This is a genomic window from Glycomyces sp. NRRL B-16210 (genome assembly GCF_000719515.1).
Taxonomy (GTDB): Bacteria; Actinomycetota; Actinomycetes; order Mycobacteriales; family Micromonosporaceae; genus Glycomyces.
Map to the genome: position 1 here is coordinate 57,672 of NZ_JOGR01000004.1, position 224,278 is coordinate 281,949.

Sequence of the window (224,278 nt, forward strand, 5' to 3'; positions counted from 1 at the left end):
TACATGGGTGCGCTGGGCGGCGGCCGCGCTGGCCGGGGCGCTGGCGCTGCTGGCGCTGCCGCCCTCGAGCGCGGCCGCGGCCGAGCGGGAGGCCGCCGGGATCATCATCGTGGGCGTGCCGGGCCTGGCGTGGTCCGACATCGACCCGGAGTCGACGCCGAACCTGTGGGAACTGGCCGGCTCGGGCGCTTCAGCGGCGATGAGCGTGCGCACCATCGGGTCGTGGACGTGCCCGGAGGCGGCATGGGTGAGCCTGGGCGCGGGCGAGCGCGCCGGCGGCGCGGCCCCCCGCGACGCCCAGTGCATGGCGCAGTCCCAGATCCCCGAGCCCGACGCCGGCGAAGGGCCGGGCTGGACGGTGGCGGCGTGGGACTCGCTCATCGAGGCGAACTCGGCGTACAACTACGGCGCCCGGCTGGGTTCGCTCGCCGACGCGATCGCCGTCTCCGCGGCCGAGCAGGCCGAACTCGCCGAGGCGGCCGAGGCAGCCGGCGAACCGGTCCCCGAGGTCGAACCGGGCTCGTGCGTGGCCGGGATCGGCGCCGGCGCGAGCCTGGCGGCGGCCGACACCGAAGGGCACATCGCGTTCTGGGCCCCGGGCCTGGAATCGCTCGGCGCGGCCATGGCCGCGTGCGACATCGTCGTGGTCGACCCCGGCGTGATCGTCGGCGACAGCGACAACCGCGCCCCCGACACCACCACCGACTACGACCAGCTCGGCTCCGACGACACCGAGGTCGGCGACGAAGGCGAATCGGCCGACGACCACCCCGGCGAGATCACCCCCGACGCCGACCCGGTGCGCCTGGCCGCGGCCAAAGCCGCCGACGCGGCCGTGGGCGACATCGCCGAAGACCTGCCGGCCGACTGGCGGCTCCTGGTCGCCGGCATCGCCGACGCCAGCGCCCCCTCCTCGCTCCACCCGGTGCTCTACTCCGGCGCCGGCGTCGAGGCGGGCGACCTGACCTCGTCGACGACCGGCCGCGACGGGTACGTGCAGTTGGTGGACCTGACCGCGACGGCACTGGCGGTGGTCGGGGCCGACCGGCCCGCCACCGTCGCCGGCGCCCCCGTGTCCGTCCTCCCCGACCCCGAGCACACCAGCGCGAGCGCGGTCGCCTCCGGCGTCGACGAGACGGCCGCGGCCACGGCCGTCGCCACGGTCGACTGGTGGTTCTACGCGATCCTCTCGGCCCTGGGCTGCATCGCGGTGGGGGCGGGCGTGTGGCTGGTGTGCGGGGCCGACCGGCACCGGACCCTCGCGCGGACGGTGTGCATCGCCGTCGCGGCCGTGCCCGTGGCGGGGGTCGCGGCCGGTATCCCGCCGTGGTGGCGGGCCGAGAACGCGCCGCTGGCGTTCTGGGCGGTCATCGCCGCCGGCGTCGCGGTCCTGACCGTCGCCGCGAGCCTGCCGTTCACCCGCACCAGGGTGCGCCCGGCGCTGGTCGTTGCCGGTGCGGCCGCGGCGCTCATCGTCGTCGACCAGGTCTCGGGGGCCACCTGGCCTCTGCACACCCCGATGGGCTACACCGCTCAGGTGGGGGCGCGGTTCACCGGGCTGGGCAACTACGCCTTCAGCGTCTTCGCCGCCGCCGTGATCCTCCTGATCGCCTACCTGCCGTGGCGAGGGAGGGCCCGGTGGTGGGGTCCGGTGCTGCTGGGGGTGTGCGCGGTGGTGATCGTCGGCGCGCCCACGCTCGGGCGGGATATGGGCGGGACGCTCACACTCGTGGCCGCGGTGATCCTCACGTGCCTGAAACTGTGGGGGCGGCGATTGTCGATCGGGGCTCTGGCGCTGGCCGGCGGACTCGCCGTCGCCGCGTTCGCCGTCGGCGGCATCCTCGACTACCTGCGTCCGGTCGAGGACCAGACGCACCTGGGCCGCTTCGTCGGCTCGGTCCTGGACGGCACCGCCACCCAGATCGTCATCCGCAAGGCCGACGCCTCCCTGTCCACCATCGGCAAACCGCTGACGTGGATCTGCCTGGCGGCGCTGATCGGCGCGATCTACATCTGGCGGCGCCGGGCCCCGATCCGCTCCGACCGCACCGCCGCGGCCGTCATCGGCCTGACGGCCGTCGCCGTCGTCGGCGCGCTCGTCAACGACTCAGGCATCGCCATCCCCGGTTTCACCACCGCCGTCGGCTTCGGCCTGCTGGCGGTCACCGTCGGACCCCGGCCCGAGCCGGCGCCCGACCGCGCCCCGGCCTCGGCCGCCGCCGCGACCTGAACGGCACGGGCCCGGTCTCGCGGGCCCGGGCGCGGGTGCGGGTATCGTGAGGCCCATGCGCGTGGCCACGTGGAACATCAACTCGCTCAAAGCCCGCCTCGAGAGGCTCCTGGCCTGGCTCGAGACGGCCGCACCCGACGTGGTCTGCCTCCAAGAGCTCAAATGCGCCACCGCCGACGTCCCCACCGAAGCGCTCGCCGAAGCCGGATACGCGACCGCCGCCTGGGGCACCGGGCGGTGGAACGGCGTCGCGATCCTCTCGCGCGTGGGATTGGAGGACGTGCGCACCGGCATCGCCGGCCAGCCCGCGTTCGCCGAAGCGATCGAACCGAGGGCGATCAGCGCCACCTGCGGGCCCGTGCGCGTCCAGTCGCTGTACCTGCCCAACGGCCGCGATGTGGACGACCCGCATTTTCCTTATAAGCTCGCGTTCCTCGAAGCGCTCGCGGCCGACGTCGCCGCCGACGCCGCCGGCGACCTCCCGTTCGCGGCCCTGGGCGACTACAACATCTGCCCGACCGACGCCGACATCTGGGACGTCGACGAATGGCCCGGCACCACGCACGTGACCGCACCCGAACGGGCCGCCCTGGCCGCGGTCGAAGCGGCCGGCCTGGCCGACGTGTACCCGCGCGCGCTCAAATACGACCGGCCGTTCACGTTCTGGGACTACCGCAACCTCGACTTCCCCAAGAACCGGGGCATGCGCATCGACCTGGCGCTGGCCAATCCCGCCTTCGCGAAGGCGGCCACCGACGCCTATGTCGACCGCAACGAACGCAAAGGCAAAGGCGCCTCCGACCACGCCCCGCTCGTGATCGACCTCGACCTGTAAACCCACCGGCGACGGCGCCCCTCAGCGCCGCCCGCGACGACCGCCTGGAAGGCCGGACCTCCACCCGTGCGCAACAAGATCCTCACCGCCGCCGTACTGGCCCTGCTCATCGCGCTCCTGCCGGCGCCCGCGGCCGCCGAACCCGACGAGGAGACCCTCGAGGCCGACCTCGCCGAGGCCATCACCGCGGTCAACGACGCCCAAGAGCAGGTCGACGCCGCCGACGCCAGAGCGGCCGAACTCGCCGAGCAGATCGAGGCCACCGAAGCCCTGTTCGACGAACTGTCGACCGACCTCAACGAGTACGCCCTCTACCTCTACACCGAAGGCGACCTCCAGACGACGAACGCGATCCTGTCCTCGCGCAACAGCCGCGACCTGGTCGACGCGCTCACCTACACCGGGTTCCTCGCCGAGGAGCGCGCCGCGCTCCTGGCCGACGCCGGGGCCCTGCTGGCCCAGCTCGAAGCCGAGCAGGCCGCCCACGCCGACCAGGTCGAAGACGCCGCCGAAGCGCTCAAAGCCGCCGAGAAAGCCCAAGAGGACCTCGAAGAGGAACTGGAGGAACTGCGCGCCGAACTCGCCGCCGGGCCCGGCTCGGACGGCGGCGCCCCCGCGGCCGGAGGCTACAACGGCTCCGGCGGCGAAGGCTGCACCGAGTCCGACCCCACCACCTCCGGGTGCCTGACCCCGCGGACCCTCCACGTCTACAACGAGACCAAGGCCGCCGGGTTCAGCCACTACGTCTCCTGCTACCGCTCCGGCGGCGGCGGCGAGCACCCGCTGGGCCGCGCCTGCGACTGGGCCGCCAACCCCTCGGGATTCCAAGACGCCGACGCCTCCGGATCGGATAAGGACTACGGCGACCGCCTCGCCGCCTGGTACGTCAACAACGCCAGCGCCCTGGGCGTCGAATACGTCATCTGGTACCGCCAGTTCTGGTCGCCCGGTTCGGGTTGGCGCTCCTACTCGGGGGCCAACGGCACGCCCGCGGCCGACCACACCAACCATGTCCACGTCTCCGTCCGCTAAAGGGAGCCTCGCCGTGACCGACGTCCGCAGCCAGTACCTCGCCGCCGCCCAGACGGGCCTGGACCTCCTCGCCCGCCCGGAGGTGGCCGACCAGTGGGGCGGGCCTTCGGCGCTGGAGGACTTCAGCGTCGGCGGACTGGCCGCGCACCTGGCCAACCAGATCCTCTCGGCGGTCCAGGCCATCGACACCGACTACACCGGGCGGCCCCGCCGCAGCCTGTACGAGCACTTCTTCGGCGCGCCCTGGCTCGCGGCGGGACCTGAGGCGGCGGCGAACGTGGCGATCCGCGGCGGCGGCGAGCGACTGGCCGAGACCGGCCCCGCCGGCGTCCACGCCGCCGCCGCAGCGGCGCTGGCGACCTTGCGTGAGCGGCTGCCGGGCGTGGCCGCCGATGCGCCGGGCGGCAACGCGTCGTGGGCGTATGCGACGACCTTCGACGAGTTCCTCGTCACGCGCATCATGGAGCTGGTCGTCCACGCCGACGACCTGGCCTGCTCGGTCGCGGTGGACACGCCCGAGTTCGACCAGGACGCCTTCGACACCGCCGCGGCCGTGCTGACTCGCTTGGCGGCCCACCGCCACGGCCAGGCGAACGTGGTGCGGGCCCTGGCTAGGGCCGAGCGGGCCCCGGCCTCGATCAGCGGCCTGTAGCCGGTCTCGTCACCGCACCGGCTGGGGTAGGGTCGCCGCCATGGTCTCCCCGCCGACCCCCAGCGTCCGCCGCGCGTGGATCGCCCTCGCCTGGCTCGCCGCGACCCTCGCCGGGCTCCTCGCCGCGGTCTGGGCCGTCGCCTGGGCCCTGGAGGGCGGGCCGGTCCCGAGCACGGCCACGGTCGCCGAGGCGACCCACATGGCCTTCCCCGAGGGCACCGAGGTCGTCGAGGCCGACCTGGCGCAGATGCAGTCGCCGACGCCGGGCTCGCGCGCCGAGGTCACCGTCGACATCCCCTCGGAGGCGTTCGGCGACTTCCTCGACGCCAACGCCATGGAGGCGCCCCTGCTGGCCGGGACGACCCCGGCCGGATGGGCCTCGGGGATCATCCCGGCCGGATGCGGGCACGAGTCGTGCTGGGCGGCGACCATCATCGTCAAGGACGAGGCGGTCACCGTGACCCTCCACGTCACCCTCATCTGAGGCGGCTCAGGCGAACAGGGCCGGCTCGCCGCGCTCGAGCGACAGCAGCCGCTCCTTGCGCCACAGGCCCCCGGCGTAGCCGGTGAGCTTCCCGTTCGCCCCGATCACCCGGTGGCAGGGGACGACGATCGCGATCGGGTTGCGCCCGTTGGCGAGCCCGACCGCGCGCACTGCTTTGCGGTCGCCGATCCGCTCGGCCACGTCCATGTAGGACCAGGTCTGGCCGTAGGGGATCCGGACCAGCTCGGACCACACGCGGCGTTGGAAGGGCGTGCCGGTCGCGGCCAGGGGCAGGTCGAACTCCTTGAGGTCCCCGGCGAAATACGCGGTCAACTGTTCCTCGGCGGCCTCCAGGACCGGGGTCGCCTCGTGGGGTCCCCAGTCGGGGGGGATCTCCTCGACGCCCATGTGCACCAGCGTCACGCCCGCCTCGACCGCTACGACCGCCATCAGTCCCAGCGGCGACTCGAACGTCACATGCCTCGCCTCGGCCGCCTGCGGCCGCACTCGCACCTTCATCGCTTCTCCTAGTTCGTCGGCAGCTTGTTCGTCGGATGCTCACTGGAGGCCCACAGGTACTGCACCGCGTAGGAGCGCCACGGCCGCCACGGGAGCGAGCGGGCCTCCAGCGCCCGCCCCGCGCCCAGTCCCAGGCGCTCGGCGCCCTTGACCACCCCGAGGTCCTTGACCGGGAACGCGTCGGGGTCGCCCAGGGCCCGCATCGCGATCATCTCTACCGTCCACGGGCCGACGCCCGGCACCTGCGCCAGGGCCCGGCGCGACCGGGCCCAGTCCGCGCCTGGACCGACCTCCACCGTGCCGTCGGCGAGGGCCTTGGCCAGGGCGAGCACGGTCCGTTTGCGGGCGTTGGGCATCGGCAGGTGGTCGGGGTCGGCCTCGGCGAGCGCCGCAGGGGCGGGGAACAGGCGCGTCAGGGCCCCTTCGGGGTCCTCGACGGCCTCGCCGTAGCGTTCGGCCAGCCGCGCGGCGACCGTGGCGGCCGAGGCGGTCGCGATCTGCTGGCCGATGACGGCCCGGATCGCGTACTCGGGGCCGTCGGCCTTGCGCGGCACGCGCCGCCCCGGGGTCTTGGCGACCAGCGGCGCCAGCACCGGGTCGGCCGCGAGGGCCTCCATCGGCGCGTGCGGGTCGGCGTCCAGGTCCAAAGCCCGCCGGCAGCGGGCGACCGCGGCGGTCACGTCCCGCAGGTCGGCGACGCGCAGCCGGCATTCGACGAAGCCCGGGCCCGGGCGCAGCGCGGCGATCCCGGGACCGTGCGGCAGGCGCAGCGTGCGCCGGTAGGCGCCCTCGCGCCATTCCTCGACGCCGGGGGCCGCGGCGGCGGCGAGGTGCCCGAACAGGTTCGAGGGCTCGAACGGCTCCCGGTAGGCCAGGCGCAACGCGATCGCCCCGGCCGCGGCCTGTGCGGTGCGGCGGCTTTTTCGGCGCAGTTCGGTGGGGGAGCAGGCGTAGACCTCGGCGACGGTGCGGTTGAACGCCCTGATCGAGGTGAAACCGGCCGCGAAGGCCACCTGGCCCATCGGCAGGTCGGTGCTCTCGATGAGCGTGCGCGCGCATTGGGCGCGCTGGGCGCGGGCCAGCGCGGCCGGTCCGGCGCCGACTTCGCCGATGAGGAGCCGTTCGAGCTGCCGCAGCGAGTAGCCCAGGCGCTTGGCGAGGCCCGCGGCGCCTTCGCGGTCGACCACGCCTTCGCCGATGAGGCGCATCGCCCGGGCGCACGTGTCGGTGCGCCAGTCCCACGCCGGCGAGCCGGGGGAGGCGTCGGGCCGGCAGCGTTTGCACGCCCGGTACCCGGCCTCTTGGGCGGCCGCGGCCGAGGGATAGAACCGCTGGTGCTCGCGTTTGGGTTTGACCGCCGGGCACGAGGGGCGGCAGTAGATGCGCGTGGAGGTCACGGCCAGGAACACCCAACCGTCGAAGCGGGCGTCGCGCCCGGCGACGGCCGCCTGCAACTGGGTCTCGTTGAACGTCAGCGCTCCAAGGGTCATGCCCCAAGGGTGCCCGCCGGGTGCGACAACGGCTAGCCGGAATGCGACATCACGCTTCGGGCAGCTGGAGGCGGTCGACCGCCTCCCGGGAGCGGCGGGCCGGGCGCCGGTCGTAGCGGGCGGTCGTGGCCGGTGAGGCGTGCCCGACCAGGGACTGCGTGATCGCCAGGTCCACGCCGGCGTCGAGCAGCTCGCCGATGAAGGTGCGGCGGAAGTCGTGCGGGGTGTGGCGGCGCTGCCCGGCCTCGACCAGGCGCTTGGTGAGCAGGTCGGCGATCGCCTGCCCGGTCATGGCGGGGAGGCGGTTGCCGGTGCGGCGCAGCCGCCCGGCCTTGTTGATCGGGCAGAACAGGGCCCCGGGGGTGTTGCCGCGCACGGCCATCCACCGCTCCAGGCGCGCCTGGGCCGCTTCGGTGACGTAGACGGCCCGTTCCTTGTTGCCCTTGCCGACGATGCGGATCGAGCGTTCGGCCCCGTCGTAGTCGACCAGGCGCATCGAGGCGATCTCCGATCTCCGGCAGCCGGTGGAGTAGAGCGTGGCGAGCACCGCCGCGTCGCGGGCGCCGGCCGGCCCGGGGTCGGCGTCGCACGCGTACAGGGCCGCGCCGAGCGCCTCGGCGTCGACCTGCTGCCCGACCGGCAGCCGCTGGGCCTTGACCGGCGGCAGGTCGCAGGCCCGCTGGTAGTCCTCGGCGGCCATGAGGTCGAGCCGCCACGCCTCCTTGAGGACCCGCCGCAGGGCCGCGAGGTGCTTGTTGACGTAGGCGCCCGACCAGCCCGAGTCGATCATCACCGCCCGCAGCCTGGAGGTGTGCTCGTAGCGCAGCAGATGCCACGGCTGGCCCGCGCCGGCGGCCTCAGGGTCGCCCGACAGCAGCTGCGCGATGCGGTCGAGGCACCCGCGCATGGTCCGCCGCGACTCGGCCGACCCGAGCGAGTCGAGATAGGCGACGTACGGGTCGGCGCCGGGCCGCGGGACGGGCGTGTACTCGTGCCATGCGCGGCCGGCGATCTCAGCGGACATGCCTGCCACGATAGTCCAAGCCGCGCAACCGGACGGCCGGCGCGGCCACGGACCCGAATACGGCCATGGCATGACAGCACTGGAGACCGATCCATGGCAAGATCAGCGACCATGGCGTTCCACACCACCACCATCGACGTCCACACCGGACGCCGCGAGACCGTCCACAACCTCACCGGCGACTGCGAGGCCTTCCTGGAGGCCGCCGGCGCCAGAGAAGGCCTGCTCAACGTGTTCGTCCCGCACGCGACCGCTGGCATCGCCGTCATCGAGACCGGCGCCGGCTCCGACGAGGACCTCCTCGACGCCCTCGGCGACCTGCTGCCGCGCACCGACCGGTGGCGCCACCAGCACGGCTCGACCGGACACGGCAGGGACCACGTCCTGCCCGCACTGGTCGCCCCCCACGCCACGCTCCCGGTCGTTGCCGGCCGCATCGCCCTGGGCACCTGGCAGTCGATCCTGCTGGTCGACACCAACCGCGACAACCCCGACCGGACCGTCCGCCTCACCTTCCTCGGCTGAACGCCGCCACCGAACCCGCAGGCCGCCAGGCCCGCACACCGCGCCAGCGGGCAGCGTATCCTCGGTGAACGTGGACACGACCGCTCACGGCGCCTACACGATCGGCGAATGCGCCCGCCGATCCGGCTTCAGCATGGACACCCTGCGCTACTACGAACGCATCGGCCTCATCGACGACGTCGCCCGCACCCCCACCGGCCAGCGGCGCTTCACCGACGAGCACCTCGAATGGCTCGGCACCCTCAAATGCCTGCGCGACACCGGCATGCCCGTCGAGCAGATGTGCCGCTTCGCCGACCTCGCCCGATCCGGCGACGGCACCATCGACGAGCGCATCGCACTCCTCGAAGACCACCGCGTCGCCGTCGACGCCCGCATGGCCGACCTGGTCGCCAAAAGGGACTACCTGCTCGGCAAGATCGACTACTACCGGTCGGTGCGCTAAAACCGCTCGACACCGCCGAGCCGCCGCGGCGATACTCGGCCCGTGCACCACAGCGACCAGGCCCGGGCGATCGCCGACCGCCTCGCGGCCGACCTCGCCGCCGGAACCGAGGGGATCGCCCTGGTCGGATCGGTCGCCAACGGCACCGACCACCCCCACTCCGACATCGACCTCATCCTCGCCACCGACCGCGATCCGGGCGTGGAGACCCGGCAGGTCGACGGCCGCCTGGTGACCCTCACCCGCGCCGGCCTCCACCAGCTGCGATCGGCCTTCACCAGCCCCCGAGAAGCCGGCGCCGCCGTCCCCGCCTGGCGCGCCGCGCGCCTCCTGCACGACCCCCACGGCACCCTCGCCGCACTCCAGGCCGAAGCGCGCGCCTGGCGATGGGCGAGCCTCGCCGCCGCAGCCGACCGCTGGGCCGCAAGCGAACTGGTCGGCCTCGCCGAAGAAGCCCACAAAATCAGCGGCATGCTCGCCCTCGACCGGCCCCGCGCGGCCGCGGCCAACCGCCTCATCCTCACCCTCGGCCTCACCGTCCCCCTCGCCGCCGCGCACCGGCTCCTCTACGACTCCGAGAACGACCTGTGGGACGCCCTCGCCGCCGCCGAAGGCCCCACCTGGGCCCAGGCCTGGGACACCGCCGCCGGCGTGCACCACGCCGGCCACGAAGCGGGCTGCCGCGCCGCCCTGCGCCTGTACCGACTCGCCGCCGACCGCCTCGCACCCCACCTCGACGACGCCGACCTCGCCATCGTCACCGCCGCCGGCGACCTCACCGAAAGGACCTGATGCGCCGCCACATCCTCACCGGCGCCCCCGGATCGGGCAAGACCACCGTCGCGAACCTCCTCGCCGCGGCCGGACGCACCGTCGTCGCCGAAGCCGCCACCGACCGCATCGCCGCCGCCCAAGCCGCCGGCACCCCGCAGCCGTGGAACGACCCCGGCTTCTGCGAGACCGTCGCCAAGGCCCAACGCGACCGCCAGGCCGCCGCCGACGCCCTCCCCGGCCCCGACCAGTACTTCGACCGCTCCCCGGTCTGCACCCTCGCGCTGGCCCGCTTCCTCGGACAGGCCCCCGGCCCGATCCTGACCGCCGAACTCGACCGCATCCGCACCGAAGGCCCCTACCAGCGCCGCGTGTACTGCTTCGACCTGCTCGGCTTCATCACCCCGACACCCGCCCGCCGCATCGACCTCGACGCGGCCAAAAGCTTCGAACAGCTCCACCTCGAGGCCTACACCGAACTGGGCTTCACGATCGAACGCCTCCCCGCCGCCGCCCCGGCCGAACGCGCCGCCCTCCTCACCGACCTCACGGAGCCGTAGTGGACGACCTCACCGCCGACCTCGCCCGCCGCCTCGTCGCCGAGCAGTTCCCCGCCTGGGCCCACCTGGAGGTCACCGGCGTCGAACGCCAAGGCTGGGACAACCGGACCTTCCGCCTCGGCACCGACCTGACCGTGCGCCTGCCCAGCGCCGCGGCCTACACCCCCGCGGTCGACAAAGAACACCGCCACCTGCCCGCACTCGCGGCCCACCTGCCGATCCCCGTCCCCGAACCGGTCGCCCTCGGCGCCCCCACCGGCGACTTCCCCCACCCTTGGTCGATCCGGCGCTGGCTCGAAGGCGAGACGATCGACGTCGCCACGGGCCTGGACCGCGACCGGCTCGCCAACGACCTCGGGCGACTCCTGACGATCCTGCGATCGGCCCCCGCCGCGGACGGACCGGCCGCCGGACAGCACTCGTTCTACCGCGGCTGCCACCCCTCGGCCTACGCCGACCAGGTCCAGGCGGCCCTGCGCGAACTGGAGGCGCGGGTCGACACCGCCGCGTGCGAGGCGGTCTGGGCCGCGGCCCTCACCTCGGTCTGGGAACAGTCACCGGTGTGGTTCCACGGCGACATCGCCGCAGGCAACCTCCTGGCCGCGAACGGGCGGCTGTCGGCGCTCATCGACTTCGGCACCTGCGGCGTCGGCGACCCCGCCTGCGACCTGGTCATCGCCTGGACCTACTTCGACGGCGACGAACGCCGGATCTTCCGCGAAGCGGCCGGCCTGGACGAGGGCGCCTGGCGCCGCGCCCGCGGCTGGGCCCTGTGGAAGGCCCTGATCCTCATCGCCCGCGTCCCCGGCGCCGACACCGACGGCGCCCAGACCCGCATCCTCACCGAGATCCTCACCGACCCGCTCACCGACTGACTACGCGACCGGGCCCTGCCCGACCAGACCGCGCGCGTAGTCGACGGTCGAGCGCCGATACCGCGGCAGATGCGGGGCCAACGCCAGCAGCGCCACCGACAGGCCCTCCCGCTCGCGACCGAGCTTCGCGAGCGTGAGCGCCTCGCACATCGCCAGCGCGTCGTCGTAGTCGTCCGAGCCGCGCTCGCGCTCCTCGGCCAAGACCTCAAGCGCCTCCTCGGGCCGGCCGGTCTCGCGCAGCGAGGAGGCCATCTGGATCGACACCCGCCGGCGGCGCACCCCGCCGAGCCCGGCCGCGACCGCCCGCTCGTAGTAGCCGACGGCCGCCTCGGTGTACCCGGTCGAGTCGTGCGCGCCGCCGACCTCGAACAGCGCCACCGGGTCGTCCTCGGCGCATTCGGCCGCCAGTTCCCGCATCGCCGCGACGAACGCGTCGCGGTCCATGTCGTCGAGCCGCTCCCACAGGGCCGCGGCCCGTTGTTCCCACTCTCGCGTTGCCATGCGCGCAACCTACGCGAGCGCTCGCCGCGATCGGGGACCGGTCAGGCGAAACGGTCGGGCAGCGCCCCCAGGCCCGCCAGCAGCGCCCACCGCTGGTCGTCGGTGAGCGCGGTGTAGATCGGCGCATCGAGCCGGTTCGTCTCGGCCTCGATCCGCTCGCGCACCGGACCGTCTTCAAGGGCTTCCACTTGCTCGACGGTGAGGCCTTCGGCGCGCCATGCCGCCCGGTGCGCGTCGCCCCGGTGATGGCGAAGCGCCCCGAGCCGGGTCGTCAACCGCGTCGCCGCGCTCGCGTCCTCGGGTTCGAACACCGGCGTCAGACCCAGGAACGCCGGGCCGCCGCTGGAGCGCCCGGCTTCGAGGAGGATCGCGGTCAGATCGTTCAACCGGTCCAATCCCGCCAGGCCCGGCATCGTCGGGATCGGCCGGTGCGACCACAGTCGCTCGGCGGTCTCCCCGAGTACGCGCTGCACCGCGGCGGCGACCTGGCGGCCCCGTTCGGTCAGATGCCAGTCGCCGGCCTCGTCCCGCCACGCGGTGCCCTGCTCGACCTCGACGGTCATGTCCGAACCCGAATAGGTCGTGGCCGCGGCGAACGCCGCCGCCGACAATGGCCGCGCCAGCAGCCCGAAGTAGAAGCTCGACTCGAACCCGCGCCCGACCCCGAACCGCGCGTAGGCCTCGCGCAGCGCGGGGCGGGCGGCGACGCGCACCGACAGGTACACCCGGTCGACGACCGGCCGGATCAAAGCGGCATAGGACATGAGCGATCCCTTCCAGGACATATGATGCGACCTCATGACCCTATCCGCGCCACTGGAGGCGCTCAACGCCGAAACCGACCGCCTGAGCGCCATACTGGCAGGACTCGCACCGCGCGCATGGTCGCGCCCGACCCGCTGCGCCCCATGGGACGTTTCGGCGCTGTGCGCCCACCTCACCATCGGGCTGTCCCGCCTCGTCCCCATGCTCGACGCCCCCGCACCGCCGGCGGCCACAGTAGACGCCGCCGGGTACTTCCGGCCCGACGCCCGATACTCCGAGGCGGTCAACACCACGCGCCTGGACGACGCCCTCGGCGCCGCCGCCGGGGCCGGGGGACCGGCGCTGGCCGCGACCTTCGACCTCATCCGCCGCAACGTCCTGGCCGGCTGCGGGCACCAGCCGCCGGGCCGGCTCGTGACCACCCGCCACGGCGACCCGATGACCCTCGCGGACTTCCTGACCACCCGCGTCGTGGAGGTCGCCGTCCACGGCATCGACCTCGCCGACGCCCTCGACCGGCCCCGCTGGACCACACCCGAAGCATCAGCGCACGTCAGCGAACTGCTCTTGGGCCCCGGCGTCGAAGCCGCACTGGCGGGCCTCGGCTGGGACCCGGTCGCGTTCATCGCCAAGGCGACCGGCCGCGACCCCTTGCCCGCGGCCGAACGGGCCCGGGCCGAGGCCCTCGGCGTGCGGTGGCTCGCGCTCGGCTAGCAGGTCCCGGCGTATTCGAGCAGCGCGGCCTTCTCGGCCTCGTCGACGCTCAGGTTCCACTCGGTCTTGACCTCGACCCACGCCCAGGTGTACACGCACCACACCGACTCGTCGCTCGGCATCCAGTCGGCGGGGTCCTTGTCGGACTTCGAGCGGTTCGAGGCCGCCGTCACCGCGATGAGGTGCCACTGGTTGTCGATCGAGTTCGCGTACGCCTGGCGGTCCTCCTGGGTCCAGGCGTGCGCGCCCGACCCCCAGGCCTCCTTGAGCGGCACGAAGTGGTCGATGTCGATGTCGCCCGAGGCGGTGACGGTCTCGCCGTCGTACATCGAGATCCACTCGCCGGTCATCGCCCCGTCGCAGTCGGCCTCGGTGAGGTTCCCCGACCGGTCCTGGGCGACCAGCACGTCGTCGCGCGCGTCGCAGCCGTTGCCGTCGCCGTCGCGCCAGTGCGGGAACAGCGACCGGTCGTAGCCCTCGTCGGCCTCCTCGGCCACCTCCAGGGCCTCGATCGCGGCGGTCAGCTCGGCCGGGTCGACGGTGACGGTGAACGGGGCGGTGTCGCTGAACTCCGCCGAGATCTGCGAACCGGACGGGGCCGGGTCGCCGGCCGCGTCATCGATCAGATCGGACAGATCCTGGCAGCCGGCGGCCAGGACCAACGGGAACAGCAGGGCGAGACGGGAGGCGCGCATCGACGACGTCCTAACGGGACAGGGAACGGACGGGGCATAACGGACGCATGAGCGCCCGGGGTGTTCGCAACGTAACACGAACCGCGCCCCCGCGGCACGCCCGCCCCTGCTAGATTCCCTCGAATGATCGTATGGCTCAACGGCACCTTCGGCGCCGGCAAGACCACCACCGCGGCCCTGCTCGAAGACGCCCTCCCGGCCCGCGTCTTCGACGCCGAGCACATCGGATTCCTCCTGCGGCCCATCATCGGCGACGTCCCCTGCACCGACTTCAAGGAATGGGCCCCCTGGCGCGGGTTGACGATCGAGACCGCCCGGCAAGTCCTCGACTTCGTCGGCGGCACCCTCCTCATCCCGCAATCGGTCCTTCAGCGCCCCTACTGGACCGAACTCATGGACGGCTTCGCCGAAGCCGCCGTTCCCGTGCGCGCCTTCACCCTCCACGCCGACCGCGCGGTCTTCGAGGAGCGCGTCAGGGCCGACGCCTTCGAATCCGGCGCCCTCCAATGGCGCCTGGACCACCGCAGCGCCTACGAGACCGCCCTCGATGAGTGGATGCGCGAGGCCACCACCGTCATCGACACCACCGACCGCACCCCCGAGCAGGTCGCCGAGCGCATCAAGGCCCTCGTCACCGGCGAAACGGCACCCTGAAAGCGCCCAAGCGCCTGAAAACGTCACACCCGAGCGCGACGATGGGGGAGCAGAGCCACAACGAACGGCAAAGGAGCCCGTCATGGCCTACCTCGTCCTCATCGGCACCCGCAAAGGCCTGTTCACCGCCACCAGCGACGACCGCGAACACTGGGCCCTCAAAGGCCCCCACAGCCTCGACACCGACGGCTTCACCGCCGTCTCCGAGATCTTCGCGACCGCCGCCGACCCCGCCACCGGCCAGATCCTCGTCGCCGCCGAATCGCCCCACTTCGGCCCCTCCGTCTGGCGCTCCGACGACCTCGCCGCCACCTGGCACGAACCCGACGCCGCACCCATGGCCTTCCCCCAGGACCTGCCCTACCGGCCCCTGGACTACTCCGAGACCGCCGGCGTCGACCAGCCCGAATCCGACCGGGCCAACACCGTCAAACGCGTCTGGCAGCTCGCCTTCGGCCCCCAAGACGGCCGCGTGTGGGCCGGCGTCGAACCCACCAGCCTCTGGCGCTCCGACGACGGCGGCCGCACCTTCGCCTTCAACCGGGCCCTGTGGGACCACCCCCAGCACACCACCTGGGCCTCCGGCGGCGCCGGACCGGCCGTCCACACCATCGTCACCGACCCCGCCGACCCCGACCACCTCATGATCGCCATGTCCTCCGGCGGCATCTACGAGACCCACGACGACGGCGACACCTGGAACGGCGTCACCAAAGGCATCACCGTCGACTACGGCCCCGACCCCGAACCCGAATCCGGCCACTGCATCCACAAAGTCGCCCGCACCGCCGACGGCACCTGGATCGCCCAGAGCCACGGACCGGTCTGGCGCACCACCGAACCCGGCAGCGGCTGGACCAACGTCTCGGCCACCCTCCCTTCCGACTTCGGCTTCGCCGTCGTCGCCCACCCCACCGAACCGGGCACCGCCATGGTCTGGCCCGTCCAAGCCGCCATGGACCGCTTCCCGCCCGACCGCCGCATCGCCGCCTGGCGCACCACCGACCACGGCGACACCTGGCACCCCTGGGGCACCGGCCTGCCCACCGACCCCTACTTCGGCAACGTCATGCGCGACGGCGCCTGCACCGACGCCGCCACCGACCCCGGCTGGTACTTCGGCACCCGCTGCGGCGACGTCTGGGCCGCCACCGACACCGGCGCCCGATGGCACCTCGTCGCCGCCCACCTGCCCGACGTGCTGTGCGTGCGCGCCATGGAGACCCCCGCATGAACGCCATCGACGTCAAACTGCCCGCCGCCCTCGCCTCCGAATGCGAGGGCCGGCGCCACCTGAACCTCGACCTGCCCGCCGAAGCGACCCTCCGCGACGTCCTCGACGCGGTCGAAGGCGCCCACCCCCGCCTGGGCCGCCGACTGCGCGACGAGGCCGGACGGCTGCGCCGCTACGTCAACGTCTACATCGGCGACGAAGAGTCCCGCCGCCTCCAAGGCCTCGACACCCCCGTCGAAGGCCGCCCCGTCCAGATCCTGCCCTCCATCGCCGGAGGCGCCTGAACACACACGAAGGGCGCCGCGCGAGAGCGCGGCGCCCTACTTGCGTTGCGTCCTACGACTCGCCGTTGACCGACACGACGTCGACGACGAACACGAGCGTCTCGTTCGGCCCGATCACCCCGCCGGCGCCCGAAGCGCCGTAACCGAGGTGCGGCGGAATCACGATCAGGCGCCGGTCGCCGACCTGCGCCCCGATCAGACCGTCGTTCCAACCCTGGATCACCGGCGCCGAACCCACCGGCGTCACCTCGAACGGCTGCGCCCCGCGGTTCCACGACGCGTCGAACTCCTTGCCGTTCGACCAGTTGAACCCCGCGTACTGGACCGCGACCGCGTCCCCGGCCCGCACCTCGGTGCCCGAACCCTCGACCACGTCCTGCACGAACAGCCCCGCGGGCGGCTCGGCGTCCGGCACCGTCACGACCGGCTTCGCCTCCGTGTCCGCCGAGACCGACACCTCGACGCCCTCACTGATCTGCACCACGTGCGCATCCCCTTCGTCCGTACCCTGATCGGCGGCACCCTCGGCACCGCACCCGGCCAGCAGCGCCACGCTCGCACACGCGGCGACCACCGACCCACACACTCGACTCGCCAGGCTAAAGGCCACCGAGGGAACCTACCACCCCCCGGACGCCCGAATCACCGCTCCCAGCCCCCGCCCACCACCGCCGCGCACCGCGAACCGCGACGGCGCCGACTACCCTTCACCTCAAAGCCACACCCGCGCAAGGAGCCCCAGTGACCGTCCCCAGCCAACGCACCCCACTCCACCCGCTGCGACGCGCCCTCACCCTCTGGGGCGCCCTCCTGGCCCTCCTGTGGCTCATCCTCATCGCAGATTGGATCCTCCCGGGCCACTTCATCGCCTGGGGCATCACCCCGCGCACCCTCGACGGCCTCCTCCCCGGCATCCTCGCCGCACCCTTCCTCCACGGCGGCGCCGCACACCTGGCCGCCAACTCCCTCCCACTCGCCGTCATGGGCACCGTCGCCGCCCTGCGCGACTGGCGCGGCATGTGGACCGCGCTGGCCCTCTCCCTGGTCGTCTCCGGGCTCGGGGTGTGGCTGACCTCCCCGACCCACTCGATCACCGTCGGCGCCTCGGGAGTCGTCTTCGGCCTCTTCGGCTACCTGCTCGCCCGCGGCGTGTTCATGCGCAAGATCGGCGACATCCTCATCGCCGTGCTCCTGGTCATCGTCTACGGCTCCATGATCTGGGGCATCTTCCCGAGCCAACCGCACATCTCCTGGCAGGCCCACCTGTTCGGCTTCCTCGGCGGCATCGCCGCGGCCTTCTTCACCGCCCGCGCCCGCCGCATCGCCGCCGCCCAGACCGGGGGAGCGGCATGAGCGAGCCGACCGGCTTCTCCTACAAGACCCGCAGCGACGGCACCGTCGTCATCCTCCACCGCGGCCGCGCCGCCGCCACCCTCCGCGGCGCCCGCGCCGCGAAGTTCCTCACCGAGGTCGAAGACGCGGACGACCAGCTCACCATGGCCCGCTGGACCGGCGCCTACAAGATCGGCAATGAACGCATGGGCAAGAACCACCCCCGCAACCAGCGCCGCTGACCCCGGCAGGGGAGCAGCCGAACACCAGCATCGGCACCGAGCACGATTTGACGCCCGCTCGTGTTTAAGCTTAAAATCTGCTCCGCGCACCCGAGAGGAGGACCGACATGACCGACGAGGCGAACACCGGCCGCAAACCCACCATGACCGACGTCGCCGCCCTCGCCGGCGTCTCGGTCATGACCGTCTCCAACGTCATCAACCGCCCCGACGTCGTCGCCGAGGCCACCCGCGAAAAAGTCCACACCGCCATGCGGCGACTGCGCTACCGCAACAACCTCGTCGCCCGCAGCCTCCGCCTCACCCAACCCCGCCAGATCGGCTACGTCCTCCCCGCCCAAGACGCCAACCAGTACATGGACGCCTTCCTCCACGACCTCGCCGCCGCCTGCCAAGCCGCCGACCGCAACCTCACCCTCGTCACCGAACACGACACCGACGCGCTCCTGACCGCCTGCGAGAACCTTTACCTCGGCCGATCCGTCGCCGGCTTTATCCTCTCCAACATCGGCCGCGACGACCCCCGCCCCGCCGAACTCCACCGCCGCGGTATCCCCTTCGCCGCATACGGCCGCAGCGCCACCGCCTACGACAGCGATTGGAGCTGGGCCGAAGGCGACGCCGCCCAAGGCATCCAGATCGCCGTCGACCACCTCGTCGACCTCGGCCACCGCGAACTCGCCCTCACCGGAGCCGACACCGCCAGCATCACCATGACCGAACGCGAAACCGGCTACCGCGACGCCTGCACCCGACACGGCCTCCACCGATCCACCCGAGCAGACCGCATCCTCCACTGCCCCGGCGACCTCGAATCCGGCGTCCGCACCGCCGCCCGACTCCTCGACACCCCCACCCCGCCCACCGCGATCGTCTGCGTTTCCGACCTCCTCGCCGCCGGCACCCTCATCACCCTCCAAGCCCGCGGCCTCACCCCCGGCCGCGACATCGCCGTCACCGGCTACGACGACACCCCCCTGACCTCCTTCGGCACCGTCGGCATCACCTCAGTCCGCCAAGCCTCACACCGCATCGCCACCGAACTCGTCCGCCTCGTCATCGACCCGCCACCACAACCCGAACACCACCTCCTCCCACCCACCCTCATCACCCGCACCAGCACCGACCCACACGCATGAGCCGCAACCGAACACCCCCGTGACCGCGGCATTTTAAGCTCACAACCAACCGAAACCAGGAGCACACCATGACCGACCAGCCCATCCGCGTCGTCATCTGGGGCGAGAACCGCCACGAACAACGCGAACCCGCAGTCGCCGAACGCTACCCCGACGGCATGCACGGCGCCATCGCCCAAGGCACCGCCGCCTGGCTCGGCGACCGCGCCCGCATCACCACCCACACCCTCGACGAACCCGAACACGGCCTCACCTCCGACGTCCTCGACGACACCGACGTCCTCGTCTGGTGGGGCCACGCCGCCCACCACGAAGTCGACGACGCCATCGTCGAACGCGTCCACCGCCACGTCCTCGCCGGCATGGGCCTCATCGTCCTCCACTCCGGACACTGGTCCAAGATCTTCACCAAACTCATGGGCACCACCTGCACCCTCCGCTGGCGCAGCCAACACGACCGCGAACTCGTCTGGACCGTCAACCCCCAACACCCCATCGCCCGCGACATCCCCAACCCCATCGTCATCCCCGAACAGGAGATGTACGGCGAATACTTCGACGTCCCCACCCCCGACGAACTCGTCTTCATCTCCGGCTTCACCGGCGGCGAAGTCTTCCGCAGCGGCATGACCTACCGCCGCGGCTTCGGCCGCATCTTCTACTTCAGCCCCGGCGACCAGGACTTCCCCGTCTACCACCACCCCGACGTCAACCACGTCATCGCCAACGGCATCGAATGGGCCCGCCCCGACCGCGAACGCCAGACCCCCACCCTGCTGCGCTACGACACCGACGACTTCTTCAACGGCCACGGCTACCAAGGAGCCTTCGAACGATGACCTTCCGCACCATCACCGCCGAACGACCCCTCCGCCTCGCCCTCGTCGGCGCCGGCGGCATGGGCCGCGACTGGGCCCACACCATCCACACCGACCCCGCCACCGAACTCGTCGCCATCGCCGACCTCGACCCCACCGCCGCCCACAACGCCGCCACCGAAACCGGCCTACCCGACCTCCCCACCGGCACCGACGCCCTCCACCTCGCCCGACACACCGACGCCGACGCCATCGTCAACGCCACCATCCCCGAAGCCCACCACCCCGTCACCATCGCCGCCCTCACCGCAGGCCTCCCCGTCCTCGGAGAGAAACCCGCAGCCGCCACCGTCACCGAGGCCCTCGCCCTCGCCGCCGCGGCCGAACACACCGGCGAACTGTTCATGGTCAGCCAATCCCGCCGCTACCACCACGCACTCCACCAAACCCGCCAACACCTCACCGACCTCGGACCGGTCGGCATCTGCGCCGTCGACTTCTTCAAAGCCCCCCACTTCGGCGGCTTCCGCGACCAGATGAACAGCCCACTCCTCCTCGACATGGCCATCCACCAATTCGACATGGCCCGATTCCTCCTCGACGCCGACCCCATCGCCGTCACCTGCGAGGAATACAACCCCCCATGGAGCTGGTACACCGGAGACGCCGCCGCCACCGCCACCTTCACCATGGACAGCGGCGCCCGCTTCACCTTCAACGGCAGCTGGTGCAGCCCCGGCGCCGAAACCTCCTGGAACGGCTCCTGGCGACTCTCCGCCCAACACGGCACCGTCCTCTGGGACGGCGAAACCCCACCCACCACCGACCCCGACCGACCCGCACCCACCACACCCGACCCCGGCAACGGCATCGCCGGAGCCCTCCGCGAATTCACCACCGCCCTGCGCACCGGCACCGAACCCTCCGGCAGCGTCCGCACCAACATCATGAGCCTCGCCATGGTCGAAGCCGCCATCCGCAGCGCCGCACTCGGCACCCGCATCGCCATCGACGACGTCCTCGACCAGTCCCACAGAACCGCGCTGGCGGCCGAAGCCGACCCCGGCGTCCTCGCGACCATGAAATCCTGGCCTTCCGCACGCGAAGCCCTCACCCGGAAGGACACCCCTTGAACACCATCAACATCGGCATGGTCGGCCACAACTTCATGGGCAAGGCCCACTCCCACGCCTGGCGCACCGCGCCGAGGTTCTTCGACCTCCCGCTCACCCCGCGCATGACCGCCCTCGCCGGCCGCGACGCCGGCCGCGTCGGCGCCGCGGCCGCCACACTCGGCTGGGAGAGCACCGAGACCGACTGGCGCCGCCTGATCGAACGCGAGGACGTCGACCTGGTCGACATCTGCGTCCCCGGCGACCTCCACGCCGAGATCGCCACCGCCGCACTCGAAGCGGGCAAGCACGTGCTCTGCGAGAAACCCCTCGCGAACACCGTCGCCGAAGCCGAACGCATGGTCGCCGCCGCCGAAGCCGCCCAGGCCCGCGGCGTCTTCGCCATGTGCGGCTTCAGCTACCGCCGCACTCCGGCGCTCACGCTCGCCAAACGCCTGGTCGACTCCGGCGCGCTCGGACCGATCCGCCACGTCCGCGCCCAGTACCTCCAGGACTGGCTCACCGACGAGAACACCCCGCTGACCTGGCGGCTCGACAAGGACAAATCCGGCTCAGGCTCCCTCGGCGACATCGGCGCGCACATCATCGACGCCGCGCAGTGGATCGCCGGCTCCGACCTCACCGGCGTCTCGGCGCTCCTGACCACCTTCGTCGCCGACCGCCCCATCGGCGGCGACTTCGTCGGTCTGGGCGGCACCGGCGGCACGGACGGACCCCGCGGCCCAGTCACCGTCGACGACGCGGCGATGTTCACCGCCCGCTTCGCGGACGGCGCGGTCGGCGTGTTCGAAGCGACCCGCTTCGCCCTCGGCCGCAAGAACGCGATGCGCCTGGAACTCAACGGCTCCAAAGCCTCCCTCGCGTTCGACTTCGAGGACATGAACGCGCTGTGGTTCTACGACGCGGCCGACGAGCCCAACGCGGGCTTCCGCCGCATCCAGGCCACCGAACCCGAACACCCCTACACCGGCAACTGGTGGCCGGTCGGCCACGGCCTCGGCTACGAACACGCCTTCACCCACCAGGCCGTGGACTTCATCGAAGCGATCGCCCAGGGCCAGGCGCCGAGCCCGTCCTTCGCCGAAGCCCTCCAAGTCCAACGCGTCCTCGAAGCCGTCGCCACCAGCGCCGCCGACGAAAGCCGCTGGACCGCGATCTGAACACATCGTGGGTGCCGGGACCCGGCACCCACGACCACCGGGGGAGTACGGCCCGAAAACACCGTCACCTTTTGCGCAGGAACTCCCGCGCTCCGCGAAGCCGAACGGCGAGCACTCCAGCGGCCTTCGCCGAATCCAGCCGCACTATCGCACCCGCGCTCCCGGTCACCGAAGCCTTGGCGGCCTTCGGCAACGTACCGGGATCGAGCCCGTCGCGCTCGGCGACCAGGCGACCCAACTCGTACCGGCTCAACGACTCCGGGCCCGCCACATGCAGCACGCCGGCCGCACCGCTCGCGCACGATGCCACCAGCGCCGCCGCCAGATCACCGACATGGACCGGCGAGCGGACATCGTCGTCGAACAGCGCCCCCGCAGCCCCGCCGGCGAGCGCCCGCACGAACGACTCGAACGGCGAGCGCCCGTCCCCGAGGATCCACGAGGTCCGCACGATCAACGCCGAGGCGTGTGCAGCGGCGACACCGACCTCGGCCGCGGCCTTCGCCGCACCGTAAGGCGTACTCGGCGCCGGCGCACACGTCTCGTCGTAGACCTCGCGATCCCCGCCGATGAACACCGCGTCGGAGGAGACATGGACGAACCTGACCGCACGGGCCGCGCAGACGGTGGCGACATTGACCGGGCCGACCGCCGTGGTCGCCCAGTCCGACTGCACGTACGCCGCGTTGACGACCACCTCGGGCGCGACCGCGCCGACGAACCGGTCGACCGCCGCACGGTCGCGGACATCGAGTCGGGACAGGTCGTCGCGCCGGGAGGACCAAGCGGTCCCGACGACCTCGTGACCGGCCGCGCGGGCCCGGCGTCGCAGTTCGCCGCCGAGATACCCGCTGGCCCCGATGATGAGCACCCGCATGCATCCGAGCATAGGCCCCGGCACCGCCGTGAACATAATGGACAAAACAAACCGGGGGAGCAGCGCAACCTTCACGGCCGCAACGCAACGCGGGGCCGCAGGCATCGCGCCCACGGCCCCGCAACGATGCGCCCTATGACGGCGGGTCGCCGAAGTCGACCATCCAGGGGATGCCGAACCGGTCGGTGAAGGCCCCGTACTCGTCGCCCCACATCTGCTTCGCCAGCGGGACGGTGATCTCGGCGCCCGCGGTGAGGCGCTCCCAGTAGCCGCGCAGTTCCTCGGCGTCGGCGGTGAAGCCGCTGAGGCAGATCGCGATGTTCTGGCCGGGCCGGTGCTCGGTGCCCGGAGGCGTGTCGGCGGCCATGAGGGTGAGGCCGGCGTCGGTCTTGAGGTGGCCGTGCATGAGCTTGTCTTTGTCCGGGCCGTCGTCGCCCATCTCGCCGTACGTCATCGAGGAGACCTCGCCGCCGAGGGCCTCGCGGTAGAACTCGAGGGCTTCGCGCGCGTTCCCGTCGAAACTCAGATACGGATCCAAAGCTGCCGTCATGATTCGCTCCTTCGCGATAGAGCCGTGATACGCGCCATCCTGCCAGCGCCCACCGGCGACGACCGAGGATTCACAGATCCGGCCGTGCCAACCGACCCGCCCACGAACATCTCCGCCAGCATCCGCCAGCCATCCCACAACCCCGAACCCGCCGCACGCGTCCCAAGCGGCGAGAGAGCCCGTGGATAGGTTCTGAGGCCTTGATTCGCCCGAGGTCGTGTCAGGGGCTTTTTAGTTATAACTTGCGGGAACGGCACTTCTCGTGAGTTATGTATCTGGGCGGGACTCGCTTGTTTTTTGGTTATTTAAATATTAAAAACGGAAATTAAAAATGATAGGTTGTACTCATGACGAAAACTGGTACGACCGTGAAGACCGCGACGCTGTGCAAGCGGTGCGGCACGCCGATTCCGCAGCAGCCCGGGCGCGGGCGCCCGCGGCTGTACTGCGCCGAGGGCGATTGTGCTTCGCAGGCCAAACGCCAGCGCGAGCTGCGCCGGGCCACGCCCGGGCTCGAAGGCGCCCTCGCGCGGGCCGAGGAGCTGTACGAGCAGATTGAGCAGTCGATGTCCTCGGCGCTCGCGCCGCTCGCCGAAGCCTTGCGGGCCGAGACCGATCCGGCCGAGGTCGAGGCGCGGCTCGCCGAGGTGCGTTCGGATGCGGCCGCCGCGGTGGCCGCGGCGCGGGCCGAGCGTGACGAGGCGGCGGTGCGCGTCGAGTCGCTGCGGGAGGAGCTCGCTGCGGCGCACGCCGAGGCCGAGCGGGCTGCCGCGGCGCTCACGGCCGCTGAGGGGCGGGCGAAGGACGCGGTGTCGGCGCGGTTGGAGGCCGTCCGTGCCGCTGAGGGTGCGGAGGCGGCGGCGGTCGAGGCGCGTGCGGAGGCGGTAGAGGCGGAGCGTTTGCGCAGTGAGGCTGCGGCCACCGCTGAGGCGGCGCGGGCGGAGGCGGCTTCGGCGGTGTCGCAGCGGGATGCGGCGGTCGCGGCCGGTGCGGAGGCCGAGCGGGTCGCTGTCGCCGCTCGTGGTGAGGCCGAGTCGGCTCGGGTGCGGGCCGATCAGGTCGCGGCCGAAGCGGCTGAGGCGTTGCGGGCCGGCGAGGCGGCGTTGGAGCGGGCCGAGGCGCGGGCGCTGGGGTTCATCGGTGAGCGCGACGCCGAGCGGTCGCGGGTGGAGTCGCTCCTGGCCGATCTCGCGGTGGCGCGTCGTGACGCCGAGCAGGCGGGGGTCCTGGCGGCCGAGCGGGCGGCGGCGTTGGCGTCGAGTCAGGCCGAGGCCGCCGGTGCCCTCGCCGATCAGCGAGTGCTCGCCTCGCGGTTGGCCGCCGCTGAGGCGGCGGCCTCGGAGGGCCGGGCGGAGTCGGTGTCCTGGCGTGAGCGCGCTCTGGCGGCCGAGGCGCGATTGGCCGAGCGCGGCCGCGAAGCGGAGTAGTACTCCCCCGCCACGGTGTGCGTGTTTTGTCCGGTTACATGGGTCGGGCCCCGGCAGTGCAGCGCCGGGGCCCGATCTTTTTCAGGGTGTCAGCCTGCGGTGCAGGTGACGGTGGGGGTGGCGACCGGGCCGGAGGCGACGAAGCCCCAGGCGTCGACCGTCTGGCCGGAGCCGACGGCCGCGTTCCAGCCGACGTCGCTGGCGGTGACCGACGAGCCGGACGAGGTCACTTCGGCGTTCCAGTGGCTGTCGATGCTCTGGCCGCCGGGCCAGGTCCAGGTGAGCGTCCAGCCGTCCACGCCGCCGTTGCCGGCGGTGATCTGGAGGTTGCCCTGCCAGCCGCTGCCCCAGTCGCTGGTCACGGCGATCACGGCGGTGCAGGCGGCGTCACCGGGGTTCCCCGGGTCGCCGGGGTCTCCAGGGTCACCGGGATCCCCGGGATCCCCGGGATCCCCGGGGTCGCCCGGGTCCCCCGGGTCGCCGGGGCCGGTGCTGCCGGTGCGCGGGAGGGTGTTGCGGGTGAACACGCTCTGGATCTGGGCGCGGTCCTGGTCGATGCTGGCCTGGCTGATCAGCGGCGAGCCGGCGAGGGTCGCCGAGAGCTGGTCGAGCAGGGACTGGGCGAGCCCGGAGTCGTAGAGTTCGGCCTTGAGGTCGAAGAACGTCTGGTCGTACAGGGCCCGGAACGCCGGGACCTCGAGTGCGCGCTCGACGCACGGGCAGCCCCAGGTGGTGCGCTGCATGGGTTCGACCTCCTGGAGCGGCCCCGGGAGGTTGTCGAAGGTGGCGAACGGACCGGGCTTCGGGGGTGCCGGGAGGATCCCGAAGGACAGGTTGTGGTCCCAGGGGACGATGGTGAACCGGTCGGTCGCCGGCGTCCAGCGGAAGAAGCCGTTCTGACCGGGCCCGTCGATGTCGTCCCAGTTGAGGATGAGGTCCTGGACCGAGAGGTAGGCCGCGAACGTCTCGACGTCGATCCGGGACTCGAGTTGGGCGGCGAACTCGGCGTCGCTGGAGTTGTTGAGCCAGTCGAGCCAGTCGATCAGCGGCTCCCAGTTGTCCTCGTCGCCGCCGCTGGGCTCCCAGGCGTCGTCGTAGTCGTCGGGGCTGGGGCCGAAGTAGGAGAAGTCGCGCTCGAAGTCCTTCTTGTAGAGCGTCCCGCCGTCCTTCTCGCCGTTGATCCCGAAGTACTCCTGGTCGAAGGTCTTGTCGAGCTCCTGGATGACCAGGCGCAGCTCGGGGTTGCCGCCGTTGACGCTGAAGTGGGCCGGGACGTGCTTGGTGGTGGCGAGTCCGGCCCGGTCGAGCAGTTCGAGGGCGAGCGCCTCGTTGAGGGAGGAGGCGGTGTAGTTGGTGCGGATGATGAACCGCTTGTAGCCCTCGTGGTCCTGCTCGACGTTCCGGTTGAGGCGGATGAGCCAGGGCAGGGTGCTCGGGTCGGACTGGGGCGTGACGCCGAACAGGCTCGAGTTGCCCTTGAGGCGGACGCCGGCATCGGGGTAGGTCTGGCCGTCGATGGTGACGTCGGCGGAGAGCCAGCCCTTGGTGCCGGTGGCCAGGAAGTCCTGGACCATGGCGACGAACTCGCCCTGGTCGAGCGTGAAGGAGAAGTCGTGGATCTGGGTCTTGTCCCAGACCGTACTGGTCTGCTGTGGTTCGGCCACCGGGTCGTCAGTCTGCGCGGTGGCGGCGGGGATTCCTATGAGGCCGATCGCTAGTGCGAGGGTGATTGCGACGGCCCCGAGGATCCGCTTGATCGGTTTCATCGGTGGCACCTCCTTGGGCGCGGAAACGCGTTCCGCTCTACTTGGATGGTCGGACCGTAGCAACGGGTCCTATGGAAAACCTATGGAAGCGCTTGCTGTTTCATAGGCTCCGCATAGGATTCGCATAGCCGACTCATGAGGTACTCATAGGTTCGGGTTCTATAAATTCCGTATGGATGCATTCGGATGGACAGGACTGGGCGCCGACCTGGCGCTCATCAGCCTCTTGGTCTTCGGGGTCTACTACCGCCGCCACCGCAGGCGGGACATGGTCGTCCCCTATATCGGCCTCAACGTCGGCGTGTTCGCGGTGGTCTCGGCACTGCTGGGCACCGACGTCGGCGTAGGGGTGGGCTTCGGCCTGTTCGGGGTCCTCTCGATCATCCGACTGCGATCATCCGAGATCAGCCACGGCGACGTCTGCTACTACTTCTCCTCGCTCTCCATTGGACTGGTCTGCGCCATGCCGCTCGAATCGGCCTGGACCGGCCCGCTCCTGGGCCTGTTCGTCGTCCTCGTCATGGCCGCCATCGACCAGCCCTTCCTGCACCGCCGCCACCGCCAGGAGCGCGTGGTCCTCGAACGGATCTACTACTCCCGCGACGAACTCGAGGCGCGGCTGATGGACCTGCTCGACGCCGAGTCCATCACCCGGGTCGAGACCCTGGAGACCGACCTGGTCCGCGACTCGCAGACCGTGGAGGTCTCCTTCCGCGTCCCCACCGACAGGGACCGCGCCGGCCGCCGGCCGGCCTTCGCGCAATAGACCGGGAGGCCGCCATGTACACCGCACTGTCACCGATCGGCCTCGCCGACCTGCTCGCGATCGCCGAGCTCCAGACCCGCGTGGACCGCAAGTACCTCGTCCTCATGGAGGACCTCGCCCCGCTGCTGCACGACCCCGACGGCGAACTGGCCGTCCTGGAGATCGAACGCCGCCGCCGCTTCGAGTACGAGTCGGTCTACTTCGACACCCCCGACCTGTCGAGCTTCCTCGGCACCGCCCGCTCCAGACGCCGCCGCTTCAAGGTCCGCACCCGCACCTACCTCGACTCGGGCCAGTGCATGCTGGAGATCAAGACCCGCGCCGGCGAGAGCACCGTCAAACGCCGCATCGACTACCCCGCCGCCGACCGCCACCGCATCACCGACGAAGGCGCCCGGTGGATCGAGGAGTCCGGCGACGTCCCCGTCGCCGCCGCCGACCTCGTGCCGGTCCTGGTCACCCGCTACATGCGGGCGACCATCCTGCACCGGCCCACCGGCTCGCGCATGACCTGCGACTCCCAACTGCGCATCGAGGACTTCCAGGGCCGCTCGGGCTCCCTCGGACCGCAGATGGCCGTCGTCGAGGTCAAGAGCCCCGGCCGCACCGTGCCCCTGGACCGGCGCCTGTGGAAGGCCGGGTACCGGCCCGCGCCGATCTCCAAGTTCGGCACCGGCATGGCCTTCCTGCGCCCCGACCTGCCCGCGAACAAGTGGAACCGCACCCTGCGCCACCACTTCGGCTGGCGGCCGGGGCAGCCCGACGCCCCGGCGCTGGCGGCCGCTCAGTTCGGCTTGAGGACGTAACCCACGCCGCGGACGGTGTGGATCATGGGCGCGTCGCCGTTGCCGATCTTGCGGCGCAGATAGGAGATGTACAGCTCGACGATGCTCGAACGGCCCCGGAAGTCGTAGCTCCAGACCTGGTGGAGGATCTGGTTCTTGCTCAGGACCCGCCGGGGGTTGCGCATGAGGTACCGCAGCAGGCGGAACTCCGTGTCGGTCAGGTCGACCGTCACTCCCCTGCGGTTGACCTCGCGGGTCTCCTCGTCCAGCTCCAGGTCGCCGACGACCAGCCGCGGCGGCGGCAGGCCCGGCGCCTCGGCGCTGCGCCGGCGTATGCCCTTGAGCCGGAGCATGACCTCCTCGAGGTTGAAGGGCTTGGCGACGTAGTCGTCGGCCCCGACGGCCAGGCACCCGATCCGCCGCCGCGCGCCGTCCTCGCCGGCGAGCACCAGCACGGGCGTGTCGGGGAACTCCGAGCGCATCCGGCCCAGCAGCACCAGGCCGTCGATGTCGGGCATCGCCAGCTCGGTGACCACGAGCTCGGGCCGCTGCGCGCGCATATGCGCGAGGGCGGTCGCGCCGTCGTCGGCGGGTATCGCGTGCCAGCCTTCGAGTCTGAACGCCAAGTTGAGCAATCCTCGGACGTTCGGGTCCGGGTCGGCTGTGAGGATCCTAGTGAGGGTGGAGTCAGAACCGCTCAGCCGTGGTGTCTTGAAATTGAACTCCACGTGAACATTCTAAACCCGACATTCCATATACATCTATACCTATCGATGCGTATTCCCGGATGGTGGGAGCGCTGACACTGCCTTGCGCGCGCAAGTCCCGCCGTTCGCGAAGCGGCGCAGCGCCCCCGCCGCCTCACATGCCGGCGGCCTCGCGGGCCGCCCGCTCGACCTTCTCGCGGTAGGCCGCCCACCAGGCCGCGTCGCCCTCGGGCATGTTGTCGTTGCCCGAGCGCAGCCCCGCGGCCCCGTCGATCGTCTCGCGCACGATGTCGGCGTGCCCGGCGTGGCGGTTCGTCTCGGCGATCATGTGCACCAGGATCTGGCCCAGCGTCACCGCGGCGCGCTCCTCGGGCCACCACGGCACGCGCCCCCGCGCGTCCAAGTCCAGCGCCGCGATGGTCGCGTCCGCATGTTCGCCCACGCGCCGGTAGAGATCGGTGATGAACGCCGTCGACTCCTCGGGGACCGCCCACATGTCGGCGTTGGCCTCCGCCTCGGGGTCGAACCACGGCTGCGGGTCGGGGAACGGGCGGTCGAAGACGATCCCGAAGTAGTCGGCCTCCACGCACGCGAGGTGCTTGACCAGGCCGAGCAGGTTCGTCCCCGTCGGCGTGAGCGGGCGGCGCAGGTCGTACTCCCCCAGGCCCTCGAGTTTCCACACGACGGCCTCATGGGCCGATCTGAGGTAGCGGTGCAGGTCGGTCTTGATGTCGGTCATGGGCGCGAGTGTGCCACCCGGGTGTGACATCAGAGGCCGAAGGGCACGCCTGAGGCGCCCGCCAATGCGATTGCGGGCGCCCCGCACCGGTGTTAGCGTGACGCGCGATGACAACCCATGACGCGCCGACGCGCTTCGGCTTCCTCGACTGCAACTCCCCCATCGCGCCGTGGCGGCTCGACCGCCAGGTCGCCGAAAGCGCCGCGGCCGAGCCGCGGACCATCGTCGACATCGGCTGCGGCTGGGGCGAACTGCTCCAGCGCATCACCGAACGCGTCCCCGCCGCCCGGGCCCACGGCATCGACTCAGACCTCGAACTGCTCGAACGCGGCCGCGCCGCAGCCCGCCGCCGCGGCATCGACGACCGGCTCACCTTCGTCGAATACCAAGGCGAATCCTGGACCGAACCGGCCGACCTCGTGATCTGCATCGGCGCCGCCCACGTCTTCGGCACCGGCGCCGAAGCGCTGCGCGCCCTCCACCCGCTCGTCAACCCCGGCGGGCGACTCCTGTTCGGCGAATGCTTCTGGCAGCGCGAACCGACCGAAGCCGACCTCGCCGACATGTGGCCCGGGACCGTCGCCGACGAATGGCGCCTCCTGCCCGACCTCGTCGACGACGCCGTCCGGGCCGGACTGCGCCCCCTGCGCGTCGAAGCGGTCGAGCAGCACGAATGGGACGACTTCGAATCGCAGTTCCTGGCCGACAAGGAGGTCTGGCTCCAGGCCAACCCCGACCACCCCGAGGCCCAGGCCGTCCGCGAACAGGCCGACGCCCACCGCGACTGGTGGCTGCGCGGCCACCGCGGCCTCCTCGGCTTCGCCTACCTGACGCTCCTCAGACCCGTCGCCTGAACGGCGTGAAGGCCCCGGACCGGTAATGGTTCGGGGCCTTGTGGCGTTAGCGGCGCTGTTCGCGCCATGCCGCGACCGCCTCGTCGGCGTCGATGAGGCCGAACCGCAGCGGCGGGCCCTCGATCGGGCCGATGAGGGCCTTCCTGATGCGCACGTTGAGCTCCTCGATCGCCGCGCGCACGGCGGCCTCGTCCCCCAGGGCGTCCAGCCGCTCGGGCAGCAGCTCGCGCTCGCGGCCGAGCTTCAGCGCCGGAGGGAGCGCGTCCAGCCCCATGTTCTCGCGCGTCGCCTGCTGGTGGAGCCACCAGTCCTCGGCCAGCGGCCGCCCGATGCCCGGAAGCGGCTTGCCGGCCCCGGGAAGGTTCTTGAACTCGCCGCGGGCCTCGGCCTCCTGGATCTGGCGGTCGACCCCGCGCGCCTGCCTGTCGCTCATGCAGTCCCCCTCTCGCTGGGGACCAATGCTAACGACTGCGCCGCGTGGACCACGATCGCGACCGCCGCGAACTGGACGGCGTAGGCGGCCAGCGTGAACGCGTGGAACACCTCGTGGAAGCCGAACCACCGCGCCGACGGGTTCGGGCGCTTGAGCGCGTAGACCACGCCCCCGGCCGTGTAGAGCACGCCGCCGGTGAAGATCAGCACCGTCGCCGCGACCCCGGCCCCCTCCACCAGCTGCGGCAGCACGAACACCGCGGCCCAGCCCAAGACGATGTACAGCGGCGTGTACAGCCAGCGCGGGGCGCCGATCCACAGGGTCCGGAAGGCGATGCCGGCGGCCGCGCCGGTCCAGATGACGGTCAGCAGTGCGGTGCGGGCGGTGCCTTCGAGGGCGAGGACGGCGATGGGCGTGTAGGTGCCGGCGATGATGAGGTAGATGTTGGCGTGGTCGAGGCGTTTGAGTCGCATGGTGGCGCGGGGGCTGAGGTTGGTGCGGTGGTAGAGGGCGGAGACGCCGAAGAGGGCGGCGGAGGCGGTGACGTAGACGGCGGTGGCGAGGCGTGCGGCGGGGGTGGGTGCGGTGGTGAGGAGGATGAGGCCGGCGAGGACGGCGGTGGGGAAGGCGCCGAGGTGGAGCCAGCCGCGGAGGTGGGGTTTGGTGTCGGGGAGGGTGGTTGCCGTTGCCATGGTTCGAGCCTACGTCCGGCGGTTACTGGTCGGTAGTGTGTTTGGTCCCCCGGTCGGGGGTGGGGTTAGGCCCCGCGGGTGGGGATGTGGTGGTGCCGAGGGGGTTTCGGTGTTGTCGTTGGTCAGGCGATGGGGGCGACTGGGCGGGGGCGTGCGGGGCCGAGGGCGAGTGCCCGCTCGTAGTGGGCGATGAGGGCGTCGCCTTCGGCTTCCCAGGTGCGGCCGGTGACTTTGGCGCGGCCGCGTGCGCCCCATTGGCGCAGCAGGTCGCGGCGTCCGGCGAGGGTTTCGACGGTGGCGGCGAGGGCGGCGGGGTCGCCGGGTGGGAAGTGGGTGCCGTCGACGCCGGGGTCGACGAGTTCGGCGGCGCCGCCGGCGTCGACGGCGACGACGGGGACGCCGGAGGCGTGGGCTTCTTGGATGGTCTGGCCGAAGGTCTCGAACGGTCCGGTGTGGACGAACAGGTCGAGGGAGGCGTACAGGCGGGAGAGGTCGGCGCCGTGGAGGGCGCCGAGGAAGGCCGCTTGGGGCAGGAGGCGTTCGAGGGCGCGGCGGCGGGGTCCGTCGCCGACGACGACCAGGCGGACGCCGGGGACGTCGGCGAGGTCGGCGAGCCAGTGGAGTTGCTTCTCGCGGGCGAGTCGTCCGACGTAGCCGACGAGGAGGTCGCCGTCGGGGGCGAGGGCGTCGTGGAGGGTCTGGTCGCGCAGGCGCGGGTCGAAGCGGTCGGTGTCGACGCCGTGGGGCAGGACCGCGACCGAGCCGATGCCTTGGTCGGTGAGGGATTTGGCGGTGCATTCGGACAGGGCGAGGTTGACCGCCGCTCGGGAGTGGATCGACCGCAGGCGGTGCCATACGAGCTGTTCGAAGGCGGTGAGGTGGTAGGCGCGGGTGTAGGCGGGCAGGTCGGTCTGCCAGACGGCGACCGAGGGGACGCCGCGGCGTTCGGCCCAGACCGCGGCGCGCGCGGTGTAGCCGAAGGGGCTGGCGAGGTGGACGATGTCGGGGGCGTGGGCGTCGAGGGCCTCGTCGAGGGCGCGGGTGGCGAGTCCGGCGCGGAAGTGGCGGTAGGCGGGGAGCCGGACGGAGGGGACGTGGACGACGGGCCAGTCGAAGTCCGGGATCGGGCCGGGTCCGGGCGCGGGGGCGACCACGACCGGTTCGAGCCCGCGGAAGGCCAGGTGCGCGGCGGCGCGGGCGACGGAGCGGGCGACCCCGTTGACCTGAGGCGGGAACGATTCGGTGACGAGTGCGACTCTCATGGTCGGAGCGTAGGAGCCCAGGTGGGCGGTGGAGGGAACCCGACATGGCGGGCGTTTGAACCGCAGCCGATATTCGCGGCGGCCGTGTCCGTTCGGTTCAAGGCCCGCGGCCGGCGGCGGTCATAGTCTCGGGGCATGGCACGTATCAGCAGCGCGATGATCGATCGGTCCGTGGAGTTCCTCCTGCTCACCGGGAGTGTGCTCGATCAGCGTCGGATGGCGCATTTCACCGGTGAGGGGGAGGCGGCGGGGGTGGTGGCCGCTTTGGCGGCCCATCGCACCGCCGACGGCGGGTACGCGTACGCGTTGGAGCCGGATGTGAAGGGTCCGGCGGCGCAGCCGCTGTCGGTGATGGCGGCGTTGGAGATTCTCGACCAGGTCGGCGAGGTCGGTCGCGATGAGCGGCTGCTGGGCTGGTTGGCGGCCCGGAGCGCGCCGGACGGGGGTGTGCCGGATCTGCTGGCGTCGATCGAGGCGTATCCGCGCCCGCCGTGGGTGGCCGCTCCCGCGCAGGACCGGGGCGGGTTGCTGACGACCGCGCGCATCGCCGGTCTTCTGCACCGCCACGGGGTCGCGGACGCGTGGCTCGCGGGGGCGGATCGTTTCTGCCGCGCCGCGATCGATGCGTTGGAGGCCACGCACCCGTATGAGGTGTTCAGCGTCGTGGCCTACCTCGACCATGTGCCCGACCGGGACTGGGCGGCGGCGGCCGCGGCGCGGATCGGTGCGATCGTGCGCGAGACGGGCCTGGTGCTGTTGGACCCGGCCGATCGGGGGCAGGCGAGCCCGCCGGGGTACGCCGAGGACGAGCATCACTTGGCGTGCGACTTCGCGCCGAACCCGCGGAGTCTGGCGGCCGGCTGGTTCACCGACGCCGAGATCGGGGCCGCGCTCGATCACCGCGCGGGCGAGCAGGCCGCCGACGGGGGCTGGCCGATCCATTACCGGCGCTGGTCGCCGGCGATCGAGCAGCAGGCCCGGCCCGGGTTCACCCTCGCGGCGCTGCGCGTGCTGCGCGCCTGGGACTCATAGGGCGCTCGGGGGCCCGCCCGACCAGCGCCGCACTTGACGGCTCAGGTGCGCCTGGTCGGCGTATCCGGCTTCGGCGGCCACCCGCGTCCAGTTCCGGCCGTCGCCCGCGGCGGCGGCCGCGCGGCGAAACCGCAGGATCTGCTCCAGGGTCTTGGGCCCGTACCCGGCCGCGGCCCGCACGCGGCGGCGCAGGTGCCGCTCGGAGTACCCGAGGGCGCGGGCCAGGGCGGTGACGCTGGGCGGCCGGGGCCGGTCGAGCGCGGCGGCGACGGCGACGGCCACCGGGTCGGGGGCGTGGCGTACCAGGCGCTCTTCTAGAGCGGCGGCGAGGATTTCGGTGGCGGCCCAGGCGTCGGGGGCCGCCGCGGCCCGGTCGGCCAGCGCGGCGGCGTTGTCCCACAGCCGGTCCAGGTGCGGTTGGGCGTCGCGCACGGCCGTGGCCGGGACCGGCCCCAGCAGCAGGCGCGCCGCGCCCGGGCGCAGTCGCACGCCCGCGACCGTCGCGCCCGGTGCGAGGTCGACGAGCCGGGGCGCGGCGTCGGGACCGGCCACTTCGAGCCGGTCGCCGAGCCACAGCAGGTCCACGCAGCCGTCGGGGACCACGCGCACTTGGGCGCCTTCGCCGGCGGTGTGGACCCATCGGCACGGCGACCAGGCGCCGAGCGCGCCCTCGACCGCGCGTTCGGTGTACGTGCCGCACTCCCGCATGGCCCGACCGTAGCGCCCCGGTCCGACATCGGCGCCCGGCGAGGTGCGCGACTTCGACTCGGGGTGGTGTCGTACCCGTGCGATAGATATTGGAGGATGCACGCACTGGCCCCGCCAGTCCAGACCCGCCGAGCGCGCTCGCCCGCGACCGCGCCTGCCACACATGTGAAGGAGCCCCCGATGTCACTGTCGAGTGCCGACATCGCTCATCTGGAAGCGGTGCTGGCGCAAGGGAAGAAACCGAAGGTCGTGTTCACCGACGCCGCCGGCCAGATCGCCGGCCGCTCAGGCAAGGTCGTCGCCCTCGACCCCGCCGGCGTCGACGACTTCGTGACCGTCGCCTTCGGATCGGACGAACTGCCCTTCTCCGCCGGCGAACTGCGCCTGCCCGCCCGCGGCGAGGGCACCCGCCGCACCCCGCCCCGCCAGCGCGCCGCCGAGCCCGCCGGGCCTGCCGGACCTTCCGGTCCGGGCCTGCTGCCGGAGGAGCCGGCGCCGAAGTCCAAGCCCGCCACGCCATCTGCGAGTGAGAGGAAGACCGTGAGCACATCCGAGGCGCCCGCACCGGGAGCCGAACCGGCCCCGGCCCCGGTCAAGAAGAAGGCCGCCAGGGCGCGCTCGGCGCAGTCCAAGCAGCCCGAGCTGACCATCACCTTGACCTATGAGGACGGTGAGTGGGCCGTGGCCGCCGCGCGCGGTGCCCGCACCGTCGTCAAGGGCGCCAAGGTCGCCCACCCGGCGGCGCTGGCGATGTGCCAGGCCTCGGGTTCGCCCGAGGTGGGCGAGGTGGTGTCCGAGGTGGTCGAGAAGATCCGCTCCGAGGCCGCCGAGGAGGCCTCGCGGCTGCGCCGCCAGCTCGACGAGGCCGAAGCGCGCCTGGCCGAGTTGAATTAGGTCGTGTTCGGGCCGTCACTACCGTTGTGCGGTGGTGGCGGCCCGTCGTCGTCTCCGCGGGGTGTGTCAGTCGCGGCCGTGTTTGATGTAGATCATGACCGCCTCGCGGGTGGTCTTGACGCCCAGTGCCTGCCGTGCGGCGGCGATGCGGCGGTTGGCGGTGCGCAGTGACACGAATTCGGCTTCGGCGGCGGCGGCGATGGTCGATCCGGCCGCGAGCCGTGCCAGGAGGGCGCGCTGCTCGGTGTCGAGGTCGAGGCCGTCGGCGGCTTCGGCTTTGCCGGGGGTCAGCCCGAGGGGGCCGACGCGGCGCAGGTCCGAGGCGAGGGTCAGCGCGAGCGGCCCGGCCGCGACCGCGACGATCCCGGCCCCGCGGGCGGCGGCGAGCACCGCTTGGGAGGCGGTGTGCTCGTCGGCGACCGTCCCGTGGCAGACGAGCCGGCGTTCGGCCAGGTCCCAGGCCGGCTCCAGGAGCGCGAACCCGCGGTGGGCCGACCAGCCGGCCGAGGCGCACCGGCGCACCAGCGCCTCGGCGTCGCCCGCGGCGGTGACCACGTGCAGCGGCACTTGTTCGCCCATCACGCCTCACCGCCTTCGACCAGGGCCGCTTCCAGCAGCACCGCCGCTTCGGTGCGGGTCTTCGCGCCGAGTTTGCGCATGCCCGAGCGGATGTGGGTCTCCACGGTCTCGGCGGTGATCCCGAGGATCTCGGCGATCCGCCGCGAGGGGTGGCCGGAGGCGACGTGGCGCAGCACCTCCGATTCGCGGTCGGTCAGGCCGCCGCCGCCGCGGGCTGAGCGGCGGTCGCGGCGCACGTCGTGCTTGCGCAGGCCGCGGCGGGCCCTCCCGGCCAGGACGATGAGGCCGTGTTCGTCGGCGATCCTTTCGGCCGCTTCGAGGGCGTTGACGGCCGAGCGCGGGTCGGCCGCATGGGCGGCGAGGGCCAGCAGGCACCGGACCTGTTCGCGTGCGGCCAGGCCGTCCCAGGCGGTCGCGGCCTGGGCGAACGGGCCGGGTGCGGCCTTGTCCCAGGCGTTGAGGGTCGAGGCGACCGGCGCCGGCCACGGCGTCGGGTCGGCCGGGACGGGGTCGGTGCCGGTGTCGTAGGCGATCCAGCGGCCGGTGATGTGCGCGAGGCCGCCGACCAGGCCCGGTCGGGCCTCGGGCGCTTCGGGTCCGGGCTGGCCGTCGAGCCAGGCGGTCTCGTGTTCGAGCCAGGCGACGAGGCCGTCGAGCGCCGCGGGGGCGTCGTGCAGGCGCGCCAGTCGCGCCCGGGCGGCGCCGAGCGCGCCGGTGTCGGCTTCGGCGAGGGCGATGGCCGCGGCGATGAGCGTGTCGGCGACCGCCGGCAGGGCGTGGTCGGCCAGGGACTGGGCCGCGGCGATCACGTTGTCCAGGCCGGTGCCGGACAGGACCAGGCACCAGGCGGCGGCGGCCAGGAACCGGGTCTGCCACGAGTAGGCACCGTCAAGTCCGGCGCGGTCGGCCGCTTCGTGGGCGACCGCTTCGGCCTCGACCAGGCGCGCGGCGTCGGCCAGGGCGATCACCCGCGACCAGGCGCACCAGGCGGCGGTCGTGGCGTCCCCGGCCGCCCGCGCGAGCGTCTCGGCGGCGGCGAGCGCGTCGGGGTCGTCGCCGGCCAGGGCCGCGGCCAGTCCCGGGTGGCCGATCCTGGGGTGGGCGGCGCGGATCGCCGCGGCCAGGACCGGTCGTTCGTGGGCCGGGGCGCACAGCAGCCGCAACTGATCGGTCTCGGGCCCCGGCGGCGCCGCTTGGAGCGCTTCGCGGGCCCGGGGGGTCTCGCCGATGGCCAGCAGCGCCCAGGCGCGCACGACCGCCGCCTCGGATCCGGCCCGGTCGCCCGCCGCGTCGAGGACGGCCAGGGCCGCGCCGGTGCGACCGGCCTCCAGGGCGGCGCGGGCGGCGGCCACGGCGTGGGCCGGGTCGATGTCGGCGGCCAGCAGGAGCGCTTCGGCCCGCGTCTGCGGGCGCGCTCCCGCCGCGGCCTCGAGCGCGGTGGCCAGGGCCGTGCCGGTCGCGCCGGCGGCGTGGGCGTGGCGGGCCGACTCCACGCCCGAGGTCGCCTCGGCGAGGCGCTCGTGCATGGACCGGCGCGCTTCAGGTTCGAGGATGCCCGCGGCGATCTCGGCCAGCCAGGGGCTGGCCGGGCGCAGGTGGACGCCTTCGGGGACGGCCAGGCCCGCCTCGGTCAAGACCGCGGCGCCCTCGCCGAGCAGGCTCGGGTGCGCCGGGCGGCCCAGCAGGCCGAGCGCGGCCAGGGCGGTGCGCCCGGCGCGGGGCAGGTCGCTGATCGCCGCCGCCGCGGCCGAGGCCGGGTCGGTGGGCGCGTCGAAGTCGAACTCGACGCTGTCGTGCTGGGCCGCGCGCCGCGCCAGAGCGGTCAGCGCGAGCGGATTGCCGCCGGCGCGCACGCTCAGCGCCGCCACCCGCGAGGGCGCCAGCGCCGGGGCCGCCTCGGCGACCAGGCGCACCGCTTCGGCGTCGGTCAGCGCCGGCACCGCAATCACGGTGGCGGCCGCCAGCAGCCGCGTCAGGGCCTCGTCGCCGAGGCGGTTGGGCACGCGCAGGGCCGCGGCCACCGGCAGGCGCTCGGCCAGGACCGGCAGGGCCGCGAGCGTCGCCGCGTCGCACCATTGGAGGTCGTCGATGACCAGCAGTCCCCCGCGGGTGCGCGAGTAGACCGCTTCGGCCAGCAGCGGCAGGTCGTCGGCGGGCATCCGCGCCCGCGTGGCCCGCTCCAGCGCCAGCGCCGGGGCGCCCGAGAGCGTGGCCAGGCCGCCGCCGGCGTGCACGGGCCGCTTGGAGGCGCGGGCGAGGCGCTCCAGCAGGCGGGTGCGGCCGCACCCGGGCGGGCCGGTGATCACGACCAGGCCCGGGCCCGCGAGCGCCCCGGCCATGGCGCGCAGCGCGTCGTCGCGGTCCGCGGGCCCCGCGGGGTCCGCCTGGGCGGCGCGGGACCGGGCCAGACCGGGGGTGGGCGGCGGGGCTGCCAAGGGGGCTCCTAACGCTGTGGCACGAATGGGGGAGGCGGCCGGGCGGTCGCGGTTTGTATGGTCGTGATGTCGACGGTGGCCGACGCCTCTCATGATATTGCGGAAAGTTCGATGCCGCAGACCGGCGTCGGCGGCCGCAGCGCCGAGACTGACGGAGAGGGCGGACACGGAGGCATGGTGGCAGGGCAACTCACCACAAGTGTGGCGGGCATGTGCGAAGAACTGGCCGGCAAGGTCAGCAGCGCCTCTCGCCCCGTGGTCGAGGACGTGGCCTCCCGTCTGGGGCAGCCGCTGCGCGTGGCCGTCGCCGGGCGCCTCAAAGCCGGAAAGTCGACACTCGTCAACGCCTTGATCGGCCGCCGGGTGGCCCCCACCGCCGCCGGGGAGTGCACGCGCGTGGTCACCCAGTTCAGGTACGGCCCGGCCGACCGGGTCGACGTCGTCGCCCGCAACGGCGTCAAGCACGCCGTCCCGTTGGACGCCTCGGGGATGATCCCCACGACGCTGCCGATCCCGGCCGACGAGGCCGCGATGATCGACGTCCAGCTCTCCTCGGACCGGCTGCGGGACCTCACCGTGGTCGACACGCCCGGCCTCCAGTCGGTCAACACCGACATCTCCGAGGCCGCCCGCGAGATGCTTTTCGCCGCCCCGATCGCCGAGGACGTCGACGACGACTCGCGCGCGGCCGTCGAGTCGGCCGAGGCGATCATCTACGTGTTCACCCAGCAGGTCCGCGCCGACGACGTCGAGGCGCTCGAGGCGTTCGCCAAGGCCTCCCAGCAGATGTCGTCCTCGCCGATGAACGCCCTGGGCCTGTACAACAAGGCCGACAAGCTCGCCCCCGGGCCCGGCCAGGACCCCTGGCCGGTGGCCGGGCCGATCGCCGCCGACCAGGCCGCGGTCCTGCGCCGCAGCGTCTGCGACGTCGTGCCCGTCGTCGGGCTGTTGGCCGAGACGGCCGAGGCCGGGCTGTTGACGGCCGCCGACTGCGAGGCGCTGCGGACCCTCGCGGGCCTCGACGAGGGCAAGCGGACCCTCATGCTCGCCTCCGCCGGGCTGTTCCTGTCCACCGAGGGCCCGGTCGACAAGCACCAGCGCCAGCGCCTGCTCGAACGGCTCGACCTGTACGGCATCCACTTCGCCATGGCGCACCTGGACGCCAACCCGCACATGGCGACCGGCGAGCTCGTGCGGCTGCTGTTCGCCGCCTCGGGCTTCCCGCGGCTGCGCACGACCCTGCACCAGATCTTCGGCGTCCGCGCCGACGTCATCAAGGCCGGCTGGGCCCTCGCGCGCCTCGACGCCGCCGCCGCGTCCGGGCCAGCTGCCGACCGCGACCTGCTGCGCGGGGCGGTCGAGTCGATCGTCGCCCGCCCCGAATACCACCGGCTGCCGCTGCTGGAGGCGGCCGCGCAGGTGACCACCGGGCAGGTCGCCCTGCCCGAGGCCATGGAGGCCGAGGTCGCCCGACTGGCTCTGACCGACGATGCCGGGGTCGTCCTCGGCCTGCCCGGCGAGGCGCGCCCCCAACTGCGCCGCGCCGCCATCGAAGCGGCCGCGCGCTGGCGCGCGTTCGCCAACGGCGGCGCCACGCCCTCGCAGGCCCGGGTGGCGAACGTGGTGCATCGTGGGTTCCATCTGCTGGCCCAGCGGCTCGGCTGAGACACACTGACATAAGGAGAGCAAAGTGACGAATCGAATCGGCGGACCGCTGGTGGGGGCCCTCGTGGGACTCGCCGCCGCCGCCCTCGGCGCGGTGTTCCTCACCGGCGGGTTCGATCCGGTGACCCTGGCCGTCGGGGCCGGGTCGGTCGTCGTCACCGCCGTCGTCGCCGTCCTCTCCGGGCGGTCGATCGCGCCGCCGACGCCAGAAGCCCCCGCCGCTGAGGCCTACGTCGCGCCGCAGGCCGCCGAGCCGGCCGCCGACGCCCAGGCCGGCGCCGACCGCACCGTCCTGGTCGACGCGTGCATCTGGATGCGCGACCGCGCCACCTCCCCGGCGCTGGCCCAGCACCTCGACGGCGCGTTCGCGCGCGTGGGCGTGTCCCAGGTCGACGCCACCGGCCAGCGGTTCGACCCGGCCGTCCACGAGGTCGGCGCGACGGTCGCGGCCGCCAGCCCCGCCGAGGACGGCATCATCGCCCGCACCGAGACGCCCGGTTACACCGACCGCGGACGGCTGCTGCGCCACCCGATCGTCACCGTCTACCGCGGGCAGGTGCGGGCATGACCGACACCGCCGCCGAGGCCCCCGCCAAGAAGGCCGCCCCGAAGCCGAACCCGGCCGCGCAGATCCACAAGCTGTGCGCCAAGGCCGCCAAGGCCGGCAACGCCTCGCTGCGCACCGTCGACGCCAAGGCCGCCGCCGAGGTCGACGAGGTCTCCCGCTGGCAGCCCGACAAGCCCGTGGCCGTCATCGTCGGCGAGACCAAACGCGGCAAGTCCTCCCTGGTCAACGCTTTGTTGGGGATGCCGGGTCTGTCGCCGGTCGACGCGCAGGTGGCCACCACCGCCTACCTCGAGTTCGCCTGGGCCGACCAGGCCTCGGTGCGCGCCTGGCAGCCGGGCGCCTCCGACCCGATGCTCCTGGGCGTGGGCGACCTGCGCAACTGGGCCACGCGGCTGGGCACCATGCCCCCCGGGATGGTCCCGCCCCGCCGGATGCTCGTGGGCCACCCCTCGGCGCTGCTCAAGCACATGTCGATCGTCGACACCCCCGGCACCGGCGGCCTCGACCCCGACCACGCCCAGATCGCCCTCGAGGCGGTCGCCCGCGCCACGTGCCTGATCATGGTCACCGACGCCTCCAGCCCGATGGCCAAGACCGAACTGGACTTCCTCACCGAGGCGTCCAAACGCGTCAACTTCGTCGTCTTCGCCCTGACCAAGACCGACACCTACCCGGGCTGGCGCACGGTCATGGAGGAGAACCGCTCCCTCATCGAGGCCCACGCCCCGCGTTTTCGCAACGCCCCGCACTTCCCGGTCTCGGCGATGCTCGCCGAGCACGCCCTCGCCTCGCAGGGACCCACGCGCCAGGCGCTGGCCCGCGAATCGGGCATCGGGAAGATGCAGCGGGCCCTGGTGCGCGTCGCCTCGGCCGGGAAGGCCCTGGTGGCCGCGAACGTGGTGCGCGCGGTGCGCACCGAGTTCCAGCGCCTGGCGCTGTCGGCCGCCGAGGACATGAAGGCCTACGACCCCGACCCTGAGGCCGCCAACCGGTTGAAGGAGGAGAAGAAGCAGGCCCTGGCGCTGCGGCGCACCGAGACGAAGAAGGCGAACCTCGCCTTGCGCGTGGAGACCCAGCGGGCCAAGATCGAGGTCCAGGGCCGGTTGCGCACCCACTTGCAGGAACTTGAAGAAGCGCTGCTCGACGAGGTCGAGAAGGCCAACAAGGCCGCGCTTGAATCGCTCCCTCAGCGCGTGGACATCGCGTTGCAGGGCATCGCCGCGCGCTTGTCCGGCGAGCTGCACCAGCGGTTCGTGCTCCTGGCCGAGCGCGTCCTGCGGCAGGTGTTCAACGACGACGAACTGCGCCAGGCGACCAACGCGATCTCCGCGGGCCTGCGCACGGCCGCCTCGGGGCGGACCCGCCGCGACGCGGCCAACGACGGCGCGCTCCTGGTCGCCTCCTCGGCGGGCGTGGCGATGATGGCCGGGCGCGTGGTCTCCATGGGCGCCGGCGCGGTCGGCCTGACCGCCGTCGCCGGCACCGCCGGCGCGATCGCCCTGTCGGCCTCCGGTATCGGCGTCGGCCTGGCCGCCGCCGCGTTCTTGCTGTACCGACGCAAGATCCAGGGCAACCGCCAGGCCGCCAAGGGCTGGGTCCAGCGGATCATCGCCGAGGCGCGGGCGAACCTCAACGAGGAGATCAGCTTCCGGTTCACCGAGGTCGAGTTCGTCTTCAACTCCACCCTCGACGACGCCCTGGAGCGGCGCGCGGCGGAGTTCGACGCGCGCATTTCGGCGGCCGAGAACGCCGCCAAGGCCGACCAGGCCGCCCGCGCCAAGAAGCAGGCCGCGCTCAAGCAGCGCCGCGACTCCATGGCCACCAAGGTCAAACAGCTCGACGAGGTGCTGGCCAAGGCCCGCACCCTCGTCCCGGGAGAGGGGGACTCCGATGGATGATTTCGGTCCGTTCGACTCCGATGAACACGGCGACGACCTCGACGGGGGCGACTTCCACGGCGATTTCGCCTCCGGCGCGGACGCCCCCGACTTGGACGCCTTCGACGAAGCGGAGGTTCCCGGCGGCGACGACCTGGACGCGTTCGACTTCGACGAGGGCGAGGACCTCGACGACCTCGACGAGGGCTTCATGGACGAAGCCGGCGACGCAGGCGAGGTCGAGGCCGAGTACGACGGCGAGGACGCGGCCGGCGACGAGACCGCCTACGCCGCCACGTACGAGGACCTGCTGCTGTCCGAGGCCGACAACCCGCCGGGCTTCCCGCCCGAACTGGACTTGGACGTGCCCGAACCGGTCGACGGCTACCCGTGGGTCGACCTCGACGTGATGGGCACCGCCGAGTCCGAGCCGTGGGTCAACGGCGCCTCGGCCAGCCCCGTGGACGCCTCCGAGTACGCCCTCGCCGACATCGACGACCCCGCCGCCTCCGCGCTCGCCCGGTTCTGGCAGCACTGATCGTCTCCCGCGGGCCCGCCCCGGCACGCCGCCCGCGAACCACGCCTCGGGCCTGTCGCCGCTTGCGCTTAGGCGAGCGATGATGGACGCATGAACGCCGACCGACCCGCCGGGCCCAGGGCCTGGGCCGCCGCCGGCGCCCTCGCCGCCTTCGCCGGACTGGCACTCGCCCACGCCGTGGCCGCCGCCTTCGCGCCCCGGGCCGCACCGCTGTCGGCGACCAGCGACCTCGTCGTCGCCGCCTCCCCCACCTGGTTCACCCGGTGGGCCATCGACACGTTCGGCACCGCCGACAAACCGCTGCTCATCGCCGCCCTCGCCGCTGGACTGGCCGGCGTCGGCGCCCTGGCGGGCCTGGCCTGGCGCACCCGACCGCGCCTCGGCGCGCTCCTCATCGCCGCCTGCGCCGCCCTCGCGGGCGCCGCGGCCGTCTCGCGCCCCGGCCTCTCGCTCGCCGCGGCGATACCGGCGCTGCTGGGCGCGGCCGCGGCAGCCGCGGCACTGACATGGTGGCACCGCACCGGCCGCGAAGGGACCCCGGCCGGACGCCGGGTCTTCCTCGGCGTCCTCGCCGGCGTCGGCGCCGCAGCCCTAGTCGGGGCGCGTTGGGCCGGACGGGTCGGACCCGCCGCCGTCGAAGCCGACCGAGCCGCCCTCGACCTGCCCGAGGCCGACGTCCCCGCGCCCGACCCGGGACCGAACGCCGACCTCGACGTCGAAGGCCTGTCGCCCTACCGGACCCCCAACGGCGACTTCTACCGCATCGACACCGCGATCACCGCCCCCCGCGTCGACGTCGACACCTGGTCGCTGCGCGTCCACGGCATGGTCGACCGCGAACTCCAGTTCACCTTCGCCGACCTGCTCGGGCGCGAACTGGTCGAACGCGACATCACCCTCGCCTGCGTCTCCAACCCCGTCGGCGGCGACCTGGTCGGCAACGCCCGCTGGCTCGGCGTCCCGCTCGCCGACCTCCTCGCCGAGGCCGGACCCGACCCCGCCGCCGACCAGCTCGTCTCCCGCTCCTCCGACGGCTGGACCGCCGGGACCCCCACCGAACTGGTCTTCGACGGCCGCGACGCGCTGATCGCCGTCGGCATGAACGGCCATCCGCTCCCGGTCGACCACGGCTGGCCCGCCCGACTGGTCATCCCCGGCCTCTACGGGTACGTCTCGGCCACCAAGTGGCTCACCGAACTCGAACTGACCACCTTCGACGCCTACGACGCCTACTGGATCACCCGCGGCTGGTCCACCCCGCGCCCCATCAAGACCGCCTCGCGCATCGATACCCCCGCCCGCCGCGCCCGGGCCGGGACCGTCACCGTCGCCGGCGTCGCCTGGGCCCAGCACCGCGGCATCAGCGCCGTCGACCTGAGGATCGACAATGGTGAATGGCGCGAGTGCGCACTGTCCGATGTCGCCACCGGCGACACCTGGCGGCAATGGCGGATCGAATGGGACGCTCCGGAAGGCGAGCACACGCTCACCGTCCGCGCCACCGACGGCGAAGGGAACCCGCAGACCAGCGCGGTCGCCGGCGTCGTCCCCGACGGCGCCACCGGACTCCACAGTGTCACCGTCACCGTCGATTGAGACGCGCGACCGCACGCGTCCGCGAAGCATTCGAGTGAAATTCTCGGACCTGGCGACACCGGAAGCGGCGATGCGGCGGTAGATTGACAGCATTACCGTCGAGACCGACGACCGATTCCCCCTCGCCGGGCCGCTGGCCCGTCCCCGTACGACCGACCGGGAGCCGCGTGGTGAACGAACCAGACCACTACCGCGTACTCGGGGTGAGCCCGGAGGCACCCAGATCCGAGATCCAGGCCGCCTACCGCCGTCGCCTGCGCGACACCCACCCCGACCGCGGCGGTGACGAAGCCGAGTTCCATCTCGTCCAGAGCGCCTGGGAGATCCTCTCCCACCCCGGGCACCGCCGCGAGTACGACCTGCTGCGCTTCGGCCGCCGCGCCGCCCGCCGCTACGGCCGCGCCGCCGCCAAGCCCTCCCACCGCAAGGTCCGCGGCTGGAACGTCGCCCCCGCACCGCAGCCGCAGGAGCAGTCCCTGTCGACCGAAGGCGCGCTCGTGGCCGTCCCCTGGCACGCCAGGATCCGCCGCACCCGGCCCGTCCACCGGCCCTCCGCGTGGATCGCCGGGGCCGTGACCGCCGCCGTCGCGACCCTGTGGACCATCGCCGGATTCGCGTTCTGCGCCGCCGCGCTCGCCACCGGCGCCTCGCTGTTCGTGCGCGCCCTGTCGATCCCGGCCGCCCTCGCCATCGTCTTCATCGTGTTCGTCCAGACCAGCCGGGCCCTGCGCCACCGCCCCACCGCCGCCCCGACCCGCCCCACCGGGCGATTGATCCTCGCGTTCCTGTTCGCGGCCGCCGCCGTGTGGCTGCCGGGACCGGGCAACCTGTGGGGCTGGTACCTCGGCGTGTTCGTCCTCACCGGCGCGAGTCTGGCGTGGACGGTCCGGCGCCTGCGCTGGACCCTCGCCCTGCGCCGCGCCGTCGGCGGCGCCCTGCGCCAGTTCAACGCCTTCGGCCCCATCGGCACCAGCCCCAAAGCCGACCGGCCCACCGGCAAACTCCTGCGGGAAGTCCTCACGAACCTCCCGGCCTCGCGCCTGTTCGTCGCCCTCCCGGCCGAAGCGGACACGCGCGTGCCCCACGCGATCGTCTGCGGCGACCGGGTCGCGCTGCTGTGCGCACCGGTCGGCCGCGACAGCGCCGACGTCGACTCCGTCAACCTCCCCGAAGCCGTCGCCGCCCTCGCCGCGGCCGTACCGCACGCGCACGTCCAAGGCTGGGTCCTGTGGCCGACCCTGCCCGAGACCGCCCGCGAAGGCGAGGCCGCCGCCGTCCACGACGTCGCCGTCGGCCAGGCCGCCGCCGACATCGGCATGTGGCTCGCCGCCGGCGGCGCCGTCTACGACCTGCCGGTCCTCCAGACCCTGCGGATGCTCCTGGCCACCATCCCCGGCCCGCGCACCGACGACCTCACCCCCGTCGTCCGCGCCTGAGACCGCCCCCGCCGCAACGCGGCCGCACCCGACGGTGAGCAAACGCACCCTCCACATGAGGTTGTTCCCCCAGTACAGTGCACTCATATGGACGCCACCGCCCGAGCCGACGCGATCGTCGCCGAACGCCTGCGGGCCGCCGCGGCACGCGAACCGCTCCCCGGACCGGCCGAAGGCCGAGACGCGACCGAGCTGGCCGCCTCCCTCGCCGCCGGTTCGGCGCACGCCGAGCGCTTCACCGCCGAGATCGCCGCCGCCGTCCGCGGCACCGCCCTCGCCCTCGAAGCCGCCCGGCCCCACCCGGCCGACCTGTGGACCACCGCCGCGGCCGCCCACGCCGACCCCTCGGTCTGGTTCGAGCAGGCCGTCCTCCTCGGACACCCCACCCACCCCCTCGCCCGGTCGCGCGGGACGCTCACCGACGCTCAGATCCGCGCCTGGGCCCCCGAACACCGGGCCCGACTCGACCTGGGCCGCTACCCGATGCCGCACCTGGACGCCACCGACTCCTGGACCGCCCTCGCGGCCGGCGACCTCCCGGTGCACCCGTGGCAGGCCGCCCGCCACGGCCTGACCGAACCGTCCGCGACCTGGACCGGCGTCGCCCCCCTGATGAGCCTGCGGACCCTCTCGACCGGCGACCTCCACGTCAAGACCGCCGTAGACCTCCAACTGACCTCCGCGGTCCGCCACGTCTCCCCCGCGGCGGTCCACAACGGACCCTCGATCGCCCGGCGGCTGAAAACTCCTGCGGCGGCGGCCGGGATCACCGTGCTTGCCGAACACGCCGCCATCAGCCGCACCGACTCGGGCGAGCCCCGGCCGCACCTGGCCGCGATCCTCCGCCCCGCCCCGCACACCGCCGGCCACCCCCGCGCCGTCCCGCTCGCGGCCCTGGCCGAACCCTGCCCGGCCACCGGACGGCCCATCGCCGCCGCCCTCGCCGGGTCCGACCTCGACTCCTGGTGGGCCGCCTTCGCACCGGTGGCGCTGGCGCCTTTGCGCCTGTTCGCCGCCACCGGGGTCGCCCTCGAAGCGCACGGGCAGAACACCCTCGCCTCCTTCACCGGCGAGGTGCCCACGAGCCTGGTCTACCGGGACTTCGGCGGCGTCCGCGTCCCGCCCCGAGAATGGCCCGGCCTCATCGGCGACCTGCCCGAACCCGACCCCGAGGCCCGCTTGCGCAAACTCCTCGCCGCCCTGTTCCCCACCACGCTCACCGCGCTCGTCGAAGCGCTCGCGACCTGGACCGGCACCGACCCCGGCGCATGGTGGCGCACCCTCGCCGACGCCGTGCGCGACCTCGACCTCGAACCGCGGGTCCGCCGCGCGGTCCTGCGCGAGCCGTGGCCGGTCAAGGCCACCACCGCGATGCGCCTGGCCGACAACCCCACCGACGACCTCTGGGCCCGCCTCGACAACCCCTTGGCGGGCGCGTGAGCGTCTCGGCGCACGTCACCGCCGCCGCCTGGCGCGAGAACCTCGCCGACCGCCGCGACCGGCCCGCACCCGAAGACGCCCGCGAAGGCGCCTTCAACCAACTCGACCTCACCGGCACCGACCAGACCGCCGACGACCCCGTCGGCACCCTCGAAGCGATCCTCGGCGAGCCCGCCCCCGCCCACCTCGCCGCCGAACTCGACTCCGCCCGCACCGGACTCGCCCTCGCCACCGACCGCGCCGCCGCCCGCGCCCGCCACCTCGCCGGCCTCGCCCACCGATCCGGCGACGCGAGCCTCGCCCGCCTCATCGCCCGCTGCACCCGCGACCCCGACACCACCGCCCGCCGCCTCGAAACCCTCGCCACCGAAGGCCACCAACTCCACCCGTGCGCACGCACCCGCCTCGGCTGGACCCGCACCGACCTCGAACGCTACGACCTCGAAACCCCCCGGCCCGTCCGCGTCCGCCTCATCGCCGACCCCGGAGGCGTCCTCGCCCGCTCCGGCACCGACCTGCGCGACCACCCCATGCTCGTCGGACTCGACCTGCCCCACCCGGTCCTGCCGGCCCACCCCTGGCAGCTCGAGCACCGCATCCTCCCCGCCTACGGCGACCTCTTCGCGACCGGCCGCCTGCGCCTGCTCGAGGCCACCGTCCCCGCCTGGCCCACCGCCGCCATCCGCACCCTCGCCGGACACACCGCCCCCGGCTTCCTCAAACTCGCCCTCGGCATCCAGATCACCTCCACCCGCCGCGACATCTCCCCCGCCACCGCCGCCCTCGGCCCCTACCTCTCGGCCGCGCTCCGCGCCGCCGGCGACGACTCCGGCCACCGCATCGTCGCCGACATCGCCGGCGCCTGGCTCCCCGGCTCGCGCGAACTGACCGCCCTCGCCCGCGAACCACTCGCCGCCCACACCCCCAGCGGCGCCGTCTGCGTTCCCGCCACCGCCCTGGCCGCCACCTCACCGGTCACCGGCGTGAGCCTCGCGGCCGAATACGCCGACTGGCACGGCGACGCGGCCGCATGGCTGCGCGCCTACGCGATCGCGTTCACCGGCCCGGTCCTGGCCAAGGCCCGCGACGGCATCGGCCTCGAAGCGCACCTCCAGAACAGCCTGGTCGCCATGCGCGGCACCGAACCGGTCGCCCCGGTCACCCGCGACCTCGGCGGCGCCCGCATCCACGTCCCCAGCGTGCCCTTCGCGCTCGACCTGCCGCCCGACAGCCCCGTCAACGCCGCCGGCCTCGACCAGGTCCGCTCCAAAGTGGCCTACACGCTGTTCCAGAACCATTTCGCGGCCCTCGCGGCCGTCCTCGAACGCGACCTCGGCCTCGACACCGCCGCGTTCTGGGCCGACCTCGCCGACCACATCGCCGGCCTCGACCTGCCCGCGGCCGACGTCGACGCCTACCTCGCCCCCCGCCAGCCCACCAAGGCGCTGCTGACGATGCGCCTGCACCCCGGCAAGGAGATCGAGACGCTCGTGGACAACCCGCTCGCCCGAGGCCGCCGATGAGCGCCCTGGAGGCCGCCGTCCGCGCCCTGCCCTCGCCGTCCAGCGCCTGGATCTACGACCCCGCCGCCTTCGCCGCCCGCATGGCGCGCCTGCGCCAGGCTCTGCCCGGCCACACGATCCTGTACGCCATGAAGGCCTGCGCGAACCCCGCGATCCTCGACGCCGCCGTCCGCCTGGCCGACGGCGTCGAATGCGCCTCCGGCGGCGAACTCGCCGACGCCGCCGCCGCGGGCGCGGCCCGCCTGGCCTTCTCCGGACCCGCCAAGACCCCCGCCGACCTCGCCGCCGCCGCGGCCTGCGACCGGCCCCTGACCGTCCACGCCGAAAGCCCCCGCGAACTCGACGGCCTCGCCGAGGCCGGCCACCGCGGCCCGGTCGCCCTGCGGGTCAACCGCGGCCCGGCCCTGCCCGGCACCCACCGCATGACCGGCGAGGCCACCCCCTTCGGCATCGACGAGCACGAGGTCGACGCCGCGATCGACCGCGCCCTGGACCTCGGCCTCGACCTGGCCGGATTCCACCTCCACGCCGTCTCCAACTGCCTCGACGCCGCCGCCTACGCCCACCACGTCGAAACCGCCCTCGACTGGGCCCGCCGCGCCGCCCGCCGCTTCGAACTGCGCTCGGTCAACGTCGGCGGCGGCCTCGGCGCCGACCCCCGCGGCCCGGCCATCGACCTCGACGCCCTCGCCGCCGCGCTCGAAGCGACCGACGCCGCCGGCGTCGAACTCGTCTTCGAACCCGGCCGCTACCTCGCCGCCCCCGCCGGCTGGTACGTCGCCGAAGTCCTCGACCTCAAGACCGTCCGCGGCCGGGCCTTCGCGATCGTGCGCGGCGGCACCCACCACTTCCGCCTGCCCGCGGCCTGGGGATACTCCCACCCCTTCACCGTCGTGCCCGGCCCGCGGGAGGGCACAGTATGGTCCGACGTGGAAGTCCGCGTCTGCGGTGAACTGTGCACGCCCAGGGACGTGCTCCACGCCGGCCGGCAGGTCCGATCGATCGCGGTCGGCGACCGGCTCGTCTTCGCGAACGCCGGCGCCTACGGCTGGGAGATCTCACACGACCGCTTCCTCGGCCACCCCCGCCCCGAACAGGTCGTCATCGTCTGATCGGCGGATCCGCCGCCGCCCGCCCACCGTCTAGGATGAAGTGCCTGACGCAGGCACAGGCCCGTCCCGGCCCGTGCCTGACAGCCTCGATCCCCTCATTGAGGAGTCCGTATGCCCAACCGGCGTCACGCCCGGCGGACCCACCGCGACGCTCAGAAACTGGCCGCCGCGGGCAACCATCGCGGCGCCCTCGCCGTCTACGCCAGCGCCGCGGCCGAATACCGCGGCTGCCTGGCCGTCAGCCCCGACGACAGGGCCACCAGGATCGACTTCGCCGACCTCCTCGCCGACCGCGCCGCCGCCCACACCGCCGTCGGGGAGATCATCGAAGCGTATGTGGCCCAACGTGAACGCCTCGAACTCACCACCGGTCTCGACATCGCCCGGACCGACCGGGCCGCCGCCCGGATCGACCTGGCCGAAGCCGCCGCCAGGTCCGGGCGCCTGCTGACGGCCGCCTCCGAGGCCGACGCAGGCCTGAGCCTGCTGGAGGACACCGACCCGACCGACCCCGCGGGCCCGGGCTTCGCCGGCCTCGCCGCCGCTCTGGCGCGCGCCGCCCGCGTCTACTACCGCGCGGCCGACCCGGACCTGGCCGTCGGCGCGGCCGACCAGGCCGCCCGGATGCTCATCGCCGCCGGCACCGACACCGACCTGCTGCGCGACTGCCTGCGCCTGGCCGCGGCCCTGCACACCGCCGCGGGCCGGCCCGGCCACGCCCGCGGCGCCGCCTCTTTGCTGGCCGCGCGCTTCCCCGAGGCCGAACCGCTCGCGCCGCCGACCACGCTGACCCTCCGCGCCGCTTTGGAGGCGGCCGCGGGCATGGGCGCGTTCCTCGACCGGGGCCTCATCGCCCGGCTGTGCCCCGACCCGGCTGGGCGGCGCGCGCCGGTCACGATCTCGGCGCGCTGCGACCCGGCGTTCGCCGCCGTGGCCCTGCACGCGGCCGAACCGGCCGTGGTCACCCTCGCCCGCGTCCACCCCAACCTCGCCTGGCGCATCGCCTCCGAAGTGCACTACCTGCTCATGGCCGCCGACCGCAGCACCGAACGGAACCTGCACCTGAACTTCCGCGACCACGGGCCGGCCTGGCTGGCGATGCTCATGGCGCTGACCGAGACCGGCAAGCAGGGCCCGATCATGACCGACCTGGCCACGGCCCTGGCCGACCTGTGCGAGCGCCTCCACACGCGCCACGCCGCGAGCGAGCACGAGCCGCTGGTGATCGCCGCGAACCGCTTCGTCGAAGCCAACCGCGACAAGCTCCGCCGCTGACGGCGGTCCGCTAGTAGGGCGGTTGCGCCGGGGCGGCGGGGCGGGCGAACCAGCGGCGTGCCGAGCCGGAGAGCAGGCAGAAGAACGCCACCACCGGAAAGGCGAGGACGAACGCGGTCGCGATGAGCAGTCCGAACGCGGCCATGGGCTCCTGCTGCGCCGTCACCAGCGCCGCGAAGAAGGCCAGGGCGGTCAAGGCGAATATCGGTGTGAAGACCAACGTCGCAGTCCGGGCCCAGCGGCGGCCGCCGCCGAGCTTCGGGCCGAGGACGCCGAACACGGCGGCGGTGACGAGGAACAGCCCGAGCGCGGGGACCGCGGCGAGCATGATCTGGGCCCCGACCGGTTCGCCGGAACTCGCCGCGTCGGTCACCAGATCCGCGATGTCGTTGGGAAACACCGCGAGCGCGGCGCAGGAGACGACCAGAGCCGCCACCGACGTGCCGAACTGGAACCAGACCATCGTCTGCGCGGCGACGACGGTCCCCGGCTTGGGGACTGCGGGACCGGGGGGTGCGTCCATGGCGGACTCCTAGCGTTCGCGAAGTGGGGCACGGCACAGCCTAGCGGGCATCCGCCACAGCGGACCGTCGCGAAGTGCTTGGGGCACTAGAGGTTCAAGGCTGCGGCTTCCCGCACGGGCCACTTTCGGCGGCCTGGCCACTCCCGTCCCGCCGGTATCGGTATCCTCCCGGGATGTCCGCGTCACGAGTGATAGCCACCGACCTCGACGGCACCCTCCTCGCCCCCGGCGGCCGGTTCACCGAACGGGCCCAGTCCGCGCTCGCCGCGGCCCGCGAGCAGGGCATCGCCGTGGTCGCCGTGACGGCCCGGCCGCCGCGGGTCTTCGACGAATGGACCCCGCTCGCCGCCTCCCTGGACGCCGCGATCTGCGCCAACGGCGCGATCGTCTACGCCCCCGCCGAACGGGAGGTGCTCGCCACGACGACCCTCCACGCCGAGACCGCCGCCCTGGCGGCGAAGACGCTGCGCGCGGCGATGCCCGAAGTCCGCTTCGCCGTCGAGACCGGCTTCGAGGTCGTCGCCGAGGCCGGCTACAGCCGCGTCGACTCCGTTGGCGACCGCCGGGCCTTCCGCGGCACCCTCGCCGCGGTCTTCGCGAGCGCGGCCGCGATCGTGAAGCTGCTGGCGCAGGTGCCGAACGAGCGGACCGACACCGCACTCCGCGCCGCCAGGGCGCTCGAACTGCCCGGAGTCGCGGTCGCGCACTCGGGCGGGCTGGGGCTGCTGGAGATCGGGCCGGCCGGGGTCAGCAAGGCCACCGCGCTGGCGCGGTGGTGCGAGGCCCGCGGCATCGGCCCCGAAGCGGTGGCGGCGTTCGGGGACGCGCCGAACGACGTGCCGATGCTGGCGTGGGCGGGCCGGTCGTTCGCGGTGGCGAACGCGCATCCCGAAGCGGCCGAGGCGGCTTCGGACCGGTGCGGGTCCAACCGCGAGGACGGCGTGGCCGAAGCGGTGGAGGCGCTGGTGCGCGAGTGCGCGTGAGCGCGGTTCAGGCGCGGCGGCGGGTGTAGTCCCGCAGGGCCCGAAGGAAGTCGATGTGGCGGAACCCTGGCCAGTAGACCTCGCAGAAGTGCAGTTCCGCGCCCGCCGACTGCCACAGCAGGAAGCTCGACAGGCGCCGCTCGCCGCTGGTGCGGATGATGAGGTCGGCCGCGGGCAGGTCGGGGGTGTACCGGTGCCGGCCGATGTCGGCCGCGGTCAGGCGGGCGGCGAGCGAGGGGAGGTCGGCGCCTCGGGCCGCTTCGGTCTCCAGGAGCGAGCGGACCGCGTCGACGATCTCGGCCTGCCCGTCGTAGCCGATGGCGATGGTGAGGTGCCCGCCCGTGCGGTCGGCGGTGGCCTCGACGGCGGTCTTGAGCGCGCGGGCGGTGGTGTCGGGGAGGGCGTCGAGCCGCCCGGCGAGGTGCAGGCGCCAGGGGTTGCCCGGCCGCACGAGGCGTTCGGCGATGATCGCCTCGATCATGTCCATGAGGTGCGCGATCTCGCCGCCGTCGCGTTTGGTCAGGTTGTCGGTGGAGGCGACGTAGACGGTGACGTGGTCGATGCCGATCCCGGCGCACCAGTCCAGGAGGGTCTCCAGGTGCTCGGCGCCGTAGCGGTGCCCGATCCCGGCGTCGTCGAAGCCCTGCCGGCGGGCCCAGCGCCGGTTCCCGTCCATCGCCACGGCCACGTGGCGCGGCAGCCGCGAGCGGTCGAGCCCGCGCCGCAGGCGGTTCGCGTACAGCCGGTAGAGCCATCGGGGTGCGCGCATGGCGCGATCCTATCGAGCCCGGCCCGGCACGGATCCGCAGGAGAGACGCGGGTCACCGCGACCAAGCGCGGCGCGGGTCGTTGTTCACATAGGGCGGCCTCGCCCATCCAGGTGGGCCCGGATCCGCCCATGGGGTCTCCCCGCTCACGCGGGGCAGGAGAAACGAGGGGCCTCCGGCATCGGCCGGAGGCCCCTTCTCGCTATCCCCACGGGACCGAGCCGCACGGCGGCTTCGCGACATATGAGCCCCGCTGACGCGTGGAATGTGAAGAGCGGTGGGCTCTTCGCCAGAGCCCACCGCTCGCAGTCGTTCCTCAGGCGGCGCGGATGGCGGCCTTGCGGAAGTCCTTGTTCAGGCGCCCGATCACGTCGAGCCCGATCTCCTTGGGGCAGGCCGCACTGCACTCGCCGACGTTGGTGCACCCGCCGAAGCCGGCCTCGTCGTGGGCCGCGACCATGCCGAGCACGCGCGTCTGCCGCTCCGGCTGCCCCTGCGGGGTCAGACCGAGGTGGGCGACCTTGGCGGCCATGAACAGCATCCCCGACCCGTTCGGGCAGGCCGCCACGCACGCGCCGCAGCCGATGCACGCCGCCGCGTTGAACGCCGCATCGGCGTCCTGCTTCGGGATCGGCACCGCGTGCGCGTCCGGCGCGGTCCCGGTCGGCGCCGAGATGTACCCGCCGGCCTGGATGATCCGGTCGAACGCGCTCCGGTCGACCACGAGGTCCTTGATCACCGGGAACGCCCCGGCCCGCCACGGCTCGATGTCGATCGAGTCGCCGTCGGAGAACTTGCGCATGTGCAGTTGGCAGGTCGTCGTCGCCGCCTGCGGGCCGTGCGCCTGCCCGTCGATGACGAGCGAGCACGCCCCGCAGATGCCCTCGCGGCAGTCGTGGTCGAACGCGACCGGGTCCTTGCCCTCGGAGATGAGGTGCTCGTTGAGCACGTCGAGCATCTCCAGGAACGACGCGTCCTCGGAGACCCCGTCGATCTCGTAGGGCACCATCTCGCCCTTGGTGTCGGCGTCGGGCTGGCGCCAGATTCGCAGAGACAGCTTCACTTGTAGCTCCGTTGGGTGGGCTTGACGTATTCGAACTCGAGCGCTTCCTTGTGGAGGACCGGCTCGTCCTCCCCGAACTCCCAGGCCGCGACGTAGGAGAAGTGCTCGTCGTCGCGCTTGGCCTCGCCCTCCTCGGTCTGGGACTCGGCCCGGAAGTGCCCGCCGCACGACTCGGTGCGGTGCAGGGCGTCGATGCACATCAGCTCGCCCAGCTCGAAGAAGTCGGCCACCCGGCCGGCCTTCTCCAGCTCCTGGTTGAGCTGCTCGGCCTTCCCGGTGACCTTGACGCGCTTGTAGAACTCGGCCTTGAGGTCGCGGATGAGCCCGATGGCCTTGCGCAGGCCCTCGTCGCTGCGCTCCATCCCGCAGTATTCCCACATGATCTTGCCCAGCTCGCGGTGGAAGGAGTCCACCGTGCGGTCGCCGTCGTTGTGGAGGAAGAACTCGATCCGGTCGTCGACCTCCTTGCGGGCGGCCACCACCGCCTCGTGGTCCTCGCCGAGCGCCTCGAACGGCCCGTCGGCGAGGTAGTCCGAGATCGTGTTCGGCAGCACGAAGTACCCGTCGGACAATCCCTGCATGAGCGCCGAGGCGCCCAGGCGGTTCGCGCCGTGGTCGGAGAAGTTCGCCTCGCCGGTCACGAACAGGCCCGGGATGTTCGACGACAGGTCGTAGTCGACCCACAGGCCGCCCATCGTGTAGTGCACGGCCGGGTAGATCCGCATCGGCCGCTCGTACGGGTTCTCCCCGGTGATCCGCTCGTACATGTCGAACAGGTTGCCGTAGCGGGCCTCGACGGCCTTCTGCCCGAGGCGGTCGATGGCGTCGGCGAAGTCGAGGTACACCCCGAGTCCGCCGGGGCCGACCCCGTGCCCCTCGTCGCACACGATCTTCGCGGCGCGCGAGGCGATGTCGCGCGGCACCAGGTTCCCGAACGCCGGGTAGCGCCGCTCCAGGTAGTAGTCCCGCTCGTCCTCGGGGATCTCCGCCGGGTGGCGGTGGTCCCCGCGCTTCTTAGGCACCCACACCCGCCCGTCGTTGCGCAGCGACTCGGACATGAGCGTCAGCTTCGACTGGTGGTCCCCCGACTGCGGAATGCACGTCGGGTGGATCTGCGTGTAGCACGGGTTCGCGAAGTACGCGCCCTTGCGGTGCGCCCGCCACGAGGCGGTCACGTTGCAGCCCTTGGCGTTCGTCGACAGGAAGAACACGTTCCCGTACCCGCCGGTGGCGAGCACGACCGCGTCGGCCAGCTCCGTGGAGATCTCCCCGGTCACCAGGTCGCGCACGATGATCCCGCGGGCCTTGCCCTCGACGATCACCAGCTCCAGCATCTCGTGGCGGGTGTGCAGGTCCACCGTCCCGGCCGCGACCTGCCGCTGGAGCGCCTGGTAGGCGCCTAGGAGCAGTTGCTGACCGGTCTGGCCCCGCGCGTAGAACGTCCGCGACACCTGAGCGCCGCCGAACGAGCGGTTGTCGAGCAGGCCCCCGTACTCGCGGGCGAACGGCACGCCCTGGGCCACGCACTGGTCGATGATCTCGGTCGAGACCTCCGCCAGGCGGTGCACGTTCGACTCCCGGGAGCGGAAGTCCCCGCCCTTGACGGTGTCGTAGAACAGCCGGTGCACCGAGTCGCCGTCGTTGCGGTAGTTCTTCGCCGCGTTGATCCCGCCCTGCGCGGCGATCGAGTGCGCCCGCCGCGCCGAGTCCTGGAAGCAGTAGTTCGCCACCCGGTAGCCCAGCTCGCCGAGCGTGGCCGCCGCGCTGGCGCCGGCCAGGCCGGTGCCGACGACGATGACGCGGAGCTTGCGACGGTTGGCGGGGTTGACCAGCCGCCCGGAGAAGCGCCGGCGCTCCCAGCGCTCGGCGATGGGCCCCGTGGGGGCCTTGGCGTCGGCGACGGGTTCGCCGTCGCGGTAGAAGTCAGTGCTCATATCAGCTCACCAGTCCGAAAGTGACGGCCAAGGGCACGATCGCGAAACCCGCGACGAGGAGGACGGCCACGGCCAGGCTGACCGCCTGGGTCCGCTTGCGCCACCTGGTGTTCGGCCCGGCGATGGTCTGCACGGCCGACCAGATCCCGTGGCGCAGGTGGAACCCGAGGGCGACCAGTGCCAGGAGGTAGAAGACCGTCACGGGCCAGCGCTCGGGGTCGAAGGTGGCGACCACGGCGCCGTAGGCGTCGTGGAGGTCCTTGACGGGGTTGACCGTCCGCCAGGTCAGGTCCATCAGGTGCCAGGCGACGAACAGGACGATGACGATCGCGCCCCATCGCATCGTGGCGACCGCGTGGCGCGACTCGCCCTTGGCGGGCTTCTTCGAGGCGTAGCGGACCGGGCGGGCCTGCATGGCGCGGCGGGTGAGCACGACCGCCGAGACGATGTGGACGGCGACGGCGGCGATGAGGCCCAGTCGCATCACCCACAGCAGGCTCTCGTGGGGCAGCAGGGGCTCGCCGAACGAGCGCAGCCCCGCCGCGTAGTCGTTCATGGACTCGCGGCCTTCGAAGACGTGGAGGTTCCCGGCCATGTGGGCGACGAGGAACAGCACCAGCAGGATGCCGGAGACGCCCATGGCGACCTTCAGCCCGATGGTGGAACGCCACGGCTTCCAGGGCGCGCGGGCCCGTTTCACCGGGTGCGCCGCAGTGCGCGATTGCAATTCCGTAGACACGGCCACACGGTAGACGCGATACGCCTCACGGGTCCAATTCATGGCCGGGGCGTGTTCGATGCCGATAGGTTATGAAGATGCGTCCGCAGCAACTCCAGGCCTTCCTCGCTGTCGCACAAACCCGGCATTTCACCCAGGCGGCCGATCAACTCGGTGTGACACAACCGTCATTGAGCAAGCAGATCCAGGCGCTCGAGGCCGAGTTGGGCGCGCCGCTGCTCACGCGCTCGCGCGGGCGGATCGAGCTGACCGACGCCGGGCAGACCCTGCTGCCGCACGCGCGGCGCATCACCGCCGCGATCGGCGCGGCCCGCACCGACATCGACGACGTGCTGGCCGTGCGCGCCGGGCACCTGCGGCTGGGGGCGACCCCGAGCCTGTGCTCGTGGCTCATCGCCCCGCTGCTGACCCGCTATCTCGAGGCGCACCCGGGGGTGACGGTGACGCTCACCGAGGACGGGTCGGGGCCGCTCTCGGAGCGGCTCGCGGCCGGGGACCTCGACCTGGCGTTCACCATCGGCGACGCGGCCGGCGACGGCGGCTTGTCGGTGCGCCCGCTTTTGTCCGAGGCGCTCGTGGTCGCCTCGGCCGCGCACCTGCCGCCGTTGACGCGCCAGGCCTTCATCGGACTGCCGCAGCTGCGCGAGCAGGCGTTCGTGCTCCCCGCGCACGGCTACGACCTTCGGGATCTGACGATCACGACGTGCGAGCGGTCCGGTTTCACCCCGCGCACCGGCGTGGACGGGGGCGCGACCGACGCGGTCGCGAGCCTCGTGGAGGCCGGGCTGGGGATCGCGCTGCTGCCGGCGATGATCGCCGCGGGCCGCCCGGGGCTGCGGTCCACGCCGCTGGCGCCGCCGGGGGCCAGCCGCATCATCGCCCTGGCCTCGCGGCGGGAGGCGCCTTTGACGAAGGCCGCGGGGGCGTTCGCGTCCTGTTTGGAGGCCCATTTGACGGATCTGCACGCCTGGGGGCGCCTCCCGGAGGGAATGCGGTCGGTTTAGGAGTGTCGGATATTCAACTGAAGACGTTCCGGTCGAACATCGCGGCGATCTGCCTCGCCGAGGGCGTACCGGCGTCCGGGTCGGCTCCCGCCTCCAGCAGTGCGGTCACGACTTCGCCGTAGTCTTTGAAGACCGCGCCGGCCAGCGGCGACTGGTCGCGGTCGTTGCGCCGGTCGACCGCCGCACCCGCCTCGATCAGGGCCCGCACCGTGGCGGCGTGGCCGTGGTAGGCCGCGAGCATGAGCAGCGTGTCGCCCGATCCGTTGACCAGGTCGACCGGCAGCCCGGTCGCCACGAACCTGAGCAGGCGCTCGGTCTCGCCGGCCCGGGCCAGGTCGAACGCGGCCTCGGCAATACTGCGGAATTCCTCGTCATCGCTCACGCACACCAGCTTGACACACCCTTACGGGGCCCGCGCGGTCCTCCGCAATGGACCGGACCGATCGCGTTTCACCCGGCCAGGTGTCGGATCGGGTATTGACACGGCTGCATAAGGGTGGGAAAGATTGATGCGGGCCTGCGCGGCGGCGTCGCTGACACGAACCACCGCGGGCCTTTATCGGTGGGACAAGGACGGTGAGGACTCGATCATGGGCGAGCCGAAGATCCTGGGGCAGTTCCAATTGGAGCATCGCACCATTCAGGTCAGCGGGGACGACGGCAACGTCGGCACCGTCTGGCTCAGACGCGTCCATCCCGACCCGCCCATGGCGCTCGGGTGCGTGGTCGAGCTCGACTCCCCCACGCCGCGCCTGCGCCTCTACCGCGCCGAGTGGCCGGAGGAGCTCAGGGACCGCGCCAAGGAGCAGACGCTCGCGATCTGGAGGTCCGCCCGGGGCTGAGGGGGGTCTCGGTCATGCGCCGGCGGTGAGCGCGGCGGTCACGGCCGCGGCCTTCGCCTCGGCTTCGGCCACTTCGGCTTCGGGCGCCGATCGCCACGTGATGCCGCCGCCGGCCCACAGGTGGGCCCGGTCGGCGTCGAGGGCGACGGTGCGGATCGTGACGCCCAGGCGCACCGAGGTGCCGCAGACGTACCCGAACGCGCCCATCGCCGGGCCGCGCCCGACCGGTTCGAGGCCGCCGACGAGGTCGAGCACCGCCAGTTTCGGCGTGCCGGTCACCGACCCGGGCGGGCACATCGCCCGCAGCACCTCGGCCAGGTCCGCGCCCTCGGCGAGCTCGCACTCGACGGTGGACTCGGCCTGCCACAGGTCGGCCCACCGGTGCAGGCGCAGCAGCTCGGGCACGCGGACGCTGCCCGGCACGGCGACGCGGGCCAGGTCGTTGCGTTCGAGGTCGACGATCATGACGTGCTCGGCGCGTTCCTTGACCGAGCCGAGCAGCTCGGCCCGGCCCTCCTCGGTCGCCGGGGCCGTGCCCTTGACCGGGCGCGCCGCCGCGGTGCGGCCCTCGACGGTGAAGAAGCACTCGGGGGAGCCGGAGGCCACCAGCCAGTCGCGACCGGACAGGACCCCGCCCCAGGAGGCGCCGCCCACCCCCGCGACCGCCGCGGCGATCCCGGCCGGATCGCCCGACCACGGCGCGCTGCGGTGCCCCACGACGTTGGCGACGTACACCTGCCCGCGCCCGATCGCCTCCTGGACGGACACGACCGCCTTCGCGTGGTCGGCACCGGTCCACGACGGCGCCCACGGCCCCACCGCGAACGACCCCGAGGTTTCGCGGTCGCGGTGCGGGCCGTGCGCGAAGGCCACGAGCACGAGATCGGGAACCGCCGGGACCGGCGAGGGCGCACCGGTCGCGCCGCCGGCCATCACCGCCCCGGCCGCCGCAGAGACCAGGACCGCGACGCCGCAGACCGACCCCTCCGAGACCACATGATCGGCCGCGTACCGGGCGGTGAACGCGGCCGCTATCGCGGCCGGATCGCCGCCCTCGCCCAGACGCCACTCGCACCGGTCGACCTCGACGAGCCGCTCGCGGCACGCCGCAGGGACCCCCGGAGGGGCGGGCGGGACCGCAGCGAACACCGACACCGCTCAAGTGTCGCCCAGGGCGAGCCGGCGACTGAAGCGCGAGTGGCCCACCTCACCGGCGCCTCAGCCGCCGATGGACGCCAGCACCGAGGCCGCGTCCGGCGACTCCAGATACGAACCGCCGCCGGCCTCGGCCAGCACCCGCAGATTGTCCCCGTTCGCCGAACCGAACCCGATCGTGTAGACCGTCACCGACCCGTCCATGTCCGCGATCGCCTGCGCCGTCTGCTCCACCGTCGGCTGGCTCTCCACGTCCACGCCGACGTTCGTCAGCACCACCACCAGGTTCACCGCGTCGGCGACCGAATTGGCGCCCATGTGGCCGTACGCGGCCACCAGCGAGTCGTACAGGGGCGAACCGCCCTGATACGGCTCGTCCTCCCACACCCCGTACAGGTCGTCGACGAGGTTCGCCCGATTGTCGTCCGACAGCTCGGCCACATCGGTCACCGACCGCCAGTTCTGATCGCCCCCGGCCCCGACCCCGAACTCCCACAACCCGACCCGATAGGTCGACTCCATGTCCTCGACCATGCCGATCGCCAACCGGATCGCCGCCGTCGCCGCCGGCATCGACTCCCCGCCGTAGTCGACCGTCTCCTCCTCGGTCGCGATCGACCGGTCGACCAGGAACAGCACGTTCAAGTCCCGACTGCCCGACTGCCACGACCGCACCGCCAGGCCCACCGCCTCCGGTGTGGCCATCGCCAGCGCCGTCGCCGCGTCCTCGACCGGCGTCAGCTCAGGATCGGTGAAGTCCCCCGAGGCGACCGCCCCGGCCAGGAACTCCCCGAACCGCGCCGCGATGCCCGCGTCCGAATCCGAGACCCACCCGGCCCCGCCCAGCACCAGGTACGCCGCGACCGCGCCCAGCGAGGTGCCCGCCGGACTGACCGGCACCAGCGGGTCCTCGACGCCGCTGATCGCGTTGAAGTCCTCCACCTGGTAGCCCAGGGCCGTGAACACCTGCGTCGTGTCGCCGGTCTCGGCGTAGCCGGCGAACTGCTCGGGAGCGTGGTCGAGCACCGACCCCGACTCGATCGCGGCCGCATAGGCGGCCATCGCCTCCTCGGAGAACCCGCCCTCGCCGTCAGAGGACGCGTTGAGCATCGCCACCAGGCCCTCGGTCGAAGTCCGCGGGTTCGCCGCCGCCAACGTGACCTGGCCTTCCGAGGCCGCGTCGAGGATCTCCGGCCACGAGGGCGGCTGGCCCCCCAGCCAGCCCAGCTCCTCGGCCTTCGACTCCGCCAAGGCGATCACCGACGTGGCCTGGCCCAGCACCACCGGCTCCGAGGAGACGTACCCGGCCGTGGCCTCACTGGAGGTCACCCACGAGGCCCACGCCTGCGAGTCGGGCACCCACGCGATCGGCGGCGCGCCCAGCGACTTCTGGTCCCAGATCCCGGTGATCCCCCGCGAGGCCTCGGCCGCCGACACCTCGGTCACCGAGATGCCCACGCACTCGCCGTCGACCTCCGGCTGCGTCGCCTCCCAGTCCTGCGCGGCGTCCTCAACCGCCCCGGCGATGGTCGGCGCCGCCGCCACCGTCACCCGGAACACCGAACCCGAGCAGCCCGACCGCAGCAACGCCATGAAACCCCAGGTCAACCCGGAGGCGATCAGTACGCACACGAGCGTGATCACGATCCACGGCGCCACCGGCAGCCGCGAGCCGCCCTTCTTGCGCCGCCGCCCTGTCCGGTGCGACTTCACCGCACGCGCAGTACCGAAAACCATCAGCTTCACTCCTGGGGGGAACCGTCGGCAGCCAGTCTAGAGCCCACGGCACCGAGCGCCTTTACCGCTCGCACGCTTCACCGAGGCTGTTCATATTTACGGCTCGCAAGCGTCGCCGAGGCTCTACACAATTACGGCTCGCAAGCGTCGCCGAGGCTCTACACAATTACGGCTCGCAAGCGTCGCCGAGGAGGTGCATATTTACGGCCGGGGAGCGTCACCGAGGAGGTGCACAATCACGGCCCCGAAGCTTCGCCGGGATAGGCCCGCCCGCCGTGCGAGCGGGCCCGCTCCGCGAACCTCCGCCTATTCGCCGAACGCCTCGATCGGCGGGCAGGTGCACGCCAGGTTCCGGTCGCCCCACGCGTTGTCGATCCGCCCCACCGGCGGCCAGTACTTCGCCGTCGAATGCCCCGCCGGCCAGGCCGCCTCAGTGCGCGAGTACGCCCGGTCCCACACGTCGCCGGTCGCCGCCGCCGCGGTGTGCGGGGCCGCGCGCAGCGCCGAGTCCCCCACCGCCACCGCGCCTTCGGCGACCGCCTCGATCTCGGCCCGGATCGCGATCATCGCCTCGCAGAACCGGTCCAGCTCGGCCAGGTCCTCCGACTCGGTCGGCTCCACCATCAGCGTCCCCGCCACCGGGAACGACATCGTCGGCGCGTGGAACCCGTAGTCGATCAACCGCTTCGCCACGTCCTCCACCGTCACCCCCGACCGCTTCGTCAACTCCCGCAGATCCAGGATGCACTCGTGCGCCACCAGGCCCTGCTCCCCCGCGTACAGCACCGGGAAGTGCTCCCGAAGACGCGCGGCCACGTAGTTCGCCGCCAGCACCGCCGAAGCCGTCGCCGCCGTGACCCCCTCCGAGCCCATCATCCGCAGGTACATCCACGGGATCTGCAAGATCCCCGCCGAACCCCACCGCGCCTGCGACACCGGCCCCACCGGACCGGCCTCGCCCGACGGGTCCGAAGGCAGGAACGGCACCAGGTGCTCGGCCACCGCCACCGGCCCCACGCCCGGACCGCCCCCGCCGTGCGGGATGCAGAACGTCTTGTGCAGGTTCAGGTGCGACACGTCCGCGCCGAACCGGCCCGGCTTCGCCCACCCCAGCAGCGCGTTCAGGTTCGCCCCGTCCACGTACACCTGCCCGCCCGCGTCGTGGACCCGCGCGCACACCTCCACCACGGTCGCCTCGTACACCCCGTGCGTCGACGGATACGTGATCATCAGCGCCGCGAGCCGGTCGGCGTGGGCCGCGATCTTCGCGTCCAGGTCCTCCAGGTCGACGTTCCCGGCCTCGTCGCACGCGACCACGACCACCCGCATCCCGGCGAGCACCGCCGAGGCGGCGTTGGTGCCGTGGGCGCTGGCGGGGATGAGGCAGACGTCGCGCCCGGCCTGGCCGCGGTCGGCCTGCCAGGCGCGGATGGCCAGGAGTCCGGCGAGTTCGCCTTGGGAGCCGGCGTTGGGCTGGACGGAGACGGCGGCGTAGCCGCACACGTCGGCGAGCCAGCCTTCGAGCTGGTCGATGAGGTCCCGCCAGCCCTCGGTCTGGTCGGCGGGGGCGAGGGGGTGCACGTCGGCGAACGCGGGCCAGGAGATCGGTTCCATCTCGGCGGCGGCGTTGAGCTTCATGGTGCACGAGCCGAGCGGGATCATGCCGCGGTCGAGGCCGTAGTCCTGGTCGGCGAGGCGCTTGAGGTAGCGCATCATGGCCGTCTCGGAGTGGTGGGCGGTGAACACCGGGTGCGTCAGGTACGCCGAGGTGCGCCGCAGATCGGCGGGGATCGCGGCCGCGACCGGTTCGCGCAGGTCGACGCCGAACGCTTCGCAGACGGCGCGCAGGTCGGTCTCGGTGGTCGTCTCGTCGCAGGCGGCGGCGACGGTGTCGGGGTCGACCAGGCGCAGGTTCACGCCCGCTTCGGCCGCGCCGGCGACGACGGCTTCGGCACGGCCGGGCACGTGCGCGGTGACGGTGTCGAAGTACGCGGCTCCGGCGGTGGCGACGCCGCCGGCGGTCAGCGAGGCGGCCAGGCGCGCGGCGGCGCCCGCGGCGTGCTCGGCGATCGCCTTGAGGCCCGCGGGGCCGTGCCAGACGGCGAAGGAGGAGGCGATGACGGCCGGGAGCACCTGGGCGGTGCAGATGTTGCTGGTGGCCTTCTCGCGGCGGATGTGCTGCTCGCGGGCCTGGAGCGCCAGGCGCAGCGCGGGCCGGCCGGCGCCGTCGCGGGAGACGCCGACCAGCCGCCCGGGCAGTTGCCGCTGGAGCGATTCGCGCACGGCCATGTAGCCGGCGTGGGGGCCGCCGAAGCCCATGGGCATCCCGAAGCGCTGGGTGGAGCCGACGGCGATGTCGGCGCCGAACTCGCCGGGGGCGGTCAGGAGGGTGAGGGCGAGGAGGTCGGCGGCGACGGTGACGGTGGCGCCCGCGCGGTGCGCGGCCTCGGTCAGGTCGCTCCAGTCGCGGACGGCGCCGTCGGCGCCCGGGTACTGGACGAGGACGCCGAAGGCCCCCTCGGGGATCGCCGCGGGGTCGGTGAGGTCGGCGACGACGAGGTCGATGCCGACCGGTTCGGCCCGGGTCCGCAGGACCGCGAGGGTCTGGGGCAGCACCTGGCGGTCGACGGCGAAGACGTCCCCCGTGCCGGGCTGCGCTGATTGACGGCTCGCGAGCGTCGCCGAGGGTGCCGCGCGGCGGGCCAGGAGCATCGCCTCGGCCGCGGCGGTGGCCTCGTCGAGCAGGCTCGCCCCGGCCACGGGCAGGCCGGTGAGGTCGGCGCACATGGTCTGGAAGTTCAGGAGCGCTTCGAGGCGGCCTTGGGAGATCTCGGCCTGGTAAGGGGTGTACGCGGTGTACCAGGAGGGGTTCTCCAGGAGGTTGCGGCGCAGGACGGCGGGCGTGTGGGTGCCGTGGTAGCCCAGGCCGATCATGGAGCGCTTGGGCCGGTTGCGGTCGGCCAGGGCCCGCAGTTCGGCCTGGGCCTCGGTCTCGGAGACGGCCGGGGGCAGCCCGAGGCCGTCCGCGGAGCGGATGAGTTCGGGCATGGCGGCGTCCATGAGCGCCTCGATGCTCGAAAGGCCGACCGCTTTGAGCATGGCGTCCTGGTCGGCGGCGCTGGTGCCGATGTGGCGTTCGGGAAAAGACAACTCGGGTTTCCTCCGGTGACAGGCGGTGCGTGAACGCATCTCCCTCATCTGTCACCGGTGCCCGGCTCCAGAGCGGCCAATGACGGGCGGTCCTGTTACCTGAGAGGTTCGGAGGAAAACTTGCCCCTTCGGTGCCGCGCCGGGCCTCGGCTCGCTTCGCGAGGCCGCGCGGGCTCTCCCACCAGTCTTTCCGGCTCTGCGGCCATGGTAGGTCAGGAGGCGGTGCGTCGGCCACCGGGCACGGTGCCGGTGTGGCGGTCGGCCGACCGCCCGGGCGGGTGCAGCTGCGTGGGGGCCTTGACCGGGGCCTCGCCCGGGAGGGTCGACAGGCGGCCCATGACCTCGGTGACGGTGGTGCGCACGGCGATGCCGAAGACGCCCTGGCCGCCGCGCAGCAGGTCGATGACCTCGCCGGCCGAGCGGCACTCGTAGACGGTGGTGCCGTCGGACATGAGGGTGATCTCGGCGAGGTCCTTGACCCCGCGGCTGCGCAGGGCCTCGACGGCCTTGCGGATGTTCTGGAGCGAGACGCCGGCGTCCAGGAGCCGCTTGATGACCTTGAGGACGATGATGTCGCGGAAGGAGTAGAGGCGGTTGGAGCCCGAGCCGGTGGCGGGGCGGATGCTCGGCTCGACCAGGCCGGTGCGGGCCCAGTAGTCGAGCTGGCGGTAGGTGATGCCGACGACGCGGCACGCGGCGGCGCCTCTCCAGCCGCGGATCTGGCTGGGGTGGACGGCGGGCCGTCCGGTCGGTTCACTGTGGGCGTCCATCGCGTCCCTCCGCAAGATCACCAGGCGTCTTCGAAGGTGAGCGTAACCGCCGGACCCTCCACCATGGGCCGAACGAGAGAAATGCTCGGGCAGGTCGGAGGGTCAGTGGCCCTCGTCGAAGTCCTCGGGCGTGACCTCTTCGAGGAACTCGCGGAACTTCTCCACTTCGTCCTCCTGGGTGTCGGGAAGGACCACGCCGGCCTCGTCCAGCACGGCGTCGGCGCACCAGATCGGGGCCTCGGTGCGCAGGGCGAGCGCGATGGCGTCGGAGGAGCGCGAGGAGACGCGGGTGCGCCCGTCGAGGACGAGCTCGGCGAAGTACACCGTGTCGCGCAGCTCGGTGATCTCCACGGAGGTGAGGGTGGTGTCGAGGGCTTCGAGGACGTCCCGCATGAGGTCGTGGGTGAGCGGGCGCGACAACTGCACGTCCTGCTGCTGGTAGGCGATCGCCGCGGCCTCGACCGTGCCGATCCAGATCGGCAGGTAGCGGTTGCCCTCGGTCTCCTTGAGCAGGACCACCGGTTGGTTGCTCGGGAGTTCCACGCGGACCCCGACTACGGTCATCATCCGCACCGGTTCGCCTCCAACGGGTTGCGTCCACTGCCTGCGGACCCGCCGCGGGAGGTCCCGGGCGGGTCCTTGAAACTCTCGGCCTCGAAGCTCAAATCCTACTCGACGGGGCGCGCTGCGGGCGCTGCCCGACGGTCCTGCTCGTCGTGATGCGCGCGGGGCGCACTCGGGCGGGGACCCGGTCCTCAGGCGGCGGCGGGCTTGGGCCCGGAGATGAACACCAGGCGGAACTTGCCGATCTGGACTTCGTCGCCGTTGCCGAGGCCGGCGGTCTCCACGCGCTCGCGGTTGACATAGGTGCCGTTGAGGCTGCCGACGTCGCGGACGGTGAACCCGGCCGCGTCGCGGTGGAACTCGGCGTGGCGCCGGGAGACGGTCACGTCGTCGAGGAAGATGTCGGAGTCGGGGTGGCGCCCGGAGGTCGTCACTTCTTGGTTGAGCAGAAAGCGCGCGCCGGCGTTCGGTCCGCGGCGGACGATCAGCAGCGCGGTGCCCGCCGGAAGGGAGTCCGCCAAGCGGGCGGAATTGAGTTCCGCGTCGACCTCGCCGCTCTCCTGGAGAGCGGACAGGTTCATCGTGGCCGTCACATCCGGCGGAGGGAACTCGTCATTCGAACGCGTCATGGATTGCCACCTTCTACAAGTCTGGACCCTCTGGTCACTCCGTAAGCTTCGCATACGCTCCGGCGTCGAGCAAAGCGCTGAGCGAGCTTGCATCCTCGACTTCGATGTCGAACATCCAGCCCGCCGCATAGGGGTCGCCGTTCACCAATTCCGGGGATTGCGACAATTCTGGATTGCAAGCAACGATCTTACCGGTCAACGGAGCGTACACGTCGGAGACGCTCTTGGTCGACTCGACTTCGCCGACCACGTCGCCGGCCCGAACCTCGGTGCCCGCCTCCGGAAGCTGGACGTACACGACGTCGCCGAGCGCGCTCTGGGCGAAGTCGGTGATGCCGACGCGGACGACGCGGGCCTGCCCGCGCTCCTCGACCCACTCGTGCTCCGCGGTGTAACGCAGTTGCTCCGGAATCACCTGGCGCTCCCCTCTGAGGAAACCCGCGCGGCGGCGGGTCGGACGCCCATGACGGTATCGCCCGGCGCGGGGCCGTCTGCGGCGGGGCGGCGGGGCGTGACCGACTCCCCGCTCAGGCCAGGGCGCCGGCCTGGGGGCTGCGCTCGCGCAGCAGTCCGGCGGCCTGGCGCAGGTAGACGAGGGCGGCGAGCCAGTACAGGCCCAGGCCCCACCACGCCAGGGCCCAGCCCAGCGGGGCGGCCCACGCCGAGGCGTCCTCGACCAGGCCGGCGATGACGAGCACCGGGAAGGACATGAACACCACGGTCGTGGCGGCCTTGCCGAGGAAGTGCACCTGGGGCGGGGCGAAGCCGTGCCAGCGCAGGACGATCACGATGGAGACCAGGACCGCCTCGCGCACGAGGACGGCGACGGTGAACAGCCACGGCAGCAGTCCGATGAAGGTGAGCACGAGCAGCGAGGAGAGGATGTAGAGCCGGTCGACGAAGGGGTCGAGGAGGCGTCCGAGCTTGGAGACCTGGTTCATGTGGCGGGCCATCTGGCCGTCGACCCAGTCGGTGCCGCCGCCCACGGCGAGGACGAGGGCGGCCTGCCAGTAGTACTCGGTGGCCAGGAGGAGGTAGCAGAACAGGGGGATGCCGAGCAGCCGGATGGCGGTGACCAGGTTGGGCCACGTCCATACGCCCCAGCCGGGCGGCGCTGCTGCTGACTTGCTCAAGTCGGTCCTCTCGGCGGGCTTCGGCGTCGTGCGACGGCCGTCGGCCCTGGGTCGGTCTCCTCTCGCCAGCCGGTGCGGCGGGCGGTCCGTGCGGTGCGTCGATCCGCCGGCGCACGGTGCGGTGCGGTGGGCGGATCGGTCGGTTCGGTGGGTGTACCGCGATTCTAGCCGCAGGGTCCGACGCCTGTGTCGCGGAAATGCGCGGTCGCATCGCGGAGCGTGCGGGCGCGGGGGCGGTTTCGCGAGCTGGGGCCGGGGCCGGTCGCTCCTGTGGGGAGTCGGGCGGTGACGGCGGCGGTGGGAAAACGTGACGGGAAACAACCCGAGCCGGCCCGCGCGGGCCGGCTCGGTGCGTCGTGCGGCGCTCAGGCGGCGGGGGCGCCGGGGATGAACGTCTGCGGGGTCTCCTTGCGGAAGAACGCGTTCGAGGCCGGGACGGCCAGCAGGACGATGACCAGGAGCGAGCCGACGGTCGCCAGGGCGAACAGTCCGTAGTCGACGATGCCCGCCCACGCGGGGTAGGCGCCGAAGACGGCGTCGAACAGGGCCGCGGCGTCGAGGTCCTCGGGGCCGCCGGTGGCCTCGATGCCGGCCTGGAGGAGGTCGGCGGCGAGCAGTTGCGAGAAGGCCAGGAAGCCGCCGCACAGCAGCACCAGCGGCTGCACGATCCAGGTGATGACGCGCGCCGGGCGCTTGCCGGCGCCGTTGAGCAGGGCCAGGACGATCAGGAGGAGGGCGGCGACGACCGGGCCGATGAGCGCGATGCCGCCGAATTCGAAGGTGGTGCCCTCGGGCAGGTCGGACAGGGAGTAGCCCTGGGCGTCGAGTTCGGCTTCGGCGGCGGCCTGGGCGTCGGCGCCGTAGAGCAGGCCGGTGACGGCCTGGGCGATCACGAACACGGCGAGCAGGATCTGGAGCCACACCGCGACCGTCACCGCCCCGGGGCGGGTCTTGGCGGCGGCCGGCTCGGTCGGGGTCTCGGGCGGAATGGACATGGGTGCCTCCGTGCGGGTTCACGGTCGCCCGCAGGAGCGGACGGGCCACGGTGCCTGTTCGCAGACTGGGGGTGTGCTCCTCCCCCAACGCTAGCAAGCATCGAAGACCGTCGCTGGAAGGAACACCGGTCCTCCTTGAGCACGACTGGGCGGGCCCGGGGGCTACTCCTCTCGGGCGAGGCTCCTGCGGCGCACGGCCACCGCCGCGCCCACCAGGCACCCGGCCATCGGGACGACCAGCAGCCACAGGGCCCACGTGGACACCGCGGTCACGAGCAGGCCGCCCAGGAGGATGCCGGTGCCGCCCGGGTCCGAGCGGGTCTGGGCCAGAGCGGCGGCGAACAGGTCCTTCCAGCGGGACCCGGGTTCCCAGAGCGAGGCGGCGCGCAGCAGGACGGTCGCGGCGAGGCCGGCGACGAGGAAGGTGGCCAGGGCGAATCCGGGCCGGTAGGGCACGCCTTCTTGGGCGAGGACGACGAGGTTGAGCCCCAACAGGAGCGCGGCGCCGACCATGGCCAGTCCGACGGGCCAGGAGGTGCGCCAGGCGGCGGCGAAGTCAGACCAGAACCGGCCCCAGGAGGCGCTCTCGCCTTCGGTGTGGGCGGCGAGGTGGCGCGATCCGGCCGCCAGCGCCGCCGGGATGGTGACGATCCCTAGTGCGGCGAGGGCGATCCAGACGCCGGTGAGCAGGCATTCGGCGAAGAGCGCGAACCCTTCGCCGAATGCCCGTCCTCGCGGTGCGCGGGCCACGGTCAGCCCTTGACGCCGGAGGTCGCGATGCCTCTGATGAGGAACTTCTGGAAGACCAGGAAGAACAGTACGACCGGCACCAGCGACAGGAGCGTCATGGCCATCATGCCGCCGTAGTTGGAGACGCCTTCGCTGTTGGAGTAGGACTGGAGCAGCCTCGGGATCGGGAATTTCTCCATGTCGTAAAGGTAGATCAGCGGGCCGAGGAAGTCGTTCCACGACCAGATGAACGTGAAGATCGAGGAGGTGACGACCGCCGGGCGCAGCAGCGGCAGCAGGATCGAGAAGAAGACCCGGAAGTGCCCGGCCCCGTCGAGGGTCGCGGCCTGGTCGAGTTCTCTGGGGATGCCGCGGATGAACTGGATGTAGAGGAACACGAAGAACGAGTCCAGGGCGAGGAACTTGCCGATGACCAGGGGCACGTAGGTGTTGGTCAGTTCCAGTTCGGAGAAGATCAGGTACTGCGGGATGAGCATGACCTGGGAGGGCAGCAGCAGTGTGGCGATGACGATGCCGAGCATGGCGGCGCGGCCGGGGAAGCGGAGGCGTCCCAGGGCGTAGGCGGTCATCGAGCAGGAGATGACGACGCCGATGACCGACAGTCCGGCGATGGCGAAGGAGTTCCAGAAGAACTGCCACAGCGGGATGCCCGCGAGGCCGTCGAAGGCGTTCGCGAAGTGCTCCCAGGTGATGGTCGCCGGCCATAGCGCGGTGTCGGTGATGATGTCGCGGTTGCCTTTGAGTGAGGCGGTGACGACCCACAGCAGCGGGTAGAGCACGACGGCCAGGACCGCGAGCATGGTCACGTGCCACAGGGCGTCCTTGGCGCGGTCGGAGGCGGGCCTGCGGTTGCGGACGAGGGTGCGTCCGCTTTCGGTCTGGACGGTCACTTGTCCTCCCCTGCGTAGAACACGAGCCGTTTGGCCGCGCGGAACATGACGGCGGTGACCAGGCCGACGGCCAGGACCAGCAGCCAGGCGTACGCCGAGGCGTAGCCCATGCGGAAGTCGGTGAACGCCAGCGTGTAGATCCGCACGGTGTAGAACAGGGTCGACCAGGCGGGTGATCCGGATTCGCCGCCGATGATGTAGGCCGAGCCGAAGACCTGGAAGGCGCCGACGGTCTCCATGAGGACGTTGAAGAAGATGACCGGCGAGAGCATCGGCAACGTGATGCGGACGAACTTGTGCCATTTGCCGGCGCCGTCGACGTCGGCGGCCTCATAGAGCTCCTGGGGGACCTGCATGAGGCCGGCGAGGAAGATGACCATCGGCGCGCCGAAGCTCCAGACCGCGAGCAGGACGAGCATGAGGATGGAGACCGAGGGGTTGCCGAGGAAGCCGCCGCCGTCCCATCCGAAGACGCCCATGAACCGGTCCTGGACGCCGCCGTTGGCGAACAGGGCCTTCCAGATGAGGGCGACGCCGACGCTCATGGCGATCAGGGAGGGCATGTAGAAGGCGGCGCGGTAGAAGGACATGCCTCGGCGGCGCTGGGACAGCAGCATGGCCACGGCGAGGGAGGCGACGAGTTTGACCGGGACGGCCAGCACTACGTACAGGAGGGTGACGCGGACGGCGCGGTAGAACATCGGGTCGTTGAAGACGGCCGTGTAGTTGTCCAGGCCGATCCACTCGCCGCCGCGGATGAGGTGGTAGTCGGTGAACGACAGGTACAGCGACCAGGCCATCGGTCCGATGGTCAAGATCGCGGTGCCGATGATCCAGGGGATCATGAAGGCGTAGCCGGCGAGGCGCTCACCTCCGCGGATCGCCGAGGAGCGGCGCTTGGCCGCTCCTCGGGTCGCACGGACCGGTGGCGCTCCGGGTGTACCGCCGGAGCCCGCTCGGGGCTCGGCGGCGGTGGAGGGAGACGCTGACACGGCTGGTTTCCTATCCGTTCCTACTGCTCGGCCGCGAGCAGGGTCTCTGCTTCGGTGAAGAAGGTGTCGGCCGCGTCGGCCGGCGTCATCGTCTCGTAGAGGACCTGCTCGTAGATCTCGCCGAACTTCGCCTCGATCGCTCCGGTCGCCGAGGGCGGCGGGGGCGGGGGCGTGGTCAGGTACTGCTCGACGCTCGCCTCGTAGTCGAGGACCTGCTGGGAGATCTCGTCGACCACGACGTTCTCGCGGCCCACGCTGGTGGCGGGGATGCCGCGGTTGGTGCCGAGGATGGCGATGGCCTCGGGGTCGGTGAGCAGGAAGTCGATGAGCTGGGCGGACTGCTCGGCGTGGTCGGTGGTCGCCGAGATGCACAGCTGCATCGAGGGCTTGAGGTACAGGCCGATGCTGGAGGGGTCGTCGGTCGGCGGCGCCGCGAGGGCGAGCGAGCCGCCGTTCTCGGCGACGGTGGGCGCGTACCAGGCCAGGAAGTTGTCCCAGCCGAGGTCGGCGCCGAGCTGGTCGAGCACGAAGCCGTTCTCGGGCGCCCACTGGGTGGTCACGTCGATCGGCGGGACCGCGCCGTCGGTGTGGAGGCCGGCGTTGCGCGACCACCAGGCGGTGAGTTCGCTCTTGTCGAAGTTGAGCGCGGTGCCGTCCTCGGTGTAGAAGCTGCCGCCCTGCTGGCGCAGCCACAGCTCCATGAAGTGGTACTGGCCGGCGTAGTCGCCGCCGCCCCATTGGCTGCCCGAGCCCAGTTCGGCGGTGACCGAGGCGATGGCCTGGTGGTAGTCGTCCCAGGTGTAGCCGGGTTCGAGTTCGACGCCGGCGGCCTCGTACCAGTCGGAGCGGTAGATCAGGCCGAGGGTGTTCCCGGCGATCGGCACGGCGACCAGCTCGTCGTTGACGTAGCCGGTGTCGAGGAAGCCTTCGATGAACTGGGAGGTGTCGACCAGGCCTTCGAGCGGCAGGAGCATGCCGTTGCTGCCGAACTGGAGCAGCCGCGAGTAGTCCATGTTGAGCACGTCGGGCAGGTCCCTGCCGGCCATGCGGGTGGTCATCGACTCCCAGTAGGTGGGGAAGTCGGAGAAGTTGGTGCGGACCTTGATGCCCTCGTTCTTCTCCTGGAACAGGTCGACCGCCTGCTGGGTGATGTCGGCGCGGGCCTCGTCGCCCCACCATTCGAAGCTGATCTGGATCGGGTCGTCGGCCGTCCCGGCCGGCCCGTCGTCGCCGCACGCGGCGGCGGCGCCGAGCGCCGCGGTGGCCGCGGCGCCGGTGAGCAGGGTCCGGCGCTTGGCGCGGTGGGAATTGTTGATCATCGTCGATCTTCTCCTTCTTGCATGAGGGGTCCCGCCGGTGGCGGGCCGTCAGGATCTATTCAGTTGCTCCGCCGCCCGGTCGGGGCGGCTGCGGAGGGTTCGCGGCGCTGCTCGGCGATTCGCGAGGCAGCGCGTTCCCAGGGGCCTTGGGGCCCTTGGGGCGTGTGTCGTCGGGGTCGGGCCGAGGCGCGGGCGGCTTCGCGGCGGGCCTCGGTGCCGGGGGGTATGAGGCCGAGGGCCTGGGCTTGGATGAGGGCGTTGCCCAGGGCGGTGGCCTCGTCGGGTCCGGCCAGGACGGTCAGGCCGGTCGCGTCGGCCGTCCGCTGGCACAGCAGGGCGTTGTTCGAGCCGCCGCCGACGATGTGGACGGCCTCGATCGGTGTGCCGGTGAGGCCTTGGAGGGAGGCGAGGGCGCGGCGGTGGGCGAGGGCGAGCGAGTCGATGACGCACGCGGTGATCTCGGCCGGGCTCTGGGGCACCGGCTGGCCGGTCTCGGCGCAGTAGTCGCGCAGGCGCTGGGGCATGTCGCCGGGTTCGGTGAAGCGCGGATCGTCGGGGTCGACGACCGAGCGCAGCACGTCGACGTCGGCGGCCGCGGCGAGCAGCGCGGGCAGGTCGGTCTCCAGGCCTTGGCGGCGCCAGGTGTGGATCGACTCGCTCAGCAGCCACAGGCCGGCGACGTTGCGCAGGAACCGGATCCGGCCGTCGGCGCCGCGCTCGTTGGTGAACCCGGCTTCGAGGGCCTCGGGCCCGGTAATGGCGTCGGCGCGTTCGACGCCGACGAGCGACCAGGTGCCGCAGGAGATGTAGGCGGCGTCGTCGCTCTCGTAGGGGACGGCGGCGACGGCGGCGGCCGTGTCGTGGCTGGCGGTGGCGACCACCTTGGTTCCGCCGACGAGGCCGGTGGCTTCGGCGACGTCGGGGAGCAGGCCGCCGAGGACCGTCCCGGTGGGGGTGATCGCGCCGAGCAGGGCGGGGTCGAATCCGGCCGCGGCGCACAGTTCGGTGCGCCAGGTACCGGTGGCGAGGTCGACCAGGCCGGTTGTGGAGGCGTTGGTCGCCTCGCATGAGGTCTGGCCGCCGAGCCAGTAGGAGAGCAGGTCGGGGACGAGCAGGAGCCGGTCGGCCGCGGCCAGGGCGGCGGGCGATTCGGCCGCGAGCTGGAAGAGGGTGTTGAACGGCTGCGGCTGGATGCCGGTGCGCGCGAACACTTCCTGCGCGTCGATGCGGGCCAGGAGGGCGTCGCGGGCGGGGGCGTTCCTGGCGTCGCGGTAGCAGACGGGGTTGGCGATCAGGTGGCCTTCGGGGTCGAGGAGGCCGTAGTCGACCGCCCAGGCGTCGACGGCGACCGATTCGGCCTCGCCGCCGAGGGTGCGCAGGCCTTCGAGCAGGCCCGACCACAGGCCGAGGATCTCCCAGTAGAGGCGGCCGCGCACGGCCACGGCCCGGTTGGGGAACCGCGCGGCCTCGGTGAGGTCGATCCGGTTGCCTTCGACGCGGGCGGCCATGACGCGCCCTGAGGACGCGCCGAGGTCGACTGCCGCCAGGACGCTCATCGCAGGAATCCTTGCGGGTTGCCCGAGTCGACGGGCAGGTGGACGCCGGTGGTCAGGCCGAGGTCGGGGCCGACGAGGGCGTAGACGGCGTCGGCGACCGAGGAGGGCAGCACCTCTTTCTTGAGCAGGGTCCGCCCGGCGTAGTACTTGCCGAGTTCGGATTCGTCCACGCCGTAGACGGCGGCTCGCTCGGCACCCCAGCCGCCGGCGAAGATCCCCGAGCCGCGCACGACCCCGTCGGGGTTGACGCCGTTGACGCGGATGCCCCACTCCCCCAGTTCGGCCGCGAGGAGGCGCACCTGGTGGGCCTGGTCGGCCTTGGCCGCGGAGTAGGCGATGTTCTTGGGGCCGGCGAAGACGGCGTTCTTGGAGGCGATGTAGACGATGTCGCCGCCGACGCGCTGGGCGATCATGATCTTGGCGGCCTCGCGGGAGACGAGGAAGGAGCCTTTGGCCATGACGTCGTGCTGGAGGTCCCAGTCGGCGGCGGTGGTCTCGACCAGCGGTTTGGACAGCGACAGGCCGGCGTTGTTGACCACCAGGTCGACCCCGCCGAAGGCGAGGGCGGCGGCCTGGAGGGCGGCGGCGACGGCGTGCTCGTCGGTCACGTCCACGGCGACGCCGACGGCGGTGTCGGTCCCGCCGATGTCGGCGGCCGCCGCTGCCGCTTTGGCCTGGTCGAGGTCGGCGATGACGACGCAGGCGCCTTCGGCGGCCAGGCGCCGGGCGGTGGCCTTGCCGATGCCGCCGGCCGCGCCGGTCACGAACGCGACCCTGCCGGCGAGGGGCTTGGGCGCGGGCTGGCGCTTGAGTTTGGCCTCTTCGAGGTCCCAGTACTCGATGCGGAACTTCTCGGACTCGTCGATGGGCCGGTAGGTCGAGATCGCCTCTGCGCCGCGCATGACGTTGATCGCGTTGACGTAGAACTCCCCGGCCACGCGCGCGGTCTTCTTGTCGGGCCCGAAGGAGAACATGCCTACGCCGGGGACGAGGACGATCGCGGGGTCGGCGCCGCGCATCGCGGGGCTGTCGGCAGACGCATACCGCTCATAGTAGTCCTTATAGGACTCACGGTAGGCCTCGTGGCGTTCCTTGAGGCGGGCGATGACCTCCTCCAGCGGCGCGTCGGCGTCCGTGTCGAGCACGAGCGGGCGGACCTTGGTGCGCAGGAAGTGGTCGGGGCAGGAGGTGCCCAGGGCCGCGAGGTCGGCCAGGCGCTCGGAGGCGAGGAAGTCGAGGACGACCGCCTCGTCGGTGAAGTGCCCGACCTGGCGCCGGTCGGTCGAGGCCAGGCCTCGGATCACCGGGGCGAGCGCGGCGGCCCTGGAGCGGCGCTCGGCCGCCGCGAGCGGCTCACGGGAGGCCACGCGGGCCCCGAAGGGCTCCGGCGCGCCGTGCTCGGCGATGTACGCCTCGCAGCCGCGGATGATCGCAAGCGAGTTCGCCTCGCACTCCTCGGAGGTCTGACCCCACGCGGTGATGCCGTGCCCGCCGAGGATGCACCCGATGGCCTGCGGATTCGCCTCCTTGATGGCGGCGATGTCGAGACCGAGCTGGAAACCGGGACGGCGCCAGTCGACCCAGGCGACCCGGTCGCCGAAGCACGCCTTCGTCAGCGCCGGGCCGTCGGCGGCCGTGGCGAACGCGATCCCCGAATCGGGGTGCAGGTGGTCGACGTGTGCGGCCTCGACCAGGCCGTGCATGGCCGTGTCGATGCTCGGCGCGGCCCCGCCGCGCCCGTGCAGGCAGTAGTCGAACCCGTCGACCATGAAGTCTTCGAGCTCTTCTCCGAGGTAGTTGTCCGCCAGGGACCGAATCCGGTCCATGCGCAAAACCGCGAGCCCGTCGTATGTGAGCGTGCCGAGGTCCCCACCGGAACCCTTCACCCACAAGACCTCGGCGAAGCCACCGGTGACCGGGTCGTGGGCCTGCCCCTTAGCCGAGGTGTTGCCCCCGGCGAAGTTCGTGTTGCGCTTGTCGGAGCCGAGGCGGTTAGACCGCTCGATCAGCAACTGCAACTCCTTGCTACGACCCATTGCTACGCTCCCCATCCGGCCTGGGCGCCGCCCACGCGCTCGCTCGTGATCCGCTCGGCATAACCCGAGGCAGCGTACGCGCGCATCGGATCGGCGGCCAGTCCCTGCTCCTCGCGAAGCTCCGCCAAAAGCGGGCGCACGTCGGTGTTGTAGGCGTCCATGAGCACCGCGTTGGCCTCCAGCACGTCGCCGGCGGCCTGCGCCTTGGCGAGCGCTTCGGCGTCGACCAGCAGCGCCTTCGCCGTGGCCTCCTGGACGTTCATGACCGAGCGGATCTGCCCGGGGATCTTCGCTTCGATGTTGTGGCACTGGTCGAGCATGTACGCGATCCCCGAATCGGGGCCCACGACCTCCTGGGAGACCAGTTCGTGCATGATGCGGAACAGCTGGAACGGGTCGGCCGAGCCGACCATGAGGTCGTCGTCGGCGTAGAACCGGGAGTTGAAGTCGAAGCCGCCGAGCTTGCCCTCGCGCAGCAGGATCGCGACGATGAACTCGATGTTGGTGCCCGGGGCGTGGTGGCCGGTGTCGATGACGACCTGGGCCTTGGGACCGAGTTTGAGGCAGTGCGCGTACGCCGTCCCCCAGTCGGGGACGTCGGTGGTGTAGAACGAGGGCTCGAACAGCTTGTACTCCAGCAGCAGGCGCTGGCCCTCGCCGAGGCGTTCGTAGACTTCGGCGAGGACTTCGACCAGGCGGGCCTGGCGGCCGGCGATGGTGTCCTGGCCGGGGTAGTTGGTGCCGTCGGCGAACCAGAGTTTGAGGTCGGACGATCCGGTGGCGTCCATGATGTCGACGCATTCGAGCAGGTGCGCGGTGGCCTTGCGGCGGACCTTCGGGTCGGGGTGACACACCGAGCCGAGCATGTAGTCGTCGTCTTGGAAGGTGTTGGAGTTGATGGTGCCGATGCGCACGCCCTCGTTCGCGGCGTGGGCGGCGAGGGCGCCGTAGTCCTCGACCTTGTCCCAGGGGATGTGGAGCGCGACCGATCCGGCGGCGCCGGTGTACGCGTTGACCTGGGCGGCGTCGGCGATCTTCTCGAAGGGGTCGCGGGGGACGCCCTCTTGGGTGAAGACCTTGAAGCGGGTGCCGGAGTTGCCGAAGGCCCAGGAGGGCAGTTCGATGTTCTGGGCGGCCAGTACCGTCTTGGCGCGGGTGATGGGGTCACTCATTGCCGGCTCCTTCGCCCGCGGCGGCCGCGAGTTGGGTTTCGAGGTTGAAGACTTCGGAGAGGACGTTGAACGAGTCGTCGGCTTTGGCGTCGCCTTCGAAGAACGGGGCCATGTCCGCCTGCCAGCGGGTGTTGACCTCGGTGGCGGCCATGGCCGCCTGGGCGGCGGCGAAGTCCTCGGTCTCCAGGTAGCCGACGAGGAGGCCGCTGGGGTCGAGGAACAGCGAGTAGTTCGTCCAGCCGGCTTCGGCGAGGGCCCGGAGCATGTCGGGCCACACGGCGGCGTGGCGCTCGCGGTACTCGGCCAGGCGATCGGGCCTGACCCGGAGGGTGAAGCACACACGTTGTGTCACGGGGGTTCCTCTCCTAGAGGACGGGGCCGGCGGGTTACCGCCACATTATTGAATCGTTTCATGAGGGGGTGTCGATAAGTTAGAACGCCGAGGCCAGGCTTGTCAAGGCACGACCGGGAAGTAATTCGAACACGGTTCGGTATATGCTCCTCACGCTCGGCGTACGTTGTTGAACCGTTTCAAAAGATCGGTGCGGTGATGGACGTCGATCCGGCCGCGAGGGACCATGGTTTGCAGTGTCGCGTCCCCGGCCGCGCACCGGACCCCCGATAGACTCCTTGAGGTGACCATGGCCACAACCAGCATGAAGGACGTCGCGCGGGCCGCGGGCGTGTCGGTCGGCACGGTCTCCAATGTGCTCAACCGGCCCGAGGCCGTGGCCGAGGAGACGCGCACGCGGGTCCTGGCCGCGATCGGCGAGCTCGGGTACGTCCGCAACGACTCGGCCCGCCAGTTGCGGGCCGGGCGCAGCCGCACGGTCGCGGTGGTCGTGCTCGACGTGGCCAACCCGTTCTTCACCGACGTGGTGCGCGGGGCCGAGCCGCTCATCGAGTCGGCCGGCGGCGTGGTCACCGTCTGCGACTCCGGCGAGGACGTGCGCCGCGAAAGGCGCCACCTGGAGATCCTCGAGGAGCAGCGGGTCCTGGGTCTGCTCATCACGCCGGTGGACGATTCGTCGGCCTCGTGGATCGAGCGGCTCTCGGGCCACGACATCCCCCTGGTCCTGGTCGACCGGGGGGCCGGGCGCCACCCGCACTGCTCGGTGGCCGTCGACGACGTGCACGGCGGGCGCCTGGCGGCCGGGCACCTGGTCGAAGCCGGGCACGAGCGGATCGCCTTCATCGGCGGACCGACCTCGATCCCGCAGGTCGCCGATCGCCTGGCCGGGTGCCGCCAGGTCTGCGAGGAGTCGGGCACGCACCTGGAGGTCTACACCACCGCGGGGCTCAATTTCGCGGCCGGGAGGGAGGCGGTCGAGCAGATGCTCGGGCGCGAGGACCGGCCCACGGCGCTGTTCTGCGCGAACGACCTGGTCGCGCTGGGGGCGTTGCAGGCGTTGACGATGCACGGGGTGAAGGTCCCCCACGAGTGCGCGATCGTCGGCTACGACGACATCGATTTCGCCGCCGCGGCGGCGGTGCCGCTGTCGTCGGTGCGCCAGCCGCGCTCGCAGCTCGGCCGCACGGCCGCGCAGCTGCTGTTCGACGAGATCGCCGAGGGCGAGGGCCACACGCACCGCAATGTGGTCTTCCAGCCCGAGCTCATCGCCCGCGCCTCGACCAGTGTCGATGCGTCCTAGCCCTGCCGCGTAGTTCCGCCACCGTGTGGCCCACCGTGTGGCCCACAGTGTATGTAACGGTAAAGTCCCCTGGTTGCGGGAGTGGCGGCGTCTGATAGCGTCGCGGGCACCGACCCGCGAGGGTCGCCGGCGAGCGACAGAGACCAACCCTTCCGGGAGGCGATCATGGCCGAACACCACCGCGCGCGCATTGACTTCGATCCGCGCTTCACCGTCGCCGAGGTGCCCGAGCGGCTGTTCGGGTCGTTCGTGGAGCACCTCGGCCGGTGCGTCTACACCGGCATCTACGAGCCGGACCATCCGCGGGCGAACGCCGACGGGCTGCGCCAGGACGTCCTGGACCTCATCGGCGAGCTGGGGCCGACGATGATCCGCTACCCGGGCGGGAACTTCGTCTCCGGCTACCGCTGGGAGGACGGCGTCGGCCCCAAGGCCGACCGGCCCCGGCGCCTGGACCTGGCCTGGGGGGTCACCGAGACCAACCAGTTCGGGCTCGGCGAGTTCATGAAGTTCTGCCGCACCGTCGGCGTCGAGCCGAACATGGCCGTCAACCTCGGCACCCGCGGCCTCCAGGAGGCCCTGGACCTCCTCGAATACGCCAACCACCCCTCCGGCACGTACTGGTCGGACCTGCGCCGCTCCCACGGCGACGAGGAGCCGTACGGCATCAAGCTGTGGTGCCTGGGCAACGAGATGGACGGGCCCTGGCAGATCGGCCAGCGCACCGCCGCCGAGTACGGGCGCGTCGCCGACCAGACCGGCCGGGCGATGCGCATGATCGACCCCGGCCTCGACCTGGTCGCGTGCGGCTCGTCCTCACGGGCGATGCCGACCTTCGGCGCCTGGGAGGCCGAGGTGCTCGCCCAGTCGTACGAGTCGGTCGACTACATCTCGGCGCACGCCTACTACCAGCCCCAGGGCGGGGACGTCGCGAGTTTCATGGCCAGCGCCGAGGACATGGAGCTGTTCATCGACGGCGTCATCGCCACCGCCGACGCGGTCGGCGCGAAGCTCAAGAGCGACAAGAAGATCGACATCGCCTTCGACGAGTGGAACGTGTGGTACCAGGACGCGTGGGCGGCCGGGGAGACCGATGAGCGGCCCGAGCCGTGGGCGGTGGCCCCGCGCCAGCTCGAGGACGCCTACTCGGCGATGGACGCGGTCGTGTTCGGGTCGCTGTTGATCACGCTGCTGCGCCGCTGCGACCGCGTGACCGCCGCGTGCCTGGCGCAGCTGGTGAACGTGATCGCGCCGATCATGACCGAGCCGGGCGGGCCGGCCTGGCGCCAGACGACGTTCTTCCCCTTCGCCGAGGCCTCCAAGTGGGGACGGGGCACGGTCTTGGAGGTGAGCGCCGAGGCGCCGACGTTCACGACCGCGAAGTTCGGCGAGGTCGCCGCGCTCCACTCGGTGGCGGTGGCGAACGAGGACGGCTCGGTGACCGTCTTCGCCGTCAACCGCGACCTCGACCACCCGCTGACGGTCGAGATCGACGCGTCCTCGCTGCCGAGCCTCGGGCAGGTGACCTGCTCGACGCTGACCGACGCCGATCCGGACGCGAAGAACACCCTCCAGGACCAGGAAAGGGTCGCCCCGGCCGCGAACGCGACCGTCGCCGTCGACGGCGGGCGCATCAGCGTCGAACTGCCGGCGATGAGCTGGAACACCCTCCGCATCACGCCTTGAGACACGGTGAAGGGCGGCACCCGAACGGGTGCCGCCCTTTGTTGTTAGGCCCCGTGTCGTCAGGGGCGTTGTCGTTAGGCGCGGCGGGTGCGGACGGCGGCGGCCAGGTCGCCCAGCAGCCGCTCGGTCTCGTCCCAGCCGACGCACGCGTCGGTCACCGACTGCCCGTACACGAGGGTCTCGAGCGGTCCGGGCTCTTGACGGCCCGGCTCGATGAAACTCTCGATCATCAGCCCGGCGATCCCGCTCTCGCCCGCGGCCAGACGCCGGGCGATCTCACCGACGACCTCGGCCTGGCGCACATGGTCCTTGCCGCTGTTGGCGTGGCTCGCGTCCACCACGAGCCGTTCGGCCCGCCCGTGCTTGGCCAGCAGCGCCAGAGCGTCGCGCACGTCGCCGGTGCTGTAGTTGGGGCCCGAGCGGCCCCCGCGCAAGATCACGTGGCAGTCGGGGTTGCCGCTGGTGGACACGATCGAGGCGCGCCCGTCCTCGTCGACGCCGAAGAACACGTGGTCCCCGGCCGCGGCCCGGCACCCGTCGATCGCCGAGGCCACGTCCCCGTCGGTGGTGTTCTTGAACCCCACCGGCATCGACAGCCCCGAAGCGAGCTGGCGATGCACCTGGCTCTCGGTCGTGCGCGCCCCGATCGCACCCCACGAGACCGCGTCGGCGATGTGATGCGGACTCAAAGGTTCCAGGAATTCGCAGCCGACCGGCAGCCCGGCGTCGAGCACGTCGAGCAGGACCCCGCGCGCCAACCGCAGACCCGCCTCGACATCGTGCGTCCCGTTCAGATGCGGGTCGTTGATCAAGCCCTTCCAACCCAAAGTGGTGCGGGGCTTCTCGAAGTACACGCGCATGACGATGCACAAATCGGCGGCGAGCGGGGCCGCGGCAGCGGCCAGGCGCCGCGCGTAGTCCCGCGCCGCGGCCGCGTCATGGACCGAGCAGGGCCCGACGACGACCAGGAGCCGGTCGTCCTCGCCGGCGAGGACCCGCTGGACCTCGCGGCGGCTGCGTTCGACCAGCGCGGCCCGCTCGGCGCCCAGCGGCAGCGCCTCCCGCAGCGCCGCCGGGGCGATGAGCGGCTGGAAGCCCGAGACGCGCAGGTCGGAAGTCTGCGGGGCAATATGGTGGTCGGCAGTCGAGGTCATCGCGATCCCATCTCTAGCGAAGGCGGGTCGGCGTCCACTCGTGCCTCCGGAACCGGCCCGCCGCAACGGCGAAAGCCAGAGACATCCGTCTCTGGCTCGGTGGCTCCGGGTGTACGTCGAGTCAGCGCAGGCGACCGGCGGCCCCACCCGGAGCCGACGTAAAGCGCTGATAGCGACGTGCCGTGAACATGCGCCGAACCGTAGCACAAGACCCGCCCCGACCCGAAACCCACCGGTCACTGGTCCGGGCCCAGCCCCGCCTCGAACGCCACCAGCGCCGCCTGCACCCGGTTCTCCGCGCCCAAAGCGGTGAACAGCGCACTCAGATACTGCTTCACCGTGCCCTCGGCCAAGTGCAGCGACGCCGCGATCTGCGCGTTCGACAGTCCCTGCCCGACACCGGCCAGCAGGTCGCGCTGGCGGTCGGTCAGGCCCTCCACGAGCGCCTGGGCCCGCAACGACCGGTCGAGCCGGGTGCGGGACTGGCGGCGCACGAGCCAGCGGCCCACCCGAGGAGAGAACGCCGCCCCACCGGCGGCCAGCGCCCGCACCCCCGCGATGAGATGGTGCGGGTCGTCGGACTTGAGGAAGAACCCCAGCGCCCCGAGCCGGATCGCCTCGGCGATGTAGCGCTCGTCGGAGAACGTCGTCAGCATCGCCACCGGCACCGACACCCCCTCCCGCTGAAGCCGTTCGAGGACGGCGATGCCGTCCAGGCGCGGCATCTGGATGTCCAGCAGCACCACGTCCAGCAGCCGGGTCCGGGCCGCCTCCAGCGCCTCGTTCCCGTCCCCGGCCTGGGCGGTCACCGCGATGCCCTCGGCGGTCGCGAGGATCCCGGCGATCCCGGCGCGCACAAGCAGGTCGTCGTCGGCCAGCAGCACCCGCACCACGCCATCGCGGCCCGGCGCAGCCGATGCGGGCAGCGGGTCAGTCATCGGGCGCGATCGTATCAGCGGCGACCACCCGCCCATCGGCGAAGCAGATCCGATAGACCTCCACGCGCTCGAAGAAACTGACCGACGCCTCATAGAAATGGCAGGTCGCACCCGCCGGATCGGGCAGAGCCGTACGGGGGGCGTCGAGCATCTGCGTCGGCGGCAGCAGCGGATCGGTCTCGTCGCGACTGTCACCGACCTCGATGGCCGCGAACCGCTCCGCGGACAGCACCGAGGCGACATTCCCGTACACGAAATACCCGGCCACGACCACCACGAGCACCCCGCACACCGCCAGCGGCGCGAGCCAGGCGAACCGCGTGACGCGCCGTCGCCGCCGCTCGGCGCTGGCGGCCTCGGCGGTGAGCACGCGCAGCCGAGACGGCCCCAGGTCGGCGCCGGCCGTGGACGGCACCGCCGCGACCGGGAGCCTGACGGTGAGCGTGAACGCCTCGCCCGCGTCCGTCTCGAGGGTGCCGCCGAGGATCTCGACGCGGTGGCGCAAGGCCACGATGCCGTGCCCGCCGCGCTCGGGCGAGGGCGCCGGCGCCGCCTCGTTGCGCAACTCCAGGACCGCTTCGTCGCCGTCGAGGCCGATCGCGAGGTGCACCGCCGCGCCCGGCGCGTGCTTGGCGGCGTTGGTCAGCCCCTCCTGGAGGGCGCGCATGAGCGCGGCGTGCGTGTAGTCGTTGGTGCGCCCGGCCACCTCCGGCGGGACGGCCCCGTGCACGATGACCCCCGAGGCGCGGGCCCGCTCGATCACCTCACCCAGGTCCAGGCCGCTGAGCGAGGCGGTCGCCCCGCTCTCGCGCTCGGCCAGCAAAGCGACGGTCTCACCGAGCTCCTCGGACGCGGCCGCCGCGTTCGCGCGAATGCGCGCCAACTCGGCCCGGGCCCCCTCGGGCAGCGACCGGTCGAGCGAGAGCCGGGCGGCCTGGACGGCGATGAGCGTCAACCGGTGCCCCAACCCGTCGTGGATCTCCCCCGCCATCGCCTCCCGCTCGCGCGTCACCGCCTGCTCCACGCGCACCTCGTGCTCGCGCGCCTCGGCGAAGGCCAGATCCCAGCCGCGGCGCACATAACTGCGCCGCGCCCGCACCACCGCGACCGCGAGCATGGCCAGCAGCAGACAGGCGGTGTAGGCGACACCGATGAGCAGACCCACCACCGCGTCCGCACGCACCCACTGACCGAGCAGCGCCGCGGTCACGAGCACCGCACCGGTCCCGGCGGCCACCAGCGGCAGCGCGACCCTGCGCCACCCGATCACCAGACCCGTCGCCGTCGCGGCCACCGTGACCGCCAACTGCCCCGCGTCGAACATCATCAGCCCGCGCACTTCCACCGACCCGATCCGCTCGAGCCCGTACATCACCACCGAGAACACCGCACCGGCCACCACGGCCGCCACCGCCGCACCGGCCCGCCTGACCCAGACAGGCGCCTCGTTGTCGATCACCCCTCCAACATAGGGAGGGCCGATCGGCGCCGACACTCGCTTTCGTCAGTCCCGGCCCTCGCTTTGCGCACTGACGGGCACCGCCCCCGCGCCCCTAGCGTTGGCCCCATGCTCGACCAGCTCACCCGCTTCCTCGACGCCGCAGGCGAATACGGCCCCGCCGTACTCGCCTGCGTCTTCGCCGCCGCCGCCCTCGAAGCGGCCTTCGGCATCGGCGCCCTGATACCGGCCGAGACCGCACTCGTCCTCGCCGCGATCGCCCTGGCCGGCAGCCCGCTGCTGATCGGCGCCGTCGCGGCCGCCGCCGCGGGCGCCTTCACCGGCGATCACCTCGGCTTCGCCCTCGGCAGACGCCTCGGACCGCGCCTCGCCCACACCCGCGCCGTCCGCCGCATCGGCACCGACCGGTGGCACGCGGCGACCGGCTTCGTCGAACGCCGCGGCATCGCCGTCATCGTCGCCGCCCGACTCCTGCCCGCCGTCCGCACCCTCATCGCCGCCGCAGCCGGCGCCTCACGAATGCGCTACCGCCGCTTCGCGACCGCCACGGCCTGCGCCTCCCTCGCCTGGGCGCTCCTGTGGATCCTCGGCGGCGCCGCGCTCGGCACCGCCTTCCTCGACCTCGCCGCCCGATCCACCGTCCCAGTCCTCGCCGCGGCCGCACTCCTCATCGCGGCGGCCCTCGCCGTACGCGCCCGGCGCCGCCGCACCGACCGGACGGCCACACGATGAGCCTGCCGGTCGCGGCCCTCATCCTCGCCGCACTCGTCATCGCCGACTTCTACGTGCCGGTGCTCCCCAGCGCCACCACCCTCGCCACCCTCGCCGGACTCCTCGCCGGCGACCTGCTCCTCATCGCCGCACTCATCGCCTGGGCCGCGGCCGCCTCCTGGCTCGGCGACCTCCTCGGCTACCAGGTACTGCGCCGCGCCAGAACACACCGCCCGATCCGCCCTTCATCGAAGGCCGCACGACTCGAACGGCGACTGCGCGCCACGCTCATGAAGCGCCCGTGCGCGACGACCGTCCTGGCCCGGTTCCTGCCCGCCGGCAGGACCGCCCTCGCGTGGGCGGCCGTGGCCGCACCGGACTATCGCCACGCGCGGATGTCGGCGTTGGGGGCCGTGGTGTGGGCGTGCGGCACCGTCGGGGTGGGTCTGCTCATCGGCCGGGTGTTCGGTGCGGGGTTGATGTCGGCGGCCGCGGCGGCGACGTCGGTCGCCGCGGTGAGTGTGGTCCTGGGCTGGTGGTATGCCGGGTCGCGGCCCGAGCGCGTCGACGGGACCGTCGCGTGAGGACGGTCGCGGTGTGGTGGACGGTGCCGAATCTGGTCACGGTGGTCCGGTTGGCGCTGGTCGCGCCGATCGTGGTGCTGCTGGTGCGGGGCGGGCCGCCGCTGGTCGCGGCGGCGCTCGCGGCGGTGTTCGCCGCCACGGACTGGGTGGACGGGTTCCTCGCGCGCCGGCTCGACCAGGTCAGTCGCCTGGGTGAGCGGCTCGATCCGGTGGCCGACCGGGTGGGGATCGGGGCCATTGCGGTGGCGTTGGCGGTGGCCGGGGCGGCGCCGTGGTGGGTGCTGGCGGTGTTCCCCGCAGTCGATGTGGTCGTGGCCGGGGTGTACGCGGTGCGCGGGCGGGGCCGCCGCTTGGCGGTCGCGCGGATCGGGAAGGTCCGCACGGCCGCGGCGATGGTCGGCCTGTTCGCCGTGATGGCCGGTCTCGCACCGGGTCTGGAGCCGCTGCTGCCGGTCGGTCAGGTAACTCTGGCGGCCGGGGCGGCGTTGCATGTGGGTGCCGGGGCGGTCTATGTGCGCCGGATGCTGCGTGGACCCGCGGATCCGCAGCGGGGACCGCCCCGGTCGGGTCACTGCGCGAAGTCGCCGATGAGGGTGTAGAGGTCGGCGGCCTTGGACCGGTCGCCTTTGACGGTGAGCGCTTCGAGCGGCAGGCGCCGCCACAGCCACAGCAGTACCTCGTGGGCGCTGCCGTGCACTTCGGCCTGCACGTCGCCGTCGATCCCGGCGGTGACGGCCGCTTGCGCCTCGCTGATGCGCAGCGTCCATGACCGGTCTGCGGCGCTGATGGCCACGGCGAGCCCGGCGTGGGCGGTGAGGGTCGCGGCGACGTGGCGGCGCATGGCGCGGCTGCCCCAGTCGACCATGACTTCGAGCATCTCCCAGGCCCCGTCGAGGGCGAGCGCCGGATCGACCGGGCCGATGGGGCGGCCGGCGGCGAGTTCGGCGTCGGCGCGGTGGACGACGGTCTCGTGGGCGAGGCGGCGGATCCAGAAGCCGACGGTCTGGTCGAGCCCGTACCAGGTGTAGGCGAGGCTTTCGGGGCCGCGGTCGTCGAACTCGGCGAGCAGTTCGGCCAGCGACGCGTCGAACCGCTCGACCGCGGTCCCGGTCCGCTGGGGCATGTCGGCCGCTTCGGGCGATCGCAGCAGCCGCATCGACTGGATCTTGTGGTCGTAGGTCTCGGTGACGTGGTCGAGAAGGTCGGTGGCGGTCCACTCGGGACACGTGGGCACCGGCGCGTCCGGGTCGGCAGCGGCGTAGGCGGCCTTGAGCGCGGCGGCTTCGGCGATGAGGTGGGCCTGAAGGGCAGGAAATTCCATGCGCCGATCTTGCCAGGACCGACCGACACGCCACGGGCGGTACAGGGTTCGCCTTGGCGCTTCTGTTCGGGCGCAACGTCCTCCGCGTTTTTAGGAGAGGCGAGTGGTCGTTGCGGGACCAGGCACCGGTCGGGCCACGGCGTCGGCGGCGGGCCGGTAGGCCGGGGTGAGGCCGCCACGCGTGCGGGGCCGGGGTGCCCATGCGAAACAGCCGGGCGCGCAGGAGCATCTGCGGCCACTCGGCGCCCACGGCGCGGCGTTCGAGCAGCGAGGGGTCGGCTCCGTGCCGGCACACGGTGTCGACGGCAGCGACAGCACTGGCCCAGGCGGGCACCAAAAGGGCGACCGGTCGATGAGGGCCGGGGCGGTCCCGGGGCGTAGCGGAGGTCGCCGTGGAAGGCGGTCCCGGCGTCGATCGCCTCGCCCCGGCGGCCCGGGAGGACTTCCCAGGCCTCCTAGCGGTCGTGGATCAAGTCGTCTTCGCGGGCGCGGGCGGGCCGGGCGACGGTGATCGGCCCGGTGTCGTCGGGCGCGTCGGCGAGTCTGGGCGGCGTCGGGCGTGGGAGTGAGGGCGATCGGCCCGGCGCGCCAGGTCTGGCCCTGGCCGCCATCGAGCGGCTGCGGCGGGCTGCCCGCGCCGAAGGCGCGGAGCACTACCTGCGGCGCTGGTCGCATCTGCGGATACCCGGCGCGGGACCAGGTGCGGGTCAACGGGTCTCGTCGAGGTGGGCGCGCCAGCCTCCTGTGGTGGTGATGTCGCGGCCTGCGGGTTCGTTGGCGACGAAGCCGGTTGTCCAGGTGCCGTCGTCGAGTTCGACTTTGCCGAGGGTCATCGGTTCGGGCAGGGCGGTCAGGAACCGGCCCAGGGCGGCCTCGCTGAGCAGCCAGCGCTCCCCTGGCAGGCTCGCGCCTGCATTGGAGCGGACTACGAGGGGTTTGGGCGGGTCGGTGTCGAGGGCGTACATCCGGTAGGCCGGTGCGGTCGCCGTCTCGCCGGCGTAGCGGGCGCCGAGGTCGGTGAGCTGGTGGTTGAGGGCCATGCCGGTCAGGTGCGCGCCGAAGACGACCAGTTCGGCTCCGGCGGGGGCGAACAGCGGCGAGGGGACCGCTTGGGCGCGGGCGGCGAGGTCGATGGCCACTTGGTCGTCGAAGGCCGGGACGATGACGCTGACGCCGAACCGTTTCGTGCCGGCCGCTCCGGCCGGGATCGCGACGGCGGCCATGTCGAGGAGGTTCACGAAGTTGGTGTAGGTGCCCATGGCGGCGTTGCGGCCGATCGGGTCGGCGGCCACTTCCTCGATGGTCGGATGCTGCGGCGCGGTCGGCAGTAGGAGGGCGTCGAAGCCGTCAAGGAGCGCTTCGGCGGTGTTGCGGGCCTGGCGCAGCCGCTGCTGGTCGGTGACGAGGTCGGCGGCAGTGAATTTGCCGGCGCCGTTGACGATCTCGGCGACGGTCGGGTCGGCGTCGGCAGGCCAGGCGTCGATGTGGGCGCCGAAGGCGGCGTGGCGTTCGGCGATGAGCGCGCCTTCGTAGAGCAGCAGTGCGGCTTCGAGGAGCGGCTGGACGTCGATGGGGACCAGTTCGGCGCCGGCCGCGGCGAAGCGCGCCAGCGCCGCTTCCCACAGCGGCGCCAGTTCGGGGTCGAGCGGGGCGAGGCCGGGCGCCTCGGGGATCGCGATGCGCGGCGCCGGCGGTGCGGCGCAGCGGTGGTCGGCGGGCCACGCGCGGGAGGCGGGGTCGGCCTCGGCGGGTCCGGCCATGATGCGCATCGCTTCGGCGGCGCCGGCGAGGTCGGGGGCGAAGACGGTGAGGCAGTCGTAGGAGGGGCAGGCGGGGACGACGCCGTCGACGGGGATGAGGCCGAGGGTGGCTTTGAGGCCGACGATGCCGTTGAGAGCGGCCGGGACGCGGCCGGATCCGGCGGTGTCGGTGCCCAGGGCGAAGTCGGCGATGCCGAGGGCGACGACGACGGCCGATCCGGAGGAGGAGCCGCCGGAGATGCGCGCGTCCTCGTGCGCGGAGCGTACGGCCCCGTAGGGGCTGCGGGTGCCGACCAGGCCGGTGGCGAACTGGTCGAGGTTGGTCTTGCCCAGGCAGATCGCTCCGGCCGCGCGCAGGCGGGCGACGGCGGTGGCGTCGCGTTCGGGCGTGTACGCGAAGGACGGGCAAGCCGCGGTGGTGGGCAGGCCGGCGACGTCGATGTTGTCCTTGACCGCGTAGACGAGTCCGGCCAGCGGCAGGTCCGATGCGGCGGCGTCGATCGCGGCGGCTTCGGCGAGGACGTCGGCCCGCTCGCGCAGGGTGATCCAGGCTTCGGGCCGGTCGGCTTCGGCGAGGCGCTCGTAGGCGGCCTGGACGCGTCGGGCCGCGCCGGGCACGGCGTCGGACGGAACGAGAGTGCTCACGAAGTCCCCTATCTGGTTGTCCACGGTGCCTAGGCCTCGGCGATGACCAGCAGCGGCGCGCCCGGTCCGGCTTGGTCGCCCGGTGCGGTGAGCACCCTGGCGACGGTACCGGAGACCGGTGCGGTCACGGGCATCTCCAGTTTCATCGCTTCGAGGACCACGACGGTCTCCCCGGCGGTGACGCGGTCGCCCGGGGCGGTGTCGACGCGCCAGACGCTCGCGGCCATGGGGGCCTCGACCAGGGTCTCGCCGGGGGCGAGGTCGACGTTGGCGGCGGTGTCGGGGACCGGTTCGGTCAGGTCGCGGTCGAATTCGCCGGCGGCGGCCCAGCGGCGGCGTTCGGCTTCGAACGCGGCGGCCTGGCGGGTCTGGAAGGCGGCGATGCCGGTGGCGTTGTCGGCCAGGAGGCGCCGGTAGTCGGCGAAGGCGAAGGTGCCGTCGGTGATGGGGATCTGGGCGCGGCCGGCCGCCAGTTCGCGGCGGGTGTGGGCCAGTTCCTCCTCGCTGACGCGTTCGAACACGACGCGGTCGAAGAACCGCAGGAGCCAGGGCAGGCCGTCGTGGAAGGACGCGAGGTCCCGCAGGCCCGCCCAGATCGGCGCGGTGCGCCCGACCAGCTGGTAGCCGCCGGGCGAGTCCATGCCGTAGATGCACATGTAGGACCCGCCGATGCCGACGGTCCCTTCGGCCGTCCAGGTCCGGGCCGGGTTGTACTTGGTGGTGACCAGGCGGTGCCTCGGGTCGACGGGGACGGCCGCGGGCGCGCCGAGGTAGACGTCGCCCAGGCCCAGGACCAGCCATTGGGCGGCCGTGGCGATGGCGGCCACGTCCTCGACCGAGTCGAGGCCGTTGATGCGGCGGATGAACTCGATGTTGGAGGGGTTGAACAAGGCGTCGTCGCGGACGTTGGTCGCGTAGCGGGCGATCGCCTCGTCCACGACCGCGTCGTTCCACGAGATCGGCAGGCGCACTTCGCGGGAGGGCACGACCATGTCGGCCACGTCGGGCAGGTCGCCTTCGAGTTCGACCAGGAGCCCGGTCAGGTGCCGCACCGGCAGCACGTCGGGGTCGACGTGCAGGTGGAGGGATCGCACGCCGGGCGTGGTGTCGATGATGCCGGCCGGGGCCGCCTCGGCGAGGGCGTCCATGAGCGCGCCGACGCGCATCCGCAGGCCCAAGTCCAGGTGCATCGGCCCGTATTCGAGCAGCAGCGCGTCGTCGCCGGCGCGCCGGTAGGCCACGGCCGGCCGGTCGCCTCCGGCTTCGATCGCCGCGAGCGTGGCGGTGTCGGCGGCGGCGCCGACCAGCGGCACCGGCGCCGCGACCGGGTTGCGCCGCAAGCGGTCGGCCTCGTCCTCGGCGACCGGCAGGAACCGCACGGTGTCCCCGGGGCGCAACTGCCCGAGCTTCCACCGGTCGGCGGAGGTGACGGTGAACGGGCACGCGAACCCGCCCAGGCTCGGCCCGTCCGGGCCCAGCAGCGCGGGCGTGTCCCCGGTGAAGTTGACCGTGCCGACCGAGTACGGGTTGTCGTGCAGGTTCGACGGGTGCAGACCGGCCTCGCCCCCGTCGGTGCGCGCCCATTCGGGTCGCGGCCCGTCCAGGCGCACTCCTGAGCGCCCGGCGTGCACCTGCACCGACCATTCGGCCCCGTAGAGGCGTTCCATGTCCGCGACCGTGAAGTAGTGCGGCGCCGGCTGCGGGCCCGGCGTCACCGACAGCGTCCAGTCGTGGCCGAACCCGGGCCGCTCGGCCACCGGCACCGGACCGGCCACCGGCGCCATCGGAGCGGACGGCAGGAGCCGGTCGCCGGCGCGCAACTGGTCGCCGGTGTAGCCGCCGATGCGCCCGGGCGGGAACGTCGACGCCGACCCCAGGAACGTCGGCACGTCAAGGCCCCCTTGGAAGAGCACGTACGTGCGCGCACCGGCGTCGATGATCTGGCCGACCGCGAGCACCCCGCCGGCCGGCACCTCGAACGGCACCCACTGCTCCACCGCCACCCCGTCCAAAACGACCGACGCCGGAGCGCCCGTGACGCACACCGTGACCGCAGTCCCGAACCGCAGGGTCGGGCCCGCGATCGTGCACTCCAGACCCGGCACGCCCTCATCGTTGCCCAGAGCCCGGTTCCCCAGGCGGAACGACAGGTCGTCCATCGGCCCCGACGGCGGCACCCCGACCTGCCAGTACCCGACCCGACCCGGGAAGTCCTGCACCGTGGTCAACACCCCGGCACCGACCACGTCGATACGCGGCGAAGCGTCCACGATCGAGGCCACCGTGCCCGTATCGTGCTGCACCGCCGCGACCCTCGCATCGACCGCCGCCGCCCGCAACTGCCCCAGATTCGTGTGCACCCCCTCGATCCGCGTCCCCGCCAGCGCCTCCGCGAGCGCGGCCCAAGCCGACGCGCGGTCCGCACCCGCGGTCACGACCTTCGCGAGCATCGGATCATAGGAGGCCGGCACGTCCAGGCCACGCTCGATCCACGTGTCCACCCGCGCTTCTTCGGGAAACTCGACGGCGGTCAGCAGTCCTGCCGAAGGCAGGTGGTCGCGGGCGGGGTCCTCGGCGTACACCCGGGCCTCCACCGCCGCGCCCTGGACGGCCGGACCGGACTCGGGAAGCCCCTCGAGGAACTCGACATCCCCCGCGGCCGCGCGAATCATCCACGCCACCAAGTCGATCCCGAGAATCCGCTCGGTCACCGGATGCTCCACCTGCAAACGCGTATTGAACTCCAGGAACGAAGCCTCCTCGCGCTCGGCGTCGTAGATGAACTCCACCGTCCCCGCCGACAGATACGACGCCGACGCCGCCAGCGCCCGCGCCGCCGCATGCATCCCCTCCCGCACCGCATCGGGAAGATTCGGAGCCGGAGCCTCCTCCAGGACCTTCTGATGGCGCCGCTGCAACGTGCAGTCCCGATCCGACAGACTCACGACCCGACCCGCACCGTCACCGAAGACCTGCACCTCCACATGCCGGGCTCTGCGAACATAGCGTTCGAGATAGACCGCGTCGTCACCGAAATTGTCGGCCGCCAGACGCTTCACCGTCGCGAACACCTCGGCCAACTCGCCCGCGTCACTCGCCACCCGCATCCCGATGCCGCCGCCACCGGCCGAGGCCTTCACGATCACCGGGAACCCCACCGACGCCCCCGCCGCCACCGCCTCCTCCACCGAAGCCAGCGCCGCAGTACCCGCCGCGAGCGGCACTCCCGCCCGCGTGGCAGCGGCGCGAGCGGTCACCTTGTCCCCGAACAACTCCAAATGCTCCGGACGCGGCCCGATGAACACCAGACCCGCCTCGGCCACACGACGCGCGAACTCCGCGTTCTCGGCCAAGAACCCGTACCCCGGATGCACCGCCTGCGCACCGGTGTCCTTCGCCGCCGACAAGATCGCATCGACGTTCAAATACGACTCCGCCGGCGCCGCCGGACCCACGCACACCGCCACATCCGCATCCCGCACATGCAACGACCCCGCATCCGCCTCCGAATACACGGCCACGGTCTCGATGCCCAGACGATGGGCGGTCCGGGTGATCCGCCGGGAGATCTCCCCGCGATTGGCGATCAGAATGCGCTCGAACACGACAGGCCTCGCTCTCAAGGAAAGGGAATCAGGGACGGACGGCATTCGCCAGATGCGCCCAGGTCAACGCCGCCTCAGCACGACCGACCACAATGGAACGAGAAGTCTCGATATGACGGGTGAGGATCGCCGTCGCCTCCGCATAACGACCCTCAAGCGCACCCTCGGCGATCGCGATATGCTCACCGATCGTCGCCGCCATCCGCTCCTCAGTGAAATAATCGAACATCCGCGCCGGCCGAATCCGGTTGTTCACCACCCGCAGCGACTCCGCCAACTGCACATTCCCCGAAGCGGCCAAAAGCGTCAGATGATAACGCTCATCCCACTCCACGAAACCCGCACTCGGATCCGGCGGCGCCGCCCGCAACCGATACCACCGATCCAACTCCGGACCCAGCAGGTCCCGGTCATGCCGGATATCAGGATCGGTCGCCGCACGGGCGAGACCGCGCAACTCAAGGGTCAACCGGACCTCATAGAGATCATTGAGCTGATCGATCCGCGGCCGATATGGATACAGCCCATCCACCTCACGCGACACCAGACCATCAGCCGACAACCGCGACAACGCCTCACGCACCGGCGTCCGCGACACCCCGTAATTCCCGGCCAAACGCTCCTCACCCAAACGCTTCCCCGGCTCATACTTCCCCGCCATGAGGTCAGCACGCAGCGCCACATAGACGCGCTCGGCAAGCGGCTCACCCGACTCCGGCAACGACGAGAAACTCATATCGACATCGCCTCCCGCACCCGCGGCTCCGCCCCGACACCCGTCGCACCCTCCGACGCCACCCGACCCGAACGCAACACGTAATACCGATCCGCCGCCTGCAACGCGAACCCCAAATGCTGCTCCACCAACAACACCGACAACCCGCCCCGCCGCGCCAGATCCACGATCGTCGACTCGATCTCCGCCACCACGTTCGGCTGAATCCCCTCAGTCGGCTCATCCAAGATCAACAGCCGCGGCTCGGTGATCAACGCCCTCGCGATCGCCAACTGCTGGCGCTGGCCGCCGGAGAGGAGTCCGGCCTGGCGGCCCAGGAGCGGGCGCAGGGCGGGGAACAGGTCGAGCTGGGCGTCGATGAGGGCCTTGCCCTTCTTGCGGCCGTCGGCGACCAGGCGCAGGTTCTCCCCGGCGGTCAGGTGCGCGAAGCACTGCTGGCCTTGGGGGACGTAGGCCATGCCGGCCTTGACGCGGCGGTTGGCGGGTCGGCGGGTGACGTCGGCGCCGTCGAGTTCGACGCCGCCGGACATGGCCGGGATGAGGCCGACCACGGCCCGCAGGAGCGTGGTCTTGCCGGCCCCGTTGTGGCCCATGACGGACACGACCTCGTCGGGGCCGATGTGGAGGTTCACGCCGTGCACGACGGCGGAGCGGCCGTAGCCGCAGGAGAGTTCACGCAGTCGCAGCATCGAGGGCCTCCGGTTCGTGGGCGGTGCCGAGGTAGACCTCCTGGACGCGCGGATCGCCCGAGACCTCGTCGACCGAGCCGGAGGCGAGGACGGCCCCGGCGTGGAGGACGGTGACGCGGGAGGCGAAGGCGCGCATGAAGTCCATGTCGTGCTCGACCACGGCGACGGCGCGGTCGGCGGCGATGTCGTGGAGGAGGCGGCCGGTGGTCTCGCGCTCGTCGTGGCCCATGCCGGCGATGGGCTCGTCGAGCAGGAGCACGTCGGCGTCGCCGACCAGGAGCATCCCGATCTCCAGCCACTGCTTCTGGCCGTGGGCGAGGATGCCCGCGGGGGTCTCGGCGGCGTCGCCGAGTCCGATGCGCTCCATGGTGGCGACCACGTTCTCGGGCAGGTGCTTTCGGCGGCGCAGCAGCGACCAGGGCGAGCGCCCGGCTCCGGCGGCGATGTCGAGGTTCTGGGCGACGGTGAGGCTCTCGAAGACCGTGGCGGTCTGGAAGGTCCGGCCGATGCCTCGGCGGGCGATGTGGTGGACCTTCTTGCCGCGCAGCTCCTCGCCGTCCTTGACGACCGACCCGGTGTACTTGGCCAGGCCGGTGATCGCGTCGACGAGGGTGGTCTTCCCGGCGCCGTTGGGGCCGATGAGGAAGTGCACCTCCCCGCGGTCGAGTTCGAGGTCCACGCCGTCGACGGCGGTGAAGCCGTCAAAGTCGACGCGGATGTCCTTGCAGGTCAATGCGGTGCTCATGCGGCGGCCTCCACTGCGGTGGGTTTGGACGGGAGCCGTCGGGCGAGGGCGCCGACCGAGGCGATCCCTCCGGGGAGCAGGGCGATGACGGCGATGAACAGGAGTCCTTGGGCGTAGGTCCAGGCGGAGGGGAACTGCTCGGACAGGGCGGTCTGGGCCCAGGCGACGGCGAGGGCGCCGATGACCGGCCCGGCCAGGCTCGCGCGGCCGCCGATGGCGACGCCGAGGATGAACATGATGGAGGGGATGATCCCGATGCTGGCCGGGGAGATGATGCCGACCACGGGCACGAAGATCGCCCCGGCGATCGAGGCGAACAGCGCGGCGGCGGCGTAGGCGACGACCTTGATGTTCGCCGCGTCGTAGCCGAGGAAGCGCACGCGCTCCTCGCCGTCGCGCACGGCCACGAGCAGTTCGCCGTATCGGCTGCGGCGCAGTTGCAGCGCCACCGCCATGACCACGAGCAGCGCGCCCGCGGCGATGAAGTACAGCATCTGCTGGTTCACCGGGTCGGCCAGGTTGAACCCGAAGAAGTACCGGAACCGCGAGAGGCCGTTGAACCCGCCGAGGGTCTGCTGGCCGATGAGGAGGATCGCGAACGCCCCGGCGAGCGCCTGGGACAGGATCGCGAAGTAGGCGCCCTTGACGCGCCGCTTGAACACCGCGAAACCCAGGAGCACCGCGAAGCCGGTGGGCAGCAGCAGGATCGCGGCGATCGTGAAGACCGGGGAGGTGAACGGCACCCAGTAGCCGGGCAGTTCGCGGATGCCGGCGAGCTCCATGAAGTCGGGGACGGCGCCGGGGCCGCCGCGGAACTCGGCGTCGGCCATCTTCAGGTGCATGGCCATGAGGTAGGCGCCCATGCCGAAGAACACGCCCTGCCCGAGGGTGAGCATCCCGCCCCTCCCCCAGGCCAGGCCGATGCCGACGGCGACGATCGCGTAGCACAGGAACTGGGCGAGCAGGCCGAGGCGGAACCCCGAGAGCACGAGCGGGGCGAGCCCGAACAGGACGAGCGCGGCGGCGGCGAACCCGGTCCAGGTGCCCGCCCGGGTGGAGAAGAACTTCATGCGAGGCTCCTGGTGCGCAGCGTGAACAGGCCCTGGGGGCGCAGTTGGAGGAAGACGACGATGACGACGAACACGCCGACCTTCGCCAGCGAGGCGGTCGAGTAGGTCTCGAACACCGCCTGGAAGGTGCCGAGCGCGACCGCGGCGACCACCGCGCCCTTGATGCGGCCCATGCCGCCGGCGACGACCACGAGGAATGCGTCGACCAGGTAGGACTGGCCGGTGGTCGGGCTCGTGGAGCCGATGAGGGTCAGGGCGACCCCGGCGACCCCGGCGAGGCCCGAGCCGATGAAGAACGTGCCGGCGTCGACCCGGCGCGAGGACACGCCAGCGGTCTCGGCGAGGTCGCGGTTGCCGACCACCGCGCGGATGCGCCGCCCGGCGGGGGTGAACCGCAGGACCAGCGTCACCGCCGCGACCGCGACGACCGCCAGCGCCATGATGAACAGCCGCGTCTTGGGGACGGTGGTCCCCAGCAGGTCGACCCCGCCGCGCAGGGGCTCGGGGACGGTCACGTTGACCGCCGGAGCGCCGAACACGTCGCGGGCGACCTGCTGGAGTACCAGGCCGACCCCGAAGGTCACCAGGAGGGTGTCCAGGGGCCGGTGGTACAGGCGCCGGAGGAGCAGCGACTCCAGCACCAGGCCCATGGCCCCGCCGACCAGGAACCCGATCGGCAGGGCGATGAGAAGGGAGACACCGGCGTCACCGACCACCTGCTGCGTGACGTACGCCGTGTAGCAGCCGGCCATGATGAACTCGCCGTGCGCCATGTTGATCACGCCCATCTGCCCGAAGGTCAGCGACAGGCCCAGCGCGGCCAGCAGCAGGATCGACCCTGTGCTCAAGCCGGTGAACAGTTGCCCCACGAAGAGGTCCACGGTGTCTCCCTTCCGTTCCGCGCCGGCTACTCGGTCACCGTGAGTTCGGCGGCCCAGTCGTAGCCTTCGAGGAACGGGTCGGGTTCGATCGGTCCGTCGGACTCCCACACGGTGTAGAGCAGGCCGTCGGATCGGATCTCGCCGATGCGGGCGGTCTTGGCGACGTGGTGGTTGTCGCCGTTGATGACGACGGTCCCTTCGGGGCTGGCGAAGGAGACGCCGTCGGCGTTGGCCTGGATGTCGGCGACGGCGAACGAGCCGGCCTTCTCCACGGTCGCGGCCCACAGGTAGACGGAGTTGTAGGCGGCCTCCATGGGGTCGGAGGTGACGCGCTCGTCGCCGTACTCGGTCTTGAAGGCCTCGACGAACGCGGCGTTCTCGGGCGATTCGACGGTCTGGTAGTAGTTCCAGGCCGCGAGCTGGCCTTCGATGTTCTCGATGCCGATGCCGCCGACCTCTTCTTCGGCGATGGAGACGCTCATGACGGGCATCTCCTCGGGGGTGAGGCCGACGTTGGCGTACTCGCGGAAGAACGCGACGTTCGAGTCGCCGTTGAGGGTGTTGAAGACCGCGTCGGCGCCGGAGGCGCTGACCTGGTTGACGATGGTGGAGAACTCGACCGAGCCGAGTTGGGCGTAGTCCTCGCCGAGCACTTCGATGCCGTGGTCGGCCGCGTAGGCGTTGATGATGGCGTTGGCGGTGCGGGGGAAGACGTAGTCGGACCCGACCAGGTAGAGCGATTCGACGCCGGTCTCGGCGAGGTAGTCGAGGGCGGGGATGATCTGCTGGTTGGTGGTCGCTCCGGTGTAGAAGATGTTCGGGGAGGCTTCGAGGCCCTCGTACTGGACGGGGTAGTACAGGAGCGAGTCGTTGTCCTCGAAGACCGGGAGCATGGCCTTGCGCGAGGCCGAGGTCCAGCCGCCGAAGACCGCGGCCACGCAGTCCTCGCGGATGAGCTTCTCGGCCTTCTCGGCGAAGACGGTGGGCTCGGAGGCCCCGTCCTCGGCGACGATCTCGATCTCCTTGCCCTGGACGCCGCCTGCGGCGTTGATCTCGGCGACGGCGAGGTAGATGGCGTCGCGGACGGTGGTCTCGGAGATGGACATGGTGCCGGACAGGGAGTTGAGGGCGCCGACCTTGACGGTGTCGCCGGAGGTGTCCACGCAGGACTCGGCGGCGACGGTCTCTTCGCCGGCGCGGGAGCCGCAGGCGGCGGTGGCGATGAGGCCGGTGATCGCGGCGGTGGCGGCGAGGGTGCGGGCGATATCTCGGGCTTCGAGCTTGGGACGCAATGGCATGTGCAGTTGACCTTCCGCAGAGGAGCGCCCCGGCGATAGAGGGGCGCCGGGTCTGCAAGGGAACGCCGCCGCAGGTCGCGGCGGTGTACAGGTGCGTATACAACGTCGTATCCGCTCTGGATTCAAATTAGGTTCGCGATGTTTCCCCGCCGTGCACGTCGAGCACAGCCGTATGAACTGTGGTTGCGGGGACGTTAAAAAGCCCGCACGGCCGGAGCCGTACGGGCGCATGGCGGTCGGGTTCGGCTGTCGCCGGGCCCGGACACGCCTGTGGGGCGCGGCGTAGGCCGCGCCCCACAGGGTCGAAGTTCTGATTAAGCCTTGACGAAGCCGAGGAGGGCCTCGTTGACCTCGGCCGCGTGCGTCCACAGCAGGCCGTGCGGGGCGCCTTCGACCTCGACGTACTCGGCGTCGGGGACGGCCTGGTGGAAGCGGCGTCCGGTGACGTCGATCGGCAGGATGTTGTCCTCGGTGCCGTGGAGGATCAGCGTGGGCTTGGCGGCGGCGCGGACGGCCTCGACGTCCTCGCGGAAGTCCTCGATCCAGGAGTCGACGACCGCGTAGGCGGCCACGGGGGCCGAGGTCGTGGCGGTGTTCCAGTTGGCGGTGACGACCTCTTGGCTGATCTTGCTGCCGAGGTTGTCGTCGAGGTTGTAGAAGTCCTTGTAGAACTGGGTGAACCAGGCGTAGCGGTCCTCGCGGGCGGCCTTGGCGATGCCGTCGAAGACCTCCTGCGGGACGCCCTCGGGGTTGTCGTCGCGCTTGACGAGGAACGGCTCCAGCGAGGCGAGGAAGGCGAGCTTGGCGACGCGCTCGTGGCCGTGGTTCTTGACGTAGCGGGCGAGTTCGCCGGTGCCCATCGAGAAGCCGACGAGGATGACCTCGCGCAGGTCGAGGTGGTCGAGCAGCGTGTTCAGGTCGGCGGCGAAGGTGTCGTAGTCGTAGCCCTCGCCGACCTTGCTCGACTGGCCGAAGCCGCGGCGGTCGTAGGTGATGACGCGGTAGCCGGCGTCGATGAGCTCGCGGGACTGGAGCTCCCAGCTGTGCCCGTTGAGCGGGTAGCCGTGGATGAGGACGATCGGCTGACCCGCGCCGTGGTCCTCGTAGTAGAGCTCGATCGGGGTGCTGTTCTCGGTGCCGACGGTGATCGTTGCCATGGTCGTGGTCCCTTCCAACTGGAGAACGTTCGTTCTCTCGGTACGTAGACTACGATAGAGAACGAACGTTCTCTTGGCAAAGGAGCCAGACCATGATTGACGACACACTTACCGCGAACCGCATCGTCGAAGCCGCTGACCGGCTCTTCTACGCCCGCGGCGTCCAAGCCGTGGGCATGGACGCCATCCGCGGCGAGGCCGGCGTCTCGCTCAAACGCATCTACTCGCTGTTCCCTTCGAAGGACGACCTCACCGTCGCCGTGCTGCACCGCCGCCGAGACCAGTGGAACGCCGGCATCGCCGCGAGCGCCGAGAACGCCGAGACCGCGCGCGAGAAACTGCTCGCGATATTCGACTTCCTCGACGCCTGGTTCCGCGAACCCGACTTCCACGGCTGCGCCTTCATCAACGTCTTCGGCGAACTGAGCGGCGGCTCGGAGCAGGTACGGCAGCAGGCCCGAAAACAGAAGCAGGCGTTCGTCGACTACGTGGCGCAGCTGGTCGAAGACGCAGGGGCCCCTGAGGAACTGGGGCCGCAGATCGCGATCCTCGCCGAAGGCGCGCAGACCACCGCCGCGATCCTCGGCGGCCCCGAGGCCGCGGCCCAGGCCCGCGCGGCCGCGGTGACCCTCCTGGACAGCGCCCTCGAACGAAACGCGAGCGCAACTGCCCAACAGCCCGGGTAAAGCGCCTGACCCCGGGTCCGGCGCAAGAGGATCGGCGGAGGCGCTCACGCCCCCGCCGACCCCGCACTCACCGCTCGGACCCGGGCCGGACCCGAAGGCCGCGACTCGCCGTCGCCGAACGGCTCATCACCCCGGCGCGAGACCGAGGAAGAACTCCCTGACGTCGGCGGCCAGGAGGTCGGGCACCTCCATCGCCGCGAAATGGCCGCCGCGGTCGAACTCCGACCAGTGCCTGACGTCGTACAGCCTCTCGGCGAGCGGCCGCACCGACTGCGTGATGTCGTGCGCGAACACCGCGACCCCGAGCGGCACCGGGCACGGCGAGGTCCCGCGCCGCGTGTCGCGGTGCAGCCGCGCCGAAGAGGCCGCGGTGGCCGTGAACCAGTACAAGGAGACGTCGGTGAGCATCCGGTCGTCCCCGACCGGCGTGCGCGGATCGGTCCACTGCGCGAAGCGCTCGGCGATCCAGGCGAGCTGGCCGACCGGCGAGTCGGTGAGCGCGTAGCCGACCGTCTGCGGCGTCGAGGCCTGGAGCGCCTGGTACGGCGGACGGTTCGCCATGAGGCTGCGGACCTTGTCGAGCCGGGCCTCGTCGGCCGCGGAGAGCGCCACCTCGGGATCGGGCCGCGTCGGCAGGTAGTTCACGTGCACGCCGACGACCCGCTCGGGCTCGACGACGCCGAGCGCGGTCGAGACGCCCGACCCGAAGTCCCCGCCCTGGGCGCCGTACCGCTCGTATCCGAGACGACGCATGAGCTCGGCCCAGGCACGAGCGATCCGGGTCAGGTCCCAGCCGCGCTCGCGGGTCGGCCCGGAGAAGCCGTAGCCGGGCATCGACGGGACGACCAGATGGAAGTCGCGCGACAGCGGCTCGATCACGTCGAGGAACTCCAGGAACGAGCCCGGCCACCCGTGGGTGAGGACCAGCGCGAGCGCGTCCGGGTTCGCGGAGCGCACGTGCACGAAGTGGATGTTCTGGCCGTCGATCTCGGTGGTGAAGTGCGGCAGCTCGTTGAGCGCGGCCTCCTGCGCGCGCCAGTCGTAGCCGGTGCGCCAGTGCTCGGCGAGTTCCTTGAGGCGCGCGAGCGGGAAGCCGTAGTCCCAACCGGCGCCTTCGACCTCGTTGGGCCAGCGGGTGCGGGCGAGCCGGTCGTGCAGGTCGTCGAGGTCGGCCTGGGGGATGTCGATGCGGAAGGGCGTGATCATGGGGTTCGCTCCAGACGTGTTCGTTGGAATCATAAACGTTTACTTGACAAACGTTTATGGTTCGAACGATATCAGAATCGTTCGGGTTGCCAACGATTCGTTAGACTTGCCACATGAAGAGCACGACCGAGGAGCCGACCGCGAGGTGGAAGCGCCTGCCCAGTTGGCTGCTCACTCAGACCGCCGGCCATGCGCACCGCCTGGTCACCGAGGGATTCTCGGCCGCCGGTTCCCGCGGCTACCACTACCGCCTGCTGGCGACGCTGGAGGAGTTCGGCCCGGCCAGCCAGGCCGATCTGAGCCGCCGCAGCGGCATACACGTCAGCGACCTGGTCGCGGCGATCAACGAACTCGCCGATCGGGAGCTGGTCGAACGCGCCCCCGACCCGGTCGACCGGCGGCGCAACGTCATCTCGTTGACGGCTGCGGGCGAAGGGCAGCTGCGGCGCCTGGAACGGCGGCTCGCCGAGACCCAGGACGAACTGCTGGCACCGCTCGGGCCCGAGGAGCGCGGGCAGTTGACCGAACTGCTCTCCCGGCTGCTCGACCACCACGAGCGCCGCGGCGAATAGCGGCCGTCAGTCGCCGAACTCGACGAGGACGGCGGTGGCGTCGTCGTGCCGCCGCCCGCTCCGCACCTCCGGGTCGGTGCACTCGGCGCCGCGCACGGCGTCGACCAGCGCGGCGGGCCCGCGCCCGGTCGAGGCGATGCGCACCAGGTCGGCCCACGCGTAGCCGTACCGCTCGACCAGGCGCGTGACGCCGTTCGTGCACAACAGGACCCGGCGCACTTCGGTGCGAGGGAGCCTCCCGGTGAGGGCGTGGTCGGCGGCCTCGGGGACCGCGCCCGCGACCCAGAACCCGCCCGGACGGTTCCGGTACCGCGCCACGTACGTTCGCACCCCGGCCTCATCACTCGGCGGATCGGGCAGCCGCGCGAGCCGGTCGTCCGTCGTGACCGCGACGCCCCCGCTTGAACGCTCAATGACGACGGCGGCGTCCCCGACGACCAGCCACTCCACGTCCGCTCCGGCCACGCGCACCACGGCCGCGGTCGCCCCGATGGCCCTCGGATGGGCGGTGTCGCAGGCCGGGCCGTGGTCGGCGACGGTCCGGCCGATCGACTCCCGAAGCGCCTCGGCCGGAGCGAGGCCGAGGTCCAGGCGTTCACGCAGGTGCGCGCCGAGCCTGGCGACCACCCACGCGGCGCCGTGCTCGCACCCCACGTCCATGCCGGCGGGGGGACCCGCCCCGTCGAGCACCACCGCCCACCGGTCCCCCGAGGCCGCCAGGTCCTCATTGCCCTTGCCGGAGCCGGTCGCGCTCCAGGACCGAACCCGCATAGGACACCTCCGAGAGGCCAAGCAGTCGTTCATTCGATGAGTGCGCGGCGCAGCCGTGCGCGTTTCAGTCTTTTCAGGTGTTCTGAAGGAGAGGCGTTAAGCCTCGGGGCCGATATATATCAAAGATTTCAACGCATAACGGCCGGGTTCGAGGACGCCCTTGAGTACCGGCAGGACCGTGCTGGGCCAGTACAGGTGCGTCCCGGGCAGCGGCTCGATGAGCGCTGCCTCGCGGCCGGTCCCGCTGTCGATGATCTCCGAGCGCAGGCCCTGGCTCGTGGCCACCGCGTCCGACTCCCCCACCGCCGAGCGGTGACCGGTCTTCGGCACGCACCAGCCGCCCTCGGCGGTGTGCAGCGTCCGCTCGGTCTCGATCACGTGGACGCGGGCGTGCCAGCCGTCCACGGCGGCCTCGAGCGACGTGGTGATCGTGACGTCGTCCCACGGCTGCCACGCGATGGTGAGCACCCCGTTCTCGTCGATGACCCCTTCATCGGAGTCCTCGCGGCCGCGCCAGTGGCGACCGTCCTCGGAGAGCATGAGCGCCCCGTCCGGCGCCGCGAACTCCAGGCCGGGACCGGCGACGGCGTGCGAGAAGCCCGCGACCGAGGAGTACGCGAGCTTCCCGTAGGAGGCCTGTCCCCCGCGCGCCCAAGGGTGCCAGGCCTGGCCGTTGAGACGCGTCACGTTCCCGGCGCGGTCGCGGATGTGGACCGCGCGGGCCGCCTGGTGCGGCTCGACCACCGGGCCGGGGACGGCCGCCTCGGCGGTCCAGAAGGGATGCTCGGCGCCCGCGAGGAGACCGGTGAAGACCTTCGAGGCCCACCAGGGCGATCCGGCCGTGAGGTACTGCTCGACCACGGCGTCGTTCGGGTAGCCGTAACCGACGGTCAGGCGCCCCTCGGGATCGAGGATCGGCTTGTCCCACCACCACTGGAGGTGCCGCCGCGCGAATCCGGCGGCCTCGGCCCACGGCACGGCCTCCACGTCGGCGGCGGCCAGTGCGCCCCACATGGAGCCCTGGGCGAACCGGTAGCCGAGGCTGCGGCCGTAGGGGACGGCGGCGCCGTCGGCGCCGAACCAGGAGCGGAACCGCTTGGCGAACGCGGCGGCGGTGGCCACGTACCGGTCGTCGCCGCCGAGCTTGAAGTGCAGCAGCGCGTAGGTGTGGAAGGCGAACGGGTTGTAGTAGTCGACCCTCCCGCCGGCGCTGTCCTCGAAGACGCTCGGCTCGGCGCCGTCGTCGAGGAGGAACTCGCCCAGGCGCTTGAGGTGCGCCTCGGCCACCGAGGCGTCGTGTTCGATGCTGAGCCTGGTGAGGCCGTGTCCGGCGAAGACCGGGAAGTAGTGCCAGTTGTTGTCGCAGACCTCGGTCTCGTAGGCCGCCGAGAGCCAGGCGGCGGCCTTGTCCTTGGCGGCCGGCGCCAGGGGGTCCCAGAGCTTGTCGGGGGCGAGCGCCAGGGCCCAGCCGACCGCGGCGGCCTCGACGCAGCGCTGCCCGCGCGGGGCGAGGTCGCCGACGTACCAGGGGTCGTCGGGGTCGAGGGCCCTCGCGAGGGTCGCGGCGAGGGCGGCCCAGGTGTCGTCGGGGACGGTGTCCTTGGTTGCGGCCAGGCCCCAGAGCGGGCGGGTGAGCAGCTCGAACCAGTTCTCGGCGTGCGAGTGGTTCGAGAGGGTCACCGGTAGGGACTCGGGGCCCTGCACGGCCAGATCGACGGCGGGCCGCCCGATCGACAGCGCGGCCGAGGCCCAGCCGGTGTAGCTCTGTTCCAGCGGTCCGAACGTGCGAAGCGGAGAAGTCACGCTGGCACACGCTATCAACCACCTGGTCGTTCGGCAACCCTCCAGCCGTTGACAGGGCTTGCCGGATCGGATGCCTCGCGATGGCGCGGGCCGGGCGGTGCGGCGAGTATTACTTGGTCGGCCAATTGTTTTGCGCTAGGCTTCGCGTCATCACCCCGCCGCGCCGGGCGGCGCGGCTGTCGCAGAGGAGGCGTGTTCATGTCGCACAAGGGTTCTCAGGTTCCCGGTCCGGTCAACTCGCGGACGCTCTACCTCGGCATCCATCCCGAGGCGTTCGCGCCGGGCGCCATTCCGGAGGGGATGACCGTCGCGGAGCTGACCGCCAGGATCGAGGGCGGTTGGGCGGCGAGCGTCGCGCAGGGCATCGAGGGCGAGCTGTGCCTCATCGGCGTCGAGCCCGACGCTGCCGAGGCCGCGATCCGCGAGCGCTTCGCCGCGGGGGCCTTCGGGGTCGTGCTGGTCGGCGCGGGCATCAGGATGCTGCCGGAGCACACCGTCCTGTTCGAGCGCATCGTCAACACCGTGGCCGATCTGGGCCCGGGGGTGCGGTTGAGCTTCAACACCGCCCCGGAGGACTCGGTGGACGCCGTCCGCCGCTGGCTGGAGCGCTGAGGTTCAGTCCTCCTCGCAGGCGGCGAGGTTGCGTTCGAGGCGGTCGAGGAGTTCGGTGAGCCGGCGGCGGTCGGCCTCGTCGAAGCCTTCGCAGGTGAGGGCGTCGAGGCGCCGCCAGGACTCGTCGATGCGGCCCTGGAGGTCGCGGCCGGCCGCGGTGACGGCGACGACGGAGGCGCGGCGGTCGCCGGGGTCGGGGCGGCGCTCGACCAGGCCCTGGCGTTCGAGCCGCTGGAGCATCTTGGTGACGGTCGAGGGGTCGAGGCCGAGTTCGGCGACCAGGCGCGACTGGCGGGCCTCGCCGTGGTCGGCGAGGTGGCCGAGCATGATCTCCTGGCCGGGGTAGAGGCCGATCTCGCGCAGGAGCCGCCCCGCGGCCACGCGGTGGGCCCTGCCGACCCGGAACAGGGCGTGGCCGATCCCGCCGACGCGCTCGGACGTGTCGCACACGTCGGTGCCGGGTACCTGGGTGTCGCTGCCGCTGGCGTCCATACCGACGAGCGTAGCAATAGTTGGTCGGCCAATGGTATTGTTGGCCGACCACCATTCCAGCGGAGGACCCGGCTGGACGACCGGAGGAGGCCCCACATGCCAGCAGTGACCGCGCCCGACATCCTCGCGCTGCCGCGCCTCGACGCCCCCGGGCTCGAATCGAGGCCGCGCGCGGTCGCGAACGTCGCCGGCTCGCAGCACACCCTCGAAGGCGGCGGCTTCCCCGTCCGCAGGCCCTTCCCCACGCCGGAGCTGCCCGATGCGGGCGACCCGTTCCTCCTGCTCGACCACATGGTCGCCGCCTACGAGCCGCACGAGGCCAAGGGCGCGCCCTGGCACCCGCACCGCGGCTTCGAGACCGTCACCTACCTCATGGACGGCACCTTCGTGCACACCGACTCCCAAGGCGGAGGCGGCGTGATCCGCGGCGGGGACACGCAGTGGATGACCGCCGGATCGGGGCTGCTGCACGACGAGCTGCCCTCGGAGAAGCTGGTCATGACCGGCGGGGTCTTCGACGGGGTCCAGCTGTGGGTGAACCTGCCCAAGCGCGCCAAGTGGAGCCCGCCGGGCTACCAGGACATCAAGGGCCCCGGCCTGAAGCTGGTCGCCTCGACCGACGGCGGCGCCCTCGTGCGCGTCATCGCCGGGACCGTGGGCGGCCACGACGGACCGGGCCGCACCTACACGCCGATCACGCTCGTCCACGCCTCGCTCTCGCCCGGCGCGGAGGCGCGGATTCCCTGGCCGCGCACGCATTCGGCGATGGCCTTCAGCCTCCACGGCGACGGCTGCGCCGGGGACGAGCGCCGTCCGTTCAAGGAGTCGCAGCTCGTGCAATTCACGCCCGGCGGGGACTACGTCACCGTCGGGGCCGGGCCCGAGCAGCACCACACGACCGGCGCCATGGAGGTCCTCCTCCTCGGCGGCGAGCCCATCAACGAGCCCGTCGCCAGGTACGGGCCGTTCGTGATGAACACCCGGGCCGAGATCATGCAGGCGGTCGAGGATTTCCAGGCCGGCCGCATGGGCCAGATCCCGGCCGGGCGCGAGGGCCGCGCCTTCGCCCCCGACCCGGAGGAGCCGTGGGAGCCCGAGGCCGCGGGCGGCTGCGAGCAGCTCTGACCGACGCGAAAGGCCCTCCAGATGCCGGTGTCTGGAGGGCCTTGCTTTGTGTCGGGGCCCCGCGGCCGGTCGTGGTCAGGCCGCCTGGGGCGCGCCGCCCGGCCCTTGCGTCTCCACTTCGGAGGCGAGCGCCGCGGCGTCCGGTTCGGACGAGGCCACTTCAAGGGGCGCTGCGGCCGCCAGGGCGGCCTCGGCCGCGCGGTTGCGCTGCCAGCGCTTGGCGAACCAGCTCAGCACGAAGCCGACCGCCAGGACCGTGACGACCGAGCCGATCAGCGACTCCCAGCCCGGTCCGGCGATCGACACGATGATCAGGCCCAGGCCGACCGTGTACAGCGCCCACAGCACCCCGCCGAGGGCGGCCATGCGCGCGTAGGGGGTGCGGCCCGCGCCGGCGGCGACCCACGCGAGCGTGGTGCGCCCGGCCGGCAGGAACCGGGCCACCATGGTCGTCCGGTAGGGGTGGTCGACGACGGTGCGCTGGATGAGCCCTTCGAGTTTGAGGACCGTGCGGGTGACCAGGCGGTTGGTCGCGCCGGTGACCACGCGCGGTCCGCGTCGGCGGATGCCCGCGCGGACCGCGCGGAAGAGCCGGTAGCCGAGGAACTCCCCCAGCCACGACGAACCGGCCGCGCAGACCAGGAGCAGCACGACCAGCAGGGGGCTGCCGAACACGAGGCCGACCATCGCGGTCACCAGCGTCGCGCTCGGCAGCATCGGTATGAAGAAGTCCGCGACGATCATCCCCACCAGGATGAGCATCGCCCAGAAGATGATCATGGGTTCCCCCGTTCACCGGCCGCCCGTGCGGTCCGGGCCGGATGCGGCATCCGGCCCGGACCGCACGGAGACGCCGGCTACTTGGACGCTCCGACGAGCTCGCGCTCGTCCTCGTTCGCGTCCTGGGCGAGTCGCCGCTGGAGCTTCTCCCCCTCGACGTCGACGTTCGGCAAAATGCGGTCGAGCCACTTGGGGATCCACCACGCGCCGCGGCCGACGAGCGCCATCACCGCGGGGATGACGGCCATGCGGACGACGAACGCGTCGAAGACCACCGCGGCGGCCAGGCCGAAGCCCATCGAGGCGATGAGCGACTCGGCGCTGAAGATGAACGCGGCGAACACGCTGATCATGATGAGCGCGGCGGCGACCACCACGCGCGAGGAGTGGCCGTAGCCCTCCACGATCGCGCGCTTGGGGTCGGCGCCGTGCACGTAGGCCTCGCGCACGCGCGTCACCAGGAAGATCTGGTAGTCCATGGCGAGGCCGAACACGAGGCCGATCATGAGGATCGGCATCATCGACATGATCGGGCCGGGCTGGTCCACGTTGAACAGCTCCGCGCCCCAGCCCCACTGGAAGACCGCCACGAGCGCGCCGAGGGCGGCGAAGACGCTGAGCATGAACCCGAGCGTGGCCAGGACGGGCACCAGGATCGAGCGGAACACCAGCAGCAGGATGAGCGCGGCGAGGCCGACCACGATGAGCATGTACGGCAGCAGCGCGTCGTTGAGGTTGTCGGAGATGTCGATGTTCAGCGCGGTCGCGCCGGTCACCGCCCAGTTCGCGTCGGTGTCGTCGGCGAGGACGCCGCGGATGGCGTGGACGAGTTCGTTCGTGGCCTCGTCGGCCGGGGCGGTCTCGGGGATCACCGTGGCCATCACGGTGTCGCCCGCCTCGTTGGGGAAGGCCGCGCCGACCACGGCGATGCCGTCGATGTCGCCCAGTTCGGCGGTGATGTTCTCGGCCGCGACGGTCGCGTCCACGCCGTCGGCGAGGTCGCCGACGATCATGAGCTGGCCGTTGAAGCCCGGCCCGAAGCCTTCGCTGATGAGGTCGTACGCCTGGCGCTGGGAGGACTCCTCGGACATCGCGCCGCCGTCGGGCAGGCCGAGTTCGAGGTCCATGGCCGGGTAGGCGAGGGCGCCGAGGCCGACGACGCCGACCGCGGCGACCAGGATCGGGTGGCGGGTGATGAATCCGGCCCAGCGCTTGCCGCCGTTGGGCTTGGAGTCGTGGGCGCCCGAGGCGATGCGGCGCCGCTGGCGGGCGGTGAAGATGCGCTTGCCGGCGAATCCGGCGAAGGCCGGGAGCAGGGTCACGGCGATGAGCACCGCGATGAGGACGGTGATGGCGGCGGCCACGGCCATCTCGGTGAGGAACGGGATGTTCACGACCGACAGGCCCAGCAGCGCGATGATGACCGTCAGCCCGGCGAAGAACACCGCCGAGCCGGCGGTGCCGACGGCGCGGCCCATGGCCTCGGCGCGGGCGCTCCTGTCCTCGACGCGGCCGTCGGCGGCGAGTTCGTTGCGGTAGCGCGAGAGGATGAACAGCGCGTAGTCGATGCCGACGGCGAGGCCGATCATGGAGGCGAGCGTGCCGGTCGACTCGCTGACGTTCATGAACGAGGTGGCGGCGAGGATTCCGGCGGTGGTGAGGGCGACGCCGAGCACCGCGGTGACGATCGGCAGGCCCGCGGCCAGCAGGGCGCCGAAGGTGACGACCAGGACGATGAGGGCCACGCCGATGCCGATGAGCTCGGTGGCGCTGGTCTCGGGGATGCCCTGGAGCATGTCGCCGGTGACGACGATGCGCACGCCCTGCCCTTCGGCGTCGGCGATGGCGTCCTCGAGGTAGTGGACGGTCGACTCGGAGAGCTCCATGCCGGGCTCGGTGTAGGCGACCTGCATGACGCCGATGGTCTCGTCCTCGGCCGAGAGCATCCCGATCGGGTTGCCGTCGGGGTCGGTCGCGAGCGGGCTGGTGACGCCCGCGAGCTGCGGGGAGGCCTCCATGACCGCGGTGAGGTCGTCGATGACGGCGGCGTTGGACTCGGCGGTCAGCGGTTCGCCGTTCTCGGATTCGAACACGATCTGGGCGCTGCCGCCGTCGGCGTTCATCTCGGGGAAGCGGTCTTCGAGGAGGTCGAAGGCCTCCTGGGATTCGGTGCCGGGGAGGACGAACTCGGGGTTCGTCTCCTGCTGCAAGGTGGCGGCTGCGGCGCCGACGCCGCCTACGATGAGGACCCAGACTGCGAGGACGAGCCATCGCAGCCGGTAGGATCCTCTGCCGAGACGGTAGAGGAAGGTGGCCACGGTCGGGTGCTCCAATCGGATGATTGGCCGGTCCCGCCTGCCTGAGCAGCGTGTGCGCAGTGGGTGTGCGGCGGAACCGGTCGGGTGGTGTTCGCCGTCGACGTTGACGGCGCTGGGTTTCCTGGTTCGCGTCTGTTCAGTTGTGCGTCGTGGGTCCGGGCCGGTTCAGGCCGCGGGCGGTCGGGTGATGCCCCGCTCGAAGACGGCGAAGCCCTCGGTGATCGCCTCGGTCAGGCTGCGGTCGCCGGGGTCGGTGAGCCACTGCTCGTTGGAGGTCTTCATGGCGACGAGCGCGGCGCCGAGGAGCAGGCGCGGGTAGAGGTCCTCGGGCCGGGTGCCGGTGGCTTCGGCGACGATCCCGAGGGCCTCGGCGAACAGCTCCATGAACTGGCCCGACTGCTCCTTGATGAGCGCGGGCGAGGCGTGGATGAGCTGTTCGCGGCATTGGAGTTCGACGAGGTCGAAGCGCTCGCCGATGCGCATGTCGATGCACGCGTCGCGCAGCGCGTCCCAGACCGGCTGGTCCTTGACGCGCTCGCGGAGGTTCGCCACGAGTTGCAGTGTCATGTCGTGGAAGTCGTGGAGGAGCGCCGCTTCCTTGTTCGGGAAGTAGTTGTGGAAGGTGCGCGTCGACACGCCGGCCTTCGCGGCGATCTCGTCGGCCGTGACGGCCTCGATCCCGCCCTTCTCCATCGCCAGGCGCAGGGTGGCTTCGCTGAGGGCCGCCTTGGTGGCGGCCTTCTTGCGTTCGCGCAGCCCTGGATCGCGCAGTCCCGTGGAGTCGGCCATGCCGGCAACCCTAACCGGAGGTTGCCGGTGTTCACAAGATGCTCAGAAGGAAATTTTGCAGAGAGTGCAAGTTCGCCGGTTCGGGGTGGCCTCAAGCGATCGGGGCCACACAGGTCACGCCGGGCACGGTCCACTCGACGGTGGGCGCGTTCTCGCCGGTCGGGTCCACGCGGGTGACCACGCCGGTGTGCTGGCAGGCCACCAGGAGCGTCCCGTCGCCGGTGAGCACCGCGTCCCGGGGCCAGGCCGCGCCGACCGGGACGGCCCGCACGAGCTCGCCGTCCCCGGGTTCGACGGCGACGAGCTGGTCGGTGCCGCGGACGGTGATGTACACCAGGCCGCGCTCGGGGTCGGCGACGACGGCCGCCGGGGCCGGCGCGGGGGACGGCTCGTCCAATCCGATGTCGGGCAGCGCCGCCAGGTCGGCGACCTCGCCGCTCGGCAGGGGCACGACCGGGCCGAGGAAGAAGGTGGCCGAGCGCTCGTCGAAGGTGCCGGTGACGACCGCGTTCGCCAGCTCCCCCGCGATGACGGCGCGGTTGCCGGAGAAGGCGAGGTGCCGCGGGCCGAAGCCCGGTTCGAGCGCGGTGGTCGCGGCGGGCGTGAGCTTGCCCTCCTCGCCGAGGTCGAAGGCGTGGATGCGGTCGGAGCCGAGGTCGACCACGAGGACGCGGCCCTCGCGGCACACGACCTGGTGCGCGTGCGGACCGGACTGGCGGTCGGGGTCCGGACCGGAACCGGTCAGCTTGAACACCTCGACGGCCGGGGCGAGCTGGCCGTCCTCGCCGATCGGCAGGACCGCGACGGAGGCGCCGCCGCCGTCCCCGTCGCCGTAGTTGGCGACCAGCAGCCAGCGCCCGCTCGGGTCGACCGTGGCGTGGCAGGGGTTGTTGCCCCCCGTGGACTGGCCCTGTCCCAGGCGTTCGAGGGCGAAGTCCTCGCCGAGGCGCCAGGCCCCGGCGAAGCCCGGCTCGGTCTCGGTGAGGGTGTAGACCGCCTCGGGGCCGACGTGGACCCACGAGGGGTTGACCACGGGCGCCGGGGTGCCGAGCCCGTCCGGGCCGGCGACGACCAGACCGGGGCCGCCTTCAGTCGTGTAATCGCCTAGGAGGTACCGCATGTGGCCGATCCTAGCCGCACGAGCACGGAAGGACGCGACCTCGTGCCTACACTTGGGGTATGGGTTCGGATAGCAGGAGTGACGAGCAGTGGCGGGAGCGGCTCAGCCGCGACGAGTACCGGGTGCTGCGCGAGGGCGGCACCGAGGCGCCGTGGACGGGCGAGTACGTCGACGAGAAGCGCCGCGGCGTGTACCGGTGCAGGGCATGCGGTTCCGAGCTGTTCGCCTCCGACACCAAGTTCGACTCGCACTGCGGGTGGCCCTCGTTCTGGACGCCGATGGCGGGCGAGCGGGTGAAGCTGCTGGAGGACGACAGCCTGGGGATGCGCCGCACCGAGGTGCGCTGCGCGAACTGCGACTCGCACCTGGGCCACGTGTTCTACGGCGAGGGCTGGGACAACCCCGACGACGCCCGCTTCTGCATCAACTCGATCAGCCTCACGCTGGAGCCGGTCCCTGACGAGGCCTGAGCCTGAGCGCGCCTTCGCGGCGGTGATCCTCCACACGTGACGGTGCCTCCCGGGCGCGGCGGGCCCGACGCGGGGCGGCATCGCCCGAAACCGACGGATTCTGGCCGGCGGCGCGAACCCGCGCCGACCTCGACTCGGCGAGTCCGCCGCCCGGTGACCGCCTCCTCGCGGGCATCCCGGACGGCCGCAGGCGCTCGCGCGGTGCCCGACTAAGCTCACCTTCGTCCCCTGCTCCCCGAAAGTGAAGAGAGGCCGAGGGTGGAACCCGGGAACCTGATCGCTGGCCGCTACCGCCTTGAGCAACGCCTCGCCGCCGGCGGCATGGGCGAGGTGTGGCGCGGCACCGACACCCGGCTCAACCGCGTCGTCGCCATCAAACTCCTCCACGCCGGACTCTCGGGGAACGACCGCTTCCGCGCCCGCTTCCACCAGGAGGCCCAGGCGGTCGCCGCGCTCCAGTCCCCCGGCATCGTCGCCCTCTACGACTACGGCGAGGAGCACGGCCCCGAGGGCCTGGTCTCCTACCTCATCATGGAGCTCGTCCGCGGCCAGGCGCTCGACAACGTCCTGCGCCAGCGCGGGCGCCTCTCCCCCGCCGAGACCCTGCGGATCGTGGCCGCGGCCGCCGACGCGCTCGACGTCGCCCACCGCGCCCACATCATCCACCGCGACATCAAGCCGGGGAACCTGCTCATCGACCCCGAGGGCGGGGCCAAGATCGTCGACTTCGGCATCGCGTCCGCGCGCGGCCAGGCCGGGCTCACCGAGACCGGCACCGTCATGGGGACGCTCGCCTACGCCTCGCCCGAGCAGTTGGCCGGTCGCGAGCTCACCGGCGCGACCGACGTCTACTCGCTCGGGATCGTCGCCTACGAGTGCCTCTCGGGCCGCCCGCCGTTCAGCGGCAGCGACCCGGCGGCGATCATCACCGGCCACATGACCGGCCAGCCCGCGCCGCTGCCGCCCGACATCCCCGGTCCGGTGGGCCAGATCATCATGCGCTGCCTGGCGAAGGACCCGAGCCAGCGGTTCGCCTCGGCCGCCGAGCTCGCCCGCGTGTGCCGCGCCGGCGGCATGGGCGGCGGCACGACCGCGATCCTCTCCCCCATGCAGTCCTCCCCGCCGAACTCGCAGGCCACGCGCGTCATGTCCCCGGGCGCCGCGCCGGCGATGGCGGCCGGGGTCGCGCAGGCGCACACCTCGCCGCAGCCGGCCTACCAGGACGAGTACGGCGCGGCCACCGGCCAGTTCGGCGCCGGGCCCGACGACCCGCCGCTGCCGCCCCCGCGCGAGGCCGAGGAGGCCAAGCGCAACCCGACCGGGCCGATCCTCGTGGTCGTGGCCGGGATCGCGGTGCTCGTCGCCGCGCTCGTCATCTGGGGGCCGTGGGGCGGCGACGACGACAAGGACCTGGCCGACGAGAACTCGGCCACGGCCGAGGCGACCACCGACGAGGCTCCGGAGGAGACCACCGCGGAGCAGGAGCAGACCGCCGAGCAGGACGCGAACACCGACGACGGCGGCGGGAACGACGACCAGAACAACGGGTCGAACGGCGGCAACGACGACACCGACGAGGGACCCGAGCTGTACGAGCTCGACGACTACATCGGCGAGAACCTCAACGAGGTCATCGCCGAGCTCCAGGGCGACGGACTCACCAACCTCTTCTGGAACGTCGTGACCCCTGAGGGCGAGTTCGTGTCCTGCGAGATCATCAGCCAGAGCGTCCCGGAGGGCCGCGAGATCAGCGAGCACACCCAGCTCACCTTCACGTACGTGAACACCGACGACTCGTGCCTCCCCGAGAACCGGGGCTAGCGCCGGAACCGTGAGAGGGGCGCGGCCTTGAGGGCCGCGCCCCTCGCCGTCTCCGGACCGTCCGCCGTCCGCCTCGCGGCGGGCTCGGCGAGAATGAGTGCCATGCCGCAACCGCCAGCGCTGCCCGAACTGCCGATCCGCGAAGCGCTTCCCGACCTCCTCGACGCGGTCGCCCGGACCGGGACCGCGGTACTCGCCGCGCCGCCGGGCACCGGCAAGACCACCCTCGCCCCGCTGGCCCTCGCGGGGCTCATCGACGCCGGCGCGACGGCGGTCCCGCGCCGGGTGCTCGTCGCCGAACCGCGCCGCCTCGCCACGCGGGCCGCCGCCTCCCGCATGGCCGCGATCCTCGGCGAGAAGGTCGGCGAACGGGTCGGCTACCAGATCAGGGGCGATACGCGCCGGTCGGCGGCCACGCGGGTCGAGGTCGTGACGACCGGGGTGCTCCTCAACCGGCTCCTGGCCGACCCCGAGCTGCCCGGCGTGGACCTCGTCATGCTCGACGAGTGCCACGAGCGGCACCTGGAGACCGACACCGCCAGCGCCTTCCTCGCCGAGGCCCGCCAGGTCCTCCGGCCCGACCTCGCGATCGTCGCCGCCTCGGCGACCGCCGACATCGGGCTCTGGACCGCGCTCCTGGGCTTGGCCGGCGCGCCCGCGCCCGCCGTCAGCTCCGAGCCGATGCGCCACCCGGTGCGGATGCACTGGGCCCCGCCGCGAACGCGCCTGAACCCGCCTGACGGGCTGCGGGTCGACCCGCGGTTCCTCAGCCACGTCGCGCACGTGATCGGCCAGGCCCTCGACACGGGGATCGACACCGCTGCGGAGGGAGGCGCCGTAGGCGACGTGCTTGTCTTTCTGCCGGGAGCGGCCGAGATCCGGCGCGTGGCCGAGCAGCTTGCTTACCTCGACTCCGATGTATATCCATTGCACGGCTCGGTCTCGCCCGCCGAGCAGGACCGCGCGATGCGGGCCGGCGAGCGCCGCAGGGTAGTCCTCGCCACCGACATCGCCGAGTCGAGCCTGACCGTCCCCGGGGTCCGGATCGTCGTGGACGCCGGACTCGCGCGCCGGCCGATCGTGGACCACGCCCGGGGCCTGCCGGGGCTAACGACCACCAACGCCTCCCGCGCCTCGACCGCCCAGCGCGCGGGCCGCGCCGGGCGCGAAGGGCCCGGCGAGGTCTGGCGGTGCTGGAGCGAGGCCGAGCACGGCCTCCGCAGCGCCCAGCCCGCCCCCGACATCGCCTGTTCGGACCTCACCGCGTTCCGGCTCCAGGCCGCGTGCTGGGGCACGCCGGTGGAGGAGCTGGCGCTGCCGGGCAGGCCGCCGGCGGGGGCGATCGAAGCGGCCGAGGCGACCCTCGTGTCGCTCGGCGCGATCGACGCAGACGGGAACGCGACCGAGCGCGGCAGAACCTTGGCGAAGGTGGGGCTGCATCCGCGCTTGGCGCGGGCACTTCTGGACGGCGCCGAGAGGGTCGGCTCGGTCAAGGCCACCGAAGTGGCCGCGCTCCTGGGATTGGACCGCCGCGGCAAGGGAGACGATCTGCTGGCGCAGTGGCGGCAGTTGCGCGCCGCCAGGGACCGCCCGTGGCGCGCGGAGGTCGCGCGGCTCGCCCGCAATGTGCCCAGCCGCGACCGGTCGGTGAGCGACGACGAGGCCGCAGCCACGGTGATCGCCCTGGCGTTCCCCGAAAGGGTCGGCAGACGCCAAGGGGGCCAATGGCTCACGGTCGCCGGGACCGGCGCGGTGTCCAGTGAGGGCTCCTCGCTGGCCGGGAGCGAGTGGCTCGCGATCGCCGACGCCGACCGCTCCCCCGGGCGGGCCGCCGCCCTCATCCGGGCGGCCGTGCCCATCGACGGGGAGCTGGCGTGCGAACTGGTCGGCGACGAACGGAGCGAGCGGGTCGAGTGGGACGCGGACCGCCGCGACGTGGTCGCACGGAAGGTGCGCACGCTCGGGGCGATCGAGGTCGCCTCCGAGCCGCTGCGCGAGCCCGATCGCGCTCTGGTGGCCGCGGCGCTCGCCGAAGGGCTGCGGCGCGAAGGGCTCGGCCTGTTGCGGTGGTCGACCGACGCGAAGCGGCTGCGGGAGCGGATGGCGTTCTGCCACGAGCGGCTCGGCGAGCCGTGGGCGGACGTGTCCGACGCCGCCCTGACCGCGAGCACCGACTGGCTGGAGCCGTGGTGGTCGCGGGCGCGACGCCGCTCCGACGTCGAGCGGCTCCCAGTCGGGCAGGCGCTTCGCAACCTACTTCCATGGCGTGCGGGCATCGACGAGACCGCCCCCGAGTCGCTCGCGGTGCCGAGCGGACGCGAAGCGCGCGTGGACTACTCGGGCGAGACCCCCGTGCTCGCCGTCAAGCTCCAGGAGATGTTCGGCGCGCGCGACACCCCGCGGATCGCCGGCGTGCCGGTCCTGCTGCACCTGCTCAGCCCGGCCGGGCGGCCGCTGGCGGTCACCGCCGACCTCAAGTCGTTCTGGGAGGGGCCGTACCGGGAGGTGCGCAAGGAGATGCGCGGGCGGTACCCGAAGCACCCGTGGCCGGAGGACCCGTACGCGGAGGCGCCGACCGCGAGGGTCAAGCGGCGGCCGCGCTTAGGCCAGCCAGCTTTCAAAAGGCAGGAGCATCCAGGTGCCCCACAGGGCCGCGGCGATCGTGGCGATCGAGAACAGGAAGATCCAGCCCCCGGCCGGGACCGGCGTGATCCCCGCGAGCTGGTCGGCGTCCGACTGGCCCGAGCGGCGCCCGCGGCGGCGGCGCGCGCCCAGCTCCAGCACCGGCTTGACCGCGCCGAACAGCAGCAGCCAGGCCCCCGCGTAGGCCGCGACGGTCTGCACGATCGCGTTGCCGTACCAGGTCGCGGCGAACACGCCCGCGCCCGTCACGAGCAGCGCCAGAGCGCCGTACCAGTTGCGGATGAACACGAGCATCACCGCCAAGAGCACCAGCGTGATCCACAGGAGCAGCGTGATCAGGCCCGCGCCGGTCAAAGCCGCCGCGCCGAGCCCGAGCGCGGCCGGGAACGTGTATCCGGCGACGAGGGTCATCGCCGCGCCGAAGCCGGTGGGCTTGCCGCGCGAGAAGGTCAGGCCCGAGGTGTCGGCGTGGAGGCGGATGCCGGTGAGGCGACGGCGCATGAGCACGGCCATGAACGCGTGCCCACCCTCGTGGGCGATGGTGACCAGGCCGCGGCTCCAGCGCCACACCGGCGCGTACAGTACCGCGCCGGCGGCGACCGCCAGGCAGGCGAGCATGACGCCGGCGGGAGGGGCGCTCTGCGTCTGGGTCAGAGTGTCGATGACGGTCGCGAAGGGTGCCACTGAACCTCGGCTTCGGGGTGAATCGGACGCGCGGTGAAGGATGATCGTAGCCGCGCCCGTATGGTAGAGGGGGCAGAGGCACCTCCTCGTGGAAGGACCGCCCAATGGGCACCGACGACCGCCCCGATCCGCATCTGAGCTTCCTCGAACTGACCGACCAGATCGTCGAGGACCTGGCGATGCACAACCTCAAGGCCCGCGAGAAGCTGCGGGAGGGGATCGCGTGGCTGGAGGCGCGGCGCGAGGGCGCGAACCCGGCCGAGAACGCCGACATCGAGATCCTGCTGGCGCAGTGCCACGACGCGCTCAAGCGGATGGAGTCGCTGCGGGGCACCTACCAGGACGTGCGAGCGATCAACGCGGCCGCGCACGCCGAGCACGTGGAGTGGCTGGAGAAGCGGATGCTCGGCGGCACCGAGTCGCCCGAGGAGATCCGGGTCCGGTCCAAGCGCCTCGAAGCGCTCCGCGAGGAGCGCCAGGCGCGGATAGGCGAACTCCAGCGGCGCGCCCGCGAAACGCAGCGGCCGCCGACCGAGGAAGAGGGCGAGACCCGGTGAAGGCCGCCGCCGGGAGCGGGCGATGACCTTGGCGCGCAAGGGTTCACCTGGTCGCGGGCCTGCCTGGGTCGATAACGTTTCGGCCACGATCCATTGACATGCGCCGATCCTTTCGGTATGAATGAGCCCTGGACCAAATGAGAGAGCGCTCTCTCTTCTCGAACCTGATCCTGATCAGCATCGAGAGAGCGGTTTCTCAATGACCCGGCAAAGGAGCCGTCATGGCTGAAGTTCAGACCTCCGACCAACCTCGCAGCCGCCCGAGGCGGCGGCTCGCGCGCATCGTGACCGCCGCCGTCGCGGGCGCCGCGCTCGTCGCGGCGGCGGGCCTCGCCGTCACCAACGCCAGCGCCCAGACCGACGCCGAGGCCGCGCAGGCCTGGGACCTGGTGTGGGCCGACGAGTTCGACGGGCCGGCGGGGCAGCTGCCCTCCTCGGCGAACTGGCAGATCGACCTCGGGCACTCCTACCCCGGCGGGCCCGACAACTGGGGCACCGGCGAGATCGCCGCCCACACCGACGACCCCGCGAACCTGTCCCTGGACGGGTCGGGGAACCTCAAGATCACCGCGCTGCGCGACGGGTCCGGGCAGTGGACCTCCGCGCGGATCGAGACCAAGAAGACCGACTTCAAGGCCCCCGAGGGCGGCGCGCTGCGCATCGAGGGGCGCCTCCAGGTCCCGCAGGTGACCGGGGAGGCCGCGCTCGGCTACTGGCCCGCGTTCTGGGCCCTCGGCTCGCCGTACGCCGGGAACTACTGGAACTGGCCGGGCGTCGGCGAGTTCGACATCATGGAGAACGTCAACGGCGAGGACACCGTCCACGCCGTGCTGCACTGCGGCGTCGCCCCCGGCGGCCCGTGCGACGAGTTCAACGGCCTCGGCGCGACCACCCAGTGCGGCGGCTCCTGCCACGACGGCTTCCACACCTACGCGTTCGAGTGGGACGAGTCGGGTTCGGCCGGCCAGTTGCGCTGGTACGCCGACGACCAGCTGTTCCACACCATCGACGAGACGGACCTCCCCGCCGACACGTGGGCCGAGATGACCGAGCACGCCGGCTACTTCGTCCTGCTGAACCTGGCGATGGGCGGGGCCTTCCCCGACGGCGTCTCCGGGCAGGTGACGCCGACCGCGGCCACCGAGCCGGGCCACTCGATGCTCGTGGACTACGTCCGCGTCTACACCTCGGGCGGTTCGGGAGAGCCGACCGACGAGCCCACGACCGACGAGCCGACCACCCCGGGCGTCGGCGTGCGCGACGCGTACACCGCGATCGAGACGACCTCCTTCGACGCGTCCTCGGGCGTGGCGACGAGCGGCGGCGCGATCGGCCCGCTCGGCGACGGCGACTGGGTCCGCTACGACGGCGTCGACTTCGGATCGAGCAGTCCGCTCGACTTCGTCGCCACGGTCGCCTCCGGCGCCGGCGGCGGCGTGAGCGGCCTGGTCGAGGTCCGGATCGACTCGGCCACGGCGAGCCCGATCGGCTCGTTCGCCGTCGCGAACACCGGCGGGTGGACCTCCTGGCAGGACGTCCCCGGCAACGTCGACGCCGTGACCGGGGTCCACGACGTGTTCCTCACGTTCACCTCCGGCCAGCCGGAGGCCTTCGTGTCGGTCGATCAGTTCCTGTTCCGGCACTGATCGACCGGCCGGTGGGGCCGCCGCGCCCGCAAGCGCGGCGGCCCTGCCGGAGGAAAGAGCGCCGGGCGGCTTCCCCTTCCGTCCAGAGAGCGCTCTCTCCTTCCCAGTCACGTAAGCCGGGTCCGACCGCTTCCGGCGGCGGCCGGCCCGGCACTCCCCCGCGGCCCCGCGTCCCGTGCGGCGCAGCGGATCCCTCATCCACCGATTAGGAGACAGATTGATGAGCAACAGACCGACCCGCGCCGCCCTCGCGGCCGTCGCCGCCGCGGCGATGGTCGCCGCCGGGACCGCCGCGTGCTCCGGCGAGGACGACGGCACGATCACCCTGAGCGTGGGCCTGTTCGGCGACTTCGGCTTCGGCCCGCTCTACGAGGAGTACACCGCGCTCCACCCGGAGATCAAGTTCGAGGAGCGCATCGCCGAGTTCGCCGACCACCACACCGGGCTCACCACCCACCTGGCGACCGGCTCGGGCGCCTCCGACATCGAGGCGGTCGAGGTCGGCTACATCTCGCAGTACACCGCCCAGCCCGACCGCTTCCACAACCTCCTCGACCTCGGCGCCGACGAGCTCGAGGGCCAGTGGCTGGACTGGAAGTGGCAGCAGGCACTCTCGTCCGACGGCGGGGCCCTCATCGGCCTCGGCACCGACGTGGGCGGCATGGCCATGTGCTACCGCACCGACCTGTTCGAGGCCGCCGGGCTCCCGGTCGACCGCGACGAGGTCTCGGCCCTGTGGGAGGAGTCCTGGGAGGACTACGTGGCCGTGGGCCACCAGTACTCGGCGGCCACCGACGGCGGCTTCTTCTTCGAGTCCTCGGGGAACATGTTCCGCGCCATGGTCGAGCAGGCCCCCGAAGGCGTGTACGACCGCGAGAATAATCTCATCGTCGAGTCCAACCCGGCGATCGGCGAGGCCTGGGAGCTGACCGTGGAGGCCATCGAGGCGGGCATGTCCAACCGCCTCCAGGCCTGGACCCCCGAATGGAACGCCGGGTTCAACGAGGGCACCTTCGCGACCATCATCTGCCCGGCCTGGATGACCTCCTACATCGAGACGAACGCGCCCGACGCCTCCGGCCTGTGGGACATCGCCACGGTCCCCGGCGGGGCCGGCAACATGGGCGGCTCGCACCTGGTCCTGCCCGCCCAGGGCGAGCACCCCGAGGAGGCCTACGCCTTCATCGAGTGGCTCACCGCCCCCGAGCAGCAGCAGAAGGTGTTCGAGTCGACCGGGAACTTCCCGTCCACGCCCGCGCTGTACGAGGACGAGGCGCTGACCGGGCTGAGCAAGGCCTACTTCAACGACGCGCCGGTCGGCCAGATCTTCACCGAGGCCGCCCAGAACGTGCAGCCGCAGTACCAGGGCCCGCTCCAGGGCGACGTGCTGGCGACCATCGGCCAGGGCCTCGGCCGGATCGAGGAGGGCGCCCAGTCCCCTGAGGAGGCCTGGGCCCAGGTTCTGAACGACCTCGAATCGTTCTAGCCCCGGTCGCTCGGCGCCTCTGAGCGCCGAGCGGCCGGACCCGCGGGGCCGGCCCGGACCAGCTGCTCGAAACCGGCAGGCCCCGCGGGTCCGCACGCCCCACCCGTCCACCGAACCGTGAAAGCGAACCGATGACCGTCGCCGACAAGGGAACCGCCGGGAGCACCGCCCCGCCCGCCCCCACCGGTCGGGAACGCCGCCAGCACCGGCGCTACCGCCTCGACCTCCACGCCTCCCCGTACCTGTACATCGCCCCGTTCTTCGTGCTGTTCGCCGTGTTCGGGCTCTTCCCGCTCGGCTTCACCGCGTGGGTCTCCACCCACGAGTGGAGCCTGCTCTCCGACGAGCACGTCTTCGTCGGCGTCGGCAACTACGAGACCCTCCTGACCGACCCGTACTTCTGGAACGCGCTCGGCAACACCCTCTCGATCCTGCTGCTCGCCACCGTCCCGCAACTGCTCGCCGCGCTCCTGCTCGCCCACGTGCTCACCCAGCGCCTGCGCGGCCAAACGTTCTGGCGCATGGGGATGCTCCTGCCGAACGTCGCCTCCGTGGTCGCCGTCGCGGTCATCTTCAGCCAGTTGTTCGGCCGCGACTTCGGCCTCATCAACTGGGTCCTCGACTCCCTCGGGGCCGGGCGGATCGACTGGCAGGCCGGCACCGCCTCCTCGCACGTCGCCATCGCGGTCATGGTGGCGTGGAAGTGGACCGGCTACAACGCCCTCATCTACCTCGCCGCGATGCAGGCGGTCCCCCGCGAGGTCTACGAGGCCGCCCACCTCGACGGCGCCTCGCGGCTCCAGCAGCTCTTCCTCATCACCGTGCCGATGATCCGCCCGACCATCGTCTTCACCGTGATCGTCTCGACCATCTACGGGCTCCAGATCTTCGCCGAACCGCAGCTGTTCGGCGGCGGCGGGCCCAACGGGGTCACCGGCGGCGCCTCCCGCCAGTTCCAGACCCTCACCCTCTACCTGTACGAGCACGGGTTCAACCGCGGCTTCCAGTTCGGCTACGCCTCGGCCGTGGCCTGGACGATGTTCGCCGTGATCGTCCTCATCGCCCTGCTCAACTACCTGTTCCTCCGCCGCATCAGGAGCGCTTCATGAGCCCCCGAACCACGCAAGCGACCGCCGAGCCCGCGGCCCCGGGCCGCGCCGAGGCGGCAGACGCCCCGACCGCGCCGACCCCGCGCCAGGGCCGCCGGTCCCGGGCCCGCCTGCGGCTCCTGCGCGAGCAGCCCGGCCGGCTCGCCTACCTCACCCTCGTCGCGGTGCTGTTCTTCTCGGGGTTCCCGCTGTACTACAGCTTCGTGGTCGCCTCCCGCGACAACTCGGCGCTCGCGTCGATCCCGCCGCCGGTGCTGCCGGGCGCGAACCTCGTCGAGAACGTCCAGCGGGTCTTCGCGACCGTGCCGTTCGGCACCGCGCTGGTCAACTCGGTCATCGTGAGCGCCACCGTCACCGTCTCGGTGGTGTTCTTCTCCACGCTCGCCGGGTTCGCGTTCGCGAAGCTGAAGTTCAAGGGCACCAAGGTGCTCCTGGTCGCGGTGGTGGCGACGATGATGGTGCCGATGCAACTCGGCGTGATCCCGCTGTACATGCTCATGATCGAGCTGGAGTGGACGGACACGCTGTGGGCGGTCATCGCCCCGGGCCTGGTCAACGCGTTCGGGGTCTTCTTCATGACCCAGTACCTGCGCGGCGCGCTGCCCGGCTCCCTCATCGAGTCGGCCCGGGTGGACGGGGCCTCGACGTTCCGGATCTTCTGGCAGATCGTCATGCCCGCCGCGCGGCCCGCCGCCGTGGTGCTCGGGGTCCTGACGTTCCTGACCGCCTGGAACGACTACTTCTGGCCGCTCATCGTGCTCTCCAGCCCGAAGCAGTACACCGTCCAGGTCGCGCTGTCGACCCTCAGCGGCGGGTACGTCACCGACCAGTCGTTGGTGCTCACCGGGACGATGCTGGCTACGCTTCCTCTGCTGGCGGTGTTCGCGCTCTTGGGCAGGTACATGATCAGCGGGATCATGCAAGGCGCGGTCAAAGGCTGAGACGGAGGCGGACGGAATGCGGCAAACGGAAGCGGGGCCGGGCGGACCGGTGCGGGGGCCCCGCCAGGGCCGGCCGACCCTGGAAGAGGTCGCCGAGCGGGCGGGCGTGTCGCGCGCGACGGTCTCCCGGGTCGTCAACGGGCAGACCACGGTCGCCGAGGACCTGCGGGAGGCGGTCGAGGCGGCCGCGGCCGAACTCGGCTACGTGCCGCACGCCGCGGCGCGGTCGCTGGTGACCCACCGGACCGACTCGGTCGCGCTCATCCTCCCCGAGTCGCCCAACCGGGTCTTCTCCGACGACCAGTTCTTCCCCAGCGTCATCCGCGGCGTCGCCGGCGAGCTCGACGCGGCCGGGAAGCTCCTGGTGCTGCTGACGACCGGATCGGCCGAGGCGCGCTCGCGCGCCGAGCGGTACGCGGTCGGCGGGCACGTCGACGGGGTCATGTTCGCCTCGCTCCACGACGCGGACCTGCTGCCGGAGCTGATGCTGCGGCGCGGGGTCCCGGTGGTGTGCAACGGGCTCCCGCAGGTGGAGGCCCCGTGCATCGACGTCGACCACGAGGGCGGGGTGCGCGCCGCGGTCGAGCACCTGCTGGCCAAGGGCCGCAGGCGCATCGCCACGGTCGCCGGACCGCAGGACATGGTCGCGGGGCGGGCGAGACTGGGCGGCTACAGGGACGCGCTCGCGGCGGCCGACCGGCGCGCGATCGTGGCGGTCGGCGACTTCACGGCCGAGTCGGGCCACGCGGGGATGCGGCAGCTGCTCGCCGACGAGCCCGACCTCGACGCGGTGTTCGTCGCCTCCGACCTCATGGCGCACGGCGCGCTCCAGGCGCTGCGCGAGGCCGGGCGGCGCGTGCCCGAGGACGTGGCGGTGGTCGGCTTCGACGACATCGCCCTCGCCTCGTTCTGCGACCCGCCGTTGACGACGGTGCGCCAGCCGATCGTGGAGATCGGCCGGCATCTGGCCCGGATCATGCTGCGGCTGCTGGAGGGCGAGGCGGTCGAGCCGCTCACGATCCTGCCCACGGAGCTGGTGATCCGCGAGTCCGCCTGACCTTCTGCGGACTCGCGGGAGCGGGCCCGGTCGCCCGAGCCCGCTCGTTAATGGCCCTGAGGCCTGAGAATTCGGATGAGACCGCTGTCCGGGTGCGCCTCTGCGCGCGTCCGGCAGCGGTCTTGCTAGGTGAAGATGCTCACCCCACCGGGGCCGACCAGGAGGCCGACGATGATGACGACGATACCGAGCAGGAGCTGTCCTCGGAAGATCATCCAGATGCCGTAGACGACCAGGATGACCGCGAGGATCCAAAGAATCAATGCCATGCAACGGGTGTACCCGAGTGCCGCATAAATATGTCCACATTCCAAAAACTCCTCGGCCGCCACGCGTGAGAAACCGATTCGGGCCGCTCCCCGGCCCGGCCGCGGCGCAGGAGCGGCCGAATTGTCACAGGCGCGTGATCCACTTGTCGTGTGGAGGTAGCGCTGGTGCTCGGCAGGGGCCGCGAGGGGTGGACGATGCCCCTGCCCGGCGGCGCCGTCGCGCACCACGAGGACCTCGCCGCGGCGGTCAAGGCGATCGAAACGGGCGCTCACGGCAGCGCCGATGCGGCCTCCGAAGCCGTTCCCACTGATCTGTCCGGTTCCTCCCGTTCCGAGTGCGGCGGCCCGAACGACCGGCCGCGGTGGGTCCTGGCCGACGCCGCGCGGGACTATCCGCCGCTCATGGACGCCGGGGTGCGCCTCGACCGCTGCCGCGACCTGCGCCTGGCCGAGCGGATCCTCTCGCGCGTCGAAGGACACGAGGCGCCCGCACACGTCGTCGAGACCGACCCCGACGCCGGGACGCTCTTCGAACGCGAGCCCGAACCGGTCGACGGGCCCGGCCTCCTCACCTGGCTCCAGGCCACATGGCTCGACCAGCGCCGACGCACGGGCGCCGCCGACCTGCCGGGCCTGGGGACGCTGCTCGCCGCCGAGTCGGCCGGCGGTCTCGTGGCCGCCGAGATGAGCCGCGCCGGCGTCCCGTTCGACCTCGGCGTGCACGACCGGCTCCTGCGCGACCTGCTCGGACCGCGCCCGGCGAAGGGGATGCGCCCCAGGAAGCTCCAGGCGCTCGCCGACAAGGTCGTCGCGGCGTTCGGCCACCACCTCAACCCCGACTCGACCAAGCAGATCCTGGCGGCCTTCCACGCCGCCGGCATGGACGTGAAGACCACCCACGCCTGGGAGCTCGCCTCGATCGACCACCCGGCCGTCGAAGCGCTCAAGACCTACCGCGAGCACGCCCGCGTCTGGTCGGCGTTCGGCTGGAACTGGGCCGACGCCTGGGTCGTCCCCACCGCGAACGGCACCGGCCGAAGCGCTGAGGCGTTCTCCGCGGTCGGCTCCGGCACCGGGCGGTTCCGGCCCGTCTACACCGTCGGCGGGGCCGACACCGGCCGCTGGGGCACCGACGGCGGCGGGGCCCTGCAAATGCCACACGCCGTCCGCGAGGCGATCCGGGCCGAGCCGGGCTGGAAGCTCGTCGCCGCCGACGCCGCCCAACTCGAACCGCGGCTCCTGGCCGCCATCAGCGGCGACCAGGCCATGATCGCGGCCACCGCCGCCGACGACCTGTACACCGAGCTGGCCCCGCGCCTGGGCGGCGAGCGCTCGAAGGCCAAGATCGCGCTCATCTCCGCGATGTACGGCGGCACCTCCGGCGACGCGGCCCAACTCGTGCAGCTCATGCGCGACCGCTTCCCCGCGGCCTTCGAGCGGGTCGAGTCGGCCGCGCGCACCGGCGAGCGCGGCGGCCTCGTCCGCACCTGGCTCGGCCGGACCGCCCCGGCGCCCGGCGAAGGCTGGTGGCGCTCGCTCAACTCCGAGGACGGCACCAAGGTGTCCACCGCGCGCGGCCGCTTCACCAGGAACTTCATCGTCCAGGGCACCGCCGCCGAATGGGCGCTGGTGGTCCTGGCGCTGCTGCGGCGCGAGCTCCACGAAGGCGGGCTCGGCGAGCTGGTGTTCTTCCTGCACGACGAGGTGATGGTCCACTGCCCGGCCGACCGGGCCGAGGAGGTCGGCGCGGCGATCGTCCGCGCGGCGGACGGCGCGACGAGGACGCTCTTCGGGGACGTGCCCGTGCGCATCCCGCTGCGCCCCAAGACCGTCGACAGCTACGCCGAGGCGAAGTAGCACCGCGGCGTCCCCGGCGGCGCCGATGCCGATCGCAGGTAGTAGTACTCAGGTACCACAGGCGCCCCCGAAGTTCGCCCTGGAAACCGATGAACGGCCTTCGGACGCGCCGTAGCTTGGTGGACATGATCGAGATCGAACACCTGACGAAGCGCTACGGCAAGAAGACCGCCGTGGACGACCTGACGTTCACCGTCAAGCCCGGTGTCGTCACCGGCTTCCTCGGCCCCAACGGCGCCGGGAAGTCCACCACCATGCGCGCCATCGTCGGCCTCGACGCGCCGACCCAGGGCCTCGCCCGCGTCAACGGCAAGCACTACTCCGAGTTCCGCTCCCCGCTGACCGAGGTGGGGGCGCTCCTGGAGGCCAAGTCGGTGCACGCCGGGCGCAGCGCCTACAAGCACCTGCTCGCCCTGGCCCGCACCCACGGCATCCCCAAGACCCGCGTCCAGGAGGTCATCGACCTCGTGGGCCTGCACGAGGTCGCGGGCAAGCGCGTCGGCGGCTTCAGCCTCGGCATGGGCCAGCGCCTGGGCATCGCGGTGGCGCTGCTGGGCGACCCGGCGGTGCTCATTCTGGACGAGCCGGTCAACGGCCTCGACCCCGACGGCGTCAAGTGGATCCGCCTGCTGCTCAAGGGCTTGGCGGCGGAGGGCCGGACGGTCTTCCTGTCCTCGCACCTGATGAGCGAGCTGGCGCAGACCGCCGAGCACCTCGTGGTGATCGGGCAGGGGCGGCTGCTGGCCGACACGACGGTGGAGGACTTCATCGCCGGCGACGGCAAGTCGCGCGTGCGGGTGGTCTCGCCCGACGCGGCGCGGCTGGCCGAGCACCTGGCCGGTCCGGGGATCTCCATCGCGAGCCCGGAGAAGGGCGTCCTGGAGGTCTCGGGGACCGAGGCCGCCGTGGTGGGCCAGGCGGCCGCCGCGCACGGGCTGGTCCTGCACGAGCTGCGGACCGAGAACGGGTCCCTTGAGGACGCCTTCATGCAGTTGACCGCCGACGCGGTCGAGTACCGCCAGACCACGGAAGGGGCGAACCGATGACCGCCGCTGTGATGACCGACCGCCCGGCGGCCTACGCGCCCGCGGGGAACTACAAGTTGAGCGCGGCCGGTCTGCTGCGCTCTGAGTGGACCAAGCTCTGGTCGCTGCGCTCGACGTGGATCGTGCTGCTGTGCGCGGTGGTGTTCGCCGCCGGGCTCGGGGCGCTGATCTCGGGGACCGTGCCCTCCGACATGGAGGAGCTGAGCGGCGCCGGCATGGCGATCGACTTCTCGATGAGCGGGGTGGCGCTCAGTTCGATCTTCATCGCGGTGCTGGGCATCCTGGTGATCACCGGCGAGTACTCGACCGGTTCGATCCGGTCGACGATCTCGGCGGCCCCGAAGCGCCTTGGGGTGCTGTGGGCGAAGGCCGCGGTGTTCGGCGCGGTGGTGGCGGCCCTGTTCGCCGTCATGGTGTTCGCGACGTTCTTCCTGTCGCAGGCGCTGCTCGAGGGCACCGGGATGGGCGGGGTGTCGCTGAGCGACGACGGGGTCCTGCGGGCCCTGCTCGGGTACGTCGCGATGATCGTGTACCTGGCGCTGCTGGCGATCGCCCTGGGGGCGATCCTGCGCAACTCGGCCGGTTCGATCGGGTTCTACATCGGCGTGATCATGATCCTGCCGCAGCTGGCGACCCTGCTGCCGTGGGAGTGGGTGAGCGATGTGACGCCGTACGCGCCGGGCGACGTGCCGATGACGACGACGCTGGTGGACACCGCGAACGGGACGCTGGGCCTGGGCGAGTCGTGGCTGTGGATGGGCATCTGGCTGGTGGTCTTCTACGGGCTGGCGGCGGTGCTGCTCAAGCGCCGGGACGTGTAGCGTGCCTGCATGGCCGAGGCCGTGACCTTCTCCCGCAAACGCGGGCTGTGGCAGCGGATGTGGGAGTTCGACTCCCGGCATCCGCTGCTTTGGGATCTGTTCCCGATCGTCCTGTACGCGGTGCCCGCGGCGACGGCGACGGTCGCGAGCGCCGCGGGCGCCTTCCAGCAGCGGTATCCGGCGATGCAGGCGCTCGTGGTGGTGCTGCTGCTGGTGCCGACGGTCTGGCGGCGCCGGTACCCGTTCGCGGTGACGTTGAGCCAGTTGGTGCCGGTGGCGATCACGACGCCGCTGGGGCTGACGGGCGCGGGTGCGGAGTTCGCCGATTCGGCGGGGGCGATCGCGTTCACGGTGGTGCTGTACAACCTGGTGCTGCGCCGTCCGCTGCGGTTCATCTGGTGGGCGGCGCTGATCTCGGCGGCGACGGCCGGCTTCGACTGGTGGCTGCGCTACGAGCACTCGGTGATGGGCTTCGTGGCGCTGTTCGCGCCGACGGCGTTCTACTTCGGGTTCGTGGTGGCGGTGGCGCTGCTGGTGCGCACGCGGCGGGACTTCCAGCGTTCGGAGCGGGAGCAGGCGGCGCGGGAGGCGGTCGCGGAGGAGCGGACGCGGATCGCGCGGGAGATGCACGACATCATCGGGCACAACCTGGCGGTGATCAACGCGCTGGCGGACGGGGGCGCGTATGCGGCCGCGGCGGCGCCGGAGCGCGCCAAGGAGGCGCTTGAGGTGATCGGGAAGACGAGCCGGGAGGCGCTGGGCGAGTTGCGGCGGGTGCTGTCGGTGCTCAAGGCCGAGGACGGCGACGAGGTGGCGATGGCGCCGCAGCCGGGTCTGGCCGATCTGGAGGCTCTGGTGGAGCGGGTGCGGGAAGCGGGGCTGCCGGTGACGGTGCGGACCTCGGGCGAGCGCGGGGAGCTGTCGGAGAACCTGCAACTGGCGGTGTACCGGACGGTGCAGGAGTCGTTGACGAACGTGCTCAAGCACGCGACGGGTCCGCGGTGGGCCGAGGTGCGGTTGGACTACGGGGACGAGGGTCTGGACGTGGTGGTGTCGAACACCGGGGACCGGGTGGAGGCGGCGGGGACGCAGCGGGGTCTGGCGGGGCTGGGCGAGCGGGCGGCGGCGTTCGGCGGCACAATGGTGGCCGGGCCAGAGGCGGGCGGCGGTTGGCGGGTCGTGCTCCGGCTTCCTCGGGAAGGGAAGGGGCGCCGGTGACCACTCTGCTCATCGTCGATGATCATCCGTTGCAGCGCATGGGGTTTCGGATGCTGGTGGAGAGCCAGCCGGATCTGGTGGTGCTCGGTGAGGCCGACAACGGGGCGGACGCGGTGCGCCGTGCCACCGAGTTGGGTCCCGACGTGGTGCTCATGGACGTGCGGATGCCGGGGGTGGACGGGATCGAGGCGACGCGCCGGATCATCGCGGCGGGCGGGCGCAGCCGGGTGCTGGTGCTGACCACGTTCGATCTGGACGAGTACGCGTACGCGGCGCTGCGTGCGGGGGCGAGCGGGTTCCTGGTGAAGGACGCCCAGCCCGAGGAGCTGCTGGCGGGGATCAGGGTGGTGGCGAACGGGGACGCGGTGGTGGCGCCGAAGCTGACGCGCCGGCTGCTGGACCGGTTCGCCGACCAGTTCCCGGTCGAGGGGGAGCCGGACGGGGCCGCGGCGGCCGAGCAGTTGGAGGTGCTGACCGAGCGCGAGCGGGAGGTGCTGACGGCGATCGGGCGGGGTTGGAACAATGCCGAGATCGCCGAGCGATTCCATCTGGCCGAGTCGACGGTGAAGACGCACGTGGGGCGCATCCTCGCGAAGATCGGCGCCCGGGACCGGGTGCAGGCGGTGATCTTCGCCTACAACACCGGCCTCGTCTCCCCCGACGCGTCGTTACGCGGTGGGGACCCAGTACCGGAGTTTGTCCCCGCGCTGGTCTTCGAAGCGCCCGCCGTTGCGTTCGATGGCCTTGCGGGAGCCGGTGTTGTCGGTGTCGCAGGTGATGAGGGCCTGGTCGATGCCGAGGGCGGCGGCGCGGGGCAGGGCGGCGGCGAGCATGGCGGTGGCGTGGCCCCGCCTGCGGGCGCTGGGGCGGACGTCGTAGCCGATGTGGCCGCCGAACTCGCGCAGGTGCTCGTTCAGTTCGTGGCGGATGCTGATGCGCCCCAGGTAGGTGTCGCCTTCGACCCACCAGAGCATCGTCATGGTCACGAAGTCCTCGGGGGCCTCGGTCCGCCAGCGCCGTTCGCGCGCGAGGTGGGCGGGGATCCAGTCGCGGGGGTCGCCGGGGTTGTCGCGGATCATCGCGCCGAGCAGGGAGCGGTCTTCGGGTCCGCCGCGGCCTTCGGCGATGAACTCCTCGATGGCGGCGGCGAAGGACTCGGTGAGGCGTTCGGTGGGGTCGATGAGTTCGGGCACGGCTCCGACGGTAGGCGAGGGCCCGGGGCGGTGCAACTGGAATCGGGCCGCGTTCTCTCCGAAGCCTGGGAATCGTAGCGCGGTGGACATCTCCCGTTGCTACCGTTGCGGATCGGTTCGAGGAGGTTACGCATGGACGGTTCGGTGCTGAAGGCCGGGGTGCTGTTGTTCGACATGGACGGGACGCTGGTGGATTCGACGGCGTCGGTGGAGCGCGCGTGGGGGCGGTTCGCCGACCGGCACGGGCTGGAGGCGGCGGCGATCCTGGCGGTGGCGCACGGTCGCCCGACGATCGAGGTGGTGGCCGAGTTCGCGCCGAAGGGGGTGGACGTGGTGGCGGAGACCGATCGGATCGAGGCCGAGGAGATCGACCGGACGGACGGGATCAGCGAGGTCCCGGGGTCGGCGGCGCTCTTGGGCGGGCTGGACCCGAGCCGGTGGGCGGTGGTGACCTCGGCGACGCGGGCGCTGACGCTGCGCCGGCTGGAGGCGGTGGGGATTCCGCTGCCGAAGCTCCTGGTGGCGGCCGATGACGTGACGAAGGGCAAGCCGCATCCGCAGCCGTATCTGAAGGCGGCGCGGGCGCTGGGGTTCGACGCGTCGGAGGCGGTGGTGTTCGAGGACGCTCCGGCGGGTCTGGAGTCGGCGAAGGCGGCGGGGGCGACGCCGGTGGTGGTGGGCGCGTACAAGGGCGCGGTGACCGAGGGGCTGCCGCGGATTCCGGACATGCAGTCAGTCCAGGTGGGGGCCGACGGCTCCGGTCTGACGGTGACGCTCGCCTGAGCCGGCGGATTGTCGGCTTTCGGACTGTGCCGTGTCCGGTCGATCGGATCCTCGTTCTCAGGGTGAAAGCCCCGATTTCCGAGGAGGAGCCCATGCCGCCGGCCTTCTATGACGTTCTCGCGCCGCTCATCGCGGACGAGCCGCACGCCGCAGCGTGGATGCTGGGGCTGACCCGCGAGAGGCGCTGTACTACGGCGAGGACGCTGCTGCGTCCGGGTTGGCCGCGGTGGCCCGATCCGCATGACGCGGACGCGCAGGTCCGCCTGGAGTTCGCGGACGGTTCGGCGCGGATCGTCGTGTGCAAGGTCCTGGCGGACTGGGACGAGCAGATCCGCTACAGCCTGCCGGCGATCACGGGCTTCGCGTTCGAGGAGCACCGGCTCCCGGTCTCCGCGCTGCTGGTGTGCGCCACGGACGCGCTCGCGAGGCGCTACCGACAGGGCGTGGACGTGGGCCCGGACAGTTTCACGGCGGTCACGGCGGTCGGGCCCGCCGAGGTGCCCGGCCTGGTAGCCGAGGCGAGTCCGTGGTGCGACTGGATGGCGGTGGTGTCGGCGGCGCTCGGCGAGGAGTCGACGGCAGCACAGGCAGAAGACCTGGCGGCCGCACTCGACCGCTGGCTGGACGGCCTCGACCCTGCGCAGGCCGTGTCGTACGCGGAGGGCCTGCTGCAACTGCTCGCCGAGGAACAGGCGCAGTTGCTGCGAGCGGCGATAGGTTCAGGAACCCGCACCTACCACGCCGCCATGCGAACAACCCTGAACCGATAACCGCCCCGCCCGACGCCCGCGACGGCAGAGCGCCACTCAGACCGGTTGGGCCGCTTCCACAGTCCCGAAGTCGCTACCGTCACATTTCTCGCACGGCCGTTTCCGTTCGTAGGACTCCTCGTTCTATCGGGTGAATCCCCCAATTGGAAAGAGGAATCAATGCCAGGAGAGTTCCACGAGATTCTCGTGAAGCTGATCCAGGACGAGCCGGAGTCTGTGGCGTGGATGCTCGGCCTCGCGGGCGGGCGCAGCGACGCGCGGTGCGTCACCGCCGAATCGCGGAGCGGCGCAGTCGGCTCGCCCGGCCTGACCGAGCGCCGCGCCGACGGCGTGGTCCGTCTTCGCTTCGATGACGACACCGAGCAGATCGTCATCTGCGAAGTGCAGAACGCCTGGAGCGAGGACAAGTACTTTCGGCTGCCCGGCTACATGGCGCGGGCCTTCGAGGACTACCGCGTTCCGGTCGTGCTGCTGATGCTGTGCCCGTCCGATTCGCTTGCGAAGCGGTTCGGTCGCGGCGTCGAGGTCGGGCCCGGCAGCACCATGGCCGTGGCCGTGGTCGGCCCCGCCGACATGCCCGACCTGACGCCCGGTGCCAACGTGCCGACCGCGGCCGCGGCGGTCGCCGCCGCGGTCATGAGCCGAGAGCCGAAGGGCGTCCCCAACGACCTGTTCGTCTCGACTCTCGATGCGTGGCTCGGTACCCTGGAACCAGGTCGAGCCGCCGATTACGCGATGTACCTGCTCACCACCTTGGCGAAGGAGCCTGCGATCTTGCTGGAGGCACTCATGAAGACCGACGCCCGTCTCTACCACTCGGAGTACACCGAACAACTGCTCGCGAAGGGCCGCGAGCTGGGGATCGACGAGGGCGCACTCCGCCATTCGCGGGCAATACTCCTTCGGGTGCTCGAAGCCGAGGGTCCGGTGAGCGACGAGCGGCGTGAACAGATCGAGTCCTGCTCTGACTTGACGCGACTCGATGCCTGGATCACCGAGCACATCCGGACAGCCAAGGGCTGAGTCGACTTGGACATCGCCGGGCCGCTTCGCGGCCTGGCTCGTGCGTTTCGGTCAGACCGGTTGGGCTGCTTCCATGCTCGCCAGGCGGGCGGCTCTCAGGCGGCCTGCCAGGTCTCTGGTGGGGCCGCCTCGCAGGAGCAGGACCAGCCACGGGTCGTCGTCCATCTTCGCGGCGCTCACCAGCGCGAGGGCCATGATGTGGGCGCACACCTCCCGGTTGTCCGCGCACGGGCAGTCGGTGGTGATCCGGTTGTGCTCCTCGGCCACGAACTTCTTCGGCAGCAGCCGCATCCCGGTGTCCGCCAGCACGTCGTCGATGCGCTTGGGCAGCCGCCCGGCCAGGAGCCCGGCCACGCACGAGGGCGAGAGCGACAGCGCCGTCATCCCCGCGGCCCACGCCGAGGCGTTGTAGACCGGGATGCGGATCTCGGCGGGGAAGACGCCGTTGGCGTCGGTGACGCGCCCGGTCACCGAGCCCGGCGCGATCTCCAGCCCGGCGACCGCGGCGTGCCCGGCGAGCGTGCGTCCCTTGACGATCCGCTGGTCGGGGTAGTTCAGGCCGATGGTCTCCAGGGCCCGCCACCACTTGCGGCCCCACCAGGTCCGGCCGTACGGGTCGCTCACAGGGGGCCTCCGTCGTCGAGTTCGATGAGCTTGCGCAGTTGGGAGTCGTCCAGTTCGCCCAACCAGTCCTCGCCGGAGCCGACCACCGCGTCGGCGATGGCCCGCTTGCGGGCGAGCAGCTCGTCCACCCGCTCCTCGAGGCTGCCGGCCGTGACCAGCTTGTGGACGTGCACCGTCCGGGTCTGGCCGATGCGGTGCGCCCGGTCGGTGGCCTGGTCTTCGACGGCCGGGTTCCACCAGCGGTCGTAGTGCACGACGTGCGAGGCGCCGGTCAGGTTCAGGCCCGTGCCTCCCGCGCGCAGCGACACCAGGAGGATCGCCGGGCCCTCGACGGTCTGGAACTCGTCCACGAGCCGGTCGCGGGCCGGCTGGTCGAGCCCGCCGTGGAGGAACGGCGCGGCGACGCCGAGCTCGGCTTCCAGGTGGCGCGACAGCAGCTCCCCCATCTGCCGGTACTGGGTGAAGATGAGGGTCTTGTCGCCCTCGTCGACGACCTCGGCGAGCATCTCGGTGACCCGGTCGAGCTTCCCCGACCGCTCGGCGAGGCCCCGGTCCGCCGAGGCGCTGTCGCCGGCGCCGACGTACTGCGCGGGGTGGTTGCAGATCTGCTTGAGGCGCGTCAAGAGCTTCAGCACGCGGCCGCGGCGGGTGATGCCGTCGCCCAGGCCCTCGTCGAAGGCCTCGCGGATCGCCTCCTTGTACAGCCCGGACTGCTCGTCGGTCATGGTGCAGGCCACGACCGCCTCGATCTTCGGCGGCAGGTCGGCGGCGACGTCCTCTTTCATGCGGCGCAGCACGACCGGGTCGATCCGCGCCCGCAGGGTCGCCGCCGAGACCGGGTCGCGGCCGATCTCGATCGGGTCGGCGAAGCGGCGCTTGAAGTCGGCCTGGCCGCCCAGCAGCCCCGGGTTGACGAACTCGGAGATCGACCACAGCTCGGCCAGGTGGTTCTCCACCGGCGTGCCGGTCAGGGCCACGCGGACGCGGCCGGTGAGGTCGCGGACGGCACCGGCGGTGCGCGACCGGTGGTTCTTGATCGCCTGCGCCTCGTCGATCACGATCGTGTCGAAGGTGATCGACCGCAGCAGCCGCAGGTCCCGCAGCGCGATGGAGTACGAGGTCACGACCACGTCGGCCTCGGTCAGCGGTCCCGGGGTGCGGCTGCGGGAGGGCCCGTGGTGCAGGTGCACCGACAACTGCGGGGCGAACCGGGCGATCTCGCGCTGCCAGTTGCCGACCAGCGAGGTCGGGCAGACCACCAGGTGCGGCGCGTTCCCGGCGCGGCGCACCAGCAGCCCGATCGACTGGAGGGTCTTGCCCAGGCCCATGTCGTCGGCGAGGATCACGCCCGCGCCGCTCTCGGCGGCCGCTTCGAGCCAGGCGATGCCGTGCGCCTGGTAGCGGCGCAGCTCGGCGTTGACGCGGATCTCGCCGGGGTCGGAGTGCTGGGCGGTGATGAGCCGCAGGTTGAGCCCCGAGTCGGACCGCAGCAGTTCGGTATAGGACTCCACAAAAGCGCTGACCAGCGCTTTCGAGGTCCACACGTGGCCTTCGGAGTGCGGCACCGAGTGGCCCTCGGCGGGCAGTTCGGCCGCGATGCGGTCGAGGTCGTCGAATTTGTCGTCGTCCACCGCGTTCGCGATCCGCGCCCAGATCGCCACCGACTCGGTGATGTCCGGGCGCGAGGCGATGCGCGTCAGCGCCGGCAGGACCGGGCGCACCGGCATGGTCACGCCGTCGACGTAGCGGAGCTCACCGTCGAGGTAGAGCTCGGCGTCCACCGGGTCCCCGGGCGGCAGGCCGAGTTCGGCCACCGCGGCCCCGGGGTGCGCGCCGCCGTAGAACAGCAGCCGACCGTCCGCCGGTGAGGCGTGGTCGGGCAGGAAGGTGGCGTGCAGTTCGCTGGGTGGCAACGAGGCTCCTACTGATCTGAGGCAGACGTGCCATTTTGCCACAAGCGCGGCCCCGAACCCAAACGCGAGGATCGCCGCGAACGCTTGCGGGACCGCGAATCGGACCGAGGATCTGTGCGGTTTCGCGTCGTTCGTCATAGAAACGGGGCGGGCTCGACAGGTGCCGCCTCCGCACCGCGCAGGCGCGGCCGAAGCGGCCTCGGGCGGGCCCGCCCCGTCAACCCCAGAGCAAGGTCTAGGCGGAGGAGCGCCGCCGCGGCCCGGTATCGGGGCCGGTCGGCGGCTCGCGGGCGCTGCCAAGGCGGGCCGGAAACCGGCCCGCGGCGCGGCGCGCCACTCCACATCGAGGTCGACTCGACATCCTTCAAAGGCAAGGATGTTCGAACGTGTCGAATTTACCGGTAATGTGGACCACTGTCAATCCTCGATCGGGAGGGTCGGCCACGTCGGGGCATCTTCGGGGCAAAACGCCGGTCAGGTGACGGGGCACTGCAACGAAAGGTCGAAGCCCTCCGACTGGCGGAACTCCATGAGCGCTTCGCGGCGTTCGCCCTCGTCCTGGATCGAGGTCAGGATCGACTCGGCCTCGCGCCCGTACCCGGCCGCGCGCGCCTTGAGGTCCCCGTCGGCGATCTGCGCGTCGAGCGCGTCCAGCCGGTCGAGCACCGAGTCGAGGGTGTCCACATCGGCCCCCGAGGCCAGTTCGAGCGCTTCCCAGGCGTGGTCGCAGTCGGCCCGGTACTGGTCGTTGGTGCGGCCGGTCTCCAGGTCCCCGGGGTCGGCCGGATCGACCCCGCCGAGGCACTCGGCGAGCATCCACAGAAGCACGAGGACGCCGATGGTCCAGGCGAAGATCTTGAACAGGAGCGTATTGGTCATGGTCGCCCCCTTCGGTTCGAGCCCGGTCTGCCAATGCTACGCGCAACGCCGGACACATGAATCTTGTGAATGCGCTTTCCAACCGGTAGGCTGGGGCGTCCCCACCCCCGACCGCGGTCCGCGCCGCCTACATTAGTCCAGCGCGAATCGCGGCAGAGCAATGGATCAGGAGCCACATGGACGTCCTGTGCCTGGGCGAGTCGATGATCGTCCTCGCCCCCGCGGCAGCCGGCCCCCTCCGCACCGCCGTCGACCTGCACGCCGGGGTCGCCGGAGCCGAATCCAATGTGGCCGTGGCCCTCGCGCGCCTCGGCGCCGACGCCGCCTGGTGCGGCAAGGTCGGCGACGATCCGTTCGGGCACCGCATCCGCGACGTCCTCGCCGACGCCGGCGTGGACACCTCCGGCATCGCGACCGACCCCGGCCGCCCCACCGGCGTCTACTTCAAGGACCCCGGTCCCGAAGGAACCACCGTCCACTACTACCGGCGCGGATCGGCGGCCTCCACGATGGCGCCCGGCCACCTCGCGCGCACCGAGCCGCCGCAGATCCTGCACCTGTCGGGCATCACCGCGGCCCTGTCGGACTCGTGCGCCGCGCTCATCGACGAACTCGTCGAGGGCAGGGCGCTCGCCCCGGCCCAGGTGAGCTTCGACGTGAACTACCGGCCCGCGCTGTGGCCGGTCGCCGAGGCCGGACCGGTCCTCGCGCGCCTCGCCGGCGCGGCCGACATCGCGTTCGTCGGACTCGACGAAGCGCAGACCCTGTGGGGCTCGCAGACCGCCGAGGACGTGCGGGCGCTGCTGCCGGGCGCGGGCGTGCTCGTCGTCAAGGACGGCGGCAATGGCGTCACCGCCTTCGAAGGCGACGCGGTCCACTACTCCCCCGCCGAACCCGTCGAGGTCGTCGAACCCGTCGGCGCCGGCGACGCCTTCGCGGCCGGCTTCCTCTACGGCCGCCTGCGCCGCGCCTCCGTCGAGGCGTCGATGCGCCTGGGCCACCGGCTCGCCGCCGGGGCCCTCCAGACCGTCGGGGACCTCGCGCCCCCGCCGCCGCCCGAGACCGTCCGAACCCTCCTGGAGGACCAGTGACCCTAGACCAAGGCGACTACTTCGACCGCCTCTTCGAAGGCCAGCGCGTCATGGCGATCTGGCGGGGCCTGCCCGCCGACGAGACCGTGGCCCTGTCCGAGCGCGTCTGGGACGCCGAGATCGACCTCGTGGAGGTCCCGATCGGGCAGCCGGGCCAAGAGGTGTCGCTGGCCGCGGCGGTCAAGGCCGCCGAGCCGCGCGGGCACGCCGTCGGCGCGGGCACCGTCGTCTCGGTCGCCCACGTCGAGCGGGCCGCCGCGGCGGGAGCGGCCTACACGATCGCGCCGGGCCTGAACCCGGCGGTCGTGGAGGCCTCGCACGAGGCCGGCCTGCCGCACCTGCCGGGCGTGGCGACCGCCAGCGAGGTCGCGCTCGCGCGGGACCTCGGCTGCCGGTGGGTGAAGGTCTTCCCGGCCTCCTCGCTGGGCCAGGACTGGTTCAAGGCGATGGCCGGGCCGTTCCCGGACGTGCGCTTCGTGGCGACCGGCGGGGTCGGCCCCGACGAGGTCGACGCGTACCTGCGGGCGGGCGCCTCGGTGATCGGCATGGGCTCGGCGCTGGCCGACCCTGCGAACCTGGCGAAGCTCGTCGGCTGAATTCGATATGACGCGCGGAACGGCGGTGTTCCGCGCGTCTTTCGTTGCGTTGCTGGGAAATCCCGGGGGTCAGAGTTTGCCGAGGAGCGAGACGACCGGGTAGCCGTCGAGGCGGTCGCGGCCGGAGAGGGCGGCGATCTCCAGCAGGGCGGCGCACGCGGCCACGGTGCCGCCGAGGCCCTCGACGAGGCGCACGCCGGCGGCCATGGACTCGCCGGTGGCGATGACGTCGTCCACGAGCAGGACCCGGTCGCCGGGGCGGATCGCGTCGGCGTGCAGTTCCACGCGCACGTCGGCGTACTCGCCGCGGTAGGTCTCGACGGCGGCGGCGCGCGGGAGCTTCCCGGCCTTGCGGATCGGGACCAGCGGCGTGCGGGTGCGGTCGGCCAGCGGCGCGGCCCACAGGAAGCCGCGGGCGTCGAAGGCGGCGATGGTGTCGTACGGGTGGGCCGAGCAGGCCTCTTGGAGCCGGTCGACGGACTCGCCGAACGCCTCGGGGGCGGCCAGCAGGGGCGTGATGTCCCGGAAGCCGACGCCCGGTTCGGGGAAGTCGGGCACGACGGGCACGTATTCGGTCAGATCCACAGCGGCAAGACTAGCGGGCGGGCGCGGCGAGGGGTCCGGAGTTCGCGTCGGTGCCTCGGCCGAGCCGAGGCACCGACGCTCGCGGTCAGCCCTTCAGGCCGGTCTGCGCCACCCCCTGGACGAGGAACCGCTGTAGGAACAGGAAGACGAATATGAGCGGCAGGATCGCCACGGCGGCGGCCATGAACAGCTGCGAGATGCTGATCGTCTGCGCGGTGAGGAACGTCGACAGGGCCACCTGCACCGTCCACGAGTCCTGGGACCTGCCGATCACGAGGGGCCACAGGAACGCGTTCCAGGCGCCGACGAAGGTGATCACCGCGATCGCGGCCAGGAAGCTCCCGGAGTTGGGGACCACGATGCGCCAGAACGCGCCCCAGTAGCCCAGGCCGTCCACCCGCGCGGCCTCCTCCAGCTCCCGGGGGAAGCCCAGGAAGTACTGGCGGCACAGGAAGGTCGCGAAGCCGCTGAACAGGGTCGGGATGATCAGCCCCCGGTAGTCCGAGAGCCAGCCGAGGCTGGAGACCATCACGAAGTTCGGCACGAACACGATCGCCCCGGGGATCATGAGCGTCGCCAGCGTCATGTAGAAGACCTTGTCCGCGTGCCGGTACGGGATGCGCGCGAGGCCGTATCCGGCTGTGGCGCACAGGAACAGCGTCCCGACCGTGGTCATGACGGCGACGACCGCGGAGTTGAGGAGCGATCGGGCCATCGGCACGTTCTCGTCGTTGAACAGCCGCGAGACGTTCTCCCACGCCGGATCGGGCGAGAACCACAGCCAGCCGGGCGCGGTGATCTCCGCGTCGGTGGCGAGCGCGTTGCGCACGATCAGGTAGAAGGGGATCAGGAAGATCACGGCGAGGACGCACAGGACGGCGAACACCGCCGCCCGCGAGGCCTTCCCGCCGCGGCCCGGTCGGTATCCGACCGGGGTCTTGCGTTGCGAGCCGAGTGCCATGCTACTTCCCCTCCGCGTTGCCGAAACCGAGGATCTTGCCTTGCAGCAGGGTCACGATCGCGATGAGGAGCGCGAGGATGAGCGCCCCCGCCGAGCCGCGCCCGAGGTCCTGGGTGATGCCGAGTGCCGTGGTGTACAGGTACATCAGCGGCGGTCTGGCGTAGGCCTGGTTGCCGATGAGGTTGTAGAACTCGTCGAACGCCTGGTAGGCGGCGATGAGGCAGAGCATGAGCACGGCCACGGAGGTGGCGCGCAGTTGCGGCAGCGTGATGTGCCAGAAGGTCTTCCAGCCCGGTTTCGCGCCGTCCACATAGGCGGCCTCGTAGAGCTGCTCGGGGATCTGCTGGAGCGCGGCGATGAACAGGATCATGTAGAAGCCGCTCTGGATCCACAGCCGCAGCGACACGATGACGAGCCAGTACCAGGGCGGGGTGGGGTCGAAGAGCCAGGCCACGTCGTCGATGCCGAACAGGTCGAGGATCGAGTTCATCAGGCCGTAGCGCACGCCGTTGAAGATCGACATCTTCCACACCAGGGAGGCGACCACGTAGGAGCAGGCGAACGGCAGGAAGAACACCGAGCGGAAGAACGCGCGCGCCGTCCGCACCTTGTTGAGCAGCAGCGCCAGCGCGAGCGAGAACCCGAAGGTCAAGGGGACCATGAGCAGCGCGAAGACGGTGAAGGTGACCAGGCTGTCCTGGAAGGCCCGGTCCTTGATCATGGTCACGTAGTTGCCGAAGCCCACGAAGTTCTCGGGCTCGGGGGTGACGGTGTTGCGCGCGTCGAAGAACGAGAGGTAGGCGCTCCAGATCACCGGGACGTAGGAGAAGACGAACAGGCCGACCGCGAACGGCCCGACGAAGTACCAGAAGGTGAGTGCGGTCCGCCAGCTGCCCTTGCGGCGGGCCCGGGGGGTGCGCTCCCCGGGCCTCGCCTTCGCTTCGGGCGCGGCGGTCTCTTCGGAGACGGCCACGGGTGCTCCGATCAGCCGAAGATCGAGTCGAGTTCGGCCTGGATGGTCCCGACGGCCGTGTCGAACTCGGCCTCGGGGTCGGCGCCTTCGAGGACGATGTGGGTCATCATGTCGTCCACGGCGGTCTCCATGACCGGGGTCCAGTTGGGGTCCTCGCCCCAGCCGTGGTCCTGGGAGATCTGGACGGCGGTGGCGGCGGGACCGGTGGTGAGGGCGTCGGCGTCGGCGGCCATGGACTTGCGCGGCGGGATGTGGAAGCCGTAGGACAGGCACCAGTCCTGGATGAACTCCTCGTGGTCGATCCACAGCCACTTGGCGAAGGCCTTGGCCTCCTCGACGTGCGGGGACCGGGCGTTGACGAAGGTGGCCCAGCCGCCGTTGAAGACCGTGGGCGTGCCGCCGCCGAAGCCGGGGAAGGGCATGACGGCGAGGTCGTCGCCGTGGGCCTCGACGATCTGGGGCAGGGCCCACAGGCCGCACCACTGGATCGAGCACAGCTCCTGGATGATCGAGGAGGGGTCCCAGGCCTCGGTCGGGGCTCCGATGAGGAGCGAGCTCGAGTCGTGGAGGGCCTTGACCTGGAGGGCGCCGGCGACGACGGTGTCCTTGTCGAAGCCGATCTGGAAGTCGTCGGTGAGCAGGCTCTGCCCGGCGGAGAAGACGATGGGCTGGAAGAGCTTGGTGGCCGAGTCGTCGTTGCCGAGGAAGAGGCCCTTGACGTCGCTGGTGGTGAGTTCGGCCGCGGCGGCCATGAGGTCGTCGAAGGTCTCGGGCTCGGAGATGCCCTTGGCGGCGAGGTGTGAGGGCCGGTAGTAGAGGAACTGCGGGTCGTCGATCATCTGAATGCCGTAGATCTTGCCGTCGATCGAGTTGCGCTTGATGTCGATGTCGGTGAAGTCGTCGAGGACGCCTTCGAAGAGCTCGTCGAGGGGGACGACCTGGCCGGAGTCGACCATGGAGCGGTTGAGGTGGCTCTCGAAGACGTCGGGGCTCTCCCCGGCGCGGTCGGCGAGCAGGCCGGTGGAGAGGGCGGTGTCGTAGTCGCCGGGGACCCAGTTGATGGTCACCTCGGCCTCTTCGTATGCGGCGGCGTATCTTTCGGCGGCCTGCTGGGTGCCGGCCTCGCCGTACTGGTGGTACCACTGGGAGAGGTTGACGCCGTCGCCCGAGCCGCGGCCGGTGTCGGAGCCGCAGGCGCCGAGGGCGCCGGCGCCGGCGGCGAGGCCGCCGAGCGCGAGCATCCGGCGGCGGTTGAGGGCCAGGCCTGCGAGCGCTTGCTTGGAAGGACGGTCGTTGCGGAAGGCAACCATTCGTAGCTCCTCGCTGAGTGAGAGGTGGGAAGGGTTCCCGCGCGGTTCCGGGTGAGGGCCGGAGGTCGCGCAGAGAATCAACAAGTGTCGATTCGTCTCTCAGTCTTGCCATTCCCGCGCACTTTGTCAATGGGTTGAAGTAAGTGGCCTCGAAACTTTTCCGGGGACGACGGGTGGGAGCGCTCACCTCGATCGGCGCAGCGCGCCGGCGGGCGCGTTCAGCGGCGGGTGCGGGAGCCGACCGTGTTCAGGCGGCTGAGGTGGCCCTCCAGCGCGAGCGCGGCCGCCCCGAGGGAGACCATGTTCCGCTCCTGCTGGTTGCGCTTGAGCCGCACGGCCTTGAGCGGGGCCTCCATGGCGTGCGCGGGCAGGCGGCGCTCGACCTCGGGGATGAGGGCGTCGCCGAGGACGCCGGTGACCCAGCCGTCGAAGACCACCAGATCGGGGTTGACGAGGTTGACGAGGTTCGACACCCCCGCCGCCAGGTACTCGGCCACGGTCTCGACCGTGCGCACCGCCGCGGGCTCCCCGGCCCTCCAGGCCGCCGCCAGCGCGGCCATCGCCTCGGTCTGGGACACGGCTCCGGCCCGCCCGTCGAACTGGGCCCACTGCCACAGGATCGCGGGCGCGCCCACGTACGCCTCGATGCAGCCCTTGGCGCCGCAGCGGCACTGGGGCCCCGCGGGGTTGATGGTGGTGTGGCCCCACTCCCCCGCCGAGTTGGTCGCGCCGCGGTACAGCTCGCCGGAGAAGGCGAGCCCGGCGCCGACGCCGGTGCCGAGGATGAGGACGGCGAAGCGCTCCACGCCGCGGCCGTCGCCGAACCACAGCTCGCCCACGGTGATGGTCTTGAGGGGGTTGTCGAGGTAGATCGGCACGTCGAGGTCGAGCCGGTCGGCGAGCATCTGGCGGAAGGGCACGTCGTGCCAGTTCCAGTTGGGGGCGAACCCCGACACGCCCCAGGTGACGTCGACCTGGCCGGGGAGGCTCACGCCGAGGCCGAGGACCGCGCGGTCGCCGAGGCGCTCGCGGACCCGGTCGAGCGCGGAGGCGATGTGGCCGATGACCTGCTCGGGGCTGTTCTCGCTGATCTCCATGCGCTCTTCGACCCGGTCGACCACCGTCAGGGCGAGGTCGTAGGCCTCCAGGTGCACGTAGGTCTCGGCGACGTCGACGCCGATCATGACGCCGCCGCCGACGTTGGGCGCCAGGAGCGCCCGGGGCCGCCCGCCGCCGGAGTCCTCGCGCCCCACCTCCATCACCACGCCCAGCTCGATCAGGTCGGTCACCAGGTTCGAGACGGTGGCGACGCTGAGGTCGGTCGCCCGGGCGAGGATCTGCCGGGAGGTGGGCGCGTCCGCGATGAGGTGCCGCAGCACCGCGAAGCAGTTGCGGAGCCGGATGTCGCGCGAGGTGGACTTCATGGCTGAATGCTACGACGCCCGCCCGCCTTTGTAAATGGGTTAGTCGAAGTCGTGGGTCACCCGACGGGGCGAGGCCCCCGCGGCGGGGAGGCGGGCTCGATATGCTCGCCGCGACCGCGACGACGCTGGCAAGGAGTGGACCTCATGGAGCAACGCATTCTCGGCAGGACCGGTATCGAGGTGGGCGTGGTCGGTTTCGGCGCCTGGCAGATCGGCTCGGCGTGGGGCGAGGTGAGCGAAGCCGACGCCGAGGCGGCCCTTGAGGCTGCTCACCGCTCGGGCGTGACCTTCTACGACACCGCCGACGTGTACGGCGACGGCCGCTCCGAGCGCTTCGTCGGCGCCTTCCGCGCCCGCCACCCCGAGGTCTTCGTCGCCACCAAGATGGGCCGCAGGGTCGAGCAACTTCCCGAGCACTACAGCGCCGCGAACTTCCAGGCGTGGAACGACGACTCGAGGGCGAACCTGGACGTGCCCGCGCTCGACCTGGTGCAGCTGCACTGCCCGCCGCCCGCGGTGTACGCCGACGACGCGGTCTTCGACGCGCTCGACGCCATGGTCGCCGAAGGCCGCCTCCGCAGCTACGGGGTGAGCGTCGAGACCTGCGAGGAGGCGCTCGCGGCGATCGCCCGCCCGAACGTGGCGACCGTGCAGATCATCCTGAACCCGTTCCGGCAGAAGCCGCTCGAAGCGGTGCTCCCGGCGGCCGAGAAGGCCGGCGTGGGCATCATCGCGCGGGTGCCGCTCGCTTCGGGGCTGCTGTCGGGCAGGTACACCGCCGACACGAAGTTCGGCGAGGACGACCACCGCAACTTCAACCGCCGAGGCGAGGCGTTCGACGTGGGCGAGACCTTCGCGGGCGTGGACTTCGAGACGGGCCTGGCGGCGGTGGAGCGGCTGCGGCCGCTCGTGCCCGAGGGCGCCACGATGGCGCAGTTCGCGCTCCGGTGGATTCTCGACCAGCCGGCGGTCTCGGTCGTCATCCCGGGGGCGCGCAACGCCGAGCAGGCCGAGGCGAACGCCGCGGCGGCCGATCTGGCGCCGCTCGGCGAGGACGTGCACGCCGAGGTCGCCCGGGTCTACGACGAACTGATCCGCCCGCAGGTCCACGACCGCTGGTAAGACCGGACGAGAACGCGGCCCGCGATACGCGGGCCGCGTTCGTCGTTCACGGGCCCGGCAGCGAGCGGTACCTACTGCGGCAGCGCGAACACGTCGGTCAAGCGGCAGTGCTGCGAACCAGAAGGCGTCCGGGCCGCGGCTTCGCGCGTTTGGCGTGGACGGCGCACTCACGTAGATCAAACGGTTCCGGTTCACCGTGGCTGCGCGCGTACGGCGGACCCTCGAATTCGGGTGCGGGAATCGGGTTCGGGTTGCGGGGCTTCGCGCATGTGGTGCGGACCCGGTGCCGCCGGCGCGAACTGACCCGATCCGATTCCCTCGGAGCGTCGCCGCTCGGATCGTGTTTGAATGCGGGCATGGCGATCTCGATTCTCAAGGGCGACATCACCCACCAGCGCGTCGACGCGATCGTCAACGCCGCGAACTCCTCGCTGCTCGGCGGAGGCGGCGTCGACGGCGCGATCCACCGCGCGGGCGGCCCCGCGATCCTGGAGGAGTGCCGGGCGCTGCGGGCCTCCAGATACGGCCGCGGCCTGCCGACGGGACAGGCCGTCGCAACCACCGCCGGGCGCCTTCACGCCCGCTGGGTCGTCCACACCGTCGGCCCGGTCTACTCCGAGACCGAGGACCGCAGCGCGCTCCTCACCTCCTGCTACCGCGAGTCACTGCGCGTCGCCGGCGAACTCGGCGCCGCCTCGATCGCCTTCCCCGCCGTGTCGGCCGGGGTCTACCGCTGGCCTGCCGCGTCGGCCGCCGAAATCGCCGTCGCCGCGGTCCGGGAGGCCGGCACCGACATCGAGGACCTCCGCTTCGTCCTGTTCAACGACGAGGTCCTGGAGGCCTTTCAGCGCGCGATCGGCTGAACCTGTCGCACCCCGCCGGTACGGTCGACGGGCCACGTGTCTTCGAACGAGGGGGTTCAACGATGAAGCAGCTCAGCAAGGACGCATTCGCCGCGGCGGAGCGGTACCTGGTCCTCAACGCCAGGGTCGTCGACCGGGTCCGGTTCGCGCACCGGTTCCGCGGCGGCCCCGTCGGCCAGGTGGTGCACGCGGTGCGCGCCTACCAGAACCCTGACGGCGGCTTCGGCCACGCGATCGAGCCGGACCTGCGCGGCGCGAGCGGCCAGCCGCAGGGCGTCGAGATCGCGTTCTGGGCCCTTGACGACGCCGGCGTGTTCGAGGCGGCGACGGTGCGCGGCGCCTGCGCGTGGCTCGAAGCGAACACCACTGAGGACGGCGGCGTGCCGTGGGTGCTGCCGAGCGTCCTCGACGACGAACGCGCCCCCTGGTGGCAGCCGGAGGGCGAGAAGCCGCCCGCGGCGCTGAACCCGACCGCGCCGCTCGCCGGACTCCTCCATACGCACGGCGTCGGGCACCCGTGGCTGGCACCGGCGACCGAGTTCTGCTGGCGCGCCATCGCCGGACTCACCGAGGTCGGCGCCTACGACGCGATGTGCGTGCTCGCGTTCCTCGAACGCGTCCCCGACCGCGAGCGGGCCGAGGCCGAGTTCGAGCGGCTCGCCCCCTCGCTCAGGGCCTCGGCGGCGCTCGACCCGAACGAGCCGGGCCACACCCACTCCCCGCTCGACCTCGCCCCGCGCCCCGACTCGCTGGCGCGGCGGCTGTTCAGCGGCGAGGAGATCGACCTGCACCTCGACTTCGCCATCGACGCGCAGAACGAGGACGGCGGCTGGGCGCCGAACTTCGAGATGTGGACCCCTGCCGTCGTCCACGAATGGGGCGGCCACCTCACCTACAGCACCTTGCGAACGCTGAACGCCTACGGCCGCATCGCATAAGACCGGCACGAGCCCGCTCGCGCAACGCGGCGGGCGGCGCCGAGGCGGACGATGCTCGTGAGGCGACCTTCCAAATTGCGGTGCGCACCCTCAAGACCGACTCGCGCAGTGCCGTGACCTCGCCCCTCTCGGCATCCGCGGTCACCTCCGCCCCAGGAGTCCACGGGATCAGTGGGGCCGGGGCGCTAATCTGGCCCGCATGGCGGCACCGAAGCTCTTGACACCGGTCTTCGCACTGGTCCTTGCCCTCTCGGGCTGTTCCGGTCCAGATTCGACCGTCCCGCTCGACGCCGAAAGCGCGTCGGTGAGCGCCGGCGAGACCCTGCGGATCGACTTCGGGAAGGTCAACCCCTCGGTCGGCGACTCCTGGTACCTCGTGGAGGAGCCGGACGCGGCGGTCCTGACCGAGGTCGGCCGGGAGACCCGCGACGACCCCGACTGCGACGGCGACGGGTGCGGCATCGAACTGGCCTGGGACTTCGAGGCCGTCGGACCGGGCGAGACCACGCTCGTGTTCCAGTACTGCTTCCGCACCGACCTCGAAGAGTGCGTCGCCGATCCCGAGCGCGAGGAACCGGTCGAGCTGACCGTGACGGTCACCGACTGATCGGGCCCGACCCGAGCGGCCCCGGTCGCTATGCGGGCTTGCGCGCGGTGCCGACCAGGTGGGGGCTCACCTTCAACGGGAACGGCAGCCCCGGGAAGCGCTGCGGCGACAGCGCTCCGGTGTCGAATCCGGCCCGGTCGATCGCCGCTCCGGTGTCGCGCCCGGTGTGGCAGCCGCCGAACACGTGCGACCACAGGACCGCGTCGAACACGGCCTCGCCCGTGCGGATCGCGCGGTTCGCGGAGCCGACGTGCTCCAGGCAGATCAGCGCCCCGCCGGGCTTGAGCACCCGGTGGATCTCGGCCAGAGCCCGGTCCTGGTCCTCGACCGAGCACAAGACCAGCGTGGCCACGACCGCGTCGAACGAGTCGTTCTCCAGCGGCAGCTTCTCGGCCTGCCCGTCGATCACCGTCGCCTCGCGGCCGAGTTCCTCGGCCTTGGCGCGGGCGAGGTCCCTCATTCGCTCCTCGGGTTCGACCGCGACCAGTTCGGTCACGGCCTCGGGGTAGTGCGCGAAGTTCGCCCCGTGCCCGCATCCGATCTCCAGTACGCGGCCGGCGGCGCCCGCCAGGAGCCGCGCCCGCTGCTCGCCGAGGCCGCGGTCCTCAAGGGAGGCTGCGGCCTGCGGGTACCAGCGGGCGAAGAGGCGGTGGCTCCTTCGTCCCATGTTCACTCCTCGTCGTTCTGCGACCGGGCCAGGAGGACGACGGCGAGCACCATGGCGATCAGGAGGATCACGGCCACGAGGAAGGTGTCGACCGCGAACAGGGCGTTGAAGCCCTGCGCGAGGAACGGTGCCGTCATCGCGAGCACCGCCGCCAGGGCGATCCAGCGCGCGTTGCGGCGCATGAAGTCCATCGACGCTCCTCCCGGGTTCTCCCCGAGCCTACGGGAGCGGTCGGCCGTTCGGGGCGGGCGGGTTCCTCGGCGGTTCGGGTGTGTCGGGCGGAGTCGTCCACGGCCGCAAGCGCTGCGGTGCGGGCGTGGCGCTTCGGTCCCGGGGTCAGTTGGTGCGGGTGTTGGGCAGGTGGCCGCCGAGGTAGCCGATCCAGATCTTGCCCGTGGCGCCGCCGGCGTCGTCGAGGAAGTGCATCCGCGGCGCGGGCGAGCCGATCTGCTGGAGTTTGATGTGGGAGGGCATGTAGACGCGCCCGGACGGGTCGATCTCGGCGGGGACGCGGAAGATCCGGGCCCGATAGAACTTGGGGTTCCCCGAGACCGAGTCGGACTCCTTCATGGACACCATGTTGGGGGTGATGATCGGCGCGCCCGGCAGGGGCCGGGCGCACCAGTCGTAGAAGCCGCCGGTGAAGCGCTCCTCGGCGCGGGCCTCGGCGTAGGCGTCGAGGGCGCGCAGGGCGTCCCAGGCCCTGCCGGTCCAGCGCCTGCGGTGGCGCGGGTACATGACGTCGAGCCTGGAGACCTCGGTGTCGAGGGTGTCGGGGAGGTCGAGGTGCCGTAGGTGCTTGCGGGCCTTCTGGACGACGTCCATGAGGCTCTCGGCCTCCCAGGGGCCGTCGGAGTCGGCGCTCTGGACGCCGTAGACGGGGTCGGCGTGCTCGGCGAGGCGGCTCTCGAGCCAGCGGATGCGGTCCTGGGCCTTGCGCTCGTGCTCTTGGAGTTCGACGTAGTCCGATTCGAGCTGGTCGTATTGGAGGCGGAGGCGTTCGAGTTCCTGGCCGCCGCCTTGGCGGCGCCTGCCGAGGAGCCCGGCGGCCTCGACGGCGCGGGTGAGCGCTTCGAGGTGGGCGGACATGGTCTTGATGAGGGCGGTGGTCTCGGAGTCGCCGCCGCGGGCCATGTCCACGAGCGCTTCCAGGACGCTGTCGTCGAGGTGGTCGGCGAGGCGTTCGGCGATGGCCTCGGCGAGTTCCCCGGATGATTCGGCGGGGGCCGCCGGGGGTTGCGGTGGCGTGGCCGAGGTGACGGGCGCGGGTTCGACGGGTTCTGGTTCGACGGCTTCTGGTTCGACCGGCTCGGGCGCGGTGAGTTCAGGCTCGGGGGCCGGCTCGGGTGCTGGAGGCGGCGGCGCGGCCGGCCGGGCGGTCTTCTCAATTGACTTGGGCGGCCTGGGGACGGGTATCGCCGCGGGGCTCGGCGGCGCGGCGTGGAGCGCGTCCGCGTCGAGGGTCCCTGCGATGACGCGGCCGACCCGCGGTTCGGTCCGGCGTATGTCGGTGGGCAGGGGCCGGTGCACCGTGGCGTCGACGACCCCGGAGATGACGACGCCGAGGGCGCGTATGCCGTGGTCGCGTATCGCGCCGCCGCCGCGGGGCTGGTGGCGCATCGCGTAGGTCTCCTCTCCGGGGCGCAGCCCCGGCAGGTAGGTGCGCAGGCCGCCGCCGAAAACGCTCAGGTCGGGGCCGAGCCACTTGTTGAGGTCCTCTTGGGTCCGGTTGTCGTAGAGGCGCGCGACGATCGCGACTCCGGCGAGTTCGGCCGCGAGGTGTTCGGCGCACGCGGCGACGAGGCCCGGTTCGGTGCGGTCCACGGACATGACGATGCAAGGGACGCTCCGGGCGGGGTCGGAGAGCCAGCCGGTCAGCTCCCGGACCTCTTCGGGCCCGACGAGGTGCGGCCCCGATTCGAGGGGCACGGCGCCGTCGGTGGCGCGGCCGGTCGCGAGGAAGGCGGGCATGAACCCGGGGGCGCGCACGGGGTCGGCGCCCTCGGAAAGCTCGCCTTCGACGGTGACGCGGACCCAGCTCTGCGCGGGCGTGCGGCCTTCGGCCCAGGTGGCGGTGGTGCGCAGCCGCCCGGCCCCGGTGGGGGCGTCGAGGGTGTAGCGCCCGCAGACGGCGCTGTCGGCGAGGAGGGTGCGGGTGCGGCCGCGGGTGTGTTCGAGGCGGGGCGAGCCGTCGTCGTCGGCGCCGGCCCAGGCCGCGAAGCAGCGTCGCAGACGGGGTCCGAGCCGTGGCCCTCCGTCGCGGATCATTGCCTGGTAGAACTGCGTCACAGCGCCTCCAACCGTCCTGCACAGGGCCACGTTGAGCCCACATGCTACTGGAAGTTCACTTGGATGAGGTCATCCAAATCCAATAGGGATGATGGGTTTGGAGGCGGCGGCGGAGACGCAGCGGGCCCGCACCGGGAACGGAACGGGCCCTTGGGGAAGCTGAGGTTCAGGGGGTCTCGGCGGTCCGTTCGCCGGCCGGGGCGTCGGCCTCGGGCGCTTCGACGGCGGCAGTGTCGGAGGCTGAGCCGTCGGCGGCGTTGTTCGCCTTGTCGAGGACCGGTTCGCCCACGTCGCGCTCGGCGAGGTGGCGGCGGACCGAGTAGGCCACGGCCGCGATCCACACGATCGCGAGGGCGATGTACACGCCGATGGCGATCGAGGTCGGGGCGCCGACCCAGTCGCTGTTGAGGAGCGTGCGGGAGTTGGTGAGGATGATGACGCCGCCGACGGCCGAGCCGAGGACGCGCGGCGGGATGTGGCGGACCAGCCAGGCGGCGATCGGCGCGGCGATGAGGCCGCCGGCGAGCAGGACGCCGACCCACGCGAAGTTGATGCCCGCGCTGCCGATGCCGACGAGGAAGCCGATCGAGGCGGCCAGGGCGACCAGGAACTCCGAGGTGTCGATCGAGCCGATGACCTTGCGCGGTTCGATGCGCCCGCTCGCGAGGAGCGCGGGCGTGCCGACCGGGCCCCAACCGCCGCCGCCGGTGGCGTCGAGGAAGCCGCCGACCAGGCCCAGCGGGGTGAGGAACCGCTTGCGCAGCGGCTTGCCGAGATTGCGCCGGTCCAGGCCGCGAACGGTGAAGCGGATGAGGAGGTAGAGGCCGAGCGAGAGCAGGATGATCGACATGATCGGGCCGGCCAGCTCGGTCGAGAGCCACGACAGGAAGGTGGCGCCCGCGAAGGCGCCGATCGCGCCGGGGATGCCGATCTTGACGACGACCTTCCAGTCGACGTTGCCGAACTTCCAGTGCGAGGCGCCCGAGGCCAGGGTGGTCCCGATCTCGGCCAGGTGCACGGTGGCCGAGGCCGAGGCGGGGTTGGTGCCGATGGCCAGCAGCAGCGTCGTGGACGTGACGCCGTACGCCATGCCGAGGCTGCCGTCGACGAGCTGGGCGACCAGGCCGACCAGGCCGAGGAGGACGAGGGTGCGCACTGGGGGCCTTCCGGGTCGGAAACGGGAGCAAGATCTCTACCAAATCTATGGGAAATATAGATTGCCTGGGCGTTTCCGTCAACCGCGCTCCCGCGAAGCGGGACGCCGCGCGGCCCGCGATTGCGCGCGATTCCCCTCCGCGGGGACGCGCCGGGGACCACAATCGGGCGAGAGGCCGCCGTCGGCGGCCCCGAAGAGAGGAAGACGCGCATGAGCCAACTCATCGCCGTGGCCTACCCGGACGTCTCCACGGCGCAGACGGTCCTCGAGAAACTCGCCGGCATGCAGAAGCGCGAGCTCATCAAGCTCGGCGACGCGGTCGTGGTCGAGCGGCGCGAGGACGGCAAGGTCAAGCTCCACCAGTCCACGTCGCTGGTCGGCGTGAGCGCCGCCGGCGGCGCCATCTGGGGCGGCCTCATCGGCCTCCTGTTCTTCGCTCCCCTGCTCGGCATGGCCGTCGGCGCGGCCGCGGGGGCCGCGGGCGGGGCGATGACCGACATCGGGGTGGACGACTCCTTCATGAAGGAGCTGGGCACCGAGCTGAGCCCGGGCAGCGCGGCCCTCGTGCTCCTGGTCCTCTCCGCGACCGAGGACAAGGTCCTCGAAGAGCTCGGCGGCCAGTACCAGGGCAAACTCCTCCAGACGAACCTGTCGGCCGAGGACGAGCAGCGACTGCGCGAGAGCATCGACGCGCACACCGGCCAGGGCTGAGGCCCGCGCACGACGAGCCGAGGGCGGACGGGAGCGGCCCCCGTCCGCTTTCGCCGTTTCCGGGCCCGAGTCCCCTGTGCACGTTTACGCTCGCTGCGTGAGCAGGACGGGGCGGTCGAGCGGGGAGACGCAGGAGCAGCTGCGGTCCTACGCGGTGCCCTCCAGCGCCTGGAACCGCATCACCTCGGGCCACCCCGGTTCGGTCCTGACCCTGCGGCTGCTGCCGTTCATCCTGCTCGCCGCGACCGTGCCGCTCGCGTTCATGACCCCGATCATGGTCCCCTACGCCAACTACTCGCTCATCCTCCTGCCGGCCTTCACCGCCCTGGTCAACGGGCCCGTCGCGACCACCGCGGCCACCCTCGGCGTCCTCGCGTTCGGCAGCGCCGGGGCCAACACGCTCGGCCTCCTGCCGTTCCCGGACAACCTCTGGTCCGACCTGCCGCCGGTCGCCGTGGTCGGCGTCCTGTGCATCGTCCTGGCCTGGGCCAGGAACCGGATCATCAAGCGCCTGCTCGACATGACGCTGGTCGCCGAGACCGCGCAGCAGGCCATCATGCCCGACCTGCCCAGCCGGATCGCGGGCATGAAGATCAGCTCGGTCTACCGCACCGCGCACGGCAGCCCGGGCCTCATCGGCGGCGACTTCTACGACGTGCAGGACACCGACTTCGGCCTGCGCGCGGTCGTCGGCGACGTCCAGGGCCACGACCTGAGCACCGTCCACCTCACCGAGGCGCTGCTCGGGACGTTCCGCGAGCGGGCCCTCGACGACCCCGACCTGACCACGCTCGCCGCGCACCTGGAGCGGCGGGTGCGCCTGCACAACCGCGACCGCGACGAGTGGGGCCAGACGTTCGCCACGGCCGTCATCTTCGAGATCAGCCCCGCCAGGGACCGGCTCCGCACCCTGCTGTGCGGGCATCCGGCCCCGCTCCTGGTTCGCTCGGTCACCTACCCGATCGGCGGGAAGCCGCTGCCGCCACTGGGCCTGGCCGACTTCGGGATCGACTCGCCCGTGCAGGTCCGCGACGTGGAGCTCGCCCACGGCGACCTCATCATCGCCTACACCGACGGGCTCGTGGAGGCGCGCAACCCCGTGGGGCAGACCTTCCCGCTGTACTCGCTGCTCAACGCCCACGTCGCCGCCGGCGTGCGCGAACCGGCCGACCTGCGCACCCGGCTGCGCTCGGACTTCATCACCGGCGGCTACTCCCGCAACGACGACCTCACCGCGATGGTCATCCAGATCCCCTGAGCGCGACGAAAGGCGGCGGCGAGGCGCCGCCGCCCGTCGATGATCGCGCTACTCGTGGCCCTCTTCGTAGTACGAGCGCGACTCGACCACCTCGGGCATGGCCACCGGCAGGTGCGCCGTCACCGTCTCCCCGTTCGAGAACGCGAAGGCGACCTCGACCGTCGAGCCCATCGACACGTCCTCTGTCAGGCCCTCCAGTTGCAGGAACGATCCGGTCTTCGGCGACAGCCGCGTGTACGAGCTCGGGCCGATCTCCACCGCGAAATCGCGCTCGCCGGTCGGCGACGCGCCGGACTCGGCGTCCTCGGGGGCGGCCTCGGACGGCGTGTCCTCTGCTTCCGGGTCGGTCGCCAGCGTGACCGCCTCGGCGATCGGGCTCGTCACCGACTCCAGCACCACGGCCGTCTCGCCGTCGTTGGCGATCCACACCCGCAGCGGGGCGGCGCCGCCCGCCGGGTAGGAGCCCGACTCGCCGAAGTCGACCGCGAGGTCGCGCAGGGCCAGCGACCCGGCGTCCGCGTCCACTCCGGAGATCGCCGGCTTCATCTCGCTCGTCGCGGCCCGCTGGCCCGCGCCGCAGCCGGTCAGGGCCAGCAGCAGGGCCGCGGCGGCGGCCAGGCGGGCCCTCGACCGCCGCCGGTCCTTCACGGCCGTGCGCTCCACCAAGGTGCGGCTCGCCGCCGCGCTCGCGTCTCGTCTCTCCACAAGCGCAACCCTAAGCGCGCGGCGGCCCCGGGCCGGGCCGCGACATACCGGCGCGACGCGTCTCGCGCGGTCAGCCGGGCCTGCGGCGGCCCACGGCCCGGTGGTCGAGGGCGCCGAGCACCCGGTCGATGAGCGCCGGGTCGTAGCCCGGGGAGGAGCGCATCTGGAGGATGCGGGCCGTGGCGGCCGAGAGCATCTCCCCCTCGATGCGCTGCATGGTGTCCATCTTCTCGGCGAGCCGCTCGGTCTCGGGGTCCTGCCGGTCCTCGACCATGGCGGTGACCTGCTGGGCGCGCTTGTCGAACCAGCGCTCCATGGAGGCGGCCACCTCCTCGTCGAGCTCGCCCCTGCCGCGCAGCTCCCGCAGCCGGTCGGTGGCGGCCTCGCCCGCGGTGCTCATGATCGCCCGCAGCGCCGCGGTCTCCTTCTCGGTGTCCTCGCGGACGCCGAGGAACGCGATGAGGCCCGGCAGGGTCAGGCCCTGGGCCACGAGGGTGGCCAGGACGACGACGACCGCGAGGAACTGGATCTGCTCGCGGCCGGGGAACGGCGAGCCGTCGGCGGTGAACTCGGGCAGGGCCAGCGCGGTCACGACGGTGACGACCCCGCGCATCCCGGCCCAGGCGGTGACGATCGCCAGGCGCGGGTGGTTGCCCAGCTCCTTCCAGCCGATGCCCATGCGTCCCAAAAGGATCGCGAGTCCGAGCCAGATCGCCCGGATGAGGATCACGGCGCCGGCGACGGCGAGGGCCTTCCACAGGAGGTCGCCGACGCCGGGGCCGACGGCGTCGATGATGTCGATGAGCTCCATGCCGACGAGGCCGAAGGTGAGGGCGTTCAGGCCCGTCTCCAGCACCTCCCACACCGAGCCCTGGACGATGCGGCCCTCGAAGTCGTCGGGGTCGATCGAACGGGCGACCATGTAGAACGCGGCGACGATGACGGCGAGGACGCCGGAGGCCTTGGCGCCCTCGGCGAGGAGGTAGGCGATGTAGGGGGCGGTGAGGCCCAGGGCGGTGGTGACGCGGGTGTCGTTCACGAAGGACCCGAGCTTGACCAGGATCCAGCCGACGCCCAGGCCGATCCCGGCCGCGGCGAGGGCCGAGTAGGCGAACAGGCCCGCCGACCAGAGGACGGAGACCGATCCGGTGACGACGCCGAGGACGGCGACGTTGTAGAGGGTGAGGGCGGTGACGTCGTTGAACAGGCCCTCGCCTTCGAGGATGGTGACGAGGCGGCGGGGCAGGCCGAGGCGGCTCGCGACGGCGGTGACGGCGGCGGCGTCGGGCGGGGCGCAGATGGCGCCGAGGACGACCGCGGCGATGACCGGCAGGGCCGGGCTGATGGCGGCGGCGAGGACGGCGACCGCGGCGGTGGTCACGAAGACGAGGACGACCGCGAGGAAGAGGATCGGGCGCCAGTTGGCGGCGAAGTGCCGCCAGGAGGATTTGCGGGCGGCCGACCACAGCAGGGGCGGCAGGAGGACCGGCAGCAGGTGCTCGGGGTCGATGTCGAGCGCGGGCATCCCGGGGATGAGCCCGAGCGCGAGGCCGTAGAGGCAGATGAGCACGGGCGCGGGGATGCGCATCCATTCGGCGGCGGCGGTGAGCAGCAGTCCGCCGACGAGGAGGGCGAACAGGATCGCCACCAGTTCCATGGGGTCTCCGAGTCTCGGCGCGGGGTCTGTCCTCAATGACCCGGCCATACTACGCGCGGCGGGGCCGGTGCGAGGCGCACTCCGCCGCTGTTCGTCCTTTTTGCGGCGGTGTGCGAGTGCGGTCGGGGTGCGGCGGACGGTGCTCGACCGGGTCGCGGTACGTGTGCGCCGCGCCATCGCGGGGCGGGAGTCCATCGAGGATCGGTGCCGAGACCCGCGGTCGCGGAACGGTGGTTCGGTGGCGGCCCGCGGCCTCCGCGAGCGACAATCGCCTTCGACGACACGAGAGCATTACGGAGGCGGACCAGGTGAATCGCATCGGCATCATCGGCGTGGGCGAGATCGGCAGAGCGATGGTGGAGGGCATCTGCGCGGGCGACGAGAAGGCGCCGGAGGTGCTCCTCTCCCCTCGGGGCGCGGCCACGGCCGCGGACCTGGCCTCGCGCTACGCGAACGTGCGGGTCTGCGCCGACAACCGGGAGGTGGCCGACCGCGCCGACCTTCTCGTCGTCGCCCTGCGCCGCCGCGACCGGCACGAGGCCCTCGATGGGGTGCGCGTGGACGGGCGCGCGATCGTGGTCAACGTGATGGCGGGCGTCCCCAACGACGAGCTGCGCGAGATCCTCGGCACCGATGCCGTGCTCGTGCAGGCAATCCCGCTGCCGGCGGTCCGCGAGCGCCGCGGGGTCACGGTGGTGCACCCGTCCCACCCGGAGACGGACGCGCTGTTCGACCTGCTCGGCGGGGCGCAGCCGGTCGCGGACCCGGCGGCGTTCGACGTCTTCTCGGCGCTGGCGAGTACGATCAGCACCAACTACGCGTATCTGACGGCGATCACGTCGTGGGCCGTGGACCAGGGCGTCCCGGCCGAGGCCGCCGACCGCTACGTGCGCGGCCTCTTCCAGGGCGTCGGCCGCGCGCTGGGCGACCGGGAACGCCCGCTGGAGCGGCTCGCGGCCGACCACGAGACCCCGGGCGGCAGCAACGAGCGCATCCGCACCACGTGGTTCGGCCCGGCCAACGTCGCGGCCCTGGAGAAGGCCCTCGACGACCTCCTCGCGGACCTGCGTTAGCGCTCCAGGGCGCCGTCGACGCGTCGTTGGAGGCTGAGCGGGTTGTCCTCGTGGAGGGCTTCGGGCAGTAGCGCTTCGGGCGTGGACTGGTAGGCGACCGGGCGCAGGAAGCGGTCGATTGAGGCGGGGCCGACCGAGGTGTGCCGGGCGTTCGTGGTCGCCGGCCACGGCCCGCCGTGGTGCTGCGCGTGCGTGACCGCCACTCCGGTCGGCCAGCCGTTGACGATGACGCGGCCCGAGCGTTCGGCCAGCAGCGGCAGCACGGCACGGGCGACGGGATCGGCGGAGGTCGCCAGGTGCACCGCGCCGGTCAGGCCGCCGGGCAGTTGCGGCAGGACCCGTTCCAGCTCGGCGATGTCGGCGTAGGTGAGCACCAGTGCGGCGGGCCCGAAGCACTCGCGCAGCAGCGTCCGGTCGCCGTCGATCGCGGCGGCCGGGGCCGCGATGAGTGCCGGTGTCACCGCATGGGCTTCGCCGCCGGGGACCGGTTCCAGGAGGGATCGCGCGGCCGGGTGCGCGGCGAGGCCCGCGGTCTCGGCGAGGTACGCCTCGCGGATCCGCCGGTTGAGCATCGGGTGGACCTGTTTGGCGCGCACCGCCTCCGCGAGCGCCTCCTCCAGGCCGTGGCCTTCGGGGAGGAACAGCAGGCCCGGTTTGGTGCAGAACTGGCCCGAGCCGAGGGTCATCGAGGTCGCGAACTCCTCGGCCAGCGCCCCGCCGCGCTGGGCGAGGGCCTCGGGGGTGGCCACGACCGGGTTGAGGCTGCCGAGTTCGCCGAAGAACGGGATCGGTTCGGGGCGGGCGGCGGCCTCCGCGGCGAGGGCGCGGCCGCCGCTGATCGAGCCGGTGAAGGCGGCGGCCTTGATGGCGGGGTCGCGGATGAGGTCGAGTCCGGCCTGGAAGCCGGTGACGACGGCGAACGCGCGCGGGTCGGCGCCGTGCTGCTCGATGGCGGCCGTGACGGTCTCGGCGAGGAGGGCGGCGGTGGCGGGCTGGGAGTCGTGGGCCTTGGCGACGACGGGGCACCCGGCGGCCAGCGCGGCGGCGGTGTCGGTCCCGGCGACGCCGAAGCCGAGCGGGAAGTTCGAGGCGGCGTAGACGGCGACCGGTCCGAGCGGGACGTTCCACCGTCGCAGGTCGGGCCGGGGCGGGGTGGTCCTCGGTGCGGCGTGGTCGATGACGATGTCGAGGGGCGCGCCGGTCTCGGCGTGGGCGCCGTACTGCTCGAACTGGCCGGTGGTGCGGGCGAGTTCGCCGCGGAGGCGGGCTTCGCCGAGGCCCGATTCGGCGTCGGCGAGGGCGACGATCGCGTCTTCGCGGGCGGTGAGGGCGGCGGCGACGGCGCGCAGCAGGCTCGCGCGTTCGGCGGGGCGCATCGCGGCGAGCGCGGGCGCGGCGGCGCGGGCGGCCTCGGTGCGGCGGGCGGCTGTGTCGGTGGCGGGGATCGGTTCGCCGAACGCGGTGCCGGTGGCCGGGTTGACGCTGCGCAGCGCGTCGGGCATGGGTGCTGCTCCGTTCGGTCGGCGGGCCGGGCCGGGAGCCGTGTGCGGCTCGGGGCCGGTCGGCCCGGCACGATGGTCGCTTGGACGATCAGTAGTATGTGACATATTACTGATTGCGGTGACCGCGCCGAAGGCGCGGTGCCGGGAGGCGGCGGTCGCCGGAGCGGCTTGCCTCTGGCGCGTTCGCGCCGGTGAAGCCGCGCCTCCGCAACCGCCTTCGAGAAGGGAAGCCCTATGACGGCACTCGAACCGCGTCCCTGGCGCGGCGTTCTCGTCGCCACCGCACTGCCGTTCCGCGAGGACCTCTCGGTGGACTTCGACGCGTACGCCGAGCACTGCGCCTGGCTCGTCGCGAGCGGCTGCGACGGGGTCGTGCCGAACGGCTCGCTCGGCGAGTACCAGGTGCTCACCGAGGCCGAACGCGCCCGCGTGGTCGAGACCGCGGTCGCGGCGGTCGGCGGGGAGCGGGTCATGCCCGGGGTCGCGGCCTACGGTTCGCGCGAGGCGCGCCGCTGGGCCGAGCAGGCCCGCGAGGCCGGCTGCGGCGCGGTGATGCTGCTGCCGCCCAACGCCTACCGGGCCGACGAGCGCTCGGTGCTCGCGCACTACCGGGAGGTCGCCGAGGCGGGCCTGCCGATCGTGGCCTACAACAACCCGATCGACACCAAGGTGGACCTCACGCCGAAGCTGCTCGCGACGCTCCACCGCGAGGGCCTGATCCAGGCGGTCAAGGAGTTCTCCGGGGACGTGCGCCGCAGCTTCCGCATCAATGAACTCGCCCCTGACCTGGACGTGCTGGTCGGCGCCGACGACGTGCTCCTCGAACTCGCCCTCGCCGGGGCCAAGGGCTGGGTCTCCGGTTACCCCAACGCCCTCCCGGAGTCCACCGTGGCGCTCTACCGGGCGGCCGTCGCCGGGGACCTCGCGACCGCGCTGCCGCTGTACCGGAGCCTCCACCCGCTGCTGCGCTGGGACTCGAAGGTCGAGTTCGTGCAGGCCATCAAGCGCTCCATGGACCTCGCGGGCCGCAACGGCGGCCCGTGCCGCCCGCCAAGGATGCCGCTGCTGCCCGAGCAGGACGCCGAGGTCACCGCCGCGACCGAGCGGGCGATCGCGGCCGGACTCGCATAGGGGGGGCGGATGCGCAGCAGGCTCGTGCTCCACACCGTGGAGTCGCACACCGAGGGGATGCCCACGAGGGTCGTCACCGGCGGCGTCGGGACCGTGCCCGGATCGACCATGATGGAGCGCCGCGACCACTTCGTGGAGCACCTCGACCACCTGCGGCTGCTCCTGATGCGCGAGCCGCGCGGGCACGCGGCGATGAGCGGCGCGATCCTCCAGCCGCCGACCCGCCCCGACGCCGACTGGGGCGTGCTGTTCATCGAGGTCTCCGGCTGCCTGCCGATGTGCGGGCACGGGACCATCGGCGTCGCCACGGTCCTGGTCGAGACCGGGATGGTGGCGGTGACCGAGCCGGTCACCACCGTCCGCCTCGACACGCCCGCCGGGCTCGTCACCGTCGACGTGCGGGTCGAGGACGGGGCCGCGAAGTCGGTCACGCTCGTCAACGTCCCCGCCTTCGCCGTCGGGCTCGACCGCGCCGTCACGCTCGCCGACGGGCGCGAGGTGCGCTACGACCTCGCCTTCGGCGGGAACTTCTACGCCATCGTCGAATTGGCCGACCTCGGGCTGCCGTTCGACCGGGCCGTCAAGGGCGACCTGCTCGCGGCGGGACTGGCGATCATGGACGCCGTCAACGCCGAAGCGGCGCCGGTGCACCCGCTGGAACCGTCCATCCGGGGCCTGCACCACGTGTACCTGGCCGCGCCCGGCTCGGACGCGTCGCTCTCGCGCCACGCCATGGTCATCCACCCCGGCTGGTTCGACCGCTCCCCCTGCGGCACCGGCACCTCCGCGCGCATGGCCCAGCTCCACGCCAGGGGCGAACTGGGGCTCGAGCAGGACTTCGTGAACGAGTCCTTCATCGGCTCGCGCTTCACCGGCCGCCTCATCGGCCGCACCGAAGTGGCGGGCGCGCCCGCCGTCGTCCCCACGGTCACCGGCCGCGCCTGGATCACCGGTACCGCCCAGCACATGCTCGACCCCGACGACCCCTATCCGAGCGGTTTCGAGCTCTGAGCACCGACGTTCCATCCGAGGAGGAGCCGATGGCCGCGCGAACCGCCCGGTTGTCCATGCCGGAGACCGGCACGGGCCGCTCCAGCTACCGCGAGCGCATCGGCGAGGCGCTGCGCGCCGCCGTCATCGCCGGCGAACTCGCCCCCGGCCGGGTCTACTCGGTGCCGGCCCTGGCCGAGCAGTTCGGCGTCTCCGCCACCCCGGTGCGCGAGGCCATGCTCGACCTCGTCAAAGAGGAACTCGTCGAACCCGTTCCCAACAAGGGCTTCCGGGTCACCACCGTCGAGGCGTCGCAACTGGACGAGTGCACGCAGCTGCGCGAACTCATCGAGGTCCCCGTGACCGCGGCGCTGGCGACCACCGCCGACCCCGCCGACATCGAAGGGCTGCGGCCGCTCGCGCAGGCCATCGTGGACGCCGCCGCCGCGCAGGACCTCATCGCCTACGTCGAGGCCGACACCCGCTTCCACCTCGCGCTGCTGTCGCTGTCGGGCAACCGGACCCTCGTCGCGACCGTCCGCGACCTGCGACGGCGCTCGCGCCTGTACGGCCTGACCGCGCTGCTGGAGGCCGGGAGGTTGGAGGAGTCGGCCGTCGAGCACCTGGAGATCCTGCGGTGCCTGCTCGACCGCGACACCGAGCGCGTCCGCGAGGTCATGGGGCGGCACCTGGGCCACGTCAGGGGCAAGTGGGCGCGGCCCTGAGAGCGCGAAAGCGCCGGACCCGGGCTCGGGTCCGGCGCTCGTCAGAAAAGGTTCAGGCGCGGGCGTACTGCGGCGGGACGCGGGGCGTCTCGCCGAGCTCGCGGGCGGCCTGGTGCGGCCAGTACGGGTTGCGCAGCAGCTCGCGGCCGAGCGCGACCGCGTCGGCCTCGCCGTCGGCGAGGATCTTCTCGGCCTGCCGGATCTCGGTGATGAGCCCGACCGCGGCGGTCGGCAGCCCGGTCTCGCGGCGCACCCGCGCGGCGAACCGCACCTGGTAGCCCGGGCCGGTCGGGATCGAGGCGCGCGGCACGCTGCCGCCGGAGGACACGTCGAGCAGGTCCACGCCGTGGGCGCGCAGCAGGGCCGCGAGGCGGACCGTCTCGTCGGCGGTCCAGCCCTCCGGCTCGATCCAGTCGGTGGCCGAAACCCGGAAGAGCACCGGGACCTCCTCGCCGACGGCCGCGCGCACCGCGTCGGCGATCTCGACGGCCAGACGGGTGCGGCCCTCGAAGGAGCCGCCGTAGGCGTCCTCGCGGCGGTTCGAGACCGGCGAGAGGAACTCGTGGAGCAGGTAGCCGTGGGCGCCGTGGATCTCGACGACCTCGTAGCCGGCCTCGATCGACCGGCGGGCGGCCGCGGCGAAGGCGTCCACGACCCCGCGGACCTCCTCCAGCGACAGCTCGTGCGGGACCTGCGAGTCCTCGCTGAAGGCGACCGCGCTGGGCGCGACCGGCTTCCAGTTCACGTCCCCGGCGCCGCGGGTCCGCTCGATCGCGAAGCCCGGATCGGTGCTGGCCTTGCGCCCGGCGTGGGCGATCTGGATGCCCGGGACGGCGCCGTACTCGCGCATGAGCGCGGCCGCGCGCCGGTGGCCCTCGACCTGGGCGTCGTTCCAGATGCCGAGGTCGGCGGCGCTGATGCGGCCCTCGGCGGTCACCGCGGTGGCCTCGACGAGGATGAGCCCCGCGCCGCCGGCGGCGCGCGAGCCGTAGTGCTGGAGGTGCCAGTCGTTGGGGACGCCGGTCGCGGGTCCCGCGACGTCGGCGCTGTACTGGCACATCGGGGCCATCCAGATCCGGTTGGGGATGGTGGTCCCCCGCAGGGTGAGCGGGTTGAACAGGTTGCTGGTCACGGTGGTTCCTTTGCGGTGGCGGCGCGGGGCGGGCGCCGCGGGCGGTGGTGACGGCGGGACGGGCCCGCCGGGCGGTCCCAAGGGTACTGCTGCCCGATGCGTTCGGGCGGCGGTCACGGCGTTGTGGCCACACAGCCGATATTACTTGCAAACGCGGGCTAATTGCAACCGACGATAATTGTGCAGGTAGGTATATCGTTGTACATTAGAATCGCCCGTACCCGAGCGAGGAGGAGCACCGTGACCACCGCACCGGAGAACGGCACCGCGTTGGCGCAGCACTGGTGCGCCCTGTCGGTGCTCCACGAGCGCATCGCCGACCGCGTCCAGCGGCGGCTCGAGGCCGGGCACGACCTGAGCGCCCGCGAGTTCTCGCTGCTGACCGTGCTCAGCCGCCAGGACGAGGACCGCCACTTGCAGATGCGGCAGGTCGCCGAGGCGATCGTCCTCAGCCAGAGCGCCACCACGCGCCTGGTCACCCGGTTGGAGGACCGCGGTCTGCTCGCGCGCACGATCTGCAAGAACGACCGGCGCGGCATCTACACCGACGTCACCGAAGCGGGCCACCGGCTGCTCGCCGAGGCCCGCCCCACCCACGACGGCGCGCTCCACGAGGCCCTGGACGAGGCCCGCGAGAACCCCGAGTTCAAACCGCTGGTCGAAGCGCTCGAACGCATCGGCGAGCGCTGAGCGCATGGCCGGGACGCGGCGAGTGCTCATCACGGGCGTGTCGGGCGTGGGCAAGTCGACCGCGATCGCGGCGCTCGCCGCGCGCGGGCTGCACGCGGTCGACACCGACTACGGCGGCTACTGCTCCCCCGAGGCCGAGACGGCGCCTCCGGGTCCGACCGCGCGACCGGGCTGGGTCTGGTACGAGCCGCGCATCCGGCGGCTGCTGGACGAGGCCTCGGGCGAGGCGCTGTTCGTCAGCGGCTGCGTGCCGAACCAGGGCCGCTTCTACGGCGACTTCGACCGGATCGTGCTGCTCACGGCCGCGCCGGAGGTCGTGCGGCGCAGGCTGATCGAGCGCACCGGGAACGACTACGGGAAGGCCCCGGGCGAACTGGAGGCCGCGCTGCGCGACCAGGCCGAGGTCGAGCCGCTGCTGCGCGCGGGCGCGACGGCCGTCCTCGACACCGACGCGCCGCTGGAGGACCTTATTGAGAGACTGCTCTCCCACGCCTTCGCGTAGCGGGGCCGGAGGGTCCTGAGGGGACTCAGTCCGCGGGGCCCTTGACGGAGGCCCAGATGCGGTCGGGCAGGTGCTTGAACGCCTCGGCGATGTCGTCGGCCCCGGGCATCCCGATGAGCCAGCGCGTCACCGACTCGGTGATCGGCCCGATGATGAGGCAGCCCAGGAGGCTGTCGGGGACGGCGACGATGCGTCCGGCCTCCATGTGCGGGGCGACCCAGGCGAGGATGCGGCGCAGCTGCGGCGCGGTCTCGGCGAGCATCGCCTCGGTCGGCGTGATCAGGTGCGCCTGGTAGGGCATCCCGAGCAGGAAGTGGGCCTTGGCCCGGTTGTCGACGCACCAGCGCAGGTAGGCGGTCACGAAGGCGCGGATGCCGGTCCGGGCGGTGCGGCGGGACTCGACGGCCTCGACCAGGCGGTCGAGCAGTTCGGCGCTGAGGCGCGAGTAGAGGGCGGCGGTGAGGCCGTTGAATGATCCGAAGTGGTGGTAGAGGCTGCCGACGCTGATGCCGCTGGCGGCGATCACGGCGGTCATGGTGTAGCCCTCGGGGCCGCTGCGGGTGTAGACGTCGAGGGCGGTCTCCAGGAGGCGTTCGACGGTCTCGCGTCCTCGCGCCTGCTTGGCCGCCATGTTCGCACCCCGTCTCCGCTGCACCGGTTTCGAAGGTACCTCTACAAGGTCCGGTCGGATCGGGCGCGGTGGAGGGTCGGGGCTCAGGACTTCCAGAACTTGGCGCCGGCGCGGGCGAGGAGGTCGCGCTGGGCGCGGCTGAGCAGGCGCTCGTAGCGGTGGTTGAGGTAGAGGCCGGGCGGTTCGGCGTCGATGCGGAAGACGTTGCCGAGCCAGCGGACGGGGTGGCCGTCCTCGGTCTCCCAGACTTCGACGATGCGGTCGCCGGGGCTGATCGTCATTCTGATGTGGATTCCGGCGAACTCGGTGTCCTCGGTGCGGACCCAGCCCACGGCGGCGGCGTCGGGGTACCCGCCGGGCAGCGGGTGTTCGTCGGTTCCGCTCATTTCCGGGCCAGCCATTCCCTGCATTGATGACATTCCGGTCTCCATCATCGCAGAACACGGTTAGCGCGCAACTGCCCCACCGTGTGACACCGCGTCTGCAATGCCCAGGATAGTAGGCGGACCCGGCGGTTCGGCCACCGGAGGGCGGGCCGTCCGCGTGGCGGCGTGACCGGGGACCGCCGCGGGCGCGGCCGCGGGGGCGCGGCGGCGGGTGCGCCCGATACTGGTGGCATGAAGCTCAGCCGCCCCGTATCGGTGTTCCTGCTCGCGTTCGGCGTATGGTCGTGGTTCGTGTGGATCTCGTTCGTGAAGAACCTGTTCGCCGACGCCAGCGGCCTGGCGTTCGAGGACGCGGGGGATCCGACGACCTATTTCTGGATCCATCTGACGCTCGCGGTGGTCTCGTTCGGGCTCGGCACGGCCATCGGCGTCATCGGCGTCCGGGGGCTGCTCGCCGCGCGCCGCGCGGGCTGAGTCCGGAGGGGACCGTTCGACCGGTCGCCGACTCCGGGTGGAGTCGGCGATCCGACGCGGCCGGGCGTGGCGTCAGGCCTCTTCGAGGTGGCGCATCGCCTCGGAGGCGAGATCGAGGTGGCGGTCCTCGGCGGTGCCCGCGAGGTGCTCGGTGAAGCGCAGCAGCGCCCAGTCCTTGACGCGCCGCGCGTCGGCGCCGAGGCCGTCGGCGACGGCGGCGAGCAGCTCGGCGCCGCTGTGCGGGCCGTGGAGCTGGTGCGTGAACAGGAGGTAGCCGCCGTCGAAGGCGCGTTCGGCGAGGCAGGGCTTGGGGTCGATGACCAGCCACGGCTCCCTTTCGGCCGAGACGATGTTGCCCAGGTGCGTGTCGCGGTTGCCGATGCCGAGTTCGGGCTGGTCTTCGAGGGCGTCGCACCGCTCCAGCGCGGCCTTCAGGCGCGCTTCGCCGACGCGGCGCCGCGTCTCGGCGTCCGCTTCGGTGTAGGCGCGGCGCCAGCGGTCGATCATGTCGGTGGCCTTGGGCAGCTCCGGGTAGCCCTCGGGGAGGTCGGCGGGGCGCCACAGCCGGCGGTAGAGCCCGCAGGCGATGTCGATGCGCCGCCAGGCCGCCTCGGGGGTCTTGTGCCCGAAGAAGCGCGTGGACTTGAGCCGGTTGCCGGGCACGGCCTGCTCCATGAGCATCGCGCCGGTCGCCGGGTCGTACTCGTGCAGGAGCACCGCGCCCTCGCCCCGGTAGCAGTGCAGCGCGGTGGGCTCGGCCGCGTTCTCGGCGTCGCGCACGGGCACCTTCAGCACCGCCCGCTCGCCGTTGCGGCGCCGCACCGGGACCACATAGGAGTGGGAGCCGCCGCCGTAGGGCGGGCCGTCGAGCCGCAGCGACCACTGCCTCGTCAGGCTCCAGACCGTCTTCGGAAGTCCGTCCAGCCATTCCTGCCCGGCGGGGCCGAACCAGGAGAGGACGTCGCGCCGCACGGAGGAAGGGACCACACCAAATCGCATCCCTTTAGTATCGAGCACCGCGCTTCGGGCGTTCCAGCCGCATACGCATGGGCGGCAAGCGGTCCGCGCCGGAGGCGTCAGCGGAGGGCCGCGACCGCGGCCGTGACGGCCGTGTCCCCTTCGCGCAGTTCGAGGACGCGCCCGGAGACGTCGGGATTGCGCAGCAGCTCGGCGAGCACCGCGGCCACGTCGGCGCGCGGGATCGGGCCGCGCCCGGCGGGCGGCTCGGACAGCAGGACCGCGTCCGCGGGCGGATCGTCGGTGAGGCGGCCCGGGCGCAGGATGACCCAGTCGAGGTCGCGGTTGCGCAGGTCCTCCTCGGCGCCGGCCTTGGCGGCGATGTAGGCGGCCCACACCTCGTCGCGGCTCGGGTCGGGCTCCTCGTCGACGCCCATGCTGGAGACCTGGAGGAAGCGGCGGACGCCCGCGCGCTCGGCCGCGTCGGCGAGCAGGACCGAGGCCGCCCGGTCCACGGTGTCCTTCCTGGCCGCGCCGCTGCCGGGACCGGCCCCGGCGGCGAACACGACCGCGTCCACCCCGCCGTCGGTCTCGGAGGCGAGCAGCCCGCCGAGGTGCTCGGCGTCGGCCTGTTCGAGGTCGAGGACGATCGGACGCCCGCCGATCGCGGTCAGGTCCTCCGCGTGGTCGGGATTGCGGATGAGCCCGGTGACCGAATGCCCCTCGGCCGCCAGGATCTCGGTCAGGCGCAGCGCGATCTGCCCGTGCCCTCCGGCGATGACGACATGCATACGGCCCACCCTAGCCCGGCGAGGGCGGCGGCGGGCCGCTTGCGCACAGAGGACCGTGCGGCGAAGCATGCTCGGGCCGATGGACACGGAAGGCCATGCCTTGACGCTCTCGGACCGCTGCGCTGGCGTGGGCGGCTCCATTCGCGGCGGGGCTCCCGCCGCGGTGCACGCCGAGAGGATCGAAGCCCATGGCCGTCAGCGGTGTTCTACCGCTGCCGTTGAGGCCCTGCCCGAGCGGCCGCGTCGATTCCGTAGCATCGCACGGTGACTCGACTGATCCTCCTCAACGGCGCTCCCGCGGTCGGCAAGTCCACGCTCGCGCGGCGGTACGCCGAGGACCACCCGTTCGCCCTCGTCCTCGACATCGACCAGGTGCGGCGGATGCTCGGCCGCTGGCGCGAGGACCTTTCGGCTTCGGGCCTGCTCGCCAGGTCGATCGCGCTCGCCGCGGCCCGCGCGCATCTCGAATCGGGGCATGACGTGGTGATCCCGCAGCTCACGGCGCGGGTCGAGTTCATCGAGCGGATTGCCGCGACCGCGGCCGAAGCCGCGGCGCGGTTCGTCGAGGTCTATGTGCACGCCGGCGAGGAGGAGGCGCTGCGGCGCTTCGAGGAGCGGACGCGCGCCGCCGCCGACCCGACCCACGTGGACGCCGCCGCGACGCTGGTCGGCGGCGAGGAGGCGCTGCGGGCGATGCACGCGAAGGTCACCGCGCTCATCGGGCGGCGGCCCGGGGCGGTCACGGTCGTGAGCGTCCCGGGGGACGTGGAGGCGACGTACCGCGACCTCCTGGCCGCCCTCGATCTTTGATGCGCACGCGAAGGCCCCGGCGGGCGAGGCCCGCCGGGGCCGAAGTGCGTTAAGCGGCTGCGCGTCAGGAGAACGCCGCTTCGAATGTCGGTGCCGCGAACGCCGTGAGGGCGAAGGCGGCGGCCAGCAGCGCGAGGCCGACGCCTCGGGTGCGGCGGGAGGTGGTCGGCAGCGCTGCGATGACCAGCAGCACGATCGCGATCAGATAGAACAGGGCTTGGAACACTGCCATTATGGACTCCTCAAGGGGGTGGACGCCCTGGTGGTACCCGATCCGCCACCGGCGCAAACACTGCGGGGAGTTCCGGGAGGCCGGAGCGGGGGCCGCGTTCAGGGCCGACCGAGGCCCAGGATCGCCTCGATCGCCTGGGCCACACCGTCTTCGGCGGAGGCGCCGGCGCGGTCGGTGGCCGCCGCGACCGCATCGGGGTGCGCCGTCGCCATCGCGAAGGAGCGCCCGGCCCAGGCGAGCATGGACACGTCGTTCGGCATGTCCCCGAAGGCGACCACCTCATCGGCGGCCACGCCCCGCTCGGCGCACCAGGCGGCCAGCGCATCGCCCTTGGTCGCTTCGAGGGCGGTGCATTCGATCTCGGGGAAGCTCCCCCAGTGCCACAGGCGCACGCCGGGCAGGTCGATGTGGCGGGTGCGCTCGTGCATCGCGGCGCCGGTGGAGCCGGGGAGGCGCACGATGAGCTCGGCGATCGCCTCGGCCTCGCCGGTGGGGTCCTCCTCGGGGTCGAGGAAGGTCCAGGGCTCGTTGAAGTGGACGCCTTCGCGCAGGGCCTCGGACTGGGCGAGGTGGCGTTCGCCGGTCTCGACGGCGAAGACCGCGCCGGGGAGGGCCTCGCGGAGGCGGTCGTAGAGGACTCGGGCGGTCGGGAGGGGGATCGGGTGGCGCAGGTCGGCGCTGCGGGCGGCCATGTCGTAGTGGAGGGCGCCGTTGCAGCAGATCGCGGCGTCGAGGACGGCGGCGAGTTCGGGGACGCGGTAGACCGCGCGGGGCGGCCTGGCGGTGACGGCGATGGTGAGGAGGCCGTGTTCGCGGGCGGCTTGGAGGGCCTTCTGGTTGCGTTCGGACAGGAGTCCGTTCGGGTCGAGCAGGGTTCCATCGAGGTCGGTGGCGATCACCTTGGGAGCGGGCACGTCACGAGTATCGGGGACCGGTCGCGCCGTGGCAACCTCTATTGCGGCCCCGGCGGCGGTCGCCGCCGGGGCCGGTCGCGCGGTCAGTCGGCGTACGGTGCGGCCGCGGCCTGGGCCGCGGTCAGCAGTGCGCCTTCGTTCTCGGGCCAGAGCGTGTCGTCCACGCAGGAGTAGGCGGGGAGGAAGCCGCCGCAGGTGCCGAAGCCGGGTCCGATCTCGAAGGTGAAGGCGGCGACGCCGAGTTCGCCGTACGCGAAGTCGTCGGTGGTGCCGCTGGTGTCGTAGCCGACGGTGTCGTCGTTGGTGCCGACGAAGTAGCCGTTGGAGGCGGCCATGGCCGCGCCGAGGTCGCGCAGCGCGGTGTCGTTCGGGGCCGGCTGGTCGGTGTAGCCGTAGGGGACGATGATGTACTCGCCGTAGGAGTGCAGGGAGATGAAGACGTCGCGGGCGTCGACGGGCGCCGGGTCGTCGGGGGCGTCGCCGCGCTGGTCGGGGTGCAGGGCCCGCAGCCAGTCCTCGAGGGCCTGCGTCTCGGGTTCGGATGCGGCCGAGGGGCCCTGGTAGGTCTCGGAGCAGGGGTTGGTGGAGTCGGCGCCCCATTCGAAGGAGGAGTTGCGGTTGAGGTCGATGCCGAGGCCGGTGCCGCAGTTCCCGTTCGAGTCGTTCGCGTTCTTGCGCTGGAGGATCGGGTTGTTCCCTCCGGAGGCGACGATGTCGACGCCGTCGGGGTTGGCGATGGGCACGACCCACAGTTCGGTGGTGTCGAGCAGTTCGGTGACCTCGGCGTCGGTGCCGTAGCCCTCGACGAGCTTGTCGATCCAGCGCAGGGCGATCTCGCCGGTGGCGATCTCGCGGGCGTGGATCTGGGCGATGACGGAGAACCGGGGCTTGGCCGAGTCGGGCTCGGTCGCGCAGTCGCCGTCGGCGAGCTTGGTGACGCACAGGGCGTAGACGTCGTGGCCGCCTTGGCCCTGGGTCTTGAGCCACGAGTCGCCGATGTCGTGGAGGACCGTCAGGTCGGGGTTGGCGGCGGCGACCTCGTCGAGGCGGGCCTCGACGGCGTCGACGGTGAGGTACCCGCCGTAGTAGGTGCCCTGCTGCTGGACGGAGGCGTCGACCTCCTTGTAGACGGTGTCGTGGAAGCGCGGTTCGTGCCCGAGGGCGCGCAGCTCCTCGGCCACGGCGCCGTCGCCGAGGACGTGGGCCCGGTCGCCGTGGCGGTTCGCGACGTCGAAGCCGAGGCGTTCGAGTTCGGCGAGTTCGGCGGCGGTGAGGTCTTCGACGCTCCAGGTGACGGTGGTGTCGTCGGGGGTGGACGGTTCGGCTTGGGCGGTGAGGGCGGTGGCGCCGGTCGACGCCGCCACGAACCCGATCGCGATGCCCGCGGTGGCGAGCCTTCGCTTCATGTGCATGTGTCCGTTCCTTTCTCGGCCCGCCTTGGATGCGGCGGGCGAAGGGATGGCCAAAGTGATGCTAAATCTACATTTGCCCATCAAACGCTGGTTTTGTCAACGTTTCAGGACACAGTGGATTAGCGGGCGGGTCAGGAGCGGTCGGGGACGCGGCGGCTGAGGGCGAGGAGGTACGCGTCCCGGTCGAGCGGGTCCGGGCCGGTGCGGGCCCGGGAGGGCACGATGCCGCTCACCGGCTCTTGGCGTTCGAAGGCGCTTTCGAGGACGCCTTCGCCGCTGGTCAGGCCGGGGAGCCGGCGGCCGAGTCCGTGGAGTTCGGCGGCGGGCACGGTGCCTTCGAGCGTGCACCGGGAGCCGCGCAGGTCCGGCGGTTCGGGCACGGCGCGGCGCTTCGCGAGGGCGGCGAGGACCCTGCTGAGGGCGGGCGCGGGCAGTTCGATCCTGAAGCGGTGCAGGGGTTCGCATACGACGGTCCCGGCTCGGCGCAGCGCCGCGGCGAGCACGAGCGGGACGAGGTTCGCGAAGTCCCCCGCGGTGCTCGACATGGACTTGTCGAAGCCGCCGTGGGCGCTGGACTGGCGGGCCCAGTAATCCGAGTGGGTCATGGTGACCGCGCAGCCCTCGACCTGCCAGCCATGCAGTCCCTGCCTCAAAGTGTCCTGAACGGCGCCTTCGACGGCTCTGAAGAACGCGATCGGCATCGAGCCCAGTTCCACGCCGAGGCGGAAGTCGACGCCGGGGAGGTCGGCGGGTTCGACCCGCAGGCCGACGGTGGCGAGGAACGGGTTGGGGTCCTTCGCGATGAACTCGGCCGAGGCGCCGGTGCCGAGGGGGCGTTCGACGCAGATGACGGTGGACTCGCGGAAGGTCACGTCGAGGCCGTGCTCCTCGGCGAGGGTCGACCCGATGACCTCCTTCTGGACCTCGCCGTAGAGCGAGAGCGAGAGTTCGCGGCGCTCCTCGTCGTGGCGCAGGCCGATGAGCGGGTCCTGTTCGGCGAGGCGGGTGAGCGCGGTGTGCAGCGCGGGCCGGTCGCGGTCGGACCCGGGCTCGACGACGGTCTCCAGCGTGGGCGGCGCGAACCGCTCGGTGCACCGCGCGGGCCCCTGCCCGATGGCGTCGCCGATGCGGACCTCCCCCAGGCCCCAGAACCTGGCGATCCGGCCCGCCTCAACGCGGCGGACCTGGTGCTCGCCGCCGTCGGCGAAGACGCTGAGGGCGGTCACCTTGGCTTCGCGCCCGCCGACGCGGACCCGGTCGCGGACGGCGGCGGCGCCTGCGAACAGGCGCCCGTAGGCGATCCGCTCGCCGGCCGGGCCGCGCTCGACCTTGAAGACGGTGCCCGACAGCGGCGCGGAGGCGTCGCCCTCGGTTCCGGGGAGGTACCGGCGGATGCTCGCGACGAGGCCTTCGACGCCGGCGCCGGTGATGGCCGAGCCGAAGTGGACCGGGTGGGCGGCCGCGCGGGCGACCTGCGCGGCGAGCGCCGCCTCGACCGCCGCGGGCGACAGCCGTTCGGGGGCGTCGAGGTAGGCGGCCAGCAGCGCGTCGTCGAGATCGGCCAGCGCCTCTGCGGCGTCCTCTGCGAACGCGGCGTCGCGGGGCCGGGGCGCGCTCGCCGCGGCGGGGGTGCCGAGGCCGGTCACGGCGTCCATGGGGACCACGGCCCGGTCGAGCCGGGAGGCGAGGTCGCGCAGGAGCGATTCGCGGCGGGCGCCGGTGCGGTCGATCTTGTTGACGAAGACCAGGGTCGGGACGCCGAGGCGGCGCAGCGCCCGGTGCAGGACGCGGGTCTGGGCCTGGACGCCCTCGACCGCGGAGACGACGAGGATCGCCCCGTCGAGGAGGGCGAGGACCCGTTCGACCTCGGCGATGAAGTCCGGGTGCCCGGGCGTGTCGATGAGGTTGACCGCGGCGCCGTCGAGGTCGAAGGCGACCACGGCGGATTTGATGGTGATGCCGCGGCGGCGTTCGAGGTCGAGCGAGTCGGTGCGGGTGCTGCCCGCGTCGACGCTGCCGACCTCCTCGATGACGCCGGCGGCTTGGAGCAGCCGCTCGGTCAGGCTGGTCTTACCGGCGTCGACGTGGGCGAGGATGCCGAGGTTGAGGGTGCGCAATGGCGGTCATGTCCTTCAGGTCGCGGTTGCCTTTCTCGTTGGACATGAACTGCTTGCGCATGGTGGCCCCTTCGCCTGTCGGACTGACGTGAAGGGGCCAGTCCAGCAGACACCAGAGGGCGGTGCAAATGGTTTTCTCGGGGTCAGGCGGCGGCCGCGGTGTCGTCCACGGCGGCGCCGTCGGTGGTGCCGCCGGCGAGGAGCGCCTCGACGACCTGGGCGACGCCGTCCTCGGCGTTGGTGGCGGTCTGGTCGGTGGCGGCCTCGACCGCCTCGGGGTGGGCGTCGCCCATCGCGTAGGAGCGGCCGGCCCAGGCGAGCATGGGGGCGTCGTTCGGCATGTCGCCGAAGGCGACCACCGAGTCGGGGCCGAGGCGGCGCTCCTTGCACCAGTAGGCGAGGCCGAAGGCCTTGTCGGCGCCGCGCGCGTTGAGGTCGAGCATCCCGAAATCGCCCCAGTGGCACATGGCGAGGCCGCCGAGGTCGGTGTCCGCGACGGCGGCGGCCATCTCCTCGCCGGTGCGGCCGGCGCAGTAGACCTTGATCTTGACGGCGCGTTTGACGCGGCGGAAGACCGTGTCGAGGCCGTCCACGAACTCCCAGTTCGAGGCGCCCACGAGGGCCTGGTACTGGCGGTCGCCGACGATGCCGGTGCCGGTCTCGACGGCGAACACCGCGTCGGGCAGGCGCTCGGCGATCAGCGCGGCGATCTTGCGCGCGTAGGAGGGCCGGATCGAGCGCAGGATGCGCGTGCGGCCGGTGGCCGGCTGGTAGAGGATCGCCCCGTTGGCGCAGACGGCGCCGTCGAGGAGCGGGATGAGGTCGGGCAGCATGTCGACGCCGTAGGAGGTGCGGGCGGTGACGGCGACGACTGCGAAGCCCTCGGCGCGGGCGGCGGCGAGGGCTTCTCGGGTTCGCACGGACAGTTCTCCGCTGGGGGCGAGGAGGGTCCCGTCCAGGTCGGAGGCGATGACGCGGGGCTTGAGCACCGCTCAAGTATCGCCTCTGTCTGCCACGTGGGGCAAGTATCGCCGTCGCGGTGCCGTCACCGAACGCGATCGGATTTCCGGTCGCGGTGCGCCGCAACGGAAGCGATCGGATCGGAATCCTCGTTGACCTGCGGCTGCCGGTCGTTTGTCGGTCCCGTGTGTCACGGTTGCGTCACGCGTGCAACCGGGACGCCGAGCGCGTCGTCAGACCGGACGTGCCCGAGCCGATTCGCACCGCCCTCCTACCTTGGTGGGCGACACCTCCCGTCGAAGGAGCCCATCATGTCCTACAACCCGCCCCCGCATTACAGCTTCGGCGAGCCCGGCGACCAGCAGCAGCCGCAGAGCGGCCCGCCCGCGTACTCACCGCAGCCGCCGCAGCAGCCCGCGGGAGCGGGATACGCGCCGCAGCAGCCGGGACCGCCGACGGGGTACCAGCCGACCGATTTCGGGCCGCCGCAGGTGCCGGCGCACCCGACCGGTCCGCGGCGTTCGCCGCTCGTCCCCGGCCTCCTCGCCGCGGCCGTGGTCTGCCTGGGGGGCGCGGTCGTGATGCTGACGCTGTGGATGGGCGCCCGCAGCGACCTCGACGAGGCCTCCGGGCAGGTCGAGGACAAGGACGACGAGATCGCCGGGCTCAGGGACGAGATCGAGACCGCCGACGCGCTGACCCTCGAACTCGAAGGGCAGGTCGCCGATCTCGAAGGGCAGGTCAGCGATCTGGAGGCGCAGGTCGCCGATCTCGAGGCCGCGGTGGGCGCGGGCGACCCCGAGGCCGAGTCCATGCGGGCCTGCCTCGACGACCTCAGCTGGTTCTACTCGACCGATCCGGACTCGGACGAGGAGGCCGATGCGGAGGCGGCGGTGCTGGTGTCGTGCATCGGATGGCTGTGACGGCCCGGTAGGAGCGGGTGGGCCCGGAGCGATTCGGGTCAGCGTTCCCCGCCGTGCCGGGCGAACGCGAACGGGATGCGCAGTTCGTGGCCGCGGAACAGGTCGAGTTCCTCGGACTCCTCGCGGGTGATCCAGCGGGAGTCGGAGGCTTCGAGTTCGGCGAGCCTGATCGGCTGGTCCGGTCGGGCCATGCGCGCCGTGAAGCTCATGATCATCGGCATGCGGCTGTCGCCGAGACTCGTGTCGCGCTTGTCGAAGGCCCAGGCCAGGCCCGTCAGCTCGACGTCGAGGCCGGTCTCCTCGGCGGCCTCCCGGACGGCCGCCAGGCCCACGGGTTCGCCCACTTCGGCGGCGCCGCCGGGCACGGCCCACTGGCCGGTGTCGGTGCGGCGGATGACCAGCAGCCGCCCGGCCTCGTCGAAGATCGCCGCGTCGGCGCCGGTCGCGACGCACGCGGCGGCCAGGTCGCCGCAGTGGACCTCCGGGTAGGCCAGGTCCGCCTCGTACGCGTCCTCGCACCAGGCCGCGATGCGGTGCTGCCGTTCGCGTTCGTAGGGATTGGTCACCGCTGACAGGGACTCCTCGGCGAGCGCCGCGACGGCGTCGAGGATCGCGCGGGCGGCCGGGGCGACCGGCAGCGGCTTGCGGTCGCGCTGGAACGCGCCGGCCTCGGGCGCGAGGGTCAGCAGGTGGCCGTCGAGGTCCGCGTCGCCCGGCTCCAGCACGGCTTCGGCGGCCTCGCCGTCGAGGCCGGTCGCGAGTTCGTAGACGAGCAGGTACGTGTGGGGGCACGGGAGGTCGGACAGGTCGGTGTCGGCGATGCCGACCGGGTCGCGCGGGACGGCCGCGCCGAGCGCGGCGGCGACCGTTTCGAGGCGCTGCCCGAGCGTGCCCGAGTCGAGGCGGCTGCGGCGCACGAGCCGCGTGCCGTCGGCGCAGGTCACGCGCAGTTCGGTGCCCGGCATGGGGGTCCGCAGGCCGGTGTCGGCCGCGTAGATCGCGCGGATCCGGTCGAGCGGGCGGGGGTCGATCTGGGCGGTGAGCGCCGCGGCGTGCTCGCGCAGGCGATGCAGCCGGGCCTCCTCCTCGGGATCGGCGCCCCAGTACAGGCCGTTCGCGGCCTCGGCGCGGAGCATCCCTGCGAGCCGGGCGAGGCCGACGGCCGCGCTCTGGCCGGAGACGGTGCCGCGTTCCGCGGGCCGGTTCGGCGCCATAGGGGACTCCTTCGCTCGACGGAGGTCAGATCGTACGCGGGAGTTCAGATCGTGCGCTGCCCGACCGCCGCGCGGGCGGCGTTGAGCGCCTGCCGGGTCGAGGCGATGAGCGAGGGGTCGCCGATGAGCCGGCGCATTTCGAGGACCTCGTTGAGCACGTCCACGGCGAGGCGCGGCTTGCGGGCGTCGATGAGGTGCTTTCCGTAGTGCTGCAACGCGAAGTGAAGCGTGCCGGGGCATTCGGCCCGCGCGGTGGCGATCGCCCGCTGGTAGAGCGGTTCGGCCGCGGCGAGGTCGCCGGCGTAGCGGTGGGCGTCGCCGAGGTTGACGAACGCGGCGACCTGCTGGTGCGGGGTCGAGGCGCGCTCGACGGCGTCGGCGAGGACCCGCTGGGCGTGCGCGTAGTCCCCCACCGCGATGAGGCCCACCCCGGCCTGCCGCAGCTCGGGCTGGGTGAGGCGGGGCTCGCGGGCCAGCGAGAAGTGCACGAGCCGGCGCAGTTTGTCCGGCTCGGTCGCGTACATGCGGCCGTCGTTGCCGATCGCGATGAGTTCGGCGATCTGCTGCTGTTCCGCCGACATGGCTGATCCCCCATTTCCGGACGAGGAGCGGCCGGTGAGGCGGCCTGAAGCGAGGATATGACCGCGGCGGCGGTTTGCCCAGACCCGGGCCTGAAAAGGTTTCACCGGCGCTGCGGGGCGCGGCCTCTAGCGGAGGCCCGCTTCGGCCAGGGCCTTGTTGCGGGCCTTGCGCGGCAGGCGGTCGACGTAGACCGTGCCGTCGAGGTGGTCGGTCTCGTGCTGGAGGCAGCGGGCGAGCGTGCCGGTGCCCTCGATCCGCACCGGTTGCCCGGCGGCGTCGAAGCCCTCGACCGCGGCGGTCCTCGCGCGCGCGGTCTCGGCGAAGGAGCCGGGCACCGACAGGCAGCCTTCGTCGTCGACCATGAGCTCTCTCGGCGGCTCGGGCAGGATCAGGACCGGGTTCACGACCGCGGCGACGGTGCGCTCGCCGGCGGCGTCCTCGCAGTCGAGCACGAACACGCGGGAGCCGACGCCGATCTGGTTGGCCGCCAGGCCCACGCCGTCGGCGGCGTACATGCTCGCGAACATGTCCTCGATCAGCTCGGCGAGTTCCCCGTCGAAGCGCTCGACCGGGGCGCACGGCAGGTGCAGCAGCGGGTCGCCGTAGTGGACGATCGGGCGCGCCCGGCCTTTCGATCCGGGTGCCTCCGGCGTCTGCTCGTCCGTCACTCGCTCTCCCCCGTCGATGGTGCGGCGTCATCGTTCCCGCTGCGGCCCATGGCCGCCGCTATTGCAAATCTATGGCGATAATACCCGGGCCCGCGGCGGGTCGAAACGGCCCGGAATGTCGTACCCGCGCGGGACGATTGGAGGGTCGGAAGGAGTCCAGATGCCAACATGGGACGACGTCGTGTCGATCGCAGAGCGGTTTCCGGAGGTCGAGGAGACCACGAGCTGGCAGACGCCCTCGCTGAAGGTCAAGGGGAAGTTCTTCGCGCGGCTGCGCACCGAGGCCGAGGGCGGCCTGGCGATCGTTTGCGACCCGGGCGAGAAGGCGGCGCTGCTGGCCTCGAAGGACCCGGCGTTCTTCACCACCCCGCACTACGAGGGCTACCCGATGATCCTGGTCCACCTCGAGCGGATCGACGAGCGGCGCCTCGCCGAACTGATCGAGGACGCCTGGTTTCTGAAGGCGCCGGTGCGCGTCCGCAAGGCGTACGAGGAGTCGCAGGGCTAGCGGGACCGCGTTCGGACCGGTCGCCGTCACTGCGGCGGCCGGCCCGGGCGCAGGGCCCTGGCGTTCGCCAGGACGACGCCGGTGATCACGATCAGGCCGCCCACGATCTGGGCCGCGCTGTAGTGCTGCCCGGCCAGGATCGTGAACGCCGCGGTGAACACGGTGATCAGGTTGAGGAACACGCCGGCGCGGCCCGGCGGGATCACCGTCAGCGCCCGGTTCCACAGCACGTACGACAGGACCGAGGGGAAGACCGCGATGAACAGCAGCGAGGCCAGCGCCGGCCCGGTGCCGGGCAGGGCCGGTCCCCCGGTGGCGAAGCTGATCGGCGCGAGCACGGCGACGGCGATCGCGGCCTGCGCGGCCGTGGCGGTCACCGGCGGCAGCTTCGGGGCGCGCCGCCCGATGACCGTGTAGGCGGTCCAGGCCGCGATGGCGCCGATCATGAGCAGTTCGCCGGTGCCGAAGCCGGTGTCGAGGAGCGAGCGCGGGTCGCCGCCGCCGAGGACGATGAGGACCCCGGCGAGGGCGAGGGCCACGCCGGCGATCGCCAGCGGGGTGAGTCGCTCGCGCAGGAAGACCGCGGCGGCGAGGGTGATCAGGGCGGGGTTGAAGGCGTTGACGAGCGAGGCGCTGAACGCGTCGGTGTGCTCCAGGGCCGCGTAGAGGAACAGGTTGTAGCCGAGCATTCCGAACACGCTGAGGACGGCCAGCCACCGCCAGGCGGCCAGGAGCCGGCGCCAGTCGGGCCGTTCGGTGAGCTGGGCGATGACCAGGAGCGGGACGAGCGCGATCGCCCAGCGCAGGAGGACGAGTCCGAGCGGGTCGAGGGTCTCGACGGCGGTCTTGCCGACGATGTAGTTCCCGGCCCAGAACAGGGTCGCCCCGAGCAGGGAGGCGACGGCGATCCATTGGGCGCGTTTGGAGGTGCGGCCCGATGCGGCGGCGGTCCGCGTTTCGTTCACGTGCACATTGTGGCGCGTGCGATTGGAGGGGACGAGCCGGGACCGGGCCCGGTGGAGCGGCCCGGGCCCGGTCGCGGCCTTACAGGCTCCAGACCTCGACGGTGCCGTCGGCGGTGCCGGTCACGGTGACCGTGTGGCCGTCGACGACGGTGACGGCCGCGGTCAGGAGGGCGTCGTCGCCGCTGTGCGGGGCGATGGTGGCGCCGATCTGCGCGCCCGATTCGAGGTCGAACATGGTCAGGCCCTTGTCGCCGCGCAGGAGCGCGACGGCCTTGCCGTCGAGTTCGATCAGCTGCACCGCGCCGACCACCTGAAACAGTTCGCTTCCGGCGGCGCCGTAGCGTTCGGCGGCGTCGAGGTTCCAGGCCTGCACGGAGCCCTCGCTGGTGACGGTCACGGCGAGGGGCTTTCCGGCGGCGGTGCCGGCGTTGAAGGCGTTGACCTCGTAGGCGAGCTGGTCGAAGGTGCTGCCGACCGGGTCGCCGGTCTCCAGGTCCGCGACGAACACGCGGTTCTCGTAGACGCCGACCTGGCTGAGGGTCCCGTCGAGTTCGGTCAGGGCGGTGTAGGTGCTGTAGGCGAGCCTGACGTCGTCGATCTCCTCGCCGTTGAACAGCTGCACCACGTCGGAGCCGGTGATGTAGACGGGGATGCCGTCGAGGACGCCGGCCCAGTAGACGGTGTCCCAGCCCGCGTCGCGGGTGTCGATGGGGTTGCCCGGGTCGTCGAGGTACCAGGCCGCCTCGATGGAGGAGTCGCGGGAGAAGACCACGGAGCGGCCGTCGAACTCGAAGACCGAGAGGTGCTCGACGGCGCTCTGGTGCCCGCGGAAGGTGGCGACCGGTTCGCCGGTGGCGAGGTCCCAGACGCGGACCAGTTTGTCGTCGCCGCTGGTGACGATGACGGGGGCGCCGTCGATCTGGCCGGTGCGGACCTGGGTGACCTCGCCGACGTGCGCGTTGGCGATGGCGGCGACGCGGTCGCCGGTCTCGGCTTCGGCGAGGGGCACGAGGCCGTCGTCGTCGCCGGTCGCGGCGGAGCCGCTCTCGGCGTCGTCCTCCTCGCCGAGGCTCGGCGATTCGGCGCCGCCGGGTTCGGCCTGGTCGATTTCGCCGCCGGCCCTGAGGTCGTCGTCCTTGTCGTCGCCGGGCAGGAACTGGACGGCCAGGAGGCCGACGAGGGCGAGAACGACGACGGCCGCGGCGCCGAGCGCGAGGAGTCCTTGCTTCGACTTGAACCAGGAGCCGCCGGGCGGCGCCGGCTGCGGGCCGGTGAGGTGGGCGGCTTGGACCGGGCCGGGGTGGACCGGTCCGGTCAGGTGGCTTTGCGGGACCGGGGAGGTCGTGTGCGGCTGCGGCTGCGTGACCGGGCCGGCGGGGAGGCCGTGCACGGCCTGGGGCGTCGGCTGCGAGGTGGGCGGCGCGGACGGGCTCGGCAGCGGGAGCGTCTGGCCGGTGGCGGGCGTGGGGGCCTGCGCGGTCTGGGGCGGCAGGGCCGGGCTCGGGACCGAGACGGGGGTGCTCACGGTGTGCTGGGCGACGAGGCCGCCTTCGGAGACGGCCAGTTCGGGCTGCTCGATCGCGGCCGGGGCGATGCCGAGTTCGCGGTGGAGCAGGGTGGCGACCAGAGGCATCCGGCTGGCCGCGCCGACGAGGAAGATCGCGGCGACCTGCTCCTTCGGCAGGCCCGATTCGCGGATGACGCCCTGGGTGACGCGGATGGTGCGCTCCACCAGCGGTGCGCAGACCTGCTCGACCTCTTCGCGGGTGAGGTGGGCGTCGACGTCGAGCAGCGGGATCGTCAGCTCGGTCGAGGCGCTGCGCGAGAGCCGCTCCTTGGCCTGGCGGACCTCGTCCATGAAGGCGGTGCGGTGGCGCCGGTCGGCGTTCGCGACCGGGTTCGTCAGGCGCGTCCAGCGCTCGTCGTCGGGTTGCACGGTGGCGGCGAGGTGCTCGGCGAGGGCCTGGTCGAAGTCGAGGCCGCCGAGGTCGTCGGCGCCGTCCACGGCGATGACGTCGAAGCCGTTCGGGCCCTGGCGCAGGACCGTGGCGTCGAAGGTGCCGCCGCCGAGGTCGTAGACGACGACGCCGCTGCCGGGCGGCACGTCGGTGCCGAGGCTCTGCACGAAGTAGCTCGCGGCGGCGACCGGTTCGGCGACGAGGTCCACGGCGCCGAGTCCGGCGGCGGTGGCCGCGTCGGCGATCACGTGGCGGCGGGTCGGCCCCCAGGCGGCGGGCACGGTCACCGTGACCGGGCCGAGCGCGCCGAGGGTCTGCGTGCATTCGCGGGCGACGCGGCTGAGCACCGCGGCGAAGACGCTGGTCACGGGGATCTCGGTCTCGCCGAGGAGGATCGCGGCGTCGTCGATGCGCCGTTTCGGGTTCGGCTCGTACCGCTCGGGCCTGCGGCGGCCGGAGTGGACGGCGTCGGCGCCGACGACGGGCCCGCCTTCGTCGTTCATGAAGACCGCGGAGGGCAGTTGCGGCGAGCCGTCGAAGAGCTGCTGATGCACCCGACCGTCCGCGCGGCGGATCGTCGCGACGGTGTGCGAGGTGCCGAAGTCGATGCTGATCGAGGCGGGTCGGGGGTTGCTGAAGGACATGGGGCCACTGTAGTTTCCGGTTTCCAAGGCGCAGGCCACAGGTGAGTCCGGGCCGAGGCGGCGCGGCCTTCCGCGGCGGGCGCGGGCGGTCCGCGCGGGTCTGCATGGTCGTACCATTGCGGGCCCCCTCGGCAGGTGGTCGAATGAAGCCATGAACGCCTACATCACCGCGGCCGGCGCCTACCTTCCCGGCGACCCGGTCGGCAACGACGAGATCGCCGCCCGCCTCGGCGGGGTCGACGAGCGCGGGGACCGGCTGCGCCGGCGCGTCCTGGCGGCGAACGGCATCGCCAAGCGCCACTACGCGATCGACGAGCGCGGCCGGACCACCGAGCTGAACGAGGAGCTCGCGGCGGCCGCGCTCGGCGCGGCCCTCGACGACCGGGGGCTGCGGGCCGCGGACCTGGACATGCTCGCCACCGCCACCACGCAGGGCGACCTGCTCGTCCCCGGGTTCGCCTCGATGGTGCACGGGCGGCTCGGCGGCGGCCCGATGCAGCTGCTCTCGGCCGCGGGGGTCTGCGCCTCCAGCATCGCCGCGCTCGACGCGGCCGTGGCGAAGGTGCGCCTGGGCGACCGGCGGCGGGCCGCCGTGGTCGGCAGCGAGCTGTCGAGCCGGTGGCTGCGCGGCACGCGGTTCAGCGGATCGGGCGGCGACGGGGACGCGCACTTCCTGCGGTGGATGCTCTCCGACGGGGCCGGGGCCGTGCTGGTGGAGGCCGAGCCGCGGCCCGACCGGCCCTCGCTGCGCGTCGACTGGGTCCGCACCGTCTCCCTCGCCCACGAGCACCCGGTGTGCATGCGGGCCGGCATGGACGAGGGCACCGAGCCGCGGGCGGGCCGCACCTGGCAGGACCTCGGCGGCGCCGCGGCCGCCGAGCAGGCCGGGATGATGCTGCTGCGCCAGGACACGAGCGCGCTCGCGGGCCTCGCCGAGGCCGGGCTGCGCGAGTTCGCCGCGCTCACCCGCGAGGGCCTCGTGGACCTCAAGAAGCTCGACCACGTGCTGTGCCACTACTCGACGAACGCGTTCCGCGACATCGTCTTCGACCGGCTCGCCTCGGCCGCGGGCGCGGCGATCGACACCGACCGGTGGTTCTCGAACCTGGAGACCAAGGGCAACACCGGGGCCGCCTCGATCTTCATCGCCCTGGAGGAGTGCTGGCGCACCGGCCGGTTCGAGCCGGGCCAGACCGTGCTGCTGGCCGTGCCCGAATCGGGCCGGTTCACGTTCGGCTTCGTGCACCTGACGTGCGTGGGCGCCGAGACCGCCGCGCCTACGGAGCCCGCGGCCGCCGCGCCGCAGCCCGCGCCGAGGACCGCGCCGCTCAGCGCCGAGCCCGCCGGGGACGTGCACGCCCGGCTGGAGGCGGTGTGGCGCGAGTTCGAGGCGCGCCTGGACGCGGTGCCGGTCATGCACCGCCTCGCCGAGGGCACGGTCACCCTGGAGGACTACCGGCGGCTGCTGTTCAACCTGCGCCAGCAGGTCGCCGACGGCGCCCGGTGGATCTCCCGGGCCGCGTCGAACTTCTCGGTCGACCTGTTCGACCTGCGCAGCGCCGCGATCGGCCACGCCGCCGAGGAGCACCGCGACTTCATGATGATCGAACGCGACTACGTCGCCTGCGGCGGCTCTATTGAGGACATCAGGGGCGGGGTCAAGAACATCGGTTCGGAGGCGCTGTCGGCGTATATGTTCCACACCGCGAGCCAGCCCGACCCGATCGGGCTGCTCGGGGCGATGTTCATCATCGAAGGGCTCGGCACCGGCAAGGCCTCCGGTTGGGCCGCGCGGTTCAAGGAGGTCCTCGGGCTGCGCGACGACCAGGTGAGCTTCCTGGCCTACCACGGCGACGCCGACGACGACCACTTCGCGAAGCTCCAGGCGATCCTCGCCCTGCCGTGGATCGACGCGGCCGCGACCGAGGCGATCGTCAAGACCGCCAAGGTGGTCGCGCGGCTGTACGCGCTCCAGCTCGAAGAGCTCGACAATGTCTGAGGCCGCGGCGGACCCGCCGCTGTGGGACGCGGTGGTGGCCGACCCGGCGATGCCGCTCGAACGCGAGGTCGCCGAGAAGATCGCCGAGGACCAGCGGCGGTGGACGCGCACCTGGCTCTACCCGGTCGCCCGGCCGCTCTCGCGGGTCCTCGCGCTGGTCATCGTCGCGCTCAAGCGCCTGACGCCGATCCGGTGGACCGCGCACCGGCTCATGGACCGGCTGTGCCTGTGGTTCCTGCGCCGCTTCGTCGACCCGCTCGCGGTGGAACTGCTCATCCGCCACTTCGTGATCGAGACGAACCTGCTCAACTTCATCGTCCGCAACACCGCCACCCCCATCGCGCCGGTGGCCCTGCGCCCCACCACCCTCGCCGGGCTCGGCGACCGGGCGGTGATCGAGCACGATATCAACGTCTACCAGGTGCTCGCCGCGCTCGACATGACCCGCACCGGTCCCCTCGACTACGCGGGCCTGGACATGCCGCCGCTCGACCCCGAACCGGGCCGGCGCCGGCTCATGCGCCTGGACATCCAGACCGCGCTGTGCCTCATGAACCTGCCGTTCGCCGCGTGCCTGACCCCCGACGAGTACCGCCGGGCCGTGCACTCGATGCGGTTCGACGACTCGATCCTCGTCCTGTTGTCCGAGCTCACCGGCGATCCGACGTTCCTGCGCTGGCTGTGCGGCGACCTCTCGGTGCGGGCCGACTCGAACACCGACGTGCCGCGCGCGGTCTACCGGCACGCCGTGGTCTGCGAGTACGCCCACGCGCACCTGGTGCGCCTCGCGGCAAGGGGCGCATAAGGTCCGGCCTCTGCTAACGTCGGCCTCCACATGCGCGGTGAAGGGGCGGCCGGTGGACTCCTGGGTGGCGATCGACTTCGAGACGGCGAACGGCAGCCGCGCCAGCGCCTGCTCGGTCGCGGTGGTCCGCGTCCGCGGCGGCGCGGTCGAGGAGTCGTTCGCGACCCTCATCCGCCCGCCCGAGGGCCATGACCGGTTCGAGCCGCGCAACACCGCGATCCACGGCATCCGCCGCACCGACGTGGTCGGCGCCCCGCGGTGGCCGACGGTGTGGTCGCAGTTGCGGGACTTCATCGGCGACGCCCCCGTCGTGGCCCACAACGCGGCCTTCGACACCTCGGTGATCCGCGGGGCCAACGGCGCGGTCGGCCTCGCCCCGCCAACCCTGAAGTACGCGTGCACGCTCGTCATCGCCCGACAGACCTGGCAGTTGGACTCGTACACGCTGCCGCGGGTGGCGCGGGCGGCCGGGATCGCGTTCGGGGACCACCACCGGGCCGAGGCCGACGCGCGGGCCGCGGCGCTGGTGCTGATGGCCGAGCAGCGCGAGCACGGGACGGACTCACTGGACGGCCTCCTGAAGTCGGCGCGGGTGAGCTGGGGCCGCATTCACGACAAGGGCTTCGACGGCTGCCGCAAGTGCTGAACCGATCCCCGATCCCGGTGTGACGATGCAGGCATGGCGGTTGACGCGGGCCCTGCGCGGTGGTCCGCTTGAACCTGAACGTTCACTAGCGGAGGTGGAAGATGGAGCGCACGCCCTCGACCTGGAGTTCCCGTGCGGGCGGCCTGGCGGCCCTCGGCGGTTCGATCCTGGTGGTCGCCTCGATGTTCCTGCCGTGGGTCTACCGCGGCGGCGCGGGCGTGGACTACCTGCATCTGACGGCCGTGGAGGCCGTGCGGGCCGACCGCGCCTACGGGGTGTCGGTGGCGCTGGTGCCGCTGCTGGCGGTGTGGTGCGCGCTGTTCTTCGTGTGGCGTCGCCACGAGACGCGGATGGTCTGGGCGTTCGGCGGGCTCGCCGGCGCGATGCTGCTGTACGGCGGGGACCTGCGCCTGAGCGCGGACCTGCCGGTGAACGCGGCCGGGATCGGGGAGCCGGTCGCCGTGGCGGGCCTGCTGGTCCTGGCGGCCGGGTGCGTGCTGGCGCTCGCGGCCAACATCGCCGAGCCGCGGGCGCTCAGCGCGGCCTAGCGCAGGAGCCCGCGAGCGGCTCGGTGCGCTGAGCTTCGGATTTGCGTTGGAGTGCACTCCAGGTTTTAGAGTCCCCTCCATGACAACACCGCAGCAACCGCTCCAGTCCGGATTCGGCGCCCGCTCGACCGCGGCCGAGGTCCTCGCCGGCATCGACCTGTCGGGCCGGTACGCGCTCGTCACCGGCGGCTACTCCGGGATCGGCGTCGAGTCGGTCCGGGCGCTGGCGGCCGCCGGGGCCGAGGTCCTGGTGCCCGCCCGCCGCCTCGACGTGGCCGAGAAGGCCCTCGCCGGGATCGAGGGCGTCGCCGCCGCCGAACTCGACCTCGCGGACCTGGGCAGCGTCAAGGCCCTCGCCGACCGGCTGCTGGCCGAAGGCAGGCCGTTCGACTTCGTCATCGACTCCGCGGGGGTCATGGCCTGCCCCGAGACGCGGGTCGGCCCCGGCTGGGAGCTCCAGTTCGCCGTGAACCACCTCGGGCACTTCGCGCTCGTCAACCGCCTGATGCCGCTCCTCGCCGAAGGCGCGCGCGTGGCCTCGGTGTCCTCGGGCGGGCATGGGAACTCCCCGATCCGCTGGGACGACGTGCACTTCGCGAACGGCTACGACCGGTGGCTGGCCTACGGGCAGTCCAAGACCGCGAACGTGCTGTTCGCCGTCCAGCTCGACCGCCTCGCCCGCGACTCGGGGGTGCGGGCGTTCGCGCTGCACCCCGGCTCGATCGTCACGCCGCTCCAGCGGCACCTCTCGATCGCCGAGCAGGTCGAGGCGGGATGGATCGACGAGGACGGCAACGCCGTCGCCGACTACTTCAAGAACACCGAGCAGGGGGCCGCGACCCAGACCTGGGCCGTGACCTCGCCTTCGCTCGAAGGCGAGGGCGGGGTGTACCTCCAGGACTGCGACGTGGCCGAGATCGTCACCGAGGGCGAGGGCGTGCGGGCCTACGCGATCGACCCGGCCGAGGCCGAGCGGCTGTGGGCGTACTCCGCGGAGCTGACCGGGGTGGACGCCTTCGCTTAGGCGCTGCCTCTGACCACGAGTTCGGTCGGCAGGACCACCGGGTCCGCCTCCTGTTCGTCCAGCAGGGCGATGAGGAGGCGGACCGTCTCCTCCGCCACGAGCGCGAGCGGCTGGCGGACCGTGGTCAGGGCCGGGCGGGTCGCCGAGGCGATCGCCGAGTCGTCGAAGCCGCCGACCGCCACGTCGCCCGGGACCCGGCGACCGGCCGCGTGCAGCGCTTGGAGCGCCCCGGCGGCCATGAGGTCGGAGGCGACGAACACCGCGTCGAGGTCGGGCACCGTCGCCAGCAGCCGCTCCATCGCGGCCTCGCCGCCGGCCTGCGTGTAGTCGCCGTGGACGATCATCTGCTTGCCGGCCTTGCGGCCGAGCACGCTCGTGAACCCCTCCAGCCGCAGCGAACCGCCGGGCGTGTCGAGCGGGCCGGTGATCATCCCGATCTTCTTGCGGCCCTGGCCGACGAGGTACTCGGTCATGGCGCGGGCGCCCCCGCGGTCGTCGGCGGCGGCGTACGGGATGACCGACTCGCGGCCGAGCACCGCGCCGCAGGCAACGGCCGGGACCCCGGCGCGCTCGATCTCCTCCAGCAGCGGGTCCCCCGCGTGGGTCGACACCAGCAGCGCCCCGTCGGCGTGGCCGCCGCGCAGGTACCGGGCGACCCGATCGCGGCCGCCGTCGTCCCCGGCGATCATGAGCACCAGGGACATGTCGAGGTCGGCCAGCTGGTTCGTCGCCACGCGCATGAGGACCGAGAAGTTCGGGTCCTCGAACAGTCGCTCCTGCGGCTCGGACAGGACCATCACGATCGAACCGGTCCGGCTGGTCACCAGGCTCCGGGCGGCCCGGTTCACGACGTAGCCGGTCTCGGCGACCGCGCGCCGCACCGCCGTCTCGGCCGAGAGCGAGACGTTCGACTTGCCGTTGAGGACCCGCGATACCGTGCCGCGCGAGACCCCCGCGGCATCGGCCACGTCGTGGATCGTCGGTCGTTTCCGTGCCAAGTTGCTCAGCTCTCCCTTGTGTCGCACTCATTATCGCCCCCGCCCGCCGCGGGGCCGGTCCCGCCGAGGGGCGAAGGACCGGCCGCCGCGGCGGCGGGGGCGCAGCGGTGGGCCGCCCAAGGGGACGACGGCCGCACCGTCTCGCTCTACCGCGCGGGGCTCACCCGCCGCCGAGGGCCCGCAGCGACGGCAGCGCGTTGCCCTCGAAATCGAACAGGCCCTGGTTGGCCCACGAGTTCCCGGCCTCCTCCACGACGTCGTCGCCGTACTCCATGCCCGCGCGCGAGGCCCAGGTCGTGCCGTGCACCGGCAGCCACGCCGGCTCCCAGTAGACGATCCCGAGACCACGCCCGCCGGGGACGTCGGCGACGGTGTCGTACAGGTCCCGCAGGAACGCGATCTGGCCCTCCGGGGAGGCCGGGTAGCCGCCGGTCTCGGCCATCTCGCCGCTGAAGACCTGGTGGTGCCCTTCGGGATGGGCCTTGGTCCAGGCGTAGGCGGTCTCGACCACGACCAGGTCGCGCCCGTAGCGCCCGGCGAGGTCGTTCAGGTTCGCGGCCAGGTCCTTGAGGGTCCCGTGCCAGTACGGGTAGTACGAGAGCCCGATGATGTCGAAGTCGAGGTCGCGCACGACCATCCGGTCGAACCAGCCGCGGTACAGCTCGTTCGCGCCGCCGAAGTCGAGGTGGATCATGATCTTCGCGTCCCCGGCCTCGCGCACCGCCCGCACGCCGGCCTTCAGGAGCCCGGTGAGCCGGTCGTAGGCCGCCTCGTCCTCGCGGTCGTCGCCGCTGCCCTCGAAGCGGCGCTCGCGGTCGTCGAAGCGGGGCGTGCGGCCCTCGGGCCACAGCATCCCGTTGGTGATCTCGTTGCCGACCTGGACCATGTCGGGGGCCGCGCCGGCCTCGGCGAGCGAGGCCAGCACCTCCGCGGTCCAGTCGTGCACGCGCTCTTGCAGGTCGGTCCCGGTCAGACCGCGCCAGGACTTCGGCGTGGTCTGCTTCTTCGGGTCGGTCCAGAAGTCCGAGTAGTGCAGGTCGAGCAGGAGCGCCTGCCCGGCGGCCTTGGCGCGGAGCGCGAGCGCGATGGTCCGCTCCAGGTCGTTGGTGCCGCCCATGTAGGGCTCGCCGGACTCGTCGCGCGGGTTCACCCACAGGCGCAGGCGGGTCCAGTTGACGCCGTTCTCGGCGAGGAGCTCGAACAGGTCGCGTTCGACGCCGCCTGCGCGGAAGACCGCGCCGCGCTCCTCGATCTCGGCGGTCATGGAGACGTCGGCGCCCCGCACCGGCAGGGCCTTCCTCGGCGTCGGTTCTCGATTCGTCATGGCTCCGTTATCCCTTCTCGGCGCCGGCGCTCGCGCCGGTGACCAGGTATCGCTGGAGGACGATGTAGAGGATGGTGATCGGGACGGCCAGGATCACCGCGCCGGCCGCGAAGGTCGTGAACGCGTTCTGGTAGACGTCCTCGATCATGGCGAACAGGCCGAGCGCGACGGTCTGCTTGTCGGGGCTCTGGAGCAGCAGCCGCGGCAGGATGAAGTCCATCCACGGCATGGTGAACTGCGTGATCGCCACGAAGGTGAGCATGGGCCGCATGAGCGGCAGGACGATCCGCACGAAGATCGTCCACCGGCTCGCGCCGTCGATCGCGGCGGCCTCGTCGAGGCTCGAGGGCAGGTTGTCGGTGTAGCCCTTCATCAGCCACGTGTTGTACGGCAGGGCCGCGGCGATGCTCACCAGCGCGAGGCCGGTGAGGGAGTCGAGCAGGCCGAAGTTGAGGAAGAGCATGTAGACGGCGATCGCGGTCAGGAAGGTCGGGAACATCTGGAGGATGAGGATCCCCAGGAGTCCGGCCTTGCGGCCGCGGAACCTGATGCGGGAGAACACGTAGCCGCACAGGGCCGACAGGACGACCGAGCCGACCATGTTCAAGGTCGCGACGTACAGCGAGTTGAGGTACCAGCGCCCGTACGAGGTGTTGGTGAACAGGTTGACGTAGTGCTCGACGGTGGCGTTCTCGGGGATGGGGCTGGCGTTGGCCAGGCCGGTGCCGGGGCTGAAGGAGGCGCCGACGATCCACAGGAGCGGGAAGATCACGATGACGGCGACGACCAGCAGTTCCAGGTGGAGGAAGGCGCTGGCGACGCGTTCGGACCGGGGCGCGGTGCGGCGGCGCCGGCGGGCGTTGCGGGCCCGCAGGGCGGGGTCGGGGGCGGGGCCCGGTTCGGGCGCGATGAGCGGCTGAGGTGCGGTCATGGGTTCACAGCTCCCGGATCGCTTTGGAGCGGTTGAGGTTCCACACCGAGATGGTGCCGACGATGACGAAGATCAGCATGCTCATGACCGCGCCGATGTTGTAGAGGCGGTTGTCCAGGGTGAGGGTGAACAGCCAGGTGATGAGCAGGTCGGTGCTGCCGGCGAAGCGGTAGCCGGCGTTGTCGGGCCCGCCTTGGGTGAGGAAGTAGATGACACCGAAGTTGTTGAAGTTGGAGACGAACGCGAGGATGAGCAGCGGCGAGACGGTCCGGTGGACCACCGGGAGGGTGATGTGCCGCAGCTGCTGGAGCGGTCCGGCCCCGTCCATGCGGGCGGCCTCGTAGTAGCTGTCGGGGATGTTGGTCAGGACGCCGCCGACGAGGGCCATGAAGAACGGGAAGCCGAGCCACAGGTTCACCAGGAGGGCGATGCCGCGGGCGAGGTTGGGGTGGGAGGGGTCGGTGAACCAGTAGACGCGCTCGTCGGTGATGCCGACGTCGACCAGCCACTGGCTGATGGGTCCGAACTGGCCGTTGAACATCGAGCGGAAGACCAGGGCGGAGACGATGCCGGGGACGGCCCACGGCAGTAGGAAGATCGAGCGCCACACGCGCGGGAACCGGACCTTGCGGTTGGCCAGCAGCACGGCCTGGAGGAATCCGGCCGCGTAGGTGGTGGCGGTGGCGACGACGGCCCACACGAGGGTCCAGCCGAGGACGCCGAGGAAGGTCGCAGTCCAGGAGGGGACGGCGAAGATCGTCGCGAAGTTCTCGAAGCCGACCCAGTGGACGAGGTTCTTCGGCGGGAGGTTGTCGCGGTTGTAGTCGGTGAAGGCGACGAGGATGCCGAACAGCACCGGCAGGACCGACATGAAGACGATCAGGAGCATGCCCGGGGAGAGCACGATGTACGCGAAGGAGTGCTCCCACAGGCGCTTGAAGTAGGCGAGGGAGGACTGGCGGGGGCCGCCGTCGTTGAGGCGGCGCCGGTACCCGGCGGCGTCGCGGACGCCCCAGATCCAGACGATCGCCAGGAGCGCGAGGGTGAGCAGGCTGATGAGGCCGTTGGCCATGAGGACGATCGAGTTGTCGCCCTCGGTGAGGCCGGTGAGGGTCATCTCGCGCGGCTTGGTGCCGAGGGTGATCAGGCCCCACAGGCCCTTGACGAAGAACCCGCCGTTGGAGCGCGGCGTGTAGTCCATCCCGGCGTAGTAGTTGCCGGAACCGATCTCCCAGCCGATCAGGGCGGCGAAGAAGACGAAGAAGAAGGCGGCCTTGCCCGCCTGGCGGTTGAGCAGTTGGCCCGACCCCCACACCAGTGCCGAGGCGATGCCCGGCACTGATGCGGGGAGGCGTTGCTGAGCGGTGCTCATCTGCGGTGTCGCCCTACAGCCCGGCGAGTTCGTCGTAGCCGGCGACGGCGGCGGCCGCGGCGTCGTCGGCCGAGGTCAGGTTGTCCCAGACGGCCACGGTCATCTCGTTGGCGGTGGACCAGAAGTACTCGGGCAGCTGCGGGAGCAGGTCGGCCTGCGCGGACTGGGCGACGATGCCGGCCACGTGCGGGTCCTCTTCGAGGCCCTCGATGTGGGCGAGCAGGTCGGTGTTGAGCGCCGGGATCTGCCCGGTGGTGGCGTAGAGCGCGGCGGCGCCCGCGTCGGAGGCCAGGAAGTTGGCGAACACGCGCGCGGCGGCCGGGTACTTCGTGTACGCGGAGACGGCGATGACGTGCATCCCCGCGAAGGAGCTGGCCGGGTCGCCGGACTCGCTGGCGGGGATGGTGGTGACCCCGTACTCGAAGCCGTGCTCCTCGGCGCCGGCGTCGAAGGCGGAGAAGGCCCACGGGCCGGTGATGATGTACGGGGTGACGCCCGCGGCGAACTCGGCCTCGACGGTCTCGGGGGTCGCGTCGGCGCTGGGGACGTTCCACAGGTCGCGCAGGCTCGCGTAGTACTCCAGGGCCGGGATCAGCGAGGGGTCGTCGAAGCCGGGCTCGGCGACGTCGCCGCCGGGGTAGACCTGCCAGCCCATGGAGGACAGGACCGAGTAGGAGTAGTAGATCTCGCCGGGGACCCAGCGGACGGTCCACTGGTTCTTCGCCGAGTCGTTGTACTGCTCGGCGACGGCCCGGATCTCCTCCCAGGTGGTCGCGGGCTCCTCGGAGCCGGTGATCTCCTTGAGGAGGGTCTTGTTGTACATCAGGGCGATGGACTCGGTGGTGACCGGGACGGCGTACATCCGGCCGTCCGAGCCGGTCACGACGCCGGTGAAGGTGTCGCTCATGCGGCTCTTGAGGACGTTCTCGTACTCGCCGAGGGGCGCGGCGGTGCCCTCCTCGATGGAGCGGGCGACCTGGTCGTAGAAGGTCATGAAGACGTCGCCGCCGTTGCCGGCCTCGCCGGCGAGGGACATCTCGGGGACCGCGTCGTTCTGGGCCACGAGCTCGTAGGTGAACTCGATGTCGGGGTAGACGTCCTTGAAGGCCTCCTTGAACGCGGCGATCTGCGCGTTCGCGAGGTCCTCGTTCTCGAACCAGAGCTTGAGGGGCACCTCACCCGAGGCGATCTCCTCCTCGATGACGTACTGCTGGGCGTCGGCGTCCCATTCGAGGTCGCCGCGCTCCTCTTCCTCTTCCGGGCCGCCGCAGGCCGCGAGGGTCCCCGCCGCCGCGACGCCGCCGCCGAGGGCGAGGAGGTTCCGCCGGTTGATCGAGGGTCCTGCGTGAGCACCTTTGCTGCGCATGTCTAGTCCTTGTCTCAGGTGAGGGAGTCCGGCGTCGTGCTGGGCCGTATACCGTGCCGGTCCAACTGATGTGCGCCACCAGACTGTGAACGTTTACACGAATCTAGCGATCTAGGCCTCACTTGGCAACCAAGTTTTGCACCCAATGGTCGTTTACGCGGCATAAATTCTTCATAGAACGATCACAATTTTGACACGAATCCCGAGTGCATCGCAGGTTGCGGGAGATTCGAACATGGAGTACTGTGCACGTTCACAGGCATTTGTGCAAGGAACCTCACAGGAGACGCGGTGCAGACCATTCGCTACGGAGGCGACTACAACCCCGAACAGTGGCCCGAGGCGACCTGGAGGGAGGACGTGCGGCTCATGCGCGAGGCGGGCGTCGACCTCGTCAGCCTCGGCGTGTTCAACTGGGGCCTCATCGAGCCCGCCCGCGGCGAGTACGACTGGACCGACCTCGACCGGATCGTGGCGCTCCTGCACGAGCACGGCATCGGGATCAACCTGGGCACCCCCACCTCCTCGCCGCCCGCGTGGCTGCGCAAGGCCCACCCCGAGATCCGCCTCGTGGACTTCGAGGGCCGCACCCTCGCCGGGGGCTCGCGCCACGGCGTGTGCCCCTCCTCCCCCGTCTACCGCGAGGCCTGCGCCGCGATCGTCGAGCAGCTCGCGGTCCGCTACGGCGCCCACCCGGGCGTCGAGCTGTGGCACGTGCACAACGAGTACGGCTGGGCCAACGTCGAATGCTACTGCGAGGTCTCGGCCCTGGCGTTCCAGGCCTGGCTCGCCGACAAGTACGAGGACGTCGACCGCCTCAACGAGGCCTGGGGCACCGCCTTCTGGGGGCTGGTCTACCGGTCCTTCGACCAGGTCGAGGCGCCTTCGGCCGCGCCTCCCGGGGTCAACCCCGCGCTCCGGCTCGACTGGAAGCGCTTCTCGAACGACCAGCACATCGCCAACTACCGGCTCCAGCGGGACGTCATCGCGAAGCACTCGAAGGCGCCGGCGACCACGAACTTCATGATCCCCAACTGCGAGGGCATGGACTACTGGCGCTGGGCGGGCGAGGTGGACGTCGTCTCCAACAACCACTACCTCATCGCCGAGCGCGAGGACCACCAGATCGAGCTGTCCATGAGCGCCGACCTGACCCGCGCGGTCGCCGGCGGCCCGTGGATGATCATGGAGCACTCCACCTCCGCGGTGAACTGGCAGCCGCGCAACATCGCCAAGACCCCCGGCGAGCTGCGCCGCAACTCCCTCGCCCACGTCGCGCGCGGGGCCGACGGCCTCATGTTCTTCCAGTGGCGGGCCTCCCGCGCCGGGGCCGAGAAGTTCCACTCCGCGATGGTCCCCCACGGCGGCACCGACACCGAGCTGTGGCGCGACGTGGTCGCGCTCGGCGGCGACCTCAAGGCGCTGTCGGCGGTGGTCGGCACCGAGGTGGGCGCCGACGTCGCGGTCCTGTGGGACTGGGAGGCCTGGTGGGCCCTCGAACTCGAGTGGCGCCCCTCGGTGGATCTGCGCTTCCGCGAGCGCGTCGAGGCCTACTACGCGAGCCTGTGGAAGCAGCACGTCACCGTCGACTTCGCCCACCCCGAAGCGGACCTGTCGGCCTACCGGCTCGTCGTCGCGCCCTCCTCCTACGCGCTCAGCGACGCCGCCTCCAAGAACCTGCGCGGCTACGTCGAGCACGGCGGGCACCTCGTCGTCTCCTACTTCTCGGGGATCGTGAACGAGCACGACACCGTCCACGCCGGACCGCACCCGGGGGCGCTGCGCGAGACCCTCGGACTGTGGATCGAGGAGTTCCACCCGCTCCGCGAGGGCGAGGGCCTCGCGATCGAAGCCGACCCCGGCGCCGGGGTCGAGTCCGCAGCCAGCGGCAGGCCGTGCCTCGAGACCGGCGCCAGGGGCCGGATCTGGTCCGAGCACGTGCGCCTCGACGGCGCCCGCGCCGTCGCCCGCTTCGCCTCCGGTCCCGACGCGGGCCGCCCCGCCCTCACCCGCCACGACCTGGGCCGCGGCACCGCCTGGTACGCCGCGACCGCCCTCGACGAGGCGACCGGCCTGGACGAGCTGCTCGCCACCGCCTTGGACGCCGCCGGGGTCGAACGACCCGCCGGCATCCCCGGCGGCGTCGAGTTCGTGCGGCGCGGCCCCATGAGTTTCCTGATCAACCACAGCGATCAGGACGTCACCGTCCCCGGTCTCCGGGGCACCGATGTCCTCACCGGCGTCGCTCACCAGCGCAGCGTCCCGGTACCCGCCGGAGAGGTCGTCATCCTCACCGACTGAAAGCGAGCGAAGTTTCAATGAAGAGACGAACCGCCCTCACCGCGGCCGGCGCCCTCGGCGCCGCGGCCGCACTCGCAGGCGCCGCGCCCGCCGCGCAGGCGCAGACCGCGTTCGCGCGCGGCGCCGACATCTCCAGCCTCGCCAAGTCCGAGGACTACGGCGGGGAGTACATGTGGTCCGACGGCTGGCGCGAGGACGCCATCTGGATCCTCTCCAAGAGCGGGGTCAACTGGATCCGGCTCAAGGTGTGGGTCGACCCCGCCGACGGCTACAACACCAAGTCGCAGGTCGTCGACCTCGCCTCGCGAGCGAAGGCCGCCGGGATGGACGTCCTGGTCGACTTCCACTACTCCGACTTCTGGACCGACCCGGGCCAGCAGGCCAAGCCCGCGGCCTGGAACTCCCTGGGCTTCAACGCGCTCAGGGACGCCGTCTACGACCACACCGCCGACGTGCTCGGCGGCCTGCGCTCGGCCGGGGTCACCCCCGGCATGGTGCAGGTCGGCAACGAGCTCAACGGCGGGATGCTGTGGCCGGACGGGCGCTACGACCGGCTCGACCAGCTGGCGCAGCTGCTCACCGCGGGCGCCCACGCCGTGTACGACACCTCCCCGGCCTCCAAGGTCATGCTGCACCTCGCCGAGGGCGGCAACAACTCCCTGTTCCGGTGGTTCTTCGACGCCGCCAGGGACCGCGGGGTGCCCTTCGACGCCATCGGCGCCTCGTACTACCCGTACTGGCACGGCTCGCTCTCGGGGCTCCAGTCGAACCTGAACGACATGGCCTCCCGGTACGGCAAGCCGGTCTACGTCGTGGAGACGGCCTACCCGTTCAGCACCGGCGACCGCGACGGGCACCCGAACATCGTCAGCTCCTCGACCCCGGTGTCGGGATACCCGGCGAGCCCGGCCGGGCAGTCGAACATGCTCACCGCGATCGCCAACGTCGTCAAGAACGTCCCGAACGGCATGGGCCGCGGCGTGTTCTGGTGGGAGGCCACCTGGATCGCCGTGGACGGCAACGGCTGGGACCCGACCGACCCGAACAGCGGCAACGCCTGGGAGAACCAGGCGCTGTTCGACTTCTCATGGAGGGTCACGCCCGCGCTGCGGACCCTCGGCACCCTGTAGCGGCGCCGCCGCGACCCGACTTCCCCTGGTGGGCGGTCCCGCCCCAGCGGGACCGCCGAAAACCCTCTCTCTCACAAAGGAGCGCGACCTCATGAAGCGCAGAACCGCACTCACCGCCGCCGGCGCCCTCGGCGTCGCCGCCGCGGCGGCCGGCACCCCGGCACTGGCCCACGCGGCCCGCAATTGCAGTCCCGGACCCGCCCAGGGCGGCTTCGTCCGCGGCGCCGACATCTCCGGGCTCGTCAAGAACGAGGACTACGGCGCGGTCTACCGCCGCGCCGACGGCACCCAGGCCGACGCCGTCGACATCCTCGCCGAAAGCGGCCTCGACTGCATCCGCGTCAAGGTGTGGGTCGACCCCGCCGACGGCTACAACACCAAGACGCAGCTCGTCGAACTCGGCCAGCGGGCCAAAGCCGCCGGGATGGACGTCCTGGTCGACTTCCACTACTCCGACACCTGGGCCGACCCGGGCAAGCAGTTCAAGCCCGCCGCGTGGGAGGACCTGAGCTTCGCCGACCTCAAGGGCGCCGTCTACGACCACACCGCCGAGGTGCTCGGCGCGCTCACCGACGCCGGGGTCACGCCGACGCTCGTGCAGGTCGGCAACGAGACCAACGGCGGCCTCCTGTGGCCCGACGGCCGCTGGGACCAGCTGGAGCAGATGGCCGAGCTGCTCGCGGCCGGATGCGAGGCGGTGGACGACGCCGTGCCGTCGGCGCAGGCGATCCTGCACCTCGCCGAGGGCGGCGACAACGGCGCGTTCCAGTGGTTCTTCGACAACGCCGTGTCGCACGGGGTGCCGTTCGACGCGATCGGCGCCTCGTACTACCCGTACTGGCACGGCCCGCTCTCGGGCCTGGCCGCGAACCTCGACGACCTCGCGACCCGGTACGGCAAGCCGCTGTACGTGGTCGAGACGGCGTACCCGTTCACCACCGGCGACTCCGACGGGTTCCCGAACATCATCTCCGACGCCGAGCCGGTGGCCGGGTCCCCGGCGAGCCCGGAGTCCCAGTCGTACTGGCTGGAGGAGATCGCCGCGGTCGTCAAGGCCGTGCCGAACGGCCTCGGCCGGGGCGTGTTCTGGTGGGAGGCGACCTGGACGGGCGTCGAGGGCGCCGGCTGGGACCCGGCCGACCCCTCCAGCGGGAACGGCTGGGAGAACCAGGCGCTGTTCGACTTCGACGGGAAGGCGCTCCCGGGGTTGCAGACCCTCGGGAGCCTCTGAGGCCTCACCGACCCTCACGGGCGGCCGCGCCGTCCGGCGCGAGTTCCCCCGGCGCCGTCCAGGCGCCGGGAGGACCGGTCGGGCGGCGCGGCGGTTCCATGTGGCCGGATCGTTCCGGTTCGGGACGCGATCGTGCCTGAGCGGGAGGGGTTCGCGGGGGCAGCATTGGGGCCATGAGAACCGCACTGCTCGTCATCGACGTCCAAGAGTCCTTCCGTCAGCGCCCGATGTGGGAGGCGATCAGCGACCCCGGGATCGCCGACCGGATCGACCCGCTCGTGGAGGCCGCCCGCGAGAACGGCGACCTCGTCGTCTGGATCCGCCACATCGAGCCGGGGACCGGGAACGTGTTCGACCCGGCCCGGGGCTTCGTGGAGTACCTGCCCGGCCTCAAGCCCGCCGAGGGCGAACCCGAGTTCCTCAAGACCGCGCACAACGCGTTCACGACCACCGGGCTCCAGCAGACGCTGACGCAGCGCGGCGTCCGGGAGGTCGTGGTCACCGGCATCCGCACCGAGCAGTGCTGCGAGACGAACGCCCGCGTCGCCTCGGACCTGGGCTACGCGACGGTGTTCGTCACCGACGCGACGGCGACCAACCCGATCGAGCACCGCGACGCGCCGCCGGGGCGCGGTCTGGACGAGATCCTGGCCGACCCGCGCACGCTCGGCACCGACGCGATCATCGAACGGACCGAGTACGCGCTCTCGGGGCGCTTCGCCGCGGTGACCGACGTCGCCTCGGCGGTGCGAGACTGGCGGGAGTGAACCGCGAGGAGGGTGCGCCGTGACCGAAGTCGTCTTCGTGCTGCTCCCCCGCCTGCACCTGCTCGACCTGGCCGGCGCGGCGCAGGTGTTCTCGACCGCGGCCGACGTTCTGCCCGAGGGGGCCTACCGGCTGCGGTACGTCGCCGAAGCGCTCGAAGTGCCGACCGCGCAAGGGGTCGCGCTCCGGGCCGAGACCGATTGGCCGCGCCTGGGGCCCGGCGACCTGGTGATGGTGCCGGGCTGGCGCTCGCCGGGGACGGCGGGCGGGCCGCGGCTCTCGCGGGCGCAGGAGCGTCGGCTGCGCGAGCACCATGAGGACGGCGGCACCGTCGCGAGCGTCTGCTCGGGCGCGTTCGCGCTCGGGCAGGCCGGGCTGCTCGACGGGCGCCGGTGCACGACCCACCACGCGCTCCAGGACGAACTCGCGCGGCGCTTCCCGCGCGCGAGCGTGGTCCGCGACGTGCTCTATACCGAGGACGAGCGGGTGGTGACCTCGGCGGGGATCGCCAGCGGGATCGACCTCGCGCTGCACCTGGTGGCGGTGCGGCACGGGCCCGCCGCCGCGGCCCGGGTCGCCCGCGAGATGGTCGTCTTCGCGCGGCGCAACGGGCAGGAGCCGCAGGCGAGCGCGATGCTGCGGCACCGCTCGCACCTGTCGGACGCGGTCCACCGCGTGCAGGACCGCATCGACGCGGAGTTCGCCGAGCCGCTGCGGCTGGCGGACCTCGCGGCGCGGTCGGGATTGTCGCAGCGGACCCTCACGCGGCAGTTCGGCGAGGCGACCGGGCTGACGCCGCTGCGGTACCAGTCGCTGCTGCGCCTGGAGCGGGCCGAGCACCTCATCGGGCAGGGCGCGACGGTGGAGTCGGCGGCGCGCGCGGTCGGGTTCGCCGACGCGCGGATGCTGCGGCGCCTGCGGGCCGGGCGCTGAACGGCGGAGGCCGGAGCCTCCGCCGACATCCCCTAGAACGCGTACGGGCCGAAGCGGCCCCAGGCGATGACCAGTGCGATCACGAGGAACGCCGCGTTGACGACGATCCCGGAGTACTCGCCCTTGCGGAAGTGGTAGATCCCGGCGAGGACCATGATGACCGCGAGGCCGAGGGCCGCGAGCGGGGTCAGGACCACGGCGATGCCGGTGAGCGCGGGCAGGACCAGGCCCAGGGCGGCGGCGAGTTCGGTGACGCCGACGAGCTTGACGACCCCGGGCGAGAAGTCGTTCACCCACGGCATCTTCGGGGCGAGCTTCTCCTTGGGCTGGGTCGACTTCAGCAGGCCCGCCATGAGGAAGGCGGCGGCGAGCAGGATTTGCAGGATCCAGAGGAAGACGTTCATCAGGGCGATCTCCATGACCGATCGAAGGGCGGGCGCACAGGAAACGGAGCGCCCTATCCGGTTGCGGACACTGATGCCAACAACACAAGCGGATAAGACATTCCACTTGGATAGGATGTGCTGATGGAACCGAGCCCGGAGGAGGCCGGCTGCGACCGCGCCCGCCTGCGCAGCGACGCCGAGCGCAACCGCGCCCGCATCATCGAGGCCGCCCGGACCGTCTACCGGCGAGAGGGCCTCAGCGCCTCGATGGCCTCGATCGCCCGGGCCGCCGGGGTCGGCATCGCCACGCTCTTCCGCCGCTTCCCCACCGCCTCGGACCTGGTGGCCGCCGTCTTCGAGGACGCCATGGAGGCGAACCGGAAGGCGGCGCTGGCCGCGCGCGAGGAGCCGTGCGCCTGGGACGGCTTCCGCGCCTACGTCGAGACCGTGTGCGCGCTCCAGGCCGACAACCGCGGGTTCGCCGAGGTGCTCGCCATGAGCTTCGGGACGGCCAAGGGCATGGAGCGGGCGCGCCAGGAGGCCTTCGAGGCGTTCACCGAGCTCGTCGCCCGGGCCAAGGCCGAAGGGCGGCTGCAACCGGACTTCGTGGGCGAGGACCTGCCGATCCTCTTGATGGCCAACGCGGGCGTGCTGGCGGTGGCCGGGGACGCGGCGCCGGAGGCCTCGCGGCGGCTGGTGGGCCAGATGATCCGCGGCTTCGCGGTCGGGCCCGCCGAGGCGCTGGCTCCCGCCCCGCCCCCGCAGCGGCTGCTGCGGGGCATGGTCCGCCAGCGCCGGACGGCGGGCTGAGTTCAGCCGGTGGCGAGTTTGGCGGCGAAGCCGATCATGACCGCGCCGACGAGGCCGTTGCCGGCGGCGGCGAGCCTGCGGCGGCGGCGGAACACCTGGGCGAGGCCGTCGCCGGCGAGGATGAGGGTGGTCAGGTAGACCATCGAGATGCTCTGGAGGATCACGAAGAGCACGCCGTAGCTGAGGACCGGCCAGGCGTACGAGGGGTCGACGAACTGGACGAAGAAGGCCACGAAGAACAAGATCGCCTTGGGGTTGAGCAGGCTCGCGATGAGGGCCCTGGTGAAGGGCCGCTCGTTCGAGACGGACGCGGTGGCGGCGGGCTCGGGGACCGGCTCGCCGCGGCGGGCCGCGCGCCAGCCTTTGAGGCCGCCGCGGATGAGGCCGAAGGCGAGGTAGGCGAGGTAGACGACGCCGGCCCAGCGGATGAGCCCGTACAGGAAGGGCGAGGCGGCGAACATGGAGGCGAGTCCGGCGGCGGAGGCGACCATGAGGACCGAGTCGCCGCAGAACACCGCCGCGGCGGCTTTGAACCCGTCGCGTTTGCCGCGGCGCGAGGCGACCGAGAGCACGTAGAGGGAGTTGGGTCCGGGCAGCAGGATGATGAGCACGGTGGCGACGACGTAGGTCCACAGGTCGACGGTGCCGAACACGGGCGGGTCCTCTCGGGGCGCTGGGGTGGCGAAACCGCCCAAGCTTACGGCCGCCGAAAGCGCTTCGGCAACCGCCGTCCGGGCGGCTTTCGCGGTCGGTTCGGGCGCGTGCGGAGGCGATGGTGCGGGGTCTCTATGCTGGCGGTGAGCCGAGGCCGGTGGCGCGCGCGGGTATGCGCCGCCGGCCTCTTCGCGTGCGTATGCGGTGGTCGTCTCGGGCGTCAGGAGTTGTCGAGGCGCGGTTGCACGAGTTCCTTGCCGATGAGGCGGATCGCGGCGTAGATCGGGACGGACAGGACGATGCCGACGACGCCGAAGAGGGTGCCGCCCACCAGGACCGCCACGATCGCGGCGAGGTTGGAGACCTTGACGGCGCTGCGCATGACCGTGGGGTAGATGACCCAGTTCTCGACCTGCTGGTAGGCGATGAAGAAGATGACCGAGGCGACGGCGGTCATGGGCGAGACGGCGAGCGCCACGAGGGTGACGATGACCGCGCCGATGGTCGCGCCGATCTGCGGGATGAGGTCGAGGAGCGCGACGAGGATGGCCAGGAGCGCGCCGTAGGGGATGCCGGCGATGGCCATGAAGATCCAGGCGGAGATGCCGGCGAGGGCGCCGATGGCGAGCGCGCCGATGAGGTAGGCGCCGATCTGGCGGAGGATGCCGCTGAGGATGCGGTCGGCCTTCTCGCGCTTGGAGGCGGCGATGAGGCGGATGACGCCCTGGCGCAGCTGGTTGTAGGAGGCGAGGATGAACACGGTGAGCAGGGCCGTGGTGATGGTCCAGACGACGCCGGTCGCGGCCGAGGCGGCGCCGCCGGCGACGCCGCCGAGGGCCGTGGTGATGTTCTCGGAGGTCATGGCGTTCTGGAGCCGTTCGAGGAGTCCCGATTCGCCGCCGAAGCGCGCGGCGAGGTCGGAGTCCATGAGCGACTGGTAGTAGCCGGGCACGTTCTCGACGAACTCGGTGGTCTCCTTGACCAGGGCGGGGATGATGGCGGCGATGCCGCCGCAGAAGACCAGGGCGAGGCCGGTGAACAGGATCGTCATGGCGAGCCAGCGCGGCATGCCGCGGTTGGTCATCGTGGCGATGACCCGTTGGAGCCCCACGGCGAGGAACGACGCGACGATGAGGGCCGTGAGGAAGGTGCTCAGCTCCTGGATGGACCAGATGAGGGCGTAGGCGACCGCCAGGCCCAGTCCCAGGAGGATCCCGGCGGTCAGGGGCGGGCTCTGCGCGAGACTTCTGCCGAAGGGCAGTCCGGGTTTGTCAGCCATGGAAGATGTCTAGCAGACCGGCGCGGGGTCCGTGGCCCGGCACGCCTCCGGGGGTTCGGGGCGGGTTCATCGGACGGGGGTGACCTTGGGGGCGCCGGTGCCGGGGTCGTGCTCCACGGTGACCGGTTGGCGGTAGACCTCGCCGAGGCGTTCGGCGGTGTAGACCTGGGCGGGTGTGCCGCAGGCGGCGATGCGGCCCTCGGCGAGGATGGCGCTGCGGTCGGAGTAGGCGGCGGCGAGGTCGAGGTCGTGGAGGACGATCACGACGGCGCGGCCTTCGGCGGCGAGTTCGCGGCACAGCCTGCCGACCAGTTCCTGGTGGCGCAGGTCGAGTGCGGCGGTGGGCTCGTCGAGCAGGACCAGTCCGGCGTCCTGGGCGACGACGCGGGCGAGCATGACGCGGGCCTGCTCGCCGCCGGAGAGGGAGGTGAAGGCGCGGTCGGCGAACTCGTCGGCCTCGGTGAGGGCGAGGGCGTCGGCGACGCGTTCCTCGTCTTCGGCGCCGCGGCCGGTGCCGGTCCAGGGGGCGCGGCCCATCTCGACGACGTCGCGGACGTTGAACGGGAAGGAGACGCGGTGGGCCTGCGGGAGCACGGCGCGGCGGCGTGCGATGTCGAGCGGGGTCCAGTCGTCGATGGGGCGGTCCCAGAGGGCGACCTCGCCGTCTCGGGCGTCGAGGTCGCCTGAGAGCGCGGCGAGCAGTGTGGACTTGCCGGCGCCGTTGGGGCCCACGAGGCTGAGGACCTCGCCGGCGCGCACGTCGAGGTCGATGCCGCGCAGGACCTGCTTGCCGCCGAGGGTGACGCCGAGTCCGGTGACGGCGGCGGGGACGGCCGGGACGGGGCCGGGGTCGGCGTGGTCGGGCGGGCGCGGGGCGAGCGAGCGGGGTCGCGGGAGGAGGGAGCGCAGTCGCATCAGGCCCAGCCTCCTTGGCGGCGTCGGGTGCGGCGCAGCAGCCAGAAGAAGAACGGGCTGCCGACGAGCGCGGTGAGGATGCCGAGGGGGATCTCGGCGGGGGCGGCGATGGTGCGCGAGGCCAGGTCGGCCCAGACGATCGCCGCGGCGCCGGCCATGGTGGACAGCGGCAGGAGGGTCCGGTGCCCTGGACCGGTGGCCATGCGGATGAGGTGGGGCACCACCAGTCCGATGAAGCCGACGACGCCGGAGACCGCGACGGCGGCCGCGGTGAGGAGCGCGACGATGACGACCAGTTGCAGGCGCATCCGCTCGACGTCGACGCCGAGGTGGCGGGCGGGTCTCTCGCCCAGGGCGAGCAGGTCGAGGCGGCGGGCGAAGGCGGGCGCGGCGAACAGGCCCAGGGCCGCGAGCGGGGCGACGGCGAGGATCTTCGGCCAGGTCGCCTGCGAGAGACTGCCCATCTGCCAGAAGGTGATCGCGGTGATCTCGTCGTTGTCGGCGTAGAAGATGAAGATGCCGATCAGGGCCCCGGCGAGGCCGTTGACGGCGACGCCGGTGAGCACGAGCGTCACCACTTCGGTGCGCCCGCCCGAGCGGGAGAGCAGGTAGACGACCGAGACGGTGAAGAGCCCGGCGACGAAGGCGCACAGCGGGATCGTCCAGTTCCCGGCGAAGGTGAGGCCGAAGGCGATCGCGGCGACCGCGCCCACGGCCGCGCCGGAGCTGACGCCGATGACGCCGGGCTCGGCGAGCGGGTTGCCGAACATGCCCTGCATGAGCGCGCCGGCGCAGGCGAGGCAGCCGCCGACGAGCACGCCGAGGACGACCCGCGGGAAGCGGATGTTCCACAGGACGCTCTCGCCGGTGCCCTCGACCGGGGCGCCGCCGAGGCCGATCCGGTGGCCGATCGAGGAGAGGATGTCGCCCAGGGTGATCGCGAAGGCGCCGTTGGAGGCCGAGACGAGCACGCCGAGGGCGAGGACGGCGGCGAGGCCGAAGCCGACCAGGGTGGGCACGGCCCAGCGCCGGCGCGGCCGGGGCTCCTCCTCGGACGGCTCGGATCGGTCCGCGGCGGTGCGCCGCTGCGCGACGGCCGTCATTCGGCGGTGCCGTGGAGCTGCTGGGCGAGATCGGCGACGACGTCGCCGGTGCGGGGCCCGTAGTTGAGCATGATGCCGTCGGGCAGGTGGGCGATCCGCTCGTTCTCCCCCGCCGGGGTCTGGGCGACGCCGGGGATCTCCAGGAGGCCCTCGATGCCGCCGACGGATTCGAGTCCCTTGTCCATCACCAGGATCACGTCGGGCGCGGCGGCCGCGAGCGCTTCGGGGGTGAGTTCGATGAAGGAGCCTTCGAGGGCCGCGGCCCCGGCGTCGATGCCGCCGGCGGCCTCGATGAGCGAGGTCGCTCCGGATTCGCTCCCGCCGATCATGTAGACCGAGGCCGAGCCGCGCAGGTAGAGGAAGGCGACTTCGGGCGGGTCGGAGAGGTCGATGCCCTCGGTGGCCGCCGCGATGCTCGCCATGGTCTGGTCGATGAGCTGCTCGCCGAGGTCGGGGACGCCGAGCACCGCCGCGACGGCGGCGATGCGCTGGGCCGCCGAGTCGATGCCGGAGGCCGGTTCGAACACGACGATGGGCACGCCGGCGGCGGTGATCTGGTCGAGCGCGGTCTGGGGGCCCGAGCTGGTCTCGGCGAGGATGAGGTCGGGCTGGAGCGACAGGACGCCTTCGGCGGAGATGTCGTGGCCGTGGCTGACGACGGGGAGGTCGGCGGCCTGCTCGAAGGTGGCGGTGATGTCGCGGGCGACGACGCGGTCGCCCAGGCCGAGGGTGAACACGATCTCCGAGAGCGCGCCCGACAGCGGCACGATCGACTCGGCCGAGGCGATGTCGATCACCGCGCCGGTGGCGTCGGTGACGGAGGACGGCAGGACCGGGTCGACGTCCTCGGCGATCGGCTCGATCCGGTCGACGGCCGCCTCGGCGGCGTCGGCTCCGTCGGCTTCGGCTCCGCCGCAAGCGGAGAGCGCGAGGAGCACGGTGGTGCCCAGCAGCGCGGCGGTGGCGCGGGTGATCCGACGGGGGCGGCGTCTGCGCACGGCGGTCTCCAGTTCGTTCCTCGGGGATGCCGATCGAGCCTAGGTTAGGCTTCGCTAACAATTCTTAGCACCCCCTTTGCGAGTGTGCCTCAACTTAGGTTAGCCTTGCCTCCACCGAACCTGAATACGGAGGTCCCCCGCCATGCCCCACGCCACCGCCCGCGTCACACGAGCGCTGTTCGTGGCGACCGCGATGGTCGCCTCGCTCCTGCTGTGGGCCTCGCCCGCCGGCGCCGAGGACCTCTCGGGCGGCCGACTCGACTGGGGCGTCAAGGAGTCCTTCCGCAACTACATCACCGGGCCCATCGCCCAGGGCTCGGTGCAGACCGGCGACGGGGCCTCCACCGCGAACGGCGCCTACCGGTTCCACTCGGCCTCGGGCTCCTACGACGGCGGCACCGCGACGATCGACTACCGCGGCTGGGTCTACTTCTGGGGCCACGACGGCGAACTCGACGTGACCTTCGCCAACCCCTCGGTCGAGTACTCCGGCTCCTCGGGAACGCTGTACGTGTACGTCAACGGCTCGCGGACCGACATGGCCTCGCTCAGCGGCGCCTCGCTCAGCGCCTCGGGCGGCACCGTCTCGGTCAGCGGCGCCTCCGCGACCCTGACCGCCAACGGCGCCACCGCGTTCGCCGGCTACTACGAGGCGGGCCAGGCGCTCAACCCCGTGTCCTTCTCCGCCGACGTGGTCGCCTCCCAGCCCGAACCGGAGCAGACGACCGAAGCGGCCACCGAAGCCCCCGAGGCCGAAGACGACACGGTCGGCGGCGCGATCCTCGACTGGGGCGTGCGCACCTCCTGGCGCGAGTACGTCTCGGGGAACATCGCCGAAGGCTCGTGGACCGTCGCGGACGGCGCGGCCGACGGCGGCGCGGTCTTCCGCTTCCCCGAAGGCGCCGGCACCGCCACGACCACCGACTACGAACTGTCCTACAAGGGCACGGTCGCCTTCACCGGGACGAATGTGGACCTCGCGATCACCGACCCGGCCGTCACCGCGACCGGCGGCGCCGGAGTCCTCTCCGCCGAGATCGACGGCGAACGGATCGACCTGGTGTCCTTCGAGGCCGAACTGACCGAGGCCGACGACCTCCTGCTCGCCGAAGCGGTCCCGACCACGCTCACCGAAGCGGCCGTGCCCGTGTTCGGCGGCTACTACCAGGCCGGCGACCCGATGGACCCGCTCACCATCGCCGTCCCGCTCACCGAGGACGCCGCGCTCCCGGTCCTGCCGGACCTCGGCTCGGACCCCGACGAGCCGACGCCCGCCGCCTCGACCGAGCCGGCCCCGGCCGCCGCGGCCGACGAGGACGGCGCGAACCCGCTGATCTGGATCGTCCCGGCCGCGCTGGTGCTCGTCATGGGCGCCGCCGCCGCGGTCATCGCACTCAAGCGCCGCAAGCGGACCGACCCCGACGCCGACGAGGCCTCGGAACCGGCCGCTTCGGCACCGACTTCGGAGCCCACCCCCTCCGAGACCGCCACCCCCGCGGAGAACGGGCAGGACGGCCCCACCGCCCCGCCCGCCGAGTCCTCGCCCGAGGACACGGAAGCAGACAAGGAGAAATAGCACCCATGAAGTCCTCCACCCGCAAACGCCTCGCGGGGCTCGCCGCCCTCGCGGTCGGCGCCGGCGTCGCCGTCGGCCTCGCCGCCTCCCCGGCCCACGCCCAGGAGACCGGCCAGCACGACATCGTCGACGGCTCCCTCTCCTGGGGCATCAAGCAGTCGTTCCGCAACTACATCGTCAGCCCGATCGCGCACGGCTCGATCACCCTCGGCGGCGGCGCGACGCAGAACGGCGACGGCAGCTTCACCTTCGGCGGCGCCGAGGGCGCGGCCGACCTGGACGCCGGGACCTACGCGGCCGAGACCGACGGCAGCGTCTACTTCTACGGCCACGACGGCGAACTCGACCTGCTGTTCGAGAACTTCGCGTTCACCGCCGACGACGCGAGCCAGACCGGCACGATCTACGTGGACGTGACCACCTCGGGCGTCCTCGCCGAGGGCGTCGAGTTCGCCACCTTCGACTACAGCGCCTCGCCGTGGCAGGTGTCGGGCGGCGTCGCGCAGCTCGACGGCGCCCCGGCCGTCCTCACCGAGGACGGCGCCACGGCGTTCGCCGGGTTCTACTCGGCCGGAACGGAACTCGACCCCGTCTCGATCGTCGCCGGCCTTGAGGAGGTCCCGGTCGACCCGCCGACCACGGACACGCCCACCGACGACGACACCACGGACGAGCCCACCACCGACGAGCCGACCGGCACGCCGGCCACCGTCTACGACGTGACCGGCGGCGAAGCCGACTGGGGCGTCAAGGAGTCCTTCCGCAACTACATCACCGGCCCGATCGCGCACGGCGAGATCACCCTGCTCGCCCCGGCCACCGAGAACGCCGACGGGACCTACCGCTTCCCGAACGCCTCGGGCGCCTTCACCGCCGAGACCTGCGCGCTCGACGCCTCCTTCGAAGGCGGCGTGAACTTCTACGGCCACGACGGCGAACTCGACCTCGACCTGGCCGACCTGAGCGTCAAGAGCGTCGACGGCGGCCTGGCCGTGTACTCCGGCGCCGACCTCATCGCGAACGTCTCGGTGGACGAGCTCGCCGTGACCGGCGGCGCGATCACCGTCGACGGCGCCCCCGCCACCGTCGCCGCCGCGGGCGTCGACTTCTTCGGCGGCTTCTACCCCGAGGGCAGCGACCTCGACGCCGTGAGCTTCACGGTCGAACTCGCGGGCGCCCCCGACACCACCTGCGAGCCCACCGGCAACCCGGGCGGGAACCCCGGCGGCAACGCCGACAACCCGACCAAGCCCGCCGGCGCCGGTTCGCCGAAGCTCCCGACCACCGGCTCCCCGCTCACGATCGTCCTGGCCGCGGCCGCGGCGCTCCTGATCGCGGGCGTCGCCGTCATGGTCCTCACCCGCCGCCGCGCCCTCCAGGCCGGCGCCTAGACAGCACTCCCATTGAAGGGGCCGCCCAAGCCTGCAACCTGGGGCGGCCCCTTCTTCCACGCCAAAGGGGCCGGTGGCGATGCCACCGGCCCCTTTCTCGTTCAGCTACTAGCGGCTGAACCCGCGCTCGAAGAACCGCAGCGTCTGGTACCGGCGGCCCCAGGCGATGAACAGGAAGAACACCAGCAGGACCAGCGGGGTCGCCACCGGGTAGTCGAGGACCGTGGCGTTGAAGATCGCCGCGCCGACCATGAGCAGGCTCAGGCCGATCGCCGCCAGGCCCGACAGACGGGCCACCAGCAGGCCGACCCCGCCGAGCAGCTCCACGACGCCGATCGCGTACATGAACCAGTCGCCCCAGCCGATGAGGTCGAAGCCCTCGGCGGCCGACTCGTGGCCGATCAGCTTCGGCCCCGCCGAGGCGGCGATCATGAACACGCCGAGGAAGACCTGGATGATCCAGAGGATGATGTTCAAGGCGCGGCCGGGCCGGGCTTCGGCGGGCGCGGTGCGTTCGTCGGTGGTCATGTCGTCGTGCCTTCCGGGAGTATCGGACTCATGCCCTTCAGACGAGGCCGCGGCCCCGGATTCATCGTCTCCCGGACCTCCTCCCGCCGGGCCCCGATCCGCCGCGCGGGCCCGGATGTCGGCCGCCGGAGCTACCGTGAGGGCATGATCGACCGCCGCCGCATCGCCCGGTACCGCACGCACGTCCAGCAGCTCGACCGCGAACGCGGGGACCTCGGCGACACGTCGGTCCTCGACCTCGGCGCGCAGGAGACCGGGCCCGACGGGGCGCTGTGGGCGCTGGCCATCCGCGGCGTCGAGGCCGCAAAGGCCGGAGCGGACCCGGCCGTGGAGCGGGAACTGGTGTGGCTGTGGACGCTGCGCGGCGCGCCGCACTGCTACCGGCGCTCGGACCTGCCGCAGGTGGCGGCGGCGGTCGCCCCGTGGTCGGACGCCGACGCGGCCAAGCGGATCTTCGACGCCGCCAAGCCCCTCAAGGCCGCGGGCATCCCGATCCTCGAAGCGCTCGACGCCGTCGCCGCCCGGATGCGGGCGATCGTGACCGAGCCGATGGCCAAAGGCGAGGTCTCGGGCCGCCTGCACGAGGTCATGCCCGAGCCCTACCAGCGCTTCTGCCGGCCCTGCGACACGGTGCACCTCTACGAGCAGCCGTTCCGTCTCGCGGCGGTGCGGGCCGGACTCGAACTCGAGCCGCGCACCTCACCGCCGGTGCTGCGCCCGGTTCCCGGCCTCTCCCCCGCCGAAACGTTTGAGGACCGGCTCGACCCGGTCCGGGCCTACCTGCACCTGTGCGGCCCCGCGACGGTCAAGGAGGTCGCCGAATACCTCGACACGCCGGTCAAGGAGCTCAAGGCCCACTGGCCGGGCGACGCGATCGAGGTGGCGACCGAGGCCGGCGCCCGCTGGATCCTCGCCGGAGACGAGGCCGCACTGCGCGGGGCGGATGCGGCCGGGACCAGGCTGCTCGGCCCCTACGACCTGTTCCTCCAGGCCCGCGACCGGGCGGTCCTGGTGGAGGACCCCGAGCGGAGGAAGCGGCTGTGGCCGGTCCTCGGGCGCCCCGGCGCGGTCCTCGTCGACGGCGACATCGCCGCGCTGTGGCGCCCGCGCAAGTCCGGGAAGCGGTTCACCGTCGCCGTCGAGCCCTGGCGCCCGCTCGCCGCCGCCGAACGCAAGGCCGTCGAAGCCGAGGCCGAGCGCCTCGCGGCGTTCCGCGGCGTCGCGCTCACGGGCCTCGACTTCGCCGGCTGAGGCACGCGGGCTCAGCGCCTCGAGGTCACGTTGAGGTTGTCCACGAACATGCCGTAGTCGCCGAACGCCTTGTCGATCATGCCCGGCTCCAGGCCGTAGTGGACCATCGAGTACTCGTGGCCGCGCTGGTCGCGGGGCCGGTTGAGGGCCTCTTCGAGGTTGCGCTCGTCGCGGTCGGTCCACTTGAGGTCGAGCTGCTCGAACAGCTCGGGCACGTGCCTGAACGGGTCGGCCATCATCGCGTGGTAGGCGACGTCCACCGTGGCCTCGCGGGGCATCGCGGTGCGGTGGCGCCGGGCCCGCTCGACCATCTCCGGCAGGATGTCGAGCCAGATCCGGCCGATCGCGTGCGGGTCGACGGCCTTCGGCTTGAGGTGCAGGTAGGCCAGCGACTCGGCCATCGAGCACATCGAGCCCATGACGGTGTGCGGGTCGCGGTGGGTCCACACGAACTTCGCGTCGGGGAACACGTCGTGGATCGCGGCGGTCTCGCCCAGGCAGTCGGGGTGCTTGAGCATCCACCGCGGGGTCGGGCGCTGGAACTGGAGGACCTGGAGCGCGTCGCGCACGAAGCGGTAGTCGGCCCGGGCGTCGTACTCGCGCAGGAAAGCGACGTACTCCGGCATGGGCGCCATGGTGTTGTGCAGGCGGCTCTGGTTGAGCAGGAAGTAGACCTCCTCGACCCAGTCGGCGCGCACGGGGTGGATGCGCCCCCACGAGGGGCTGAGCGTCAGGATCTGGTCGAGGCGCTTCTGGGTCTCGCGGCGCAGCCGCGCCTCCTCGTCCTCCGGACGCGCCAGGCCGATGTTGTCCATCTCCCACATGTACGGTCCGCGCCCGCCCTGGGCGTTCGCGAGGATCTTGTGGGTCAGCGTGGTCGCGGTGCGCGGCAGGCCGATCACGAAGACCGGCGCCTCGATCCGCTCCTTGCGTATCTCCGGATACCGCGCCTGGAGGCGGCGGACGTGGAAGAGGTTGTGGATGCGGTTGCGCACCATGCCGTGCACCGAGAGCCAGCCGACCCCGCTCAGGTCGTCGACCGCGGCGATCATTCGCAGGAAGGTCCGCAAGTCCTCCAGGAAGCGCTCGTCGCCCTCGTCGATCACCGCACCATCCAAATCGGACCGCTCCGCGGCGAGGAACCTGTCGAACACCTTGTCGGGGTTGCGGCGGGCGCGGGAGGCCGGTGCGGTCAACGCGTTGGCGATTCGCAGCCGGGGGGTGGTGCGGCGCATGGAGTGTCCTCTCTCCGTTGGCATGGGGGCCATTGGGGGCGGGGATTCACACGTACCGTAGCGCAGTTGTCTCTCTGCGAGAAGGCCTCGCGTATGCCTTTATCACTTATGGGCGGTCCGAACGGTTGTGAGCTGTATTTCCGAGTCCTTCCATCGGATTAGTCCAATTGGTGCCGTCCTATTCGCCGGTCGCGCCGTCGATCGATTCGCGGATCAGGTCGGCGTGGCCGTTGTGGCGCGCGTACTCCTCGATCATGTGGACCAGGATCCAGCGCAGCGTCGGGCGGCGGCCGTCGGCCCAGGCGCGGGCGGCGGGGCGGCCGAGGTCGCCGTCCTCCAGCGCCTCGGTGACGTGCGCGCGGGCGGACTCGACGGCGGCGTGCCACAGGGCCAGCAGCTCCTCGGGCGAGTCCTCGGCCGCCGAGTGCCAGTCCCAGTCGTGGTCGGCCTTCCAGTCCACCGAGGCCCACGGCTCCCCGAGGGGCCTGTCGAACAGGAACTCGGAGAACCAGCTGGTCTCGACGAGGGCGAGGTGCTTGAGCATCCCGCCGAGCGTCATGGTCGAGGCGCCGACGGTCCGCCGGTAGGCCTCGGCGTCGAGCCCGGCGACCTTCCAGGCGAGGGTGGCGCGCTGGAAGTCGAGGAAGCCCAGGAGGGTGGCGGCCTCGTCCCCGGAGACGGGCGGCTCGGGGCGGCCCTGCTCGTCGAAATCATTCATGGGGGCAATGTACCGGCGGGCGCAGGCGTCCCGGGAAGGCCGGTGCCCGCTCCCCCGGATCTGGGGAGCGGGCGCCGGAGCTGCACTGGAGGGCAGTCATTCGAGGGCGGGCGGGGTCTCGGCGGACCCGAGACGGTTCGAGGGCAAGAAAAAAGGCCCCGACGCAACGAACAGAAACGACGTAAGCCTTAAAGATGAAACGATGACCTTCTTATGCTACCGCTTTTTCTTTCCACAGACTATTTGTCCACACCATACACTAACTTTAAGTATCACCGAGACCCCCACAGTTTAGGGCCCGGGCGCCATTCAAGTCAAGGCGCCCGGGCCCTCGAATTCGATTATCACCTGTTCAGCCGATGTCGAATTGCACCATCAGGTAGGCGCGGCGCACGTCCTCGGGCAGCAGCGACCGGTAGTCGCCCGCGCCCGCCCGCTTGAGCCGCAGGCGCCACCGGCCGAGCATCGCCGGCTTGGGCGCCGGGGCGACGCCCGAGTGCGGCGCCCCGCCGAAGGCGGGGTCGTTCGCGGCCGGGACCTCCGCGGCGTCGGTCTGGCCCGGGAGCTGCCAGCTCGCGGTGAAGGCGTCGGTGTGCACCGTGTCGAGCACCAGGTCGGCGGCCGAGACCTTGACCGGCTCGGTCGCGGCGCGGACCCTGGCCCAGTACGGCAGGTGCTCGGGGGCGAGGGTGAAGGCGAGCTCCTGGTCCTCCCCCTCGCCGGGGAAGAGCATCCGGTGCCAGTCGGTGCCGAACTGCTCTTCGAGGGTGAACAGGGCCGCGCCGGAGGTGGGCAGGACCGCGTCCAGGTTCGCGACCGCGAGGTCGGCCAGCGCGGGGCCGCCCGCGCGGGCGGTGTAGTCGAGGTGGAGCACCACGTCGGTGATCGATCCGAGGTCGAACTGGTTGCGCGCCTTGGGGAGGGAGATCGTCCACTCGCTGACGGCCCCGGCGCCCTCGAAGGGCAGGAAGCGGTCGTCCTCGAAGCGCAGCTCGAACAGGCCGCGGTCGTTCGCGGCGTGGCTGGTGGCGATCGCCTGGGTCGGCACGGGGCTCTTCCAGAAGCGCGCGTCCCCGCCCGCGAGCGGGTCGCCGTAGCCGCCGGCGACCGCGTCGGTGAGGCGCACGCCGTTGTCGGTCACCGAGAGCGTGCAGTTCACCGAGGTGTAGGGGCCGGTGACGCACGGGATCGACAGGGCCACCGACTTGACGCGGCGGCGGTAGTGGCCGGGGTAGTCGAGGTCGAACAGCCACTCCGGGAGCCGGATCCGCGCCTGACCGGTGAGCTTGAGGGCGAGCAGGGCCAGCGGGTCGACCTGGGCGAGCGAGACGTGCTTGGTGATCTCGAGGTTCCGCCGGTTTTTCTCCATATAGGACGATTCCATGCGACGGAGGTCGTTGGTGAGCCGCTCCGGGGCGAGCAGTCCCTTGCGCAGTGAGTCCCAATATCCGAATTGGATGAAGGAGGCGTCCGGCTCGGCCAGCTCGAACTGATAGGACTGCTGGGCGAGCATCGCGGTGTCGAAGGCGATCTGGTAGGCCTGGAAATACACTGTGGACACCCGGGCCAGCATCCAGTCGTAGAGCTGCCGGTTGGTGTACTTGGTGCGCAGGAACTCCTCGACCGCCTCGGCGTCGGCGACGGCCTGGAGGTGGCTGGCGACCTCCCCGGCGGCGATCTGCTCGCGGATCTGCGCGGCGACGATCTGCGCCCCCAGCTGGGCGAGTTCGTCGGTGGCCAGGTCGCGGTTGAACTGGTGGTCCTCGAACTGGCGGGAGTAGCGGCCCTGGGCCTCGGCCATCGAGGCCCCGATGTGGAGCATCCCGGCGAAGCCGTTGAGCATCGCCCCGGTGTTGGACAGGTAGCCGGCCGCGTTCGAGCCGCCGATGGACATGCTCACCGTCGGGGAGCCGCCGAAGCCGGCGATGCCGATGCTGAAGTCGGGGATGAGGTTCGCCGCGCCCGCCATGCCGGTCATCACCGCGCTGACGGCGTTGCCGGACAGGCCGGCGGTGTCCATCATGAGCCCGGCGATCTCCCAGCCGTTCATGCGCGGCACGTTCCCGTGGTAGGCGATCCGCGTGTTCATGGCCTCCTGCCCGGCTTCGAGCGCGGCGCGGGAGGCGGTCGCCTCGCTCTCCTGGAGCTCGCGGACGGCCAGGATCGCCTGGTTGAGGACCACCTCCTGGCTCGACCGCAGCAGCGACAGCTCTTCGGCGTCGCGGGTCTCCAGGACGCGCAGCAGCTTCTCGCCGAGGACGCGCAGCTCCGCGCACAGCTCGGCCGCGCGGGCGGCGAGCACCGGGAAGCGGTAGCGGGTGTCGACGGCGGTGAACAGGCCCAGGACGCTGGAGAGGTCGGCGCCGGCGGCCGCGGCCTTGACGAGCATCCCCGGGTCCAGCGGCGGCTCGAACAGCGGCAGTTGGCGCACCACCCCTTCGATGTTCATGCCGTGGCGGACCTTGAACAGGCGGTCGGCGACGGTGTCCCAGTAGCCGGTGAGCTTGTCGTTCGTGGGGATGCCGAAGTACTTGACCTGGAGCTGCGGCAGCGGTTCGCCGGCTTCGCCGGGCCCGGGGGCGAAGTCGAGCGGCGGGCCGAAGCCCTCCACGATCGCGGCCACGTCCTGGTTGCCGAACGGGTCGAGGTCGCTCTCGGCGGTGAGCTGCGCGTAGCTCTTGTCGGCGCGCTCGGCGGGCGGGACCTTCTCGGGGCGCCGGCCCAGGATCTCGGCGGCGAGGGTGTACAGCAGCACCGCTTGGTTGATCGACTCCAGGGTGTCGCGGCGGAAGAGCTGGTCGGCCCAGCCGATGAGGTTGTCGAGGTACTTCATGACGATCGCCTTCTGGTAGGCGACCGGGCGGTGGCGGGCCACCGTGTGCGGGGAGAACGGGTGGTGCTTCCAGGCCCGCAGCTCGTCGAGGTGGTCGCCGATGTCGCCGAGGATCGACTCGATGCGCTGGCGCCGGTAGTCCTCGCCGGAGTGCTCGAAGAACGGGCGGGTCACCCAGTAGCGCTGCGGCGCTTCGGGTCCGTCGGTGCTGGTGGGGTCGAAGATCCGGTGGTACCAGCGCATCGCCTCCTCGAAGCGGTGCTCGGCGGTGAGTTTCGCGGCGATGAGCATGGGCGCGTGGAAGAACAGCTCCCAGTTGTAGGCGGCGTACGCGCCGCCGCGGGTGAAGTCGACCCCGCCCTGCGCGGTCGGGTCGATCGCGTTGCCCGGCTGGGGGCCGTAGGCGAAGGCGGTCTCGGCCGAGGGCGCGATGCTCTGCTGCCGGCGGGTCACCAGGCCCTCGACGCCCCGGGTGTCCAGGGTCGCCAGGAAGTCCGAGGCGTGCGGGTGCCAGAACGGGTACCAGCGGTGCCCGACGGTGGTCGTCGGGGCGTGCACCACCGTGCCGCCCATCCATAGCGAGATCGTGTGGGTGACCGAGGTGCGCTTGAGCCAGTAGGCCCTCTGGCGGTCCTGGTAGATCAGCGGGGCGGCGGCGTCCTCGTTGTACTGGCGGGCGTGCGGGGCCATGACGAGTTCGGCAGGGGTCCGGGCCGATCCGACGAGCTTGCGCGTGTCCTCGAAGCCGATCATGACCTCCACCGCCGAGCCGTGGGCGGCCAGGCGGCCGCTGGCGAAGCGCATGGTGGCGGGCTTGCGCAGCTTCGGGCCGCGCTCGGCGGGCAGGAGCGCCTTGATGCCGCGGCCCTGCTCGCCGAAGTTGGTCCGCACGTGCCAGTGCGAGTCGGCCCAGACCCGCGTCCCGTCCGAGCGGCGGGTGTAGGTGCCGTACATGGGCTTCATTTTCAGGTCGACGACCTCGCCGGTGAAGACGAAGGACGAGGAGTGCCACGGCCAGTGCAGGGGCGAGTACTGGCGCTTGGTCATCCGGACGTGGGCGTCGGCGAACTCGTCGTAGAAGCGCCCGTCGTTGAACTCCGGCGACGAGGAGAGGTAGAGGTCCATCCAGAGCTGGCCGCCGCGCTGGCGCGGCTTGAGCGTGTACGAGGAGCGGGGCCGCTGCCAGGGGTGGATGAGCCGCTCGCCGCTGGTGCGCCGCGCGGTCCACCCGTCGGGCGTGCGCTCGGACCAGCACAGCTCGATCTCCAGGGTGCGGGCCGGGTCGGCGGTGGTGCCGGGCGAGTCGCTCGGCTTCGCGGGCGGCTGGCGCTTGGGCTGCTGGGTCTTCTCCTCGAACTGGAGCCAGAACAGGTGCAGGCGGCCGCGGTAGACCACGGGTTGGACCTGCTCGGAGGCGATGTCGACGTCGATGCGCTCCCAGCCGGTCCATTCGCCGAAGTCGAGGTCGAGGGCGCGGTAGTAGACGTGGCTCGGCCGCGACGCCGAGCGGGCGACCACGTGGAGGCGGTTCGCCCCCGCCGCGCCGTAGCCGGCGGCGGTCCGCTCGTGGTAGATCCCGAGGGTCTGCATGTGCGCGACCTCGGTGAGCTTGCGCAGGTAGTCGCGGTAGGCCTTCTCGGCGTTGGCGTCCGTCAGCTCCCCTTGGGCGAGCTGCTCCTCCAGCTCCTCGAAGAAGGGGGTCTTGTCGTCGCGCAGCTCCGCCTCGATCCAGTTCTCGGGGTAGAGGAAGACCTTCCGGTTGGCCTCCCAGAGGCGATAGCCGCTCATCCACTCCCAGTGGCGCCACGAGTCGAGCGAGGCGGTGTCGGCCGACTGGTCGGCGGTGATGCGCACCAGCGGCAGTTCGAGGTTGAGCAGGCACCGCTGGGCGAACAGCTGCACGGCGCTGATGGCCTGCTTGAGGCGCGAGGTCTGCTGGACGGCCGTCATCTCGGTGTCGAGCAGGAACCAGCGCTGGAGGTCGGCGGCGTCCTTCCAGTGCTCGGGGTTCGCCCACTGCCGGCCCTCGGCGGTGATCGTCGCGGGCGTGGTGCGCAGGGAGTGCTCCACGAGGTAGGCGGTGAGGGCGTCGCGGCGCGCCTCGCGCAGCGGGTCCTGGAGGGCGGGCATGAGGTCGAGCCACGTCCCGGTGTCGTATTTGGACTTCATGGTCTGGCGCAGGTGCTCGGCGGTGAGCCGCTGGGCGCCGCCGGCGTCCGCGTCGCGGTCGACCCATGCGACCGCCTCGGCGGCCGGCACGCCCAGGCGGCGCAGGGCCTCGGCGGCGACGCGGGTGCGCGAGACGTTGTCGACGTCGGCGTAGTAGGCGCCGGCGCCGCCGTCGAGGGCGGCGAGGTCGGCCTCGTTCCAGCCGGTCAGGGCCGCTACGGCGGCGCGCACGTCCTCGACCGGGTCGCCCGCCGCGGCGGCGTCGAAGACCTCCGGCCAGCCGGTCTCCTCGGGCCGGGGGTACCGGTGCCGCAGGCCGAGCCAGGCGGCCAGGGCCCGCCAGCGCTCCAGCGGGACGGCCGGGTCGGCGGCCCGCACCGGGAGCGCCCCGGGGTGGAGCCAGCCGAAATCCTCGGCCCGTTCCATCAGCCACGGCAGGTCGCGGGCGTCGATCCTCATGCGCCGCACCAGGTGGGCGGCTTTGTGCAGCAGTCTCCAGGATTCGTAGAGGTCGCCGAAGCGCGCTTCGGTGAGCGGGTGGAGGTACTCGCCCGCTTCGTTCGCGGCCATGAGGTCGGGGTCGGCGAAGACCGTCCGCAGGGCCCGGTCGGGGCGCAGCAGGTCGAGGAGGGTGACCGCCTGCTCGTCGGGGAGGGAGAACGTGGCGGCCACGGTGGCGGCGATCTGGCCGTCCACCTCGTCGGCGGGGGTGGTCCGCAGGCTCTCGCGCAGGGCGCCGAGCTGCTCGGCGATGGCCTCGGCGCGCTGCCCGAGCGGGGAGCCGGGCCGGTCGTTGAGCAGCCAGTCGAGTTCGCCGACGGTGAGTCCGGCGGCCTTGACCTCGGCGTGGCGGTCGGCGAGTGCCGCGGTGGCGGCGGGTTCGGCGAACGGGTCGGGCAGGTCCGCGGCGAGGTCGGCGAGGGCGAGGAGTTCGGCGATGGGCAACCGGAGGGCGTTCGCGAGGGTGATGTGCCGCAGGGGCGCGGTGAGGTCGGCGACGGTGAGGTTCGGTCCGGTGCGCTCCAGCAGCAGCCCGAGGTCGGCCTCGCCGACCTGCCAGGCGGCGGCGAGCGCGGGCAGGTGCGCGGCCATGGGCTCGGTGCCCGGCAGCGGGAGCGCGAAGGCGGGGTCGAGGGGGTCGAGGAGGTTGGGGTTGCGGAACAGGTCGGCGTAGGGCGAGCGGGCGCCGCCGGGTCCCGGTTCGGTGCTCAAGGGCGCGTAGAGGACGAGGGCCTGGTCGGGGGTGAGGCGCAGCCGGGCGGTGAGTTCGGCGAAGGCGGCGAGGCGGCGCAGTGCCCGGGCGTCGAGGGTGCCCGCGGCGAGGCCGGGCGCGCGCAGGAGCCGGTCGAGCTGGGCGGGGGTCCAGTCGGTGTGGCGCCACAGGCGGATGAAGCGGTGGAGGCGGTCGTAGTGGGCGGGGCCGAGGTCGGTGAGGGACTGCTCGTCGAGCCGGCAGGTGCCTTCGGGGCGGGCGAGGGTGATCGGGCCGTCGGCGTGGATCCAGGCGGTGTCGAGGAGGGCGAGCAGTTCGGTGTAGTCGACGCCGGCGTGGCGCATGAAGGGCAGGACGCCGACTTCGCGCTCGGTGGTGTCGAGGCCCCACGCCTCGTCCAGGGCCGCCTGCGTCGGAGCGGGTTCGGTGACGAGCTGGACATCTAGTGTGGACAGTCCGAAGTACTCCCCGGCGGCGGAGGTGTGGGCGGCGGGGGTGGCGGGGCCGAGGAGGCGCATGAGTTCGTGCCGGGGGACGCCGAGGTGGTCGAGGAGGACGCGGGCCTCTTCCTGCCAGGCGTTGAACGCCCCGCGGAGGGGGAAGTGCGCGGCCTTGACGGTCTCGTAGGCGCTCGCGTGGAGGTGCTCGGGGACGGCGCGCAGTTCGGCGGTGGTGCGGGTGGTCTGCGGCTGGGCGGCGGGGGCCGCGGCGGGGACGGCGCGTTCGAGGAGCTCGTTGACGAGGTCGATATAGGGCAGGGAGGTGTTGGTGTTGGGGCAGTTGAGGAGGAGGTCGTCGATGTCGGGGCGGCGGTCTTGGAGCACGCGCAGGACGCTGGGCGCGCCGGGTCCGGGGAGGGCGGGCCGGGTAGAGAGGAACCGCAGGAGGTCGGCGAGGTAGGCGGCGGGCCCGTAGACCGATTCGCAGTGGCTGCAATCGCAGTGGTCGAGGCCGCCGAAGAGGAGGGCGAGGTCGGGCACGTCGCCGAGGACGCCGGTGGCGTCGGCGAGGGTGACGGCCTGGCCCGAGAAGACCTGGAACTGGCCGGGGGCGAGGTCGGACCGGAAGGTGGCGAGCTGGGAGAGCACGTGGGCGTAGGAGAGCTGGGCGTTGGCGTGGACGGCGGCGATCTGCGCCTCGCCGACGCCTTCGTGGCCGCTGAGGCGGGCGGTGAGTTCGGCGCGGTCGAGGGCGGCGATCTGGGCGGCGCTGTGGAGCTTCTCGGACAGGAGCGCGGTGGCGGCCTTGTGGTCGGGGGCGAGGCGCACGGCGCGCTGCTCGACGCGCAGTTCGCCGCGCAGGGCCTCGTCCAGTTCGAGGTCGTGGGCGTTGAGGTAGGCGTCGAGGCCGGTGGTCTTGAGTTCGAGGTCGGGGTGCTCGTCCAGGAAGGCCCTGGCCCGGTCGAGCAGGACGAGGCCGTGGCCGTCGGTGCGGGCGAGTTCGGCGACGAGCGCGGTGGTCGGGTAGTGGTCGGCGGCGGTGGCCTCCAGCCGCCGCGCGAAGGCCTCGGCCTGCTCGGCGGGGGTGTCGCCGGGGGCGTCCGCGGGGAAGCCGGCGGCGGCGACCACCTCGTCCCACTCCGCGGAGGAGAGTCCGGCGAGGTGGCGGGGGCTCGCCAGGTCGGGAGTGTCGGCGTCGTCGAGCCGCTGCTTGAGGTGGGCGGCGGCGGGGGCGTGGCCGACGGCGATGGCGGCGGTCTCGATCGCGGCGGCGACGTCGGCGACGACGGCCGCGCCGCCGAGGTCCTCGGCCGATGCGGTGAGCTCGGTCCAGAAGGCCTCGTTCGCCTCGCCGTGCCGCAGCAGCATGGAGGCGACCGCGTCGTATCGGGACGCCCCGAGCGTCGAGGTGTCCAGGAGGAACCTGAGGGAGGCGTCGCCGCCGACCGGCGGGGCGTCGAGGACGGCGCCGACCGAGCGCTCGGCGAGGGCGGCCAGGACGGTCTCCTCCTCGCGGACGAGGGCGATGGGGACGAGGTTGTCCTCGGCCGCGCGGGCGAAGGCCTCGGCCTGCCGTTCGGGGCCGAGCAGGAGGATGCCGGAGGCGGTGGCGGCGGTCAGCTCCTCGATGCGGGTCCACTCGTCGGTGGCGGTGAGCAGTTCCTCGGGCAGCGCGCCGGGCAGCCCCTGGGCGAGGCATCCGAAGTAGAGGGCCGCCCCGAGCGCGGGGTCGCCCACGTGCGCCGCGGCGCGGACGGCCAGGACCAGGCGCATGACCTCGTACTGGGTGAGCCCGGCCTCCAGGGCGGCGACGGTGATGTCGTTGCGGTCGCCGTCCTCCACGAGGTCGGTGACGGCGAGACCGCCGAGCACGCCGTCGAGGGCGGCCCGCTGGCGCTCGTAGAGGGAGGGGCCGCGGTAGGGGCGGTCGCCGGCGGTCTGGTTGGTCCACTGGATCGGGGTGGGGTTGAACAGGACGCGCGAGCCCAGGGGGGCCTGGTCGGGTCCGGTGAAGGTGACGATGAGGTGGAGGGGCTTGGCGACCTGCCCGGTGTCCGGGTCGCGCGGCGGGTCGTAGGCGAGGTCGTAGAAGCCCGAGGCGCTCGTGGCGCGCGCGGCGATGAGGTCGCCCTCGCCTTCGAGGGAGCGGAAGGACAGGCGCACCCGGGCGCCCTCGATCGGGCGCCACAGCTCGTCGCGGACGGACCCGCGCAGGCGGTAGTGCGGGTGCGCCCGCTCGCCGGCGGGGAGCGCGGCGGCGATGGTCCCGTTGAGGGCCTTGAGGGTCGGGCCGTCCAGCTGCCCGGTGCCGGGCAGGCCCTTGTCGGACTGGAAGGCGAGCACGGCCTTGCGGGTGGCCTTGCCGTAGCGGGCCTCGCCGTGCTCGGTCATCGGGATCGGGTGGCCGAAGTGGGCGAGGGCCTTCTGGGCGGCGGCGACGTGGCCGCCGCGCATGTTCAGCTTCGCCTGGCGTTTGAGCGGTGCCAGGCCCTGAGCGGACTTGACCTTGAGGGTCTTGACGGGGGCGGGCCGGGAGGCGGCGACGGCTTCGAGCTTGTCCATGGTGGCGAGGTCGAACCGGCCCGTGGCCGGGAGCCGGTACTTCGCCTGGAAGGCGCGCAGGGCCGCCTGGGTGCCGGGGCCGGCCTGGCGCGAGCGCACCTCGTCGGGTCCGATGGGGACGTCGAGCTTGGCGACCTTCATGGCGCGCAGGAGGGTCTTCTGGGCCTTGCCGAACTGGGTGCGCGAGGACAGGCGCGCCTGGAGCTCTTCGGCCCGCAGCCGCTCCACCAGGTGCTCGTCGACCCACCAGGAGACACCGGGGGCCTTGGTGCGCTGTCGGAACTGCTGGAGCGCGGCGGCGGTGCTCGCGCCGACCTTGCGTCCGTCGAGCTCGTCGGCGTCGATGCGGTGGCCGAGCGCGGTGAGCAGGCCCTGGAGCTTCGCGGCCCGGTGGGGCGCGTCGGTGAAGTAGCGGTGTTCGAGTTCGCGTTTGATCTGCCCGGCGGTCTCGGGGGTGACCACGCCGGTCCGGGTGAGCCCGGCCGAGGCCTGGAGGCGGCGCACGGCCTCCCGGGTGGAGGGTCCCAGGCGCGACTCGGCGACCTCGGCGGGGTCGATCGGGTGCCGCAGCTTCGCGAGGGAGGCCTGGAGCGCGGCCACGGACTTGCCGGTCGGGGCCGCGAAGGCGCCGTCGGCGGGGCCGCGGGGCAACTGGATCGCCATGGTCCGGTCCGGGTCGGTCCCGGGCGGCGCCGCGGCCGTCTCCACCGGCAGCGCGAGCTTGCGAATCGCCTCGGGGCCGAACGGCCGCTTGGACTGGTTCATGGTCTTGCCCTTCTGTGTCAAAGCGATGCGCCGGTCACCAGTTCGCGAGGATGCCGCCGATGCCGCCGGCGATCCCCCCGATGATCGCGCCCACGGCGTAGCCGGCGAGGTTGCCGACGCCGGGCAGGACCGTCCCGCAGATCGCGCCGATGAGCGCGCCGGTCGCGGCCCCGGCGACGAACCCCGCCACGATCGCGTCCTCCCGGCTGCCCCCCGCGGCGCGGACCGCGCCGCCGACGCCGCCGCCGACGACCGCGCCCGAGACGAGCCCCACCGCGGCGACCGGCGTGTAGGCCCCGGCGAGGAACAGGCCGCGGCTGACCGCGGCGTAGCCGTACATGCCGGCGTACATGGACCCGCCGATGAACGCGGTCTCGGCCTCGGCCACGCCGGGGAGCAGGCCGCGCGCGACCCCGACGCCGAGGTTGCCCCCCGCGGTCGCCAGCGTCGGGCCGAAGATGTAGGGCGGGATGGGGCCGCGCGAGCCGGTCATGCTCTGCATGGTCCGGCGCCCGGCCTCCACCGCGCGGACCCGCTCGGTGGCCAGGCCGCTCCACCAGCTCCGCGCCACGTTCCGCAGATGCGAGGGGTACAGGCCGCGGTCGGCGTACGTGTGCGGGTTCCCGTAGCGGTTGCCGTCGGGCGCGAGCCTCGGGTAGCCGGGCCCGGCGAGCGCGTTGCGCGACTGGAGCGGCCCCATGTACCTGGGGTCGTTGGTGATCCGAGGGTCGAGGTTGGTGCGGCGGCCCTCCCGCCACTTGAGGTAGTGCTGGGCCTGGTCGCCGATGCCGTAGCCGCCGCCCGCTCGCGCGCGGGCCCGCCCGGCCCGCTCGGCGGCCCGGAAGTCGGTGCCCGGCCGGGCCTGCGGCAGGTCGACGGGTGCGACCCCGCGGGTCGGCGCGAGCGGCCCGGTGACGGGGCCGGGGCGCGGCACCAGGGCGGGGCCGCCGCCGGAACCGCCGCCGTCCGAGTCGCCCGCTTCGTCGTCTCCCCCGCCGTCGCCGTCGCCGTCGCTGTCGCCGCCGTCGCCCTCGTCGGCGCCTCCCGACCCGGACCCCGCGGCGCCGGACTCGGCCGCGCCGTCGCCCGCGCCCGGCGCGTCGCCGCCGCCGTCGGCTCCGGCGCCCGCGTCCCCGCCTTCGGCGGCGCTCCCTGGGGCGACCTGCCGCAGCACCACCCAGATGCCGTCGCGGAAGAAGCTCTGGTAGTTCTCGGGGGTGACGGCCGGGTCCCACTCCCAGCCGGGAATGCCCGCGGCGAGCTCGCGGAGCTGCGCGAACGTCATCTCGCCGGTCGCCGGCACGTCCCTGACCCTGATGACCCTGGTCTCGGGCGAAGCCGGGCCGTCCTGGGTGCCGTTCGGGTCGATCCTCCCCGAAGGGTCGTTGCCGCAGTAGGCGTACAGGTTCGGACCCGCCGCCGCGCCCGCCGGGTCGGCGCTGGCCCACCGGCCGAGCCAGGGGGCGTAGTACCGCGCCCCGTAGTGGTAGAGGCCGGTCTCCTCGTCCCTCTCCTTGCCGTGGAACCGGTAGCGCTTCAAGCTCAGGTTCGCGCCCGGACGCGAGGAGCGGTAGGCGGTCGAGCCGTACGGGTGGTACTCCTCGTAGGAGATGACCGATCCGTCCTCATCGGTCTCCAAGGTGGCCGATCCGATGTGGTTGCCGTACTGGTAGCGCACGACCGGCTCGCCCACCGTCGCGCCGTCGGTCCCGGCGGTGTCGAGCACGAGCGTGTCGACCTGGGCGAAGCGCCCGGCGTCGTCGCCGAGGTGCACGGTGCGCCGCTCCAGGCGCAGGGTGCCGTTCATCCACTCCCGGTAGACCTCGACCGATCCGAGGTAGCGCCGCTCGGTGCGCAGGCCCCCTTGGCGCTGGATCACCTTGCGCGAGCGGTTGCCGGAGGCGGTGTAGCCGTACCAGGCGGTGCCGCCGCCGCCGAGGTCGGCCTCGCGCAATTGGTCGGCGTGGTTCCACGCGAGCGAGGCCAGATGCGGCGCGCTGGTGAGGTTGCCGTAGTGGTCGTAGGCGTACTGGTGGCTGTAGGGGCCCTCGGGGTCGTCGCCGGGGAGGCTGGTGGCGGTGAGGCGGTTGCGCGGGTCGGACGGGTCGGCCTCGTGCGCGTAGCGGTAGCGGCGGGTCCAGCCGCCGCCGTTCGCGATGTGGCGCATCAGCGTGAGGTTGCCAAGGTCGTCGTACTCGTACCGCTGGCGGTAGCGGCGGACGGCGGCGGTGTCGTCGGGGTGGGGCAGGCTCGCGCCCACCGCGTCGCCGGGCCCGGTCTGCTGCCCGGCGGGGATGCCGGCGTGCTCGCGCCCCTCGGCGTGGACGAGCTGGCCGAGGGCGTCGTGGTGGAACCGCATCCGGGCGGGCACGAACGCGCCGGCGAAGAACAGCGACTGCTGCGCGGCGTCGTCGGCCTCGACCAGGCGGCCCTGGGCCTCGTAGACGTAGCGGAGGTCCTGCACGGCCTCGGCCGCTCCGGCGGCGGTCCTGATCCGCTCCACCCTGCGGCTCAACGGGTCGTAGGTGCAGGCGGTGGTGAGACCGTTGCCGTAGCTGGCGAGGGCGCGCCGGCCGAGCGCGTCGTACTCCTGCCCGGACATGAAGGTCCGCATTGGCCCCGAGCCGCCGATCCGCGCCCGCAGTTCGGCGAGCCGGTTGCCCTCGTCGTAGGCCGGGTCGAGCTCGGTGCCGTCGGGGAGGACGGCGGCGGTCAGGCGGCCGAGCGCGTCGAACGCGGCGGTGGACT

At 72.2% G+C, this 224,278-nt stretch carries 206 protein-coding genes, 2 pseudogenes and 1 riboswitch (2 of these 209 only partly in view); of the genes and pseudogenes, 97 read left to right on the top strand and 111 right to left on the bottom strand.

All coding sequences use genetic code 11. From position 1 onward, the window contains the following. From IF12_RS0106625 to IF12_RS0106645, 5 genes are all read left to right on the top strand, one after another. On the top strand, positions 1-2,230 hold the 3' portion of the coding sequence (locus tag IF12_RS0106625) for a hypothetical protein (protein ID WP_133884291.1). It extends 38 nt beyond the left edge of the window; only the last 2,230 of its 2,268 coding nucleotides appear in the window; the start codon falls outside the window, past its left edge; it ends in the stop codon at positions 2,228-2,230. Between the two features lie 55 nt (positions 2,231-2,285). Further along, on the top strand, positions 2,286-3,065 hold the full coding sequence (locus IF12_RS0106630) for an exodeoxyribonuclease III (RefSeq protein ID WP_030155991.1): 780 nt from the start codon (positions 2,286-2,288) through the stop codon (positions 3,063-3,065). 66 nt (positions 3,066-3,131) lie between these two features. Continuing rightward, positions 3,132-4,097, top strand: a complete 966-nt coding sequence (locus IF12_RS0106635) for a hypothetical protein (RefSeq protein WP_030155993.1) — start codon at positions 3,132-3,134, stop codon at positions 4,095-4,097. 13 nt (positions 4,098-4,110) lie between these two features. Then, positions 4,111-4,749 (top strand): maleylpyruvate isomerase N-terminal domain-containing protein, encoded by a 639-nt coding sequence (locus IF12_RS0106640; RefSeq protein ID WP_030155995.1) that lies wholly within the window; start codon positions 4,111-4,113, stop codon positions 4,747-4,749. Between the two features lie 40 nt (positions 4,750-4,789). Then, positions 4,790-5,233: a hypothetical protein gene (locus tag IF12_RS0106645; RefSeq protein ID WP_030155997.1), complete on the top strand. Its 444-nt coding sequence runs from the start codon at positions 4,790-4,792 to the stop codon at positions 5,231-5,233. A 6-nt stretch (positions 5,234-5,239) separates the two neighbouring features. Here IF12_RS0106645 and IF12_RS0106650 read toward each other — a convergent pair whose 3' ends face one another. Genes IF12_RS0106650 through IF12_RS0106660 form a run of 3 tightly spaced genes read right to left on the bottom strand, consistent with a single transcriptional unit; the run spans position 5,240 to position 8,266 of the window. After that, on the bottom strand, positions 5,240-5,752 hold the full coding sequence (locus IF12_RS0106650) for a methylated-DNA--[protein]-cysteine S-methyltransferase (RefSeq protein ID WP_051704055.1): 513 nt from the start codon (positions 5,750-5,752) through the stop codon (positions 5,240-5,242). A gap of 8 nt (positions 5,753-5,760) precedes the next feature. After that, positions 5,761-7,242, bottom strand: a complete 1,482-nt coding sequence (locus tag IF12_RS0106655; protein ID WP_051704056.1) for an AlkA N-terminal domain-containing protein — start codon at positions 7,240-7,242, stop codon at positions 5,761-5,763. 49 nt (positions 7,243-7,291) lie between these two features. After that, positions 7,292-8,266, bottom strand: a complete 975-nt coding sequence (locus tag IF12_RS0106660) for a tyrosine-type recombinase/integrase (protein ID WP_051704057.1) — start codon at positions 8,264-8,266, stop codon at positions 7,292-7,294. Positions 8,267-8,377: 111 nt separating this feature from the next. On the opposite strand from IF12_RS0106660, the gene IF12_RS0106665 reads away from it, so the two are divergent. The 5 genes from IF12_RS0106665 to IF12_RS0106685 all read left to right on the top strand — a co-directional run bounded on the left by IF12_RS0106665 (position 8,378) and on the right by IF12_RS0106685 (position 11,442). After that, positions 8,378-8,791 carry a secondary thiamine-phosphate synthase enzyme YjbQ gene (locus IF12_RS0106665; RefSeq protein ID WP_030156006.1) on the top strand — a complete coding sequence of 138 codons (414 nt, stop codon included), beginning with the start codon at positions 8,378-8,380 and terminating at the stop codon, positions 8,789-8,791. Between the two features lie 64 nt (positions 8,792-8,855). Then, entirely contained in the window at positions 8,856-9,236 is a 381-nt protein-coding gene (locus IF12_RS0106670; protein ID WP_369807675.1) for a MerR family transcriptional regulator, read from the top strand. Between the two features lie 42 nt (positions 9,237-9,278). Then, on the top strand, positions 9,279-10,028 hold the full coding sequence (locus IF12_RS0106675; protein WP_030156011.1) for a nucleotidyltransferase domain-containing protein: 750 nt from the start codon (positions 9,279-9,281) through the stop codon (positions 10,026-10,028). Continuing rightward, positions 10,028-10,567, top strand: coding sequence for an AAA family ATPase (locus IF12_RS0106680; protein ID WP_035748581.1), 540 nt, complete (start codon positions 10,028-10,030; stop codon positions 10,565-10,567). The genes IF12_RS0106675 and IF12_RS0106680 overlap by 1 nt, the downstream gene beginning before the upstream one ends. Continuing rightward, on the top strand, positions 10,567-11,442 hold the full coding sequence (locus IF12_RS0106685; protein ID WP_030156022.1) for an aminoglycoside phosphotransferase family protein: 876 nt from the start codon (positions 10,567-10,569) through the stop codon (positions 11,440-11,442). The genes IF12_RS0106680 and IF12_RS0106685 overlap by 1 nt, the downstream gene beginning before the upstream one ends. On the opposite strand, the gene IF12_RS0106690 is transcribed toward IF12_RS0106685, so the two are convergent. Both IF12_RS0106690 and IF12_RS0106695 read right to left on the bottom strand, forming a co-directional pair. Continuing rightward, positions 11,443-11,943 (bottom strand): tetratricopeptide repeat protein, encoded by a 501-nt coding sequence (locus IF12_RS0106690; RefSeq protein WP_030156025.1) that lies wholly within the window; start codon positions 11,941-11,943, stop codon positions 11,443-11,445. A gap of 41 nt (positions 11,944-11,984) precedes the next feature. Beyond that, the gene (locus IF12_RS0106695; RefSeq protein ID WP_231492407.1) at positions 11,985-12,743 is read right to left on the bottom strand and encodes a hypothetical protein; all 759 of its coding nucleotides are present in this window, start codon (positions 12,741-12,743) and stop codon (positions 11,985-11,987) included. Between IF12_RS0106695 and IF12_RS0106700 the strand changes: the two genes are divergently transcribed. After that, positions 12,742-13,422, top strand: coding sequence for a maleylpyruvate isomerase N-terminal domain-containing protein (locus tag IF12_RS0106700; RefSeq protein WP_030156030.1), 681 nt, complete (start codon positions 12,742-12,744; stop codon positions 13,420-13,422). The two genes, IF12_RS0106695 and IF12_RS0106700, sit on opposite strands and share 2 nt — an antisense overlap. Here IF12_RS0106700 and IF12_RS22755 read toward each other — a convergent pair. Continuing rightward, a complete protein-coding gene (locus IF12_RS22755) occupies positions 13,419-14,117 on the bottom strand; it encodes an HNH endonuclease family protein (protein ID WP_035748584.1) in 699 nt (232 codons plus the stop codon). The genes IF12_RS0106700 and IF12_RS22755 overlap by 4 nt on opposite strands. A gap of 123 nt (positions 14,118-14,240) precedes the next feature. On the opposite strand from IF12_RS22755, the gene IF12_RS0106710 reads away from it, so the two are divergent. The 3 genes from IF12_RS0106710 (at position 14,241) to IF12_RS0106720 (ending at position 16,289) form a co-directional block, all read left to right on the top strand. Next, positions 14,241-14,771, top strand: coding sequence for an AAA family ATPase (locus IF12_RS0106710; protein WP_030156035.1), 531 nt, complete (start codon positions 14,241-14,243; stop codon positions 14,769-14,771). 82 nt (positions 14,772-14,853) lie between these two features. Next, positions 14,854-16,005, top strand: a complete 1,152-nt coding sequence (locus IF12_RS0106715) for a hypothetical protein (RefSeq protein ID WP_030156037.1) — start codon at positions 14,854-14,856, stop codon at positions 16,003-16,005. Beyond that, positions 16,002-16,289 carry a MoaD/ThiS family protein gene (locus IF12_RS0106720; protein ID WP_030156039.1) on the top strand — a complete coding sequence of 96 codons (288 nt, stop codon included), beginning with the start codon at positions 16,002-16,004 and terminating at the stop codon, positions 16,287-16,289. Before IF12_RS0106715 ends, IF12_RS0106720 begins: the two co-directional genes overlap by 4 nt. 52 nt (positions 16,290-16,341) lie before the next feature. On the opposite strand, the gene IF12_RS0106725 is transcribed toward IF12_RS0106720, so the two are convergent. Then, the gene (locus tag IF12_RS0106725) at positions 16,342-16,746 is read right to left on the bottom strand and encodes an FKBP-type peptidyl-prolyl cis-trans isomerase (protein WP_030156042.1); all 405 of its coding nucleotides are present in this window, start codon (positions 16,744-16,746) and stop codon (positions 16,342-16,344) included. A gap of 284 nt (positions 16,747-17,030) precedes the next feature. On the opposite strand from IF12_RS0106725, the gene IF12_RS0106730 reads away from it, so the two are divergent. The 6 genes from IF12_RS0106730 (at position 17,031) to IF12_RS0106755 (ending at position 22,113) form a co-directional block, all read left to right on the top strand. Beyond that, complete coding sequence (locus IF12_RS0106730; protein ID WP_081913315.1) at positions 17,031-17,642, top strand: rhomboid family intramembrane serine protease; 612 nt, start codon at positions 17,031-17,033, stop codon at positions 17,640-17,642. Then, positions 17,639-17,863: a hypothetical protein gene (locus IF12_RS0106735; RefSeq protein ID WP_030156048.1), complete on the top strand. Its 225-nt coding sequence runs from the start codon at positions 17,639-17,641 to the stop codon at positions 17,861-17,863. The genes IF12_RS0106730 and IF12_RS0106735 overlap by 4 nt, the downstream gene beginning before the upstream one ends. A 107-nt stretch (positions 17,864-17,970) precedes the next feature. Beyond that, a complete protein-coding gene (locus tag IF12_RS0106740) occupies positions 17,971-19,002 on the top strand; it encodes a LacI family DNA-binding transcriptional regulator (RefSeq protein ID WP_030156050.1) in 1,032 nt (343 codons plus the stop codon). A gap of 68 nt (positions 19,003-19,070) precedes the next feature. Further along, positions 19,071-19,841 (top strand): ThuA domain-containing protein, encoded by a 771-nt coding sequence (locus IF12_RS0106745; protein WP_030156052.1) that lies wholly within the window; start codon positions 19,071-19,073, stop codon positions 19,839-19,841. Next, positions 19,838-20,953: a Gfo/Idh/MocA family protein gene (locus tag IF12_RS0106750; RefSeq protein WP_030156055.1), complete on the top strand. Its 1,116-nt coding sequence runs from the start codon at positions 19,838-19,840 to the stop codon at positions 20,951-20,953. The genes IF12_RS0106745 and IF12_RS0106750 overlap by 4 nt, the downstream gene beginning before the upstream one ends. A gap of 17 nt (positions 20,954-20,970) precedes the next feature. Continuing rightward, positions 20,971-22,113 (top strand): Gfo/Idh/MocA family protein, encoded by a 1,143-nt coding sequence (locus IF12_RS0106755; RefSeq protein ID WP_030156057.1) that lies wholly within the window; start codon positions 20,971-20,973, stop codon positions 22,111-22,113. 64 nt (positions 22,114-22,177) lie between these two features. Here IF12_RS0106755 and IF12_RS0106760 read toward each other — a convergent pair whose 3' ends face one another. Together IF12_RS0106760 and IF12_RS0106765 are read right to left on the bottom strand one after the other, a co-directional pair. Next, positions 22,178-22,990: a sugar nucleotide-binding protein gene (locus tag IF12_RS0106760; RefSeq protein WP_030156059.1), complete on the bottom strand. Its 813-nt coding sequence runs from the start codon at positions 22,988-22,990 to the stop codon at positions 22,178-22,180. Between the two features lie 133 nt (positions 22,991-23,123). After that, a complete protein-coding gene (locus tag IF12_RS0106765) occupies positions 23,124-23,540 on the bottom strand; it encodes a VOC family protein (RefSeq protein ID WP_030156062.1) in 417 nt (138 codons plus the stop codon). A gap of 347 nt (positions 23,541-23,887) precedes the next feature. Here IF12_RS0106765 and IF12_RS0106770 point away from each other — a divergent pair, with 347 nt between their 5' ends. Further along, the gene (locus IF12_RS0106770) at positions 23,888-24,967 is read left to right on the top strand and encodes a hypothetical protein (RefSeq protein WP_030156064.1); all 1,080 of its coding nucleotides are present in this window, start codon (positions 23,888-23,890) and stop codon (positions 24,965-24,967) included. A gap of 89 nt (positions 24,968-25,056) precedes the next feature. Here IF12_RS0106770 and IF12_RS0106775 read toward each other — a convergent pair whose 3' ends face one another. Continuing rightward, complete coding sequence (locus IF12_RS0106775) at positions 25,057-26,733, bottom strand: CotH kinase family protein (protein ID WP_030156066.1); 1,677 nt, start codon at positions 26,731-26,733, stop codon at positions 25,057-25,059. A 172-nt stretch (positions 26,734-26,905) separates the two neighbouring features. On the opposite strand from IF12_RS0106775, the gene IF12_RS0106780 reads away from it, so the two are divergent. Both IF12_RS0106780 and IF12_RS0106785 read left to right on the top strand, forming a co-directional pair. Next, positions 26,906-27,499, top strand: coding sequence for a DUF4956 domain-containing protein (locus IF12_RS0106780; RefSeq protein WP_051704059.1), 594 nt, complete (start codon positions 26,906-26,908; stop codon positions 27,497-27,499). Between the two features lie 14 nt (positions 27,500-27,513). Continuing rightward, positions 27,514-28,305: a polyphosphate polymerase domain-containing protein gene (locus tag IF12_RS0106785; protein ID WP_081913317.1), complete on the top strand. Its 792-nt coding sequence runs from the start codon at positions 27,514-27,516 to the stop codon at positions 28,303-28,305. Here the strand turns inward: IF12_RS0106785 and IF12_RS0106790 are convergent. Next, entirely contained in the window at positions 28,284-29,012 is a 729-nt protein-coding gene (locus tag IF12_RS0106790; protein WP_051704060.1) for a response regulator transcription factor, read from the bottom strand. The genes IF12_RS0106785 and IF12_RS0106790 overlap by 22 nt on opposite strands. Positions 29,013-29,145: 133 nt before the next feature. After that, positions 29,146-29,730, bottom strand: a complete 585-nt coding sequence (locus IF12_RS0106795) for a DinB family protein (RefSeq protein ID WP_030156075.1) — start codon at positions 29,728-29,730, stop codon at positions 29,146-29,148. Between the two features lie 107 nt (positions 29,731-29,837). On the opposite strand from IF12_RS0106795, the gene IF12_RS0106800 reads away from it, so the two are divergent. Beyond that, positions 29,838-30,584 (top strand): cyclopropane-fatty-acyl-phospholipid synthase family protein, encoded by a 747-nt coding sequence (locus IF12_RS0106800; RefSeq protein ID WP_030156077.1) that lies wholly within the window; start codon positions 29,838-29,840, stop codon positions 30,582-30,584. Between the two features lie 46 nt (positions 30,585-30,630). Here IF12_RS0106800 and IF12_RS0106805 read toward each other — a convergent pair whose 3' ends face one another. The 3 genes from IF12_RS0106805 to IF12_RS0106815 all read right to left on the bottom strand — a co-directional run bounded on the left by IF12_RS0106805 (position 30,631) and on the right by IF12_RS0106815 (position 32,971). Beyond that, positions 30,631-31,017, bottom strand: coding sequence for a DUF1992 domain-containing protein (locus tag IF12_RS0106805; protein WP_030156080.1), 387 nt, complete (start codon positions 31,015-31,017; stop codon positions 30,631-30,633). Then, positions 31,014-31,709 (bottom strand): hemolysin III family protein, encoded by a 696-nt coding sequence (locus tag IF12_RS0106810; protein WP_051704062.1) that lies wholly within the window; start codon positions 31,707-31,709, stop codon positions 31,014-31,016. The genes IF12_RS0106805 and IF12_RS0106810 overlap by 4 nt, the downstream gene beginning before the upstream one ends. Positions 31,710-31,831: 122 nt before the next feature. Then, positions 31,832-32,971: a glycosyltransferase family 1 protein gene (locus tag IF12_RS0106815; RefSeq protein WP_030156085.1), complete on the bottom strand. Its 1,140-nt coding sequence runs from the start codon at positions 32,969-32,971 to the stop codon at positions 31,832-31,834. 135 nt (positions 32,972-33,106) lie between these two features. Between IF12_RS0106815 and IF12_RS0106820 the strand changes: the two genes are divergently transcribed. After that, positions 33,107-34,003: a hypothetical protein gene (locus tag IF12_RS0106820; protein WP_030156087.1), complete on the top strand. Its 897-nt coding sequence runs from the start codon at positions 33,107-33,109 to the stop codon at positions 34,001-34,003. Here the strand turns inward: IF12_RS0106820 and IF12_RS0106825 are convergent. Further along, positions 33,998-34,711 carry an AraC family transcriptional regulator gene (locus tag IF12_RS0106825; protein WP_051704063.1) on the bottom strand — a complete coding sequence of 238 codons (714 nt, stop codon included), beginning with the start codon at positions 34,709-34,711 and terminating at the stop codon, positions 33,998-34,000. The two genes, IF12_RS0106820 and IF12_RS0106825, sit on opposite strands and share 6 nt — an antisense overlap. A 180-nt stretch (positions 34,712-34,891) precedes the next feature. Here IF12_RS0106825 and IF12_RS0106830 point away from each other — a divergent pair, with 180 nt between their 5' ends. Then, entirely contained in the window at positions 34,892-35,605 is a 714-nt protein-coding gene (locus IF12_RS0106830) for a hypothetical protein (RefSeq protein ID WP_030156091.1), read from the top strand. A gap of 66 nt (positions 35,606-35,671) precedes the next feature. On the opposite strand, the gene IF12_RS0106835 is transcribed toward IF12_RS0106830, so the two are convergent. Then, the gene (locus IF12_RS0106835) at positions 35,672-36,184 is read right to left on the bottom strand and encodes a hypothetical protein (RefSeq protein WP_030156093.1); all 513 of its coding nucleotides are present in this window, start codon (positions 36,182-36,184) and stop codon (positions 35,672-35,674) included. Continuing rightward, the gene (locus IF12_RS0106840; RefSeq protein WP_197034634.1) at positions 36,184-38,619 is read right to left on the bottom strand and encodes a LuxR C-terminal-related transcriptional regulator; all 2,436 of its coding nucleotides are present in this window, start codon (positions 38,617-38,619) and stop codon (positions 36,184-36,186) included. The genes IF12_RS0106835 and IF12_RS0106840 overlap by 1 nt, the downstream gene beginning before the upstream one ends. Before the next feature lie 210 nt (positions 38,620-38,829). Here IF12_RS0106840 and IF12_RS0106845 point away from each other — a divergent pair, with 210 nt between their 5' ends. From IF12_RS0106845 to IF12_RS0106890, 10 genes are all read left to right on the top strand, one after another. Further along, positions 38,830-40,284, top strand: a complete 1,455-nt coding sequence (locus tag IF12_RS0106845; protein ID WP_231492415.1) for a dynamin family protein — start codon at positions 38,830-38,832, stop codon at positions 40,282-40,284. Positions 40,285-40,309: 25 nt separating this feature from the next. Then, on the top strand, positions 40,310-40,852 hold the full coding sequence (locus IF12_RS26065; protein WP_197034635.1) for a nucleotide exchange factor GrpE: 543 nt from the start codon (positions 40,310-40,312) through the stop codon (positions 40,850-40,852). Next, entirely contained in the window at positions 40,849-42,750 is a 1,902-nt protein-coding gene (locus tag IF12_RS0106855) for a dynamin family protein (protein WP_030156102.1), read from the top strand. Before IF12_RS26065 ends, IF12_RS0106855 begins: the two co-directional genes overlap by 4 nt. Beyond that, complete coding sequence (locus tag IF12_RS23845) at positions 42,743-43,267, top strand: hypothetical protein (protein WP_051704064.1); 525 nt, start codon at positions 42,743-42,745, stop codon at positions 43,265-43,267. Before IF12_RS0106855 ends, IF12_RS23845 begins: the two co-directional genes overlap by 8 nt. 90 nt (positions 43,268-43,357) lie before the next feature. After that, a complete protein-coding gene (locus tag IF12_RS26985; protein ID WP_030156106.1) occupies positions 43,358-44,863 on the top strand; it encodes a molybdopterin-dependent oxidoreductase in 1,506 nt (501 codons plus the stop codon). Between the two features lie 170 nt (positions 44,864-45,033). Then, positions 45,034-46,299: a J domain-containing protein gene (locus IF12_RS26990; protein ID WP_166659594.1), complete on the top strand. Its 1,266-nt coding sequence runs from the start codon at positions 45,034-45,036 to the stop codon at positions 46,297-46,299. An 87-nt stretch (positions 46,300-46,386) separates the two neighbouring features. After that, entirely contained in the window at positions 46,387-47,739 is a 1,353-nt protein-coding gene (locus tag IF12_RS0106875; RefSeq protein ID WP_051704065.1) for an IucA/IucC family protein, read from the top strand. Further along, positions 47,736-49,262: an IucA/IucC family protein gene (locus IF12_RS0106880; protein WP_030156113.1), complete on the top strand. Its 1,527-nt coding sequence runs from the start codon at positions 47,736-47,738 to the stop codon at positions 49,260-49,262. Before IF12_RS0106875 ends, IF12_RS0106880 begins: the two co-directional genes overlap by 4 nt. Beyond that, entirely contained in the window at positions 49,259-50,374 is a 1,116-nt protein-coding gene (locus IF12_RS0106885; RefSeq protein ID WP_030156115.1) for a hypothetical protein, read from the top strand. The genes IF12_RS0106880 and IF12_RS0106885 overlap by 4 nt, the downstream gene beginning before the upstream one ends. Before the next feature lie 111 nt (positions 50,375-50,485). After that, entirely contained in the window at positions 50,486-51,649 is a 1,164-nt protein-coding gene (locus IF12_RS0106890; protein WP_030156118.1) for a hypothetical protein, read from the top strand. A 10-nt stretch (positions 51,650-51,659) separates the two neighbouring features. On the opposite strand, the gene IF12_RS0106895 is transcribed toward IF12_RS0106890, so the two are convergent. After that, positions 51,660-52,172: a hypothetical protein gene (locus IF12_RS0106895; protein ID WP_030156121.1), complete on the bottom strand. Its 513-nt coding sequence runs from the start codon at positions 52,170-52,172 to the stop codon at positions 51,660-51,662. A 173-nt stretch (positions 52,173-52,345) separates the two neighbouring features. Here IF12_RS0106895 and IF12_RS0106900 point away from each other — a divergent pair, with 173 nt between their 5' ends. Next, positions 52,346-53,155 (top strand): HAD family hydrolase, encoded by an 810-nt coding sequence (locus IF12_RS0106900; protein ID WP_030156123.1) that lies wholly within the window; start codon positions 52,346-52,348, stop codon positions 53,153-53,155. A 7-nt stretch (positions 53,156-53,162) separates the two neighbouring features. Here the strand turns inward: IF12_RS0106900 and uppS are convergent, their stop codons facing one another. The 4 genes from uppS to IF12_RS0106920 form a co-directional block, all read right to left on the bottom strand. Next, on the bottom strand, positions 53,163-53,924 hold the full coding sequence (uppS, locus tag IF12_RS0106905; protein WP_030156126.1) for a polyprenyl diphosphate synthase: 762 nt from the start codon (positions 53,922-53,924) through the stop codon (positions 53,163-53,165). 314 nt (positions 53,925-54,238) lie between these two features. After that, positions 54,239-54,985 carry a succinate dehydrogenase/fumarate reductase iron-sulfur subunit gene (locus IF12_RS0106910; protein WP_030156128.1) on the bottom strand — a complete coding sequence of 249 codons (747 nt, stop codon included), beginning with the start codon at positions 54,983-54,985 and terminating at the stop codon, positions 54,239-54,241. Further along, positions 54,982-56,919 carry a fumarate reductase/succinate dehydrogenase flavoprotein subunit gene (locus IF12_RS0106915; RefSeq protein WP_030156129.1) on the bottom strand — a complete coding sequence of 646 codons (1,938 nt, stop codon included), beginning with the start codon at positions 56,917-56,919 and terminating at the stop codon, positions 54,982-54,984. Before IF12_RS0106915 ends, IF12_RS0106910 begins: the two co-directional genes overlap by 4 nt. A 1-nt stretch (position 56,920) precedes the next feature. Continuing rightward, complete coding sequence (locus IF12_RS0106920) at positions 56,921-57,619, bottom strand: hypothetical protein (RefSeq protein WP_030156131.1); 699 nt, start codon at positions 57,617-57,619, stop codon at positions 56,921-56,923. A gap of 116 nt (positions 57,620-57,735) precedes the next feature. On the opposite strand from IF12_RS0106920, the gene IF12_RS0106925 reads away from it, so the two are divergent. Further along, on the top strand, positions 57,736-58,662 hold the full coding sequence (locus IF12_RS0106925) for a LysR family transcriptional regulator (protein ID WP_035748635.1): 927 nt from the start codon (positions 57,736-57,738) through the stop codon (positions 58,660-58,662). A 13-nt stretch (positions 58,663-58,675) separates the two neighbouring features. On the opposite strand, the gene IF12_RS0106930 is transcribed toward IF12_RS0106925, so the two are convergent. Further along, positions 58,676-59,050: an ankyrin repeat domain-containing protein gene (locus tag IF12_RS0106930; protein WP_030156135.1), complete on the bottom strand. Its 375-nt coding sequence runs from the start codon at positions 59,048-59,050 to the stop codon at positions 58,676-58,678. Positions 59,051-59,252: 202 nt separating this feature from the next. Here IF12_RS0106930 and IF12_RS0106935 point away from each other — a divergent pair, with 202 nt between their 5' ends. Continuing rightward, a complete protein-coding gene (locus tag IF12_RS0106935) occupies positions 59,253-59,504 on the top strand; it encodes a hypothetical protein (protein WP_133884292.1) in 252 nt (83 codons plus the stop codon). A 12-nt stretch (positions 59,505-59,516) separates the two neighbouring features. On the opposite strand, the gene IF12_RS0106940 is transcribed toward IF12_RS0106935, so the two are convergent. The 17 genes from IF12_RS0106940 to IF12_RS0107020 form a co-directional block, all read right to left on the bottom strand. Next, complete coding sequence (locus IF12_RS0106940; RefSeq protein ID WP_035748586.1) at positions 59,517-60,659, bottom strand: chorismate-binding protein; 1,143 nt, start codon at positions 60,657-60,659, stop codon at positions 59,517-59,519. Between the two features lie 63 nt (positions 60,660-60,722). Then, positions 60,723-62,372 carry a substrate-binding domain-containing protein gene (locus IF12_RS0106945; RefSeq protein ID WP_030156143.1) on the bottom strand — a complete coding sequence of 550 codons (1,650 nt, stop codon included), beginning with the start codon at positions 62,370-62,372 and terminating at the stop codon, positions 60,723-60,725. Positions 62,373-62,702: 330 nt separating this feature from the next. Continuing rightward, positions 62,703-65,546, bottom strand: coding sequence for an aminomethyl-transferring glycine dehydrogenase (gene gcvP / locus IF12_RS0106950; protein ID WP_030156146.1), 2,844 nt, complete (start codon positions 65,544-65,546; stop codon positions 62,703-62,705). Positions 65,547-65,623: 77 nt separating this feature from the next. Further along, a riboswitch (glycine riboswitch) is annotated at positions 65,624-65,737 on the bottom strand. 21 nt (positions 65,738-65,758) lie between these two features. Further along, positions 65,759-66,316 (bottom strand): MerR family transcriptional regulator, encoded by a 558-nt coding sequence (locus IF12_RS0106955; RefSeq protein WP_081913327.1) that lies wholly within the window; start codon positions 66,314-66,316, stop codon positions 65,759-65,761. A 102-nt stretch (positions 66,317-66,418) separates the two neighbouring features. Then, positions 66,419-66,889: a bifunctional nuclease family protein gene (locus IF12_RS0106960; RefSeq protein ID WP_030156150.1), complete on the bottom strand. Its 471-nt coding sequence runs from the start codon at positions 66,887-66,889 to the stop codon at positions 66,419-66,421. 182 nt (positions 66,890-67,071) lie between these two features. Beyond that, the gene (locus IF12_RS0106965; RefSeq protein ID WP_030156152.1) at positions 67,072-67,509 is read right to left on the bottom strand and encodes an FHA domain-containing protein; all 438 of its coding nucleotides are present in this window, start codon (positions 67,507-67,509) and stop codon (positions 67,072-67,074) included. Between the two features lie 34 nt (positions 67,510-67,543). Next, positions 67,544-67,924: a glycine cleavage system protein GcvH gene (gene gcvH / locus IF12_RS0106970; protein WP_030156154.1), complete on the bottom strand. Its 381-nt coding sequence runs from the start codon at positions 67,922-67,924 to the stop codon at positions 67,544-67,546. Positions 67,925-68,036: 112 nt separating this feature from the next. Then, positions 68,037-68,642, bottom strand: coding sequence for a CDP-alcohol phosphatidyltransferase family protein (locus IF12_RS0106975; protein ID WP_030156157.1), 606 nt, complete (start codon positions 68,640-68,642; stop codon positions 68,037-68,039). Positions 68,643-69,007: 365 nt separating this feature from the next. Beyond that, positions 69,008-69,637: a hypothetical protein gene (locus IF12_RS0106980; protein WP_030156164.1), complete on the bottom strand. Its 630-nt coding sequence runs from the start codon at positions 69,635-69,637 to the stop codon at positions 69,008-69,010. A 162-nt stretch (positions 69,638-69,799) separates the two neighbouring features. After that, positions 69,800-70,387, bottom strand: coding sequence for a hypothetical protein (locus tag IF12_RS0106985; protein WP_035748588.1), 588 nt, complete (start codon positions 70,385-70,387; stop codon positions 69,800-69,802). A gap of 2 nt (positions 70,388-70,389) precedes the next feature. Then, a complete protein-coding gene (locus IF12_RS0106990; RefSeq protein WP_030156169.1) occupies positions 70,390-71,277 on the bottom strand; it encodes a carbohydrate ABC transporter permease in 888 nt (295 codons plus the stop codon). After that, on the bottom strand, positions 71,274-72,269 hold the full coding sequence (locus IF12_RS0106995; protein ID WP_051704067.1) for a carbohydrate ABC transporter permease: 996 nt from the start codon (positions 72,267-72,269) through the stop codon (positions 71,274-71,276). Before IF12_RS0106995 ends, IF12_RS0106990 begins: the two co-directional genes overlap by 4 nt. A 20-nt stretch (positions 72,270-72,289) precedes the next feature. After that, a complete protein-coding gene (locus tag IF12_RS0107000) occupies positions 72,290-73,588 on the bottom strand; it encodes an extracellular solute-binding protein (RefSeq protein ID WP_030156174.1) in 1,299 nt (432 codons plus the stop codon). A 59-nt stretch (positions 73,589-73,647) separates the two neighbouring features. Beyond that, on the bottom strand, positions 73,648-75,144 hold the full coding sequence (locus tag IF12_RS0107005; RefSeq protein WP_051704068.1) for a rhamnulokinase family protein: 1,497 nt from the start codon (positions 75,142-75,144) through the stop codon (positions 73,648-73,650). Further along, positions 75,141-77,180 (bottom strand): bifunctional rhamnulose-1-phosphate aldolase/short-chain dehydrogenase, encoded by a 2,040-nt coding sequence (locus IF12_RS0107010; protein WP_030156179.1) that lies wholly within the window; start codon positions 77,178-77,180, stop codon positions 75,141-75,143. Before IF12_RS0107010 ends, IF12_RS0107005 begins: the two co-directional genes overlap by 4 nt. 2 nt (positions 77,181-77,182) lie before the next feature. Next, positions 77,183-78,352 (bottom strand): L-rhamnose isomerase, encoded by a 1,170-nt coding sequence (rhaI, locus tag IF12_RS0107015; RefSeq protein ID WP_051704069.1) that lies wholly within the window; start codon positions 78,350-78,352, stop codon positions 77,183-77,185. After that, complete coding sequence (locus IF12_RS0107020; RefSeq protein ID WP_030156184.1) at positions 78,345-78,704, bottom strand: L-rhamnose mutarotase; 360 nt, start codon at positions 78,702-78,704, stop codon at positions 78,345-78,347. The genes rhaI and IF12_RS0107020 overlap by 8 nt, the downstream gene beginning before the upstream one ends. Positions 78,705-78,993: 289 nt before the next feature. Between IF12_RS0107020 and IF12_RS0107025 the strand changes: the two genes are divergently transcribed. Both IF12_RS0107025 and IF12_RS0107030 read left to right on the top strand, forming a co-directional pair. Continuing rightward, positions 78,994-80,004 (top strand): LacI family DNA-binding transcriptional regulator, encoded by a 1,011-nt coding sequence (locus IF12_RS0107025; protein ID WP_030156187.1) that lies wholly within the window; start codon positions 78,994-78,996, stop codon positions 80,002-80,004. A 165-nt stretch (positions 80,005-80,169) separates the two neighbouring features. Next, positions 80,170-81,690, top strand: coding sequence for an alpha-N-arabinofuranosidase (locus tag IF12_RS0107030; RefSeq protein WP_030156190.1), 1,521 nt, complete (start codon positions 80,170-80,172; stop codon positions 81,688-81,690). A gap of 74 nt (positions 81,691-81,764) precedes the next feature. On the opposite strand, the gene IF12_RS0107035 is transcribed toward IF12_RS0107030, so the two are convergent. The 3 genes from IF12_RS0107035 to IF12_RS0107045 form a co-directional block, all read right to left on the bottom strand. Continuing rightward, complete coding sequence (locus tag IF12_RS0107035; protein ID WP_030156192.1) at positions 81,765-82,844, bottom strand: 3-deoxy-7-phosphoheptulonate synthase; 1,080 nt, start codon at positions 82,842-82,844, stop codon at positions 81,765-81,767. 236 nt (positions 82,845-83,080) lie between these two features. Further along, a complete protein-coding gene (locus IF12_RS0107040) occupies positions 83,081-83,782 on the bottom strand; it encodes a response regulator transcription factor (RefSeq protein WP_051704070.1) in 702 nt (233 codons plus the stop codon). Next, entirely contained in the window at positions 83,775-85,277 is a 1,503-nt protein-coding gene (locus tag IF12_RS0107045) for a sensor histidine kinase (protein ID WP_133884294.1), read from the bottom strand. Before IF12_RS0107045 ends, IF12_RS0107040 begins: the two co-directional genes overlap by 8 nt. A 72-nt stretch (positions 85,278-85,349) precedes the next feature. On the opposite strand from IF12_RS0107045, the gene IF12_RS0107050 reads away from it, so the two are divergent. From IF12_RS0107050 to IF12_RS25520, 3 genes are read left to right on the top strand one after another with little or no spacing between them, the layout of a single operon-like run. After that, positions 85,350-85,973: a DedA family protein gene (locus IF12_RS0107050; protein WP_030156200.1), complete on the top strand. Its 624-nt coding sequence runs from the start codon at positions 85,350-85,352 to the stop codon at positions 85,971-85,973. Beyond that, the gene (locus tag IF12_RS25515) at positions 85,970-86,536 is read left to right on the top strand and encodes a hypothetical protein (RefSeq protein WP_051704072.1); all 567 of its coding nucleotides are present in this window, start codon (positions 85,970-85,972) and stop codon (positions 86,534-86,536) included. Before IF12_RS0107050 ends, IF12_RS25515 begins: the two co-directional genes overlap by 4 nt. Beyond that, entirely contained in the window at positions 86,533-87,135 is a 603-nt protein-coding gene (locus tag IF12_RS25520) for a CDP-alcohol phosphatidyltransferase family protein (protein ID WP_051704073.1), read from the top strand. The genes IF12_RS25515 and IF12_RS25520 overlap by 4 nt, the downstream gene beginning before the upstream one ends. Here the strand turns inward: IF12_RS25520 and IF12_RS23860 are convergent. The 10 genes from IF12_RS23860 to IF12_RS0107110 form a co-directional block, all read right to left on the bottom strand. After that, the gene (locus IF12_RS23860; protein WP_051704074.1) at positions 87,105-87,857 is read right to left on the bottom strand and encodes a maleylpyruvate isomerase family mycothiol-dependent enzyme; all 753 of its coding nucleotides are present in this window, start codon (positions 87,855-87,857) and stop codon (positions 87,105-87,107) included. The two genes, IF12_RS25520 and IF12_RS23860, sit on opposite strands and share 31 nt — an antisense overlap. Before the next feature lie 707 nt (positions 87,858-88,564). Continuing rightward, complete coding sequence (gene atzF, locus IF12_RS0107070) at positions 88,565-90,262, bottom strand: allophanate hydrolase (protein ID WP_197034637.1); 1,698 nt, start codon at positions 90,260-90,262, stop codon at positions 88,565-88,567. Positions 90,263-90,291: 29 nt separating this feature from the next. Beyond that, positions 90,292-93,912: an urea carboxylase gene (uca, locus tag IF12_RS0107075; protein WP_051704075.1), complete on the bottom strand. Its 3,621-nt coding sequence runs from the start codon at positions 93,910-93,912 to the stop codon at positions 90,292-90,294. After that, on the bottom strand, positions 93,896-94,603 hold the full coding sequence (locus IF12_RS0107080; RefSeq protein ID WP_035748590.1) for a GntR family transcriptional regulator: 708 nt from the start codon (positions 94,601-94,603) through the stop codon (positions 93,896-93,898). Before IF12_RS0107080 ends, uca begins: the two co-directional genes overlap by 17 nt. Further along, positions 94,600-95,292, bottom strand: a complete 693-nt coding sequence (urtE, locus tag IF12_RS0107085; protein ID WP_030156216.1) for an urea ABC transporter ATP-binding subunit UrtE — start codon at positions 95,290-95,292, stop codon at positions 94,600-94,602. Before urtE ends, IF12_RS0107080 begins: the two co-directional genes overlap by 4 nt. Further along, a complete protein-coding gene (gene urtD, locus IF12_RS0107090; RefSeq protein ID WP_030156219.1) occupies positions 95,276-96,037 on the bottom strand; it encodes an urea ABC transporter ATP-binding protein UrtD in 762 nt (253 codons plus the stop codon). Before urtD ends, urtE begins: the two co-directional genes overlap by 17 nt. Continuing rightward, complete coding sequence (gene urtC / locus IF12_RS0107095) at positions 96,034-97,107, bottom strand: urea ABC transporter permease subunit UrtC (RefSeq protein WP_030156221.1); 1,074 nt, start codon at positions 97,105-97,107, stop codon at positions 96,034-96,036. Before urtC ends, urtD begins: the two co-directional genes overlap by 4 nt. Next, positions 97,104-97,988, bottom strand: a complete 885-nt coding sequence (gene urtB, locus IF12_RS0107100; protein ID WP_030156224.1) for an urea ABC transporter permease subunit UrtB — start codon at positions 97,986-97,988, stop codon at positions 97,104-97,106. Before urtB ends, urtC begins: the two co-directional genes overlap by 4 nt. A 26-nt stretch (positions 97,989-98,014) precedes the next feature. Further along, entirely contained in the window at positions 98,015-99,286 is a 1,272-nt protein-coding gene (gene urtA / locus IF12_RS0107105; protein WP_030156226.1) for an urea ABC transporter substrate-binding protein, read from the bottom strand. A 314-nt stretch (positions 99,287-99,600) separates the two neighbouring features. Beyond that, the gene (locus IF12_RS0107110) at positions 99,601-100,443 is read right to left on the bottom strand and encodes an alpha/beta fold hydrolase (protein WP_030156228.1); all 843 of its coding nucleotides are present in this window, start codon (positions 100,441-100,443) and stop codon (positions 99,601-99,603) included. Positions 100,444-100,535: 92 nt separating this feature from the next. Between IF12_RS0107110 and IF12_RS0107115 the strand changes: the two genes are divergently transcribed. Beyond that, entirely contained in the window at positions 100,536-101,129 is a 594-nt protein-coding gene (locus IF12_RS0107115) for a TetR/AcrR family transcriptional regulator (RefSeq protein ID WP_030156230.1), read from the top strand. 126 nt (positions 101,130-101,255) lie between these two features. Here the strand turns inward: IF12_RS0107115 and IF12_RS0107120 are convergent, their stop codons facing one another. Further along, entirely contained in the window at positions 101,256-102,335 is a 1,080-nt protein-coding gene (locus IF12_RS0107120) for an epoxide hydrolase family protein (protein ID WP_030156232.1), read from the bottom strand. Positions 102,336-102,448: 113 nt separating this feature from the next. Here IF12_RS0107120 and IF12_RS0107125 point away from each other — a divergent pair, with 113 nt between their 5' ends. Further along, positions 102,449-102,907: a MarR family winged helix-turn-helix transcriptional regulator gene (locus IF12_RS0107125; RefSeq protein WP_030156234.1), complete on the top strand. Its 459-nt coding sequence runs from the start codon at positions 102,449-102,451 to the stop codon at positions 102,905-102,907. Positions 102,908-102,913: 6 nt separating this feature from the next. On the opposite strand, the gene IF12_RS0107130 is transcribed toward IF12_RS0107125, so the two are convergent. Then, the gene (locus IF12_RS0107130) at positions 102,914-103,678 is read right to left on the bottom strand and encodes a protein phosphatase 2C domain-containing protein (protein WP_030156236.1); all 765 of its coding nucleotides are present in this window, start codon (positions 103,676-103,678) and stop codon (positions 102,914-102,916) included. A 96-nt stretch (positions 103,679-103,774) separates the two neighbouring features. Next, positions 103,775-105,481 carry a DUF2264 domain-containing protein gene (locus tag IF12_RS0107135; RefSeq protein WP_051704076.1) on the bottom strand — a complete coding sequence of 569 codons (1,707 nt, stop codon included), beginning with the start codon at positions 105,479-105,481 and terminating at the stop codon, positions 103,775-103,777. A 198-nt stretch (positions 105,482-105,679) separates the two neighbouring features. On the opposite strand from IF12_RS0107135, the gene IF12_RS0107140 reads away from it, so the two are divergent. Beyond that, entirely contained in the window at positions 105,680-106,093 is a 414-nt protein-coding gene (locus tag IF12_RS0107140) for a hypothetical protein (protein WP_030156241.1), read from the top strand. A gap of 3 nt (positions 106,094-106,096) precedes the next feature. Here the strand turns inward: IF12_RS0107140 and IF12_RS0107145 are convergent, their stop codons facing one another. Then, on the bottom strand, positions 106,097-106,585 hold the full coding sequence (locus tag IF12_RS0107145) for a MarR family winged helix-turn-helix transcriptional regulator (protein ID WP_030156243.1): 489 nt from the start codon (positions 106,583-106,585) through the stop codon (positions 106,097-106,099). Between the two features lie 96 nt (positions 106,586-106,681). Here IF12_RS0107145 and IF12_RS0107150 point away from each other — a divergent pair, with 96 nt between their 5' ends. Beyond that, complete coding sequence (locus IF12_RS0107150; protein ID WP_081913335.1) at positions 106,682-107,710, top strand: pirin family protein; 1,029 nt, start codon at positions 106,682-106,684, stop codon at positions 107,708-107,710. Between the two features lie 75 nt (positions 107,711-107,785). On the opposite strand, the gene IF12_RS0107155 is transcribed toward IF12_RS0107150, so the two are convergent. From IF12_RS0107155 to IF12_RS0107170, 4 genes are all read right to left on the bottom strand, one after another. Further along, the gene (locus tag IF12_RS0107155) at positions 107,786-108,490 is read right to left on the bottom strand and encodes a DedA family protein (protein ID WP_030156248.1); all 705 of its coding nucleotides are present in this window, start codon (positions 108,488-108,490) and stop codon (positions 107,786-107,788) included. A 77-nt stretch (positions 108,491-108,567) separates the two neighbouring features. Further along, positions 108,568-110,808, bottom strand: a complete 2,241-nt coding sequence (locus IF12_RS0107160) for an MMPL family transporter (RefSeq protein WP_030156251.1) — start codon at positions 110,806-110,808, stop codon at positions 108,568-108,570. A gap of 165 nt (positions 110,809-110,973) precedes the next feature. Continuing rightward, a complete protein-coding gene (locus IF12_RS0107165) occupies positions 110,974-111,597 on the bottom strand; it encodes a TetR family transcriptional regulator (RefSeq protein ID WP_051704077.1) in 624 nt (207 codons plus the stop codon). Between the two features lie 91 nt (positions 111,598-111,688). Beyond that, positions 111,689-112,717 (bottom strand): beta-propeller fold lactonase family protein, encoded by a 1,029-nt coding sequence (locus tag IF12_RS0107170; protein WP_051704078.1) that lies wholly within the window; start codon positions 112,715-112,717, stop codon positions 111,689-111,691. A 59-nt stretch (positions 112,718-112,776) separates the two neighbouring features. Between IF12_RS0107170 and msrB the strand changes: the two genes are divergently transcribed. The 3 genes and pseudogenes from msrB to hrpB form a co-directional block, all read left to right on the top strand. Further along, positions 112,777-113,187, top strand: coding sequence for a peptide-methionine (R)-S-oxide reductase MsrB (msrB, locus tag IF12_RS0107175; protein WP_030156258.1), 411 nt, complete (start codon positions 112,777-112,779; stop codon positions 113,185-113,187). Positions 113,188-113,445: 258 nt separating this feature from the next. Continuing rightward, positions 113,446-115,008 (top strand): serine/threonine protein kinase, encoded by a 1,563-nt coding sequence (locus IF12_RS0107180; RefSeq protein ID WP_051704079.1) that lies wholly within the window; start codon positions 113,446-113,448, stop codon positions 115,006-115,008. Between the two features lie 102 nt (positions 115,009-115,110). Next, positions 115,111-117,603: pseudogene (hrpB, locus tag IF12_RS0107195) on the top strand (ATP-dependent helicase HrpB); the annotation flags it as partial. Between the two features lie 6 nt (positions 117,604-117,609). On the opposite strand, the gene IF12_RS27145 reads toward hrpB, so the two are convergent. Continuing rightward, entirely contained in the window at positions 117,610-118,269 is a 660-nt protein-coding gene (locus IF12_RS27145; protein WP_081913370.1) for a M50 family metallopeptidase, read from the bottom strand. A gap of 170 nt (positions 118,270-118,439) precedes the next feature. Here IF12_RS27145 and IF12_RS0107200 point away from each other — a divergent pair, with 170 nt between their 5' ends. The 6 genes from IF12_RS0107200 (at position 118,440) to IF12_RS0107225 (ending at position 125,131) form a co-directional block, all read left to right on the top strand. Beyond that, the gene (locus IF12_RS0107200) at positions 118,440-118,892 is read left to right on the top strand and encodes a hypothetical protein (protein ID WP_030156262.1); all 453 of its coding nucleotides are present in this window, start codon (positions 118,440-118,442) and stop codon (positions 118,890-118,892) included. Positions 118,893-119,113: 221 nt separating this feature from the next. Then, a complete protein-coding gene (locus IF12_RS0107205) occupies positions 119,114-120,538 on the top strand; it encodes a glycoside hydrolase family 16 protein (RefSeq protein ID WP_030156265.1) in 1,425 nt (474 codons plus the stop codon). A 220-nt stretch (positions 120,539-120,758) separates the two neighbouring features. Continuing rightward, positions 120,759-122,024, top strand: a complete 1,266-nt coding sequence (locus IF12_RS0107210; protein ID WP_030156267.1) for an ABC transporter substrate-binding protein — start codon at positions 120,759-120,761, stop codon at positions 122,022-122,024. A gap of 131 nt (positions 122,025-122,155) precedes the next feature. After that, on the top strand, positions 122,156-123,133 hold the full coding sequence (locus IF12_RS0107215; RefSeq protein ID WP_030156269.1) for a carbohydrate ABC transporter permease: 978 nt from the start codon (positions 122,156-122,158) through the stop codon (positions 123,131-123,133). After that, positions 123,130-124,074: a carbohydrate ABC transporter permease gene (locus tag IF12_RS0107220; protein ID WP_081913337.1), complete on the top strand. Its 945-nt coding sequence runs from the start codon at positions 123,130-123,132 to the stop codon at positions 124,072-124,074. Before IF12_RS0107215 ends, IF12_RS0107220 begins: the two co-directional genes overlap by 4 nt. Before the next feature lie 16 nt (positions 124,075-124,090). Beyond that, positions 124,091-125,131: a LacI family DNA-binding transcriptional regulator gene (locus tag IF12_RS0107225; protein ID WP_051704080.1), complete on the top strand. Its 1,041-nt coding sequence runs from the start codon at positions 124,091-124,093 to the stop codon at positions 125,129-125,131. A 125-nt stretch (positions 125,132-125,256) separates the two neighbouring features. Here the strand turns inward: IF12_RS0107225 and IF12_RS26070 are convergent, their stop codons facing one another. After that, complete coding sequence (locus tag IF12_RS26070; RefSeq protein ID WP_166659595.1) at positions 125,257-125,400, bottom strand: GPGG-motif small membrane protein; 144 nt, start codon at positions 125,398-125,400, stop codon at positions 125,257-125,259. Positions 125,401-125,550: 150 nt separating this feature from the next. Here IF12_RS26070 and IF12_RS0107235 point away from each other — a divergent pair, with 150 nt between their 5' ends. From IF12_RS0107235 to IF12_RS24790, 5 genes and pseudogenes are all read left to right on the top strand, one after another. Next, complete coding sequence (locus IF12_RS0107235) at positions 125,551-127,257, top strand: bifunctional 3'-5' exonuclease/DNA polymerase (RefSeq protein WP_030156276.1); 1,707 nt, start codon at positions 125,551-125,553, stop codon at positions 127,255-127,257. Positions 127,258-127,382: 125 nt separating this feature from the next. Then, entirely contained in the window at positions 127,383-128,303 is a 921-nt protein-coding gene (locus IF12_RS0107240) for an ABC transporter ATP-binding protein (RefSeq protein ID WP_030156279.1), read from the top strand. Continuing rightward, positions 128,300-129,124 carry an ABC transporter permease subunit gene (locus IF12_RS0107245; protein ID WP_051704082.1) on the top strand — a complete coding sequence of 275 codons (825 nt, stop codon included), beginning with the start codon at positions 128,300-128,302 and terminating at the stop codon, positions 129,122-129,124. The genes IF12_RS0107240 and IF12_RS0107245 overlap by 4 nt, the downstream gene beginning before the upstream one ends. Positions 129,125-129,133: 9 nt before the next feature. Then, on the top strand, positions 129,134-130,342 hold the full coding sequence (locus tag IF12_RS26995; RefSeq protein WP_030156283.1) for a sensor histidine kinase: 1,209 nt from the start codon (positions 129,134-129,136) through the stop codon (positions 130,340-130,342). Continuing rightward, positions 130,339-131,001: pseudogene (locus tag IF12_RS24790) on the top strand (response regulator); the annotation flags it as partial. The gene IF12_RS26995 and the pseudogene IF12_RS24790, both read left to right, overlap by 4 nt. Before the next feature lie 9 nt (positions 131,002-131,010). Here IF12_RS24790 and IF12_RS27150 read toward each other — a convergent pair. Then, on the bottom strand, positions 131,011-131,535 hold the full coding sequence (locus IF12_RS27150) for a GNAT family N-acetyltransferase (protein ID WP_030156288.1): 525 nt from the start codon (positions 131,533-131,535) through the stop codon (positions 131,011-131,013). A gap of 132 nt (positions 131,536-131,667) precedes the next feature. On the opposite strand from IF12_RS27150, the gene IF12_RS0107265 reads away from it, so the two are divergent. From IF12_RS0107265 to IF12_RS0107275, 3 genes are all read left to right on the top strand, one after another. Continuing rightward, positions 131,668-132,318 (top strand): HAD-IA family hydrolase, encoded by a 651-nt coding sequence (locus IF12_RS0107265; RefSeq protein ID WP_030156295.1) that lies wholly within the window; start codon positions 131,668-131,670, stop codon positions 132,316-132,318. 92 nt (positions 132,319-132,410) lie between these two features. Further along, positions 132,411-133,088 (top strand): hypothetical protein, encoded by a 678-nt coding sequence (locus IF12_RS0107270; RefSeq protein ID WP_030156297.1) that lies wholly within the window; start codon positions 132,411-132,413, stop codon positions 133,086-133,088. 45 nt (positions 133,089-133,133) lie between these two features. Next, on the top strand, positions 133,134-134,111 hold the full coding sequence (locus IF12_RS0107275) for a hypothetical protein (RefSeq protein WP_133884296.1): 978 nt from the start codon (positions 133,134-133,136) through the stop codon (positions 134,109-134,111). Positions 134,112-134,162: 51 nt separating this feature from the next. Here IF12_RS0107275 and IF12_RS0107280 read toward each other — a convergent pair whose 3' ends face one another. From IF12_RS0107280 to IF12_RS0107290, 3 genes are all read right to left on the bottom strand, one after another. Continuing rightward, positions 134,163-134,735 carry a hypothetical protein gene (locus tag IF12_RS0107280; protein WP_030156302.1) on the bottom strand — a complete coding sequence of 191 codons (573 nt, stop codon included), beginning with the start codon at positions 134,733-134,735 and terminating at the stop codon, positions 134,163-134,165. Beyond that, complete coding sequence (locus IF12_RS0107285; protein ID WP_030156304.1) at positions 134,732-136,648, bottom strand: DEAD/DEAH box helicase; 1,917 nt, start codon at positions 136,646-136,648, stop codon at positions 134,732-134,734. The genes IF12_RS0107280 and IF12_RS0107285 overlap by 4 nt, the downstream gene beginning before the upstream one ends. Positions 136,649-137,122: 474 nt before the next feature. After that, complete coding sequence (locus IF12_RS0107290; protein WP_030156307.1) at positions 137,123-137,527, bottom strand: hypothetical protein; 405 nt, start codon at positions 137,525-137,527, stop codon at positions 137,123-137,125. A 176-nt stretch (positions 137,528-137,703) separates the two neighbouring features. On the opposite strand from IF12_RS0107290, the gene IF12_RS0107295 reads away from it, so the two are divergent. Then, on the top strand, positions 137,704-138,618 hold the full coding sequence (locus tag IF12_RS0107295) for a sugar kinase (protein ID WP_030156309.1): 915 nt from the start codon (positions 137,704-137,706) through the stop codon (positions 138,616-138,618). Then, complete coding sequence (locus IF12_RS0107300) at positions 138,615-139,214, top strand: bifunctional 4-hydroxy-2-oxoglutarate aldolase/2-dehydro-3-deoxy-phosphogluconate aldolase (RefSeq protein WP_030156311.1); 600 nt, start codon at positions 138,615-138,617, stop codon at positions 139,212-139,214. The genes IF12_RS0107295 and IF12_RS0107300 overlap by 4 nt, the downstream gene beginning before the upstream one ends. A gap of 69 nt (positions 139,215-139,283) precedes the next feature. On the opposite strand, the gene IF12_RS0107305 is transcribed toward IF12_RS0107300, so the two are convergent. The 5 genes from IF12_RS0107305 to IF12_RS0107325 form a co-directional block, all read right to left on the bottom strand. Further along, the gene (locus tag IF12_RS0107305) at positions 139,284-139,799 is read right to left on the bottom strand and encodes an adenine phosphoribosyltransferase (RefSeq protein ID WP_030156313.1); all 516 of its coding nucleotides are present in this window, start codon (positions 139,797-139,799) and stop codon (positions 139,284-139,286) included. An 85-nt stretch (positions 139,800-139,884) separates the two neighbouring features. Further along, positions 139,885-140,760: a carbohydrate ABC transporter permease gene (locus IF12_RS0107310; RefSeq protein WP_030156315.1), complete on the bottom strand. Its 876-nt coding sequence runs from the start codon at positions 140,758-140,760 to the stop codon at positions 139,885-139,887. A 1-nt stretch (position 140,761) separates the two neighbouring features. After that, positions 140,762-141,733, bottom strand: a complete 972-nt coding sequence (locus IF12_RS0107315) for a carbohydrate ABC transporter permease (RefSeq protein ID WP_030156317.1) — start codon at positions 141,731-141,733, stop codon at positions 140,762-140,764. An 11-nt stretch (positions 141,734-141,744) separates the two neighbouring features. Beyond that, positions 141,745-143,043 carry an ABC transporter substrate-binding protein gene (locus tag IF12_RS0107320; protein WP_051704083.1) on the bottom strand — a complete coding sequence of 433 codons (1,299 nt, stop codon included), beginning with the start codon at positions 143,041-143,043 and terminating at the stop codon, positions 141,745-141,747. A 218-nt stretch (positions 143,044-143,261) separates the two neighbouring features. Then, positions 143,262-144,467, bottom strand: a complete 1,206-nt coding sequence (locus IF12_RS0107325; RefSeq protein ID WP_030156322.1) for an ROK family transcriptional regulator — start codon at positions 144,465-144,467, stop codon at positions 143,262-143,264. A gap of 144 nt (positions 144,468-144,611) precedes the next feature. Between IF12_RS0107325 and IF12_RS0107330 the strand changes: the two genes are divergently transcribed. From IF12_RS0107330 to IF12_RS0107345, 4 genes are all read left to right on the top strand, one after another. Next, a complete protein-coding gene (locus IF12_RS0107330; protein ID WP_030156324.1) occupies positions 144,612-145,589 on the top strand; it encodes an aldo/keto reductase in 978 nt (325 codons plus the stop codon). A gap of 356 nt (positions 145,590-145,945) precedes the next feature. Next, complete coding sequence (locus IF12_RS0107335; protein ID WP_030156326.1) at positions 145,946-146,452, top strand: O-acetyl-ADP-ribose deacetylase; 507 nt, start codon at positions 145,946-145,948, stop codon at positions 146,450-146,452. Positions 146,453-146,514: 62 nt separating this feature from the next. Beyond that, a complete protein-coding gene (locus tag IF12_RS0107340; protein WP_030156328.1) occupies positions 146,515-147,390 on the top strand; it encodes a hypothetical protein in 876 nt (291 codons plus the stop codon). Between the two features lie 199 nt (positions 147,391-147,589). Then, on the top strand, positions 147,590-147,997 hold the full coding sequence (locus IF12_RS0107345; RefSeq protein WP_081913341.1) for a protease inhibitor I42 family protein: 408 nt from the start codon (positions 147,590-147,592) through the stop codon (positions 147,995-147,997). 28 nt (positions 147,998-148,025) lie between these two features. Here IF12_RS0107345 and IF12_RS0107350 read toward each other — a convergent pair whose 3' ends face one another. The 4 genes from IF12_RS0107350 to IF12_RS0107365 all read right to left on the bottom strand — a co-directional run bounded on the left by IF12_RS0107350 (position 148,026) and on the right by IF12_RS0107365 (position 152,109). After that, on the bottom strand, positions 148,026-148,664 hold the full coding sequence (locus IF12_RS0107350; protein WP_030156332.1) for a class I SAM-dependent methyltransferase: 639 nt from the start codon (positions 148,662-148,664) through the stop codon (positions 148,026-148,028). Between the two features lie 2 nt (positions 148,665-148,666). Continuing rightward, the gene (locus tag IF12_RS0107355) at positions 148,667-148,855 is read right to left on the bottom strand and encodes a hypothetical protein (RefSeq protein ID WP_030156334.1); all 189 of its coding nucleotides are present in this window, start codon (positions 148,853-148,855) and stop codon (positions 148,667-148,669) included. Positions 148,856-149,000: 145 nt separating this feature from the next. Next, complete coding sequence (locus IF12_RS0107360; protein WP_030156337.1) at positions 149,001-150,953, bottom strand: hypothetical protein; 1,953 nt, start codon at positions 150,951-150,953, stop codon at positions 149,001-149,003. 166 nt (positions 150,954-151,119) lie between these two features. Next, positions 151,120-152,109, bottom strand: a complete 990-nt coding sequence (locus tag IF12_RS0107365) for a sulfite exporter TauE/SafE family protein (RefSeq protein ID WP_030156339.1) — start codon at positions 152,107-152,109, stop codon at positions 151,120-151,122. 210 nt (positions 152,110-152,319) lie between these two features. On the opposite strand from IF12_RS0107365, the gene IF12_RS0107370 reads away from it, so the two are divergent. Both IF12_RS0107370 and IF12_RS0107375 read left to right on the top strand, forming a co-directional pair. Further along, entirely contained in the window at positions 152,320-152,820 is a 501-nt protein-coding gene (locus IF12_RS0107370) for a DUF1269 domain-containing protein (RefSeq protein WP_030156341.1), read from the top strand. A gap of 97 nt (positions 152,821-152,917) precedes the next feature. Next, positions 152,918-154,078: a PP2C family protein-serine/threonine phosphatase gene (locus tag IF12_RS0107375; RefSeq protein ID WP_133884297.1), complete on the top strand. Its 1,161-nt coding sequence runs from the start codon at positions 152,918-152,920 to the stop codon at positions 154,076-154,078. A 48-nt stretch (positions 154,079-154,126) separates the two neighbouring features. On the opposite strand, the gene IF12_RS0107380 is transcribed toward IF12_RS0107375, so the two are convergent. Together IF12_RS0107380 and IF12_RS0107385 are read right to left on the bottom strand one after the other, a co-directional pair. Further along, entirely contained in the window at positions 154,127-154,783 is a 657-nt protein-coding gene (locus IF12_RS0107380) for a hypothetical protein (protein ID WP_133884298.1), read from the bottom strand. Between the two features lie 70 nt (positions 154,784-154,853). After that, positions 154,854-156,440 (bottom strand): sodium:proton antiporter, encoded by a 1,587-nt coding sequence (locus tag IF12_RS0107385; protein ID WP_030156348.1) that lies wholly within the window; start codon positions 156,438-156,440, stop codon positions 154,854-154,856. A gap of 308 nt (positions 156,441-156,748) precedes the next feature. Here IF12_RS0107385 and IF12_RS0107390 point away from each other — a divergent pair, with 308 nt between their 5' ends. Continuing rightward, entirely contained in the window at positions 156,749-157,513 is a 765-nt protein-coding gene (locus tag IF12_RS0107390) for an NAD(P)-binding domain-containing protein (protein ID WP_030156351.1), read from the top strand. On the opposite strand, the gene IF12_RS0107395 is transcribed toward IF12_RS0107390, so the two are convergent. Next, complete coding sequence (locus tag IF12_RS0107395) at positions 157,510-159,015, bottom strand: aldehyde dehydrogenase family protein (RefSeq protein WP_035748595.1); 1,506 nt, start codon at positions 159,013-159,015, stop codon at positions 157,510-157,512. The two genes, IF12_RS0107390 and IF12_RS0107395, sit on opposite strands and share 4 nt — an antisense overlap. 234 nt (positions 159,016-159,249) lie before the next feature. On the opposite strand from IF12_RS0107395, the gene IF12_RS0107400 reads away from it, so the two are divergent. The 3 genes from IF12_RS0107400 to IF12_RS0107410 are packed head-to-tail and all read left to right on the top strand — an operon-like array spanning position 159,250 to position 161,861. After that, positions 159,250-160,146: a dihydrodipicolinate synthase family protein gene (locus IF12_RS0107400; RefSeq protein WP_030156356.1), complete on the top strand. Its 897-nt coding sequence runs from the start codon at positions 159,250-159,252 to the stop codon at positions 160,144-160,146. A 9-nt stretch (positions 160,147-160,155) separates the two neighbouring features. After that, on the top strand, positions 160,156-161,157 hold the full coding sequence (locus tag IF12_RS0107405; RefSeq protein WP_030156358.1) for a proline racemase family protein: 1,002 nt from the start codon (positions 160,156-160,158) through the stop codon (positions 161,155-161,157). A gap of 29 nt (positions 161,158-161,186) precedes the next feature. Continuing rightward, on the top strand, positions 161,187-161,861 hold the full coding sequence (locus IF12_RS0107410; protein WP_030156360.1) for a GntR family transcriptional regulator: 675 nt from the start codon (positions 161,187-161,189) through the stop codon (positions 161,859-161,861). 52 nt (positions 161,862-161,913) lie between these two features. On the opposite strand, the gene IF12_RS0107415 is transcribed toward IF12_RS0107410, so the two are convergent. Continuing rightward, positions 161,914-162,993, bottom strand: coding sequence for an NADH:flavin oxidoreductase/NADH oxidase (locus IF12_RS0107415; protein ID WP_030156362.1), 1,080 nt, complete (start codon positions 162,991-162,993; stop codon positions 161,914-161,916). A gap of 240 nt (positions 162,994-163,233) precedes the next feature. Here IF12_RS0107415 and IF12_RS0107420 point away from each other — a divergent pair, with 240 nt between their 5' ends. Both IF12_RS0107420 and IF12_RS0107425 read left to right on the top strand, forming a co-directional pair. Beyond that, positions 163,234-163,683 (top strand): MarR family winged helix-turn-helix transcriptional regulator, encoded by a 450-nt coding sequence (locus IF12_RS0107420; protein WP_030156365.1) that lies wholly within the window; start codon positions 163,234-163,236, stop codon positions 163,681-163,683. Positions 163,684-163,687: 4 nt separating this feature from the next. Continuing rightward, positions 163,688-164,185, top strand: a complete 498-nt coding sequence (locus IF12_RS0107425; protein ID WP_030156367.1) for an AAA family ATPase — start codon at positions 163,688-163,690, stop codon at positions 164,183-164,185. Positions 164,186-164,210: 25 nt separating this feature from the next. Here IF12_RS0107425 and IF12_RS0107430 read toward each other — a convergent pair whose 3' ends face one another. Together IF12_RS0107430 and IF12_RS0107435 are read right to left on the bottom strand one after the other, a co-directional pair. Next, entirely contained in the window at positions 164,211-164,816 is a 606-nt protein-coding gene (locus tag IF12_RS0107430) for a TetR/AcrR family transcriptional regulator (protein ID WP_030156369.1), read from the bottom strand. 83 nt (positions 164,817-164,899) lie between these two features. Next, positions 164,900-165,202 (bottom strand): hypothetical protein, encoded by a 303-nt coding sequence (locus IF12_RS0107435; protein ID WP_030156371.1) that lies wholly within the window; start codon positions 165,200-165,202, stop codon positions 164,900-164,902. Positions 165,203-165,433: 231 nt separating this feature from the next. Here IF12_RS0107435 and IF12_RS0107440 point away from each other — a divergent pair, with 231 nt between their 5' ends. Continuing rightward, complete coding sequence (locus tag IF12_RS0107440) at positions 165,434-165,676, top strand: SCO4848 family membrane protein (RefSeq protein ID WP_030156374.1); 243 nt, start codon at positions 165,434-165,436, stop codon at positions 165,674-165,676. 72 nt (positions 165,677-165,748) lie between these two features. Here the strand turns inward: IF12_RS0107440 and IF12_RS0107445 are convergent, their stop codons facing one another. Continuing rightward, positions 165,749-166,663 (bottom strand): aminoglycoside phosphotransferase family protein, encoded by a 915-nt coding sequence (locus IF12_RS0107445; RefSeq protein WP_166659596.1) that lies wholly within the window; start codon positions 166,661-166,663, stop codon positions 165,749-165,751. Between the two features lie 89 nt (positions 166,664-166,752). Beyond that, entirely contained in the window at positions 166,753-167,424 is a 672-nt protein-coding gene (locus tag IF12_RS0107450; protein WP_030156379.1) for an NAD(P)H-binding protein, read from the bottom strand. Between the two features lie 264 nt (positions 167,425-167,688). Between IF12_RS0107450 and IF12_RS0107455 the strand changes: the two genes are divergently transcribed. Next, positions 167,689-168,234 carry an AAA family ATPase gene (locus IF12_RS0107455; RefSeq protein WP_030156381.1) on the top strand — a complete coding sequence of 182 codons (546 nt, stop codon included), beginning with the start codon at positions 167,689-167,691 and terminating at the stop codon, positions 168,232-168,234. A 64-nt stretch (positions 168,235-168,298) separates the two neighbouring features. On the opposite strand, the gene IF12_RS26080 is transcribed toward IF12_RS0107455, so the two are convergent. From IF12_RS26080 to IF12_RS0107485, 5 genes are all read right to left on the bottom strand, one after another. Continuing rightward, positions 168,299-168,466: a hypothetical protein gene (locus IF12_RS26080; protein ID WP_166659597.1), complete on the bottom strand. Its 168-nt coding sequence runs from the start codon at positions 168,464-168,466 to the stop codon at positions 168,299-168,301. Positions 168,467-168,564: 98 nt separating this feature from the next. Continuing rightward, positions 168,565-169,380 (bottom strand): HAD family hydrolase, encoded by an 816-nt coding sequence (locus tag IF12_RS0107465; protein WP_051704085.1) that lies wholly within the window; start codon positions 169,378-169,380, stop codon positions 168,565-168,567. An 83-nt stretch (positions 169,381-169,463) separates the two neighbouring features. After that, positions 169,464-170,792, bottom strand: a complete 1,329-nt coding sequence (locus IF12_RS0107470; RefSeq protein WP_030156383.1) for a M14 family zinc carboxypeptidase — start codon at positions 170,790-170,792, stop codon at positions 169,464-169,466. Between the two features lie 131 nt (positions 170,793-170,923). After that, positions 170,924-172,909, bottom strand: coding sequence for a translation factor GTPase family protein (locus IF12_RS0107475; RefSeq protein ID WP_030156384.1), 1,986 nt, complete (start codon positions 172,907-172,909; stop codon positions 170,924-170,926). Between the two features lie 143 nt (positions 172,910-173,052). Then, entirely contained in the window at positions 173,053-173,898 is an 846-nt protein-coding gene (locus IF12_RS0107485) for an HAD family hydrolase (protein WP_051704086.1), read from the bottom strand. 282 nt (positions 173,899-174,180) lie between these two features. Here IF12_RS0107485 and IF12_RS0107490 point away from each other — a divergent pair, with 282 nt between their 5' ends. Then, the gene (locus tag IF12_RS0107490; protein WP_030156386.1) at positions 174,181-174,792 is read left to right on the top strand and encodes a hypothetical protein; all 612 of its coding nucleotides are present in this window, start codon (positions 174,181-174,183) and stop codon (positions 174,790-174,792) included. A gap of 38 nt (positions 174,793-174,830) precedes the next feature. Here IF12_RS0107490 and IF12_RS26085 read toward each other — a convergent pair whose 3' ends face one another. The 3 genes from IF12_RS26085 to def all read right to left on the bottom strand — a co-directional run bounded on the left by IF12_RS26085 (position 174,831) and on the right by def (position 177,256). Continuing rightward, entirely contained in the window at positions 174,831-176,006 is a 1,176-nt protein-coding gene (locus IF12_RS26085) for an NUDIX hydrolase (RefSeq protein ID WP_051704087.1), read from the bottom strand. 44 nt (positions 176,007-176,050) lie between these two features. Continuing rightward, a complete protein-coding gene (locus IF12_RS0107500) occupies positions 176,051-176,587 on the bottom strand; it encodes a hypothetical protein (protein ID WP_030156388.1) in 537 nt (178 codons plus the stop codon). A 126-nt stretch (positions 176,588-176,713) separates the two neighbouring features. Beyond that, on the bottom strand, positions 176,714-177,256 hold the full coding sequence (gene def, locus IF12_RS0107505) for a peptide deformylase (protein WP_035748598.1): 543 nt from the start codon (positions 177,254-177,256) through the stop codon (positions 176,714-176,716). Positions 177,257-177,416: 160 nt separating this feature from the next. Between def and IF12_RS0107510 the strand changes: the two genes are divergently transcribed. Then, entirely contained in the window at positions 177,417-177,764 is a 348-nt protein-coding gene (locus IF12_RS0107510) for an MmcQ/YjbR family DNA-binding protein (protein ID WP_030156390.1), read from the top strand. A 26-nt stretch (positions 177,765-177,790) separates the two neighbouring features. On the opposite strand, the gene IF12_RS0107515 is transcribed toward IF12_RS0107510, so the two are convergent. Continuing rightward, the gene (locus IF12_RS0107515; protein ID WP_197034638.1) at positions 177,791-178,729 is read right to left on the bottom strand and encodes a DMT family transporter; all 939 of its coding nucleotides are present in this window, start codon (positions 178,727-178,729) and stop codon (positions 177,791-177,793) included. Between the two features lie 79 nt (positions 178,730-178,808). Beyond that, positions 178,809-181,331 carry an Hsp70 family protein gene (locus IF12_RS23870; RefSeq protein WP_051704088.1) on the bottom strand — a complete coding sequence of 841 codons (2,523 nt, stop codon included), beginning with the start codon at positions 181,329-181,331 and terminating at the stop codon, positions 178,809-178,811. Between the two features lie 151 nt (positions 181,332-181,482). On the opposite strand from IF12_RS23870, the gene IF12_RS0107525 reads away from it, so the two are divergent. The 5 genes from IF12_RS0107525 to IF12_RS0107545 all read left to right on the top strand — a co-directional run bounded on the left by IF12_RS0107525 (position 181,483) and on the right by IF12_RS0107545 (position 186,353). Continuing rightward, positions 181,483-183,330, top strand: a complete 1,848-nt coding sequence (locus tag IF12_RS0107525) for a 3-oxoacyl-[acyl-carrier-protein] synthase III C-terminal domain-containing protein (protein WP_030156395.1) — start codon at positions 181,483-181,485, stop codon at positions 183,328-183,330. Next, positions 183,323-184,135, top strand: a complete 813-nt coding sequence (locus IF12_RS0107530; protein WP_030156397.1) for a hypothetical protein — start codon at positions 183,323-183,325, stop codon at positions 184,133-184,135. The genes IF12_RS0107525 and IF12_RS0107530 overlap by 8 nt, the downstream gene beginning before the upstream one ends. Positions 184,136-184,187: 52 nt before the next feature. Next, positions 184,188-184,781, top strand: coding sequence for a 3'-5' exonuclease (locus IF12_RS0107535; RefSeq protein WP_166659598.1), 594 nt, complete (start codon positions 184,188-184,190; stop codon positions 184,779-184,781). 101 nt (positions 184,782-184,882) lie between these two features. Beyond that, positions 184,883-185,329, top strand: a complete 447-nt coding sequence (locus IF12_RS0107540) for a hypothetical protein (RefSeq protein ID WP_030156402.1) — start codon at positions 184,883-184,885, stop codon at positions 185,327-185,329. Between the two features lie 79 nt (positions 185,330-185,408). Beyond that, entirely contained in the window at positions 185,409-186,353 is a 945-nt protein-coding gene (locus IF12_RS0107545; protein ID WP_030156405.1) for an SDR family NAD(P)-dependent oxidoreductase, read from the top strand. On the opposite strand, the gene IF12_RS0107550 is transcribed toward IF12_RS0107545, so the two are convergent. From IF12_RS0107550 to IF12_RS0107570, 5 genes are all read right to left on the bottom strand, one after another. Further along, a complete protein-coding gene (locus tag IF12_RS0107550; RefSeq protein WP_030156413.1) occupies positions 186,350-187,351 on the bottom strand; it encodes a LacI family DNA-binding transcriptional regulator in 1,002 nt (333 codons plus the stop codon). The two genes, IF12_RS0107545 and IF12_RS0107550, sit on opposite strands and share 4 nt — an antisense overlap. A 160-nt stretch (positions 187,352-187,511) precedes the next feature. Continuing rightward, the gene (locus tag IF12_RS0107555; RefSeq protein WP_030156416.1) at positions 187,512-188,675 is read right to left on the bottom strand and encodes a glycosyl hydrolase 53 family protein; all 1,164 of its coding nucleotides are present in this window, start codon (positions 188,673-188,675) and stop codon (positions 187,512-187,514) included. Positions 188,676-188,682: 7 nt separating this feature from the next. Further along, entirely contained in the window at positions 188,683-189,606 is a 924-nt protein-coding gene (locus tag IF12_RS0107560) for a sugar ABC transporter permease (protein WP_051704090.1), read from the bottom strand. Between the two features lie 4 nt (positions 189,607-189,610). Beyond that, positions 189,611-190,978: a carbohydrate ABC transporter permease gene (locus IF12_RS0107565; RefSeq protein ID WP_081913351.1), complete on the bottom strand. Its 1,368-nt coding sequence runs from the start codon at positions 190,976-190,978 to the stop codon at positions 189,611-189,613. A gap of 13 nt (positions 190,979-190,991) precedes the next feature. Then, positions 190,992-192,344 carry an extracellular solute-binding protein gene (locus IF12_RS0107570; protein WP_030156423.1) on the bottom strand — a complete coding sequence of 451 codons (1,353 nt, stop codon included), beginning with the start codon at positions 192,342-192,344 and terminating at the stop codon, positions 190,992-190,994. A 291-nt stretch (positions 192,345-192,635) separates the two neighbouring features. Here IF12_RS0107570 and IF12_RS0107575 point away from each other — a divergent pair, with 291 nt between their 5' ends. The 5 genes from IF12_RS0107575 to IF12_RS0107595 all read left to right on the top strand — a co-directional run bounded on the left by IF12_RS0107575 (position 192,636) and on the right by IF12_RS0107595 (position 198,704). Then, positions 192,636-194,645: a beta-galactosidase gene (locus IF12_RS0107575; protein WP_030156427.1), complete on the top strand. Its 2,010-nt coding sequence runs from the start codon at positions 192,636-192,638 to the stop codon at positions 194,643-194,645. A gap of 17 nt (positions 194,646-194,662) precedes the next feature. After that, a complete protein-coding gene (locus IF12_RS0107580) occupies positions 194,663-195,775 on the top strand; it encodes an arabinogalactan endo-1,4-beta-galactosidase (RefSeq protein WP_030156429.1) in 1,113 nt (370 codons plus the stop codon). Between the two features lie 91 nt (positions 195,776-195,866). After that, positions 195,867-197,006, top strand: a complete 1,140-nt coding sequence (locus IF12_RS0107585; protein WP_030156431.1) for an arabinogalactan endo-1,4-beta-galactosidase — start codon at positions 195,867-195,869, stop codon at positions 197,004-197,006. A 173-nt stretch (positions 197,007-197,179) separates the two neighbouring features. Further along, positions 197,180-197,773, top strand: a complete 594-nt coding sequence (locus tag IF12_RS0107590) for a cysteine hydrolase family protein (RefSeq protein WP_030156433.1) — start codon at positions 197,180-197,182, stop codon at positions 197,771-197,773. A gap of 19 nt (positions 197,774-197,792) precedes the next feature. After that, entirely contained in the window at positions 197,793-198,704 is a 912-nt protein-coding gene (locus IF12_RS0107595) for a GlxA family transcriptional regulator (protein WP_030156434.1), read from the top strand. 32 nt (positions 198,705-198,736) lie between these two features. Here IF12_RS0107595 and IF12_RS0107600 read toward each other — a convergent pair whose 3' ends face one another. Continuing rightward, complete coding sequence (locus tag IF12_RS0107600; protein WP_030156438.1) at positions 198,737-199,108, bottom strand: DoxX family protein; 372 nt, start codon at positions 199,106-199,108, stop codon at positions 198,737-198,739. 123 nt (positions 199,109-199,231) lie between these two features. Between IF12_RS0107600 and IF12_RS0107605 the strand changes: the two genes are divergently transcribed. Continuing rightward, on the top strand, positions 199,232-199,900 hold the full coding sequence (locus IF12_RS0107605) for a TetR/AcrR family transcriptional regulator (RefSeq protein WP_133884299.1): 669 nt from the start codon (positions 199,232-199,234) through the stop codon (positions 199,898-199,900). A 2-nt stretch (positions 199,901-199,902) separates the two neighbouring features. Here IF12_RS0107605 and leuE read toward each other — a convergent pair whose 3' ends face one another. From leuE to IF12_RS0107630, 5 genes are all read right to left on the bottom strand, one after another. Further along, positions 199,903-200,553 carry a leucine efflux protein LeuE gene (gene leuE, locus IF12_RS0107610; protein WP_030156442.1) on the bottom strand — a complete coding sequence of 217 codons (651 nt, stop codon included), beginning with the start codon at positions 200,551-200,553 and terminating at the stop codon, positions 199,903-199,905. A 221-nt stretch (positions 200,554-200,774) separates the two neighbouring features. Beyond that, positions 200,775-201,833: an AI-2E family transporter gene (locus IF12_RS0107615; RefSeq protein WP_051704091.1), complete on the bottom strand. Its 1,059-nt coding sequence runs from the start codon at positions 201,831-201,833 to the stop codon at positions 200,775-200,777. Between the two features lie 66 nt (positions 201,834-201,899). After that, on the bottom strand, positions 201,900-202,748 hold the full coding sequence (locus tag IF12_RS0107620) for a heme ABC transporter ATP-binding protein (protein WP_030156446.1): 849 nt from the start codon (positions 202,746-202,748) through the stop codon (positions 201,900-201,902). Next, positions 202,748-203,851: an iron ABC transporter permease gene (locus IF12_RS0107625; protein ID WP_051704092.1), complete on the bottom strand. Its 1,104-nt coding sequence runs from the start codon at positions 203,849-203,851 to the stop codon at positions 202,748-202,750. The genes IF12_RS0107620 and IF12_RS0107625 overlap by 1 nt, the downstream gene beginning before the upstream one ends. Beyond that, positions 203,848-204,849, bottom strand: coding sequence for a hemin ABC transporter substrate-binding protein (locus IF12_RS0107630; protein ID WP_035748599.1), 1,002 nt, complete (start codon positions 204,847-204,849; stop codon positions 203,848-203,850). The genes IF12_RS0107625 and IF12_RS0107630 overlap by 4 nt, the downstream gene beginning before the upstream one ends. Positions 204,850-204,991: 142 nt before the next feature. Between IF12_RS0107630 and IF12_RS0107635 the strand changes: the two genes are divergently transcribed. Both IF12_RS0107635 and IF12_RS0107640 read left to right on the top strand, forming a co-directional pair. Continuing rightward, complete coding sequence (locus IF12_RS0107635; protein WP_051704093.1) at positions 204,992-206,425, top strand: HtaA domain-containing protein; 1,434 nt, start codon at positions 204,992-204,994, stop codon at positions 206,423-206,425. 5 nt (positions 206,426-206,430) lie between these two features. Continuing rightward, the gene (locus IF12_RS0107640) at positions 206,431-207,816 is read left to right on the top strand and encodes an HtaA domain-containing protein (protein WP_030156455.1); all 1,386 of its coding nucleotides are present in this window, start codon (positions 206,431-206,433) and stop codon (positions 207,814-207,816) included. A gap of 108 nt (positions 207,817-207,924) precedes the next feature. Here IF12_RS0107640 and IF12_RS0107645 read toward each other — a convergent pair whose 3' ends face one another. Beyond that, positions 207,925-208,344: a DoxX family protein gene (locus IF12_RS0107645; protein ID WP_030156458.1), complete on the bottom strand. Its 420-nt coding sequence runs from the start codon at positions 208,342-208,344 to the stop codon at positions 207,925-207,927. Positions 208,345-208,488: 144 nt separating this feature from the next. Here IF12_RS0107645 and IF12_RS0107650 point away from each other — a divergent pair, with 144 nt between their 5' ends. Further along, a complete protein-coding gene (locus tag IF12_RS0107650; RefSeq protein WP_030156460.1) occupies positions 208,489-209,595 on the top strand; it encodes a winged helix DNA-binding domain-containing protein in 1,107 nt (368 codons plus the stop codon). A gap of 11 nt (positions 209,596-209,606) precedes the next feature. Here the strand turns inward: IF12_RS0107650 and IF12_RS0107655 are convergent, their stop codons facing one another. From IF12_RS0107655 to IF12_RS27000, 4 genes are all read right to left on the bottom strand, one after another. Then, positions 209,607-210,830, bottom strand: coding sequence for a sulfotransferase (locus IF12_RS0107655; protein WP_051704094.1), 1,224 nt, complete (start codon positions 210,828-210,830; stop codon positions 209,607-209,609). A 178-nt stretch (positions 210,831-211,008) separates the two neighbouring features. Further along, the gene (locus IF12_RS0107660; RefSeq protein WP_030156465.1) at positions 211,009-211,548 is read right to left on the bottom strand and encodes a DinB family protein; all 540 of its coding nucleotides are present in this window, start codon (positions 211,546-211,548) and stop codon (positions 211,009-211,011) included. 352 nt (positions 211,549-211,900) lie between these two features. Continuing rightward, positions 211,901-221,530, bottom strand: a complete 9,630-nt coding sequence (locus IF12_RS0107665; RefSeq protein WP_030156468.1) for a neuraminidase-like domain-containing protein — start codon at positions 221,528-221,530, stop codon at positions 211,901-211,903. A gap of 34 nt (positions 221,531-221,564) precedes the next feature. Beyond that, positions 221,565-224,278, bottom strand: partial view of a SpvB/TcaC N-terminal domain-containing protein gene (locus tag IF12_RS27000; RefSeq protein ID WP_133884300.1) — the 3' end only. It continues 4,927 nt past the right edge of the window; 2,714 of the gene's 7,641 nt are visible here — the last part of the coding sequence; the start codon falls outside the window, past its right edge; the stop codon is at positions 221,565-221,567.

What these genes read in the sequence shown, in the direction of transcription:
- IF12_RS0107470 (WP_030156383.1), bottom strand. Translation starts at nt 170,792, where the DNA reads ATGCACATGAAGCGAAGGCTCGCCACCGCGGGCATCGCGATCGGGTTC.
- IF12_RS0107320 (WP_051704083.1), bottom strand. Translation starts at nt 143,043, where the DNA reads ATGGTTGCCTTCCGCAACGACCGTCCTTCCAAGCAAGCGCTCGCAGGC.
- IF12_RS0107205 (WP_030156265.1), top strand. Translation starts at nt 119,114, where the DNA reads ATGGCTGAAGTTCAGACCTCCGACCAACCTCGCAGCCGCCCGAGGCGG.
- IF12_RS0107325 (WP_030156322.1), bottom strand. Translation starts at nt 144,467, where the DNA reads ATGAAGTCCACCTCGCGCGACATCCGGCTCCGCAACTGCTTCGCGGTG.
- IF12_RS0107200 (WP_030156262.1), top strand. Translation starts at nt 118,440, where the DNA reads ATGGGCACCGACGACCGCCCCGATCCGCATCTGAGCTTCCTCGAACTG.
- IF12_RS0107265 (WP_030156295.1), top strand. Translation starts at nt 131,668, where the DNA reads ATGGACGGTTCGGTGCTGAAGGCCGGGGTGCTGTTGTTCGACATGGAC.
- IF12_RS0106735 (WP_030156048.1), top strand. Translation starts at nt 17,639, where the DNA reads ATGAGCGAGCCGACCGGCTTCTCCTACAAGACCCGCAGCGACGGCACC.
- IF12_RS0107290 (WP_030156307.1), bottom strand. Translation starts at nt 137,527, where the DNA reads ATGACCAATACGCTCCTGTTCAAGATCTTCGCCTGGACCATCGGCGTC.
- IF12_RS22755 (WP_035748584.1), bottom strand. Translation starts at nt 14,117, where the DNA reads ATGCGCGCCTCCCGTCTCGCCCTGCTGTTCCCGTTGGTCCTGGCCGCC.
- IF12_RS0107350 (WP_030156332.1), bottom strand. Translation starts at nt 148,664, where the DNA reads ATGGGACGAAGGAGCCACCGCCTCTTCGCCCGCTGGTACCCGCAGGCC.
- IF12_RS0106835 (WP_030156093.1), bottom strand. Translation starts at nt 36,184, where the DNA reads ATGGGCGAACAAGTGCCGCTGCACGTGGTCACCGCCGCGGGCGACGCC.
- IF12_RS0106810 (WP_051704062.1), bottom strand. Translation starts at nt 31,709, where the DNA reads ATGGCAACGGCAACCACCCTCCCCGACACCAAACCCCACCTCCGCGGC.
- IF12_RS0107040 (WP_051704070.1), bottom strand. Translation starts at nt 83,782, where the DNA reads ATGACTGACCCGCTGCCCGCATCGGCTGCGCCGGGCCGCGATGGCGTG.
- IF12_RS0107125 (WP_030156234.1), top strand. Translation starts at nt 102,449, where the DNA reads ATGAAGAGCACGACCGAGGAGCCGACCGCGAGGTGGAAGCGCCTGCCC.
- IF12_RS0106750 (WP_030156055.1), top strand. Translation starts at nt 19,838, where the DNA reads ATGACCTTCCGCACCATCACCGCCGAACGACCCCTCCGCCTCGCCCTC.
- IF12_RS0107010 (WP_030156179.1), bottom strand. Translation starts at nt 77,180, where the DNA reads ATGGGTCGTAGCAAGGAGTTGCAGTTGCTGATCGAGCGGTCTAACCGC.
- IF12_RS0107145 (WP_030156243.1), bottom strand. Translation starts at nt 106,585, where the DNA reads ATGGACGCCAGCGGCAGCGACACCCAGGTACCCGGCACCGACGTGTGC.
- IF12_RS0107500 (WP_030156388.1), bottom strand. Translation starts at nt 176,587, where the DNA reads ATGTCGGCGGAACAGCAGCAGATCGCCGAACTCATCGCGATCGGCAAC.
- IF12_RS0107335 (WP_030156326.1), top strand. Translation starts at nt 145,946, where the DNA reads ATGGCGATCTCGATTCTCAAGGGCGACATCACCCACCAGCGCGTCGAC.
- IF12_RS0106755 (WP_030156057.1), top strand. Translation starts at nt 20,971, where the DNA reads ATGGTCGGCCACAACTTCATGGGCAAGGCCCACTCCCACGCCTGGCGC.
- IF12_RS0106890 (WP_030156118.1), top strand. Translation starts at nt 50,486, where the DNA reads ATGCCCAACCGGCGTCACGCCCGGCGGACCCACCGCGACGCTCAGAAA.
- IF12_RS0106780 (WP_051704059.1), top strand. Translation starts at nt 26,906, where the DNA reads ATGGATGCATTCGGATGGACAGGACTGGGCGCCGACCTGGCGCTCATC.
- IF12_RS0107580 (WP_030156429.1), top strand. Translation starts at nt 194,663, where the DNA reads ATGAAGAGACGAACCGCCCTCACCGCGGCCGGCGCCCTCGGCGCCGCG.
- IF12_RS0107115 (WP_030156230.1), top strand. Translation starts at nt 100,536, where the DNA reads ATGATTGACGACACACTTACCGCGAACCGCATCGTCGAAGCCGCTGAC.
- IF12_RS0107540 (WP_030156402.1), top strand. Translation starts at nt 184,883, where the DNA reads ATGGAGCGCACGCCCTCGACCTGGAGTTCCCGTGCGGGCGGCCTGGCG.
- IF12_RS0107640 (WP_030156455.1), top strand. Translation starts at nt 206,431, where the DNA reads ATGAAGTCCTCCACCCGCAAACGCCTCGCGGGGCTCGCCGCCCTCGCG.
- IF12_RS0106915 (WP_030156129.1), bottom strand. Translation starts at nt 56,919, where the DNA reads ATGAGCACTGACTTCTACCGCGACGGCGAACCCGTCGCCGACGCCAAG.
- IF12_RS0107215 (WP_030156269.1), top strand. Translation starts at nt 122,156, where the DNA reads ATGACCGTCGCCGACAAGGGAACCGCCGGGAGCACCGCCCCGCCCGCC.
- IF12_RS0107645 (WP_030156458.1), bottom strand. Translation starts at nt 208,344, where the DNA reads ATGACCACCGACGAACGCACCGCGCCCGCCGAAGCCCGGCCCGGCCGC.
- IF12_RS0107510 (WP_030156390.1), top strand. Translation starts at nt 177,417, where the DNA reads ATGCCAACATGGGACGACGTCGTGTCGATCGCAGAGCGGTTTCCGGAG.
- IF12_RS0107345 (WP_081913341.1), top strand. Translation starts at nt 147,590, where the DNA reads ATGGCGGCACCGAAGCTCTTGACACCGGTCTTCGCACTGGTCCTTGCC.
- IF12_RS0107120 (WP_030156232.1), bottom strand. Translation starts at nt 102,335, where the DNA reads ATGATCACGCCCTTCCGCATCGACATCCCCCAGGCCGACCTCGACGAC.
- IF12_RS0106760 (WP_030156059.1), bottom strand. Translation starts at nt 22,990, where the DNA reads ATGCGGGTGCTCATCATCGGGGCCAGCGGGTATCTCGGCGGCGAACTG.
- IF12_RS0107560 (WP_051704090.1), bottom strand. Translation starts at nt 189,606, where the DNA reads ATGACCGCACCTCAGCCGCTCATCGCGCCCGAACCGGGCCCCGCCCCC.
- IF12_RS0107625 (WP_051704092.1), bottom strand. Translation starts at nt 203,851, where the DNA reads ATGACGGCCGTCGCGCAGCGGCGCACCGCCGCGGACCGATCCGAGCCG.
- IF12_RS0107410 (WP_030156360.1), top strand. Translation starts at nt 161,187, where the DNA reads ATGGCCGCGCGAACCGCCCGGTTGTCCATGCCGGAGACCGGCACGGGC.
- IF12_RS0107140 (WP_030156241.1), top strand. Translation starts at nt 105,680, where the DNA reads ATGTCGCACAAGGGTTCTCAGGTTCCCGGTCCGGTCAACTCGCGGACG.
- uca (WP_051704075.1), bottom strand. Translation starts at nt 93,912, where the DNA reads ATGCCGTCCGTCCCTGATTCCCTTTCCTTGAGAGCGAGGCCTGTCGTG.
- IF12_RS0107295 (WP_030156309.1), top strand. Translation starts at nt 137,704, where the DNA reads ATGGACGTCCTGTGCCTGGGCGAGTCGATGATCGTCCTCGCCCCCGCG.
- IF12_RS0106710 (WP_030156035.1), top strand. Translation starts at nt 14,241, where the DNA reads ATGATCGTATGGCTCAACGGCACCTTCGGCGCCGGCAAGACCACCACC.
- IF12_RS0107150 (WP_081913335.1), top strand. Translation starts at nt 106,682, where the DNA reads ATGCCAGCAGTGACCGCGCCCGACATCCTCGCGCTGCCGCGCCTCGAC.
- IF12_RS0106630 (WP_030155991.1), top strand. Translation starts at nt 2,286, where the DNA reads ATGCGCGTGGCCACGTGGAACATCAACTCGCTCAAAGCCCGCCTCGAG.
- IF12_RS0106720 (WP_030156039.1), top strand. Translation starts at nt 16,002, where the DNA reads ATGAACGCCATCGACGTCAAACTGCCCGCCGCCCTCGCCTCCGAATGC.
- IF12_RS0107665 (WP_030156468.1), bottom strand. Translation starts at nt 221,530, where the DNA reads ATGAACCAGTCCAAGCGGCCGTTCGGCCCCGAGGCGATTCGCAAGCTC.
- IF12_RS0106690 (WP_030156025.1), bottom strand. Translation starts at nt 11,943, where the DNA reads ATGGCAACGCGAGAGTGGGAACAACGGGCCGCGGCCCTGTGGGAGCGG.
- IF12_RS0106980 (WP_030156164.1), bottom strand. Translation starts at nt 69,637, where the DNA reads ATGTCCATTCCGCCCGAGACCCCGACCGAGCCGGCCGCCGCCAAGACC.
- IF12_RS0107545 (WP_030156405.1), top strand. Translation starts at nt 185,409, where the DNA reads ATGACAACACCGCAGCAACCGCTCCAGTCCGGATTCGGCGCCCGCTCG.
- IF12_RS0106715 (WP_030156037.1), top strand. Translation starts at nt 14,854, where the DNA reads ATGGCCTACCTCGTCCTCATCGGCACCCGCAAAGGCCTGTTCACCGCC.
- IF12_RS26070 (WP_166659595.1), bottom strand. Translation starts at nt 125,400, where the DNA reads ATGGCATTGATTCTTTGGATCCTCGCGGTCATCCTGGTCGTCTACGGC.
- IF12_RS0106770 (WP_030156064.1), top strand. Translation starts at nt 23,888, where the DNA reads ATGACGAAAACTGGTACGACCGTGAAGACCGCGACGCTGTGCAAGCGG.
- IF12_RS0106745 (WP_030156052.1), top strand. Translation starts at nt 19,071, where the DNA reads ATGACCGACCAGCCCATCCGCGTCGTCATCTGGGGCGAGAACCGCCAC.
- IF12_RS0106645 (WP_030155997.1), top strand. Translation starts at nt 4,790, where the DNA reads ATGGTCTCCCCGCCGACCCCCAGCGTCCGCCGCGCGTGGATCGCCCTC.
- IF12_RS0106665 (WP_030156006.1), top strand. Translation starts at nt 8,378, where the DNA reads ATGGCGTTCCACACCACCACCATCGACGTCCACACCGGACGCCGCGAG.
- IF12_RS0106765 (WP_030156062.1), bottom strand. Translation starts at nt 23,540, where the DNA reads ATGACGGCAGCTTTGGATCCGTATCTGAGTTTCGACGGGAACGCGCGC.
- IF12_RS0107605 (WP_133884299.1), top strand. Translation starts at nt 199,232, where the DNA reads ATGGAACCGAGCCCGGAGGAGGCCGGCTGCGACCGCGCCCGCCTGCGC.
- IF12_RS0107400 (WP_030156356.1), top strand. Translation starts at nt 159,250, where the DNA reads ATGACGGCACTCGAACCGCGTCCCTGGCGCGGCGTTCTCGTCGCCACC.
- uppS (WP_030156126.1), bottom strand. Translation starts at nt 53,924, where the DNA reads ATGCGCGCACCCCGATGGCTCTACCGGCTGTACGCGAACCGCCTGCGG.
- IF12_RS26985 (WP_030156106.1), top strand. Translation starts at nt 43,358, where the DNA reads ATGAACGCCGACCGACCCGCCGGGCCCAGGGCCTGGGCCGCCGCCGGC.
- msrB (WP_030156258.1), top strand. Translation starts at nt 112,777, where the DNA reads ATGGGTTCGGATAGCAGGAGTGACGAGCAGTGGCGGGAGCGGCTCAGC.
- urtE (WP_030156216.1), bottom strand. Translation starts at nt 95,292, where the DNA reads ATGCTGCGACTGCGTGAACTCTCCTGCGGCTACGGCCGCTCCGCCGTC.
- IF12_RS0106875 (WP_051704065.1), top strand. Translation starts at nt 46,387, where the DNA reads ATGGACGCCACCGCCCGAGCCGACGCGATCGTCGCCGAACGCCTGCGG.
- IF12_RS0107555 (WP_030156416.1), bottom strand. Translation starts at nt 188,675, where the DNA reads ATGACGAATCGAGAACCGACGCCGAGGAAGGCCCTGCCGGTGCGGGGC.
- IF12_RS0106660 (WP_051704057.1), bottom strand. Translation starts at nt 8,266, where the DNA reads ATGTCCGCTGAGATCGCCGGCCGCGCATGGCACGAGTACACGCCCGTC.
- IF12_RS0107245 (WP_051704082.1), top strand. Translation starts at nt 128,300, where the DNA reads ATGACCGCCGCTGTGATGACCGACCGCCCGGCGGCCTACGCGCCCGCG.
- IF12_RS0107570 (WP_030156423.1), bottom strand. Translation starts at nt 192,344, where the DNA reads ATGCGCAGCAAAGGTGCTCACGCAGGACCCTCGATCAACCGGCGGAAC.
- urtC (WP_030156221.1), bottom strand. Translation starts at nt 97,107, where the DNA reads ATGAAGTTCTTCTCCACCCGGGCGGGCACCTGGACCGGGTTCGCCGCC.
- IF12_RS0107355 (WP_030156334.1), bottom strand. Translation starts at nt 148,855, where the DNA reads ATGGACTTCATGCGCCGCAACGCGCGCTGGATCGCCCTGGCGGCGGTG.
- IF12_RS0106695 (WP_231492407.1), bottom strand. Translation starts at nt 12,743, where the DNA reads ATGAGGTCGCATCATATGTCCTGGAAGGGATCGCTCATGTCCTATGCC.
- IF12_RS0107585 (WP_030156431.1), top strand. Translation starts at nt 195,867, where the DNA reads ATGAAGCGCAGAACCGCACTCACCGCCGCCGGCGCCCTCGGCGTCGCC.
- IF12_RS23870 (WP_051704088.1), bottom strand. Translation starts at nt 181,331, where the DNA reads ATGTCCTTCAGCAACCCCCGACCCGCCTCGATCAGCATCGACTTCGGC.
- IF12_RS0106885 (WP_030156115.1), top strand. Translation starts at nt 49,259, where the DNA reads ATGAGCGCCCTGGAGGCCGCCGTCCGCGCCCTGCCCTCGCCGTCCAGC.
- IF12_RS0107225 (WP_051704080.1), top strand. Translation starts at nt 124,091, where the DNA reads ATGCGGCAAACGGAAGCGGGGCCGGGCGGACCGGTGCGGGGGCCCCGC.
- IF12_RS0106895 (WP_030156121.1), bottom strand. Translation starts at nt 52,172, where the DNA reads ATGGACGCACCCCCCGGTCCCGCAGTCCCCAAGCCGGGGACCGTCGTC.
- IF12_RS27145 (WP_081913370.1), bottom strand. Translation starts at nt 118,269, where the DNA reads ATGCTCGCCTGCCTGGCGGTCGCCGCCGGCGCGGTACTGTACGCGCCG.
- IF12_RS0107210 (WP_030156267.1), top strand. Translation starts at nt 120,759, where the DNA reads ATGAGCAACAGACCGACCCGCGCCGCCCTCGCGGCCGTCGCCGCCGCG.
- IF12_RS0106805 (WP_030156080.1), bottom strand. Translation starts at nt 31,017, where the DNA reads ATGAGCGACAGGCAGGCGCGCGGGGTCGACCGCCAGATCCAGGAGGCC.
- IF12_RS0107615 (WP_051704091.1), bottom strand. Translation starts at nt 201,833, where the DNA reads ATGGCTGACAAACCCGGACTGCCCTTCGGCAGAAGTCTCGCGCAGAGC.
- IF12_RS0107030 (WP_030156190.1), top strand. Translation starts at nt 80,170, where the DNA reads ATGGCCGAACACCACCGCGCGCGCATTGACTTCGATCCGCGCTTCACC.
- IF12_RS0107635 (WP_051704093.1), top strand. Translation starts at nt 204,992, where the DNA reads ATGCCCCACGCCACCGCCCGCGTCACACGAGCGCTGTTCGTGGCGACC.
- IF12_RS0106680 (WP_035748581.1), top strand. Translation starts at nt 10,028, where the DNA reads ATGCGCCGCCACATCCTCACCGGCGCCCCCGGATCGGGCAAGACCACC.
- IF12_RS0107655 (WP_051704094.1), bottom strand. Translation starts at nt 210,830, where the DNA reads ATGCGCCGCACCACCCCCCGGCTGCGAATCGCCAACGCGTTGACCGCA.
- IF12_RS0106820 (WP_030156087.1), top strand. Translation starts at nt 33,107, where the DNA reads ATGGCACGTATCAGCAGCGCGATGATCGATCGGTCCGTGGAGTTCCTC.
- IF12_RS0106655 (WP_051704056.1), bottom strand. Translation starts at nt 7,242, where the DNA reads ATGACCCTTGGAGCGCTGACGTTCAACGAGACCCAGTTGCAGGCGGCC.
- IF12_RS0107525 (WP_030156395.1), top strand. Translation starts at nt 181,483, where the DNA reads ATGAACGCCTACATCACCGCGGCCGGCGCCTACCTTCCCGGCGACCCG.
- IF12_RS0107395 (WP_035748595.1), bottom strand. Translation starts at nt 159,015, where the DNA reads ATGCCCGACGCGCTGCGCAGCGTCAACCCGGCCACCGGCACCGCGTTC.
- IF12_RS23860 (WP_051704074.1), bottom strand. Translation starts at nt 87,857, where the DNA reads ATGGAATTTCCTGCCCTTCAGGCCCACCTCATCGCCGAAGCCGCCGCG.
- IF12_RS0107425 (WP_030156367.1), top strand. Translation starts at nt 163,688, where the DNA reads ATGGCCGGGACGCGGCGAGTGCTCATCACGGGCGTGTCGGGCGTGGGC.
- IF12_RS0106775 (WP_030156066.1), bottom strand. Translation starts at nt 26,733, where the DNA reads ATGAAACCGATCAAGCGGATCCTCGGGGCCGTCGCAATCACCCTCGCA.
- IF12_RS0107385 (WP_030156348.1), bottom strand. Translation starts at nt 156,440, where the DNA reads ATGGAACTGGTGGCGATCCTGTTCGCCCTCCTCGTCGGCGGACTGCTG.
- IF12_RS0107530 (WP_030156397.1), top strand. Translation starts at nt 183,323, where the DNA reads ATGTCTGAGGCCGCGGCGGACCCGCCGCTGTGGGACGCGGTGGTGGCC.
- IF12_RS0106830 (WP_030156091.1), top strand. Translation starts at nt 34,892, where the DNA reads ATGTCACTGTCGAGTGCCGACATCGCTCATCTGGAAGCGGTGCTGGCG.
- IF12_RS0107435 (WP_030156371.1), bottom strand. Translation starts at nt 165,202, where the DNA reads ATGAGCGGAACCGACGAACACCCGCTGCCCGGCGGGTACCCCGACGCC.
- IF12_RS0107170 (WP_051704078.1), bottom strand. Translation starts at nt 112,717, where the DNA reads ATGCGGTACCTCCTAGGCGATTACACGACTGAAGGCGGCCCCGGTCTG.
- IF12_RS0107155 (WP_030156248.1), bottom strand. Translation starts at nt 108,490, where the DNA reads ATGATCATCTTCTGGGCGATGCTCATCCTGGTGGGGATGATCGTCGCG.
- IF12_RS0107440 (WP_030156374.1), top strand. Translation starts at nt 165,434, where the DNA reads ATGAAGCTCAGCCGCCCCGTATCGGTGTTCCTGCTCGCGTTCGGCGTA.
- IF12_RS0106740 (WP_030156050.1), top strand. Translation starts at nt 17,971, where the DNA reads ATGACCGACGAGGCGAACACCGGCCGCAAACCCACCATGACCGACGTC.
- IF12_RS0107430 (WP_030156369.1), bottom strand. Translation starts at nt 164,816, where the DNA reads ATGGCGGCCAAGCAGGCGCGAGGACGCGAGACCGTCGAACGCCTCCTG.
- IF12_RS0107450 (WP_030156379.1), bottom strand. Translation starts at nt 167,424, where the DNA reads ATGCATGTCGTCATCGCCGGAGGGCACGGGCAGATCGCGCTGCGCCTG.
- IF12_RS0107405 (WP_030156358.1), top strand. Translation starts at nt 160,156, where the DNA reads ATGCGCAGCAGGCTCGTGCTCCACACCGTGGAGTCGCACACCGAGGGG.
- IF12_RS26080 (WP_166659597.1), bottom strand. Translation starts at nt 168,466, where the DNA reads ATGGCAGTGTTCCAAGCCCTGTTCTATCTGATCGCGATCGTGCTGCTG.
- IF12_RS0106785 (WP_081913317.1), top strand. Translation starts at nt 27,514, where the DNA reads ATGTACACCGCACTGTCACCGATCGGCCTCGCCGACCTGCTCGCGATC.
- IF12_RS0106800 (WP_030156077.1), top strand. Translation starts at nt 29,838, where the DNA reads ATGACAACCCATGACGCGCCGACGCGCTTCGGCTTCCTCGACTGCAAC.
- IF12_RS0107340 (WP_030156328.1), top strand. Translation starts at nt 146,515, where the DNA reads ATGAAGCAGCTCAGCAAGGACGCATTCGCCGCGGCGGAGCGGTACCTG.
- IF12_RS26085 (WP_051704087.1), bottom strand. Translation starts at nt 176,006, where the DNA reads ATGGCGCCGAACCGGCCCGCGGAACGCGGCACCGTCTCCGGCCAGAGC.
- IF12_RS0107650 (WP_030156460.1), top strand. Translation starts at nt 208,489, where the DNA reads ATGATCGACCGCCGCCGCATCGCCCGGTACCGCACGCACGTCCAGCAG.
- IF12_RS0107035 (WP_030156192.1), bottom strand. Translation starts at nt 82,844, where the DNA reads ATGACCTCGACTGCCGACCACCATATTGCCCCGCAGACTTCCGACCTG.
- IF12_RS0106965 (WP_030156152.1), bottom strand. Translation starts at nt 67,509, where the DNA reads ATGACGCGTTCGAATGACGAGTTCCCTCCGCCGGATGTGACGGCCACG.
- rhaI (WP_051704069.1), bottom strand. Translation starts at nt 78,352, where the DNA reads ATGAGTGACCCCATCACCCGCGCCAAGACGGTACTGGCCGCCCAGAAC.
- IF12_RS0107490 (WP_030156386.1), top strand. Translation starts at nt 174,181, where the DNA reads ATGTCCTACAACCCGCCCCCGCATTACAGCTTCGGCGAGCCCGGCGAC.
- urtA (WP_030156226.1), bottom strand. Translation starts at nt 99,286, where the DNA reads ATGCCATTGCGTCCCAAGCTCGAAGCCCGAGATATCGCCCGCACCCTC.
- IF12_RS0107110 (WP_030156228.1), bottom strand. Translation starts at nt 100,443, where the DNA reads ATGGCAACGATCACCGTCGGCACCGAGAACAGCACCCCGATCGAGCTC.
- IF12_RS0106845 (WP_231492415.1), top strand. Translation starts at nt 38,830, where the DNA reads ATGTGCGAAGAACTGGCCGGCAAGGTCAGCAGCGCCTCTCGCCCCGTG.
- IF12_RS0107240 (WP_030156279.1), top strand. Translation starts at nt 127,383, where the DNA reads ATGATCGAGATCGAACACCTGACGAAGCGCTACGGCAAGAAGACCGCC.
- IF12_RS25515 (WP_051704072.1), top strand. Translation starts at nt 85,970, where the DNA reads ATGAGCCTGCCGGTCGCGGCCCTCATCCTCGCCGCACTCGTCATCGCC.
- IF12_RS0107025 (WP_030156187.1), top strand. Translation starts at nt 78,994, where the DNA reads ATGGCCACAACCAGCATGAAGGACGTCGCGCGGGCCGCGGGCGTGTCG.
- IF12_RS0107130 (WP_030156236.1), bottom strand. Translation starts at nt 103,678, where the DNA reads ATGCGGGTTCGGTCCTGGAGCGCGACCGGCTCCGGCAAGGGCAATGAG.
- IF12_RS0107370 (WP_030156341.1), top strand. Translation starts at nt 152,320, where the DNA reads ATGAGCCAACTCATCGCCGTGGCCTACCCGGACGTCTCCACGGCGCAG.
- IF12_RS0107330 (WP_030156324.1), top strand. Translation starts at nt 144,612, where the DNA reads ATGGAGCAACGCATTCTCGGCAGGACCGGTATCGAGGTGGGCGTGGTC.
- IF12_RS0107565 (WP_081913351.1), bottom strand. Translation starts at nt 190,978, where the DNA reads ATGAGCACCGCTCAGCAACGCCTCCCCGCATCAGTGCCGGGCATCGCC.
- IF12_RS0107270 (WP_030156297.1), top strand. Translation starts at nt 132,411, where the DNA reads ATGCCGCCGGCCTTCTATGACGTTCTCGCGCCGCTCATCGCGGACGAG.
- IF12_RS0106825 (WP_051704063.1), bottom strand. Translation starts at nt 34,711, where the DNA reads ATGCGGGAGTGCGGCACGTACACCGAACGCGCGGTCGAGGGCGCGCTC.
- IF12_RS0107310 (WP_030156315.1), bottom strand. Translation starts at nt 140,760, where the DNA reads ATGGCACTCGGCTCGCAACGCAAGACCCCGGTCGGATACCGACCGGGC.
- IF12_RS0107590 (WP_030156433.1), top strand. Translation starts at nt 197,180, where the DNA reads ATGAGAACCGCACTGCTCGTCATCGACGTCCAAGAGTCCTTCCGTCAG.
- IF12_RS0107050 (WP_030156200.1), top strand. Translation starts at nt 85,350, where the DNA reads ATGCTCGACCAGCTCACCCGCTTCCTCGACGCCGCAGGCGAATACGGC.
- IF12_RS0106935 (WP_133884292.1), top strand. Translation starts at nt 59,253, where the DNA reads ATGGGCGAGCCGAAGATCCTGGGGCAGTTCCAATTGGAGCATCGCACC.
- IF12_RS26995 (WP_030156283.1), top strand. Translation starts at nt 129,134, where the DNA reads ATGGCCGAGGCCGTGACCTTCTCCCGCAAACGCGGGCTGTGGCAGCGG.
- IF12_RS0106815 (WP_030156085.1), bottom strand. Translation starts at nt 32,971, where the DNA reads ATGAGAGTCGCACTCGTCACCGAATCGTTCCCGCCTCAGGTCAACGGG.
- IF12_RS0107220 (WP_081913337.1), top strand. Translation starts at nt 123,130, where the DNA reads ATGAGCCCCCGAACCACGCAAGCGACCGCCGAGCCCGCGGCCCCGGGC.
- IF12_RS0107000 (WP_030156174.1), bottom strand. Translation starts at nt 73,588, where the DNA reads ATGATCAACAATTCCCACCGCGCCAAGCGCCGGACCCTGCTCACCGGC.
- IF12_RS0107620 (WP_030156446.1), bottom strand. Translation starts at nt 202,748, where the DNA reads ATGCGACTGCGCTCCCTCCTCCCGCGACCCCGCTCGCTCGCCCCGCGC.
- IF12_RS0107005 (WP_051704068.1), bottom strand. Translation starts at nt 75,144, where the DNA reads ATGAGCGTCCTGGCGGCAGTCGACCTCGGCGCGTCCTCAGGGCGCGTC.
- IF12_RS0107165 (WP_051704077.1), bottom strand. Translation starts at nt 111,597, where the DNA reads ATGGCCGACTCCACGGGACTGCGCGATCCAGGGCTGCGCGAACGCAAG.
- IF12_RS0106955 (WP_081913327.1), bottom strand. Translation starts at nt 66,316, where the DNA reads ATGGACGCCCACAGTGAACCGACCGGACGGCCCGCCGTCCACCCCAGC.
- IF12_RS0107600 (WP_030156438.1), bottom strand. Translation starts at nt 199,108, where the DNA reads ATGAACGTCTTCCTCTGGATCCTGCAAATCCTGCTCGCCGCCGCCTTC.
- IF12_RS0107660 (WP_030156465.1), bottom strand. Translation starts at nt 211,548, where the DNA reads ATGAATGATTTCGACGAGCAGGGCCGCCCCGAGCCGCCCGTCTCCGGG.
- IF12_RS0107080 (WP_035748590.1), bottom strand. Translation starts at nt 94,603, where the DNA reads ATGAGTTTCTCGTCGTTGCCGGAGTCGGGTGAGCCGCTTGCCGAGCGC.
- IF12_RS0106795 (WP_030156075.1), bottom strand. Translation starts at nt 29,730, where the DNA reads ATGACCGACATCAAGACCGACCTGCACCGCTACCTCAGATCGGCCCAT.
- IF12_RS0106900 (WP_030156123.1), top strand. Translation starts at nt 52,346, where the DNA reads ATGTCCGCGTCACGAGTGATAGCCACCGACCTCGACGGCACCCTCCTC.
- IF12_RS0106925 (WP_035748635.1), top strand. Translation starts at nt 57,736, where the DNA reads ATGCGTCCGCAGCAACTCCAGGCCTTCCTCGCTGTCGCACAAACCCGG.
- IF12_RS0106700 (WP_030156030.1), top strand. Translation starts at nt 12,742, where the DNA reads ATGACCCTATCCGCGCCACTGGAGGCGCTCAACGCCGAAACCGACCGC.
- IF12_RS0106855 (WP_030156102.1), top strand. Translation starts at nt 40,849, where the DNA reads ATGACCGACACCGCCGCCGAGGCCCCCGCCAAGAAGGCCGCCCCGAAG.
- urtD (WP_030156219.1), bottom strand. Translation starts at nt 96,037, where the DNA reads ATGAGCACCGCATTGACCTGCAAGGACATCCGCGTCGACTTTGACGGC.
- IF12_RS0106650 (WP_051704055.1), bottom strand. Translation starts at nt 5,752, where the DNA reads ATGAAGGTGCGAGTGCGGCCGCAGGCGGCCGAGGCGAGGCATGTGACG.
- IF12_RS23845 (WP_051704064.1), top strand. Translation starts at nt 42,743, where the DNA reads ATGGATGATTTCGGTCCGTTCGACTCCGATGAACACGGCGACGACCTC.